The organism is Pseudomonas qingdaonensis (assembly GCF_018398475.1).
GTDB lineage: Bacteria > Pseudomonadota > Gammaproteobacteria > Pseudomonadales > Pseudomonadaceae > Aquipseudomonas > Aquipseudomonas palmensis.
The window spans coordinates 5,020,001-5,250,686 of the sequence record NZ_CP074676.1; the positions used below are offsets into that span (position 1 = coordinate 5,020,001).

The following is a 230,686-nucleotide window of genomic DNA, read 5'->3' on the forward strand; positions in this document are numbered from 1 at the left end:
TTCTTCCGCAGGTCCAGGCCGCTATATAAAGAAGCCACTTCGTCCGCATAGCCGTTGAACATCTGCGTATCGCGAACGTTGGGGCTGAACAGGCCGCTGGGCAGCCTGCGCTCACGGGCCTGGGTCCAGCGCGGGTGGTCCACCGTGGGGTTCACGTTGGCATAGAACCCGTACTCTTCAGGCGCGATGTTCTGCCAGGTGGTGCGCGGCTGCTGCTCGACCAGGCTGATACGCACGATGGACTTGATGCTCTTGAACCCATACTTCCACGGCACCACAAGGCGCAGCGGCGCACCGTTCTGGTTGGGCAGTTCGCGGCCATACATGCCCACCGCCAGGATGGCCAGCGGGTTCATCGCCTCATCCAGTCGCAGCCCTTCCACATAGGGCCAGTCGATCAGGGCGAAGCCCGAACGCTGCCCGGGCATGTGCTTTGGATCCTGCAGGGTTTCGAAGCGGATGTACCGGGCCTTGGAGGTCGGCTCCACCTGCTTGAGCAATGCCGAAATCGGAAACCCCAACCAGGGGATCACCATCGACCAGGCCTCCACACAACGCAGCCGGTAGATGCGCTCTTGCAACTGATAAGGCTTCATGAAGTCTTCGAGCGCATAGCGGCCCGGCTTACCGACCTCGCCATCCACCACCACCGTCCATGGCGAAGTCGGCAGCGCACCCGCATTGGCAGCAGGGTCGCCCTTGTCGGTTCCGAACTCGTAGAAGTTGTTGTAGTGCGTGGCATCCTTGAACGGCGTGATCGCTTCACCCTTGACCGTTACCGCCTGCCATTGGGTGCCCGGCAGTTTTTCGGCAAACCAGTTGGGGGCAGCACCGGCGTCGACGTCCGCATACTGCGAAACCTCGGCGGCAGCGGCCCAGCGCGGCAAGCTGCCGACCGCCAATGCAGCCGCAGTGCCACCCAGCAGAGCGCGTCGGGAGAGATAGAGGGACTCAGGCGTGATATCCGATTCTTTGCAGTCGGAAGGCCGGGACAGCTTGATAAGCATAAAGACTCCGTAGAACCGGTGAGCTGATGCACCAGTAGACTACGGAGCCTTGGGGAAATTACATCACTGCTCGGTGGTTTTCTTGCGACGCGAACGCAACAGGTACTGGATAGGACCCGACGCGGCATACGCGAGGAAAATCAGCAGCAGAATGCGTGGCGGATCGCTGAACACCACCGCGAACACCAGCACCACCACAAGGATCGCCACAAACGGCACCCGCCCCTTGAGGTCCAGCTCCTTGAAGCTGTTGTACTTGATGTTGCTGACCATCAGCATGCCGGCAGCCGCCACCAGCAGCGCCACCAGGAACGAGAGCTTGGAACCCTGGATGCCATAGTCGCTGAACGCCCAGACCGTACCCGCAACCACGCCGGCTGCCGCCGGGCTGGCCAGGCCGATGAAGTAGCGCTTGTCGGCCTTGCCGACCTGGGTATTGAAGCGTGCCAGGCGCAATGCCGCACCCGCCACATAGATGAAGGCAACCATCCAGCCGACCTTGCCCATGTCACCCAGCGCCCAGCCGAAGGCCAGCAACGCCGGGGCCACGCCAAAGGCGACCATGTCGGACAACGAGTCGTACTCGGCGCCGAAGGCGCTCTGGGTGTTGGTCATGCGGGCAACACGCCCGTCCAGACCATCGAGCACCATGGCGACGAAGATCGCGATGGCGGCGAAAGCGAAGTACTTGCTCGCTTCGCGCGGATCACCGGCACTCAGGGCGCTCTGCGCACTCATGGAGTTGATGATCGAATAGAAACCGGCGAACAGGTTCGCAGTGGTGAACAGGTTGGGCAGCAGATAGATGCCGCGATGCCGTACCTTGCGTCCTTCGGCGTCATGCCCTTCTTCAACATGCTCATCGATCGGTAGCAGGCTTTCGGCGTCAGAGGCCTTGTTCGGCTCTTCGGGACGTTCGCTCATGGACATTACCTTGCAACGGTTTGGAAAGTTTCGACAGACGTCTGCGACGAGGGTTCGCCGGCAAACGATGAAGCTTTATACCAGAAGCTGACTGCCTAAACGAAAAAACGCGGCCGAAGCCGCGTTTTCATCGCATCAGATCAAGATCAGTTCTTGGCCTTGTCGACGATTTTGTTCGCTGCGATCCAAGGCATCATCGAGCGCAGTTGCTCGCCGATGACTTCGATACCGTGGGCAGCGTTGTTGCGACGCTTGGCGGTCATCGAAGGATAGCCGGTAGCGCCTTCGCTGATGAACATCTTGGCGTATTCGCCGTCCTGAATGCGTTTCAGGGCATTGCGCATGGCCTGACGGGATTCGGCGTTGATGACTTCAGGGCCGGTCACGTACTCGCCGTATTCGGCGTTGTTGGAGATCGAGTAGTTCATGTTGGCGATACCGCCTTCGTACATGAGGTCAACGATCAGCTTCAGTTCGTGCAGGCACTCGAAGTAGGCCATTTCTGGCGCGTAGCCCGCTTCAACCAGGGTTTCGAAGCCGGCCTTGACCAGCTCGACGGTACCGCCGCACAGAACGGCCTGCTCGCCGAACAGGTCGGTTTCGGTCTCGTCCTTGAAGGTGGTTTCGATGATGCCGGTACGGCCGCCACCAACGCCTGCGGCGTAGGACAGGGCAACGTTCTTGGCATTGCCGGAAGCGTCCTGGTAGATGGCGATCAGGTCAGGGATACCGCCGCCTTTCACGAACTCGGAACGCACGGTGTGACCAGGCGCTTTTGGCGCGATCATGATCACGTCCAGGTCAGCACGTGGAACGACCTGGTTGTAGTGGATAGCGAAACCGTGGGAGAAGGCCAGGGTGGCGCCCTTCTTGATGTTCGGCTCGACTTCGTTCTTGTACAGCTGCGACTGGAACTCGTCCGGGGTCAGGATCATGACCAGGTCGGCACCGGCAACAGCGCTTGCCACGTCAGCCACTTTCAGGCCGTGGGCTTCGGCTTTGGCAACGGTGGCCGAACCTTTACGCAGACCGACAGTGACATCCACACCGGAGTCTTTCAGGTTGCACGCTTGAGCGTGGCCCTGGGAACCGTAACCGATGATGGCAACTTTCTTGCCCTGGATGATCGAAAGGTCGCAGTCTTTGTCGTAGAAAACTTTCATGAAAATACCCCTGGTTATCTCGGCCCTTTCAGGCCATTCGCTAATTTTTTGAGTTAGATGCTGAGCACTTTGTCGCCACGGGCAATGCCGGTGACACCACTGCGTACTGTTTCGAGAATGGACGCGGTACCAATCGACTGGATGAAGCTGTCCAGCTTGTCGCTGGTGCCCGACAGCTGCACGGTATAGACCGTGCTGCTGACGTCGACGATCTGCCCACGATAGATATCGGTGGTGCGCTTGATCTCGGCACGCTGCGCACCCGTGGCCTTGATCTTGACCAGCATCAGTTCACGCTCGATGTGCGCGCTTTCCGACAGGTCGACCAGCTTGACCACTTCAACCAGCTTGTTCAGGTTCTTGGTGATCTGCTCGATCACCTCGTCATGACCAACCGTGGTCAACGTCAGGCGCGACAGGGTCGGGTCTTCGGTCGGGGCGACGGTCAGGCTTTCGATGTTGTAGTTGCGCTGCGAGAACAGGCCGACCACACGGGACAAGGCACCTGGTTCGTTTTCCAACAGCAGGGAAATAATGTGCCGCATGATTAGGTCCGCTCCGTCTTGCTCAGCCACATATCGCGCATCGAGCCGTCTTTGATCTGCATCGGGTAGACGTGCTCGCTGTTGTCGACCTGGATATCGATGAACACCAACCGGTCTTTCATGGCGAAGGCTTCCTCGAGCTTGGGCTTGAGGTCCTTCAGGTCGGTGATGCGGATACCCACGTGACCATAGGCTTCGGCCAGCTTGACGAAGTCAGGCAGCGATTCCATGTAGGAGTGCGAGTGACGGCTGTTGTAGGCCATGTCCTGCCATTGGCGAACCATGCCCAACACGCCATTGTTCAGGTTGACGATCTTTACCGGCAGGTCGTACTGCAGGCAGGTAGAGAGCTCCTGAATGTTCATCTGGATGCTGCCCTCGCCGGTGACACAGGCAACGTCCTGGTCCGGGAAGTTCAGCTTGACGCCCATGGCCGCCGGGAAACCGAAGCCCATGGTGCCCAGGCCACCAGAGTTGATCCAGCGGTTCGGCTTGTTGAAGCGGTAGTACTGCGCCGCGAACATCTGGTGCTGACCCACGTCGGAGGTGACGAACGCATCCCCCTTGGTGACTTCGCACAGGGTTTCGATCACGGTCTGCGGCTTGATGACGCTGCCATCACCCTTGTTGTACGGGAACATGATGCCGTCGCCACGCCATTCGGCAATCTGCTTCCACCAGGCATCCATCGCCGCCTGATCAGGCTTCTCGCCGATTTCGCGCAAGGTGGCGAGCATTTCGCTCAACACGCTCTCGACCGGGCCGACGATAGGCACATCGGCCTTGATGGTCTTGGAGATCGATGCCGGGTCGATGTCGATGTGGATGACCTTGGCATTCGGGCAGAACCGCGCCGGGCCGTTGACCACACGGTCGTCGAAACGCGCACCGACGGCCAGGATCACGTCGGCATGGTGCATCGCCAGGTTGGCCGTGTAGCTGCCGTGCATGCCGAGCATGCCCAGGAACTGACGGTCGGTGCCCGGATAGCCACCCAGCCCCATGAGGGTATTGGTGACCGGCAGGTTGAGCAGTTGCGCGACCTCGGTCAACGCAGCCGAGCCACCACCGAGGATCACGCCACCGCCGGAGTAGACGATCGGACGCTTGGCGGCCAGCAGCATCTCGGCGGCCTTGCGGATCTGACCCGAGTGCCCGCGAACGGCCGGGCTGTAGGAGCGCAGCTTGACCTTTTTCGGGTAGACGTACTCGAACTTCTCGGCCGGGTTGGTCATGTCTTTCGGAATATCGACGACAACCGGGCCAGGACGACCGGATTCAGCCAGGTAGAAGGCTTTTTTCAGGATTTCAGGAATTTCCGAGGCATGTTTGATCATGAAGCTGTGCTTCACGATCGGCCGCGAGATACCGATCATGTCGGTTTCCTGGAAGGCATCGGTACCGACCATGGTGCTGGGCACCTGACCGGAGAGGATGACCATCGGGATGGAGTCCATGTACGCCGTGGCAATACCGGTGATGGCATTGGTGGCACCCGGACCGGAAGTCACCAGTACCACGCCGGCCTTGCCGGTGGCACGGGCATAGCCGTCGGCCATGTGGGTTGCCGCCTGCTCGTGGCGAACCAGGATGTGGCTTACTTCCGGTTCCTTGAACAGGGCATCGTATACATGCAGGAGAGCACCGCCAGGGTACCCGTAGATGTGCTTAACGCCTTCGTCACGCAAAAAGCGGACGACCATTTCAGCGCCAGATAAAAGCTCCACGTTGTTCACCTCTAAAACGCCAGAATACCGTCCAGGCAGGACGGGTCTTAATAGGTTTACTGCCAAGCAGAGCATGAGCGACGAAATCGCCGACTACGTCAGCACTGACTGAGCAAGTATTGGGAGCGCCCCAAAGTGTTGCGGGGTTTTCCCACCCAGCGCGAGGTAACGCGTTGCGGGGTGTAACAGGTCGGCGCGGGTGTGCGCCTCATGATCTGCTTAGCGGGTCTGCTTCTGGCAGTCCCTCTACAGCGGAAACTGGATTCTTCTGATTCTGCGCCTGCAAGTCAAGAAAAATTATTGCCAATTTTTCCAAATGACGATCCGCAGCCACCACGAATTACAAAGACAGCAGCAGAAAAACAAACTTCAGAAACAAAAAGAGCCACAATCTGCGGCTCTTAGGGTGAAAATAGGGAAATTCAGGCAGAAGCACTGATCAATTGGTCAAACTCTGCTAATAGACGACGCAACTCGCGACTTTCTTGCGGCCGATCCACGTACACCGTTTCAGCCATCACCAGGATGCCCGAGGCACTGGGCAGCGGCGCACCGTTTTCGAGTATCTGTTTCATCTTCGGCAGAAAGATCCACTGCAGCCACTGATCGAAGTTCATGGCGTCGACGGCGAACGGCGTGGTGCTGGCCAGGGCTTGCGCACTGGGCGCCTCGGCGGACCACCAGCCCTGCCTGTGCAGCTCGTGCTCTATCAGCAGCAGGTGGTCTGCAATCGCCAGGATGCGAGCCTCCATTACAGGCTGACCTTGGCTTTCTGGCGAGCCAGCGCGGCGCCGGCGGCGTCACCCTGCTTGTCGCGCGCCTGGGCGATGATGTCCCACAGGCCGGCCTGCAGATCGGGGCGACCGTTGGCGTAGGTCAGGGCACGTCGCGCCAGCTGTTCGGACTGCGCCGCATCGCCCTGGGCCAGTCGCACCTGGGCCAGACGGTAGAGTACCTGCGGTTCACGCGGGGCAATGCGCTGGGCACGCTCAAGGCTGGACGAGGCGCCGTTGAGATCGCCGCCGGTCTGCTGCGTCTGCGCCGTGGTCAACAGCGCCAGCACCGGGCCATCGAGCTGTTCGTCAGCCGAGAGGCCGCCGCTGCCGGTGTTCGAACTGGGGATGCCGGTGGGTGCGCTCGGTGCGCTGTAGCCACCGCTGCTGGTGCTCGGGAACGGCGCCGAATTCTGCGGGCCTGGGGTAATCGGCCCGGTGTCGATCGACGCTGGCCCGGTAGGCGCCGCAAAGGTCTGGATCGGCTCGGAGCCGGCGCCCTGGGGCACCATCACCGTCACCCCGGAATCCTGCGGCATCGCCTGCGCCTGGCGAGTACCGGTGTTCACGGCAGCGCCGGCACGGTTGGCCGACACTCGCTCGCTGTTGGAAACCCGCGTCCCTGAATCCACTACGGGGATCGAGCCACGCTGCACGCTGGCGCAACCTGTAAGCAAAGCCAGTGCCGTCAAGGCAGGAAACAACCACTTGTTCACGTCACACCCTCTTTGCTGTGCTTTGGCTTAATTCATCCAGCCCTTGACCCAGTCCATCACGGACTCGGCAGGTGCCTGCTCGCCGCCACAGGCGGCGCCGGCCACTGGCTCACTGCCGCGAATATACGGCATCTGTACCGCGCCCGGGCAGCTGGCATCGGAACCTTGGCCGGTATGCGGATCGACCCAGGCCTGCACCACGTTGTCAGGCTGTGGCATGTCCAGCGGCAGCGGGTCGGCCTTGCGCATGAAGCTGGTCCAGACCTGCAACGCGCCGGTGGCGCCGGTGAACGGTGTCTTGCCGTTGTCATCGCGACCCAGCCACACCACTGCCAGCAGGTCCTGGCTGAACCCTGCGAACCAGCTGTCACGCGAATCGTTGCTGGTACCGGTCTTGCCGGCCAGGTTCAACGAACTGGGCAATACACTGTAAACCGAGCGTCCGGTACCTTCACGCATCACCCGCTGCATGGCGTTCTGCACCAGATAGATGGACCCCGGGTCGAACGTCTGCTGGATTTGGAACGGGTAGCGCTTGAGCGGCTCGCCCTCGGCGGTCAGCACGCTGCGGATGCCTCGCATCGGCGTGTTGAAGCCGCCATTGGCCAGGGTCTGGTACATGGTCGCAACCTGCACCGGCGACATGCCCCCGGCACCCAGCAGCATCGACGGGAAGGCCGGCCAGTCGACGTTGACACCCAGGCGGCCAATGGTCTTGAGCACGTTGGGCACGCCCACTTCCAGGCCAAGCTTGGCGGTCGACAGGTTGTAGGAATTGGCCAGCCCCTGGTACAGGAAGATCGTGCCATGGGCGCGCCGGTCGTAGTTCTGCGGCTTCCACACCTGGCCGTCGGCGCCCTTCACCGAGAAGGGTTCATCCTGCACCCAGCTGGTGAGGGTGAACTGGCTCGGTTTTTCCAGCGCGGTCAGGTACACCGCCGGCTTGACCAGCGAGCCGATGGGACGCACGGCGTCGATTGCACGGTTGAAACCGGCAAACCCGGCCTGGCGGCTGCCGATCAGTGCCTGCACCTCCCCGGTTTCCGGGTTGGTCACCACCATCGCCGCCTCGACTTCGTCCGCCCCCTTGCGCCCGCTGAGGCGCTTGAAGGTTTCGTTCATCGCCGCTTCGGACTTCATCTGCAGGATCGGGTCGAAGCTGGTGAAGATACGCAGCCCCTCCTCGGTCAAGTCTTCGTCACGGTAGTCCTGGCGCAACTGGCGCTTGACCAGATCGAGGAAGCCGGGGAACGAGCTGTCCGCCAGGCTGCCGCGCTTGGTCACACCCAGTGGCATTTTCTTCGCGGCCTCGACCGCTTCGGGGGTCGCCACGCCCTGCTCGGCCAGCAAGTCGAGCACCAGGTTGCGACGCGTCAGCGCGCGTTCCGGGGAACGACGCGGGTTGTAGTAGGACGGCCCCTTGACCATGCCCACCAGCAGCGCCACCTGGTGCAGCTTGAGCTCGGACAGCGGCTGGCTGAAGAAGAACTGGCTGGCCAGGCCGAAACCGTGCACCGCACGCTGGCCATCCTGGCCCACGAACACCTCGTTGAGGTACGCCTCGAGGATGTCGCGCTTGCTGTAGTGAGCTTCGAGCAGCAGCGCCATCATCGCTTCGTTGAGCTTGCGGCTGAGGCTGCGCTCGTTGGTCAGGTAGAAGTTCTTGACCAACTGCTGGGTCAGGGTACTGCCGCCCTGGCGCATGGCGCCGGACGAGGTGTTGACCCATATGGCCCGCGCAATCGACTTGGGCGACACCCCGAAGTGGTGATAGAAGTCACGGTCTTCCACCGCCACCAGGGTTTCGAGCAGATAGGGCGGCGCCTGATCGAGCTTGATCAGGATGCGGTCTTCGAGGTTCTTCGGGTAGATGCCGCCGATCAGCAGCGGCTCCAGGCGCACCACGTCGAGCTTCGAGCCATTGGTACCGCTCAGGCCGGCAACGTAGTCGCCCGAGAAGCGTACGCGCACGCCCTGGGCTTTTTCCATGCCTTCATAGAACTGGAAGCCGCGGGTATTGAGGTCGATGGTGTTGCCATTGACCGAGGCTGCGCCCGGGCCGTTGGCCACGCTTTCGCGGCGATAGCCCAGGGCATCGAGCTCGATCAGGAAGTCGTTCTTGCTCAGCTTCTGCCCGACGAACAGCTCGAGCGGGCGTGCGTAGACCTTGGCCGGGATGGTCCAGCGTTTGCCGGAGAATTTCTCCTGGACCACGGCATCGAGATAAACCGCAAAGCCGGCCAGCACCACAAGGCCGACCAGGCTGAGCTTGAGGGCCCAGCCCAACCAGGCGCGCGCGCGGCCAGAAGGGCGTTTTTTAGAGGTACGGGAAGATCGGGTACGAGTCATGGCGGCGGATTATACGCACTTTATGGCTTGTCGACAGACGCCCTCCGGCGGTTTGCAGCGGCCCCGCTTGCCGCCATAATGGTCGATTCGAATCTCCCACGACCCAGAAGGATCGACCGTGAGCCAAGCCTTGATCGCCGCCCTGCAAAACCCGGCCCTGTTTGCGCACCCTGTAAAGGAATTCCAGGTCATCGAGACGCACATTTCCTGGGTGCTGCTCACGGGCGAATACGCCTACAAGATCAAGAAACCGATGAACTTCGGCTTCCTGGACTTCACCGAGCTGTCGGGTCGCGCGCATTTCTGCGCCGAAGAACTGCGCCTCAACCAGCGCCTGACCGACGACCTGTACCTGGAAGTACTGCCCATCACCGGCAGCGTCGAGGCCCCGCAGCTGGGAGGTGACGGCGCGCCGATAGAGTACGCGCTGAAAATGCGCCAGTTCCCCCAGAACCAGATGCTCAGCACGCTGCAGGCCAATGGCGAACTGACCGCTGCGCATATCGACCAGATGGCCCGCCAGATCGCCCAGTTCCACCTGGCCGCACCGAAAGTGGCTGTCGAACACCCACTGGGCACGCCCGACAGCGTGATGGCCCCGGTTGAACAGAACTTCGAACAGATTCGCCCGTTCCTCAGCGACAAGGCCGACCTGGTGCAGCTCGATGCGTTGCAGGCCTGGGCGCGCAGCAGCTTCGATCGACTGCATGGCCTGTTCGAAACGCGCAAGGCCGAAGGTTTCATACGCGAGTGCCATGGCGATATCCACCTGGGCAACGCCACACTGATCGACGGCAAGGTGGTGATTTTCGACTGCATCGAATTCAACGAACCCTTCCGCCTGACCGATGTGTACGCCGATACGGCGTTCCTGGCCATGGACCTGGAGGACCGCGGCCTCAAGTCGCTGGCGCGGCGCTTCATCAGCCAGTACCTGGAAATCACCGGCGATTACGCCGGCCTCGAACTGCTGAACTTCTACAAGGCCTACCGTGCGCTGGTGCGGGCCAAGGTCGCGCTGTTCAGCATGCCGGCCGACGCCGATGGCGTACAACGGGCCACCACCCTGCGTCAGTACCGCAACTACGCCAACCTGGCCGAGAGCTACAGCGCCATCCCGTCGCGCCTGCTGGCCATCACCCACGGTGTGTCGGCCGTTGGCAAAAGCCATGTCGCCATGCGCATGGTCGAAGCACTGGGTGCCATTCGCCTGCGCTCGGACGTTGAACGCAAGCGCCTGTTCGGCGAGCAGGCCGAGCAGGCCGCCGGTCAGCTGCAACAAGGCATCTACGCCGATGACGCCAGCCAGAAGACCTACCAGCACCTGCATCAGCTGGCCGGGACAATTCTGCGCGCGGGGTTCCCGGTGGTGATCGATGCCACGTACCTCAAGCAGGCACAGCGCCAGGCCGCCGCCGACGTTGCCAGCGAAACCGGCGTTCCCTTCCTGATCCTCGACTGCAATGCACCGGACGCCGTGATCGCCAGCTGGCTGGCACAGCGCCAGGCCGACCAGAACGACCCGTCCGACGCCACCCTGGAAGTGGTCGCCGCCCAGCAAGCCAGTCGCGACCCGCTGACAGGCGAAGAGCTGCTCAAGGCCAAGCGCGTGGAAACCAACGAAAGCGGCAGCCTGGATGAACTGGTCAAGCAGATTCGCCAGCGCCTGCCCGGCCTTTAAAACGGCGAGGGCGTGAAGCAGTCCACACTTCACGCCTCTATCTCGGGCGCCTCCGCACAGTGGCACTATAATGCCATCATCAGGCCACACAAGGAGGCGCCCTCATGAACCAGCCACGCCAGCTCGACAGCGCGCTATACGCTCTGGTGCACAAGGAACACATCGCGGAATTCAATCGTGAGAAACCCAGGAACGCCATTGTCGACTTCAAGGACGGTGACTTTCGAGGGCTGGACCTGCGCAAGCTGGACACCGAGGGCATCGATTTCAGTGGCGCCTACTTTCGCGCCTCCGACCTGCGTGGGCTGGACCTGCGCGAGAACTGCCTCGAAGGTGCCAGCCTGGCCCATGCGCAGATCTCCGGCACCTACTTCCCCGCAGAACTGAGTGCCGACGAGATTCTGATGTCGGTCAATTTCGGCACCCGCCTGCGTTACCGCACCCGCTGAAAGCATCTGCCAACAGACACCGCCTGGCAATGCCGGCGGTGGCTGCAGGCCCCGCCGTGCACCGCCCATGGCAAAACGCCGCGTATTTTCCAACTGCCGCTACACTCCTTCTTGACCTGCCCACGAATCAATCTCCAGGACCCGTTCAGCCGTCGCAAGGAGGCTTGATGAACGATGAACTTCAGCATCTGAAAAATCTTGGCAAGACGTCGGCGCAGTGGCTGCATGCGGTGGGCATCCACAGTCTCTCGGACCTTCGTCGGCTGGGCGCGGTGAACGCCTACCACGCGGTACGCAGCCGCGGCTTTCGTGCCTCGAAGGTGCTGCTCTACGCGATAGAAGGCGCGCTGCTGGATGTGCACTGGAACGACATCCCCGTTGAACGCAAGGATGCGCTGAACAAACAGCTGGATGCCAAGGCGCCCTGCAAAAATAATTGAAATAAGCAGAATGAAAGGATTGACTTCGAAATGAGAATCGTTATGATTATCACAACTGGTCGCGAGACTGGTTGGATATTCTGAAAGACCTTGGTTCGGACTCTCAGATTATCTCCTCATCAGGCTAATCACGGTTATTGACCCGGCACTTTGCCGGGTCTTTTTTTGCCTGGGATTTGAGTTGCCTGTCATGGCCTATGCACTGGCAAGCCAGCGAAAAGGGCCACCACACATTCACAGCCTGTATCACCGGCCCTTGCGCAGGCTCGCGCAGTAATCCTGCTCGGCCACGCCAGCGGTAAACCACACGTAATCGGCCATGCCTGCGTCCACCTTTTCCCCCACCTGCGCCAGCATCAGCACGCTGGTGCCCTGCTCTACCCCCAGGTCCAGCAGATGCAAGGGCACGCCCAGGTCGTTGCGCACGTGATAGGCCCCCGCCAACAGCAGGGCCGGCGTCGGCGCCTGCATCAGGCGCTGGGCGATTCGCCGGTCACGCTGCTGCTGTACCGCCAGCATGGCCGGCATCTGCGATTCAGGCAGCAGCCCGCAATGCCCTTCACGTACCTGGTCGAGCAAGGCCTGGGTAACCCTAGCTGTCGTAGCGTGCTGCCCCTCCAACTTCGGTACCTGGCGGTAGATATCCCGCACCTCGGCGCGATCAAGGTTCGCCGCCAGCAACGGATAGGGCTGCCCCAGCGCATGGCGCACGATCGGGCCATACAGGGCCCAATCCCAACCTGATTGCCAGTGCAGCGCCGACACCAGGTCGACCGGCAGCGTGGGCTGCTGCTTGAGTGCATCCACCCGCGCCTGCTGCGCCGGCTCCAGCATCTCCAACAGCAGGCTGCCCTGCGGCCGTTGCTGCTCCAGCGCGCGTAACAACCACAACTGCAAGGCATGGTGATCGGGGTTGTCGTGCTGCTCCCCCACCAGCACCCGCGGTGCCGCAGCCAGGCGCCGGACCAGTTGCTCCGGTGTCAGTAACCGGCCTGTGCTCAACTCGCGGATCTGCCCCAGCTCGGCATGCTCGCGCCCCTGCGGGCCTTGCCACTGCGGCAGTGGCGCCAACGTTGCGCCGGACAGGCAAGCGCTCAGTCCCAACGCCAGCAGCAACAGGGTGCCAAACAGCAACGTGCGAGGCATGGGCGAGCTCCTAGCGGGCGATGATGAGCGGGTGCCCCCGCTCGGGGTGAGGTTGAACCAGTACTTCAAGGCCGAACACGGCGCGCAGCGCTTCGGGCCGAAGCACCTGTTCAGGGGTATCCAGCGCATGCGGGCAGCCACGCTCGAGCAGCAGGATGCGGTCACAATAGCGCGCCGCCAGGTTCAGGTCATGCAGGATCACCAGTACCGCCGCACCATGGTCGGCAAAGGCTCTGACCGCCTGCAACGTGGTGTGCTGATGCAGGGGGTCGAGCATGGACGTCGGCTCGTCGAGCAACAGCGTGCAGCCGTCGCCCCCTGGCCAGAGCTGCGCCAGCACCCGCGCCAGGTGCACTCGCTGACGCTCGCCCCCCGACAGCGCCAGGTAGCTGCGCCCCACCAGGTGCCCGGCATCCGCCGCCTCCAGCGCCTCGGCCACGATTGCCTGGTCGCGCACCTGACCGGTTCGGTGGGGCAGTCGCCCCATGGCCACCACCTCCTCGACACGAAACGCAAAGCCCAGGCTTGAAGTCTGCGGCAGTACCGCCAGGCGTTGTGCCCGCTCATGCCCGCTCCAGTCGCCCAACGCACGCTCATCCAGCAGCACACGGCCATGATGGGCAGGCAATTCGCCGCACAACGCTGCGAGCAAGGTGCTCTTGCCAGCACCATTGGGGCCCAGCACACCCAGCACCTGCCCCGGCTCGATGCCCAGGGTGATGCCATCGAGCACCCGGGTCTGCCCGCGCACCACCTGCAGGTTCTCCACCCGTAGCATCAGGCACGCCCCCGTAGCAGCAGAAAAAGGAAGAAGGGGGCACCGATAAATGCAGTGACGATGCCAATCGGCAGTTCTGCCGGCGCCAGTGCCAGCCGCGCGATCAGGTCGGCGAACAGCAGCAGCGACGCTCCGGCCAGCAGCGACGCCGGCAGCAACACGCGATGGTCGGGGCCGGACAACAGTCGCACCATGTGCGGCACCACCAGCCCGACAAAACCGATCAACCCCGCCGCCGCTACCGCCGCCCCCACGCCCAGCGCGGTGCAGAACACCAGTTCGCGCTTGAGTGTTTCGACCTCGATACCCAGGTGGCGCGCCTCCGACTCACCCAGCAGCAGGGCATTGAGCGCCTCGGCCCGGCGTGGCAGCCACCAGGCCACTACCACCGCCACCAGCAACAGCGGCCACAGGCGCGGGTAGCTTGCGCCATTGAGACTGCCCAGGTTCCAGAACGTCAGCGTACGCAGCGTGGCGTCGTCGGCAAGATAAGTGAACAGCCCCACCACCGAGGCGGCCAGGGCGGTCAGGGCGATGCCCGCCAGCAGCATGGTGGCGACACTGGTCTGACCGTCACGCCGGCCCAACCGGTAGACCAGCGCCGTCACGCCCAGCCCGCCGAGAAAGGCGAAGATCGACAACAGATAGGGCGCGAACACCTCGGGCACGCCCCCCAGCCAGTTGCCGCCCACAATCGCCACCGCCGCCCCGAGTGCAGCACCGCTGGACACCCCGACCAGGCCGGGGTCGGCCAGCGGGTTGCGAAACAGGCCCTGCATCGCCACGCCGGAAATCGCCAGCACCGCGCCGACCACCAGCCCGAGCAAGGTGCGCGGCAGACGAATCTGGCCCAGGATCAGTTCGGCCTGCTCCAGCCCCTGGGCCTGAATCGGCACGCCTATCAGGCGCAGCCCAGCTCGCAGGGTGTCGAGCAACGGCAGGCTGACCGGCCCCAGTGCCAATGACAGCCACACCGCCAACAGGCACAGCAGGCTCAGGCCGATGAACAGAGCACGCGGTGGTACCAGTCGATTCATGGGGCCAGTTGCGCCTTGGCCGCCGGGTAGAAGGCTTGCGCCAGCGCTTGCAGGCTGGCCGGCTGACGCGGCCCGAGGCCGCCCACCAGCAAGGTCGGGTCAAGTTCGACCAGACGCTTGTCCCGTGCTGCGCGAGAGGCCGCCAGCGCCGGGTTTTCCTTGAGCAGGGCCTGCAGCGCCGCCTCGCCCGACAGGCTGCGATCGGCAAACACCAGCACCTGGGGGTTCAGCGCCGCCAGCGCCTCGACCGAGAAGTTCTTGTAGCCGTCATTGTCGGCCAGGTTGCGCCCGCCGGCCTGGCGAATCATCCAGTCGCCTGCGGTCCCCTTGCCCGCGATCATCGGCTTGGCACCGCCATGCCCCACCAGCAGAATCACGCCAGGGGCCGCCTGACTGCCCTGCACTGCCTTGATTCGTGCCGCCAGCCCGTCAAGCTGCTGCCGGTACTCGCCGAACAGGCGCTCTGCCTGCGCCTCGTCGCCCATCAGGCGGCCCAATTGCCGGAGGTTGCCATGTACGGCCTGCAGCTCGGGCGTGCTCGAAAACAACTCCACCTTCACCCCGGCCCCCCGGAGCTGCTTGAGCACCTCTGGCGGGCCCATTTCCTCGGTGCCCACCAGCAGGTCCGGGCGCAAGCTGAGCACCCCTTCGGCCGACAGCTGACGCTGATAGCCGATGCTGGGCAGCGCCTTGAGGCTCGCCGGGTGCTGGCTGGTGGTGTCGACGCCCACCAGCCGCGACTCGCCGCCCAGCGCCACCACCCACTCGCTCAGCGCACCGCCGGCACTGACCCAGCGGGCGGCCAGGGGTTCGGCCTGGGCCGCCGAGTTGAAAACAAGCCCGATACACAGGGCGATCAGGCTGGCACGTCGGCGCATAGCAAGGCTTCCTTAGATGAAGGCGGACCGTTGTCCAGGTGGATAACGGTTGGGCAGTGCCCGTACTCGCGGTATAAAGACGCCGGGCACGGCCATTGCGGGCAATTTGATAATTATTTGCATTTGGACGTCAAGCCGACTCTCGTTTCTTCAAGTGAACCTACCCATGCACCTTCTTTGCCGCCCGTCCGATCTGGGCGAGGGCCAGAGCCGTGGCTTCAAGGCCGCAGGCATCGACCTGTTCGGCGTACGTCGCCAGGGCCGCGTCTACCTGTACCGCAACCGCTGCCCGCATCGTGGTATCGGCCTGAACTGGGAGGCAGACCAATTCCTGGACCCCAGCGCCCAACTGATCGCCTGCGTTCATCACGGCGCACTGTTCGTGCCGGAGTCCGGTGAATGCGTGGCCGGCCCCTGTACCGGGGATGCATTGCAGGCCCTGGACTGCCGTGAAGACAGCCAGGGCATCTGGCTCATTACGACGTGAGCATCACCGGCAATGCGCGGTCGATGCTGATCTGCTCGCCGTCCAGGTGCACGCCGTAGGCCAGCACCTCGACACCTTCGGCTGCCGCTGCACGCAAGGCCGCGGCATAGGCGCTGTCGATTTCCTCGGCCGGGCGCACCGCATCGATGCCGCTCAGGTTCACGCAATACAGTTGCACCGCCCGTACGCCCTGGCGCACCAGTGCCGACAGTTCGCGCAGGTGCTTGGCGCCACGCTGGGTCACCGCGTCGGGAAACGCCGCCACCCGCGAGCCGTCGAAGCCCAGGGTCACGCTCTTGACCTCGACATAGGCCGGCCCTGTGGGGTACTCCAGGCGAAAATCGATGCGGCTGCGTTCCTCGCCATAGGCCACCTCCCGCCGGAGCGCCGTGAAGCCGGCCAGCTCGGTGATGCGCCCGGCGTGCAGCGCCTCTTCGACGATGGCATTGGCCCGCCCGGTGTTCACACAGGCCAGCCGGCCTTGCGGGGTCTCGGCGATTTCCCAGGTGCCCGGCAATTTGCGCTTGGGGTCGCTGGACCGACTGAACCAGACCTTGCCGCCCTCCAGCATGCAGTTGAGCATCGACCCGGTGTTGGGGCAGTGGATGGTCATCTGTTCGCCGTTGGCCAGTTCGATGTCGGCCAGAAAACGTTTGTAGCGACGCAGCAGGCGCGCCTGCTCAAGTTCGGGGAAAAAACGCATCAGCCTTGCCAACTCCGCAAACCGCGGGCGATCCGCTCGACCGCCTGCTGCAGGCGCGGCAGGCTCTGGGTGTAGGCAAACCGCACATGGTGCCCGGCCTGGTGACGACCGAAGTCCAGGCCCGGGGTGAAGGCTACGTGCTCGGTTTCGAGGAAGTGCTGGCAGAACGCGAAGGCATCACCGCCGAACGCGCTGATATCGGCGTACAGGTAGAACGCCCCTTGCGGTTCCACCGCGATACCGAAGCCCAGCTCGCGCAGGGCCGGCAACAAAAAGTCGCGACGCCGCGCGAACTCGGCGCGACGCTCCTCGAAAATCGCCAGCGTGCGCGGTTCGAAACAGGCCAGCGCAGCATGCTGGGCCATGCTAGGCGCGCTGATGTAGAGGTTTTGCGCCAGCTTCTCCAGGTCGGCGACCGCTGCAGGCGGCGCTACCAGCCAACCGAGGCGCCAGCCGGTCATGCCGAAATATTTTGAGAAACTATTCAGCACAAAGGCTTCGTCATCGACTTCCAGCACGCTGGGGGCGTCGATGCCGTAGGTCAGGCCGTGATAGATCTCGTCGACCACCAGGTGGCCATTGTGCGCACGGGTGGCCTGCGACAGGCTGGCCAGTTGCTCGCGGTCGAGCACCGTGCCGGTGGGGTTGGCGGGCGAGGCCACCAGTGCACCGACGGTCTCGTTGTCCCAGTAACGCTCGACCAGGTCGGCATTGAGCTGGTAGTTGGCCTCGGGGCCGACCGGCACCAGTTGCGCACCGCCCTCGACCAGGCGCAGAAAGTGCCGGTTGCACGGGTAGCCCGGGTCGGCCAGCAGCCAGTGCTTGCCTGGGTCGACCAACAGGCTGGCCGCCAGCAGCAATGCGCCCGAGCCGCCCGGGGTGATCAGGATGCGTTGCGGGTCGATGTTCACCCCGTAACGCTGGGCATAGAACCCGGCAATCGCCTCGCGCAGCGCAGGCAGGCCGCGTGCCGCGGTGTAGCGCGTGTGGCCTGCGGCCAGGGCAGCCTGGCCGGCTTCGACGATGGGCGCGGCAGTGGTGAAGTCCGGCTCGCCGATCTCCAGGTGGATCACGTCATGCCCGGCTGCCTGCAGTTCGTTGGCCCGCGCCAGCAGCGCCATGACGTGAAAGGGTTCGATGGCGCGACTGCGCGCACTGTAGGGCTGGGCCATGGCCTTCTCTCAAATGGGTCTAAAATGATGATTCTACCCATGCATGGGAACGAACGTGTGGGTAAAGCCGTGGTCAACCGGGGAGACAACCGGGAGTAGCGCGCCCCGATTCGATCTGGTAAGTTCGGCGGCTCGCAGTCGCAGGGCCGGCGGGCGCCGGAGATGGAGAAGCCTGCGCAATGGATTAGAAGAGTGAGAGGCGGTCTATTCATGTCCACCCAAGAAAAGAAACAAACCGTTCAAGCCGTTGGCGACTTCACCCCCTATGAAGCTGGTAAGGGTGAGGAGTACATGAGCGATGACATGCGGGCCCACTTTGTCTCCATCCTGAACAAGTGGAAGCAGGACCTGATGAAGGAAGTGGATCGGACTGTAGACCACATGAAGGAAGAGGCAGCCAACTTTGCCGACCCGGCAGACCGTGCCAGCCAGGAAGAAGAATTTGCGCTGGAACTGCGCAATCGTGACCGCGAGCGCAAGTTGATCAAGAAGATCGACAAGACGCTGCAACTGATCCAGGACAAGGACTACGGCTGGTGCGAAGACTGCGGTGTTGAAATCGGTGTCCGCCGCCTGGAGGCCCGCCCTACCGCCGACAAGTGCTTCGACTGCAAGAACCTTGCGGAAATCAAGGAAAAACAGGTCGGCAAGGCCTGACCTGAACAGAACGGGGCGCTCAAGGCGCCCCGTTTCATTTATGGCTGTCGGATCTACCCGCCTGTGATGAACACCCCGCGCTACATCGGGCGCTTCGCCCCCACCCCCAGTGGTTTTCTGCATTTCGGCTCGCTGGTCGCCGCACTCGCCTCGTGGCTGGACGCACGCGCGGTGGGCGGGCAATGGCTGCTGCGCATGGAAGACATCGACCCGCCGCGCGAAGCCCCCGGCGCCCAGGCCGCCATCCTGCACACCCTGGAAAACTACGGCCTGCACTGGGACGGCGCAGTGGTGTACCAGAGCCAGCGTCACGACGCCTATGCCGCCGTGGTGCAGCGCCTGTTCCAGCAGGGCCTGGCGTACGCCTGTACCTGTTCGCGCAAGCAGCTGGAAGGGTACAACGGTATCTATCCGGGCCTGTGTCGCAACCTGGGCCACGCCCAGGAGGACGCGGCCATTCGCCTGCGCGTGCCCGAGCTGAGCTATCACTTCACCGATCGTCTGCAGGGCCGCTTCGAGCAGCACCTGGGACGCGAGGTGGGCGACTTCGTGATCCGGCGCCGCGATGGCCTGTACGCTTACCAGCTGGCAGTGGTGCTGGACGATGCCTGGCAAGGCGTGACCGATATCGTGCGCGGCGCCGACCTGCTCGACAACACCCCGCGCCAGCTGTACCTGCAGGAGCTGCTGGGCCTGTCGCAGCCGCGCTACCTGCATGTGCCGCTGATCACCCAGCCCGACGGGCACAAGCTGGGCAAGTCGTATCGCTCGGCACCGTTGCCGGCGGACCAGGCCACACCCTTGCTGTTGCGGGCCTTGCGTGCTCTCGGCCAACCGGTCGAGGCGGGCATGGCGCTGGGTACGCCGAGCGAGGTACTCGCGCACGCCGCCCAGCACTGGAATACCGACGCCCTGCCCCGGCGCCTGAGCGTGCCCGAAGCCGACCTTCATTGATCGGTGCTCACTGCTGACACAGGCGCTGAGCCGTTCGCTGGCAGGCCAGCGCCCATCGGTGCACCGTTGCCCTCAAGGCCAGTACAGAACCTGGGCAGCGAAGAGGCCGGAACAGCTTGCACAAAGCCCAACAAATTCAATTCGTTGGGCATTCTGGCGAAGGTCGTTTGCAGGCACCGGCCCTTCCGTTACCATCGACGCCGATTTGCGCCAATAATAAGCCCAGGCACGCAGCGTCCACAGCCAACGAGGCCCGCATGTACATCTATCGCTTGGTCCTGCTTCTGGTAGTGGGGATCTACCTGTTCTCCCCGGCCATCATGGACTGGTGGATCGAACCCACCGGCGCCTGGTATCGCCCCTACCTGCTGTGGCTGATCCTGATCGTCGTGACCTTTATCCTGCAGAGCCAACGTGATGCCGATGAGCTTTAGCCTGACCCAGATGATCCTGATCAGCGCCGCCTACCTGCTGGTGCTGTTCGGCGTGGCCTGGATCAGCGAGCGCGGCATGATCCCGCGCTCGATCATTCGCCACCCACTGACCTACACCCTGTCGCTGGGCGTGTACGCCAGCGCATGGGCCTTCTACGGTACAGTCGGCCTGGCCTACCAGTACGGCTACGGTTTCCTGGCCTGCTACCTGGGAGTGTCCGGTGCATTCCTGCTCGCCCCGGTGCTGCTCTATCCGATCCTGAAGATCACCCGCACCTACCAGCTCTCGTCGCTGGCCGACCTCATCGCGTTCCGCTTTCGCAGTACCTGGGCCGGCGCCCTCACCACGATCTTCATGCTGATCGGCGTGCTGCCGCTGCTGGCCCTGCAGATCCAGGCCGTGGCCGACTCCATCAGCATCCTCACCGGCGAGCCGGTCAAGAGTCGCGTGGCCCTGGCCTTCTGCGCCATGATCACACTGTTCACCATCTTCTTTGGCTCACGCCATATCGCCACCCGCGAGAAACACGAGGGGCTGGTGTTCGCCATCGCCTTCGAGTCGGTGGTCAAGCTGCTGGCGTTGGGCGGCATCGGCCTGTATGCGCTGTACGGGGTGTTCGGCGGCCCGCACGAGCTGGAGGTGTGGCTGCTGCAGAACCAGACCGCCCTCGCCGCGCTGCACACACCCTTGCAGGAAGGCCCGTGGCGCACCCTGCTGCTGGTGTTCTTCGCCTCGGCCATCGTGATGCCGCACATGTACCACATGGCCTTTACCGAGAACCTCAACCCGCGCTCGCTGGTCAGCGCCAGCTGGGGCCTGCCGCTGTTCCTGCTGCTGATGAGCCTGGCGGTACCGCTTATCCTGTGGGCCGGGCTCAAGCTGGGCGCCAGCACCAGCCCGGAATACTTCACCCTGGGCCTGGGCATCGCCGCCAACAATCAGGCCCTGGCGCTACTGGCCTACATCGGCGGGCTATCCGCTGCCAGCGGGCTGATCATCGTCACCACGCTGGCGCTGTCGGGCATGGCGCTGAACCACCTGGTGCTGCCGCTGTACCAGCCGCCGGCCGAAGGCAACATTTATCGCTGGCTGAAATGGACGCGCCGCGCGCTGATCGTGGCGATCATCGCCGCCGGTTTCGGCTTCTATCTGCTGCTCGGCGCCCAGCAGGACCTGGCCAACCTGGGCATCGTCGCCTTCGTTGCCACCCTGCAGTTCCTGCCCGGCGTGCTGTCGGTGCTGTACTGGCCCACCGCCAACCGGCGCGGCTTCATCGCCGGCCTGCTGGCGGGGATCCTGGTGTGGATGGTGACCATGCTGCTGCCGCTGGTGGGCAACCTGCAGGGCTTCTACATTCCGCTGCTGAACATGATCTATGTGCTCGACGACACCAGCTGGCACATGGCGGCGATCGCCTCGCTGGCGGCCAACGTGCTGCTGTTCACCCTGATCTCGCTGTTCAGCAACGCCAGCGCCGAGGAAGTCGCCGCCGCCGAGGCCTGCGCCGTGGATAACGTGCGCCGTCCGCAACGGCGCGAACTGCACGCCGCCTCGCCGCAGGAATTCGCCACCCAGCTGGCCAAGCCACTGGGCGCCAAGGCCGCGCAGAAAGAAGTCGAGCAAGCCCTGCGCGACCTGTACCTGCCCTTCGACGAACGCCGCCCGTACGCCCTGCGACGTCTGCGCGACCGCATCGAGGCCAACCTGTCGGGCCTGATGGGCCCCAGCGTGGCACAGGACATGGTCGAGACCTTCCTGCCGTACAAGTCGGGCAGCGAAAACTACGTGACCGAAGACATCCATTTCATCGAGAGCCGCCTGGAAGACTATCACTCGCGCCTCACCGGCCTGGCCGCCGAGCTCGATGCCCTGCGCCGCTACCACCGCCAGACCCTGCAGGAGCTGCCCATGGGCGTCTGCTCGCTGGCCAAGGATCAGGAGATCCTGATGTGGAACAGGGCCATGGAAGAGCTGACCGGCATCCCCGCCAAGCGTGTGGTCGGCTCGCGCCTGACCACCATCGGCGAACCCTGGCGCGGCCTGTTGCTGGGGTTCATCAACGTGCCCGACGAGCACCTGCACAAGCAGCGCCTGGGCCTGGACGGGCAGACCCGCTGGCTCAACCTGCACAAGGCGGCCATCGACGAGCCCCTGGCACCGGGCAACAGCGGCCTGGTGCTGTTGGTGGAAGACCTCACCGAAACCCAGATGCTCGAAGACAAGCTGGTGCACTCCGAGCGCCTGGCCAGCATCGGCCGCCTGGCCGCCGGGGTCGCCCACGAAATCGGCAACCCGGTCACCGGCATCGCCTGCCTGGCGCAGAACCTGCGTGAAGAGCGCGAGGACGACGGCGAGATCACCGAGCTGAGCAGCCAGATCCTGGAGCAGACCAAGCGCATCTCGCGCATCGTCCAGTCGCTGATGAGCTTCGCCCACGCCGGCAGCCACCAGCACAGTGACGAACCGGTGTGCCTGGCCGAAGTGGCGCAGGATGCCATCGGTCTGCTGGCCTTGAACCGGCGCAATTTCGAAGTACAGTTCTTCAACCTGTGCGACCCCGAGCACTGGGTCGACGGCGATCCGCAGCGCCTGGCGCAGGTGCTCATCAACCTGCTGTCCAACGCCCGCGATGCATCGCCGGCCGGCACGGCGGTACGGGTCAAGAGCGAAGCCAGCGAGCACACCGTCGACCTGATCGTCGAGGACGAAGGCAGCGGCATTCCGAAGAGCATCATGGACCGGCTGTTCGAACCCTTCTTCACCACCAAGGATCCGGGCGAAGGCACCGGGCTGGGGCTCGCTCTGGTCTATTCCATCGTGGAAGAGCATTATGGACAAATCACCATCGACAGCCCGGCCGATACTCAAAGCCAGCGTGGCACCCGGATCCGTGTGACCCTGCCGCGTCATGTCGTAGCGACGTCCGCTGTGAACTGAGACCGTCGAGAGAATTGAATCAATGCCGCATATTCTGATCGTCGAAGACGAAACCATCATCCGCTCGGCCTTGCGTCGCCTGCTCGAACGCAACCAGTACCAGGTCAGCGAAGCCGGCTCGGTACAGGAGGCCCAGGAACGCTTCAGCATTCCGAGCTTCGACCTGATTGTCAGCGACCTGCGCCTGCCCGGCGCACCGGGTACCGAGCTGATCAAGCTGGGCGAAGGCAAGCCGGTGCTGATCATGACCAGCTACGCCAGCCTGCGCTCGGCCGTCGACTCGATGAAGATGGGCGCAGTGGACTACATCGCCAAGCCCTTCGATCACGACGAGATGCTCCAGGCCGTCGCCCGCATCCTGCGCGACCGCCAGAACGCCCCCGCCGCCCCTGCCGAGCGCAGCAGCGCCGGCGCCAAGGCGGCCCCGGCGGACAAGCCGGGCAATGCCAATGGCGAAATCGGCATCATCGGCTCGTGCCCGCCGATGCAGGACCTGTACGGCAAGATCCGCAAGGTCGCGCCCACCGACTCCAATGTACTGATCCAGGGTGAATCGGGTACCGGCAAGGAGCTGGTGGCGCGCGCGCTGCACAACCTGTCACGCCGGGCCAAGGCGCCGATGATTTCGGTCAACTGCGCGGCGATTCCCGAAAGCCTGATCGAGTCCGAGCTGTTCGGTCACGAAAAGGGCGCGTTCACCGGCGCCAGCGCCGGCCGTGCCGGCCTGGTCGAAGCGGCCGACGGGGGCACGCTGTTTCTCGACGAGATCGGCGAACTGCCGCTCGAAGCCCAGGCCCGCCTGCTGCGCGTACTGCAGGAAGGCGAGATCCGACGAGTGGGCTCGGTGCAATCGCAAAAGGTCGATGTGCGCCTGATTGCCGCCACCCACCGCGACCTGAAGAACCTGGCCAAGGTCGGCCAGTTCCGCGAAGACCTTTACTATCGCCTGCACGTGATCGCCCTCAAGCTGCCCGCCCTGCGCGAGCGTGGCGCCGACGTCAACGAGATCGCCAATGCGTTCCTCGCCCGCCAGAGCGCACGCATCGGGCGCAACGACCTGAAGTTCGCCCATGACGCCGAACAGGCCATTCGTCATTACTCCTGGCCGGGCAACGTGCGAGAGCTGGAAAACGCTGTGGAGCGCGCGGTGATCCTGTGCGAAAGCCCGGAAATCTCTGCCGACCTGCTGGGCATCGACATCGAGCTGGCCGACCTGGAAGACGATGACGTGTTCGCCGGCCTGCCGTCTGCCGGTGGCGCCGCCAGCAACACCAGCCACGAACCGACCGAAGACCTGTCACTGGAAGACTACTTCCAGCACTTTGTACTCGAACACCAGGACCACATGACCGAGACCGAGCTGGCCCGCAAGCTCGGTGTCAGCCGCAAATGCCTGTGGGAACGTCGTCAGCGCCTGGGTATCCCGCGGCGCAAGAGCGGGGCCACCAGCGAAAGCTGAGCCAGCACGCGCACCGGTGTTACCGGCAGGTAACACCAGGGCGTGTGAAAAAAATGTTACCTCACGCTGATCACGTAACAGAAACCGGGGCATACGGTAACGAATCCCCGGTTTTTTTATGCCCGCCAAACGCCCCCAAAACCGCCTAACCCCTTGTTTTACTGGGGTTTGCAAAAGTTGGCACGGCACCTGCTATATGTTCGGTACAAGAACAATAACAAGCACTGCAAAAGACAATAAAAATAAGACGAATCGGCTCACGCACAATAAGAACAAGACGGCGGAGGCGCAGCTAACTGATTCTTTTGGAGAGGAGTTGTATTTGGGGCTTGCCCCACAACCAGGCAGAGAACAACAAAAACTGCACTCAAGCAGGGCCTGAACTGGTTGGATCGCATGATCACTGCAACCTCAGCGACCAAAGCAATCCGTTTGCTCTTGACTCCCGGTTAGGGAGAACGCCCACAAGCCTTGCGGTTTTGTGGGTAGGGCACTCAACAAAAACAAGAAGCCCGGCAAAAGAACAATAAGAGCATGCAACTACTTCTTGGGGAGCTTCGGCTCCCCTTGTAGTTTCCGGCTTTCAGCCCGCCCGATGCACCCGCCTACACCATCCTTCGAGTAAATGCTAGAATCCCCGCCCATCATGCGGCCATTCTTCGTTTTTGGCCGAACATTCCTTCAAACAGTGCATCCCATGCTGAAGAAGTTGTTCCAGTCATTCCGTCCTACCGTGCGTGGCCAGCACCACATTCGCACCACGCCCGAAGTGATCAATAGCGGCCAGCATTCACTGCAACGTGGCCAGTTCAGCCGCCACGCGGTGAACATCGTCGAGCGCCTGCAGAACGCAGGCTACCAGGCCTACCTGGTCGGCGGTTGCGTTCGCGATCAACTCCTGGGCATTACCCCCAAGGACTTCGACGTCGCCACCAGTGCCACCCCCGAACAGGTCCGTGCAGAGTTTCGCAACGCCCGGATCATCGGCCGGCGGTTCAAGCTGGTGCATATCCATTTCGGTCGCGAAATCATCGAAGTCGCCACCTTCCGCGCCAACCATCCCGAGGTCGAGGAAGAGAACAGCCACACCTCTTCACGCAACGAGAGCGGGCGCATCCTGCGTGACAATGTATACGGCACCCTGGAAGAAGACGCGCAGCGCCGCGACTTCACCATCAATGCCCTGTACTACGATCCGGTCAGCGAGCGCATTCTCGATTACGCCAACGGCGTGCACGATATCCGCAACCGTCTGATCCGCCTGATCGGCGACCCTGTGCAGCGCTACCAGGAAGACCCGGTACGCATGCTGCGGGCCGTGCGCTTCGCGGCCAAGCTCAACTTCGGTATCGAAAAGCACACCGTGCAGCCGATCCGCGAGCTGGCCCCGATGCTGCGCGAAATCCCTGCTGCACGCCTGTTCGAAGAAACCCTGAAGCTGTTCCTGTCCGGCTATGCGGCCGACACCTTCGAGATGCTGGTCGACCTGCAACTGTTCGACCCGCTGTTCCCGGCCAGTGCCCAGGCGCTGGAAGACCAGCCGACCTACACCCACACCCTGATCAGCCAGGCGCTGATCAACACCGACCTGCGCATCAAGCAAGGCAAGCCGGTCACCCCGGCCTTCCTGTTCGCCGCCATGCTCTGGCCGGCGCTGCCAGGGCGTGCCCTGCGCCTGCAGAGCCGCGGCATGCCGCCGATCCCGGCCCTGCAGGAAGCCGCCCACGAGCTGATCGCCGAACAGTGCCAGCGCATTGCGATCCCCAAGCGCTTCACGATGCCGATCCGCGAGATCTGGGACATGCAGGAGCGCCTGCCACGGCGCAGCGGCAAACGTGCCGACCTGCTGCTGGACAACCCGCGCTTTCGCGCCGGCTACGACTTCCTGCTGCTGCGCGAGAGCGCGGGCGAGGAAACCGACGGCCTGGGCCAATGGTGGACCGACTACCAGGACCGCAACGACAGCGAGCGCCGCGACATGATCCGTGACCTGGGCAGCCGCGACGACGGCGCCGGCGCGGGCCCGCGCAAACGCAAGCGCAGCCCGAGCAAGCGCAAGCGCGCCGACGGCGCAGGCGAGTAACGCCGCATGGTGCGTGCCTACATCGGCCTGGGCAGCAACCTGGCCGACCCGCAACAGCAACTGCGCAGCGCCCTCGAGGCGCTGGGCCGGTTGCCGGGTTCGCAACTGGCCGGTGTGTCGTCGTTCTACGCCAGCGACTCGCTGTCGCCTGGCCAGCCGCGCTACACCAACGCGGTTGCGGCGCTCGATACCTCGCTGGCGCCGCTGGCGCTGCTCGATGCCCTGCAGGCCATCGAGGCCGACCAGGGCCGCGAACGCAAGGAACGCTGGGGCCCACGCACCCTGGACCTGGATATCCTGCTGTATGCCGATCAGGTGCTCGACGAGCCGCGCCTGAAGGTTCCCCACTATCACATGCACGCCCGCCCGTTCGTGCTGTACCCCCTGGCAGAGCTGGTGCCCGGCGACTTCTGCCTGCCCGACCAGCGCCCCCTCGCGCAATGGCTGGCAGAATGCCCGTTCGTTGGCCTCGAGCGCCTGTAACCGGGCGCTCCCCCACGCGGTAACGCCCGTAACAGCGCCTTCGTAACAATGCGGTAACAGGGTAATTGACTTCAGTCTTCGTGCTCACGACTATAGGCGTCCCGCAGCGCCCCGGCGCCGCATAAGGCGTATATAGGCCTGGAACAGGGTTGTACTCCAAACACCACAATCGATGATGTGCTGTTCCAGTAGATGAATACACGCGTTGTACGCAGTCGTTTTTCACAGCGCCTGAACGAGGATTCCTTTCATGCCAGAAGTAACCCTGACCACCCTGCAAGGCCTCAAGGCCAAGGGCGAGAAAATAACCATGCTGACCTGCTATGACGCGACCTTTGCCAAGGTGGCGAGTCAGGCCGGCGTGGAAATATTGCTGGTGGGTGACTCCCTGGGCATGGTCCTGCAGGGCCATGACAGCACCTTGCCGGTGACCAACGCCGAAATGGCCTACCACACCGCCTGCGTCAAGCGCGGCAACCAGGGTGCGCTGATTCTGGCCGACCTGCCCTTCATGGCCTGCGCCACCACCGAGCAGGCCTTCGCCAATGCCGGCGCACTGATGCAGGCCGGCGCGCACATGGTCAAGGTCGAGGGCGCCGCCTGGCTGGCCGAGACCATTCGCCTGCTGGCCGAACGCGGCGTGCCGGTGTGTGCGCACATGGGCCTCACGCCGCAGACCGTGAACATCCTGGGCGGCTACAAGGTCCAGGGCCGCCAGGAGAACCAGGCACGGCAGATGCGCGCCGACGCTATCGCCCTGGAGCAGGCCGGCGCAGCCATGCTGCTGCTCGAATGTGTGCCCAGCGAGCTGGCGGCGGAAATCACCCAGGCCGTGACCATTCCGGTCATCGGCATCGGTGCCGGCAGCGCCACCGATGGCCAGGTACTGGTGATGCACGACATGCTCGGCCTGTCGCTCAGCGGCCGCGTGCCCAAGTTCGTGAAGAACTTCATGCTCGGCCAGCCCGACATTGCCGGTGCTTTCGGTGCCTACGTGCAAGCCGTCAAGGGCGTGACCTTCCCCGGCACCGAACATGGGTTCAGCGCATGAACACCGTCAAGACCATCCTTGAACTGCGCGCTGCGGTCGCCCGCGCACGCAGCGAGGGCAAGCGCATCGGCTTCGTGCCCACCATGGGCAACCTGCACAGCGGGCATGCCGCGCTGGTGACCAAGGCCGCGCAGCGGGCAGATTTCGTGGTGGCGAGCATCTTCGTCAACCCGCTGCAGTTCGGCGCCAACGAAGACCTCGACAAGTACCCGCGCACCCTCGCCGCCGACCAGGAAAAACTCCTGCAGGCCGGCTGCCACCTGCTGTTCACCCCCAACGTCGAAGAAATGTACCCCGACGGCATGGCGGCCCAGACCCTGGTCAGCGTGCCGCACCTGTCCGAAGGGCTGTGTGGCGCCAGCCGTCCCGGGCACTTCGAGGGTGTTGCCACGGTGGTCAGCAAGCTGTTCAACATGGTCCAGCCCGACCTGGCCGTGTTCGGCCAGAAGGACTTCCAGCAACTGGCGGTGATCCGCGCGCTGGTGCGCGACCTCAACCTGCCCATCCAGATCATCGGCGAACCGACCGTGCGCGCCGAGGACGGCCTGGCCCTGTCGTCGCGCAACGGTTACCTGACCGACGCACAACGTGCCACTGCGCCCACGATCTACCGCACCCTGAGCCGGATCGCCCAGGCAATCGGCCAGGGCCGCCGTGACTTCGAGGTGCTGATCGCCGAAGGTCGGCAACAACTGGTGGAGGCCGGCTTCAAGCCCGACTACCTGGAAATCCGTCAGGCGCTGAACCTGCGCCCGGCAGGGGCGCACGACCGCGACCTGGTGATTCTGGTGGCAGCGGTACTGGGCGCCACGCGCCTGATCGACAACCTTCACCTGAACCTCGACGAACAGTGACAACGCACCCGGCCGGGCTGCCGGGCAATTAACCTGCCACACTGGAAACGGGCCCGTCTTTCCAGTGTCAAAGGCAGTTCACGTACCAAGGAAACCTGCAGCGATGGCGTACTACCGCACCCCCCACGATGTCACTACGCTGCCCGCCTGGCAGGCGCTCCAGCAACACCGCAGCGCCATGCAGGGCTTCAGCATGCGCGAAGCGTTCAACGCCAACCCGCAGCGCTTCGAGCAGTTCAGCCTGAGCAGCTGCGGGCTGTTTCTGGACTATTCGAAGAACCTCATCGACCGCCAGACCCGCGACCTGCTGGTGGGGCTGGCCAACGAAGTGGGCCTGCAGGACGCGATCAAGTCGCTGTTCGCCGGCGAAATCGTCAACGCCTCCGAAGGCCGCCCGGCCCTGCATACCGCGCTGCGGCGCCCGGTGGGCGACAAACTGAGCGTCAATGGCGTGAACATCATGCCCGACGTGCACAAGGTGCTGAATCAGGTCACCGAGCTGGTGGGGCGCATCCACGACGGCCTGTGGCGCGGCTACAGCGAAAAGCCGATCACCGACGTGGTCAACATCGGCATCGGCGGCTCGTTCCTCGGCCCGGAGCTGGTCTCCGAGGCCCTGCTGCCCTACGCCCAGCGCGGCGTGCGCTGCCACTACCTGGCCAATATCGACGGCAGCGAATTCCACGAGCTGTCGGCCAAGCTGCGTGCCGAGACCACGCTGTTCATCGTGTCGTCCAAATCCTTCAATACCCTGGAAACCCTGAAGAACGCCCAGGCGGCTCGGGTCTGGTACCTGGCCCAGGGTGGTTCGGAAGCCGAGCTGTACAAGCACTTCATCGCCGTATCGAGCAACAAGGCCGCTGCGGTGGCCTTCGGTATCCGTGAAGAGAACATCTTCCCGATGTGGGACTGGGTAGGCGGACGCTATTCGCTGTGGTCGGCCATCGGCCTGCCGATCGCCCTGGCCATCGGCACCGCCAACTTCAAGGAGCTGCTGTCGGGTGCCTACACCATGGACCAGCACTTCCAGACCGCACCGTTCGAGCAGAACATGCCGGTGCTGCTGGCCTTGCTGGGCGTGTGGTATGGCAACTTCTGGGGCGCCCAGAGCCACGCGATCCTGCCGTACGACCATTACCTGCGCAACATCACCAAGCACCTGCAGCAACTGGACATGGAGTCCAACGGCAAGAGCGTGCGCCAGGACGGCACCCCGGTCGACCACGACACCGGGCCGGTGATCTGGGGCGGCGTGGGCTGCAACGGCCAGCATGCCTATCACCAGTTGCTGCACCAGGGCACCCAGCTGATCCCGGCCGACTTCATCGTGCCGGTGGTGAGCTTCAACCCGGTGGCCGACCACCACCAGTGGCTGTACGCCAACTGCCTGTCCCAGAGCCAGGCGTTGATGCTCGGCAAGACCCGCGCCGAGGCCGAGGCCGAGCTGCGCGACAAGGGCATGGCCGAAGCCGAGGTGCAGCGCCTGGCGCCGCACAAGGTGATCCCGGGCAACCGTCCGAGCAACACCTTGGTGGTGGAGCGCATCAGCCCGCGGCGCCTGGGCGCGCTGGTGGCGATGTACGAGCACAAGGTGTTCGTGCAGAGCGTGGTGTGGGGCATCAATGCCTTCGACCAGTGGGGAGTGGAGCTTGGCAAGGAACTGGGCAAGGGCGTGTACCAGCGCCTGACCGGCGGTATCGAAGAGCCGGCCGAAGATGCCTCGACCCAGGGCCTGATCAACTACTTCCGCGGGCGTCACCGGGGCTAAGGGCTACACTGTCGGGATGTTGTTGTACCCATCGCGGGCCAAGCCCGCTCCCACAGGTACAATGCACACCGCGTGGGAGCGGGCTTGGCCCGCGATGGGAGCGACACCTATCCAACAGGAAAGGGCCCCCCAATGTTCGATATCAGCGACTACCCCGAAGCCGATGCCGTCAGCAAGGCGGCACAACTCTCCCAGGCCGACTACCAGCGCCTGTATCGCCAGTCCGTAGACGATCCCGACACCTTCTGGGCCGAACAAGCCAGGCGCCTGGACTGGATCATCCCCTGGTCGGCTGTTCAGCAGAGCGATCTGCGCACGGGCCAGGCAACCTGGTTCAAGGATGCCAAACTCAACGTCAGCTACAACTGCCTGGACCGCCACCTGGCTCAGCGCGGCGACCAGCCGGCGATCATCTGGGAAGGCGACGACCCGCAGCAGTCCACCACCCTCACCTACCGCCAGGTTCATCAGCAGGTGTGCCGCCTGGCCAACGTGCTCAAGCAGCGCGGGGTGAAAAAGGGCGACCGGGTGTGCATCTACATGCCGATGATTCCCGAAGCTGCCTTCGCCATGCTGGCCTGTACCCGCATCGGCGCGATTCACTCGGTGGTGTTCGGCGGCTTTTCCCCCGACGCCCTGCGCGACCGCATCCTCGACGCCGACTGCCGCACGGTGATTACCGCCGACGAAGGCGTGCGCGGCGCCAGGAGCATTGGCCTGAAGAACAACGTCGACAAGGCCCTGCAAAGCTGCCCGGACGTCAGCAGCGTGGTGGTGGTACGCCGCACCGGCGGCCCAGTGGACTGGAACGAAGGCCGCGACCTCTGGTACCACGAGGCAATCAGCCAGGTGGGCGACGACTGCCCGCCCGAGCCGATGGATGCGGAAGACCCGCTGTTCATCCTCTACACCTCCGGCAGCACCGGCAAGCCCAAGGGCGTACTGCACACCACCGCCGGCTACCTGCTACAGGCCGCCCTGACCTTCAAGGTAGTGTTCGACTACCGCGACGGCGAGGTGTTCTGGTGCACCGCCGATGTCGGCTGGGTAACCGGCCACAGCTACATCGTCTACGGCCCGCTCGCCAACGGCGCCACCACCCTGATGTTCGAAGGCGTGCCCAACTACCCCAATGCCTCGCGCTTCTGGCAGGTGGTCGACAAGCACCAGGTGAACATCTTCTATACCGCCCCCACCGCTCTGCGGGCACTGATGCGCGAAGGTTCGGCGCCGCTCGACGGTACCTCGCGCAAGAGCCTGCGCCTGCTGGGCAGCGTGGGCGAGCCGATCAACCCGGAAGCCTGGGAATGGTACTTCGAGAAGGTCGGTGAGAAGCGCTGCCCGATCGTCGACACCTGGTGGCAGACCGAGACCGGCGGCATCATGCTCAGCCCGCTGGTCAGCGCCCGCCACATCAAGCCCGGTTGTGCCACCCGTCCGCTGTTCGGCGTGCAGCCGGTGCTGCTGGACGACAAGGGCGCGCTGATCGAGGGCCCCGGCAGCGGGCTGCTGGCGATCAAGGCCAGTTGGCCGGGGCAGATCCGCAGCGTATACGGCGATCATCAGCGCATGATCGACACCTACTTCAAACCCCTGCCAGGCTACTACTTCACCGGCGACGGCGCGCGCCGCGATGCCGATGGCGACCTGTGGATAACCGGGCGCATCGACGACGTGATCAACGTGTCCGGGCACCGTATCGGCACTGCCGAGGTGGAAAGTGCCCTGGTGCTGCACGACAGCATCGCCGAAGCCGCCGTGGTCGGGTACCCTCACGACCTGAAGGGCCAGGGCATCTATGCCTTCGTCACGCCCATGAACGGCGTGACCCCGGACGACCACCTCAAGCAGGCACTGCTGGCGCTGGTCAGCAAGGAGATCGGCAGCTTTGCCAAACCCGAGCTGATCCAGTGGGCGCCAGCACTGCCCAAGACCCGCTCGGGCAAGATCATGCGCCGCATCCTGCGCAAGATCGCCTGCAACGAGCTGGACAACCTGGGCGACACCTCGACCCTGGCCGACCCGAGCGTGGTCCAAGGCCTGATCGACAAACGCCTGAACCAATGAACGGCACCGCGGCGACGGTGCCTCAAGGTATCCATGGAAGCGCTACGCCGCCGTATCGAAACACAGTTGCTGAGCCTCACGGGCCTGGCCCTGGGCCAACTCGACCTCGAACAGCCCAAGGGCGACCCCGGGCTGTTCGGTCCGCGCAGCATCAGCTGGCAGGTGCACGGGGATTTCCCCAGCATGCTCATCGGCGGTATCAGCGCCTTGCTGCTGCAGGTGCTGCACCCGCTGGCCCTGGCCGGGGTGTGGGACCACTCCAGCTTTCGCCAGGACATCATCGGCCGCCTGCGCCGCACCAGCCAGTTCATCTCCGGCACCACCTTCGGCTCCACCCGCGACGCCGAATGGCTGATCGACAAGGTACGCACCATTCACCTGCAGGTGGTGGGGACCGCGGCCGATGGCCGCCCGTATGCCGCCAGTGACCCGGACCTGCTGACCTGGGTGCACGTGGCCGAAGTCAGCAGCTTCATGGCCGCGCACCTGCGCTACCGCAATCCTCACCTCTCGCCGGCCGACCAGGACGCCTACTACGCCGAGATCGCCCTGGTGGCCGAACGCCTGGGGGCTCGCAACGTGCCGCGTTCGCGCCAGGCGGTGGCGCACTACCTGCAAGCCATGCGTCCGCAACTGGCATGCGACGAGCGCAGCCGCGAAGTGGTGCGTGTGTTGCTGGAGGCCCCGGCGCCGAGCCGCCTGGCCAAACCGGTGGCCAACCTGATGATGCAGGCGGGGATCAACCTGCTGCCCGATTGGGCCGGCGAACTGCTCGAGCGCACGCCGCACCCGCTCAAGCGGCGGCTGGTAGGCCTGGGCATCGACAGCACGGCGCCGGTACTGCGCTGGGCCATGCGCGACAGTTCGCTGCACCGGGCCAGGCGGCGAGTGGGCTGCGCCTGAACAGGTGCAAGGCACCCGCCTGCTGTTAAACTGCACGCCCGCAAACCAAGGCTACGTGCATGTCCTCCTTGAATCAGGCGCTGCGCGCCGCCCTCGACGCCCGCCAGCAGCTTCTAAGTGAGCTGCACGCCCAGGGCACCGACTGTTACCGGCTGTTCCACGGCAGCCAGGAAGGCGCGGGCGGACTGACCGTCGACCGCTATGGCCCGCAGTTGCTGGTACAGAGCTTTCACCACACCCTCGAGCGCGATGCCCTGCTGGACCTGCATGGGCACATCGAGCGCGAACTGGGCCTGCCACTGCTGCTGGTGTACAACGACCGCTCCCAGGGCAACAGCCGCATCGACCGGCGCGACCCGGTCTACCAGCCCAGCGAGGCCGCGCTGGCCGACCTGGTCGGTCACGAGTGGGGCCTGAACTACCGCGTGCGCGGTCGCCATGCCGGCCAGGACCCGCTGTTGTTTCTGGACCTGCGCAATGCCCGTGGCTGGGTCAAGCAACACAGTGCCGGCAAACGCGTGCTCAACCTGTTCGCCTATACCTGCGGGGTAGGCCTGAGCGCTGCCGCCGGAGGTGCCAGCGCGGTGTGCAACCTGGATTTCGCCGAAGGCAACCTGGCCGTTGGCCGCGAGAACGGCGCACTCAACCCGCAACTGGCGCCCATGGAGTTCATCCAGTCCGACTACTTTCCGGCCATTCGCCAGCTGGCAGGCCTGCCGGTCAGCCAGCGTCGCGGGCACAAGCTGCCGGCCTACCCGCGCCTGGAGCCGCGCGAGTTCGACCTGGTACTGCTCGACCCGCCTGCCTGGGCCAAGAGCGCGTTCGGCACCGTCGACCTGCTGCGTGATTACCAGAGCCTGCTCAAGCCCGCCCTGCTGAGCACGGCCGAAGGCGGCGTGCTGATCTGCTGCAACAACCTGGCCAAGGTCGGCCTCGACGACTGGCGCGAGCAGGTGCTGCGTTGCGCACAGAAGATCGGCCGCCCGGTGCGGGAATGGCAGGTGCTCAAGCCGGCAGACGACTTCCCGTCACTGGACGGACAGCCGCCCCTGAAGTGCTTGATCCTGCAGCTGTAAGTGGAAAAAACCGCAGGTAGTCCGGTATTTCGGACTACCTTCGGAACCGAATTAACGTGCCATACTCCAAGCACTCCCGCTCTAGACAGACGACGCCGCACATGCCCAAAGGATTGAAACGCGCCCTCGGCGCCTTGTTGGCCGGCCTGGCCCTGTACAGCCTCCTCGGTTTCCTGATCCTGCCTGGCGTAGCCTTGCGCATCGCCAATCAGCAGTTGGCCAGTTACGCCACCGTGCCGGCGCACATCCAGCGTATCGAGCTCAATCCGTTCAGCCTCGAGCTGACGCTATGGGGCTTGCAGATCGGCGAGACCGGCAAGGAGCAGGTCGGCTTCGAACGCCTCTACGCCAACCTGCAGCTCGACAGCCTGTGGTCCGGTGCCCTGCACCTGGCAGCCGTCGAGCTGGACAAGCCGCGCACCGAGCTGCTGTTCGCCAAGGACGGCAGCCTGAACCTGACCCAGCTGTTCAAGCTGCCGCCCAGCGAGCCCAAGCCCGAGACGCCGGCAAGCGAACCGTTCCCGCTGCGCATCGGCAGCATCAAGCTGAGCGAGGGCTACCTGCACTTCCAGGACCTGCGCCCGAGCGAGCCGATCGAATTCCTCTACGACTCGATGAACCTGGAGCTGAAGAACCTCAGCACCCTGCCCGACGACAACGCCGACATGACCCTGGTGGCCGCCGGGCCAGAGGGCGGGCGCATCGACTGGGCCGGCACCATCAGCCTGGTACCGATCGCCTCCGAAGGCACCCTCAAGGTCACCGACGGCAAGATGAAGGTGTGGTGGCCGTACGTGCGCGACGCCCTGCCGCTGGTGCTTGAAGACGGCGTGCTCAACCTGGACACCCATTACAAGCTCAACCTGTCGAAGGAAACCGAGCTGCTGCTGGACAACGCCTCGCTCAGCATCGCCCCCTTCGCGATCAAGGCCCCGGACGGTCGCCCGTTGGCCCGCCTGGCCCGACTGGACGTGAGTGAAACCACGGTCGACCTGGCCAAACAGCTGGTCACGGTCGGCAAGATCCGCAGTGAAAAGCTGGAAACCTGGGCTGCCCTGGAAGCCGACGGCCAGCTCGACTGGCAAAAACTCTTCGCCAGCCAGCCTGCCAAGGCCACCCCCAAGGAAAAGGCCGAGCCGGCCACTGCCGGGGCCGCGCCGCAGGAAGCCAGCGCCAAGGCCGCGCCCGGCAAGCCGTGGCAGGTGCTGCTGCGCGACGTGCAACTGCGCAACTACCAGGTTCATCTGGCCGATCGCTCGCAGAAAGAAGCGGTGGCGCTGGATGTCGGCCCGCTCAACCTCGACCTGCAGAACTTCGACAGCCTCAACAAGAGCCCCTTCACCCTCAAGCTCGACAGCGGCGTCGGCCGCCAGGGCAAGCTGCAGGCATCGGGTGAGGTCAACCTGGCACCGGTCAGCGCCCGGCTCAAGGTCAGCACACAGGACATCGACCTGCGGGTAGCCCAGGCCTACATCAGCCCGTTCATTCGCCTGGAGCTGCGCAGCGGCATGCTCGGCAGCGACCTGAACGTGGACCTGAAGAACACCGCCCCGCTGGCGTTCAGCGTCACCGGCAAGGCGCAGGTCAATCAGTTGCATACCCTGGACACCATCAAGGGCCGTGACTTCGTCAAATGGCAGCAACTGAACGTGGACGGCCTGGACTATCGCCACGGCGATGCGTTGAGCATTGCCAAGGTGACCCTGCAGCAGCCCTATGCCCGCTTCATGATCAACGAAGACCGCACCACCAGCGTGGATGACCTGCTGATTCCGCAGCCGACCAACGGCGCCGCCAAGCCCCAGGGCAAGCCCCCGGCCAGCAATGAAAAGCCCCTGGGCATCCGTATCGGTGGCATCGACATCAACGATGGCTCGGCCAACTTCGCCGACTTCAGCCTGACGCCCAACTTCGCCACCGCCATCCAGCAGCTCAACGGCCAGATCGGCACCATCGACAACCGCCAGCCACACCCGGCCAAGGTCGATATCAAGGGCAAGGTGGACCGTTATGCGCCCGTCACCATCAAGGGCGCGCTCAACCCGTTCGACCCGATGGCCAGCCTGGACATCGCCACCAGCTTCAAGCGTGTCGAGCTGACGACCCTGACGCCGTACTCGGGCAAGTTCGCCGGCTACCGGATTCGCAAGGGCCGCCTGAACCTGGACCTGCACTACCTGATCACCAAGGGCCAGCTCAAGGCCGAGAACAAGGTGGTGGTCGAGCAGTTGCAACTGGGTGAGAAGGTCGACAGCCCCGACGCCGTCAACCTGCCGATTCGCCTGGCGATCGCGCTGCTCAAAGACACCGAGGGCAAGATCTCCATCGAGTTGCCGGTGTCGGGCGACCTCAACAACCCGCAGTTCAGCGTAATGCCGATCGTGTGGCAGACCCTGCGCAACCTGGTGCTGCGCGCCGCCCAGGCGCCGTTCAAGTTCATCGGCGGGCTGGTCAGTGGTGGCGGTTCCGAAGACCTGGGCACCGTGTCCTTCGCCCCCGGCTCAAGCGAGCTGAGCAGCGATGCCCAGGGCTCGCTGGACAAGCTGGCGGCAGCACTCAAGGAACGCCCTGCCCTGCGCCTGGAAATCGAAGGCACCAGCGCCCAGAGCAGCGACGGGCCACTGATTGCCGCACAGCGTCTGGATCGTGAGTACCAGAGCACCTACTACAAGATCCTTCAGCGTCGCGGCGACAAGGTGCCGGCACAGGCCTCGCAACTGCAGGTGCCCGATGGCGACAAGCCGGCCATGCTCGAGGGCATCTACCGTACCCGTCTCAAGCAGCAGCCACCGGCCGAGTGGGAGCAGCTGGACCGTGCACAGCGTACTGCCAAGCTGCAGGAAGCGGTGATCAAGTCATGGGCCGAGAGCACCGTGCTGCTGCGTCAGCTCGGTCAGGCACGCGCCAGCAGCATCAAGGACTACCTGGTCGACAAGGGTCAGTTGCAAGACGACCGGGTGTACTTCATCGACGCCACGCTGGGCCAGGCCGAAGCGGATGGCCGGGTGATCTCGCCCCTGCACCTGGACGCCGAGTAGGGCTGGCGGGAGCACTGGCGCCAGGCCAGCGGTCCAGCGCACAAAGAAAAGCCCCGGCTGACTGCGCCGGGGCTTTAGGGTTGGCCACCTCCGTGTGGCCTTTCGCATGAACCGTCAGGATCAGCGAGCGAAACGCTTACTCAGCTTTCAGGCCATCAGCCGAAACGGCTTTCACGCCCTTGATTTTCTTGGCGATGTTCACCGCAGTGGTTTTCTGCGCTTCGGTGATCGCGGTGGTCGAGGACAGGGAAACCACACCTTTGTTGGTTTCGACCTTGATGTCGGTACCCGGGATGCCTTTCTCGGTGACCAGGTCGGCTTTGACCTTGGTGGTGATCCAGGTATCGGAAGTTTCTTCTTTGGCCTTGGTCATTTCACCAGCAGCCAGCATCATCGGTGCTTGCGATGCAGGTTGGGCTGCAAAGGCGGCGTTAGCCATGGTCAGGGTCAGCGCGGTGGCAGTAGCAGCAGCAATAGCGAACTTCTTCATACGAGACACTCCTGTTTTTCGAAAGGTCTGCGCCGTCATTCCTGGCAGCAGGTAACAGGGATATTGCAGAAGCTGTGCCAACCCGAATAAAAAATAAAACCTTTAAAAATCAACAGCTTAAAAATCACCAAAAAATAGCCCATCGTGCACATTGCATGCTTTGCGATGGATGCGCGTGCAAGTTGCATGTTCACAAAATACCGCCGCACCCATGCCCGGGAAGCCAACGAGCGTTGCAATATGTACCACTGCCTGCAACAGGGCACCCTCTACCGTGGCAGGCGTCGTGAACCGGATGAACCGGGTCCCCCGCTGCAGGAAACGCCATGATCGTGATGCCCTACTTTGAGCCCGGCACCTTGCGCGCAGGCTTCATCACCGCGCTGGAGACCGCACAGCGCGACCTGAGCCTGAGCATCATCGAAGCGCGGTGGCTGCGTCGCCTGGCCGATCAAACGACCCTGCCGGCGAGCATGCGGGTGGAGGTGACAGGCAACCTGCAGCCACTGTCTGCCAATTGCCTGGTCATTCATCAGCGCGACCCACTGCTTGAGGCGACCTACCTGTACAGCCCATTGCATGGCGTACAGGGCTTCAACACGCTGCAACAACTTGAAAGTGCCCTGCAGGCCCAGCTGACTCACCTGGGCGTGCGGAGCGAACCGCTGCAGTTCGTGAACCTGAGCGATGCCGTGTTCACCCGGTGGTCACACCACCTGATGCAACAGCAAATCGATCTGCTGCGGGGGCAATCCGGCGGGCTGGCCAAACTGCCCACCCTGACCGGTGTTCTCGACAGTTGCTTGAGCACAGCCTTCTCGACGCTGCTGGAGGGCGTCGACGACATCGCGCAACAACGGGTCCAGGTCATTGCCAGTAACGCCAGCGTGGTGCGCACGCAGGCCCTGGCCGATGTTGCACTGGACGCGTTCAGCGGCCAGCCGCTGGGCATCGACCTGAAGCGCCGTTTCGTACGCGATGGCACCGCAACGCACGACACGCCCGACCCGCTCGCCTGCGAGCAGGCCCTTGCCAGCACTGCCAAGGCCGTTCCGGGGGCCTTTGCACAGGCCCTGCGAAGCTATTGGAGCAGTGTCGACAACGACGTGGGCAGCGATAACCGCGAAGCCCTGGCACTTGGCCTTGCCGACAACTACTGTCGTACGCTGTTGCGAGCGGCCAATGAACAACGCATCGACACCCCTCAGCTGCAATGGCTGCGTGAAGCGCTGATCCCCGACCTGGGCGCCTTGCGGGTGTGTAGCCTGGCGTTGGTGCCAGCGGCTCAGGACATGGGTAGGACGGTGCTGCTGGCCGACAGCCTGGCCCTGCAGCAACCGACCGATACCAGCAAGGGGGTGTTCCTGTTCAGCACACGAACCGGGTTCCAATACTTCGCCGATCAGGCCGCCCTTGAACGGCATTGCCAGGCCCTGCTCACACAACCTGCTTGCCCCGCCTCGATCAGCCGCGATGACTGGGAGCAGTTGCAAACCAGCGCGACGCCTGTGGTCAGGCTGGTCGAGGTCGGCCAACCGATGTTCCTCGCACTTGCTGATGCGCTGATCGCACTGGTCAACCGGCGTCTTGCCCACGCACTACGCTTCCCCGGTGCCCAGAGCAGCACGGCCATGGCCGGGGTCGAAGATGCACTGGACATGCGCGCGCTGGTGGACAGGCGCCTGACCCACCTGGGGGTCAACGGTCGATGGCTGCCCGATGCACAGCCAGCAGTCGCCATGAGGCTGCCCGTGCCACCCAGCCAGAGCGTTACGCTGGTGGAGCGCCTCACCCGTGCCAGGGCACTGCATCAGCTGTTTCAATCCCTGGCCACCGCCCAGCCGAAGGTGCAGTCCTGTGTTCTGGACATGCTTGCCCCCAGCCTCGACGCCATCAGCGACGGCCAGTTGCACCCCTTGGACATCCAGCTCAAATGGGCAGAAAAGACTGGCACGGTGGTCGACAGGTTTCTCGAACAGCTGGGCGAAACAGGCAACCAGCACGCGCCGCAGGATCAGGTGCAGGTGCAGGACCGGCAAGGCTTGCCACTGTCGTGGCCGTCGGCACCCGTGATCCGGCAACAGATCGACACCCTTAAAGCGGGCTTTGCCTCGACCTACCTTGAACAACTCGAGGCGTTCGACACGGGTCGGTTGCGCCTGAAGGACAGTGTGGTGTCCCCGCTCACGAGCATGCGCAGCTTGTACGAAGCGCTGCTGCGCATCGAACTGGAGCAAGCCCGCGAGAACGGCGTGATCGATGACGCGCTGCTCGACCTGCTGCAGCAAGCATTGGACCGGCCGGGGCACAGTGCCATTCGCCTGCACAGCCTGAGCTTGTCGGTACCCGGCAAGGCCGGGCTGCTGCCACTGGCCGATGCATTCGTGCTGCAGCGGGCAACGGCCGACAATGACAGCCTGTTGCTCTGGTCACCGCTGGAGCCACTGAGTCAATTCAGCAGCGAAGCAGCCTTGCGCTCTGAAATGACCGGCGCATTCGACGACCCGGAGAAGCTTCATCAGTGGCTGAGCCTGGTGAACGCCGAAGACCTGCGCAACTGGCACACCCTGGCGCAGCTTCCAGGTGCCAGTCAGCCCAGCGTACGCCTCATCGAACAAAGCGAGCTGTTCGCATTTGTTGAACACAGTGCGGCACGCTTTCGTGCTGCAACCCGGCGTTACTACCTGGGCTATGCCCTGCGCAGCAGGCTCGGCACCTCATTGCTGCAACGCTTCATCGATAACCAGGCCGCCAGGCACCCGTTCGAAGGGGCCTTGCAGCGGGTACGCGACAGCTTCGAGGGTCAGTATTTGCGCACCCTTCTACCGGCATGGCTATGCAACGCGACACCGCAACAAATGAAAAACTACGCGCAACTGGTGCAGGCCTGCGCCCGTGTCAGCAACCCCAAGTTCAACTACCTGTTCTCGATCCCAACGCTCAACGACTTCGCCAACCAGCAGCTCAAGGCAGGGCTCGCCCAGGATTACCCGAGCGCACCGGACGATCCCGACCTGATTACCGTCACCTTCACGCACTTCACCCCCAACCCGGTAATGCCCGGCCAGACGCCCTCGCCGATTTCCTCGGACCTGGCCACCACCACCAAGACACTGAGCGAGTATGCCCTGACCCACAGCCGGTTGACCGGCACAGCGACAAGCATGAAGGTCAGCGTCACGCGACCAGGCATGGCACCTGAAGCGCTGGAAGCGGCCACCATCCGCAACATGATCGACCGCCTCGACGTGGCCAGTGCATACCGTGCCCTGCTCGAGAAGAAGTTCACCCCGCAGGATCCCGACTACCTCGAACGCCGTCATCGCTACACGCTGGTATCCACCGCCTACCTGATGGAAGAGGGGTATCAGCATTTTCTGGACAACAAACTATCGGCCAAGGCGCTTTACTACTTTTCCCATGTGCTGGCCAAGCCGGATGCCCTCGCCCGCGACCTGGTCGAGGGCAGGAAGATCACCCTGTGCCAATTGCAGCTACGGGCCGAGCAAGGGTTCGCCCCCGATACCGTGAGGGGCATGTATGTGATCGGACCGCAGGGCGAACAGGACGGGCCCCTGGTGTTGTACTGCGCCTACCGGCCACACAAGATGTTGCTCGAATTCAAGGACCAGGGCGCACTGCGCAGTGCCATCCTCTCGGACCCAGAGCTCCAACGAGATATTCTGAACCGGCTTCCCGACACGGTGCAGTCGCGATACGACCACAACGGCTTTCTTCACCCCCATCTGTTCTGGTCCTCATCGGACCTGTTCGATTTCTCGCCCACCCCCGGTGCGGTTCAACTGGTGCGCAGCGAGATCGAAGGCAATGCCCTTGACTACCTGTTCACCGAGAACGTGGCATTCCTGCGGGCACTGACCAAGGCACGCACTGTAACTACCGCCGAGGAATACTGGAATGTGCTGCGCTATGTAATGGGCCTTGCCATCGAGCAGAGTTCGTTTTTCCTGCCTGGAAAGCTGGCAGCCATGCTCAGCTCGCTACAGAGTGTCCAGTGGTTGCAGGCATCCGGTAACGCCGCTTTGCAGCACAACTGGGGCGAATCGCTTGCGGAGTTCGTCACCGCCCTGAGTGGCCTGGTCATGATGCGCCCAGGTGGCTCGAGCGTGAGCAGGAAGACACCTGACGAGCCTTCACCCGTCACGCCTGCACTGGAACTGGACCCTGCCTGGAACGAGGTACTGCTCAACCCCCTGGTACCCAACCGGCTGAGCGACCTGCAGGCGCAGAACGTGCAACTCAAGGACATGGTCCGCAACACCACCCTGGGGCTTTATTTCGCCCCGGGTACCGAGCGTTTCTATTGCGTGATCGCGGGCCACGTCTATGAAGTGGCCAAGCCAGCACAGCAGTGGCAGATCATCAAGCAGGGCCGACTCGGGCCCACGCTGCAAAGAACGGGAAATCAGTGGCAGGTTGATCTGCAGGAAGGCTTGCGTGGCGGCGGCGCGGCCTACAGCAGTTTCGAAACGGCCCTGGCCGACGAAGACATATCCCTGCGCTACACCACGCTGGCTTCGGGAATGAAGAACATTGCCGCGCTCCAGCCGACCAAGTACCAGATGCTACTGCGTGCCCATGCCTTGAGCCGCCACTATCTGGACACCTGCCTGAAGAACCTCAACCTGTCTTCGCCCCAGGCGCCCCTGCCGCCCGAGACACTGAGCATCTTGCAAAACGTGTTCGACCACCCTCCCTCAGACCAGACAGTACGCCTGCTGCGTGACTATACCCAGCGGATACTGGACGAGCTGTTGTCGGCCTCGATGGACACGGTCACCTCCAAACGCCTCGTGGTGGGCATGAACATGCCCGATCAGCGCGATACCTACGGTTTCACCTACCACAACGACCCCGGCAAGCGGATCTTTCTCACCGAGCGCGTGTTCACCCTGCCATGGGACGTTTCGATTTACGCAACGCCACCGGCCATCGAGCTGCTCGCCCACCAGCAAGCAACGACGCTGATACACGAGCTGTCACACCAGGTACTTCGAACCGTGGATATCGCCTACGTGGAAGCCGCGGCCCCCTTCCCGGACCAGATCAGCCAGCACACGCGGGGCGGGCGTATCGCCTATCAGACGATCCTTGGCTACAAACAGAACGGGCTCTCGATCAACACCCCCGCCCAGGCGCTGTTCAGAACCTTCGACACCTCGAGCCAGACCTGGAGAGATATCAGGAAAAAGGATGGACGAGCCCTGCCCGCGATCTTTCGGCTAAGCAAGACAAACACCCTGGCAGCTGCACGCACTGCGTTCTACAGCGATCCGCAGGTACGCACCGACCTGATCCTGGCCAACGCCGACTCGCTGAGCCTGATCATCACCAACCTGGGGCGCAGGCGCTTTGCCGGCGCTGCCGGCTGAAAGCAAAAAAAATGCCCCGTATCCTGCGATACGGGGCATTGGCACTACCGGGCAGTTACCTGCCCTGCTGCATCATCAGACGCCCGACGCCTTGGCGGCGGCAACGTCCTTGATCGACAGCTTGATACGGCCGCGGTTGTCCACGTCCAGTACCAGTACTTCGACTTCCTGGCCTTCTTTCAGGATGTCGGTCACTTTCTCGACGCGAGCATCGCTCAGCATGGAGATGTGAACCAGACCGTCCTTGCCCGGCAGGATGTTGACGAATGCACCGAAGTCGACGATGCGCTCGACCTTGCCGACGTAGATCTTGCCGATCTCGGCTTCGGCAGTGATGCTCAGAACGCGCTGGCGCGCAGCTTCTGCCGCATCCTTGGTTTCGCCGAAGATCTTGATCGAACCGTCGTCTTCGATATCGATCGACGCCTTGGTTTCTTCGCAGATGGCACGGATGGTTGCGCCGCCCTTGCCGATGACGTCGCGAATCTTGTCGGTGTCGATCTTCATCGCGATCATGGTCGGTGCGTTTTCCGACAGCTCGGTGCGCGACTGGCCAATGATCTGGTTCATCTGGCCGAGGATGTTCAGGCGCGCTTCCAGGGCCTGGCCCAGGGCGATTTCCATGATCTCTTCGGTGATGCCGTTGATCTTGATGTCCATCTGCAGCGCGGTCACACCCTTGGCGGTACCGGCTACCTTGAAGTCCATGTCGCCCAGGTGGTCTTCATCACCCAGGATGTCGGTCAGGATGGCGAACTTCTCGCCCTCTTTGACCAGACCCATGGCGATACCGGCTACCGGCGCCTTCATCGGTACACCAGCGTCCATCAGGGCCAGGGAAGCGCCACAGACCGAAGCCATCGAGCTCGAACCGTTGGATTCGGTGATCTCCGACACCACGCGGATGGTGTACGGGAACACGTCGGCGGCCGGCAGCATGGCCTGGACCGAACGACGGGCCAGACGGCCGTGACCGATTTCGCGACGACCAGCACCGCCCATGCGGCCACACTCGCCCACCGAGAACGGCGGGAAGTTGTAGTGCAGCATGAAGGGGTCTTTGCGCTCGCCTTCCAGGGTGTCCAGCAGCTGTGCGTCACGCGCAGTACCCAGGGTCGCAACGACCAGGGCCTGGGTTTCGCCACGGGTGAACAGGGCCGAACCGTGGGTTTTCGGCAGCACGCCGACTTCGATGTTCAGCGGGCGCACGGTCTTGGTGTCGCGACCATCGATACGTGGCTTGCCGTTGACGATGTTTTCGCGAACGGTGCGGTATTCGATTTCACCGAAGATCTCTTTGACTTCAGCGGCAGTCGGCTGGCCTTCTTCGCCGGAGAACTTGGCGATGACCTGCTCGCGCAGCTCGCCCAGGCGAGCATAACGGTCGGCCTTGACGGTGATGGTGTAGGCATCGGACACCGCGGCACCGAATTCGCCACGAATGGCGCTCAGCAGCGGGGTGTTCTCGGCCTTGGCAGTCCAGTCCCAGGTAGGCTTGGCGGCTTCGGCAGCCAGCTCCTTGACGGCCTGGATCACGGCCTGGAATTCATCGTGGGCGAACAGCACGGCGCCCAGCATCTGGTCTTCGGTCAGCTCCTTGGCTTCCGATTCGACCATCAGCACGGCGTCGGAGGTACCGGCAACGACCATGTCCAGGCTCGAGGCAGCCAGTTGCTCGTAGGTCGGGTTCAGCAGGTAGCCGGTGCTTTCGTGGAAAGCGACACGGGCGGCGCCGATAGGGCCTTCGAACGGAATGCCGGAGATGGCCAGCGCAGCCGAGGTACCGATCATGGCAGCGATGTCCGGATCGGTTTTCTTGCTGGTGGAAACGACGGTGCAGACAACCTGCACTTCGTTCATGAAGCCTTCAGGGAACAGCGGACGGATCGGACGGTCGATCAGACGCGAGGTCAGGGTCTCTTTCTCGGAAGGACGGCCTTCACGCTTGAAGAAACCACCAGGGATCTTGCCGGCGGCGTAGGTCTTTTCCTGATAGTGAACGGACAGGGGGAAGAAGCCTTTGCCTGGATCGGCCTGTTTGGCACCGACCACGGTCACCAGCACGGTGACATCGTTGTCGACGGTGACCAATACGGCGCCGGACGCTTGACGAGCAATACGGCCCGTCTCGAGGGTAACGGTCGATTGACCGAACTGGAATTTCTTGATTACCGGGTTCACGGTTTCCTACCTTCTTCAGTGGCTCTGGGGGAACTGGTTCTTGCGAATTCTTGGGCAGCACAGGGAATCGGCCCTGTTGGCAGTCCAGATAAAACTAGAGGTTGGGAGCCTGCCCTGCCCTTGCGGTAAACCGCGCGGGCGAGGCAGACAGCCAACCTCATAGATACGCGCGGCGTGCTCACCCGCGCGGGGGCCGAAGCCCTCGGCGGATGACAGCAGCACGCCGTGCACACCACTGACCAGGCCGCTATTAGCGACGCAGGCCCAGACGACCGATCAGGGCGCTGTAACGAGTGGTGTCTTTACCTTTCAGGTAGTCCAGCAGCTTGCGACGCTGGTTTACCATGCGGATCAGACCACGACGGGAGTGGTGGTCTTTACCGTTGGCCTTGAAGTGGCCTTGCAGCTTGTTGATGTTGGCGGTCAGCAGGGCAACCTGCACTTCCGGGCTACCGGTGTCACCGGCTGCTTGCTGGTATTCGCCAACGATCTTTGCTTTTTCTTCAACGCTGAGTGCCATCTGGCTTCTCCAATATCAAGGGAAACCGTACACACGGTTTCCAATAGGCCAGGGACAGATCCCTGTATTTAAAAGTGAGGCGTGACCGTGCCTATTGACAGCCATCCTCTTGCCCGCCAGTGCCGGGCCTGAACCCGACACTGAAGGTTTCGATCATTCCGACCGAATCAGTCGACGTGGCGCAATGCGCCCGTCTTCGCTCACTTCACCGATACCGATGAAACGACCGTTGTGATCCTGCACGCGGACCATGCCGAACTTCGGCGCATCCGGTGCACGCACCGGCTGACCATGCAGCCAGTAGAACGCGCTGTGCTCGGAGAAGTGCAGCAACGGCCAGTCCTGCAACCCGCTGTCCGATGGCATCAGGAAGCGGTCGACCGCTTCGTTGCCACCTTCGGCGTGCACCTGCTCGAGCTCTTCGAGGGTGACGGTCTGGGCCAGTTCGAAGGGGCCTGCATGCGTGCGGCGCAGTTCTGCAACATAGGCGCCGCAGCCCAGCTGCTCACCGATGTCCTCTACCAGCGTACGGATGTAGGTGCCCTTGCTGCAGCCTACCGAGAGGCGTACCCGGGTGCCTTCGCACTCGAGCAGCTCCAAGCGGTTAATAGTAACAGAACGCGCTTCACGCTCCACTACTTCGCCTGCACGTGCCAGCTTGTACAGCGGCTGGCCATCGCGCTTGAGCGCCGAGTACATCGGCGGTATCTGGCTGATTGGACCACGAAACTGTGGCAGTACGGCTTCAACGTCGCTGCGACCAACGGTCACTTCGCGGGTTTGCAGAATTTCGCCTTCGGCGTCGCCCGTGTTGGTGGTCTGCCCCAGTTGCATCACCGTCTCGTAGCCCTTGTCGGACTCGAGCAGGTATTGCGAGAACTTGGTCGCCTCGCCGAAGCACAGCGGCAGCACGCCACTGGCCAGCGGGTCGAGGCTGCCGGTATGTCCGGCCTTCTCGGCGTTGAGCAGCCAGCGCACCTTCTGCAGGGCAGCATTGGAGGTGAACCCCAACGGCTTGTCGAGCAGGATGATGCCGCTGACGTTACGACGGATACGCTTGACCTGAGCCACCGCTTACTCCTTGGTGTCCAGGGGGGTATCGTCGGACTTGTGCTGGCTGTCCTCGGCGACCGCGCGCTCGATCAGTGCCGACAGATGGGCACCGCGGGTCACGCTCTCGTCGTAGTGGAAGTGCAGTTGCGGCACGCTGCGCAGCTTCATTTCCTTGCCCAGTTGCATGCGCAGGAAACCGGCGGCGCTGTTGAGCACCTTGAGGCTTTGCTTGATGTCTTCTGCGCTGTCCTCGCCCATCACGGTGATGAACACCTTGGCGTGGCCGACATCGCGGCTGACGTCGACGGCGGTGATGGTCACCAGGCCGACGCGCGGATCTTTGACTTCGCGACGGATCAGTTGCGCCAGTTCGCGCTGCATCTGATCGCCGATACGTTGGGTACGGCTGTATTCTTTTGCCATGTTTTGCTACCTGTAACTAAAGCGGCAAACGCCCGGCCAGGCTTGGGCCTGACCGGGCGTTGCGTTCAGAGCCGCCGACCTGCGCCTTGCGGCGGGCGGTCTGCGGCTCCCAAGCTCGCGGCTTAGAGCGTGCGAGCCACTTGGACTTTCTCGAAGACTTCGATCTTGTCGCCGACCTTGACGTCGTTGTAGCTCTTGACGCCAATACCGCACTCCATGCCGGCACGCACTTCGGACGCATCGTCCTTGAAGCGACGCAGCGACTCCAGTTCGCCTTCGAAGATCACCACGTCGTCGCGCAGTACGCGAATCGGACGGTTGCGGTAAACCACACCCTCGGTGACCATGCAGCCGGCGATGGCGCCGAACTTCGGCGAACGGAACACGTCACGCACTTCGGCGATACCCAGGATGTTCTCGCGAACATCGCTGCCGAGCATGCCGGTCAGGGCTTTCTTGACGTCTTCAATGATGTCGTAGATCACGTTGTAGTAACGCATATCCAGACCTTCCTGCTCGACGATCTTGCGCGCGCCAGCATCGGCACGCACGTTGAAGCCGAACAGTACTGCATTGGAAGCCAGGGCCAGGTTGGCGTCGCTCTCGGTGATACCACCGACACCGCCGCCGATCACGCGAACCTGTACTTCGTCGTTGCCAAGACCGCTGAGGGAGCCCTGCAGGGCCTCCAGAGAACCACGCACATCGGACTTGAGTACGATGTTGAGGGTCTTCTTCTCTTCCTGGCCCATGTTCTCGAAGATGTTCTCGAGCTTGCCAGCGTGGGCACGTGCAAGTTTGACTTCGCGGAACTTGCCTTGACGGAACAGAGCCACTTCACGGGCTTTCTTCTCGTCGGCAACCACGCTCAGTTCGTCACCGGCATCCGGGGTGCCATCCAGGCCGAGAATCTCGACCGGGATCGACGGGCCGGCTTCCTTAACAGGCTTGCCGTTCTCGTCGAGCATGGCCCGTACACGGCCGTAGTTCGAACCGCACAGCACCATGTCGCCCTGACGCAGGGTACCGTCCTGAACCAGCACGGTAGCCACCGGGCCACGGCCCTTGTCCAGGCGCGACTCGACCACGACACCACGGCCAGGGGCCGATGGGGTGGCCTTGAGCTCGAGGATCTCGGCTTGCAGCAGAACGGCTTCGAGCAGTTCGTCGACGCCGGTACCCATTTTGGCCGAAACCTTGACGAATGGCGTGTCGCCACCCCAGTCCTCGGAGGTCACGCCTTCGACGGCCAGTTCGTTGCGGATGCGGTCCAGGTCTGCACCTGGCTTGTCGATCTTGTTCACTGCAACGACCAGTGGAACACCTGCCGCCTTGGCGTGCTGTACCGCTTCACGGGTTTGCGGCATCACGCCGTCGTCCGCCGCGACCACCAGGATCACGATGTCGGTCGCCTTGGCACCACGGGCACGCATTGCGGTAAACGCGGCGTGACCCGGGGTGTCGAGGAAGGTGACCATGCCGCGGTCGGTTTCCACGTGGTACGCACCGATGTGCTGGGTGATACCACCGGCTTCGCCGGCAGCTACCTTGGCACGACGGATGTAGTCGAGCAGGGAAGTCTTACCGTGGTCAACGTGGCCCATTACGGTCACGACCGGCGCACGGGAGAACGACTCGCCTTCGAACTTCAGGGACTCGGCCAGGGAATCTTCCAGCGCGTTGTCGCTGACCAGCGTGACCTTGTGGCCCAGCTCTTCGGCGATCAGCTGAGCAGTTTCCTGATCGAGCACCTGGTTGATGGTGACCGGAGTACCCATCTTGAACATGAACTTGACGACTTCAGCGGCCTTGACCGACATCTGCTGTGCCAGCTCGGAAACGGTGATGGTCTCGCCAATGGCCACGTCGCGGATAACCGGACCGGTCGGGCTCTGGAAGCCGTGGGCATTGCGCTTCTTCATCTTGCCCTTGCCACGGCCACCACGGCGGAAGCTGTCGCTTTCCTCTTCGGTGGTACGTGGGGCGGCACGTGGAGCTGGCGCCTTTTCCTTTTCCTTGACCTTGACCGATACGCGCGGGGCCTCGTTGCGGCGCTCGCCACCACGGCGGTCGTCGTCACGCGACTTGTCGTTGCGACGGGCGTCTTCGGCTTTCTTGCGCTCGACACCCGGGGCCGGAGCTGCAACCGGCTCGGCAGCTGCAGGCGCAGCCGTCACGGCTGGTGCTGCAGCGGCTGGCGCAGGTGCGCTGGCCGGCTGACGGCTGGCGGATTCTTCGGCACGTTTACGCGCTTCAGCTTCAGACTTGTCGCGTGCTGCGTTTTCAGCGGCACGACGTTCTTCCAGCTCGCGATTCTGCTCAGCCTGGATTTCTTCGGGGCTGCGCTGTACGAAAACTTTCTTCTTGCGTACTTCTACGCTGATGCTCTTGCTACCAGCAACACGCAGGGTGCTGGTGGTCTTGCGCTGCAAGGTAATCTTGCGCGGCTCTTCCACCTTCGCCTTGTGGCTGCTTTTCAAGTGGGTCAGCAGAGCCTGCTTCTCACTGTCGGTCACTACCTGACCGGCGTCGGTGTGCGGCAGACCTGCCTCACGCATCTGCTGCAGCAGGCGCTCTACCGGTGCAGCGACCTCTTGGGCCAATTCTTTCACCGTGACTTGCGTCATGCACTTCTCTCCTCAGGCCAGCCTACTTACTCGAACCAGTGGGCTCGGGCGGCCATGATCAACTTGCCGGCACGTTCTTCGTCGATGCCGTCGATGTCGAGCAGGTCATCAATCGACTGCTCGGCCAGGTCTTCGCGGGTAACCACGCCGCGCACCGCCAGTTCCGCCGCCAGATCCTTGTCCATACCCTCAAGCGAGAGCAGGTCTTCGGCCGGATGGGCGTCTGCCAGTTTTTCCTCAGTAGCGATGGCTTTGGTCAACAGGCGGTCCTTGGCACGCGCGCGGAGTTCGTTGACGATCTCCTCGTCGAAGCCATCGATGTTGAGCATTTCTTCCAGCGGTACGTAGGCAATTTCTTCCAGGCTGGTGAAACCTTCGTCAACGAGAACCTGCGCCAGCTCTTCGTCGACTTCCAGCTCTTCGATGAAGTTACGCAGAATGTCGCCGGTTTCAGCTTGTTGCTTGGCCTGGATGTCCGACTCGGTCATCACGTTCAGGGTCCAGCCGGTCAACTGGCTGGCCAGACGTACGTTCTGACCACCACGGCCAATGGCTTGCGCCAGATTGTCCGCGGCTACAGCGATGTCCATCGCGTGGGCATCTTCATCAACGATGATCGCCGCGACTTCTGCCGGCGACATGGCGTTGATGACAAACTGGGCCGGGTTGTCGTCCCACAGGACGATATCCACTCGCTCGCCGCCCAACTCGCCAGACACTGCCTGTACGCGCGAACCGCGCATACCGATGCAGGCGCCTTGCGGGTCGATGCGCTTGTCCTTGGAGCGGACAGCGATCTTGGCGCGAGAACCCGGGTCACGGGAAGCCGCCATGACCTCGATAAGGCCCTCGGCGATTTCCGGCACTTCGATGCGGAACAGTTCGATCAGCATCTGGGGCGCGGTACGCGACAGGATCAGCTGCGGGCCGCGGTTTTCGGTGCGGATTTCCTTGAGCAGCGCACGTACACGCACACCGACACGGAAAGTCTCGCGGGAGATGATGTCTTCACGGGCCAGCAGCGCTTCGGCGTTGTTGCCCAGGTCGACGATCACGTTGTCACGGGTAACCTTCTTGACGGTACCCGAGATGATTTCGCCCAGACGCTCGCGATAGGCATCGACCACCTGTGCGCGCTCGGCTTCGCGGACCTTCTGCACGATGACCTGCTTGGCGGTCTGTGCAGCGATGCGGCCGAACTCGATGGACTCGATCTTCTCTTCGATGACATCGCCAACCTTGGCTTCAGGATGGGTTTCCTGAATCTTGCTTGGCCAGGTTTCGATCGCAGGATCGTCAAGATCCTCTTCCTCGACCACCGTCCAGCGACGGAAGGTCTCGTAGTTACCGGTGTGGCGGTTGATCTCCACACGCAGGTCGACTTCATCTTCGAAGCGCTTCTTGGTAGCAGTGGCCAGGGCCACTTCCAATGCTTCGAAAATCACGTCTGCCGGTACACCCTTTTCATTGGATACCGACTCAACAACCAGCAGTACTTCTTTGCTCATCGTACGCCTCGCCTTTCGCAAGCCATTGGGTCCGCACGAACTATCGGACCCGGCATGTCTCAGTCAAAACTGGGAATAATGTTGGCCTTGTCGATCATGTCGATCGGCAGAAGGAATTCGTGTTCATCTACCTGCACCACGACATCCTGCTCTTCCACACCGCGCAGAAGGCCCTGAAAATTACGTCGACCTTCGAAAGGCGAGCGCAGTTTAATCTTCACCTGCTCACCGACATACTTTGCAAACTGTTCAAGTGTGAACAGCGGGCGTTCCATGCCAGGAGAGGAAACTTCAAGGGTGTATTCAACGGAAATGGGATCTTCGACATCCAGAATGCCGCTGATCTGACGGCTGACGATGGCGCAGTCATCCACCAGCACACCGCCTTCTTTGTCGATATAAACGCGCAACATTGAGTGGCGGCCTTGAGCCGAAAACTCGATACCCCAGCATTCATAGCCTAGGGCCACGACCACCGGGGCCAACAAGGCCTGCAACTCTTCTAGCTTGCTCGACACCTGAACCCCCTTGTGCATGCTATGCAAATAAAAAATGGGCGAAGCGCCCATCCCTGATACGCCGGGTGAATACCGGCGCTGAGAACTGATCAGCTAACAAAAAGCCCCTGAAAAGGGGCTCTGCTGAAACTGGTTGCGGGGGCTGGATTTGAACCAACGACCTTCGGGTTATGAGCCCGACGAGCTACCAGACTGCTCCACCCCGCGTCAAAGCTGGGGCGAAAGTATACGACCGAACCCCGCGAGGGGTCAATCTAACCTCCACCTACAAGAAAGCCCGCTGTAGCGGGCTATCTTGTTTCAATTGGTACCGAGAAGGGGACTCGAACCCCTACACCCTATGGGCACAACCACCTCAAGGTTGCGTGTCTACCAATTCCACCACCTCGGCAATACTACTTTGAAACCCGTTACTTCTGCTCTTGAGCTGGAGGTACATCGCCGGTGTTGCTGGCGGGCGCCTGTTGCTCCTGGAGCACCGGTACATCATCTGTTGCCGGTTTTTGCTGCTTCACTTCAAGTACCGCTGGATCTGGAAGCCCTACCTGAGTCAGCTGATGAGCTTTCTCTTTAGCAAAGTAACCTAACCCTAGGGCGGTTATGAAGAAACTGGCGGCAAGTATAGCAGTAAACTTACTAAGAAAGGTAGCAGAACCTTGGCTTCCGAACACAGTATTTGAAGCCCCTGCGCCGAAAGATGCACCTGCTTCCGCACCTTTACCCTGTTGCAGCAACACCAGCACTACCAAACCCAGTGCGCCCAACAGATGAAAAACTACTACGACTGTTTCCAGCATTTTTCAGTTTCCTGCGGCGCGACAAATTGCACCGAATTCGTCTGCGTTCAGGGAAGCTCCACCAATGAGCCCCCCATCGATATCCGGCATGCCGAACAGCTCAGCCGCATTGGCCGCCTTCACGCTGCCGCCGTATAGAAGCCGCACATTCATCGCGACCTCTGAATTCTTTGCCGCCAGTTGCTCACGAATGGCCTTGTGCACATCCTGAGCCTGTTGCGGGCTGGCCGTGAGGCCGGTGCCGATGGCCCATACAGGCTCATAGGCAATGATTGCACTGGCGAAGGCCTCAACACCGAATGCGTCGATGATGCTGCTCAACTGACGCCCTACAACCTCAAGCGTCTTGCCAGCTTCGCGCTCCTCCAGGGTTTCCCCTACACAGAGCACAGGCTTCAACCCGCAAGCCTGAGCCGCAGCGAACTTGCGATTCAGCACTTCGTCGCTTTCGCCCAGTATCTGGCGACGCTCCGAGTGCCCGATCAGCACCAGCTCACATCCCGCATCGACCAGCTGACTCGGAGCAACCTCACCGGTCAGCGCGCCTTGCTGGGGCTCTACCGCAGAATCCTGAGCACCCACGGCTATCGACTTGCCCTGCAACCCTTCAATCGCTTGATTGATGTACAGGCAGGGCGGGAACACCGCGACTTCAACACCGCTCGGCAGGGCTAGATTGCTCAAGCCCTTGATCAGCTCAGCGACGCTGGCGCGGGTACCGTGCATCTTCCAGTTACCAGCTACCATAGGGCGACGCATGCTGTACCTCGTCGGTCAAAGTGGGCGCAGATGTTACCCAACCCGATCACCACTGGCAAGCGCTAATCAGGCGCAAACTTCAGTTACCAGCTTTGCCAGTTCCTCGGCGTAGCCGCGCACCTGACTTTCGTCGTCACCTTCGACCATCACACGCACCAGTGGCTCTGTGCCGGACTTGCGCAGCAGCACGCGACCACGACCCGCCATGGCCTCGGTGACCCGCTCGCAGGCCTGTTTGACCGCCGGGTGCTCGACAGGGTCCACCTTGCTCTCGCCAAAGCGAACATTGATCAGCACCTGCGGGCATTTGCGCAGCGCCTGACGGGCCTGAGCCAGGGTTTCACCGCGACGCTTGAGCGCCATCAGCACCTGCAGGGCAGCGATGATCGCATCTCCTGTGGTGGTATGACTGAAGCACACCACGTGCCCGGAATTCTCGCCGCCGATGTTCCAGTCGCGCTCCAGCAGTTCGGCCATCACATAGCGGTCACCCACCTTGGCACGCACAAACGGTATCGAGAGCTCCTGCAAGGCCAGTTCGAGGCCCAGGTTGCTCATCAGCGTACCCACAACGCCACCATTGAGCTTGCCACGCTCCTGGAGGTCACGGGCAATGATGAACAGCAATTCGTCACCATCGACGATCGCGCCGGTATGGTCGACCATCAGCACCCGGTCACCGTCACCGTCGAACGCGATCCCCAGGTCGGCATGCCCTACCAGCACCGCCGCCTGAAGCGACTCGATATGGGTCGAACCGCAGTTCTCGTTGATGTTGAGGCCATCCGGCTGCGCTGCCAGCACCGTGACATCGGCGCCGAGCTCGCGAAACACGCTGGGGGCCACCTTGTACGTGGCGCCGTGGGCGCAGTCGACCACCAGCTTGAGGCCGGCGAAATCGGTACTGGTCGGCACGCTGCTCTTGCAGAACTCGATGTAGCGGCCGGCCGCGTCGTTGATGCGCGACACCTTGCCCAGCTTGCTCGACTCGACCACGGTCATGGGCTTGTCGAGCAACTCCTCGATCATCTGCTCCACATCGTCGGGCAGCTTGGTGCCCTGACCGGAGAAGAACTTGATGCCGTTGTCGTCATGCGGATTGTGCGACGCACTGATGACGATCCCGGCTTCGGCATGAAAGGTGCGGGTCAGGTAGGCGATGGCCGGCGTCGGCATCGGGCCGAGCAGCAGCACATCTGCGCCCGCCGCAGACAGACCGGCCTCAAGGGCCGACTCGAACATGTAGCCGGAGATACGCGTGTCCTTGCCTACGAGCACCCGGCAGGCGCCGAGCTTGCGAAAGGCCATGCCTGCGGCCCAACCGAGCTTGAGCATGAAATCCGGCGTGATCGGGTATTCGCCGACACGGCCACGAATTCCGTCGGTACCAAAATATTTTCTGCTCATAGTGAAATGCTCCGTCACTCTTATTCGGCGGCTTCAACCGCTGCAATCATCCGTACCACGTCGACGGTCTCGGCAACATCGTGAACTCGCAGGATGCTCGCACCCCGGGTCATCGCCAGCGCAGCAAGCGCCAGGCTGCCATAAAGCCGCTCACCGACCGGACGCTCCAGCGCCAGGCCGATCATGCTCTTGCGCGAAACGCCCACCAGGAGGGGACGGCCCAGGCGATAAAGGTCCTGCATATGCTTGAACAGGCTGAGGTTGTGCGCAAGCGTCTTGGCAAAACCAAAGCCCGGATCGAGCACAATCTTTTCGGCGCCGATACCCACCGAAGCACAGGCTGCCATGCGCTGCTCGAGAAACATCGCCACCTCGACGGTCACATCGTCGTAGTGCGGGTTGTTCTGCATGTCGCCGGGCTCGCCGCGCATGTGCATAAGGCAGACCGGCAAACCGGTGGCTGCAGCGGCATCCAGGGCGTCATCGCGGGTCAGCGAGCGCACATCGTTGATCAGCCCCGCGCCCAGGCGGGCAGTCTCGCGGATCACAGCCGGCGTCGAGGTATCTACCGAGATGATGACATCCAGCTCGCGACTGATCGCTTCGACAATGGGTGCAACCCGCTCGAGCTCTTCGAGAGCAGTGACCACGCGTGCACCTGGCCGGGTGGACTCCCCACCGACATCGACAAGCGTAGCACCGGCCGCCACCATCGCTTCGGCATGGCGCAAGGCCGCATCACGCTGGGTGAAGCGACCGCCGTCCGAGAAGGAATCAGGGGTTATGTTGAGGATACCCATCACATGGGTACGGGAAAGGTCGAGAACCCGGTTGCCGCAAGGCAACCGGGTTGGGTACTGCTGTGAAGTCATGTCAACCCTTAGAGCTGCGCCGCCGGACCACCGATCGGGGACTCGGGGCGATCACCTTGCGTGGCAGAGGTGCCCGAAGTGCCCGAACCACCTTCCCAGTCACGGGGCTCACGCGGCTCGCGACCGGCCATGATGTCGTCGATCTGGTCGGCATCGATGGTCTCGTACTTCATCAGCGCATCGGCCATGGCATCGAGCTTGTCACGGTTTTCGGTGAGGATCTGCTTGGCAGTGGCATAGCACTGGTCGATGATGCTGCGCACCTCGGAGTCGATCAACTTGGCCGTCTCGCCCGAAACGCTGGCGTGCTGGGAACCGGCACTGCGGCCCAGGAACACTTCGCCTTCTTCTTCGGCGTACATCAGCGGGCCGAGTTTTTCCGACAAGCCCCACTTGGTGACCATGTTGCGAGCGATCTGGCTGGCTCGCATGATGTCGTTGGAGGCACCCGTGGTAACGCCATCGAAGCCAAGGGTCATTTCCTCGGCGATACGACCACCGTACAACGAGCAGATCTGACTGATCAGCGCACGCTTGGACAGGCTGTAGCGGTCCTCTTCCGGCAGGAACATCGTGACGCCCAGGGCGCGACCGCGCGGAATGATCGAGACCTTGTACACCGGGTCGTGCTCGGGCACCACGCGACCGACGATGGCGTGACCCGCCTCGTGGTAAGCGGTGTTCTGCTTCTCTTTCTCGGACATGACCATCGACTTGCGCTCGGCGCCCATCATGATCTTGTCCTTGGCCAGCTCGAACTCCTTCATCTCGACCACACGCTTGCCGCCGCGCGCAGCGAACAGCGACGCCTCGTTGACCAGGTTGGCCAGGTCGGCACCGGAGAAGCCGGGCGTACCACGGGCGATCACAGCAGGGTTCACGTTGTCGCCGATCGGCGTCTTGCGCATGTGCACCTTGAGAATCTGCTCGCGACCACGGATGTCGGGCAGGCCAACGACCACTTGGCGGTCGAAACGGCCTGGACGCAGCAACGCAGGGTCAAGCACGTCCGGACGGTTGGTAGCGGCGATCACGATGATGCCGTCGTTCATTTCGAAGCCGTCCATCTCCACCAGCAACTGGTTGAGGGTCTGCTCGCGCTCGTCATGACCACCGCCCATGCCGGCGCCACGGTGGCGACCGACGGCGTCGATTTCGTCGATGAAGATGATGCACGGTGCGTGCTTCTTGGCCTGCTCGAACATGTCACGTACACGGCTGGCACCGACACCCACGAACATTTCAACGAAGTCGGAACCGGAAATGGTGAAGAACGGCACCTTGGCCTCACCCGCAATGGCCTTGGCCAGCAGGGTCTTACCGGTACCGGGCGGGCCGACCATCAGCACGCCGCGCGGAATACGACCGCCCAGGCGCTGGAACTTGCCTGGATCACGCAGGAACTCGACCAGCTCGCCAACCTCTTCCTTGGCTTCATCGCAACCTGCGACGTCGGCCAGGGTGGTCTTGACCTGGTCTTCGGAGAGCAGACGCGCCTTGCTCTTGCCGAAACTCATCGGCCCACCCTTGCCACCGGCACCGCCCTGCATCTGGCGCATGAAGAACATGAACACGGCGATGATGACCAGGATCGGGAAGCTGGCGACCAGCAACTGGGTCCAGATGCTTTGTTGTTCAGGCTGCTTGCCTTCGACCACGACGTGGTTGTCGACCAGGTCACCGATCAGGCCGTTGTCGGCGATCGCGGGACGCACGGTCTTGAAGCTGTCGCCGTCGGTACGCTTACCAATGATGACTGCACCGTCGACCGTCACACGCTCGACCTTGCCATCCTTGACCTGCTGAATGAAGTCGGAATAGTTGAGGGTCTGCGGCTCGTTCGGGCTGGAGAAGTTGTTCATCACGGTCACCAGGACCGCGGCGATGATCAACCACAGGATCAGATTCTTTGCCATGTCGTTCAATTAGCTACCCTCTGAGGCAGGCCTTAGGCGCAGCCGTGCCTCGCATGATAATCACCGGCTTAACTTACTACATTACCTACATGTCTGCAGGCGCCGTCTGTAACCCTTTGTGAAACCTAGACTACACGATGTTCATCCAGGTCAGGCAGGACATCCGATTGGAAATAGCTATCGGATACCCTGGAAGCTGCCGGCCTGAAGCCCTACTCGCCCTTGTAGCCACGCCCCAGCATGTACTGCTCGCGGGAGCGATCGCGTGAAGAATCGGGCTTGAGCATCTGCACCTTGTCGAATTTCTTGCGGGCGTCCTTGAGGTAGACGTCAAACCCCTCGCCCTGAAAGATCTTGATCAGAAAATCGCCACCCGGCTTGAGTACCCGGGTCGCCAGATCAAGGGCCAGCTCGCACAGGAACATGGCCTTGGGCATATCCACAGCGGGCGTACCACTCATATTGGGGGCCATATCGGAAATCACAAGGTCTACGTGCGAATTACCGACCGCCTCGAGAATCTGCGCCAGCACTTCATCCTGGGTAAAGTCGCCCTGGATGAAGGTAACGTCGGGAATACTGTCCATTTCGAGGATGTCGGAGGCGATCAGACGCCCCTGACCGCCAATCAGACGACTGGTCACCTGCGACCAGCCACCGGGCGCCGCGCCCAGATCGATCACGCTCATGCCCGGGCGGATCAAACGGTACTTTTCCTGGATTTCGAGCAATTTGTAGCTCGCGCGCGAGCGATATCCGTCCTTTTGCGCCTTTTTGACGTAAGGATCGTTGAAGTGTTCTTTCAGCCAGCCAAGGCTTGTCTTGGAACGCGCCACTGGGCACCTCGATGATAAGGGTCGTGATTAACTGGGCGGATCCACGGGCCCTCGGGTAAAATGGCCGCCATTTTTACAGAATCTAGACAAAGGGTCAGATTATGCCGCTCAATAACGAGCAGAAGAAACAGTACAAATCCATTGGCCACGATCTGAAACCAGTTCTGATTGTGGCAGGCAACGGCCTGACTGAAGGGGTTATCGCCGAACTCGAGCGCGCCCTGGCCGATCACGAACTGATCAAGGTAGAGATCCGCTCGGAAGACCGCGAAGAACGTGCCGCCGCCATTGCCGCACTGTGCAAGGCCGGTCGCGCCGAACTGGTGCAGACCATCGGCAAGAAGGCACTGATCTATCGCCGCAACCCGCAGCCCAACAAGCAACTGTCGAACATCCACCGCTACAAGTGATGTTCGCGCCGTTCAGTGGCGCGCCTTGCGCGCCCTGCCCGGCGGCGGCTGCAGCACCAGCAGCAAACCGCTGAGGCCCAGCACCAGGTAGCAGAACAGCTGCCAACGCAACTGCCCCGCCCCGCCAACCCGCAAGACGAAATACATCACGCACGCCGCCACTGCCATCAGCAGCAGTTGCCCACGCATGTCTCGCCACAGGCTGGCCATCCCTTCGGCCTGAATCAGCACCAGCACCTGCACGCAGCAGCCCGCCGCCGCAAAGGCGACCAGCAGCGACGCGGCCAGCACGCCAAAATCTTCGATCAACAGCGGCGCCAGGCCAATCTGGCCCAGCACCGGCAGTACCGCAAAATGCAGCATCCACACGCCGCCGACCCAGAGCACCTGGGCCAGCTGCCAGATCACTGCCGACGCGGCAAAGCCGCGCGGGCGATCAAATGTGACGGACTTCGACAATCTCGTACTCGACTGTGCCGCTCGGCGTCTTGATCACCACAGTGTCACCCTCTTCCTTGCCGATGATGGCGCGGGCGATCGGAGCACCGACCGAGAGCTTGCCGTTCTTGACGTCCGCCTCGTCCTCACCAACGATCTGGTAGGTCACCTGATCGCCGGTTTCGGTGTTTTCAAGGTTCACGGTGGTACCGAAGATCACCTTGCCCGTGTGGGCAATGGTGGTAACGTCGATCACTACCGCATTCTGCAGGCGGCCTTCGATATCGCGGATACGCGCCTCGACCATGCCCTGCTCTTCACGGGCAGCGTGGTACTCGGCGTTTTCCTTGAGGTCGCCCAGCTCACGGGCTTCGCCAATCGCCTGGCTCAGGCGCGGGCGTTCGGTCTTGCTCAGGAAGAGATGCTCTTCCTCCAGGGCGCGAGCGCCCTGAACGGTCATCGGGTATTTGGTAATACTCATGCTTTGAGTCCTGCATGCAGATCCTGCAAGCGACGTACGGTTTTTTCCGGACCGAACTTCAGCGCTTCGCAGATGGCTTCACCGGCCGCAATGGTCGTGGTGCAGTAGATCTTGTGCTGCAACGCATTGCGACGAATCGAGTAGGAGTCGGCAATCGACTGGCGACCTTCGGTGGTGTTGATGATCAGCGACACTTCGTCGTTCTTGATCATGTCGACCACGTGCGGACGACCTTCGGTCACCTTGTTCACGCGACGCACTTTCAGGCCTGCCGCCTCGATGATCTTGGCGGTACCGGCCGTGGCAACCACTTCGAAGCCCAGGTTGATCAGGTCGCGGGCAACGCCAGCCACCTGCGGCTTGTCGTCGTCACGCACGCTGATGAACGCGGTGCCGCCGGTCGGCAGCACTTCGCTGGCGCCCATCTGGGCCTTGGCGAAGGCTTCGCCGAAGGTGTCGCCGACACCCATGACTTCACCGGTGGACTTCATTTCAGGGCCGAGGATCGGATCGACGCCCGGGAACTTAGCGAACGGGAACACCGCTTCCTTCACGCTGTAGAAGTTCGGAATGATTTCCTGGGTGAAACCGATCTCTTTCAGGGTCTTGCCGGCCATGACGCGAGCCGCAATCATCGCCAGCGAGGTGCCGATGCACTTGGACACGAACGGCACGGTACGCGAAGCACGCGGGTTGACCTCGATCACGTAGATCTTGTCGCCCTGCAGCGCCAGCTGCACGTTCATCAGGCCGACAACGCCCAGCTCCAGTGCCATCTTCTTGACCTGGTCGCGCACTTCGTCCTGCACGTGGGCAGGCAGCGAGTACGGCGGCAGCGAGCATGCCGAGTCACCGGAGTGAACACCGGCCTGCTCGATGTGCTGCATGATCGCGCCGATCACAACGTCGGTGCCGTCGCAGACCGCATCCACGTCCATCTCGATGGCGCAGTTGAGGAAGTGGTCCAGCAGCACAGGGCTGTCGTTGGACACCTGCACCGCTTCACGCAGGTAGCGCTTGAGTTCGTCCAGTTCGTAGACAATCTCCATCGCACGGCCGCCCAGTACGTAGGACGGGCGCACCACCAGCGGGTAACCGATGACGCCGGCGGCACGAATCGCTTCGTCTTCGCTGCGCACGGTGGCGTTTGGCGGCTGCAGCAGGTTCAGGCGCTGAACCATCTGCTGGAAGCGCTCACGGTCTTCGGCGCGGTCGATGGAGTCCGGGCTGGTACCGATGATCGGTACGCCGGCTTCTTCCAGGGCACGGGCCAGTTTCAGCGGAGTCTGGCCGCCGTAGTGCACGATGACGCCCTTCGGCTTCTCGACACGCACCACTTCCAGCACGTCTTCCAGGGTCAGCGGCTCGAAGTACAGGCGGTCGGAGGTATCGTAGTCGGTGGAGACGGTCTCCGGGTTGCAGTTGACCATGATGGTCTCGTAGCCGTCTTCACGCAGGGCCAGTGCCGCATGGACGCAGCAGTAGTCGAACTCGATGCCCTGGCCGATACGGTTGGGGCCGCCACCCAGGATCATGATCTTGTCGCGGGTCGACGGGTTGGCCTCGCACTCTTCCTCGTAGGTGGAGTACAGATAGGCGGTGTCGGTGGCGAACTCGGCTGCGCAGGTATCGACGCGCTTGTAGACCGGGAAGATCTCGAGCTTGTGGCGGTGACGACGCAGGTTCTTGTCGGTGATGCCCAGCAGCTTGGCCAGGCGCTGGTCAGAGAAGCCCTTGCGCTTGAGGCGCAGCATCAGTGCCTTGTCGATATCGGCCAGGCCCAGGGTCTTGACCTTCTCTTCTTCCTTGATCAGGTCTTCCATCTGCACCAGGAACCAGCGGTCGATCATGGTCAGGGCGAAGATTTCATCCACGCTCATGCCCGAACGCATGGCGTCGGCCACGTACCAGATACGCTCGGCGCCCGGCACGGTCAGCTCGCGCTTGAGGATGCTGGCAGCTTCCGGGCTGGCCAGGTCCACTTTCGGGTCCAGCCCGCATACACCGACTTCCAGGCCGCGCAGGGCTTTCTGCAGCGACTCCTGGAAGGTGCGGCCGATGGCCATGACTTCACCCACGGATTTCATCTGGGTGGTCAGGCGGGCATCGGCTTTCGGGAATTTTTCGAAGGCAAAGCGCGGCAGCTTGGTGACGACGTAGTCGATCGACGGCTCGAACGAGGCCGGCGTGCGACCACCGGTGATGTCGTTCTGCAGTTCATCGAGGGTGTAGCCAACAGCCAGCTTGGCGGCGATCTTGGCGATCGGGAAGCCGGTGGCTTTCGAGGCCAGGGCCGAGGAACGCGAAACCCGCGGGTTCATCTCGATCACGACCATGCGGCCAGTGTCCGGGCAGATACCGAACTGCACGTTGGAGCCGCCGGTTTCGACACCGATTTCACGCAGCACCGCCAGCGAGGCGTTGCGCATGATCTGGTATTCCTTGTCGGTCAGGGTCTGTGCCGGTGCGACGGTGATCGAGTCACCGGTGTGCACGCCCATCGGGTCGAAGTTCTCGATGGAGCAGACGATGATGCAGTTGTCCTTTTTGTCGCGGACCACTTCCATCTCGTACTCTTTCCAGCCGATCAGCGATTCGTCGATCAGCAGTTCCTTGGTTGGCGACAGGTCCAGACCACGGGCGCAGATTTCTTCGAATTCTTCACGGTTGTAGGCGATGCCGCCACCGGTGCCGCCCATGGTGAAGGACGGACGGATGATGCACGGGAAGCCCAGCTTCTCGAGCACCGCATTGGCCTCTTCCATGCTGTGGGCGATACCCGAGCGCGGGCATTCCAGGCCGATGGCCTTCATGGCCTTGTCGAAACGCGAGCGGTCTTCGGCCTTGTCGATGGTGTCGGCGTTGGCACCGATCATTTCCACGCCGAATTTTTCCAGGACGCCTTCGCGCTCCAGGTCCAGCGCGCAGTTCAGCGCGGTCTGGCCGCCCATGGTCGGCAGCAGCGCGTCAGGGCGCTCCTTCTCGATGATCTTGGCCACCGACTGCCACTTGATCGGCTCGATGTAGGTGGCGTCGGCCATGGCCGGGTCGGTCATGATGGTGGCCGGGTTGGAGTTCACCAGGATGACGCGAAAACCCTCCTCGCGCAGGGCCTTGCAGGCCTGGGCGCCGGAGTAGTCGAATTCGCAGGCCTGGCCGATCACGATCGGGCCGGCGCCGAGAATCAGGATGCTTTTGATGTCTGTACGTTTTGGCATGGGTTGTCACTCAAATCCGCGGGTCAGTGGGCAAGCTGTGTCGAACAATCCACTCGAGGAGCGCCTGAACGCGGCCTGTGCCGGTTCAGGGCTGCCTCCGGGGGTGCTCAGCGGCGCTTGGCCATGGCATCGATGAAACGATCAAACAGTGGCGCGACGTCGGTCGGGCCCGGGCTCGCCTCAGGGTGACCCTGGAAGCTGAAGGCGCTCTTGTCGGTGCGCTCGATGCCCTGCAGGGTACCGTCGAACAGCGACTTGTGGATGGCGCGCACGTTGCCTGGCAGGGTCGCTTCATCTACCGCGAAACCGTGGTTCTGGCTGGTGATCATCACCACGCCGGTGTCCAGGTCCTGGACCGGGTGGTTGGCACCGTGGTGACCATGACCCATCTTGACGGTCTTGGCACCGGAGGCCAGGGCCAGCAGTTGGTGGCCCAGGCAGATACCGAACACAGGCACTTCGGTTTCGAGGATTTCGCGGATCGCCTGGATCGCGTAGTCGCAAGGCTCGGGGTCGCCCGGGCCGTTGGACAGGAACACGCCATCGGGGTTGAGCGCGAGCACTTCGCTGGCCGGGGTTTGCGCCGGCACCACGGTGACGCGGCAACCGCGTTCGACCAGCATGCGCAGGATGTTCAGCTTGACGCCATAGTCGTAGGCCACGACGTGGTACGGCAACTCGGCGGCGTCGATGGTCGGGTGGCTGTCGGTCTTCAGGTTCCACACGCTGGAGCGCCACTCGTAGCGGCTCTTGGTGCTGACGACCTTGGCCAGGTCCATGCCCTTCAGGCCCGGGAAGCCGCGCGCGGCTGCGATGGCCGCCTCTTCAGAAATGTTGTCGCCAGCCAGGATGCAGCCGTTCTGCGCGCCCTTCTCACGCAGGATGCGGGTCAGGCGACGGGTGTCGATACCGGCAATGGCCACCACATTGTTGGCCTTGAGGTAATCGGACAGCGACATCGTGTTGCGCCAGTTGCTGGCGATCAGCGGCAGGTCACGGATGACCAGGCCGGCCGACCAGACCCGATCGGACTCGGCGTCTTCCGGCGTGGTGCCGGTGTTGCCGATGTGCGGGTAGGTCAGGGTAACGATCTGCTGCGAGTAAGAAGGGTCAGTCAGGATTTCCTGATAGCCGGTCATTGCGGTGTTGAACACCACCTCACCAACGGTCTGACCGTCGGCTCCAATGGCCTCACCGCGAAAAATGCTGCCATCGGCAAGGGCGAGTATGGCTGGCTTAGTCAAGAAGACCTCCCAAAAATAAAGCCTGAAGGGGCGATCGCAGGTTGCAAAAAAGCGGAATGACGTATAGACACGTCACCCCGCTTTCTTCGTCGAATTATCTGCGCGCTTTTAGTGGACACACTAAAGCTGTAGCTTACAGAAAAAGGCTTTTTCGGTCTACCACTGATGTGCCTGAAAGGCATGGGAATGCGACAGAAAGTCGCTTGTTTCAAACGCTCGGCCAGGGAGGCCGGCGAAGGGGCCGCATGGCAGCCCCTGATGCAGCGATCAACGCAGGTCGAGCACGTCCTGCATGTCGTACAGGCCCGGCGCACGCCCATCCAGCCACAGCGCGGCACGTACCGCACCCTTGGCGAAGGTCATGCGACTGGAGGCCTTGTGGGTGATCTCCAGGCGCTCGCCGTCAGCGGCGAACAGCACGGTGTGGTCACCCACCACGTCACCGGCACGCACGGTGGCAAAGCCGATGGTCTTGCGGTCCCGCGCACAGGTCTGGCCTTCCCGGCCATACACGGCCACTTCCTGCAGGTCACGACCAAGTGCATTGGCCACCACCTCGCCCATGCGCAGCGCGGTACCCGACGGCGCATCCACCTTGTGACGGTGATGGGCCTCGATGATCTCGATGTCCACATCGTCGCCCAGCACACGCGCCGCCATGTCCAGCAGCTTCAGGCTGAGGTTGACGCCAACGCTGAAGTTGGCGGCAAACACGATAGGGATGTCCTTGCCCGCCTCGGCCAGCAGTTGCTTCTCTTCAACACTGAAACCGGTGGTGCCGATGACCATCGCCTTGCCCGCCTTGCGGCAGAACGCCAGGTTCTTCAAAGTCACCGAAGGATGGGTGAAGTCGATCAGCACATCGAACTCGTCGACCACCCGATCCAGATCACCCGACAGCGGCACACCAATACGCCCCAGCGCCGCCAGCTCACCGGCGTCGGCCCCGACCAGCGTACTGTCCGGACGATCCACAGCGGCGGTCAGGCCCGCCCCCGGCGTCTGCTGCACTGCCTCGATCAGGGTCTTGCCCATCCGCCCTGCCGCGCCCATTACCGCTATACGTCGCATGCCCTGTTCCTTCTTACAGATCGCCGAAGAAGCGTTTCACGCCTTCGAACCAGCCATTGGCCTTGGGAGAATGGCAGCTGTCGCCATCCAGCGAAACACGCAACTCTTCGAGCAGCTCACGCTGACGACGGCTCAGGTTGACCGGCGTTTCTACCGCCACCCGGCACATCAGGTCGCCCGCGCCACCGCCACGCACCGGCGCAACGCCCTTGCCGCGCAGACGGAACTGCTTGCCGGTCTGGGTCCCCTCGGGGATCTTCAGCTTGACCCGGCCATCGAGGGTCGGCACTTCAAGCTCGCCACCCAGCGCCGCATCGGTGTAGCTGATCGGCACTTCGCAGTACAGGTGCTTGCCGTCGCGCTGGAAGATCGGGTGCTCGCGCACATTGATCACCACGTACAGGTCGCCGGTCGGGCCACCCTGGGAACCTGCCTCGCCTTCGCCCGACAGGCGAATGCGGTCACCGGTATCGACGCCGGCCGGCACCTTGACCGAGAGGGTCTTGTACTCTTCGACACGGCCTTCGCCATGGCACGAATCGCACGGGTCGGTGATGATCTTGCCCTGACCATGACAGCGCGGGCAGGTCTGCTGCACCGAGAAGAAGCCCTGCTGCATGCGCACCTGGCCAATACCGCCGCAGGTCGGGCAGGTCGAAGGCGACGAGCCCTTCTTGGCACCCGAGCCATCGCACGGCGCACAGTTGACCAGCGTCGGCACACGGATGTTGACCGTGGTGCCGCGCACGGCCTCTTCCAGGTTCAGCTCGAGGGTGTAGCGCAGGTCGCTGCCACGCTGAGCGCCACCGCGACCACCGCCCCGGCCACCGCCGAAGAAGTCGCTGAACACATCACCGAAGATGTCGGAGAAGTTGGCGCCACCGAAACCGGCACCGCCGCCACCCATGCTCGGGTCGACACCGGCATGGCCATACTGATCATACGCAGCACGCTTGCTGGCATCGGAGAGCACTTCGTAAGCCTCGTTGGCTTCCTTGAACAGCTCTTCCGAGGCCTTGTCATCAGGATTACGGTCCGGGTGGTGCTTCATCGCCAGGCGACGATAGGCCTTCTTCAGGTCGGCCTCGCTCGAGCCGCGCTCGACTCCCAGAACCTCGTAATAGTCACGCTTTGCCATAATTCTTTGCACTCTTGAGGACGTTCGGCATACCTCGGCGCATACCGCGCTGTGCCGCCAGCATTCAAGCGCGCTCGAATGCTGTAAAAATTCGGGTATTCCAGACACGCCAACGCGGGAGCAAGCCCCCGCGCGGCGACATCCTACCAGTCACTGCCGAACAGCAGTCAACCGGGCGACAACCTGTAGCTATTACTTGTTGTCTTTTACTTCTTCGAACTCAGCGTCGACCACGTCGTCGTGCTTGGGCTCTTCAGCTTCTGGCTGAGCACCGCCCTGAGGCTGTTCGGCCTGCTCGGCGTACATCTTCTGAGCCACTGGCGCGGAGACCTTCGACAGCTCTTCGACCTTGGCTTCGATGGCAGCCTTGTCGTCGCCTTTGACAGCGGCTTCCAGGGCGACAACGGCAGCTTCGATAGCAGCCTTCTCGTCCGCGGTTACCTTGTCACCGGCGTCGGCGACCATCTTGCGGGTCGAGTGAACCAGCGCGTCACCCTGGTTGCGGGCAGCAGCCAGCTCTTCGAACTTGCGATCTTCCTCGGCGTTGACTTCAGCGTCACGCACCATCTGCTGAATTTCTTCCTCGGACAGACCCGAGTTGGCCTTGATCACGATCGACTGCTGCTTGCCGGTCGCCTTGTCTTTGGCACCTACGTGCAGGATGCCGTTGGCGTCGATATCGAAGGTCACTTCGATTTGCGGTACGCCACGTGGTGCTGGCGGAATCTCGGCCAGGTCGAATTTACCCAGCGACTTGTTCTGCGCGGCTTGCTTGCGCTCGCCCTGCAGCACGTGAATGGTCACGGCGCCCTGGTTGTCGTCGGCCGTCGAGAACACCTGCGACTTCTTGGTCGGGATGGTGGTGTTCTTCTCGATCAGCGCAGTCATCACGCCACCCATGGTTTCGATACCCAGGGTCAGCGGGCTGACGTCCAGCAGCAGCACGTCTTTCACGTCACCAGCCAGTACGGCGCCCTGAATGGCAGCACCCATGGCGACAGCTTCGTCAGGGTTCACGTCCTTACGTGCTTCCTTGCCGAAGAAGTCGGTCACCAGCTTCTGCACCAGTGGCATACGGGTCTGACCGCCGACCAGGATCACGTCGTTGATCTTGCTCACGTCGATACCGGCGTCTTTCAGCGCGATGCGGCATGGCTCGATGGTGCGCTGAACCAGGTCTTCGACCAGCGATTCCAGCTTGGCGCGGGAAATCTTCACGTTCAGGTGCTTAGGGCCGGTGGCGTCTGCAGTGATGTACGGCAGGTTCACGTCGGTCTGCTGGCTCGAGGACAGCTCGATCTTGGCTTTTTCGGCAGCTTCTTTCAGGCGCTGCATGGCCAGCGGGTCACCCTTGAGGTTCATGCCGCTTTCTTTCTTGAATTCGTCGACGAGGTAGTCGATCAGACGAATGTCGAAGTCTTCACCACCCAGGAAGGTGTCGCCGTTGGTAGCCAGTACTTCGAACTGGTGCTCGCCGTCGACTTCAGCGATCTCGATCACCGACACGTCGAAGGTACCGCCACCCAGGTCGTAGACGATCACGGTGTGATCACCCTTGGCCTTGTCCATACCGTAGGCCAGTGCGGCTGCGGTCGGTTCGTTGATGATGCGCTTGACGTCCAGACCGGCAATGCGACCGGCGTCCTTAGTAGCCTGACGCTGGCTGTCGTTGAAGTAGGCAGGTACGGTGATGACCGCTTCGGTCACTGCCTCGCCGAGATAGTCTTCGGCGGTTTTCTTCATCTTTTTCAGAATTTCAGCCGAGATCTGAGGCGGAGCCATCTTCTGGCCGTTCACTTCCACCCAGGCGTCGTTGTTGTCAGCCTTGACGATCTTGTAAGGGACCATCTGGATGTCTTTCTGAACGACTTCTTCGTCAAAACGACGGCCGATCAGACGCTTTACCGCGTACAGGGTGTTGTGCGGGTTGGTCACCGCCTGACGCTTGGCCGACTGGCCGACCAGGAACTCGCCGTCATTGGCGTAGGCAATGATCGAAGGGGTGGTACGAGCGCCTTCGGCGTTCTCGATGACCTTGACGTTGCCGTTTTCCAGAATGGAGACACAGGAGTTGGTGGTCCCCAGGTCGATACCGATAATTTTGCCCATGTTAACTCTCCCGAAACTTTGGATTTGGTTGCCGCAGCGGTGGTTGCCAACTGCGGTAGCACTTAAACGCTTGACACTTAAATGGGGGCCGCCAAGCTAATTTCAAGCCTTCTCGTCAATCGAGGGCGAAACCGGAGCCGGAGCCTTGCTGACCACGACCATGGCCGGGCGCAGCAGACGCCCATTGAGCTGGTAGCCCTTCTGGAACACCTTGAGCACGCTGTTGGGCTCGACGTCCGCACTCTCCTGCATGGCCATGGCCTGGTGCAGTTCGGCGTTGAACGGTTCGCCGTGCGGGTCGATCGCCTCGAGGTTGTAGCGCTTGAGGGTGTCGTGGAACATCTTCAGGGTCAGCTCGATGCCTTCACGCATCGGGCGGATGCTCTCGTCTTCGGCGCTGGACAGCTCCAGGCCGCGCTCAAGGCTGTCGATCACCGGCAACAGGTCACCAGCGAATTTCTCAAGGGCGAACTTGTGCGCCTTCTCGACATCCTGCTCGGCGCGACGGCGCACGTTCTGAAGGTCTGCGGCGGTGCGCAGGGATTGATCCTGGGCCGCCGCCAGTTGCTCTTCGAGCACCTGCACGCGCGTGCTCAGCTCATCGCCGGCTGCCTCGGCGTTCAGATTCTGTTCATCCAGCGTCTGTTCGTCAGCCATAAAATCTCTCCTTTGCAATTTCGTCAGCGAACTTACTCGCACGTCTGCCGGCTATATGGGGTCTGAAAATGCAGCTTCAAGGGCTGATGAACAGTCAGCAGCATTACCCTCATAACCCCTTGCGATCAAAACCCTCACCGAGCAACCGAATCAAACTAAGCACAAGCATTGTCAGGCGATTTCAAAACACTGTATAAATAACCAGACCTTACGCCTGGGAGCCGCCCCAATGCTGGTGCATCTTTCCGTACACAACTACGCCATCGTCGAACACCTGGACCTCGAACTCGCCCGCGGGATGAGCGTCATCACCGGTGAAACCGGGGCCGGCAAATCGATCATGCTCGACGCCCTCGGCCTCACCCTGGGTGATCGCGCCGACAGCGGCGTGGTGCGCCCCGGGGCAGACAAGGCCGACATCCTGGCCACCTTCGACCTGGGCGACATTCCCGAGGCCCGCACCTGGCTGGCCGAGCGCGACCTGGACACCGACGGCCCGTGCATACTGCGCCGGGTGATCACCGCCGAAGGCCGCAGCCGTGGCTATATAAACGGCACGCCTTGCCCGCTGGGCGACCTCAAGGCCCTGGGCGAGCTGCTGATCGACATCCACAGCCAGCACGAACACCAGTCGCTGCTGAAGACCGACACCCATCGCCGCCTGCTCGACGAGTACGCCGGCGCCACCGACCTTGCACGCCAGGTTCAGCTGGCGGCGCAGCGCTGGCGGCAGACCCGCCAGGAGCTCGAGCGGCTGAGCAACTCCGGGGACGAACAGCGCGCGCAGCACCAGTTGCTCAGCTATCAGCTCGAAGAGCTGGAAAACCTCAACCTGGGCGAAAACGAACTTGAGCTGCTGGAACAGGAACACAAGAACCTGACCAATGCAGAGGCCCTGCTCGGTATCTGCCGCCAGGTCATCGACCATTGCAGCGAGAGCGACTCGGGCAATGTGCTCAGTGCGCTGACCGTCAGCCTCAATCGCCTGACCGCCGTACAGAATGCCCCCAAGGCGCTGGCCGAGGCGGCCAACATGATCGCCAGTGCGCAGATTCAGGTAGAAGAAGCAGTGGGCGAGCTCAACCGCTTTCTCGACCATTTCGACGCCGACCCCGCGCGGCTGCAGCAGCTGGAAGAGCGTCTCGACGCCCTGTACACCCTGGCGCGCAAACACCGCGTGCACCCCAGCGAGCTGGCCGACCTGCAGCAACGCTTGATGGAGGAGCTCGAAGGCCTCAACGCCAACGACGAGTCCATTGCCCGACTGGGTGACGAACTTGCCGCCTTTGCCCGCCATTACCAGGAAAAGGCCTCGGAGCTGAGCCGCCTGCGCCAGCAGGCCGCGACCCAGCTGGCTGGCGCGGTGGAGCTTGAGATTCAGCGCCTGGGCATGCCTGGCGGACGCTTCAGCATCGAACTTCGCCCCAACAGTGGCGAAGACTTGTTGCCCCAGGGCCTGGAGCAGGTCGAACTGCTGGTCAGCGCCAACCCCGGCCAGCCGCTCAAGGCACTGGCCAAGGTGGCTTCCGGGGGTGAATTGTCACGGATCAGCCTGGCAATCCAGGTCATTACCGCTCAGACCTCGCGCATTCCGACCCTGGTGTTCGACGAAGTCGACGTGGGTATCGGCGGCCCGACTGCGGAAATCGTGGGGCAGCTGTTGCGTCGCCTGGGCGAGCGTGGGCAGGTATTGACGGTCACCCACCTGCCGCAGGTAGCCGCGCAGGGCCACCATCACCTGTTCGTGCACAAGGTGCGCAACAGCGATGCGACCCATACGGCGGTGGCGAGCCTGGGCAAACGTGAGCGGGTCGAAGAAGTGGCGCGCATGCTGGGCGGCATCGACCTGACCAAGGAATCGCTGGCGCATGCCAGAAAGATGGTCGTCACCAGCAAAGCCTGAGTGCCCCCGCAGGAGCCGGCCTTGCCGGCGTACAACATTACAGCCCCCACAAAGCACGAAGGCGACCCCAGGGTCGCCTTCAATGCCGTGCAATTCAAAGCAAAGTGCTTACTTTTTCTTGCGCACGTACAGTACGAGATTGTGATCTACCAACTCGTAGCCGTGCTCCAGCACGATTTCCTTCTGGCGCTTTTCAATTTCGGCATCGAAGAACTCGATGACTTCGCCAGACTCCACGTTGACCATATGGTCGTGGTGGCCGCCGTCGGCCAGTTCAAACACTGCATGACCGCCGTCGAAGTTGTGACGAACGACAAGACCTGCCGCCTCGAACTGGGTCAGAACACGGTAAACCGTGGCCAGACCGACGTCCTCGCCTGCCTCCATCAACGCCTTGTAGACGTCTTCAGCACTCATGTGGCGCTGCTCGGTGGAGTCGAGCATCTGTAAAATCTTGACTCGAGGCAGGGTCACCTTGAGACCGGCTTTGCGTAATTCGCTATTTTCAACCATGGTCAGCTTTCTCGCCGATGCTGCTTCGCAGCTTCTCTGAATACGGGTATGATCGGGGTTTACGTTGTCCAGCCAAGATAGTGGAAGTCGCCCACCGATGCAAAACACCAAGCTCTTGCTAACCAGCCTCACCTTTGTGGGACTGCTCGCACTCGCCGGTTGCTCGTTCCCCGGGGTTTACAAAATCGACATCCAGCAGGGCAATGTCGTCACGCAGGACATGATAGACCAATTGCGGCCGGGAATGACCCGCCGGCAAGTACGGTTTATCATGGGCAACCCTCTGATCCAGGACACCTTCCACACCAACCGTTGGGACTACCTGTACAGTCTGCAACCAGGTGGGGGCGAGCGCCAGCAGGAACGGATGAGCGTGTTCTTCAACGAGAACGACCAGCTCGCCAGCCTGTCAGGTGACTTCATGCCGGGTGTGAGCCGCGATCAGGAAATCCTTGGCGGCGCAGCGGGCACCACCGTCAGCCCTGCCGAAGGCGAGACACCTGCCAAGCAGGAAGCCCCCGCCAAGCCTGGCTCGCTGGAAGACACGATCCAGCGCGACGTCGATACCATCGAAGTCATCCCGGTTCCAGTGCCGGAACCGCTGGACACCTCGCCGCAGTAAGCAAGGCGCAGGCAATAAAAAGCCCGGATCATTCCGGGCTTTTTCATGCGCGGCGTTTCACCGCTTGGCCTTCTTGAACACCCTGGCTACCTTGGCCGCGCGCTGTTTGCGCACCTCCTTGGGGTCGATCAGCAGCGGCCGATACAGCTCGATCCGATCACCCGCCTCGACCGGATGCTGCGACGCAACCACCTTGCCAAAGATACCCATCGGGCAATCCCCGATCGACACGCCCGGCAACTGCCCGGCGATGCCCGACAAGCGAACTGCCTCGCTCACCGACGTACCCGCTGGCACCTCCAGCGCCAGCAACAGCTGCTGCTCGGCGGTGGCGTAGACCACTTCGATGGGCAGCATCGGCTCAGCCATTGAGTTGCTTGGCCCGCTGGCAGAACGCATCCACCAGGGTGTTGGCCGCCTGGTTGAAGATCGGCCCCAGGGTGGCGCGCACCAGCGGCCCGGCGTAATCGAACGACAGGTCCAGGCTGATCTTGCAGGCCTTGTCGCCGAGTGCCTTGAACGTCCACAGCCCGTGCAGCTGATTGAACGGCCCCTCCTCAAGGTTCATCTCGATGGACTGCCCTGGCACCAACTCATTTCGCGTTACAAAACTCTGGCTCATGCCGCCCTTGGCCGCCTCGACTCGCGCACGCATCAGGGTCTCGCTCTGCTCCAGCACCGTGCTGGAGGAACACCACGGCAGAAATTCCGAATAGCGGGCGACGTCATTCACCAGGTCATACAGCGCCTGAGCGGGGTACGGCAACAGTGCCGAACGTTGAATATGGGTAGTCATCCAGGCGTCACTTCCAAAGCTGAGCGGTAAACACGATGCGAATGCCGAGGGGCGCCACATAGCGCATCAAGAGGAAAAACAGCGCGTATTGTCCGGGATTCACTCCAACGGCTCAAGCGTACCGCTACCCCGTAGCCGACAGCGCGACGACTGCCTATAATGCCGCCCCTATGGCTAAACAAAAGAAGCATCCGACAGGGACCATCGCGCAGAATAAAAAGGCGCGTCACGATTACTTCATCGAGCACAAGTTCGAGGCCGGATTGGTCCTGTCCGGTTGGGAAGTAAAAAGTCTGCGTGCCGGCAAGGCGCATCTTGTGGACAGCTACGTGCTGCTCAAGGACGGTGAAGCATGGCTGATGGGTTGCCATATCACCCCCCTGACCGCGGCCAGCACCCACGTGATCGCCGACCCGACCCGTACCCGTAAACTGCTGCTCAATCGCCGCGAGCTGGAGCGCCTGTTCGTGGGCGTACAGCAGAAGGGCTATACCTGCGTGGCCTTATCGATGTACTGGAGCAAGCACTTGATCAAGTGCGAGATTGCCCTGGGCAAGGGCAAGAAGGAATACGACAAGCGCGATACCCAGCGCGAGCGTGATTCCGATCGCGAGTTGCAGCGTGCCGTGCGCAGCAAGGGCCGCGACGAGTAGGCACGCCTGCTTTAGCCACTTCGCCGGCAAGGCCGGCTCCTACAGGCCAAGCGAAACCCTGTAGGAGCCGGCCTTGCCGGCGAAAGCCGCAACGCTTGTCTAGCGCCCGTTGCGCCGCTCTGCCCGCGCGACCCGCTGCACTTCCTGACGCACCTCTTCGAGCACCTCCTGCACATACAGAATGTGCTGGCTCGACACCTCCCGTGCATCCTGCGCACGCCCTTCGACAATCGCCAGGTACAGGTCCCGGTGCTGCGCAATCAGCATGTCGCGGGTCTCGCTGCGCTGCTTGTACATACCGCCGATGTTGGTCACCACGTTGCGCTTGAGCAGGTCGAACAACCCGCGAATGGTATGCAGCAGCACCGCGTTATGGCTGGCCTCGGCAATCGCCAGGTGGAACGACGCATCCGCCGCCCCTTCCTCGGCGCGGCTCACCTCATCGGCACGCGCATAACAGTCCTGCAGCGCATCGAACGCCACCTTCAACCGCTCGCGATCCACCGCGGTGGCACGCAATGCGGCGTAATAGGCACACGACGCCTCCAGCGTATGACGAAACTCCAGCAGGTCGCGTTCGACCTCCGGATTGTTCTCCAGCAATTGCAACAAGGGGTCGCTGAACGTCGAACCCATCGACTGGGCAACATAATTGCCGCCACCCTGTCGGCTCACCAGCATGCCCTTGGCTACCAGCTTCTGGATCGCCTCGCGCAACGACGGGCGTGACACCCCGAACTGCTCGGCCAGTTGCCGCTCGGCCGGCAACCGCTCACCGGCGGTCAAGGTGCCTTCAAGAATCATCCCCTCAAGCCGCTCGACGATATCGTCGGACAAACGGCGTTGGCGGACCTGGTTGAAAACCATCACATGCTCTCCACAATCCCGAGTTCGTTCGGGGCCGCCTATTTTGGCCTATCGGTGCCCACGCCACACCCACCAGTTGGCGAATTTCGAAGCCGCTCAGCCGACCTTTTTTCAACCGTCCGACGAAAGTTTTAGCGGGGCAAATTGACACACCCACCACAGGGCTCTTAACCTAGCGGCTCGACATTGTAAATTGGTATGACCAATTAGCCAATGCCACTGCATGACCAACAACAATTAGGGGCCACCCCATATGCAAACCTGGCAACAACTCTATAGTCCGCTTGGTAGTCTCGGCCTGTCCGCCCTGGCGGCAGTCATCCCTATCGTGTTCTTCTTCCTGGCGCTGGCCGTGTTCCGCCTCAAGGGTCATGTGGCAGGCAGCATCACGCTGGCGCTGTCGATCCTGGTCGCCATCTTCGCCTTCCAGATGCCCGCCGACATGGCCCTGGCTGCTGCCGGGTACGGTTTTGCCTATGGCCTGTGGCCCATCGCCTGGATCATCGTCGCGGCGGTGTTCCTGTACAAACTGACGGTCAAGAGTGGCCAGTTCGAAGTGATCCGCAGCTCGGTGCTGTCGATCACCGACGACCAGCGTCTGCAGGTTCTGCTGATCGGCTTCTGCTTCGGTGCCTTCCTGGAAGGCGCGGCAGGCTTCGGCGCACCCGTGGCCATTACCGCTGCACTGCTGGTGGGCCTGGGCTTCAACCCGCTGTACGCCGCCGGCCTGTGCCTGATCGCCAACACTGCCCCGGTGGCCTTCGGCGCCCTGGGTATCCCGATCATCGTGGCCGGCCAGGTCACCGGTATCGACGCCTTCAAGATCGGCGCCATGACCGGTCGTCAATTGCCGCTGCTGTCGCTGTTCGTGCCGTTCTGGCTGGTGTTCATGATGGACGGCCTGCGCGGCGTCAAGGAGACCTGGCCTGCAGCCCTGGTGGCCGGCCTGAGCTTCGCCGTCACCCAGTACTTCACCTCCAACTTCATCGGCCCGGAACTGCCGGACATCACCTCGGCACTGGCCAGCCTGATCTCCCTGACCCTGTTCCTCAAGGTCTGGCAGCCCAAGCGCTCGATGACCACCGCTACCGGCAGCGTCGGTGCAGCCGTGGTCAACGGTGGCGGCAGCCAGCCTTCGCCTTACAGCTTTGGCGAGATCTTCAAGGCCTGGTCGCCGTTCCTGATCCTCACCGTGCTGGTCACCATCTGGACCCTAAAGCCATTCAAGGCGGCCTTTGCCGCCGGTGGTTCGATGTACAGCTGGGTGTTCAACTTCGCCATCCCGCACCTTGACCAGCTGGTGATCAAGACCGCGCCGATCGTCGCCGCCCCGACCGCCATGCCGGCGGTGTTCAAGCTCGACCCGATCTCGGCCACCGGTACCGCGATCTTCTTCTCCGCGCTGCTGTCGATGCTGGTGCTGAAGATCAACTTCAAGACCGGCCTGACCACGCTGAAGGAAACCTTCTTCGAACTGCGCTGGCCGATCCTGTCGATCGGCATGGTGCTGGCCTTTGCCTTCGTCACCAACTACTCGGGCATGTCGTCGACCATGGCCCTGGTACTGGCCGGCACCGGCGCAGCGTTCCCGTTCTTCTCGCCGTTCCTTGGCTGGCTGGGCGTGTTCCTGACCGGTTCGGACACTTCGTCCAACGCGCTGTTCAGCTCGCTGCAGGCCACCACCGCGCACCAGATCGGGGTCAACGACACCCTGCTGGTGGCCGCCAACACCAGCGGCGGCGTTACCGGCAAGATGATCTCGCCACAGTCCATCGCCGTGGCATGCGCGGCCACCGGGCTGGTTGGCAAAGAGTCGGACCTGTTCCGCTTCACCCTCAAGCACAGCTTGTTCTTCGCCACCATCGTCGGCCTGATCACCTTGATCCAGGCGTACTGGCTGACCGGCATGCTGGTTCACTAAAGTGAAAGAGGCCGGGCGCCCCAAGGGCGCCCGGCAGCTGCCCCTTTCAACCGACGCTGCGAGACACCATGATCATTTCAGCCTCTACCGACTACCGCGCCGCAGCCCAACGCAAGCTGCCGCCCTTCCTGTTCCACTACGCCGACGGCGGCGCCTACGCCGAGTACACCCTGCGCCACAACGTCGAAGACCTGGCCAGCATCGCCCTGCGCCAGCGCGTTCTGAAGAACATGTCCGAGCTCAGCCTCGAGACCCGCCTGTTCGATGAAACCCTGAGCATGCCCGTGGCCCTGGCACCGGTCGGCCTGACCGGCATGTACGCCCGGCGCGGCGAGGTGCAGGCGGCACGTGCCGCGGCGGCCAAGGGCATCCCCTTCACCCTGTCGACCGTGTCGGTGTGCCCGATCGAGGAAGTGGCCCCGGCCATCGACCGGCCCATGTGGTTCCAGCTCTATGTGCTCAAGGACCGCGGCTTCATGCGCAATGCCCTGGAGCGTGCCAAGGCCGCCGGCGTGACCACCCTGGTGTTCACCGTGGACATGCCCGTACCCGGCGCACGCTACCGTGACGCCCACTCCGGCATGAGCGGCCCTAACGCACCGCTGCGGCGCATGTGGCAGGCCATGACCCACCCCCAGTGGGCGCTGGATGTAGGCCTGCTGGGCAAGCCCCACGACCTGGGCAACATCTCCAAATACCGCGGCAGCCCCACCGGCCTGGCCGACTACATCGGCTGGCTGGGCGCCAACTTCGATCCGTCGATTTCCTGGAAGGACCTGGAATGGATCCGCGAGTTCTGGGATGGCCCGATGGTGATCAAGGGTATTCTCGACCCGGACGACGCGCGCGACGCCGTGAAGTTCGGTGCCGACGGCATCGTGGTGTCCAACCACGGCGGTCGCCAGCTCGACGGCGTGCTGTCCAGCGCCCGTGCCCTGCCGGCCATCGCCGATGCGGTCAAGGGCGACCTGAAGATCCTTGCCGATTCCGGTATCCGCAGCGGCCTGGACGTGGTGCGCATGATCGCCCTGGGCGCAGACACCGTACTGATCGGCCGTGCCTTCCTCTATGCCCTCGCCACCGCAGGCGAAGCCGGCGTGAAGAACCTGCTCGACCTGTTCGAAAAGGAAATGCGCGTGGCCATGGTGCTGACCGGCGCCAAGTCCATCAGCGAGATCACTCGCGATTCGCTGGTACGCGAATTCGGCGCCTGACCGCCTGCCCCATCACCGCCTGATTGTCCGGGGCACGCGGCGCGATAGACGCCGTGGCCCCGCGAGGAGTTTGCATGAGCCTGCCCACCGCGTTTCTCGACTCGGTTGAACGCCTGATCCCCCGTGAGCGCCGCTTCGACGACCCCACGTCTACCCTGGCCTTCGGTACCGACGCCAGCTTCTACCGGCTGATCCCCAAGCTGGTGGTGCGCGTGGAAAGCGAAGACGAAGTGGTGGGCCTGCTCCAGCTGGCCCAGCGCGACCGCGTGCCGGTGACCTTCCGCGCCGCCGGCACCAGCCTGTCGGGCCAGGCCATCAGCGACTCGGTGCTGATCGTACTGGGCGACAACTGGAACGGTCGCGAGATTCGCGAGCAAGGCCGGCAGATCCGCCTGCAACCCGGCGTGATCGGCGCCCAGGCCAACGCCTGGCTGGCGCCGTTCGGACGCAAGATCGGCCCCGACCCGGCGTCCATCAACGCCTGCAAGATCGGCGGCATCGTTGCCAACAACGCCAGTGGCATGTGCTGCGGCACCGCCCAGAACACCTACCACACCCTGGCCGGCCTGCGCCTGGTGCTGGCCGACGGCACCCGCCTGGACAGCGAAGACCCGGCCAGCGTCGCGGCCTTCCAGAGCAGCCATGCCGACCTGCTCGAATCGCTCGCGCGCCTGGGCCGCGAGACCCGCGCCAACACCGAACTGGCTGCGAAAATCCGCCACAAGTACCGGCTCAAGAACACCACCGGCCTGTCGCTCAACGCCCTGGTCGACTACGACCAGCCACTGGACATCCTCAACCACCTGCTGGTGGGCTCCGAGGGCACCCTGGGCTTCATCAGCGCGGTTACCTACGACACCGTGATCGATCACCCGCACAAGGCGTCGGCGCTGATCGTGTTCCCGGACGTGGAAACCTGTTGCACCGCCGTCACCGTACTGAAAAGCCAGCCGGTATCGGCCGTGGAACTGCTCGACCGGCGCAGCCTGCGCTCGGTGCAGGACAAGCCCGGCATGCCGGCCTTCGTGCAGCAGCTGTCCGAGGGTGCGTGCGCCCTGCTGATCGAGTCCCGCGCTGCCACCCAGACACTGCTGCACGAGCAGTTGGGCCTGATCATGGCCTCGCTGGCGCAATTTCCGGTCGAGAAACAGGTCGACTTCACCGAAGACGCCAAGGAAAACGCCAAGCTCTGGGCCATCCGCAAGGACACCTTCCCGGCCGTCGGCGCCGTACGAAAGACCGGCACCACGGTCATCATCGAAGACGTGACCTTCCCGGTCGAGCAACTGGCCATCGGCGTCAACCGCCTGATCGAGCTGTTCGAGCGGCACCACTATGACGAAGCCATCCTGTTCGGCCATGCGCTGGAGGGCAACCTGCACTTCGTGTTCACCCAGGGTTTCAACAGCGCCGAAGAGGTCGCCCGCTACCAGGCGTTCATGGACGACGTGGCGCACCTGGTGGCGGTCGAATTCGGCGGTTCGCTCAAGGCCGAGCATGGCACCGGGCGCAACATGGCGCCGTTCGTCGAACTGGAATGGGGCCACGATGCCTACCAGCTGATGTGGACGCTCAAGCGCCTGCTCGACCCCAACGGTATCCTCAACCCGGATGTCGTGCTCAGCGACGACCCGCAGATCCACCTTAAGAACCTCAAGCCGTTGCCGGCCGCCGACGAGATCGTCGACAAGTGCATCGAGTGCGGCTTCTGCGAACCGGTGTGCCCGTCCAAGGGGCTGACCCTGAGCCCGCGCCAGCGCATCGTGATGTGGCGCGACATCCAGGCCAAGAAGCGCGCCGGGGTCGATACCACCGCGCTTGAACGCGACTACCAGTACCAGGGCATCGACACCTGCGCCGCCACCGGCTTGTGCGCCCAGCGCTGCCCGGTAGGCATCAACACCGGCGAACTGGTGAAGAAACTGCGCGCCCAGGCTGCCAGCCATGTGAAAACGGCCGACTGGCTGGCGGAGCATTTCCACACCGCGCTAAGCGGCGCCCGCCTCACCCTGCGCGCAGCCAACGGTGCCCGCCGCCTGTTGGGCGCGCCACGTCTGGCCCGCATCAGCCAATCGCTGAGCAAAGCCAGCAACGGCCGCCTGCCGCTCTGGACGCCGGCCATGCCGCAGCCCCTGCAACCCATTCAGTTCAGCCCGGCGAGCAACGATGCGCGGCCCCGCGTGGTGTACCTGGCGGCCTGCGTATCGCGCGTCATGGGCCCGGCCGCTGGCGATCGCGAACAGACCTCGCTGCTGGACAAGACCCGCGGCCTGCTGGAAAAGGCCGGCTACCAGGTGGTGTTCCCCGAGAACCAGGACAGCCTGTGCTGCGGTCAGCCGTTCGCCTCCAAGGGCTATGCCGAACAGGCCGAGCACAAGCGCCAGGAACTGATCGGCGCGCTGCTGCATGCCAGCCGCGGCGGGCTCGACCCGATCTACTGCGACACCAGCCCGTGCACCTTGCGCCTGGTGCAAGACCTCAAGGACTCGCGCCTGGACCTGTATGACCCGGTGCGCTTCATCCGCACCCACCTGGTGGACAAGCTGGAGTTCACCCCGCAGGACGCACCCATTGCCGTGCACGTGACCTGCAGCACCCAGCACCTGGGCGAGAGCCAGGCCCTGATCGACCTGGCACGGCGTTGCAGCAAAGAGGTGGTGATACCCGAGGGCATCCACTGCTGCGGGTTTGCCGGCGACAAGGGCTTCACCACCCCCGAACTGAACGCACATTCACTGCGCAGCCTAAAGGACGCCGTGCAGTACTGCAGCGAAGGCATCTCCACCAGCCGCACCTGTGAAATCGGCCTGAGCGAGCATGGCGGCATCGACTATCACGGCCTGGTGTACCTGGTGGATCGGGTGACCAGAGCCAGGGCGCTGTGAGCCAAGGCGGCTCCTGCGAACCTGCAGGAGCTGGCCATGCCGGCGAACAGGCCATCTGCCACAACATCCGTCTGAACCCCTGGCATCGGCCGCAGTCCATGCAAATAGGCCCCTTATCCTGAGGCCTTCCCAGCCAAGGAGATTCACATGAAGCGTACTGCGATTACCGGACTGTTCCTCAGCGCCGCACTGCTAGCCTCGCCTGTGTTCGCGGCGGATAAAGACCTGTGTACCAGCAACCTGCAGAAGATCGACGACCAGATGGCAACCATGGGCGCGACCTCCGAAGGGCTGGACGATGCGCTGAAGCAGCACGTGGCTGACGCCAAGGCCGCGCAGGCGGCGGGCAACGACAAGGATTGCATCACCATTAGCGCCAAGGTGCTGTCGCGCCTCGAGAAGACCGACAAGGGCGGCAACGGTCAGTAACCTCGGTGGGCGACCGGACCGGTAGTCGACGTCGCCCGACCGATGGCGTATACTCCGTCACATGCACCCGAAACGGTGCTAGCGCTAGAGCAGTAAAAAATGGGGCCGATTAGGATTCGACGCCGGTGATGAAACTCTAGGTGCATGCCGAGTTGGTAACAGAACTCGTAAATCCACTGTTGCAACTTTCTATAGTTGCCAATGACGAAAACTACGAGGGTTACGCTCTCGCTGCGTAAGCAGCTGAGCCCGCTCTCCTGGTAGCTTCGGCTCCAGCAATCACTAGGGGATGCCTGTAAACCCGAAGTGATTGTCATACAGAACAGGATCGTCGTGTAGCACGTTGGGGGCAAAGCGACTAAAACTTACCCAACTCGTCCAAAGCACCCTGCCCGTCGGGCGGCTGCGGATTAACTCAATAGACACGGCTAAGCATGTAGTACCGACAGCGGAGTACTGGCGGACGGGGGTTCAAATCCCCCCGGCTCCACCAAACAAAGAAAAGACGTCCTCGGACGTCTTTTTTTTGCCTGAAATTCCGCAATACGGAATCTCAGGGCCGCTGGGGCTTTCTGAGTTTTAAGCTCCCACGCAGGCTGGGAAGATGGGAAGACCAAAGTCAATCAGCACCACCCACTCTGATGGAACTGTGTCCAATCCGCCGATGATGGCACAAAAACATCACGCCCCCTGTAGAATCCGCCGCGGCGCGGCCCGGAGGGGGCCGAGCGCGACTGGTACCAAAGGAATCCAGGATATTTGACGGCAGCCATGCTCATAGTATTAAGCACAGGCTGCGCAACCGGCCTCAATTCGGTCCAACAATCGGAACTCGCAAGTTACAAGGCAAGTAACCTCGCGGTTCAGGAAAAGAGCCCTGGCGTGGGAGCCGCACTTGGCCTCCTGCCTGGCGGGGGTTCCTTTTATGGACGCTCCTACGGGTTTGGCGTGGTCAACCTTTTGCTCTGGCCTATCTCGATCTTATGGGACCCTGTCAGCGGGTATGACGCTGCAGAATCGATCAACTATCAAGCCACTAAAGCGCACGTGTCCAACTTGAAAAGAACCGAGATGGACAATCTCGACTCCAGGCTGGCCACGGATGAAATCGACCTGAAGCAGTACACGCTTGAAAGACGCAAGGTTGATGAGAAGTACGCACACAGCCTCTGACACGATCCCAGAAAGCCCGCCAAGCGCGGGCTTTTTCATGCTTGTATGACATCGCATGGCAAAAATCGACAGCGCCTCCGGGAGTGTCCATTGAACCCCCTCATCCATTCATAGTTTAGTAAACCCCAATCCAAGAATCGAAAAAGTCAGCTTTTACCCTCCTTACCCCCATGAAACCTTAGGGCACCACAAAACCACCTTAGGAGAACACTGCGCTGCGTGGCGAGCCTTGCTGTTGGCTGTGCGGTTTGCCCTGCAGCGCTGGAACGAGAACCGGATGTCTCTCGTCTGGGAGGACCGATTGATCCCGGTGTCTCGAGTGATGTGCAATCACCCTTGAACAGTAGGAGATAACAATAATGATCAAAGCTCTGAAATTCGCAGCACTCGCAACGGGGATAGTCACTGCCAGTCACGGCCTCGCGGCCGACCTCACCATCGTCTCCTTCGGTGGCGCCAACAAGGAGGCCCAGGTAAAGGCCTTCTACAAGCCCTGGCAACAAGCCCGAGGCAGCAAGATCATTTCCGGCGAGTACAACGGCGAAATGGCCAAGGTCAAGGCCATGGTCGATACCCGCAGCGTGTCCTGGGATGCCGTGGAGGTGGAGTCCGCCGAGCTTGCCCGGGGCTGTGAAGAGGGCATGTTCGAGACGCTGGACCCAGCTCAGATCGGCCTCGATACCAAGCATTTCGTTCCCGGCGCCATCCAGCCCTGCGGCATAGGGTTCCTGGTGTACTCGACGGTGCTGGCCTACAACACCAGCAAGCTGAAGCAAGCCCCCACCGGCTGGAAGGATTTCTGGGATGTGGAGAAATTCCCGGGCAAGCGCGGCCTGCGCAAGCTGGCCAAATCGACTCTGGAGTTCGCCCTGATCGCCGACGGGGTAGCGCACGCTGACGTCTACACGTTGCTGGCCACCAAGGCAGGCCAGGACCGCGCCTTCGCCAAGCTGGATGAGATCAAGCCGCATATCCAGTGGTGGGAAGCCGGCGCCCAGCCACCTCAGTATCTCGCGGCGGGGGATGTGGTGATGAGCTCGGTGTACAACGGCCGCCTCTCGGCCAAGCAGAAGAAAAAGTACGACCTGGACATCGTCTGGTCCGGCGGCCTCTACGAGTTCGATTCCTGGGCTATCCCGCGGGGCGCTTCACGCCAGGAGAAAACCCGCGAGTTCATTGCCTTCACGCTCGACCCCGCGCAACAGAAAAGCTTCGCCGAACATATCGACTACGGCGCCGCCAACCTGCAGGCCATGCAACTGCTCGACAAGGACCGCATCGCCGAACTACCCACCGCGCCAGCGAACCTTTCCCAGCAGGTGCCGGTAGACCCGCTGTTCTGGGCCGACCATGGCGAACAACTGGAGCAACGCTTCAACGCCTGGGCGTCGCGCTAACCCCCTGAACGGCCAGCCATGGGGCACTCACCCCATGGCTTTCGGAATCTGCCGAGCACAAGGTCAGACCTCCGTCATCACCACCATCACCTCGGCGTCACTCCCCGCCTCGCCCTCAGCCAGGTAGATGTGCCCGATCGCGCTGTTGAAATACACCGTCTCCCGGCAACCAACACTGACGGATTCACCCGTTTCGAACTGAATGCGCACACGGCCCGAAAGCACCACGGCAAACTCCTGCCCGGGGTGGCGAATGTAGTCTTCGAACTGGCTCATCTCACGCGCGCAGATGCGGGCATACATCGGCGTCATGTTGCGCCCGGGAAAATCCCCCGCCATCGGGTGGTACTCGTAGTTGCCCGTGCTGTAACCCGCCGCCGTATCGATGGCCGTGCTCACCACCGTGGGCTGTACCGCACCCACGCTCACCTTGGCCGGGTTGAACAGCTGGGCGATATCCACACCCAATGCCCGCGCTGCCGCCGCCAGCTTCTCGTAACTCACCGATACCTGCGCCAGCTCCATCTTCGACAGGGTCGACAACGCCACGCCTGAACGCTCGGACAATTGCTTGAGCGTGAGCTTCTGGTTCTTGCGTATGACACGAAGACGGGCACCCACCTGGGCGCGATCTATCAAGGGGTGGGCCGGGGAACGCGAGACTGGATCGGAGCTCATGCAAACTTCTCTGCCATACGGAAACAATGCCTTGGGCCAAGCCGGGCAAGGGCCAAAAATAATACCTCAAGGTAATAGGTTGACTGGAAAATTCTCATATCTTACATTTCTCGTATCTGAGAATTACAAGAACAGCGGCGAAGACATTGCTTCTCCCACTCGGAACAGGAGGCACCTCGGTATGCACGACAGCGAATGTTTCGATTTCGCCATCATTGGCGGCGGTATAGCGGGGGCCTCTCTGGCCTATCGCCTGGCTGGGCAAGCCAGGGTCGTGGTGCTCGAGCGCGAGAGCCAGCCGGGCTATCACGCCACCAGCCGCTCCGCAGCCATGTTCATGGAAAGTTACGGAACACCGCAGATCCAGGCCTTGACCCGCGCCAGCCGCACTTTCTATGAGCAACCGCCCGCTGATTTCACCGAGCATGCGCTGCTGGAGCCTCGCGGTTGCCTGTATGTCGCAGGCCAGGGGCAACAGGCTCTGCTGGAACAGACCTTCGCTGTCGGTGCGGCACAGGCTGGCAATGTGTCGTTGATCGATACCGAGCATGCGCTCGCGTTGGTGCCGTGCCTGAACCCGGAAGCAATGGTTGGCGCGATGCTCGAAACCGACGCCCGCGATCTGGACGTGCATGCACTGCACCAGGGCTTCTTGCGCGCCATGCGCCGTGCCGGTGGTGTGCTGCAATGCGATGCGCAACTGAGCGTCGCCACGCGCGAAGGCGGTCACTGGCACCTGACCCTGGCCGACGGTCGCCAGTTGCGCGCGCGCACGCTGGTGAATGCCGCAGGCGCCTGGGCTGATGAGGTTGCGCAGCAGTGCGGCGTGAAGCCCATCGGCTTGCAGCCCTGCCGACGCACAGCCTTTACCTTCGACGGCCCCCAGGGCATGGATTTCTCGCGCTGGCCCACGGTGATCGGCATCGACGAAAGCTTCTACTTCAAGCCCGATGCCGGCCAGTTGCTGGGCTCCCCGGCCAACGCCGACCCCGTGCCGCCCCATGACGTGATGCCTGAAGAGCTGGACATCGCCACCGGCATCTACCACATCGAGGCCGCCACCTCCCTGACCATCCGCCGTCCGCGTCACAGTTGGGCCGGCCTGCGCTCGTTCGTCGCCGATGGCGACCTGGTGGTCGGCTGGGACAATCACCGCGAAGGCTTCTTCTGGCTCGCGGCACAGGGCGGCTATGGCATCCAGTCTGCGGCCGGCGTGTCGCAACTGGCCTGCGCCCAGTTGCTCGATCAGCCGCTGCCCCAAACACTGCTTCATCAAGGTGTCGAGCCACAGCGCCTGGCACCTGCCCGCTTGCGTTAATCACTCATCACCCACGAGGTTCAATGCCATGTCCGAACAACTGCAGCGTTACCCCAGCCATCTGCCCTACCCGTTCTCCAAGGCCATCCGTGTCGGCGATTTCCTGTTTCTCTCGGGGCAGGTACCAATGGACCCACAGGGCAACGTGGTGCTCGGGGATATCCGCGAGCAAACCGAGGCGGTCATGAGCCGTATCGGCGAAACCCTGACCGAGTGCGGTGTGGGGTTCGATCAGGTGGTCAAGGCCACGGTCTGGCTGACCGACATGCAACATTTCGCCGGTTTCAACGAGGTGTACAAGCGCTACTTCGACAATGGTTTTCCGGTGCGCTCCACGGTCGGCGGCAGCCAGCTGGCACTGGGGGTCGACGTAGAGATCGAAGTCCAGGCCTGGGTCGGCGCCCGCTAGCACACCCTTGCCGCCTGCCACTGCGATGCCCCGGCATGGCCACGGAAAGTGGCCCGCCCCATAAGCCCTAACAACAATAATTCGAGGGAAATCGTCATGAAAGAGAGCCTGAAAATAGCCGGCGCGTTCGTCGGTGTGATTGTCGGCGCCGGGTTCGCTTCCGGTCGGGAACTGCTGCTGATGTTCGTCGATTTCGGCGTATGGGGATTGCTCGGGGCAGTGGTCAGCGCCTCACTGTTCATCTTTCTCGGCATGGCATTGGCAGGCATGGGCAGCCGCCTGCGGGCCAGCTCCCATAAAGACGTGGTGAACGCCCTGTGCGGACGCTACCTGGGCGCCTTCGTCGACCTGATGATCACCTTTTTCATGTTTGCGGTGACCGTGGTCATGCTGGCCGGTGGCGGTGCCCTGCTGGAGCAGCAGTTCGGCATCCCGGCCCTGTTCGGCAGCCTGGCGGTGACCGTGATCGTGGTCGCCATCGTGTGCCTGGATGTGCAGAAGGTGATTGGCATGATCGGCGCCGCCACCCCGCTGTTGATTCTCACGGCAGTAGCGGTGGCCCTGTATGGCGTGGCCACCCGAGGCCTGAGTTTCGGCGAGCTCGATCAACTGGCCAGCCAGCAGGACGCCGGCGCCAGCCATTGGCTGCTGGGGGCACTGTTGTACGTGTCCTACAACATCGTGGCCGGGGTGCCCTTTCTGTCGATCATGGGCGGCACCGCAAAGACCGAGAAGCACGCCATCTGGGGTGGCATCTTCGGCGGCGCGTTGCTGGGGGTGCTGATGCTGGTGATGAGCCTGGGGCTGTTGTCGCGCCTGGACAGCGTGGCCGACCTGCCCATGCCCATGCTGTCCATCGCCACCGAGATTTCACCGGTGCTTGGCCTGGTGATGGCCGTGGTCATTTTCCTGATGATCCTCAACACCGCCGTTGGCACCCTGTACTCCTTTTCGGCGCGATTGCTGCCAGCGGGCACCCGCACGTTCCGCATCGGCTCGGCGGCCGCCGGCGCCCTGGCGTTCGTTGGCAGCCTGGTCGGGTTCGTCAGCCTGGTGGGTCAGGTCTACCCGCTGTTCGGCTACCTCGGCTTCCTGCTGATTGGCGCGGTCGTGCTTGGCTGGCTACGCGTCGGCCGCCTGGCCCAGGCTTGAGCAATGCACAGTGACGCGCTGATCGGGCGCGTCACAAATTGCATCGAACCTGCCCTCTCGAAATCGATTGCCAGGCCGATATGCTTGGCAACCGAACTAGCAGCAGAGCAGGTCACCGATGAAAGTCTGCACAACCTACCGTGAAACCTTCTATCACGTACTCAACGCGGTGTTTACCGCCTATGGCAAGCAGCCAGTGGTAGCGGAACTGGGAGTGCTGCGCGGCGAAAACGCGATGAAGCTCTACCAGGCCCTGACCCCGGAAAAGATGGTGCTGATCGACAGCTGGAGCCCTGCCTCCAATGACGACTACAGCCCATTCGACCAGTTGCCGCCATGGGTCGAGCCACCAGAGAAATACGCCTACTACTACGGCGGCCCGATGCATGAGCAGGCCACCTTCGACAACCTCTACCAGCAATGCCTGGACCGCTTCGCCGACAAGGACAACGTCACCGTCATCCGCGCCGACACCATCAGCGCCATCGACGCGATCCAACCGCGTACCGGCATCGAGACCTTCGACGTGGTGTACATCGATGCCAGCCACCAGTACGAATTCATCCTGCGTGACCTGATGTACTACCAGGAACTGGTCGGCCCGGATGGCTTCATCCTGCTCAACGACTGCTGCCACAGCCCCAACGGCACCAAGCAGAACCTGGGCGTGCTCGAAGCCTTGAGCAGCTTCATGAAGCGCTCCGACTTCATCCCGCTGGCCATGACCAACACCGACTGGTCGGACGTGATCCTGGTGCGCAAGAACTCGATCATGGTGCAACTGGTGGACATCGCCCTGACCAACTCCGACATTCCGTTCGTGGAGATTCCGCACCAGCTGATCTCTGCCGCCAAAGTCGTTTACGGCCAGCAGCGCATCAACATCAGCTTCGCCTGATTGCGGTTGCAAGACGTCCTGGCCTTCGCCAGGACGACACAGGTCGACCCCACACGATCGATTAAATTCCCGCCAATCTGCCTGTTTTCCCTACAGATGCAGGCTGATTCACATTTTTTTCGCGAAAAGCAGCCTAACCGGCTTTTGCTGCTGAATTGTCCTACAACCATCCTGTACAGTACCCAGCGCTTGATTCAGCACTCACTGACAAGCCGGCAGGGATGGCCGAAACAGACGCAGCATGCGCTGGTTGTCCCGCGTCGGTTTCCGACCCTGGAAGGGACACCCTCTTGAATACTGCATCGCTGCGCCGCTCACTGCTGGCGCTTTCCATTGCCGCTGCTACAGCCACGGCCAATGCCTCTCCCGCTATCGACTTGAATCACGACCTCAGCTCCGGTGGCTACAGCAATACCGGCGATACCTTCAGCAGCGCTACCTTCAGCGGCACATCGCAGAACGCCGGCGTCGAGCTGATCGATGTCACTGTGCTGGGCAACCTGACCAACAGCGGCGCGATCAACCTCAGCGCGGCGCGTGCCACCGATATTCCCTCGGCCATTTCCCTCACCCTCGATTCCAGCATCGGCGGCAACCTGGTCAACCAGGGCAGCATCAACGTGACCGGCGAAGGCGCCATGGGCCTGGACCTGTACCTGGCCAAGATTGCCGGTGATGTGATCAACAGCGGCAGCATTGCCGTGACGGGCCAGAACGCCAACGGCATGATGATCACCTCCACCCAGTCGAGCATCATCAACAGCGGCACCATCACCGCGCGTGGCGCCGACTCGGCCGGTATCGAAGTCGAGAATGCCGTCTTCAGCGGGTCCATCACGCCGCCCTACAAAAGCAACATCAACAACAACGGCACCATTTCGGCAGATGGCATCGGCATCCATCTGGTCAACCTGAGCGGCAGCAACCTCTTTTCCATCACCCAGACCGCCGGCCTGCTCGAAGGCGGCACTGCGGCGATTCTGGCCGAAGACAGCAACGCGCAGTCGTACTTCTACTGGTCCGGCGGCCAGGTAAAAGGTGATCTGCTGGGGCTGAGTGGCGTGCTGGTCAAAGGCGACGTGGCTTTCGACGGTTCGACCATCCGTGCCGGCTACGTGGACATCGACGGTGGCACCCTGACCCTGCTGGCACCGCACACCACGCTGGACGGCGATCTCGACCTCGACAGCGACACCGCACGCCTGCGTCTGCTGCTGGATAACACGACCCTGCCCGATTCACCGATTCTCAAGGTGACCGGCAACACCTACTTCTCCGCAGGTAGCCAGATCGAGCTGCAAGCCCGCTCCGACGACTTCCGCACCCCGGCCCAGGGCACCCGCTACACCCTGCTGAACTCCGGCACCTGGGAAGAGGCGCAGAACCTGTCGGTGGTCTCGTCCTCGGCGCTGCTCGAAGTGAAAAACTTCGGCATCGAGGGCCAGGATGTGAAGGCGCTGGTCGCAACCCGCAGCGATGAAGCGATCGAGCAGAACCTGCTCGGCGCCCGTGCTTCGCGCAATGCAGTCAATGCCATACAACCGTTCAAGAACACCGTGATGGGCCAGCTCAGCGAAAGCGATCCGGTATTCCAGGCCTTCGCCAACGCCAGCAGCGATGCGCAACTGGCCAGTCTCGCCGAAACCCTGACCCCGGATGTCAGCCGCGGCGTGATCAATGCCGCCACCAGCAGCCAGACCCTGGTCGGCAACGCCGTCACCCGCCGCTCCAGCAATGCCCGCAACGGCCTGTCGTCCGGTGAAGGCCTGTCGGGCACTGGCGTATGGGTACAGGCACTGTCCAGCGATGCCGATCAGGATCGTCGCCACGGTATCGACGGTTACGATGCCAACACCAACGGCATCGCCGTGGGCGCCGACGGCAAGCTCGACCCCGATACCACCGTGGGCCTGGCGTACAGCTACCTGACCAGCGACGTCAAATCCGACCGGGGCAACAAGACCGATGTCAGCGGCCATGCCCTGACCTTGTACGGCAACTGGACCCTCGACAACTACTTCGTCGACGCTTCGGTGATGTACGGCTGGAACGACAACGAGTCCAAACGCTACATCGCCGGCAGCCGCGCCAAGGCCGACTACGACAGCGAGATCTTCGGCGTCAACGCGCTGGCCGGCTACACCTTCCAGCTCGACCGCCAGGTAGTGCTCGAGCCGCAGATCGGCGCGCGCTACGCCAACGTCTCGATCGACTCGTACCGTGAAAAAGGCAGCTCGGCGGCGCTCAACGTCGGCAGCCAGCGTTACGAAATCGGCGAGATGGGCCTGGGCGCACGCCTGGCAGCCGCCTTCGACCTGGGCGTGGGCAGCCTGGAGCCGGAAGCCAAGCTGATGGCCTGGCATGACTTCATCGGCGACAAGGCCGGCACCACCTCCACCTTCGTGCTGGGTGGCACGCCATTCACCACCCGCGGCGCCACCCCGGCGCGCGACAGCTACGAGCTGGGCCTGGGCGCAACCTACCGCGTCGGTGCCTGGAGCGTGGGCGGGTCGTACAACTACCTGACCAGCAGCGGCTTCGATGCCGACACCTTTACCGCCAACGTGCGCTACGACTTCTGACCTCAACCGCCAGCCACGACAAAGCCCGCCAGAAGCGGGCTTTGTCGTGGCGCGTATTCAGGCGCGCTGCAAGCGTATCGTACTACTCATGGTGACTCAGGTAGGCGGTGAATGCCCGGCGCGTCAGGTCGTTGAGCGAAATACTCTGCCGGTTGGCAACCACGCTGGCGGCCAAATGCAGGTCATGGCCAACCCTCACATTGAATGAGCCTTTACATGGGGTTTCGGGAGCCTGATGCAATGTTGCACATGTGCGTAGATAGTCATCCACGGCCTCGCGAAATGCCGCGTCCAACTGTGCCACAGTCTCTCCTTCATAGCTCACCAGAGCCCGGATGAACTGCACCTTGCCGTATAGACAGTTGTCTTCTGGGCTGGCTTCAATGGAGCCGTGATACCCCCTGTAATGCAACAGTGTGCCCATCAAATCAACCCTCCGGCTTTCAAGTGTTCAATAACCTGGCATCTGATGTAAGCCTTCAGCTCGTTGCCGGGATGTGGCTTATGCAAGTTGATCATCGCCAGCGGATTCCCGTTATCGAACTTCACTCGGCTTCCGTTACCGTTGATCACTCAGGCGCGCCAGGAAACCCCAGATGAACCGCGGTGAACAGCAGCTCCACAGTGGTCAAGACACCTCTCATCCCAATTGAGGAAACTGCCTACCCGCCTTACCTGATTTCCTCGAGTCAGACACGACAAAGCCCGCCAGAAGCGGGCTTTGTCGTGTCGGGGCGTGCCTCAGATATCCAGCACGATCTTGCCGAAATGCTGGTTGGTTTCCTGATAGCGGAACGCATCGGCGATCTGCTCCAGGCCAAAGTGCTTGTCGATCACCGGGCGAAGGCCGTTGGCGTCGATGGCACGCACCATGGCCTGCTGCTGGGCACGGCTACCCACCAGTACCCCCTGCAGGCGCAACTGGCGCACCAGCGCCTGCACCAGCGGCAACTGCCCCGCCACGCCGGTGAGGATACCGATCAACGAGATGTGCCCGCCAATGCGCGCGGCAATCATCGATTGCTCCAGCGTGGCTGGGCCGCCCACCTCGATCACATGGTCCACACCACGATTGTGGGTCAGGCTGCGCACCTGCTCGCCCCAGGCCGGGGTGGTGCGGTAGTTGATCAGGTGGTCGGCGCCCAGGGCCTTGAGGCGTTCGAGCTTGGCGTCGCTGGACGAGGTGGCGATCACCGTGGCACCCGCCAGCTTGGCGAACTGCAAGGCGAAGATCGACACCCCGCCGGTGCCCTGCACCAGCACCGTGTCACCTGGCTTGAGTGCGTCGTCGGCCATCAGTGCACGCCAGGCGGTCAAGCCCGCAGTGGTCAGCGTGGCCGCTTCGGCGTGGCTCCAACCTTTGGGCGCATGGGTAAACGAAGTGGCACCGGCCGTCACCTGCTCGCGGGCATAGCCGTCGATGCCATCGCCCGGCACCGTGGCAAAGCCTTCGATCAGCGGCGCGCCATCCAGCCAGTCGGGGAAGAAGGTGCTGACCACCGCATCACCGACAGCGAACTCGCTGACCCCGGCGCCCACGGCCACCACTTCACCGGCACCATCGGCCATCGGAATGCGCGGCTCGGCAGGCCCCCACATGCCGCTGACCACGGCAAAGTCGTGGTAGTTGAGCGAGTTGGCACGCAGGCGCACGGTGATCTCGCCCGCCTGCGGCGCCGGCGCTTCGCACGTGCCCACCTGCACCTTGTCATATCCGCCGCCGGGTTGAACGTAAATGGCCTTGTGGCTCATGGGAAGCGCCTCGCTCGTGTCTGTAAAGGGTCAACCAGTCTTCGCCCGTGCCTGACGCAGGTCAAGCACCAGCACTTGCACAATCCGCCGGCAAACCACAATAATGCGACTAATTATCAATTACTCAGTATCCTCCGCGCCATGCCCGCACCCGATCACGCTGCCCTGCACGCGCTCTACAGCGAACACAACGGTTGGTTGAAAAGCTGGCTGCGCGCGCGCCTGGGCAACGCCAGCGATGCCGCAGACCTTGCCCAGGACACCTTCATCCGGGTGCTGACCGCACGCAATGCCCAGACCATTCGTGAACCGCGCAGCTACCTGGGCGCCATCGCCCATGCGCTGATGGTCGACAAGTTTCGCCGCAAGGCCCTGGAACAGGCCTACCTCGCCGAGCTGGCCACCCGCCCGGAGCGCGTCGTCGAGTCGCCAGAGACTCGCCTGCTGATTCTCGAAACCCTGGTGGCCGTCGATACCCTGCTCGACGGCATGGGCGAACGCACCCGGCAGATCTTCCTGGCGGTGCAGCTCGAGGGCCTGAGCTACGTGGCCACCGCCGAGCGCATGGGCGTGTCGGTGACCACGGTGAAAAAACACATGATTCGCGCCATGACCCACTGCCTGCTGCTGACGGACGACTGACATGGCCCAGCCCCTGGACTACTCAACCCTGGAGGCGGCGGCCAGCTGGTACGTCAAGCTCAATGCCGCGCAGCCCAGCGAGGCCCAGGTGCAGGCCTGGCGGGACTGGCTGGGCAAGAGCCAGGCCCATGCCCAGGCCTGGGCGCGGGTGGAAAAACTGCAGCGCCAGCTTGGCCGCCTGCCCGCCGACGTGGCCCTGCCGACCCTGGCCGGTGTACGCGCACGACGCCGCGCCGTGCTCAAGACCCTGGCCCTGCTGATGGGCGTGGGCATCACCGGCTGGGCCGTGCGCGAAAGCAACACGGGCCGCGAGCTGATGGCCGGGCTGCGTACCGGCAAGGGCCAGCGCCGCCACGTGACACTGGCCGATGGCAGTCAACTGGAACTCAACACCGACACCGCGCTGGATATCGAATTCGACGGCCAGCAGCGCCTGCTGCGCCTGTACAGCGGCGAAATCATGGTGCAAACCGCCGCCGACGCCGCAGGCCGACCCTTCCTGGTGCAAACCCCGGAAGGCCGCATCCGCGCCCTGGGCACCCGTTTCAGCGTGCACAGCGAGGGCGGCCTGAGCCGGGTCAGCGTACTGGAGCACGCCGTGGAGGTCCGCCCCGCCGATCAGCCCGGGCAAGTGCTGCGCCTGGACAGCGGGCAAAGCGTGAGCTTCGACGCGCATCAGCTCGGAGCGGTCGGTAGCGCGGCCCCCGGCACCGGTGCCTGGACCGACGGCATGCTGACCGTGATCGAGTGGCGCCTGGCCGACTTCATCAGGGAGCTGCGCCGCTACCGTCCCGGCCTGCTGCGCTGCGATGAGCGCATTGCCGACCTGCGCCTGTCCGGCGCCTTTCGCATCGACGATACCGACACCGTCCTGCAGAACCTGGGCACCTCGCTGCCGGTCAAGGTGCGCTACCTCACGCGGTACTGGGTGAGCGTCGAGCCGGTCTGAAAAAACATCGAAAAACGGGTTGCCGATTTTCATTCTCATTCGGCTACGCAGTTAAAGCGGAAAAAAAAGCCGCGACCCTGCCCAGCCAATCGAAGGAAAACCTGCATGTCCGCCCCTTGCCCGCGAGCGCCTCGCCCTCTGCTACGCGCCGTCCACCTGGCACTGTTCAGCCTGCCGCTGGCACCGTTGCCATTGCTGGCGGTGCTGCCGTCAAACGCCCTGGCACAAAGCGCAAGCACCCACTTCCAGATCGCCGCAGGCCCGCTGGGCACCGCGCTGAGCCTGTTCGCCACCCGCGCCAGCATCACCCTGTCGTTCGATGCGCGGCAAACCCAGGGCCTGCAATCGGCGGGCCTGCAGGGCAGCTACAGCATCGATGAAGGCCTGGCGCGACTGCTGGAGGGCAGCGGCCTGCAGGCCCAGCGCCAGTCCAATGGCGGCTACGTGCTGGTGCCAGCCGGCAACGGCGGCGCCGTCGAGCTGGGGGCCACGAGCATCGAAAGCAATACCCTTGGCGAGACCACCGAAAACACCGGCGCCTACACCACCGCCGCCACCCGCACCGCCACCAAGCTGCCGCTGTCGATCCGCGAAACCCCGCAATCGGTCACCGTGGTCACCCGCCAGCAGATGGATGACCAGGGCGCGCAGAGCATCACCGACGTGCTGCGCAACACCCCCGGCGTCTCCGCCCAGGCCTACGACAGCGACCGTACCGAATTCTCCAGCCGTGGCCTGGCCATCACCAACTTCCAGTACGACGGCGTCAACACCATCTACGACGGCGTGTACGATGAAGGCACCGCGCATGTCGACATGGCGATCTACGACCACGTCGAAGTGCTCAAGGGGGCCACCGGCCTGATGACCGGCTCCGGCGACCCTTCGGCCACCGTCAACCTGATCCGCAAGAAACCCACCGCGCAGTTCCAGGCCTCGCTGTCGGGCAGCGCCGGCAGTTGGGACGACTACCGTGGCGAAGGCGATGTTTCCGGCCCGTTGAACGACAGCGGCAGCGTGCGCGGGCGCTTCGTCGGCGCGCAGCAGGACAGGAAGGGCTACCAGGACCACTACCAGCAGAAGAAAGAGGTGTACTACGGCATCCTCGAAGTCGACGTCACCCCCGACACCCTGCTGAGCGTGGGTATCGACCAGCAGACCACCACCCCGCGCGGCACCTCCTGGACCGGCAACCCGGTGTACTTCGCCGATGGCGGACGCACCGACTTTTCGCGCCGGTTCAACCCGGGGGCCGACTGGAGCCGTCGCGACTTCCAGAACCGCACCTACTTCGCCTCGCTGGAGCAGGCGCTGGCCAACGACTGGAGCCTGAAGCTCAGCGTCAACCAGCTGCAGAGCGACCACGACACGCGCCTGGCCTCGGCCAGCGGCGGCAATCCCGACCGTGCCACGGGCGAAGGCATGTTCATGTTCTGGGGCCGCTGGGAAGGTCACCGGGTGCAGAACACCGCCGACATCAACCTGTCCGGCCCCTTCACCCTGCTGGGCCGCCAGCACGACCTGGTGATGGGTTTCAACGCGGCCAACTCGCGCCAGACCGGCGCCACCTGGGACACCAGCCTGGGCGGCACACCGGGTAACATCTACGAATGGAACGGCAAGATCGGCGTGCCGGACTTCCCGAAAAACGGCAAGTACGAGCAGACCAAGCGCCAGAACGGCGCGTACATCGCCACCCGCCTGCGCCCCACCGACGACCTGTCGCTGATCCTCGGCACCCGCGTCAGCACCTTCAAGTACAACGACAACTACGATTACGACGGCCTCAACCCGGTGTACTTCAGCGACAACCAGGCCGGCTACAAGCAGCATGGCGTGGTGACCCCGTATGCCGGCGTGGTGTATGACCTGGACGACACCTACTCGGTGTATGCCAGCTACACCTCGATCTACCAACCACAGACCTACAAGGACGCAAACCGCACCCCGCTGGATCCGGTGGAGGGCGACAGCTACGAGACAGGGCTGAAGGCGGCCTACTTCGAGGGGCGGCTCAATGCCAGCCTGGCGCTGTTCCGTATCGAGCAGGACAACGTGGCGGTGCAGACCGGCACCACCAACACCAACGAGGGGATCTACAAGGCCACCCGCGGCGCAACCACCGAGGGCGTGGAGCTGGAGATTGCCGGCGAACTGCAGGAGGGCTGGAACCTGTCGGCCGGCTATACCTATGCGCGTTCTCGCGACAAGGACCACCAGCGCATCTTCGGCTCGCCGATGAGCACTACCAAGCCTGAGCAACTGCTGCGGCTGTTCACCACCTACCGCCTGCCGGGGGCGCTGGACAAGGTCACGGTGGGTGGCGGGGTGAACTGGCAGAGCGCGTTCTACGGCCAGATCTACAGCCCTACGGTGAAGGATTACACCTTCATCAAGCAGGGTGGCTACACCCTGATCGACCTGATGGGCCGCTACCAGTACAACGACCACCTGAGCTTCACGCTCAACGCCAACAACGTGTTCGACAAGCGCTACCTGGCAGGGCTGGGCAACTTCGACACCACCTACTATGGCGAAGCGCGCAACCTGATGCTGACTACGCGCTGGGCGTTCTGATCGAAGGCCTGGGTTGATGATCCGGGCCTCTTCGCCGGCAAGGCCGGCGAAGAGGCCAGCACGGACCTACTCCAGCATCCCGTGCAACACCCCACAATCAGCCGCATGCCAATCCACCAGCTGCGGCCACGGGTTCTGCGGCACATTCACCAGCACCGTGCGCGCACCCGCCGCACGCCCGCAGTCCAGATCGAAGCGATAGTCACCGACCATCACCATCTGCGCCGGTGCCACGTCCCACGCCTGGGCCAGTTGCAGCAGCCCGCCCGGGTGCGGCTTGGGCGGAGCCTCGTCGCGGCCGATGATGTCCTGCACCGGGAAGCAGTCGGCCAGGCCGATCGCCTCCAGCGTCACATGCGCCAGCTCGCGCGCATTGCGCGTCAGGATCCCCAGCCGGCAGCCCCGCGCCGCCAGCTCGCGCACCAGCGCCACCGCCCCCGGCGCCGCCTGCGAGGCCACTGCCAGTTCGCGCTCGTGCTCCAGCAGCCAGGCATGCTTGGCCGCCGCCTCTGCCGCAGGCAGGGCCGCCAGATGGGTAAGAATGTCGTCCTGCGCCGGGATGTCCAGCGCCACGCGAATGGCCGCAAAGTCATGTACGGCAACGGTCAGGGTGCCGTCCATGTCGAACACCCAGTGACGAATCGAGCGCAGGCTCATGCCCAGTCCTTGCGATGGCGAATCAGGCCTTCCTGGCACGACGAGGCCACCAGCTGCCCGGCGCGATTGAAGATGCTGCCACGGGCAAAGCCGCGCGCATTGCCCGCCCACGGGCTGTCCATGGCGTACAGCAGCCAGTCATCGGCGCGCAGGTTGCCGTGAAACCACAGCGCATGGTCGAGGCTGGCCAGCTGCATGTCGCGGTGCCACACCGACTTGCCATGGGGCATCAGCGAAGTGGTCAGCAGGCCGAAGTCCGAGGCGTATGCCAGCATGTACTTGTGCAGCGCCTGGGAGTCGGGCAGGTTGCCGTCGGCACGAAACCACGCGTACTTCACCGGGTCGCCGGGCTTGGGGTTGAAGGGGTCCTTCTCGGTCACCGGGCGCACTTCGATGGGCTTGGCGCACAGCAGCTTGTCGCGAATATGCTCGGGCAACTGATCGGCCATGCGCTCGGCCAGTTCCACTTCCGACGGCAGGTTCTCGGGGCCGACCACCTGGGGCATCTGGCCCTGGTGCTCGAAGCCTTCCTCGTCGTACTGGAACGAGGCGCTGCAGGTGAAGATCGGCTGGCCCTTCTGGATCGCCGTCACCCGGCGGGTGCTGAAGCTGCCGCCGTCACGCACGCGGTCCACCGAATACACCACCGGCATCGACGCATCGCCCGGACGCAGAAAATAGCCGTGCAACGAATGCACGTGGCGCGCCTCTTCGACCGTCTGGCTGGCCGCCGACAGCGACTGGCCCAGTACCTGGCCCCCGTACAGCTGACGAAAGCCCAGGTCCTGGCTGCGTCCGCGGAACAGGTTTTCCTCGATCGCCTCCAGACTCAACAGGTCGACCAGATCGTCCAACACGTGGCTCATTCGAGATTCTCCAAAGCAAGGCCCAGGGCGCAAATAATACAGGGTTTGTCATTGGCGGCCTGTATGTTCTGCGATTCAGCCATGCAAGGTGGCCTGCCACTGGGCGCGGTTGATCCGATACAGCACGTGGGGGCGCAAGGGGTGGCCGGGCTCGAGGCGCGGGTGCTCGAAGTCGCCCAGCGGATCGGGCTGCATGCCGATGGCCTGCATCACCTTCTGCGACGGCAGATTGCCCTGTGTAGTGAACGACACCACTTCGTCCAGGCCCAGCTGGGCGAACGCACAACGCAGGCAGGTCCAGGCCGCCTCGCTGGCGAAGCCCTGGCCCCAGTGGCGCCGCGCCAGGCGCCAGCCGATCTCTACCGCCGGGGTGAACGGCGCATCGAAGCTCACATTGAGCAAGCCGGTCATGCCGATGAACGCCCCGCTGTCCTGGCGCTCCAGGGCCCACAGGCCGAACCCGTACTCGGCGAAATGGCCGCGAATGCGGCCAATCAGTGCGGCGCTTTCGACCCGGCTCAGCGGCGCCGGGAAGTACTGCATCACCAGTGGGTCGGCACACAGGGCGGCGAACTCGGCGAGGTCGTCGTCCTGCCACTGGCGCAGCCGCAGCCGCGCGCTCTCCAGTTCAAGTATCGGGGTCATTGCCTGCTCCGTGATCACTGCCTTGCAGTGTACAGCGTAGGCAGGCCCATGTAGTTGACGCCAGCCCCGACTGCCCTGCGTGCATCGATGTCGAAGGAGGTCCACAGGCTGAAGCTGTCGGGCGCGATGAACGTGGGCTGGTTGCCGTCGTTGACGCCGTTGCCACCGGCCTTCACCACTTCGGCATCCAGGTAGGTGTAGCCGGCCCACACTGCCCAGGCATCGGTGATGCGCCCGGTGGCGCCCAGCTCCAGGCCGGTGACACGCCGATCGCCGTCCAGTGCCACCAGGCCCGAGATTGGGCTTGTTACTTCATGGAATTGAAACTGCAACGTGCTGTTGCCCCTTGCCCCACAAGGCTTTCACATCGCCTTCACCGATTCACCACAGGCCGTTGCTTACCGTGCACACATTCTCGCGGTAGCCGGAGCGGCCCCATGTTGCACGATGCAGTACTCGACCAGACCTTGATCCCAGCCCGTCCGGGGCGACGACGACGCCTGCCTTCGGCGACGTTCCTGCTGGGCCTGTGCACCTTGCTTGCACTGGCCGTTTCAAGCCTGTGGCTGGTCAGAGGGTTGGCGATCGTGGACCTGGGTAGCGAAAGACAGATGCGCAACAGCGGTGTGTATGCCGACTGGGCCAAAGGTGAAGTCATCGTGCTGGTGCGGCATGCCGAGCGTTGCGACCGCTCGCGCAACCCGTGCCTGGATGATCCACAAGGTATCACCCAGGCGGGCAGCCAGGCTGCGGCGCAGGTGGGCGAAGGGCTGCAGCGCCTGGGCCTGGAGCATGCCGACATACTGGCCAGCCCCCTGACCCGCACCCAGCAAACCGCACACTTCATGTTCGGCAAGCTGGCGGCCAGTGAGGACTGGCTGCAGCAATGCAACAAGGGGTTCGCCGACAACGCCCTGGCGCGCAAGGCCGCCGAGCGCAACCTGGTGCTGGTGACCCACAGCGGCTGCATCGACCAGCTCGAACGCCAGTTGAACGTGCCCGGTGGCGAACGCTCCAGCGCCTACGCCGAAGCCGTATTCGTCTCGGTGGGCGCCAGCGGCAAACCGAGAATCCTCGGCCGCATGAACGCCCCCGAATGGCGCAAGCTGCTGGCCAGGGCGGAGCAATGAGCATGTCGCCACGCCAGTCGTTCTACCTCACCCACCTGGGCCTGCCCCTGCTGCTGGCACTGGTCGTGTTCGTGGCCTTCGACCTCACCGGCCTCGACCGCTGGTTCAGCCAGTTGTTCATCGACTCGGCCAGCGGCCAGTTCACCCTGCTGCACGACGCCTGGTTCGAGAAAGTGACCCACAAGTGGCCCCGCATCCTGCCCAACTGGACAGGCGAAGCCGCACTGATCGGCGCCCTGCTGTCCTTCGTGTGGCCGCTTTTCGCCCGCCATCCGCAGGCCGCCGCCACCCGGCTGCTGCAACGCAGCCGCATTGCCGGCGTACTGCGCTTCACCACCCGGCACCGGTGCGACCTGCTGTTCGTGGTGGTGGCATTCGCACTGTGCACCGCCATCATTCACTACCTCAAGAGCCACACCGGGGTGTACTGCCCGGTAGAGACCACATTCTACGGCGGTACCCATCCGCGCCTGGAGTGGTACCAACAGTTCGACCTGCTGCACAAGGCCGGTGACGGGCGCTGCTGGCCCGGCGGGCATGCCTCCAGCGGCTTCACCCTGATGGCGCTGTACTTCGTGGCCCGCCGCTGGCGCTGGGCGCACGCACGCAAGCTGCTGGGGTTCATCGTGCTGCTGGGCATGGTGTACGGCACCACCCGCGTGATGCAGGGCTGGCACTACATGTCGCACACCTTCTGGGCGGGGATCTTCGTCTGGCTGACCTGCCTGCCGACCGCGCTGTGCTTCTATGGCCGCACCGCGCTGCAGGCACCGCTGAAGGCACCGCTGGAGTTACCGGCAATACCTCTGCACGCTAACGCCATGCCAGCATCACTACGCCCAGAGTGATCAGGCTGATGCCGCCGCACTGGCGCAGGTCGAGCCGCTCGCCCAGCAGGGTAACGCCGAGCACCGCCACCAGCACCACGCTGAGTTTGTCCACAGGCGCTACCTGCGAGGCTTGCCCCAGCTGCAGCGCGCGGAAGTAGCAGATCCACGAGGCGCCGGTGGCCAGCCCCGACAGCAGCAGGAACAGGTAGCTGCGCGGCGAGATCGCCCCCAGTGACTGGTACTGGCCGGTGGCGAACAGAATCAGCGCCAGGCTCACCAGCACCACCACCGTGCGCAGCAGGGTGGCGAAGTCCGAATGGATGCCGGTCACGCCAACCTTGGCAAATATGGCGGTCAAGGCGGCGAATATCGCCGACAGAATCGCCCAGAACGTCCAGGAAGCCAGCATGGGTGCACCCCTGTCGAGAACCTGCGCGCAGTGTAGATCGCTGGCGCTGGCTGTACAGCAACTGGCAAGATCGAGGCCTGCCCCGGTTAGAAGCTGCCATGCCCCTGCCCCTGATCTACCACGACGACTACAGCCCGGAGTTTCCTGCCGGGCACCGCTTCCCGATGGACAAGTTCCGCCTGTTGCGCGACCACCTGGTCGACAGCGGCCTGACCACCGATGCGGCCTTGCTGCGCCCCGAGCTCTGCCCCAGCGACATCCTCGCCCTGGCCCACGAGCGGGGCTACATCGAGCGCTACATGAATGGCGACCTGAGCCGCGAAGACCAGCGTCGCCTGGGCCTGCCCTGGAGCGAAGCGCTGGCACGGCGCACCGTGCGCGCGGTCGGCGGCTCGCTGCTGGCCGCCGAACAGGCCCTGCAGCATGGCATCGCCTGCCACCTGGCCGGCGGCACGCACCACGCCCACTACGATCACCCGGCCGGCTTCTGCATCTTCAACGACCTGGCGGTGATCAGCCGCTACCTGCTCGAAGCCGGGCGCGTGCACCGGGTGCTGATCTTCGACTGCGACGTGCACCAGGGCGATGGCACCGCGCGCATCCTGCACGACACCCCGGACGCGATCACCGTGTCGCTGCACTGCGAACAGAACTTTCCGGCACGCAAGGCCCAGAGCGACTGGGACATCCCGTTGCCGCGCGGCATGGGCGACGCCGACTACCTGAAGGTGGTGCACGACGCGCTGAACTACCTGTTGCCGCTGTACCAGCCCGACCTGGTGCTGTACGACGCCGGCGTGGACGTGCACAAGGACGATGCGCTGGGCTACCTGCAACTGACCGACGCAGGCGTCGCTGCCCGCGACGAAGCCGTGCTGCGCCACTGCCTGGGGCGCGATATCCCGGTGGTTGGCCTGATCGGCGGCGGCTACAGCAAGGACCGCCACGCCCTGGCCCGACGCCACGGCATCCTGCACCACAGCGCACAACGGGTACTCGATTACCCACAATGACTGTGGAGCTGCCTGTGGATAACCTGAGCGCAAGCCCATCCGGCCCTTGTGGCACGGGGCCTGCACCGTACTGATCGTTTTTTGTACAGTGCCTGGGCGGGGCCGTGTCGGGTAGAATGCCCGCTCTTTTATCCCCAGCCTGCAGCCGCCCATGACCGATACTCCCCCAACCACCGCCCCCCACGTTGCCATTATCGGAGGCGGGCCGGCCGGGCTGATGGCCGCCGAGGTCCTCAGCCAGGCCGGTGTGCGGGTAGACCTGTACGACGCCATGCCCTCGGTGGGGCGCAAGTTCCTGCTGGCGGGCGTGGGCGGCATGAACATCACCCATTCCGAAGCCTACCCCGCGTTCATCTCGCGCTATGCAGAACGCGAACACGACATCGCGCGCCTGCTCGACGGCTTCGATGCAGACGCGCTGCGCGCATGGATCCACGGCCTGGGCATCGACACCTTCGTGGGGACATCCGGCCGGGTGTTTCCGCGCGACATGAAGGCCGCCCCGCTGCTGCGCGCCTGGCTCAAGCGCCTGCGCGATGCCGGGGTGGTTATCCACACCCGGCATCGCTGGCACGGCTGGGATGCCGACGGCGCCCTGCGGATCACTTGTCCACAGGGCGAGGTGAGCGTGCAGGCCGATGCCGTGGTGCTGGCGCTGGGCGGCGGCAGCTGGGCGCGGCTGGGCTCGGACGCTGCCTGGCTGCCCTGGCTGCAGGCGCGGGGTGTGGATATCTCGCCGTTGCAGGCAGCCAACAGCGGCTTCGAGGTAACGGGTTGGAGCGACGTGCTCAAGGGCAGGTTCGCCGGTGCACCGCTGAAGAACATCGCCCTGAGCCTGGCCGGCCAGGCGCCGCGCCTGGGCGAGTTCGTGCTGACCGAGGGCGGCGTCGAGGGCAGCCTGGTGTATGCCTGGTCGGCGCAGATTCGTGAAGCGATCAACCGCGAAGGTAGCGCGACGGTGCTGCTCGACCTGCTGCCGAACCGGCCTGTGGACAAGATCGAGGCGGCGTTGCGCAAACCCCGTGGTTCGCGCTCGATGGCCAGGCACCTGCACGGTCAGCTGGGCCTGGACGGGGTGAAGGCGGCGCTGCTGCGCGAGCTGACCGGGCCCGAGGTGTTTGCCGACCCGGCGCGCCTGGCGGCAGCGCTCAAGGCGTTGCCGATCACGCTGGTACGACCGCGCCCGCTGGACGAGGCGATCAGCAGCGCCGGCGGCGTGAAGTTCGAGGCGATGGATCGGCACCTGATGCTGACCCGGTTGCCGGGGGTGTTCTGTGCGGGCGAGATGCTCGACTGGGAGGCACCGACCGGCGGCTACCTGCTGACGGCGTGCTTTGCCAGTGGGCGAAGGGCGGGGTTGGGGGTGCTGGAGTGGCTGCGCCGGTGAGGCCGGCGCCTATAGGGTACGCACAGCCCTTGTAGGAGCCGGCCTTGCCGGCGAAAGGGCTGCAGCGCAGCCCGTGCCCAATCAAGGCTTGCGCTTGCGCGGCCCGGTATTGAACGTCGGCACCTTGCGCACCGGCTTGACCTGCGGCGCGGCTGCGGGGGTATCCCCGCTGTCGGTCCAGCGCCCCAGGCTGCCCTTGCCGCTGCCCTGCTTGGGCTTCTTCGGTTTCTTCGGCTTCTTCACCACCTGCCCGCTGGCGTCGGTTTCCGGCACCCGGTGCTCCGGCACGAAATCCGGCTCCTCATGGCGCGGCAAGGTCTTGCGCGTGAGCATCTCGATGGCCGACAGCATGTTCACCTCGTCGGCACACACCAGCGAAATGGCTTCGCCGGTATTGCCCGCACGCCCGGTACGCCCGATACGGTGAATGTAGTCCTCGGCCACGATCGGCAAATCGAAGTTGACCACCAGCGGCAAGTCGTCGATATCCAGCCCGCGCGCCGCCACATCGGTGGCCACCAGGATCTGGATCTCGCGCGCCTTGAAGCTGTCCAGCGCACGCTGGCGCGTGGCCTGGGGGCGATCGCCATGGATGCCGTCGGCGTTCACGCCCTGCGCCTGCAGGCGCTCCACCAGCGCATCCACACCGTTGCGGGTCTTGGCGAACACCAGCACCTGCTTCCAGCGCTGCTTGCGCAGCAGGTGCATGAACAGCTCGGGCTTGCGCTTCTTGTCCACAGGCACGACCCACTGCTTGACGCTGCTGGCCGCCACGTTACGCGGGCTGACCTCGACGCTGAGCGGGTCATCGAGCATCTGCCTGGCCATCAGGCGGATCTCGTCGGAGAAGGTTGCGGAAAACAGCAGCGTCTGGCGCGTGACCGGCAACGCCGCGTAGATCGAGCGCAGCTCTTCGGCAAAGCCCAGGTCGAGCATGCGGTCGGCCTCGTCGAGCACCAGCGCCTGCAACTGGTTGAACTTGACCGCGTTCTGGCGGAACAGGTCGAGCAGGCGCCCGGGCGTGGCCACCAGCAGGTCGATGCCCTTGCGCAGTTTCATCATCTGCGGGTTGATGCTCACCCCGCCGTACACCGCGTAGGTGCGCAGCGGCAGGTGTTCGGCGTACTCGACGATATTGGCGTGCACCTGTTCGGCCAGCTCGCGGGTCGGCACCAGCACCAGCGCTCGTACCGAGTTGCTGGCGACCTTCTCGCCTTCCATCACCAGGCGCTGCAGCAGTGGCAGGGCGAAGCCGGCAGTCTTGCCGGTGCCGGTCTGCGCCGCCGCCATCAGGTCGCGGCCGGCCAGCACGGCCGGGATGGCCGCCGCCTGCACCGGTGTCGGGGTGGTGTACTTGAGGTGCTCGAGCGCGCGCAGCAAGGGTTCAATCAGGCCAAGTTTGGCGAATGTCATGGCAATACCGTCTGGGGAATTCAGCAATGGCGCAAGTTTACCCTGTTCGCGCGGGTTCACCGAGCTTCAATCCACAGGCGGCAGGTACACGTACGTCAGGCGATCCAGGCCATTGCCGACAAACAGCGACAGCGGCCTGCCCAGCTGGCTGGCGCGCGAACGGCACAGGCCGTAGATCTCGTTCAGGCTCGAATCGCGCGCCGACATCGGCGTCCAGCTGTGCATGCCCAGCGACCCCAGTTCGAAGATCATGTGGTCGCGGTCCTTCTCGCGGCTGAAGCTGACGGCTACCTGGCCACGCGCTACCTGACTACGCAACCCGCCATCAGCGAACTCCAGGCGCACCGGCGTGCGCCTGAGCTTCTGGTCCGGGGTGCGCAGCGTCATCACGCCCTGACTGTAGTCGAGCACCTCGAAGGGCAGGTTGGCCCTGAGCCTCACCGGGACCCGGCAATCGACCTCGCCGCGCGCCGTGTTCTCGATCAGCGAGCGCATCGCTTCGCTGAGCGTAGGATGGCTCTTGATCGCGACATCGTTGGGGAAGGCCAACCGCAACGCGATCGGCTGGTCAGGTTGATCCGCGAGGGTCAGGGTGACGTTGCCGGTGACTGCCTGGCGCGCAGCCAGCACGGCGTCGACCGTCGCCTGCAGAGCCTCACGCCGCGCCGGGGTCAATACGTCGCCTGGCATGCGCAGGTTCACCACCCAAGGGGTCTCGTCATCGGCCCACATTTCCACTCGGGCCAGGTCGATCTGCTGTTCGGCCAGCAGGTTACGGACCGCTTCGGCGTAATACCGGTCTGCATGGCCGTGGGCGTAATTGTCGATAACCGATACCTGAAACTCCAGGCCGACTTCCTGTTCATCACAACCGGACAGCATCCCAACCAACAAGCCTGCCATGGCAATACGACGCTTCACTTGGACAACTCACCCCTCAAGGCGTCAGCCGGGGTGGCCACGCTGGCCGGCACCTTGCGCCATTGCGGAACGCCGATCAACACCACCGCGCCGATGATCACCGCCATCGCCACGCACTCCTCCACGCCGATCTGCTCGCCAGCGAACAGGATGCCCAGCAGCACCGCCACCGCCGGGTTGACGTAGGCATAGCTGGTGGCCGCCGCCGGGCGCACATGCTTGAGCAGGTACATGTAGGCACTGAAGGCCAGGATCGAACCGAAGAACACCAGGTAGAGCAACGCCCCCCAGCCGGCAGCGGTCGGCATCTGGGTCATGCGTTCACCGCTGAGCGCGCTGCCCAGCAGCAGCGCCGCGCCGCCCACCAGCATTTCGGCGGCACTGGCCATCGGCCCGGCCGGCAGCGGCAGGCTCTTGCTCCACACCGAACCGAAGGCCCAGGACGCTGCAGCAAACAGGATCAGCGCCGCGCCCAGCGGGCTGGCCTGCAGGTTGGAGCCCAGGTTGAGCAGGCCGATGCCGGCCAGGCCAAGGCCGATACCGGCCCATTCCAGACGCGTGTTGCGGTGCCCGAAAAATCGCCCGAACACCAGGGTGAACAGCGGCACGGTCGCCACCGCCAGGGCTGCGACCCCGGACGCCACGCCCGCATGTTCGGCCAGGGTCACGCCGCCGTTGCCGCAGCTGAGCAGCAATATGCCGATGGCCCCGGCGGCCTTCCATTGCGCCCAGCTGGGCGCCGGCACCCCGCGCCAGCGCAGAAAGCCATACAGCAGGCTGCCGGCAATCAGAAAGCGCACCCCGGCCATCAGCAGCGGTGGCCACGACTCGATACCGATGCGGATCACCAGATAGGTCGACCCCCACACCAGGTACAAGGCCAGGAAGGCACCGATCAGCACCAGCGGAAAGCGACGGGAGGCAGGCATGGGAGGCTCGAAATCAGGGTTTTGGAGCTGTAGTTTAGAAAGCCAAACGGGTAATTTTAAGTTACAAACCCTGTTTATACGGCCACCAGACTTTCGAAAAAACGGATGTTTGCCCGATTCGCCATCGTTTCAACACCTGGTACCCGCGCCCCATGGACAAGTACGATCGCATGCTCCTCGCCGCCTTGCTCGACAACGGCCGCGCCTCCTTCGCCGAACTGGCGCGCAAGGTCAACCTGTCGGCCCCGGCAGTGGCCGAGCGGGTGGCCAAGCTCGAGGCCAGCGGGGTCATCACCGGCTACCAGGCCAAGGTCGACATGAGCCGGATCGGCTTGCCGATCCAGTGCGTGATCGAGCTGCGCCTGGCCAGCCACGGCAACCAGCAGACCTATGAGGACCTGGCGCGTATCCCGCAGATCACCGAGTGCCACCGGGTCACCGGCGATCCGTGCGTGATCATGCAGGCGGCGGTCGGCTCGATGCCGGAACTCGAAGAGCTGATCAACCACGTGGCGCAGTTCGGGTTCAGCAAGACCTCGATCATCCTGTCCAGCGCGGTAGAGCGACGGGTGCCGCTCGGCCAGCTCGACAGCAACGGCAAGAAAGCCTAGCGGTAGCGCTTGAGGGTTTCGGCAACCTTGGCTGCCGGGACCTTCTGCAGGCTGCAGAACAGCGGGTGCGACACCTCGCTGATACCGTGGCGCTGGCGCAGTTCGCCGGCCAGGTGCTGGGCCAGGTTGGCGGCCATCTCGGCATCGGCCATGGCCCGGTGAGCGGTGCCGGTGTCGGGCAGCCCGGCCCAGCGCGTCAGGGTGCCGAGCTTGTGGTTCGGCGCAGCCGGCAGCAGGCGCCGCGAGAGCAGCATCGAACAGGCGAACGACTGCACCCGCGAGCGTCCGATCAGGCTCAGTTCGTAGTCCCAGAACTTCTGGTCGAACGAGGCGTTGTGCGCCAGCAAGGGCGTGCTGCCGACGAACTCGGCCACCTCGTTCATCACCTGCGCATTGGCCGGCGCACTGCGCAGCATGGCGGTAGTGATGCCGGTCAGCCCGGCGACAAAGGCCGGTACCGGCACGCCGGCATTCATCAGGCTCTGGTAGCGATCGACGATGCGCCCGCGTTCGAGCATCACCACCGCCACTTCGGTGGCGCGGCAGTAGGCACCCGGCGAGATGCCGGTGGTTTCAAAGTCGATGACCGCAATACGTTCCACAAAAACCTCGGGTAGCTCTCAGTGCTTGAGCAGGAGTGCGCCTTCGATGGGCACATAGCGGGTGGCGGCGCGAATCAGCGAGTTGGCGGTGAGCCCCGGTACGCCATAGGCCACCGCTTCGGCGCCATGACGGTTGATCACCCGTTCCAGCAGCAGGTCGAAATCGCCATCGCCGGAGGCCAGCACCACTTCGTCGACCCGCGAGGCGGCGTCGATCACGTCCAGGGTGATGCCCACGTCCCAGTCGCCCTTGGCCGAGCCGTCGCTGCGCTGGATATAGGGTTTGAGTTTGACCGTGAAACCGAGGTTGCGCAGGATCTGCTGAAACTGCTGCTGCTTGCTGTCGCCGCGGTCGATGGCATAGGCCACCGCCTCGACGATCTCGCCGTCCTGGCTGACGTGCGCCCAGAAGGCGGCGTAGTTGAAATGACAACCATAGGCCTGGCGCACGGTGTAGTAGAGGTTCTGGACATCGGCGAACACCGCAATCTTCTTCACCGCACTTCCTCGTCACGCCAGGGGCCGGTCCCGCATACCGGGGCCGTTTCGGCGCCCAGTATGCCAGCCTGACGGCAGTACGGGTATGTGCGCGGCTCAGACGAAGGAGTCGTCGTCCGAAAAGAAGCCGCCGCCATCGTCACCGTAGTCGGTGTCCATGAAGCCGCCCTGATCATTGTCGTAGCCACCGTTGTCGGCGGTCAGGCGCTGTTCGTCGTTGCCGCCCCAGCCGCTGTCGCTGGCCGGTGCCGGCGCTTCGTTGATGATCTCGGTGACTTCCTGGGGCTGCGACGAATGATGGCCGAACAGGCTGCTGATGCCCTGCGCCAGCATCACCCCGCCTGCCACGCCGGCGGCGGTCTGCAGTGCACCGCCCAGAAAGCTGCTGGCGCCGCCGCGGGCCGGTGCGGCCTGGGGCGCGGCGTTGAAACCCTGCTGCTGAGGGGCCACGCCGGGCCCGCCAAAGCCGCTGGCCGGTTCACGCCAGCCACCACCACTGGTGGCAGGTGCCGGGGCCGGCTGGGCCGCGCGCTGCGGCTGCGGCTCGGGTTGCCGTGCCCCCCCGCCGAAGATGCTCGACAGGAAGCCGCCGCTGCTCGGCGCAGTGGCCGCCACCTGTGCGCGGGCCTGGTTCAGATCGGCCTGCAATTGCCTGTTCTGTTCATCGAGGCGCTTGAGCGCGGCCTCCTGCACCAGAATCGCCTGGGCCATGTAGTAAGGGGCCGACGGCTGTTGCTGCAGGTGCTCGGCAATGCGCGCCTGGGCCTGGGCATCACGCGGTGCGCCTTCGCTCTCGGCTTGCTTGAGGCGGCCGAACAGGCCGTCGATCAAGGTTTGTTCTTCGTGGTTCATGGGGCGACCTCACTGGATAGCCGGGGGATTACAGGTGAGCACTAGATGGGGTTCCAGCATGGGCGATTCAATCGGCCCGCGGCATGAAACTTTGTTCAGGTTCGACCGCTGGGCTAAAGTAGCGGCCTGCTCTGTCACTGCGATATCGACTGATGAATCCGCTTAGCGTTCTGCAAGACTCCTTGTATTTCTTCCGCCGCCACCTGCTGAGCATCGCCAAGCTGTGCCTGCCGCTGATCGTCATCGAAACGCTGCTGGCCCAGGCGATCTATGCACAGTTCGGCAGCCAGACCCGTACCCTGGCCTACGGCATGCTGCTGGGCCTGGTGTTCTACCCGCTCTACAGCGGCGCACTGATCCTCTACCTGGACGCCCGCAGCCAGGGTGAAGAGCCGCGCAAGCGCGACCTGCTGGCCATGTCGCTGCGCCTGTGGCCCTCGTTCGCGCTGCTGATGATCGTCTGCCTGCTGCTGATCGTGGCCGGCTGCGCGCTGTTCATCCTTCCGGGCATCTGGGTGATGGTCAACCTGGTGTTCGCCGAGTACCTGCTGGTGCTGCGCGGCCTGCAACCGCTGCCGGCCATGCGTCAGAGCTTCGAGCTGTGCAAGGGCCACTTCTGGCAGATCCTGGTGTGCATGATCGTGGCCATGATCCCGTTGTGGCTGATCGATGCGCTGACCCGCAGCCTGATCGGCGAAGAGCCCGAGCTATGGCTGGAACTGCTGGTGGGCAGCTTCAACGGCTTCCTCACCCTGTTCAGCACCCTGGTGAGCTTTCGCATGTTCATGCTGGTCACCGAGCCGCCGCTGGCCCGCGACCCGAGCTGAACCAAGCAGGCGACGAACGGCTCGGGTATGCTGCGGGTTCACCTGCGACGCCAAGCCGAGCCGATGATCCGACTACTGCGCAATGCCCTGCTGACCCTGCTGCTGATACTTGCCCTGCTGTGGCTGCTGGCCAGTCACCTGAGCTGGCAACCCGAGCCGCGCGAGGCCCTGCCGGTGGCCTGCCGTGGCACGGCCACGCCGCTGGTGCCGGGCCAGATGCTCAAGGTCATGAGCTGGAACATCCAGTACCTGGCCGGCAAGGGCTACGTGTTCTGGTATGACGAAGGCCGGGGCAGTGACACCCGCCCTACCGAACAGGACCTGGCGTTCAACCTCGACGAGGTGGCGCGGGTGATCCGCGCCGACAACCCCGACATCGTGCTGTTGCAGGAACTGGACACCAACGCCAAGGCCAGCGCCTACCAGGACCAGCTGGCCCTGCTGCGCGAGCGCCTGGCCGACCTCTACCCCTGTTCGGTGCAGGCCTACGACTGGAAGGCGGACTTCGTGCCCGACCGGCATGTGTTCGGCAGCGTCGGCCGCGGCCTGGCGACCCTGAGCCGCTACCCCATCCAGCAGGCCGAACGCCTGGCCCTGCCCTCGGCCCCCGACAACGCCCTGAGCCGCCTGCTGCAGCCGCAACAGGCGGTGCTGGCCAGCTACCTGCCGCTGCGTGATGGCGGCTCGCTGGCGGTGCTCAACACGCACCTGGCGCCCTTCGTTCCCGGCAACGATATCCAGCGCCAGCAGGTGCGCCAGCTCGGCGCGCTGCTCGACAAGCTGGAAAGCCAGGGCACGCCGTGGCTGATCGGTGGCGACTTCAACCTGCTGCCGCTGGGCCAGTACCGCCGGCTCACCCCCGAGCAGCGCCAGCACTATGGCGCCGACAGCGACCTGCACTTGCTGTGGGACAAGTATCCGATGATCCCCAGCAACGCCGAAGCCGGTGGTGCCGAGCGCAGCGCCTGGCTGACCCACTACCCCAACGACCCGCGCCTGAACGGCCCGGACCGCACCCTGGACTACCTGTTCCACAGCCCCAAGCTGCAGCGCCTGAGCGCCCGGGTGCTGCAGCAGGACACCCTGCAGATTTCCGATCACCTGCCGCTGAGCGCGCGCCTGCTGTTGCCGACGCCGCCCTAGCGGCTACTTGCGCGGTTTGGCCCGCGCGGTGGCTTCGGCCACCAGCGGGTCGTCCGGCCAGTAGTGCTTGGGGTAGCGGCCCTTGAGGTCCTTCTTCACTTCGGCGTAGGTGCTGCGCCAGAAATTGGCCAGGTCCTGGGTCACCTGCACCGGGCGCCGTGCCGGTGACAGCAGGTGCAGCAACACCTGCTGGCGGCCCTGGGCGATGCGCGGGGTTTCGGCCAGGCCGAACAGTTCCTGCAAGCGCACCGCCAGAATCGGCGGCGTCTCGCTGTAGTCCAGGCGGATGTTGGAACCCGAGGGCACGCCGATGTGCACCGGCGCCCATTCGTCCAGGCGCTGCGGCAGCGGCCAGGGCAGCAGGTTGCGCAGGATGGACGACAGGTCGAGCTGGGCAAAATGACTGAGCCGGGTGACCTTGCCCAGGTAGGGTTGCAGCCAGTGCTCAAGGCTGGCCAGCAAGGCCGCGTCGCTCAGGTCAGGCCATTCGCTCTGGCCTGCAGCCGCAACATCCAGCCCGCGCAACAGTGCCACCCGCGCCTGCCACTGGCGCAGTTCCGGGGTCCAGGGCAGCAGCTCCAGGCCCTTGCGCCGCACCAGGTCAAGCAGCGCCCGCGCACGCGCATCCTCGCCCAGCCCGGTCAGCGGCTCGCGGCTGAGCACCAGTTCGCCGACCCTGCGCTGGCGCTCGGCACGCAGCACGTTCTCACGCTCGTCCCAGTCCAGTTGATCCACGTGGCGCACCTGCTCGGCGAGCACGTCGTCGAACAGCGCCGGGTCGAATTCGGCCGCCAGGTAGATGCGCTCTTCGCGCTGCCCCTGGCGGCTGCCGAGGTCGGCGATCACCAGCCAGGGTTGCTTCATCAGCGCGTCGGCCTCACCGAACAGCGCCGCACGCCCGTTGGCCAGCCGGTACTCGGCGCCGCCGGCACGGCGCTGCTGGGCGACCCGGTCGGGGTAGGCCAGCGCCAGCAAGGCACCGAGCCAGCGGGAATGTTCGGGGTCGGCCACGGCCGCGCCGGCCTTGCCGCGCAGGTAGCTGCGGTACTGACGGGACAGTTGTCGCGCCCGCTGCACCCCGCCCTGCCCTCCTCGGGCTGCACGGGTTTCGCCACTGAGCAGGGCCAGCCGGCTGTGCAGGTCGGCGCCCGCCCCGCGCAGAATGTCGCGCTCGCCCAGCAGTGCCGCCACATCGCAGGCCATCTGTGCCAGGCCAAGGTCCTGGCCCCGCAGCAGCAGGTGTGCGATGCGCGGGTGTGCCGGCAACTCGGCCATGGCCTGACCATGCTCGGTCAGCGCCAGCAACTGCCCCGGCCTGAGCGCCCCCAGGCGCACCAGCAGGTCCTGGGCCTGGGCATAGGCCGCCGCCGGTGGCAGGTCGAGCCAGCACAGCTGCGCCGGGGCCACGCCCCAGCGGGTCAATTGCAGGGCCAGCCCGGCAAGGTCGGCCTGCAGGATCTCGGCGCTGCCGTAGGCAGCCAGTTGGTCATGCTGGGCCTCGGACCACAGCCGATAGCACACGCCCGGTTCCAGGCGTCCGGCGCGCCCGGCCCGCTGGGTGGCGCTGGCGCGCGAGATGCGCTGGGTATCGAGGCGGGTCATGCCGCTGCCGGGGTCAAAACGCGGCACCCGCGCCAGCCCGGCGTCGATCACCACCCGCACGCCGTCGATGGTCAGGCTGGTTTCGGCGATGTTGGTCGCCAGCACCACCTTGCGCAGGCCCGCGGCCGGCGCCTCGATGGCGGCGCGCTGGGCCGCGAGATCGAGTTCACCGTGCAGCGGGCACAGCAGGATCTCGCGCCGCTCACCCAGTGCCTCCTGCAAGGCCTGGTGCACACGGCGGATCTCGGCCTGGCCAGGCAGGAACACCAGCAGGCTGCCCGGCTCGTCGGCCAGCGCCTGCAACACCGTGTCGACCACCCGCGGCTCGACGAACTCGCCGGGCTGGAACGGCCGCCCCCAGCGCATCTGCACCGGGTACATGCGCCCTTCGCTGCTGATTAACGGGGCGTCGTCGAGCAACGCAGACAGGCGCTGCCCTTCCAGCGTGGCGGACATCAGCAGGATCTTCAGCGGCGGCTCGTCACGCAGCAGCTCGCGGCCGTTGAGGCTCAGGGCCAGGGCCAGGTCGGCATCCAGGCTGCGCTCGTGAAATTCGTCGAAGATCAACAGGCCCACCCCGTCCAGCGCCGGGTCGTCCTGCAGGCGCCGGGTGAGGATGCCTTCGGTGACCACTTCGATGCGGGTGCGCGGGCCGACCTTGCTGTCCAGGCGAATGCGGTAACCGACGGTTTCGCCCACCGCCTCGCCCAGTTCGCTGGCCAGCCGCTCGGCTGCCGCGCGGGCAGCCAGCCGGCGCGGTTCGAGCATCAGGATGCGCTGGCCGGCCAGCCACGGCTCATCGAGCAGGGCCAGTGGCACGCGGGTGGTCTTGCCGGCGCCCGGCGGTGCCTCGAGCACGGCTTCGTGGCGCTGCTGCAAGGCGGTGCGCAAGGCCGGCAGCACGGCATCGATCGGTAATGAATTCATGGTAGCCCTCGAACAATCGGCCGAGTATAACGGCGAACCGAGCCTGCCTTATCATGGTCTTAGCTGCACCCTCCGGCATTTCGCCGGTAGCGGTGCGGCCTACTTTGCGGAGATTCACATGCGTATTCCTTCACGCCTTATCGGCGGTGCCGTGGTTGCTGCCCTGCTGACCCAGCTGACGGCTTGCGGCACCCTGTTCTTTCCCGACCGTCGCGGCCAGATCGAAGGCAAGGTCGATCCGGTGATCGTGGCACTGGATGCCATCGGTATCCTGTTCTACGTGATCCCCGGGCTGATCGCCTTCGGCGTCGACTTTGCCACCGGCGCCATCTACCTGCCCGGCGGCAAGACCGCCCAGGTCGACCCGCACACGCTGAACAAGGCCATCGCTGCCGATGGCAAGGTCGACAAGGTGCGCCTGCAGGCCATCCTGGAGAGCGAGCTGGGCCAGCGCCTGCCGCTGAACGACCCGCGCCTGATCCAGCACAAGGGCAGCGTTGAACAACTGGCGATGTACGGCCTCAAGCCCGCCGCCTGACCGCCCGCACAAGGACGACCGATGAACACCAGCGCCGAACACGCCCGCCTGCTGCGCCTGGCGACCAATGCCTCGCTCGGGGTCGCCAGCATCCTGATCGTGAGCAAGGCGGTGGCCTGGTGGCTCAGCGGCTCGGTCAGCCTGCTGGCCGGCCTGACCGACTCGATGCTCGACGGCGTGGCCTCGTTCCTCAACCTGCTCGCGGTGCGCTATGCCCTGCGCCCGGCCGATGACGATCATCGCTACGGGCACGGCAAGGCCGAGGCACTGGCCGGCATGGCCCAGGCGCTGTTCATCGGGGTGAGTGCGGTACTGATCGGCGTACAGGCGGTCGAACGCCTGAAAAACCCCACGCCGCTGGGTGATGCCACGGTGGGCATTGTCGTGATGCTGCTGTCGCTGGGGCTGACCGTCGCCTTGCTGATGGTGCAGGCCAGGGTGGTGCGCCTCACCGGCTCGACCGCCGTGCGCGCCGACTCGCTGCACTACCGCTCCGACCTGCTGCTCAATGCCAGCATCCTGGTCGCGCTGGTGCTGGCGCGGTTCGGCTGGCCACAGGTGGATGCGTACTTTGGCCTGGGCATCGCGCTGTACATTCTATGGAGTGCCTTGCAGATCGCCCGTGAAAGCTCGGCGATTCTGATGGACAAGGAGCTGCCCGGCGAGGTGAGCGAGCAGATGATGACACTGGTGTGCGCGGTGCCTGGCGTGCAGGGCGCGCATGACCTGCGCACCCGGGTGTCGGGCAACCGCTGGTTCGTGCAGGTGGACCTGGAGCTGCCGGGCACCTTGACGCTGACCGAGGCCCACGTGCTATGCGATGCGGCAGCGGCGGCGATCCGCCGGGAGTACCCCAAGGCCGAAGTGCTGGTGCATGCCGACCCGGTGGAGTGACACAGCAGCCCCTTCGCCGGCAAGGCCGGCGCCTACGGGATTCACGCTGTGCGTGTAGGAGCCGGCCTTGCCGGCGAAGCTGTTGCGCTTCAGTTGACGCTGTAACCGCGCCCGCTCAAACATGCCCCCAGCGCCCGCCGATAGGTGTCCGTCACCTGCGCCGCAGGCGCGTAGGTCGCCGATGCCGGGTCGAACCCGGTCTGCTGCACCGCCCAGCGGTAACACTGGTAGCGGTCCTGATCGACCTGCTGTGGCGACTGCCCGTTGGCCGGGTAGGCAATCACGTCATAGCCATTGCCCAGTTGCGCCGGCGCCGCAGCCACCGGCGGGCTTACCACCACATAGTCGCGGCTGTCGTCCAGGTACTGGTAATAGGTGCCTGCAGCCAGAAAGAACAGCGCACTGCCCACCCACACCTGCCGCGCATAGTCGGGCAGGTAGTTCACCCGTACCCCGTAAGGCGGCGCCACCACCACGTAATGCGGCCCCTGCGGGCGATACCAGTAGCCACCGGAATAGTAATAGTCACTGCCACGATACGGCACGCGCCGGTACGGTTCCGGGAAGCGGTCTATGGTGTGCCCCGGCCGATACTGAGGCCCGGGGCCCCAGCCATTGCCGTGCCCTTCGCCAGGGCGCTGCCCCGGCCCGCCGGCCTGCCAGTGCTGATTGGCGTCATTGCGCCGCGGCACGTCCTGATAGTACCCCTGGCGTGGCGGCTGGGTCTGGCGGACCTCGTCCGGGCGCGCGTTGAGCGGCGAGGACGCAGGCGGGCGCTCGCCGCCATTGGGGTCCTGCTGTGGTCCGCGACGCTCGTCCTGGGCCTGTACGCCCAGGCTCAGGCAAAGCAGACCAACACCTGCCAACTGCCAGATGCGCGACTTCATGCTGTTTCTCTCCCGCTGGCATTCATGGCCTACTCTATCAGGCCGCCTGCCACGCGCCAGCAGGCGCCAGATGAAATTGCGGACATTAAAAAAGGGTGACCCTGAGGCCACCCTTCGAGATTTTCGTCCGTGCTCGGCGCTTGTGACGCCGGCTCACCTCACGCTGTCTTGTGAACAGTGTGCAGCCCGGGGGCCGAGCACAACCCGGTGGGGTTGCTGGCCGCAGCGCCCCTGATTGGGGCCGCCGCTGTGGACATGTGTCCGGGCAGTGATTCTGTTGACCATCATAGGCAAGCGCTGCGACAGAGGATTGCTAAAATTGCTCAACAAAACATTACTTGCGCAATTTTTAACTAAGGATTGATAATCCGCAGCAATCGAAACAGAAAAGGCTTCATTCATGAGCAAGCTCGACCGATACGACCTGAGCATTCTTGCCGAACTGCAGCGCGATGCGCGCATCTCCAACCAGGAACTGGCCGAACGGATCGGCCTGTCGCCCTCGCCCTGCTCGCGGCGGGTAAAGCAACTGGAGGACGATGGCTACATCTCGCGCCAGGTCGCCCTGCTCGACCGCAAGAAGCTGGGCCTGAGCCTCACCGCCTACGTGCTGATCGGCATGGACCGACACACCCCCGAGCGCTTCGAAACCTTCGAGGCCGCCATCCGCAGCCTGCCCCAGGTGCTGGAGTGCAGCCTGGTCACCGGCATGGATGCCGACTACCAGCTCAAGGTGGTGGTGCCGGACATGGACCACTACCAGAAGCTGCTGCTCGGCCACCTGACCCGCATCGAAGGCGTCACCAGCGTGCGTTCGAGCTTCGTGCTCAACCAGGTGCTGGCTAGCACCGAGCTGCCCCTTACGCACCTGCGTTAGTCAGCGCTGCGGGCCGGGCGTATAATCGCGCGCTTCAACCTGGCGGAGAAGATCGATGGATCCTGCGTTGTTCGAAGAATGGATGATGACCATCCTGGTCACCATCCTGATTGGTTTCATGGGCTTCATCGTCTGGGACCTGGCGAAAAAATCCAAGGCTGGCAAGTTCGGCACCTTCATCCTGTTTTTCGTGCTGGGCCTGGGCATTCTCGCCTTCGTCATCAAGAGCGTGGTCATCGGCTTCATCGAAGGCGTCTAGCGCCGCGCCGGCACCTCGCGCCAGCAGCCCTGGTCCAGCCCATCCAGGCTCCAGTCGCCGATCCGCACGCGCACCAGGCGCAGGGTCGGCAAGCCTACCGCCGCGGTCATGCGTCGCACCTGGCGGTTGCGCCCTTCCTTGATCACCAACTCCAGCCAGGCGGTCGGCACGCTCTTGCGAAAGCGTACCGGCGGGTTGCGCGGCCACAGTTGCGGCTCTTCCAGATGACGCGCCTGGGCCGGCAAGGTCATGCCGTCATTCAGTTGCACACCCTCGCGCAAGCGCTGCAGCTGCTCCTCGGTCGGCTCGCCCTCCACCTGTACCCAGTACGTCTTGGGCAACTTGTGCCTGGGGTCGGCAATGCGCGCCTGCAACTGGCCGTCATTGGTCAGCAGCAACAACCCTTCGCTGTCGCGATCCAGACGCCCGGCCGGGTATACGCCCGGTACATCGATGAAGTCCTTGAGGGTGGCGCGGCCCTCGCCGTCGCTGAACTGGGTCAGCACGTCGAAGGGCTTGTTGAACAGGAGCAGGCGCGGCGCGGCCGGCGGCGCCTTGGCCTGGCGACGCGGGCCGGCGGGTTTGGCCGCGGCGGGCCGCGGCTTGGAACGGGGGGGTAACGGCATGGGGCCTCAGCGGAACGGCGGCTCGTCGAAACTGCGCAGTTTACGCGAGTGCAGCGAGTTCAGTTCGGTGCGCAGCAGGTCGAGCGCCGCAATACCTATCTTCAGGTGCTGGCTGACCGCCCGGTTGTAGAAGGCGTTGGCCGCCCCCGGCAGCTTGATCTCGCTGTGCAGCGGCTTGTCGGACACGCACAGCAAGGTGCCGTAGGGCACGCGCAGGCGGTAGCCCTGGGCGGCGATGGTGCCGCTTTCCATGTCCACTGCCACGGCCCGCGACAGGTTGATCAACGGGCGCTCCTGGGCCCAGCGCAGCTCCCAGTTGCGGTCGTCATAGGTCAGCACGGTGCCGGTGCGCAGGCGCTTTTTCAGCTCGTCGCCACGTTCGCCGGTCACCTGCGCCGCCGCTTCCTGCAACGCCAGCTGTACCTCGGCCAGGGCCGGGATCGGGATATTGGGCGGCAGCACGCGGTCAAGGATGCCGTCGCGGCGCATGTAGGCGTGGGCCAGCACGTAGTCGCCGATGGTCTGGGATTGGCGCAGGCCGCCACAGTGGCCGATCATCAGCCAGCAGTGCGGGCGCAGCACCGCCAGATGGTCGGTGATGTTCTTGGCGTTGGACGGGCCCACGCCGATATTGACCAGGGTGATGCCATGGCCGTCGGCAGCAATCAGGTGATACGCCGGCATCTGGTAGCGGTGCCACACCACCCCGGCCACCAGCGCCTGGGCTTCGCCATTGTCCATGGCCTTTTCGATCACCACGTTGCCCGGCAGCACCATGCGCACGAAGCGCGGGTCTTGGCGCAGTTGCTCCAGGCCGTGGGTGATGAACTGGTCGACATAGCGGTGGTAGTTGGTGAGCAGGATCCATGGCTGCACATGCCGCCAGTCGCTGCCGGTGTAATGCACCAGTCGGCGCAGCGAGAAATCGACCCGCGCCGCGTCGAACAGCGCCAGCGGCAGCGGGTCGACGTTGGCCCAGTCGTACAGCCCGTCGGCGATGCCGTCGGTGGCCGCCGACAGGTCGGTGCTGGGGAACACCCGCGCCAGCGCCGCAGCGGTGATGCCGGTGCCGGCCAGTTCATCGCCCTGCTCGACCACATAGGGGTAGGGAATGTTCTGCTCGCTCAGGCCCACTTCGACCGTCACGGTAAAGTCGCGCATCAAGGGCCCGAGCTGCTCCAGCAGGTAGCCGCGAAACGCGGCCGGCTGAGTCACGGTGATGCTGTAGGTGCCCGGCAACTGAACCTTGGCGTAGGCCCGGGTGATCACCGGTACGTCACCCTGATACTGGTAGGTCAGGCGCAGTTCGGGGTAACGAAACTGTGCGCGCTCGGCCGCATTGGGCTCGGTGCGGTCCTTGAGGTAGCGCTTGAGCGCCTGGCTCAGTGCGGCGGTGGCGGATTCGTGCAAGGCGGCCAACTGGTCGACGGCTTGCTCGGCGGTTTCCACGACAACGAAGGTTTCATCGGTACGGCTCACAATGTACTTCCTGTCTGTCTGACATGCATGGGCCCATCTTGCCTATATCCGCCGGCAAAGGCACGCACGTTAGAGCGGCCAGTTCGGTGTGGCCCGCTGCACCAGCGCCGCCACGTCCGCCCCGCGCGGCAACGTGCCGTAGACCCGGCCGCTGCCGGACAGCCGGCTGCCGATGAAGGCGTCACTGACCGCCGCGTTGCCGGCCTCCAGCAACAGCTTGGCCTGCACCGCCAGGGCGATGTCCTCGGTGAGCTGGCGGGCGCGGTACTGGATGTCGCCGGTATCGGCGAAGGCCGACTTGAGGTTGCCGATGTGTGCGGCCAGACGCGGGTCGCCATGGCCATCGCCCAGCTCCGCGAACAGCGTGTCCAGTACACCGTGCTCCTTGGACAGGGCACGCAACACGTCCAGGCACTGCACGTTGCCCGAGCCTTCCCAGGTCGAGTTGACCGGGGCCTCGCGGTACAGCCGGGGCAGGATGCTCTCTTCCACGTAACCGGCGCCGCCCATGCATTCGGCGGCCTCGTTGATCATGGCCGGCGCGCGCTTGCAGATCCAGTACTTGCCCACCGCCGTCATCAGCCGCGCAAAGCGCGCCTGGTGCGGGTCGTCGGGCTGGTCCAGCGCATGCCCCATGCGCAGGCTCAGGGCCAGCGCCGCCTCGCTTTCCAGGGCCAGGTCGGCGAGCACATTCTGCATCAATGGCTGCTCGGCCAGCACCCGGCCCCCGACCGTGCGGTGGGCGCAGTGGTGCGCGGCCTGGGTCAGGGCCTGGCGCATCAGCGCGCTGGAGCCGACCATGCAGTCGAATCGGGTCATGGCCACCATCTCGATGATGGTTGGCACGCCACGGCCTTCCTCGCCGATCATCCAGGCCAGGGCGCCGCGAAACTCCACCTCGCTGGACGCGTTCGAACAGTTGCCCAGCTTGTTCTTCAGGCGCTGGATATAGAACTGGTTGCGCGTGTCGTCCGGGCGATGGCGCGGCAGCAAAAAGCAGCTCAGGCCCTTGTCGGTCTGTGCCAGGGTCAGGAACGCGTCGCACATCGGTGCCGAACAGAACCACTTGTGGCCCACCAGCTCGTAGGCCTGGCCCGGCCCCGGCGCGCCCACCGGGTAGGCCCGGGTGGTATTGGCACGCACATCGGTACCGCCCTGCTTCTCGGTCATGGCCATGCCCAGCGTAACCCCCACCTTGTGCCGGTCGCCGACATTGCGCGGGTCGTAGGCGGTGGCCAGCACCTTGGGTACCCAGTACTCGGCCAGGTCCGGTTGCAGCCTGAGCGCCGGCACCGCGGCAAAGGTCATGGTCAGCGGGCAGCCGCTACCGGCTTCGGCCTGGCTGTGCAGGTAGGTCATCGAGGCACGGGCGACATGCGCGCCGGCACGCGGCTCGGCCCAAGGCAGCGAGGGCAGGCCATGCTCGATGGCAGTCCGCATCAGCTCATGGTAGGCCGGGTGAAACTCCACCAGATCGATCCGATGCCCATAACGGTCATGGCTGCTGAACTGCGGCTTGTTCTGGTTGGCCAGAAAGCCTGCGGCCATCAGCGGCCCACCGGCCAGCGCGCCGTAGGCATCGATGCGCGACTCGGCCCAGCCCGCGCCGTAATGGCGCGACCATTGCTGCAGCGGCAGGTCGAGGCGATACAGATTGGCGCCGTCGAGGCTGGGCGGCTGGTTGGTGACTTCGTGGGTTTCGGCGTACTGGTGCAGGTTCATCGGGGGCTCCTGGCAGATCCGGACGTGACCCCAGTGAATCACGCCCCGCCCCCGGCTCAAAGTGACAAAAACGCCTAATCAGCCGCGATTTGCCCCGATCTGGGCGCCCCGGAAAACCCGCTGGGCACCCGGGCCGTCAGGGTCAGTTCGAAGCAACTGCCCTCGCCCGGGCTCGACTGATGGCTCAGCTGTGCATCGATCAACAGCGCCAGCTTGCGACAGATCGACAGGCCAATGCCCAGGCCGCCGTACTCGCGGGTCATCGACCCATCGACCTGGAAGAAACGCTGGTAGGGCGCTGTCTCGTCCAGGCAGTGAAAGCCGATACCGCTGTCGCGCACACTGAAGGTCAGGCTCGTCTGATCGACGCCCATGGGCGTGGCCCGCACCTTGAGCAGCACGCCGCCGCGATGGGTGAACTTGAGCCCGTTGTCGAGCAGGTAGCTCAGGCACATGGCCAGCTTGCGCCGGTCGCCGTGGATCACGTCCGGCAGATCCATGCCCGGGTCCAGGTTGAAGAACAGGCCCTTTTCCTGGGCCTTGGGCAGAAAGCGCACGCGCAGTTCGTGAAGCAATCCATGCACGCTGAACAGCTCGGTCTGCACCTGCAGGCGACCGGCCTTGAGCTCGGTGAGAATCAGGATGTCGTCGACCATGCGCATCATGTTCTGCGCGGCAGCGTTGGCGGTGTGCTGGTAGGGGGTACGCTCCTGCTCGCTGGTGGCCATCTGCATCAGTTCCAGCGAGCCGATCACACCGTTCATGGGGGTGCGCAGCTCATGGGTAACGGTGGCCAGGAACTCGTCCTTGAGGCGATTGCTGCGCGCCAGCTGCAGGTTGGCCTGCTCCAGGGTCAGCCCGGCCTCGCGCAGCGTGCGCGCCTGTTCTTCGCGCATGCTGTTGATGCGGTCGGCCAGGGCCAGCGACAGCAGCCCCACCTCCAGCGCCGAACCGATCTGGCTGGCATACATGGTCAGGAACACATTGGGCAGGTAGCCCAGCACCATCAGGGTGTTGACCAGCCCGCCCAGCAAAAAGGCCGACCAGGCGATGATGAAATAGCGTGCCACGCGCATGCCGCGCCACCAGGCAAACAGCCCGGCGGCGAAGATGCTCACCGTGAACAGCAGCGCCAGCGCGGTAGCCAGGCGCAGGGCGATCCCGTAGTCCTGCGCCAGCGACATCACCATCACCAGCACCGAACAGGCCATCAGCCCCTGCAGGAAGCGGTCGAAGGCGCGGCTGTGGCTGGCCATCTGCAGGAAACTGCGCGCGAACTGGCAACCGAACAGGCCCGCGGCGCCGATGAACAACGGGGTGGCGGCGTTGGCCCACCACGGGTGGTCCGGCCAGAAGTACGCCACCCCGGCGCCATTGACCGAGACCTGGTACAGGCCGAACGAGGCGATGTAGAGGATGTAGTAGAGGTAGCTCCTGTCGCGCACACTGATGAAGATGAACAGGTTGTACACCAGCATCCCCAGCAGCACGCCGTAGATCAGCCCCAGCACATACAGCCGCGTGGGCTGCGCCTCCAGGTACGCATCGCTCGACCACAACGTCAGCGGCGCCTGTACCGAACCCTCGCTGTGCAGGCGCAGGTACAAAGTGGTCGCCTGGCCGGGGGCGAACGGCAGATTGAACAGGTAGTTGTTCTGGCGGATCTGGCGGCTGGCGTAGGGCAAGGCATCCCCGGTGCGCTGCGCCAGGTAATAGTGCCCGGCGGCATCGGGCAGGTAGAGCTCCAGGTAATCGAGTGGCGGGTAGGCCAGCTCCAGCAGCCAGTGACGTGGCGCCGCCTGGGCCGTGGCGGTGTAGCGCAGGTCGAGCCTGATCCAGAAGACCGAGGTCGAATAGCCGGCGTTGAGCACGTCGGCCTGGTGCGGCTCGAAGCGGCTGGCGAAGTCCGGCGAGCTCACCTGGGCGATGCTGGCGCTGCCATCGGGGTCTTCATACACCTGCATCAGGCGGCCCAGCGGCAACTGCCGGGTGGTGTCGTCGAAATCGGCAGCGCTGGCCAACAGTGGCAAACAGCACAGCAAGAAAGTCAGCAAATTACGCATACAGCCCCGGCGTGGCATGTGCAGTCGCGTCGCGTTGGCCTCCTGTCCGTTTGAGGCGACGAAATCCGACAGTACCTGTTATCGATTGGCGAGCACTCTAGCATAGGTTCCCGGCGCTTCCAGCGGTGTTGTTTCAATTCAATTCAGAGGCTCTATCTCGCGGCTTTCAGCCTATATCAGAGAAGCAATCTGACCTGTCGATCAAAAACACCGCCTGCCTGGAAGACCCGCCAAAAGCGTTTGGTGGTAAGCTCGCGCACCATGAATACCTACAGCTCCCGCCCCGTTGTCCTCTGTCTCTCCGGCCACGACCCCAGTGGCGGCGCCGGCTTGCAGGCAGATATCGAAGCCCTGATCGCTCAAGGTTGTCACGCCGCCCCGGCCGTCACCGCCCTGACCGTGCAGAATACCGTCAATGTCAGTGACTTCCGCGTGCTCGACCGCGAGTGGGTGCTGGCCCAGGCCAATGCCGTGCTGACCGACTCGACCGTCGCGGCGGTGAAGCTTGGCATGCTTGGCTCGCTGGCCATGGTCGACACCATCGTCGAACTGCTCAGCGCCCACCCGCACCTGCCGCTGGTGTGCGACCCGGTGCTGCGCGCCGGTGGCGGTGGTCGCCTGGGCAAGGACGAGGTCGGCTACGCCATGCGCGAACGGCTGCTGCCGCTGGCCACCATTGCCACGCCCAACCTGCCCGAGGCCCGCATCCTGGCCGAGCTGCCCGAAGGCAGTGCCGATGAATGCGCCGAAAAACTGCTGCCATTCGTCAAGCACCTGCTGATCACCGGCGGCCACGGCGACGAACACGAAATTCACAACCGCCTGTACAGCCGCGACGGCGAGCACCACACCTGGACCTGCCAGCGCCTGCCGGGCGACTACCATGGCTCGGGCTGCACCCTGGCCAGCGCCCTGGCCGGACGCCTGGCCCTGGGCGAGCAGTTGCACAGCGCGGTACGCTCGGCGCTGGACTACACCTGGCGCACCCTGCGTGACGCCGAAAAACTCGGCCAGGGCCAGTACGTGCCACGCCGCCTGCCCCTGGATTTCTGTTCCTGACCGACCGCCCCGAGGCCTGCACGATGAAGTTACGTGGTTTGTATGCCATCACCGACAGCCAACTGTTGGCTGGCCGCTTTCTTGCCTACGTCGAAGCGGCCCTCGAAGGTGGCGTGACCCTGCTGCAATACCGCGACAAGAGCCAGGACCACGCACGTCGCCTGGGCGAGGCCGAAGCGCTCAAGGCCCTGTGCGAGCGCTACAACACCCGCCTGATCATCAATGACGATGCCGAGCTGGCCGCGCGCCTGGACGTCGGCGTGCACCTGGGCCAGACCGACGGCCCGCTGACCCCGGCGCGCACCCTGCTGGGGCGCAGCGCGATCATCGGCGCCACCTGTCACGCCCAGCTCGACCTGGCCGAGCAGGCGGCCCGCGAAGGCGCCGACTATGTCGCCTTCGGCCGCTTCTTCAACTCGGTCACCAAACCCGGCGCCCCGGCCTGCAACGTGCAGCTGCTGGACGACGCCCGTGGCCGCATCAAATTGCCGATTGCCGTGATCGGCGGCATCACCCTGGACAACGCCGCACCGCTGGTCGCCCATGGCGCCGACCTGCTGGCGGTGATTCACGGCCTGTTCGGCGCCGACAGCACGGCCGAGGTCACTCGCCGCGCCCGCGCCTTCAACGCCCTGTTCGCATCTGCCTGAGAGAGCCCGACATGTCTCGTTCCGAAACCCTGTTTGCCAATGCCCAGAAGCACATCCCCGGTGGCGTGAACTCGCCCGTGCGTGCGTTCAAGAGCGTGGGCGGCACGCCGCTGTTCTTCAAGCACGCCGAAGGCGCCTATGTCACTGACGAAGACGACAAGCGCTATGTCGACTACGTCGGCTCGTGGGGCCCGATGATCCTCGGCCACAGCCACCCGGACGTGCTGGAGTCGGTGCGCAAGCAACTGGCCCACGGCCTGTCCTATGGCGCCCCGACCGCGATGGAAACCGAGATGGCCGACCTGGTCTGCTCGATCGTGCCGTCGATGGAAATGGTGCGCATGGTCAGCTCCGGCACCGAAGCGACCATGAGCGCAATCCGCCTGGCCCGTGGCTTCACCGGTCGCGACAGCATCATCAAGTTCGAAGGCTGCTACCACGGCCACTCCGACAGCCTGCTGGTCAAGGCCGGCTCCGGCCTGCTGACCCAGGGCGTACCAAGCTCGGCCGGTGTGCCGGCGGCGTTCGCCAAGCACACCCTGACCCTGCCGTTCAACGATATCGACGCGGTAGCGAAGATGCTCGGTGAAGTCGGCCAGGACGTGGCGTGCATCATCGTCGAGCCGGTGGCCGGCAACATGAACTGCGTGCCACCGGCGCCGGGCTTCCTCGAAGGCCTGCGCAGCCTGTGCGACCAGCACGGCGTGGTGCTGATCTTCGACGAAGTGATGACCGGCTTCCGCGTGGCCCTGGGCGGCGCCCAGGCGCACTACGGGGTGACCCCGGACCTGTCGACCTTCGGCAAGATCGTCGGTGGCGGCATGCCGGTGGGCTGCTTCGGCGGCAAGCGCCACATCATGGAGCAGATCGCGCCGCTGGGCCCGGTGTACCAGGCCGGCACCCTGTCGGGCAACCCGCTGGCCATGGCCGCGGGCCTGACCACCCTCAAGCTGATCAGCCGTCCGGGCTTCCATGACGAGCTGAGCGCCTTCACCAGCCGCCTGCTCGATGGCCTGCAGCAGCGCGCCGATGCAGCCAGCGTGCCGTTCGTCACCACCCAGGCCGGTGGCATGTTCGGCCTGTACTTCAGCGGCGCCGACGACATCGTCACCTTCGACGACGTGATGGCCAGCGATGCCGAGCGCTTCAAGCGCTTCTTCCACCTGATGCTCGAAGGCGGCGTGTATCTGGCACCGAGCGCATTCGAAGCCGGCTTCACCTCCATCGCCCATGGCGAGACCGAGCTGAAGATCACCCTGGATGCTGCCGAGCGGGCCTTCGCCAAGCTGTGAAACCGCTTCGCCGGCCAGGCCGGCCCCTGCAGGTTGCATGCAATCTCATGCAAACTGCAGGGGCCGGCCTGGCCGGCAAAGACGCCAGAACAGCCACCGCAAGCCTCCCCGCCTTCCTCCCTCGGCAGAAAATCGAGTAAAGACTTTGTAAGGTGGGCGCTGCTTATCCCATAATGTGCCACCAGACACATTGGCCGCAGCTTTGCAGAGGTAAGTCGATCACCATGAACCGCGCCGGCCGCGCCCTCGCACTGGGCTGCCTGTTGCTACTTCAGCCCCTGCTGGCCACCGCAGGCGGTAACTCGTTGCTGATCCCGGCAGCAGGCCGCTGCACCCTCAATACGCCTGCCGACGAACTGCAACAGGCCCTGGCCAGCTGCCAGCAGGCCGCGCAGTCCGGCGACGCACAGGCGCAGTACGAGCTGGGCGAGTTCTATTACGACGGCAAGAACGCCCCGCAAGACCTGAACAAGGCACTCAACTATTTCGAGCAGGCCTCGCTGCAAGGCCACGCCGAAGCGCAATATCGCCTGGGCAGCATGTTCTTTCGCGGCGAAGGCGTCGCCGCCAACAACGTGCAGGCCTATATCGTGCTGAAGATGGCCGCGGTGAACGGCGCCGAAGACGCGCTGGACATGGCCGACGAAGTGTCGGCAAAAATGCAGCGCGACGAACTGGAGATGGCCACACAGGTGCTCGGTCAGATCTTTCGCAAGTACCTGCTGGAGCTGCAGACCGTCGACGGTCGCACGCCCTTCGCACCCCTTCCGTAACGCAGCCGTTACTTCTCGGGCATCGGCATCGGGAACGGCATCACGTTGCTGACGCCACGGGCTTCACTGACCTTCGGCGTGCCCAGGCGCTCGACCTCGTCGATGCGCACGATCGAATGCATGGGCACGAAGCTGCGCACCACACCCTCGAACTGAGCCTTGAGCTTCTCCTCGCTCGGGTCGACCACGACCTGAGTGCGCTCGCCGAACACGAATTCCTCGATCTCCAGAAAACCCCACAGGTCACTCTGGTAGATCTGTTTGGCGTACATCTCGAACACCTGGCCCTGGTTGAGAAAGATGACTTTGTAGATGGGAGCTTCGCGTTTGGTCATTGGGGGCTGGAACAGTCACAGGGGGAAATAAGCCGCAAACTATAACATAGCCGCCCGAACGACAGCGCTAGGAACCCTCGACCACGCGCCCTATAATGCGCGGTTCTTTGAATCACCTGATGATCACGCATGGCCAAGAAGCTCTATATCGAAACCCATGGCTGCCAGATGAACGAGTATGACAGCTCGCGCATGGTCGACCTGCTGGGTGAACATCAAGCGCTGGAGGTGACCGAGCGGGCCGAAGACGCCGACGTCATCCTGCTCAACACCTGCTCGATCCGCGAACGGGCCCAGGACCGCGTCTACTCCCAGCTCGGCCGCTGGCGCGAGCTCAAGGACGCCAAGCCCGACATGGTGATCGCCGTGGGCGGTTGCGTGGCCAGCCAGGAAGGTGATTCGATCCGCAAGCGCGCGCCCTATGTCGACGTGGTGTTCGGCCCGCAGACCCTGCACCGCCTGCCCGAGATGATCGACGCGGCGCGCACCACGCGCCTGCCGCAAGTCGACGTGTCGTTCCCCGAGATCGAGAAGTTCGACCACCTGCCCGAACCGCGTATCGACGGCCCCACTGCCTACGTGTCGGTGATGGAAGGCTGCAGCAAGTACTGCACCTTCTGCGTGGTGCCCTATACCCGCGGCGAAGAGGTCAGCCGCCCGTTCGACGACGTGCTGGCCGAGATCATCCACCTGGCCGAGAACGGCGTGCGTGAAGTCACCCTGCTGGGCCAGAACGTCAACGGCTACCGGGGCCAGACCCACGACGGTCGCGTGGCCGATCTCGCCGAGCTGATCCGGGTGGTGGCGGCCGTCGACGGCATCGACCGCATCCGCTACACCACCTCGCACCCGCTGGAGTTCTCCGACAGCCTGATCCAGGCGCACGCCGAGGTGCCGGAGCTGGTCAAGCACCTGCACCTGCCGGTGCAGTCGGGCTCGGACCGCGTGCTGGCGGCGATGAAGCGCGGGCACACGGTGCTGGAGTACAAGTCCAAGCTGCGCAAGCTCAAGGCGGCGGTACCGGGCATCTGCATCAGTTCCGACTTCATCATCGGCTTCCCCGGCGAAACCGAGAAAGACTTCGAGAACACCATGAAGCTGGTGGCCGAGGTCGGCTTCGACTTCTCCTACTCGTTCATCTACAGCCCGCGTCCGGGCACCCCGGCCTCCGACCTGCCGGACGACACCCCCGAGGCGCTGAAGAAGGAACGCCTGGCTGCACTGCAGCACCGCCTGGACCACCAGGGCTTCGAGATCAGCCGACAGATGGTCGGCACCCTGCAGCGCATCCTGGTAACCGACTATTCGCGACGCGACCCGGGGCAGTTGCAGGGGCGCACGGAGAATAACCGTATCGTCAACTTCCGCTGCGACAACCCCACGCTGATCGGCCAGTTCGTCGACATCCATATCGACGATGCACGACCACATTCGCTGTTCGGTTCGCTGGTGCAATAAGGGCCTGCGCCGGGCCCGACGAGCGGCCCGGCGACCCTTGATCGTTTCAGCGCTTTCACCGTAGCGCGGGTGGGGTTATCCTTGAATTCATCCAAATTGCCGTAGGGCGGCTAAAAACGACCTTGAACGCACCCATAGAACCTCATCGCTTCATCCTCGAGCCCTTCGAGGCTCATCGCTTCGCCAACCTGTGCGGGCAGTTCGACGAGCACCTGCGCCTGATCGAACAGCGCCTGGCCATCGAGATCCGCAACCGCGGCAATCAGTTCGAACTGATCGGCGAACCCAAACTGACCTCCTCTGCCGAGCAGCTGCTGCGCCGTCTCTACCGCGAGACCAAGGCCACCGAGCTGTCCCCGGAAATGGTCCACCTGTTCCTGCAGGAATCGGCCGTTGAAGCGCTGGAGAACCCGGCGGTCAACGAAGTCAGCGTTTCGCTGCGCACGCGCAAGGGCATGATTCGCCCACGCGGGCTCAACCAGCAGCGCTACGTGAAGGAAATCCTCGGCAACGACATCAACTTCGGTATCGGCCCTGCCGGTACCGGCAAGACCTACCTGGCCGTGGCCTGCGCGGTCGACGCGCTGGAGCGTGAACAGGTGCGTCGCATCCTGCTGGTACGCCCGGCAGTCGAGGCCGGCGAGAAGCTCGGCTTCCTGCCCGGCGACCTGGCCCAGAAGATCGACCCGTACCTGCGCCCGCTGTACGACGCCCTGTACGAGATGCTCGGCTTCGAACACGTGGCCAAACTGATCGAACGCCAGGTGATCGAGATCGCCCCGCTGGCCTACATGCGCGGCCGCACCCTGAACAACAGCTTCATCATCCTCGACGAGAGCCAGAACACCACCGTCGAGCAGATGAAGATGTTCCTCACCCGTATCGGCTTCGGTTCCACTGCCGTGATCACCGGTGACATCACCCAGGTCGACCTGCCGCGCGGCACCAAGTCGGGCCTGGCCCACGTCATCAGCGTGCTCAAGGACGTGCCGGGCATCAGCTTCACCCATTTCCAGCCCAAGGACGTCGTGCGCCACCCGTTGGTCCAGCGCATCGTCGAAGCCTACGAGCGCTTCGAGAATGCACAGGCGGGCCCGACCGAAGGCAAACCGCACGATGCTTGAGCTCGATCTGCAACTGGCCACCCAGGCAAGCGCCCCGAGTGAAGAACAGTTCCGCCAATGGTGCGCCCTGGCCCTGCGCCAGCGCAGTGCCGATTCTGAACTGACCATCCGCCTGGTCGACGAAGCCGAAGGCCGCGAGCTGAACCACACCTGGCGGCACAAGGACTACGCCACCAACGTGCTGTCCTTCCCGGCCGATGTGCCCGACGACCTGCTCGACATCCCGCTGCTGGGCGACCTGGTGATCTGCGTGGCGGTGGTGGAGCGCGAGGCCGCCGAACAGGGCAAGGCCCTCGAAGCCCACTGGGCCCACCTGGTCATCCACGGTTGCCTGCACCTGCTGGGCTACGACCACATCGACGACGATGAGGCCGAGGAAATGGAAGCACTGGAACGAACGTTGCTTGCCGAACTGGGTCACCCCGACCCGTACGCCGACGACGAACACGACGCACCCCACACTGATATCTGCAAGGATCACGAGTAACCGCCATGAGCGAAGATCGATCGAGCAACGGGCAAAAGTCCTGGCTGGGCAAACTGACCCAGGCTTTTGCCCATGAGCCGAAAAACCGCCAGGAGCTCCTCGAGCTGCTGCGCGAAGCGCACCAGAACAAGCTGCTCGACAGCGAGGCCCTGACCATCGTCGAAGGTGCGATCCAGGTCGCCGACCTGCAGGTGCGCGACATCATGGTGCCGCGCTCGCAGATGATCAGCATCAAGGCGTCGCAGACCCCGCGCGAGTTCCTGCCGGCAGTGATCGACGCCGCGCATTCGCGCTACCCGGTGGTCGGCGAGAGCCACGACGACGTGCTTGGCGTATTGCTGGCCAAGGACCTGTTGCCACTGATCCTCAAGGAGAACGGAGACAGCTTCAACATCAAGGACCTGCTGCGCCCGGCCACCTTCGTGCCCGAGTCCAAGCGCCTGAACGTGCTGCTGCGCGAGTTTCGCGCCAACCACAACCACATGGCCATCGTCATCGACGAATACGGCGGCGTGGCGGGCCTGGTAACCATCGAGGACGTGCTGGAGCAGATCGTCGGCGACATCGAGGACGAGCATGACGTCGAGGAAGACAGCTACATCAAGCCGCTGCCCAGCGGCGACTTCCTGATCAAGGCCCTGACGCCGATCGAGAACTTCAATGCGTTCTTCGACAGCGAGTTCTCCGACGACGAGTTCGACACCGTCGGCGGCCTGGTCATGAGCGCCTTCGGCCACCTGCCCAAGCGCAACGAAACCACCGAGATCGGCCCGTACCGCTTTCGCATCCTCAATGCCGACAGCCGCCGGATTCACCTGCTGCGCCTGACCCCCATCACCCGTTAAGGACAACCATGCGCTGGATCACCCGCCCCGGCTGGCCCGGTAACCTGCTGGCCGTGGCGGCCGGCGCCCTCACCCCGCTGAGCCTGGCCCCGTTCGACATCTGGTCGCTGTCGCTGCTGTCGCTGGCGCTGTTCTACCTCGGCCTGCGCGAGCTGAGCCCGCGCCAGGCGCTGTGGCGCGGCTGGTGCTACGGCTTCGGCCTGTTCGGTGCCGGCACCTGGTGGATCTACGTCAGTATCCACGACTACGGCGGCGCCTCGGCGCTGCTGGCCGGCGGCCTGATGCTGCTGTTCTTCGCCGCCATCGCGTGGTTTTTCGCCCTGCCGGCCTGGCTGTGGGCGCGCTGGCTGCGCCGCCCTGAAGCACCGCTGGCCGACGCGCTGTGCTTTGCCGCCCTGTGGGTGGGCCAGGAGGCGTTCCGCGGCTGGTTTCTCACCGGTTTCCCGTGGCTCTATGCCGGCTACAGTCAGCTGGACGGTCCGCTGGCGGGCCTGGCCCCGCTGGGCGGCATGTGGCTGGTGTCCTTCACCCTGGCCCTGACCGCCGCCCTGCTGTGCAACCTGCATCGCCTGCGCGAGCGCAAGGGCTTCATGGCCATCGGCGCGCTGCTGCTGTTCGCCCCGTGGATCATCGGCCTGGCGCTCAAGGGCCATGCCTGGACCGTACCTTCGGGCGAGCCGCTGAAGGTCGCGGCAATCCAGGGCAACATCGAGCAGGAACTGAAGTGGGACCCCGAGCAGCTCAACCGGCAACTGGCGCTGTACCGCGACATGAGCTTCAGTTCCCGGCCCGTGGACCTGATCGTGTGGCCCGAAACCGCAGTGCCGGTGCTCAAGGAGCAAGCCCAGGGCTACCTGGACATGATGGGCAGCTTCGCCACTGACCGGCATTCGGCGCTGATCACGGGTGTGCCGGTACGTGAGGTGGTGCACCAGCAGCGGCGCTACTACAACGGCATCACCGTGGTCGGCGAGGGTGACGGCACCTACCTCAAGCAGAAGCTGGTGCCCTTTGGCGAGTACGTGCCCCTGCAGGACATGCTGCGTGGCCTGATCGCCTTCTTCGACCTGCCGATGTCGGACTTCGCCCGCGGCCCCGAAGACCAGGCCATGCTGCAGGCCAAGGGCTACCACCTGGCGCCGATGATCTGCTACGAAGTGGTCTACCCGGAACTGGCCGCCAGCCTTGCCGCCAAGAGCGACATCCTGCTGACCATCAGCAATGACACCTGGTTCGGCAAGTCGATCGGCCCCATCCAGCACCTGCAGATGGCGCAGATGCGCGCGCTGGAAGCCGGGCGCTGGATGATCCGCGCCACCAACAACGGCGTCACCGGCCTGATCGACCCGTTCGGCAAGATCACCGCGCAGATTCCGCAGTTCGAACGCGGCATCCTCTACGGTGAAGTGGTGCCGATGCAGAAACTCACGCCCTACCTGCACTGGCGCTCCTGGCCGCTGACCCTCCTGTGCCTGGGCCTGTTCGGCTGGGCCCTGCTGGCCAGCCGCATTGCCAAGACGGTCTAGTAGAACAGGCGATAACCCAGCAGGCCGACTGCTTCGTTGAGCAGTTGGCCGCTCTGCCACATGGCGCGGCTCTCGGGCATCCAGCCGCCGAACGGGCGTGCATAGGCATGCCCCAGATAGCCAACCGGCGCCGCCACCACGTCGAACCCCGCCTGTTCGAAACTCCACACCGCACGCGGCATGTGCCAGGCCTGGGTGACCACCACCACACGCTTCACGCCCTGCGGCAACAGCAGCGCGGCGCTCATCTGGGCGTTCTCCCAGGTGGTACGGCTCTGCTCTTCGAGCCAGCGTACCGGCACGTCGAAATCGCGCTGCAACGAATCGGCCATCAATCGCGCCTCGCTCGGCGGCGTACCGTAGTGCAGCCCACCGCTGGTCAACAGCGGCAGGCCGCTGGCCTTGGCCAGTTGCGCCGCGTAGCGCATACGCTCCAGTGCCACGCCGGTGGGCTGGTCGGCCCCACCCCAGGCCGGATCACCGCGCTCGCGCCCGGCGCCCAGCACCACGATCGCGTCGGCCTGCCCGGCCAGCGCCTGCCACTGCTGCGGCGCAAGCGGCGGCACACGCTCCAGCTGGCGCGCCGCGAACTCCACCACCACCGGCAGGCTCATAAGCCACAGCCCGCCCAGGCCGGCGATGAAACACAACAGCGAGGTACGCGGCCAGGACCGGCGCAGCCACCACGCTGCAAGCAGCAGCAACAGCAGCACGCCGGGCGGCAGGATCAGTTGTTTGATGAAATAGCGAAATGGCATCAGGCACCTCCATGGATGCCCAAGGCTACAGACAAACGGCGCCTGGCAACAATGCCGCCAGGCGCCGATCAATGGGAATCATGGTGCCAGTGGCGCACTCCGCCTGCGCCTGATTGTGCCCGGCAACTGCCTATCTATTTGCAGTGCAGCTTTCCGGGCTTTGCCGTGTGGGTGGAACGCGCCGCCTGCTTGAGCCAGACGACCTTGGCCCTGGACGGCGGCTGCGCTTGCTGCATCGCTTCGGCACGACCCGGCGCACCCTCCGGCAACGACGCCAGATAGGCCCTGATCACGTCGAATTCGGCGCGGCTCAGGCCACGCAGTTCCAGTTCGGCAGGCATTTCATCACGCAATCGAGCGGCCGTACGGGCGACATCCAGGGCAAGCCCCAGGCGATCGAGCAACCGCTCGTAAATCTCCGGCTTCAGTGGTTCCAGCTGCGACTCTCCCATCCGTTCACCTCATTGAAGATAAGATTCATCTCCCCCCACACGTCAGCTTAGCGGCACTCCCAAAACCAGCCCGTTGCCGCGACCAACGGAACGCCAGCCGATCCGGTGCAATCAGGGTTTCCCACGATGGACGGGGGTCATGTATGCTACGGCGTTCACTCTTGACACCGGATTGCCGGGCACAACGGTTTTGAACCAGCCTGGATAAGGTCTCCCATTTCTCAGCGCAAAGTAGCCATGCACGAACTCTATCAGCCCCGCGAAATCGAAGCCGCCGCCCAGTCTTACTGGAACGAGCACCACTCTTTTGACGTCAGTGAACAGCCAGGCAAGGACACCTACTACTGCCTGTCGATGTTCCCTTACCCAAGCGGCAAGCTACACATGGGGCACGTGCGCAACTACACCATCGGCGACGTGATCGCGCGCTACCAGCGCATGCTCGGCAAGAACGTCCTGCAGCCAATGGGCTGGGACGCCTTCGGCATGCCGGCGGAAAACGCCGCGATGAAGAACAACGTGGCACCGGCCAAGTGGACCTACGAAAACATCGATTACATGAAGACCCAGCTCAAGAGCCTGGGCCTGGCGATCGACTGGACCCGCGAGATCACCACCTGCAAGCCGGACTACTACCGCTGGGAGCAGTGGCTGTTCACCCGCCTGTTCGAAAAGGGCGTGATTTACCGCAAGAACGGCACCGTGAACTGGGACCCGGCCGACCAGACCGTACTGGCCAACGAGCAGGTCATCGACGGCCGTGGCTGGCGTTCCGGCGCGCTGATCGAAAAGCGCGAAATCCCGATGTACTACTTCAAGATCACCGCCTACGCCGACGAGCTGCTGGAAAGCCTCGACGAGCTGCCGGGCTGGCCTGAACAGGTCAAGACCATGCAGCGCAACTGGATCGGCAAGTCGCGCGGCATGGAAGTGCAGTTCCCCTACGACCAGGCCAGCATCGGCGAAGCGGGCACGCTGAAAGTCTTCACCACCCGCCCCGACACCCTGATGGGCGCCACCTACGTGGCAGTGGCCGCAGAGCACCCGCTGGCGACCCTCGCAGCCAAGGGCAACCCTGAGCTGCAGGCGTTCATAGACGAGTGCAAGAGCGGCAGCGTTGCCGAAGCCGACGTCGCCACCCAGGAGAAGAAGGGCCTGGCCACTTCGCTGCTGGTCGAGCACCCGCTGACCGGCGAGAAGCTCCCGGTGTGGGTCGCCAACTACGTGCTGATGCACTACGGCGACGGCGCAGTCATGGCCGTACCGGCCCACGACGAACGCGACTTCGAGTTCGCCACCAAGTACAAGCTGCCGATCAAGACCGTGGTGCGCACCAGTGCCGGCGATCAAGTGGGCAGCGAATGGCAGGCCGCCTACAACGAGCACGGCCAGCTGATCAACTCCGGCGCGTTCGACGGCCTGGACTTCCCCGGCGCCTTCGATGCCATCGAAGCCGCCCTGATCACCAAGGGCCTGGGCCAATCCCGCACCCAGTTCCGCCTGCGCGACTGGGGCATCAGCCGCCAGCGCTACTGGGGCTGCCCGATCCCGATCATCCATTGCGACGCCTGTGGCGACGTACCGGTGCCGGAAGACCAACTGCCGGTCATCCTGCCGGAGAACGTGGTTCCGGACGGCGCCGGCTCGCCGCTGGCGCGCCTGCCTGAATTCTACGAATGCAGCTGCCCGAAATGCGGCCAGCCGGCCAAGCGCGAAACCGACACCATGGACACCTTCGTCGAGTCGTCCTGGTACTTCGCCCGTTATGCCTCGCCCAACTACGACCAGGGCCTGGTCGACCCTAAGGCGGCCAACCACTGGCTGCCGGTCGATCAATACATCGGCGGTATCGAGCACGCGATCCTGCACCTGCTGTACGCGCGCTTCTTCCACAAGCTGATGCGCGACGAAGGGCTGGTCACCTCCAACGAGCCGTTCAAGAACCTGCTGACCCAGGGCATGGTCGTGGCCGACACCTACTACCGTGTCGCCAGCAATGGCGGCCAGGACTGGTTCAACCCGGCCGACGTCGAAGTCGAGCTGGATGCCAAGGGCAAGGCCATCAGTGCGCGCCTGAAGACCGACGGCCTGCCGGTGATCATCGGCGGCACCGAGAAGATGTCCAAGTCCAAGAACAACGGCGTCGACCCACAATCGATGATCGAAGCCTACGGTGCCGACACCTGCCGCCTGTTCATGATGTTCGCTTCGCCGCCCGACATGAGCCTGGAGTGGTCCGACTCCGGCGTCGAGGGTGCCAACCGCTTCCTGCGCCGCGTCTGGCGCCTGGCCCAGGCCCACGTCGGCCAGGGCCTGCCGGGCAAGCTGGAGCTGGGCAACCTGAACGACGCACAGAAGCTGGTACGCCGTGCCACCCATTCGGCGATCCGCCAGGCCAGCATCGACGTGGGCCAGCACAACAAGTTCAACACCGCCATCGCCCAGGTGATGACCCTGATGAACGTGCTGGAAAAGGCCTCGCAAGCCACCGACCTGGACCGTGCACTGATCCAGGAAGGCCTGGAGACCGTGGCCCTGATACTGGCGCCGATCACCCCGCACATCAGCCACGAGCTGTGGCAGCGCCTGGGCCACACCCAGGCCATCATCGATGCCGGCTGGCCGGCGGTCGACGAAAGCGCGCTGGTGCAGGACACCCTCGAACTGGTCATCCAGGTCAACGGCAAGCTGCGCGGGCACATCGAAATGCCGGCCGGTGCCAGCCGTGAAGAAATCGAGGCCGCCGCGCGCAGCAACGAGAACGTGCTGCGTTTCACCGAAGGCCTGAGCATCCGCAAGGTCATCGTGGTACCTGGCAAGCTGGTCAATATCGTCGCCAACTGAGAGCAACGGGCGCCTTGATGGCGCCCGCACCGCCTACAAGGTTCAAGGGAGCAACAAGATGATCAAACGCAATCTGCTGGTGATGGGCCTGGCGGTCCTGCTCAGCGCCTGCGGTTTCCAGCTGCGCGGCACTGGTGTCACCGAGCTGAGCCTCAAGGAAATCGACCTGAGCGCGCGCAACGCCTATGGCGAAACCGTGACCCAGCTGCGCCAGGTACTGCAAACCAGCGGCGTCAACGTGCACACAGGTGCGCCGTACAAGCTGATCCTGACCAACGAACAGGAAAACCAGCGCGCAGCCAGCTATGCCGGCGCTGGCCGTTCGGTGGAGTACGAGCTGACCACCGAGCTTAGCTACGAAATCAAGGGCCTGGACAACCTGAGCCTGCTGAACGACAAGATCGAAGTGCAGAAGGTCTACGTGCACGACAGCAACAACCTGACCGGTTCCGATCAGGAAGCCGGCCAGATCCGTGACGAGATTCGTCGCGAGCTGGTACAGCGCATGGTGCTGCGCCTGCAGCAACTGACCCCCGAGCAGCTCGATAGCCTGCAACAGCAGGCCGATGAGCGGGCCAAGGCCGAAGCCCAGGCGCTTGAAGCTGCACGCCGTGCCCAAGATGCAACCCCCCAGCAATCGCCGCTGGAACTGCCGGCCAACTGAGCCTGAACGGGGCGCTTCGGCGCCCCGTCTATCTGTCCTATGAAGCTCACACCTGCCCAACTGCCCAAACACCTGCAAGGCAACCTCGCACCGGTCTACGTGATCAGTGGCGACGACCCGTTGCTGTGCCAGGAAGCCGCCGATGCGGTGCGCCTGGCGGCTCGCCAGCAAGGGTTCGACGAACGCCAGGTGTTCAGCGCCGACGCCAACTTCGACTGGGGCACCCTGCTGCAGGCCGGTGCCAGCCTGTCGCTGTTCGCGCAAAAGCGTGTGCTGGAGCTGCGCCTGCCATCGGGCAAGCCCGGCGACAAGGGCGCGGCGGCACTGATCGAATACTGTGCGCGCCCGGCCGACGACACCCTGCTGCTGATCAGCCTGCCCAAGCTTGATGGCAGCGCGCAGAAGACCAAGTGGGGCAAGGCCCTGATCGAAGGCCAGCAGGTGCAGTTCGTGCAGATCTGGCCGGTCGACACCCAGCAGCTGCCGCAATGGATCAACCAGCGCCTGGCCCAGGCCGGGCTCTCGGCCCAGCGTGATGCGGTGGAGCTGATCGCCGCACGGGTCGAAGGCAACCTGCTGGCCGCAGCGCAGGAGATCGAAAAGCTCAAACTGCTGGCCGATGGCAACACGATCACCGTGGAAACCGTGCAGGCAGCAGTGGCCGACAGTGCACGTTTCGACGTGTTTGGCCTGGTCGATGCGATCCTCAACGGCGAGGCCGCGCATGCGCTGCGCATGCTCGAGGGGCTGCGCGGCGAAGGGGTCGAGCCACCGGTGATCCTCTGGGCACTGGCGCGCGAGCTGCGTGTACTGGCCGGCCTGGCCCAGCAGTTCGCCCAGGGCGTGCCGCTGGACAAGGCGTTCAGCCAGGCTCGCCCGCCAGTGTGGGACAAGCGCAAGCCCTTGATGAGCAAGGCTCTGCAGCGTTACTCGGCGCAACGCTGGGCGCAGCTGCTGCAGGATGCCCAGCGCATCGATGCGCAGATAAAGGGCCAGGCCCAGGGCTCGCCCTGGGTGAGCCTGTCGCGGCTGTCGCTGTTGATGGCGGGTCAGCGGCTGGCATTGCCTGCCGAGTAACCCCCCTGACGGTCAGCACCGGCGAAGCTTCTGGGGGCCGCTGCGCAGCCCATCGCCGGCAATGCCGGCTCTGCCCTTGCCTGCAAGGGGTTCAGCGCCTATATTGCGCCCACACCCATCTGAGCAGGACCTCTGCCATGAGCAAAAAGCCCGCAAAGCACCGGCCCAACAAGGCCAAATCGATCATCGCCCAGCCCTTGTTCCGCAGCCGTCAGGAACCCGCCGGCAAAGGCAAAGGCAGCTACCGCCGCGAAGCCTTCCAATCGAGAGATTGGGAGGCTTCTCACTTTTTGGCCGCATGAAAGCAAGAAACCCACAGGCATGATATGGTCGTCACCTGACCTGAAATACCTGGACCCATGCATGCCCTTATGCCCCTCCCGTCGCCGGCAACTTCGCCAGCTGACCGCAGCTTCCAGCCTTATCCTGCTCGTCGCCTGTGCCGAGCAACCTACCGTCGCCGACACCCTGCCCCTGGCTCCCGCGCAACCTGCCCCGGTGGTCACCCTGCCCACCCCGAACACCGACGCCAGCCCGGAAATCCAGCCCCTGCAGACCTTTGCCCAATGGCAAGCCGGCTTTCGTCAGCAGGCCCTGCAGGCCGGCATCACCCCGGCCACCTTCGACCGCGCGTTCATCGGCATCACCCCCGACATGGACGTGATCAAGGCCGACCGCAGCCAACCCGAATTCACCCGGCCGGTGTGGGAATACCTCGAGGGCGCGCTGTCGCCCCTGCGCGTTCGCAACGGCAAGAAGCTGCTCGACCAGCATGCCGTTCTGCTCAGCCAGCTGGAGCAACGCTATGGCGTGGACCGCAGCGTACTGGTGTCGGTATGGGGCATGGAGAGCAACTTCGGCCAGTTCCAGGGCAGCAAGTCGGTGATCCGCTCCCTGGCCACCCTGGCCTATGAAGGACGCCGCCCGGCATTTGCCCAGGCGCAGCTGATCGCGGCCCTGCAGATCCTGCAGAACGGCGATATCCAGCCCGAGGCCATGCTGGGTTCGTGGGCCGGCGCAATGGGCCAGACCCAGTTCATCCCGACCACCTACAACACCCACGCCGTGGACTTCGACGGCGACGGTCGCCGCGACATCTGGAAGAGCTCGGCCGATGCGCTGGCCTCCACCGCGCACTACCTGCAAAGCTCCGGCTGGAAACGTGGCGAGCCCTGGGGCTTCGAAGTCCAGGTGCCAGGCAGCTTCGACTACTGGCTGGCCGATGGCAGCCTGCGCAAGAGCGTAGCCGAGTGGCAGCAACTGGGTGTGACCCTGCCAGCCGGTGCCCGTGCCCCGGCCGGTACCGAACAGCTCTCGGCCGCCCTGCTGCTGCCGGCGGGCGCCCGTGGCCCGGCATTCCTGGTGCTGGACAACTTCCGCGCGATCCTCAAGTACAACAACTCGTCGTCCTATGCGCTGGCCGTAAGCCTGCTGGCGGAACGCTTCGACAACTCGGGCTTCATTCGCGGGTCGTGGCCCAAGGATGACCTGCCGCTGAGCCGCAGCGAGCGGATCGAGCTGCAGCAACTGCTCAGCGCCAATAATTATGACGCGGGCACCGCAGACGGGATCATCGGCGCCAACACGCGCAAGGCCATCCGCAGTGCGCAGCAGGCGCAGGGCTGGCCGGCCGATGGCTACCCGACGCACAAGCTGCTGGAAAGCCTGCGCAAGCGCTGACAGCGCGACGGCAAGGCCGGCTCCCACAGCCTGTAGGAGCCGGCCTTGCCGGCGAAGAAGCCAGTGAAGCCATCAACAAAAAGGCCCCCGTACCATCGCTGGTACGGGGGCCTTTTTTCAGCCAGTCACACGCCGGTCACAGCTTGATCTTGGCCTCGTGCGCCTGTTGGTCGGCATGGTACGACGAACGCACCAGCGGGCCCGAGGCGACGTTCTTGAAGCCCATCTTGTAGCCTTCCTCGGCGAACCAGGCGAAGGTGTCCGGGTGCACGAAACGCTGCACCGGCAAGTGGCTGCGCGATGGCTGCAGGTACTGGCCCAGGGTCAGCATGTCGATGTTGTGCTCGCGCATGCGATGCATCACCTCGATCACTTCCTCGTCGGTCTCGCCCAGGCCCAGCATCAGGCCGGACTTGGTCGGTACGTGCGGCACCAGCTCCTTGAACTTCTGCAGCAGGGTTAGCGACCACTGGTAGTCCGAACCCGGACGCGCGGCCTTGTACAGGCGCGGCACGGTTTCCAGGTTGTGGTTGAACACATCCGGCGGCTCTTGGGCCGTGATCGCCAGTGCCACGTCCATGCGTCCGCGGTAGTCCGGCACCAGGGTTTCCAGCTGCACGCCCGGCGACAGCTTGCGGATCTCGCGCAGGCAGTCGGCAAAGTGCTGGGCACCGCCGTCACGCAGGTCGTCGCGGTCCACCGAGGTGATCACCACGTACTTCAGGCGCAGGTCGGCGATGGCCACGGCCAGGTTCATCGGCTCGTCGACATCCAGCGCTTTGGGCCGGCCGTGGCCGACGTCGCAGAACGGGCAGCGACGGGTGCAGATGTCACCCATGATCATGAAGGTGGCGGTGCCACCCGAGAAGCACTCGCCCAGGTTCGGGCAGGAAGCCTCTTCGCAAACGCTGTGCAGCTTGTGCTTGCGCAGCAGCTGCTTGATGCGGTCGACTTCCGGCGACACCGGGATGCGCACGCGGATCCAGTCAGGTTTTTTCGGCAGTTCCTCGGTCGGGATGATCTTGACCGGGATACGTGCAACCTTTTCGGCGCCACGCAGCTTGACGCCAGCTTCGACCTTGGGCCGTGGGGCCGGGCGCGCGCTGACGTCCTGAGTGGGAATAAGGGTTTGCTGCGGTTCTTGCACAACAGTATTCATATTCAGTCGATTCCGCCCGCAAGGGTCGTCTGCTCAGCATAGTCGAGGTGCTTGACCAGCTGCCCGCGCAGCCTTGCCCTTACCTCGGTGAGTTCGATCGGGCCTGCCTGATCGCGCAGCTGGGTCATGGCCAGCCCCGCATACCCGCAGGGGTTAATCCGGCGGAATGGCGCAAGGTCCATGTCCACGTTCAAGGCAAGGCCATGGAAAGAACAGCCATTGCGAATGCGCAAGCCGAGGGAGGCGATCTTCGCCCCGTCGACGTAGACGCCAGGCGCGTCGGGCTTGGCCGCCGCCTCGACGCCATAACTGCCCAGCAGCTCGATCAGGCAGCGCTCCATGCGGCTGACCAGGTCACGCACGCCAAAGCCCAGGCGGCGTACATCGAGCAACAGGTAGGCCACCAGCTGACCCGGCCCATGGTAGGTCACCTGGCCACCGCGGTCGGTCTGCACCACCGGGATATCTCCCGGCAGCAGCAGGTGCTCGGCCTTGCCGGCCTGGCCCTGGGTGAACACCGGCGGGTGTTCAACCAGCCACACTTCATCGGCCGTGCCCGGGCCACGCTGGTCGGTGAACCGACGCATGGCCTCGAGCACGGCCGTGTAAGGCAGCAGGCCGAGGTCGCGAAAGCCGAGGCTGGCCGACATCAGAGCACCATTTTCACGATTCCGGTCGCGCGCAGGGCACTGTTGATGTTCTGCAACTGGTCTTCACTGGTGGCAATGATGTGCAGCTGCACCGTGGTGTACTTGCCTTCCTTGCTCTGGCGCTCGGCCAGGGTCTTGAGGTCGACCTCGGCGTATTTCTTGAGAATCTCGATCACCGTGTCCCTGAAATGGACCACGGTGTCGCCGATTATCTTGATCGGGTAATCGGCGCAGGGGAATTCGATCTTGTGCGACTTGACGTCTGGTTCGGTCATGGCAGTAACGGCCTCGTAAGCCGTGGCAACAACAATGCCCCCGCGTGAGTGTGCGGGGGCATGGCAGGTCACGATATCAGTTGAACAGCCCGTAGAAGAATAGCCGAATGCTATCCCACGCACGACGCAGGAAACCACCTTCCTCCACGTCGTCCAGCGCGATCAGGTCGGCGCTGTGTACCACATTGTCATCCAGTTTGACTTCCACTTTACCGATCACGTCACCTTTGGCGATGGGCGCGGTCAGCTGCGGGTTCATGGTCATGCTTGCAGCCAGCTTCTTCAATTGGCCTTTAGGCAAAGTCATGCTCAGGTCTTCGGCAAGACCTGCCTTGACCTGGGCTGTCTTGCCCTTCCACACCGGCGCCTGGGCCAGTTCGGTGCCCTTCTGGTAGAAGGTCTGGGTCTCGAAGAAGCGGAAACCGTAGGTCAGCAGCTTCTGGGTTTCGGCAGCGCGCGATTGCTCGCTGTTGGTACCGAACACCACGGCGATCAGGCGCATGCCGTCACGTACTGCCGAGGACACCATGCAGTAGCCCGCCTCGTCGGTGTGGCCGGTCTTCAGGCCGTCGACGGTCTTGTCGCGCCACAGCAGCAGGTTGCGGTTGGGCTGCTTGATGTTGTTCCAGAAGAATTCCTTCTGCGAGTAGATCGCGTAGTGCGCCGGATCCTCGTGGATGATCGCCCGTGCCAGCACCGCCATGTCGTGCGCCGAGGAGTAGTGCTCGGGGTTCGGCAGGCCGGTGGGGTTCATGAAGTGGCTGTTGCTCATGCCCAGGTCGGTGGCAGTCTTGTTCATCATGTCGGCGAAGGCGTCCTCACTGCCGGCAATGTGCTCGGCCAGGGCGACGCTGGCGTCGTTGCCCGACTGGATGATGATGCCGTGCAGCAGGTCGCTGACGCTGACCTGGGTGCCGACCTTGATGAACATGCGCGAACCGCCGGTACGCCAGGCGTTTTCGCTGACGGTGACCGGATCGTTCTCGCCGATCTGCCCGCGACGGATGTCCAGGGTGGCGATGTAGGCGGTCATCAGCTTGGTCAGGCTCGCCGGAGGCAGGCGCTGGTCGCCATTGTTCTCGACCAGGATGTTGCCGCTGGAGGCTTCCATGAGCACGTAGGACTTGGCTGCCAGTTGCGGCGGCGACGGCATCATCTGCTCTGCCGCGAAAGCGGCAGGAGCGATCATCAGCGGTACAAGCAGGCAAAGGCGTTTGGCAAAGCTGGTTATGTTCATCCGTCTCTCGAAATGGCTATTGGGCTCATGCCCTCGCGGGCAAAACGTATTCCAGGCGCTGGGCCTGGCGAGCAAAACGGCCATTGTACATGGCTGCTCTGCCCGACTGCATGACAAACCGATCAGTCCCCCCGATCAGTCTGCCGTGACGACTTTGGGTTGCCCCAGGTTGGCCAGGCGCACGCTGTCCTGCATCTGCTGGGCCTCGCCCTGGCTGTTGATCGGCCCCAGGCGCACGCGGTGCAGGGTCTGCTGGTTGCGCACGATGGAACTGATGAACACCGGCGCGCTGACCATGCCGCTGAGCTTGGAGCGCAGCAGTTCGGCCGCATCCGGGTTGGCGAACGCGCCGACCTGCAAGTAAAGACCATTGCTGGCCGGCCCGCTGCCGTTGTTGGCAACCTGCACCGGCACCACGGCCGCCGCGTGCTGCTGCGGCGGCGGGGTCCATTGCTCGACGGTGCCGGTACTGGCCGGCAGCGGCTGGGTCTGGGCCACCTGGGGCTGGTTGAGCACCATCGGCGCCTGCTGACCGCGCTGGGCCCACCATTGCTGCGGGTCGATGCCCTCGACGCGCACCCGGGCGGTACCGGTTTCGGCGTAGCCGAGCTTCTTCGCCGCGGCGTAGGACAGGTCGATGATGCGGTCCGAATAGAATGGGCCACGGTCGTTGACCCGCAGGATCACGCTGCGCTGGTTGTCCAGGTTGGTCACCTTGACGTAGGCCGGCAGTGGCAGGGTCTTGTGCGCCGCACTCATGCCGTACAGGTCATACACCTCGCCATTGGCGGTGTTCTGCCCGTGGAACTTGGTGCCGTACCACGACGCCGTGCCCTCGGCGCGGTAGTTGCGCGAGTCCTGGATCGGGAAGTAGGTCTTGCCCAGCACCGTGTAGGGGTTGGCCTTGTAGTTGCCGGTGTGCACCGTTGGGGTGGCGTCGGGGATCTTCGAGACATCCACGTCCCACCACGGCGCGCCGTCCTTGTGGGCCCGGTTGATGTCCAGGCCCGGCTTGGCGCGAACCACGTTGCTGCCACCTTGCGGCGTCGGGCGGCTGGAGGAGCAGCTGACCAGCAACAGGCCCAGGGCCGCGCAACCGATCAGTTTGAGAGATGTGTCAGTAAACAGTACGCGCATTACCTGGCGCCCCTTGCCTGGACCAGCTGATCCGAGAGTTGATGTACCGCCATGGCGTACATCACGCTGCGGTTGTAGCGAGTGATCGCGTAGAAATTCTTCAGGCCCAGCCAGTATTCCGGGCCGTTGTCGCCTTCGAGCCGGAAGGCGGTGACCGGCAGATCATCGCGCAGCGCATCATGACTCGACCAGCCCAGTGCCCGCAACTGCGCGACGGTCTTGACCGCCTCGATACCCGGGCTCAGGCCCTCGTCGACACGTTCGCCACGCACCTGGGCGCGGCTGACCACGCCCTCGCCGGCCACCCAGCCATGGCGCTTGAAGTAGCTGGCCACGCTGCCGATGGCATCGTCCGGGTTGGTCCAGATGTTGATGTGGCCGTCGCCGTCGAAGTCCACGGCATAGGCGCGAAAGCTGCTGGGCATGAACTGCGGCAGGCCCATGGCGCCGGCGTACGAGCCCTTGAGGGTCAGCGGGTCGACCTGTTCTTCGCGGGCCAGCAGCAGGAACTCGCGCAGCTCCTTGCGGAAGAACTCGGCCCGCGGCGGGTAATCGAAGCCCAGGGTCGACAGCGCGTCGATCACCCGGTAATTGCCGGTGTTGCGGCCAAAGAAGGTCTCCACGCCGATGATCGCCACGATCACCTGGGCAGGCACGCCGTATTCCTTTTCGGCGCGCGCCAGGGTGGCCTCGTGCTGGCGCCAGAAGTCCACACCGCGGGCGATACGCGCGTCGGTGATGAACATCGGCCGGTATTCCTTCCACGGCTTGACCCGCTCGGCCGGGCGCGAGATCGCATCCAGGATCGACTGCTTGCGCTGCGCCTCGCGAAACACCGCCATCAGTTGCTCGCCGGCAAAGCCGTAGTCGCGGGTCATCTCGCCGACGAACTCGGCCACCTGGGGCGAGCCGTCATAATCGGCGGCACTCGCCTGCTGACCTGGGGCCAGCAGCCCCAACAGCCCGACCCAGGGGGCACAGCGAGCCACCCAGCCACGCATTGCTTGCATTGAATTGTTCACCTTATTCAAACCTGCGCGATCCATTTGCGGTGCGTGTGGATCGACATCAAAACCCCAAACGCTGACAGCAGCGTCACGAGCGAAGTTCCGCCATAGCTGATGAAGGGCAGCGGCACACCCACCACGGGCAACAGGCCGCTCACCATACCGATATTGACGAACACGTATACGAAGAAGGTCATGGTCAGGCTGCCGGCCAGCAGCTTGCCGTACAGCGTCTGCGCCTGGGCCGTGATCACCAGGCCGCGACCGATCAGCAGCAGGTAGATCAGCAGCAGCGCGCAGATGCCCACCAGGCCGAATTCCTCGCCGAGCACGGCGATGATGAAGTCGGTGTGGCTCTCGGGCAGAAAGTCCAAGTGCGACTGGGTGCCGAGCAGCCAACCCTTGCCGAATACCCCACCCGAGCCGATCGCCGCCTTGGACTGGATGATGTTCCAGCCGGTGCCCAACGGGTCGCTTTCCGGGTCGAGGAAGGTCAGCACGCGCTGCTTCTGGTAGTCGTGCATGACGAAGAACCACATCGCCACCGCCACCGGCACTGCCGCCGCCAGCACGCTGAGGATCCAGCGCCAGCGCAGCCCGCCCATGAACAGCACGAACGCGCCCGAGGCCAGGATCAGCAACGCGGTGCCCAGGTCGGGCTGGCGCACGATGAGAATGAACGGCACACCGATCAGGATCAGGCTGATCATCACGTGCTTGAGGTGCGGCGGCAGGGTGCGCTTGGCCAGGTACCAGGCGATGGTCGCCGGCATGATGATCTTCATGAACTCCGACGGCTGGAAGCGGATCACCCCGGGGATGTTGATCCAGCGCGTGGCGCCCATGGCGTTGTGGCCCATCACGTCCACCACCACCAGCAGGATCACCCCGCCGACGTACGCCAGTGGCACCCAGCGCGCCATGAAGCGTGGCTCCAGCTGGGCGATGACGAACATCGACACCAGGCCCAGGCCGAACGAGGACGCCTGCTTGAGCAGCATGTCCCAGTTCTTGCCGCTGGCCGAATACAGCACGAACAGGCTGCCGGCGGCCAGGGTCAGCAGCAGCACCAGCAGCGGGCCGTCGACGTGGATGCGCTGCAGGAAGCTGGCGCGGCGGCGCATCACGTCCTCGCTGGAGAGCATGCGATCGAAATTACTCTTCACGGGCCGTTTCCTGCGCGGTTGTAGGGTTGGCTGGCGGGGCGGCCGGGGTGGTCACCGACACATTGGTCGGGGCGCCCGCGGGGTTGGCGTATTCAGGCTTGAGGCGACCGTTCTGGTCGAGCAGCCAGGCGTCCATCACCTGGCGCACCACGGGGGCGGCCACGCCGGAGCCGGACTCGCCGTTCTCGACCATCACCGACACCACGATCTTCGGGTTTTCGGCCGGGGCGAAGGACACGAACAGGGCGTGGTCGCGGTGACGCTCCTGCACCTTGTTGCGGTCATACTTCTCGCCCTGCTTGATCGCGACCACCTGCGCGGTACCACTCTTGCCGGCGATGCGGTACTGCGCGCCGATGGCGGCCTTGCGCGCGGTACCACGGGCACCGTGCATCACCATCTCCATGCCGTGGGTGACCCTGTTCCAGTCGGCCTTGTCACGCAGCACGATGTCTTCCATCGGGTTCTCGTCCACCGGGCGCACGCCCTCGACGGTCTTGGCCAGGTGCGGGCGGTTCCACTTGCCCTTGCTGGCGATCAGCGCGGTGGCCTGGGCCAGTTGCAGCGGCGTGGCCTGCATGTAGCCCTGGCCGATGCCGAGGATCAGTGTCTCGCCGGGGAACCAGGCCTGGCGCCGGGTCGCGCGCTTCCAGTCACGCGACGGCATCAGCCCGGAGGATTCCTCGAACATGTCCAGCGCGACCTTCTGGCCGATGCCGAAGCGGTTCATGTAGGCCGAAAGCCGGTCGATGCCGACCTTGTGCGCCAGGTCGTAGAAATAGGTGTCGTTGGAACGCATGATCGCCGTGTCGAGGTCGACCCAGCCATCGCCGGTGCGGTTCCAGTTGCGGTACTTGTGGTCATAGTTGGGCAGTTGGTAGTAGCCCGGGTCGAACACCCGCGAGGTGGCCGTGACCGCGCCGGTGTCCAGGCCGACGATGGCCACTGCCGGCTTGATCGTCGACCCCGGCGGATACAGGCCGCGCAGTACGCGGTTGAACAGCGGGCGGTCGATCGAGTCGCGCAGCTCGGCATAGGCCTTGAAGCTGATGCCGGTGACGAAGGGGTTGGGGTCGAAGCTCGGCTGACTGACCATCGCCAGCACTTCACCTGTGTTCGGGTCGAGCGCCACGATCGCGCCACGACGACCGCCCAGCGCCGCTTCGGCGGCTTCCTGCAGCTTGATGTCCAGGCTCAGGACGATGTCCTTGCCGGGGATCGGATCGGTACGCTTGAGCACCCGCAGCACCCGGCCACGGGCGTTGGTCTCGACCTCTTCGTAGCCGACCTGGCCATGCAGCTCGGCTTCGTAGAAGCGCTCGATACCGGTCTTGCCGATATGGTGGGTGCCACTGTAGTTGACCGGGTCGAGGGACTTGAGCTCTTTTTCGTTGATGCGCCCCACATAGCCGACCGAATGCGCAAAGTGCGCACCCTGCGGGTAATGGCGTACCAGCTGCGCCGCCACCTCCACACCCGGCAGACGGAACTGGTTCACCGCTATCCGGGCGATCTGCTCTTCGGTCAGCTCGAACAGGATCGGTACCGGCTCGAAGGGCCGACGCCCCTGGCGCATGCGTTTTTCGAACAGTGCCCGGTCGTCCTCGGTCAGCTCCAGCACCTCGACGATGGAATCGAGCACCTGCTGCCAGTCACCGGAACGCTCGCGGGTCATGGTCAGGCTGAAGCTTGGCCGGTTGTCGGCGACGATCACCCCGTTGCGGTCGAAGATCAGCCCGCGTGTCGGCGGGATCGGCTGCACATGCACCCGGTTGTTCTCCGACAGCGTGGAGTGGTAGTCGTACTGAATGACCTGCAGGTAGTACAGCCGGGCGATCAGCACGCAAATCAGCAGCACGATCGCGACTGCGCCGACCACGACGCGGCTACGCACCAGGCGGGCGTCTTTCTCGTGGTCCTTGAGGCGAATCGGCTGCGACATTGAAAAGGCTTACGACTATTTGTGGTAAGGGTGCCCGGACAACACGGTCCAGGCGCGGTACAGCTGTTCGCCGATCAGTATCCTTACCAACGGGTGCGGCAAGGTCAGCGGCGACAGCGACCAGCGCTGCTCGGCCCGCGCACAGACTTCCGGCGCCAGCCCTTCGGGGCCGCCGACCATGAAGTTGACGGTACGCGAGTCGAGGCGCCAGCGGTCCAGTTCGACCGCCAGCTGTTCGGTGCTCCACGGCTTGCCGTGCACCTCGAGGGTGACGATACGCTCGCCCGGCTGGACCTTGGCCAGCATGGCCTCGCCCTCCTGACGGATCAGGCGGGCAACGTCGGCATTCTTGCCGCGCGTGTTGAGCGGTATCTCCACCAGCTCCAGGGACAGCTCCGAAGGCAGGCGCTTGGCATATTCATGCCAACCGTCCTCGACCCATTTGGGCATGCGCGAGCCGACCGCGATCAGACGCAGACGCACGGGGCTATCTTATTCCTGGTCTTTGTTGAGCTTGGCGAAGTGCTCGTGGGTGTGCTCCGGGCTGTGGTGCTTGCCATCGGCGGCACGGCTCTGCTCGGCACCTTTCCACAGGCGCTCCAGGTCGTAGAACTGACGGGCCGAGGCGGTCATCATGTGCACGATGACGTCGTCCAGGTCCAGCAGCACCCAGTCGCTGTCGCCCTTGCCTTCTTCGCCCAGCGGACGAACGCCCTTCTCCTTGACCATCTGGCGGACCTTGTCCAGCATCGCGCTGATCTGGCGGTTGGAGGTACCGGTGGCGATGATCATGTAGTCGGTGATGCTCTGCTTGTCGCGAACGTCGATGACCAGGACGTCCTGGGCCTTGACGTCTTCAAGGGCAGCTACCGCGACCTTGACCAGCTCTTCGCCTTTAATCATTTCTTGCTTGCTCATATAAAACTCATTCAACTCGTAGGTATGAGGCGCCGTTGGCGCACTCAGTTCGGCACACGGTACAGGCCGTGCGCATCGATATAGGCCAGTACTGCGTCCGGCACCAGAAACCGCACCGACTTGCCGCTGGCCAGCAGCTGTCGGATCTGCGTGGCCGACACCGACAAGGGTGTCTGCCAGACGAATGCTATGTGCCCGGCCGGCCCCTGCAGGGCTTGCGGGTCACTCACCGAACGTGCGGCCAGCAAGTTGCGCAGGGCATCCGGCGACTCGACGTCGGCATCCGGGCGCTGAAGCACCAGGATATGACAGTGTTGCAACAACTCTTCCCAGCGATGCCAGCTCGGCAGGCCGCAGAATGCGTCCCAGCCCAGCAGCAGGAACAACTGGTCGTCAGCGGCCATTTCGGCGCGCATCAGCTCCAGCGTATCGATGGTGTAGGACGGCTTGTCCCGGGCCAGCTCACGCGCATCGACGCTCAGCAGGGGCACGCCCTCGACCGCGCGCTCGACCATGGCCAGGCGATCCTGCGCCGACACCTGCGGCATGTCGCGGTGCGGCGGGCGCGCATTGGGCATCAGGCGCAGTTCGTCCAGCGTCAGCACCTCGGCCACCTCCAGCGCACTGCGCAGGTGACCGATGTGCACCGGATCGAACGTGCCGCCGAGCACGCCGATGCGCCGGGCGGGCGACGGCGTGGCAGCAACGGCGAGCGGGCTGTGCTCGGCCAAGGTCAGAACGACTCCTGACCGCGCAGCTGGCCGTCACCGATCACCACGTACTTCTCGCAGGTCAGCCCTTCCAGGCCGACCGGGCCGCGTGCGTGCAGCTTGTCGGTGGAGATGCCGATCTCGGCCCCCAGGCCGTACTCGAAGCCGTCGGCAAAGCACGTCGGGGTGTTGATCATCACCGACGAGGAGTCGACCTCGGCGGTAAAGCGCCGGGCCTGACCCTGGTGTTCGGTGACGATCGAATCGGTATGGTGCGAACCATAGTGGTTGATGTGCTCGATGGCCGCATCCAGGCCATCGACCACGCGAATCGACAGAATCGCCGCCAGGTACTCGGTGCTCCAGTCGTCTTCGCTGGCCGGCAGTGCCTCGATGATCTGCCGGGTGCGCTCGCAGCCCCGCAGCTCCACGCCCTTGTCGCGAAACTGGCTGGCCATCGCCGGCAGGAACGCCGCGGCGACCGACTGGTCGACCAGCAGGGTTTCCATGGCGCCGCAGATGCCGTAGCGATAGGTCTTGGCGTTGAAGGCGATGCGTTGGGCCTTGTCCAGCTCGGCGTGCTCGGCCACGTACACGTGGCAGATGCCGTCCAGGTGCTTGATCACCGGCACCCGTGCGTCGCGGCTGACCCGTTCGATCAGGCCCTTGCCGCCACGGGGCACGATCACGTCGACGTACTCGGGCATGCTGATCAGCGCGCCCACCGCCTCGCGGTCGGTAACCTCGACCACCTGCACCACCGCCGCGGGCAGGTCGGCCTCGGCCAGGCCGCGCTGGATGCAGGCGGCAATGGCACGGTTGGAATGAATGGCTTCGGAGCCGCCACGCAGGATGGTGGCGTTGCCCGACTTCAGGCACAGGCTGGCAGCGTCGATGGTCACGTTGGGGCGCGACTCGTAGATGATGCCGATGACGCCCAGCGGTACGCGCATCTTGCCGACCTGGATGCCGGAGGGGCGATAGCTCATGTCGCGGATGGCACCGACCGGGTCCGGCAGGCTGGCCACCTGGCGCAGGCCGACGATCATGCCGTCGATGCGGGCCGGGGTCAGCGCCAGGCGCTCGAGCATGGCCGGCTCCAGACCATTGGCGCGACCGGCAGCCAGGTCCAGTTCGTTGGCGGCACCCAGCTCGGCGCGGGCGGCGTCCAGGGCATTGGCGGCAGCGTGCAGGGCGCGGTTCTTCTGCGCGGTGCTGGCGCGGGCAATCACGCGCGCGGCCTCACGGGCGGCGCGACCCAGGCGGGTCATGTAGTCAAGAACGGACTCAGTCATGGGCTCAGTGTCTTGGCGGAGGGGAAAATCGGCTGATTATAACTGTCATGCAGGTATACGCCCAGCGGTGTCAGGCGGATGGTCGAAAACAGTGTATGAAGATGTACCGTAGCGCGTCCCTTCGCCGGCAAGGCCGGCTCCAGCAAAGCCCCACCGCCGACCCGGACCATAAATTGCTATTATCGCGCCCATGACCGAATTCGCCCCCTGCCCGCCCCGGGCCCTCCCCGACAGCTTCTTCGACCGCGACGCCCAGACCCTGGCCAAGGCCCTGCTCGGCAAGGTAATCCGCCATCGTCAGGGCGAGCTGTGGCTGTCGGCGCGCATCATCGAGACCGAAGCCTATTACGTCACCGACAAGGGCAGCCACGCCTCGCTGGGCTACACCGAAAAACGCAAGGCCCTGTTCCTCGACGGCGGCCACATCTACATGTACTACGCCCGTGGCGGCGATTCGCTCAACTTCAGCGCCCACGGCCCCGGCAACGCGGTGCTGATCAAGTCGGCCTACCCCTGGGTGGATGCCGTCAGCGACCACAACAGCCTGGCGCAGATGCAGCTGAACAACCCCGACGCCAGCGGCCAGCCGCGCGCCGACCAGCGCCTGTGTGCCGGCCAGACCCTGCTGTGCAAGGCCCTGGGGCTGAAAGTCCCGCACTGGGACGCCCAGCGCTTCGACCCCGAGCGGCTGTTCGTCGAAGACTGCGGCATAACCGTGAAACACATTATTCAGACCACACGCCTGGGCATTCCCCAAGGGCGCGACGAACATCTGCCCTACCGTTTCGTCGACGCCGACTTCGCCGCGCACTGCACCCGGAACCCACTGCGCCGTGGGCAAGTCGAAGGCCGCGACTATTTCTTACTGACACAAGGAAACTGACACCATGGGCCCATGGCTCGACAGCCTGACCGGCTGGCTGACCGCGAACCCGCAATGGCTCGGCCTGGCAATCTTCATCGTGGCCTGCGTCGAATGCCTGGCCATCGCCGGGCTCATCGTGCCCGGCACCATCCTGCTGTTCGCCGTGGCGGTTCTCGCCGGCAGCGGCGCACTGGGCCTGAGCGAAACCCTGCTGCTGGGCTTTCTGGGCGGGCTGCTGGGCGACGCGATTTCCTACACCCTGGGCCGGCGCTTCCACCAGAACATCCGGCGCCTGCCGCTGCTGCGCCACCACCCCGAATGGATCGGCAGCGCCGAGAGCTACTTCCAGCGCTATGGCATCGCCAGCCTGCTGGTGGGGCGCTTCATCGGCCCGCTGCGGCCGATGCTGCCGATGGTGGCGGGCATGTTCGACATGCCCTTGCCACGCTTCATCGCCGTCAGCCTGTTGGCAGGTGCCGGCTGGGCGGTGGCCTACCTGCTGCCCGGCTGGGCCACCGGCGCGGCCATGCGCCTGCCGCTGCCCGAAGGGTTCTGGACCGAAGCAGGCATCATCGCCGCCGGCCTCGCACTATTGATCGGCCTGAGCATCAGCACCAGCCTGCGCAGCAAGCGCTACGGCACACGGCTGATCGCCGGCCTGAGCCTGGTAATGCTGGCTGCGGTGTTCATCGGCTGGCCGTACCTGAACGATTTCGACCAGGGCCTGATGACCCTGGTGCAGGAACACCGCCGCGCCACGCTGGACGGCACCATCGTACTGATCACCCGCCTGGGCGACTTCCGTACGCAGTTCGTGGTGGGCGGTGTGCTCACCGGCCTGCTGCTGCTGAGCCGGCAGTGGCGCCCGGCGATCTTCGCCGCCTGCACGCTGATGGGCACGGCGCTGGCCAACGGCACACTCAAGTGGCTGTTCGCCCGCGCGCGCCCCGAAGTGCTCAGCGACCCGCTGACCTCCTACAGCATGCCCAGTGGCCACAGTTCGGCGTCATTCGCGTTCTTTCTGACGCTGGCGGTGCTGGCCGGTCGTGGCCAGCCGCCACGCATGCGCCTGACCTGGATTCTGCTGGGGTGCCTGCCGGCGATGTCGATTGCCCTGTCCAGGGTCTACCTGGGTGCACACTGGCCCACCGACATCCTCGCCGGCTCGCTGCTGGCCTGCTGCGTGTGCGCCGCCAGCCTGAGCCTGGTGCAGCACCGCGAGCCGCTCGGCGCCATGCCGCTCAAGGTGTGGTGGCTGATCCTGCCGGCCTGCGCCGGCACCCTGGCGTTCTTCGCCCTGCATGCCTTGCCCCATGCCCTGCTGCGCTACCAGTACTGAGACCTAGGCGAACAACTCGCCCTGCAGCCGCTCGAGCAGCGCCTGGATCGCGTCCAGGCGCTGGCGGGGTGAATCGATGGCCAGCAGGTCGAGCTTGTCTTCATCCTCGAAGGGCAGCAGGTAGGCCAGCTGGTTGGCCAGTGCCTGCTGGCCGATGACCTCGACCGGCATGTCCAGTGCCGCCACCATCGGGTGCTCGCCCAGCGCGCCGAGCAAGGCCAGCAGGTCGTGATCGTCCTCCTCCAGGGGGGCGTCGGGCTGTTCGCTGCGCCAGTTCACGTCGGCCAGCAGCAGTTGGTCCTTCTGCACCTCGTAGGGGCCGACATCGAAGCGCCGCACACCCTCGACGCGAATGCCCAGCAGGCCGTTGTCCTGCTGCTGGAAGTCGCGTATCAACGCCTCGCAGCCGATTGTCGCGAACCCCGACGGGGCATTGCCCACCTGCTCGCCTTCGAGGATGCACACCACGCCGAACCCGCCGCCCTGCTTCATGCAGCGGCCGATCATGTCCAGGTAACGCGCCTCGAAGATCTGCAGGTCGAGCTTGCAGCCGGGGAACAGCACGGTATTGAGTGGAAACAGGGGCAATGTCATCGAATATCCTCAGGCAACCAGGCTGACCGCCAACGGCAGGAACACCGCCGTGACCACTCCCATCAGGCTCATGCCCAGGGCCGCGAAGGCCCCGGTTTCCTCGCTTTCTTCCAACGCCACCGCCGTGCCAACCGCGTGCGCACTGATGCCCAGTGCCATGCCGCGGGCTTCCGGGCTGCTCACCCCGCAGGCCGACAGCAGGGCCGGGCCGAAGATCGCCCCGATCACCCCGGTGATCAGCACGAACACTGCCGCCAGCGCCGCCACCCCGCCGATCTGCTCGGCCACCAGCATCGCAATCGGCGAAGTCACCGACTTGGGCGCCATGGTCATCAGGATCATGTGTTCGGCACCGAACCACCAGCCCAGCAACAGGCAGGCACAGGTCGCGACCAGGCCGCCGATTACCAGCGTAGTCAAGGTCGGCCACAACAGCTGGCGAATACGCCGCAGGTTCAGGTAGAGCGGGACCGCCAGGGCCACGGTGGCCGGGCCCAGCAGGATGTTCATGATTTCGGTGCTCTTGCGGTACTCGGCGTAGGACACGCCGCACGTCACCAGTACACCGATCACCACCAGCATCGATACCAGTACCGGCTGCAGGAAGATCCAGCGGGTCTTGTCATAGGCCGCCAACACCAGCTGATAGGCCCCCAGGGTGATACCGATGCCGAACAGCGGGTGGTGGATGACCGCATCGAGGGCGCCGTGCCAGTCCAGGCTCATGGCTTTTCCTCACGACGGGCCTGACGGGCAATCATCTTCTGCATGAGCACGCCACAGAACGCCAGGGCGATCAGCACCGACAGCACCAGCGAACCGACGATGGCCCAGAAGTCGGCAGCAATGTCGGCGGCGTACACCATCACACCCACTGCCGGCGGCACCAGCAGCAACGGCAGGTAGCGCAGCAGGCTGCTGGCCGCCTCGCTCAACGGCGCACTGACCTCGCCGCGCAGCATCAGGTACGCCAGCAACAGCACCAGCCCGATGATCGGCCCCGGCAGCATCGACAGAAACAGGTGATTGATCGCCGTCCCCAGCAACTGGAACAGCACGAGCCACGTCAAACCACGCAACAACATTGCACTTCTCCCTCAGGCCTGGCGGCCATTATAAGCACGCTAACGACTGGTCTATACCCCGATATTCGCTGAAACAACGGTGACTTGACCGCATCCGGTCGGCGTGCTGATCTTAAGCAGTCGAACCTGTAGCAGTCACAACAAAATCAAAGACAACCAGGAGAGTCGCAATGCCCTATGTACCCGTTGCAGAGCTGGCGCAGTACGTTGGAAAGGAACTGGGACGTTCCGAGTGGCTGACCATCGACCAGGAGCGCATCAACCTGTTCGCCGAGGCTACCGGCGACTTCCAGTTCATTCATGTGGACCCGGTGAAGGCGGCAAAAACGCCATTTGGCAGCACCATTGCCCACGGTTTTCTCACCCTTTCGCTGATTCCCAAGCTGATGGAAGACATCCTCGTGCTGCCCGAGGGGCTGAAGATGGTCGTCAACTATGGCCTGGACAGCGTGCGCTTCATCCAGCCGGTGAAGGTCGGTTCGCGGGTTCGTCTCAAGGTCGACCTGAGCGAGGCCATCGAGAAGAAACCGGGCCAGTGGCTGCTCAAGGCCACCACCACCCTGGAAATCGAAGGCCAGGACAAACCCGCCTATATCGCCGAGCCGCTGTCGCTCTGCTTCGTCTGACCCGCCCAAGGTGAAACAGCTGCCAGCGGCTGTTTCACCCGCGACAAACTGCGGCATACTCGGGGCCTGACTTGCCCGGACCCCGCCATGCGCCCATTCGTACCCCTTGCCCTGACCCTGCTGCTCGCCGCCTGTGGCGACGGTGAACCGCTGTCACCGCCCGACGCCCGCCTGCCCGATGGCGGCCGCTACCGTGGCGACGTGGTCAATGGCCTGCTGCAGGGCCCGGGGCGCATCGACTACCCCAACGGCAGCTGGTATGCCGGCAACTTCCAGCAGGGCCAGTGGCAGGGCCGCGGCGAATGGCACGGCAGCAATGGCGAGGTGTACCGCGGCGAGTTCCAGCAGGGTCTGTTTCACGGCCAGGGCGAGCTGACCACCCCGGGCAGCCACTACAGCGGCGGCTTCAAGCTTGGCCGGCGTGACGGCGAAGGCACCCTCAGGGAAGGCCAGGTACAGTATCGCGGGCAGTTCAAGGACGACCAGTACAACGGCGCCGGCGAACTGACCCTGGCCGACGGCAGCCAGTACCAGGGCCTGTTCGCCAAGGGCAAACCCCACGGCGAAGGCATCCGCAGCGATGCCAGTGGCAACCAGTTCAGCGGGCGCTTCGTCGACGGCCAGTTGCAGGGCAGCGGCACCTTCAACAGCGCCGAAGGCGACCAGTACATCGGCGAATTCAAGGACAACCACCTGCAAGGTCGCGGCCGTTACGAAAACGCCGATGGCGACGTTTGGATCGGCCAGTTCCGCGACGGCTCGCTGACCGGCAAGGGCGAGCTGTTCGGCAGCGACGGCAGCCACTACAAGGGCGAGTTTCGCGACTGGCGCTTCGCCGGCCAGGGCCGTCTGCAATTGCCCGACGGCAGCCTGTACGTCGGCGGTTTCGAAAACGACACCTACCAGGGCAAAGGCCGGCTGACGCAGGTCGACGGCAGCGTCGAAAGCGGCCACTGGGTCAACGGCCTGCGCGTGCGCGACGAACACGGGCGCCTGTTGCCCGACCCCCTGGAGCTGGCCCTGCTCAAGCAGGGCACCCTGCTCGACAAGGCGCTGGCCCAGGTACCGGCCTCCACCCCGGCCATCGAACTGTACAGCCTGGCCCTGGCCGGCGATGGCAACCAGAGCGTGTTCATGCGCGAGGCCGACTACGTCAGCGACATGCTCAAGACCCGTTTCGGTGCCACTGGCCAGGTCGCCCTGGTCAACCACCGCGACCACATGGCCGACCGCCCCCTGGCCACCCGCGAGAACCTGGCGCGGGCCGCACGCACCCTGGCCGAGCGCAGCGGCCCCGAAGACCTGGTGTTCATCTACCTGACCAGCCACGGCAGCCACGAACATGAACTGGTGCTGGATCTGCCGCGCCTGCAACTGGCCGACCTGCCCGCCGATGAACTCTCGGCCGCGCTTGCCCCACTAAAGGAACGTGACAAGATAATCGTGATCTCTGCGTGCTACTCGGGGGGTTACATCGATTCACTCAAGGACGACAAGACCTTGATCATGACCGCATCGCGTGCCGACCGGGTGTCGTTCGGCTGCTCCGAAGAGGCCGACTTCACCTATTTCGGCGAAGCACTGTTCGCCCGGGCACTGAACCAGACCGACGACCTGCAGCAGGCCTTCGAACTGGCCAAGACCACGGTGCAGCAGCGCGAGCAGGCCGATGGCTTCGAGGCTTCCGAACCTCAGCTGTGGGCGCCGCAACGGGTGCTGCAGCACTGGCAGAAACTGCGCCAGCAACAGGCACGAAAAGCACTGCAAAGTGCCGATGCGGTACAAGCAGAAAATACAAGCAGCCACTAAGCTGACTGTATCAAGGGAGAGACATCATGTACCTGACGCCTCAGCACATCCTGATTGCCGGAGCCACCGGGCTGACTGGTGAGCATTTGCTGGATCGGCTGCTCAACGAGCCGACCGTGAGCCGTGTGCTGGCCCCCACGCGCCGGCCGCTGGCCGAACACCCGCACCTGGAGAACCCGGTCGGCGACCCGGCGGTGTTCCTGCCGCAGTTGAGCGGCCGGGTGGACATCGCCTTCTGCTGCCTGGGCACCACCATCAAGCAGGCAGGTTCGGAAACGGCGTTTCGCGCCGTCGACCTGGACATGGTGGTGGCGTTCAGCAAGCGGGCGCGGGAAATGGGTGCACGGCACCTGCTGGTGGTCAGCGCGATTGGCGCCGACCCCAAGTCGTCGGTGTTCTACAACCGGGTCAAGGGCGAGATGGAACAGGCACTCATGGCGCAGGACTGGCCGCAATTGACCATCGCGCGGCCGTCGGTGCTGCTGGGCGAGCGTATCGAGCCTCGGCTCGGTGAACAGTTTGCCGGGCCGTTGTCGCGGCTGCTGCCGGGCAAGTACCGCGGCATCGAAGCCTGCCAACTGGCGCGGGCGCTGTGGCGCCTGGCGCTGGAAGAGCAGGACGGGGTCCGCATTGTCGAGTCGGATGAGCTGCGCAAACTGGGTAAATGATCCGAAGGCAGGCTCCTGCAAGGGTCGGTGTAGGAGCCGGCCTTGCCGGCGAAGAGGCCGGGGGCTACAACCCACCCGTTGCCTGAAACCCCACCCCCAGCACCGTCAGCACCGACAACGGCAGCAACACCGTATCGAGCAGTGCACTGCCCGGCAGGTCCAGCCCCGGGTACGCCGGTGCCGGCGCGCCAAAACGGTCTTCAGGGCAGCAACCGCCCCGCAGCGCATACAGATCCAGCCGCGTACCCGAATACACCACCGGTGCCCCCGGCTTGGCCGCATCCAGCGTGCGCACCGTGGCGCAGCCGCTGCTCAGTGCCAGCACCGCCAGGCCTGCCACCAGCAGCGCCTTCACTCCTCGCCGCCAACATGGTGCTCGCCCCAGCGCGGCAGCATGTCCTGCGGAACATCCAGCAGGTTGAGAATCCGCGCCACCACAAAGTCCACCAGGTCGTCGATGGTCTGCGGTTGGTGATAGAAGCCCGGCGAGGCCGGCAATATCACCGCGCCCATCTGCGACAGCTTGAGCATGTTCTCCAGGTGGATGGTCGAGAAAGGCGCCTCGCGCGGCACCAGAATCAACTGCCGGCGCTCCTTCAGGGTCACGTCTGCGGCCCGCTCGATCAGGTTGTTGCAGGCCCCGGTGGCGATTGCCGACAGCGTGCCGGTGGAACAGGGCACCACCACCATCGCTGCCGGCGCCCCGGAGCCCGAGGCCACCGGCGACATCCAGTCCTCGCGCCCGTATACCCGGATCTGCCCGGCCGCAGCGCCGGTGTACTCGGTCAGAAACGCCTGGATCGACTGCGGCTTGGCCGGCAACACCACGTCGGTCTCGGTCGACATCACCAGTTGCGCAGCCTTGGAGATCAGAAAGTGCACCTCGCGGTCTTCACGCACCAGGCAATCGAGCAGGCGCAACCCGTACTGCGCCCCGGAGGCACCGGTCATGGCCAGCGTGATGCGCTCCGGGCCGCTCATCGCAGTGCCTCGGCCAGCTTGCCGTGCAGCCCGCCAAAGCCGCCATTGCTCATGATCACCACCTGGGTGCCCGGCGCGGCCTGGCTTTTGACCCGCTCGATGATCGCCTCGAGACTGTCGGCGACAATCGACGGCACCGTGCACTCGGCGGCGGTGGCGGCCAGGTCCCAGCCCAGATTGGGCGGTGCATACCAGATCACCTGGTCGGCATCGCACACGCTCTGGGGCAGGCCATCACGGTGGGCGCCCAGCTTCATGGAGTTGGAGCGCGGCTCGATCACCGCGATCAACGGGGCGTCGCCGATGCGCTTGCGCAGCCCGTCGAGGGTGGTGGCAATGGCGGTCGGATGGTGGGCAAAGTCATCATAGATGGTCACACCCTGGACTTCAGCGACCTTTTCCATGCGCCGCTTGACGCTCTTGAACGCGCTCAAGGCGGCAATCCCGATGGCCGGCACCACGCCCACATGGCGGGCAGCGGCCAGGGTGGCCAGGGCGTTGGCCACGTTGTGCTGGCCGGTCAGCTCCCACTCCACCACGCCCTGGGCTTGGCCTTCAAAACTGACTTCGAAGCGCGAACCGTCGGCGCTGAGCAGTTTCACCTGCCACTGACCACCGGCGCCGGTGGTCTGCACCGGGGTCCAGCAGCCCATCTCGATCACCTTCTGCAGGGCCGGCTCGGTGGTGGGGTGAATGACCAGGCCTTCGCTCGGAATGGTGCGTACAAGATGGTGGAACTGGCGCTCGATGGCAGCCAGATCAGGGAAGATGTCTGCGTGATCGAACTCGAGGTTGTTCAAAATGGCGGTGCGCGGACGGTAGTGGACGAACTTGGAACGCTTGTCGAAGAACGCGCTGTCGTACTCGTCGGCCTCGACCACGAAGAACGGCGTGGCGCCCAGGCGCGCCGACACCGAGAAGTTCTGCGGCACACCGCCGATCAGAAAGCCCGGGCTCATACCGGCATGCTCCAGCACCCAGGCCAGCATGCTGCTGGTGGTGGTCTTGCCGTGGGTGCCGGCCACGGCCAGTACCCAGCGGCCCTGCAGCACGTGGTCAGCCAGCCACTGCGGGCCCGATACGTAGGGCAGGCCCTTGTTCAGCACGTACTCCACCGCCGGGTTGCCCCGCGACAGTGCGTTGCCGATCACCACCAGGTCGGGGGCCGGCTCCAGCTGGGCGGCGTCATAGCCTTGATGCAGCTCGATGCCCTGGGCCTGGAGCTGGGTGCTCATGGGGGGATAGACGTTGGCGTCGGAGCCGGTGACGCGGTGGCCAAGCTCCTTGGCCAGCACCGCCAGCGAGCCCATGAAAGTACCGCAGATACCGAGAATATGAATGTGCATGGTCGACCTCACGAAACGTGGAGGCAGGGTAGCTTAGGGTGGGAAAAATCGCATCCTGAGTTTGCCTAGGCGCCCCGTGCAATCCCGTGCTTGCGCAGCTTGCGGTACAGCGTATTGCGGCTGACCCCCAGTTGCGCCGCCACCTGGGTCATGTGCCAGCGCTTGTGCTCCAGCGCCTGCAGCAGCGCGGCCCGCTCGGCGTCGTCCAGCGGGTGTTCGGCCTGCGGCCTGGCCACCGTGGGCTCGAGCGCTGCCGGGGGCTGGCGCACTACCGGCGGCAGGTCGTCGAATGCGATGCGGCCATCCTCGCACAGGGCCACCAGGGTACGCAGCACATTGCGCAACTGGCGCACGTTGCCGGGCCAGGCAAATTCCAGCAGCGCCCGGCGTGCCGACGGCTCTAGCCGCACAGGTTGGCCCGCGGCTTCCTCGGCGAGGACAAAGTCGAGCAACTGCGCCTTGTCGCTGCGCTCACGCAATGCCGGCAGGGCGACCTCCAGGCCATTGAGGCGGTAATACAGGTCTTCGCGAAAGCTGCCGGCCTCGACCCGGCCCAGCAGGTCACGGTGGGTGGCACTGATGATGCGCACATCCACCGCCTGCGGCTCGCCGCCGATCGGTACCACCTGGCGCTCCTCGAGCACCCGCAGCAGGCGCGTCTGCAGGGCCAGCGGCATGTCGCCGATCTCGTCCAGCAGCAAGGTGCCACCGTCAGCCTGTTGCAGCTTGCCGCGCATGCCCTCCTTGCGCGCCCCGGTAAAGCTGCCGCCGCGATAGCCGAACAGCTCGCTCTCGATCAGGCTCTCCGGGATCGACGCACAGTTGAGCGCGACGAACGGTTTGCCCGCGCGCTGGCTGGCCTGGTGCACGGCCTTGGCGAAGGCCTCCTTGCCGCACCCGGTTTCGCCGTTGAGCAGCAGCGGCACGTCGCGCTCGAACACCCGTAGCGCACGCCGAAAATCCTGTTGCAGTGCCGGGTCGACCAGGCAGATGCGTTGTGCCGGCATTGGCGTGCTGGTGGCCGACGGTGCAAGCGGTGGCGCCACCGCACGGGCCTGGCCGCGCAGGCTGGCGAACAGCACACGGCCATCGCGGGTACGCAGCGGCCAGCTGGTGCTGGCGGCCGCCGTGGCACGCCCGAGCAGTTCATCCAGCGCGCAGTCGAAAAACGCCTCCACTGGCTGGCCGAGCAGCCCACCGCGTGCCGCTGCCAGCAGGTTCAGCGCACTCTGGTTGACCGCACAGATACGCCCCTCGCCATCGAACGCCAGCAGCCCCTCGCTGAACAGCCCGACCGATTCGGCCTGCAGGTGAAAGCGCAACAGCCAGTGGTTTTCGAAATGGCGCAGGAAGTAGCAGCTCTCGATCATCTTGGCCGAGAGGTTGACCAGCGCCATGGTGTGGAACTGGCTCTGGCGCGACATGTCGGGGCGCGCCGACGACACGTCGAGCACTGCCAGCAGCTCGCCCTGCGGATCGAACACCGGGCTGGCCGAGCACGTCAGCCCGGTATGGCGCCCGCGAAAGTGTTCATCCTGGTGAATGGTCAGGGCCTGGCGCTCGACCAGGCAGGTGCCGATACCGTTGGTGCCTTCGCAGGCCTCGCTCCAGTCGGCGCCCAGCCAGAGCCCGGCGCGCTCGAAGATGCGCCGCTCGGTGGGTGCGGTGACGCAGTTGAGGATCACCCCGCGCGCATCGGTCAGCAGAACCGCGTGCCCGGCGCCGCAGAGTTGCTGGTGAAGGCTGTTCATCTCGTTGCCGGCGATCTGCAGCACCTGCTGCAGGCGCTCACGGCTCTCCAGCAGCCGCCCGTGCTCGAGCACGGTGGGCGCAACGCTCTGGGCCGGGTCGAGGTGGTAGTCCTCCAGGCAGCGCAGCCAGGAACGGGCGATCGACGGGTCGCTGCCCGGCCCCTGCAACAACGCCTTGCCCTGGGTGACGGTGAGCACTTGCCGGGCGTGCCGGCTCAGGTGATTGCTCTGCACTTTTTATTGTTCTCCGCACACGAGATGAACCCAGCATCCTCCTGCCGCCAGTGCATTGCAATGGTGGCGGGACCGTCGGGTCACGTTGTGTGCCACAACGGGTACAGAGTGTCACCCAGGCTGTGCCGGGGCTGGCACACAGCGCCTGCGGGGCGCTCTCCGCGCCGCGCCAAGCCCTTGATTTCACTAGGCCACCGGGCAGTGGCCCGTGCCTTGCACTACGCTTTACATCCTCCCTACAAGCACAATAGCCAGGAGACACACCATGCGTTACGCACATCCCGGTACCGACGGCGCGATCGTTTCCTTCAAGAGCCGCTACGGCAACTACATCAACGGCGAGTTCGTGCCACCGGTCAAAGGCGAGTACTTCACCAACACCTCGCCGGTCAACGGCCAGCCGATTGCCGAGTTCCCACGCTCCAGTGCCGAAGACATCGACAAGGCGCTGGACGCCGCCCATGCGGCCGCCGATGCCTGGGGCACCACCTCGGTGCAGGCACGCTCGCTGATCCTGCTGAAAATCGCCGACCGCATCGAGCAGAACCTCGAACTGCTGGCCATCACCGAAACCTGGGACAACGGCAAGGCGGTACGCGAAACCCTCAACGCCGACATCCCGCTGGCCGCCGATCACTTTCGCTACTTCGCCGGCTGCCTGCGCGCCCAGGAAGGCAGCGCCGCTGAAATCGACGGCAACACCGTGGCCTATCACATCCACGAACCGCTGGGCGTGGTCGGGCAGATCATCCCGTGGAACTTCCCGATCCTGATGGCCGCCTGGAAGCTAGCCCCGGCCCTGGCCGCCGGCAACTGCGTGGTGCTCAAGCCGGCCGAACAGACCCCGCTGGGCATCAGCGTGCTGCTCGAAGTGATCGGCGACCTGCTGCCACCGGGCGTGCTCAACGTGGTGCAGGGCTATGGCCGTGAAGCCGGCGAAGCGCTGGCCACCAGCAAGCGCATCGCCAAGATCGCCTTCACCGGCTCCACCCCGGTGGGTTCGCACATCATGAAATGCGCTGCCGAGAACATCATCCCCAGCACCGTGGAACTGGGCGGCAAGTCGCCGAACATCTTCTTCGAAGACATCATGCAGGCCGAGCAGAGCTTCATCGAGAAGGCCGCCGAAGGCCTGGTGCTGGCGTTCTTCAACCAGGGCGAGGTGTGCACCTGCCCGTCGCGCGCACTGGTGCAGGAATCGATCTACCCGGCGTTCATGCAGGAGGTGATGAAGAAGATCAAGCAGATCAAGCGTGGCGACCCGCTGGACACCGACACCATGGTCGGCGCCCAGGCCTCCGAGCAGCAGTTCGACAAGATTCTCTCGTACCTGGAAATCGCCGAGAAGGAAGGCGCCGAACTGCTCACGGGCGGCAAGGTGGAAAAACTCGAGGGCAACCTGTCGACCGGTTACTACATCCAGCCGACCCTGCTCAAGGGCACCAACAAGATGCGCGTGTTCCAGGAAGAGATCTTCGGCCCGGTGGTCAGCATCACCACCTTCAAGGACGAAGCCGAGGCCCTGGCCATTGCCAACGACACCGAATTCGGCCTGGGCGCCGGTGTATGGACCCGCGACATCAACCGCGCCTATCGCATGGGCCGCGGCATAAAGGCTGGCCGCGTATGGACCAACTGCTACCACCTGTACCCGGCGCACGCCGCGTTCGGCGGGTACAAGAAGTCCGGCGTGGGTCGTGAAACCCACAAGATGATGCTCGACCACTATCAGCAGACCAAGAACCTGCTGGTGAGCTACGACATCAATCCACTGGGCTTCTTCTAGGAAACCCGGCTGCAAGCGGCAAGCTTCAAGCAGCAAGAAAAAGCAGACCCCATGCGATTTGCCTTCTCTTGCGGCTTGCAGCTTGAAGCTTGCAGCTGTTCTGGCCCCTTTCGTGCAAGACCATCACCACAGGCCGGCACCCGCCGGTGACTAAAAAAAGAACAGGTGAATCCCCATGCCAAGCGATCATTCCGGCAACGCGCCGGCTTCCGTCGATTTCGAAAAGGTCGGTTCCGAGTATTTCCAGCAACGTGAACTGAAAAAAGGTGCCGCAGGCTGGGTCCTGCTGGTGGGTCTGGGCGTCGCCTACGTGATCTCCGGCGACTACGCCGGGTGGAACTTCGGCCTGGCCCAGGGTGGCTGGGGCGGCATGTTCCTGGCCACGCTGCTGATGGCCACGATGTACCTGTGCATGTGCTTTTCGCTGGCCGAACTGTCCTCGATGATCCCCACCGCCGGCGGTGGCTACGGCTTCGCCCGCAGCGCCTTCGGGCCCTGGGGCGGGTTTCTGACCGGCACCGCGATCCTCATCGAATACGCCATCGCCCCCGCCGCCATCGCAGTGTTCATCGGCGCGTACTGCGAATCGCTGTTCGGCATCGGCGGCTGGGTGATCTACCTGGCGTTCTACATCATCTTCATCGGCATCCACATTTTCGGCGTGGGCGAAGCGCTCAAGCTGATGTTCATCATCACCGCCGTGGCCGCGATTGCCCTGGCGGTGTTCCTGATCGCGATGGTGCCGCACTTCGATTCGAACAACCTGTTCGACATCGCCAAGACCGACGCAGCCGGCGCCAGCAGCTTCCTGCCGTTCGGCTACGTCGGCGTGTGGGCGGCAATCCCCTACGCCATCTGGTTCTTCCTGGCGGTCGAAGGCGTGCCGCTGGCCGCCGAAGAAACCAAGAACCCCAAGCGCGACCTGCCCCGCGGCCTGATCGGTGCGATGCTGGTGCTGCTCAGCTTCGCGCTGCTGATCCTGGTGATCGGCCCGGGCGGCGCCGGCGCCGAAGCACTGAAAAGCTCGGGCAACCCGCTGGTGGAGGCGCTGGCCAAGGCCTACGGCGGCTCGACCTGGATGGGCGGCTTCGTCAACCTGGTGGGCCTGGCTGGCCTGATCGCCAGCTTCTTCTCGATCATCTACGCCTATTCACGGCAGATCTTCGCCCTGTCGCGCGCCGGCTACCTGCCGCGCAAGCTGTCGCAGACCAACCGCAGCAAGGCTCCGGTACTGGCGCTGATCATCCCCGGCATCATCGGCTTTGCGCTGTCGCTGACCGGCCAGGGCGACCTGCTGATTCTGGTGGCGGTATTCGGCGCTACGCTGTCCTATGTACTGATGATGGCCGCGCACATCACCCTGCGCATAAAACGCCCCAAAATGGAGCGTCCGTACCGGACCCCGGGCGGCATCTTCACCTCGGGCGTGGCGCTGGTGCTGGCCTGCCTGGCGGTGGTCGCAGGTTTCCTGGTCGACCCGCGGGTGGTGATTGGCGCTGCGATCATCTATGGCGTGCTGATTGCGTACTTTGCCTTCTACAGCCGACACCACCTGGTGGCCGGCACGCCGGAGGAAGAGTTTGCCGCGATCCAGAAGGCCGAAGAGGCCTTGCACTGACCGCCCCGCGCCGCAGGCCTGGCCTGCGGCGCCATGGAGATTGCGTATGAGCAGTTTTGTACACACGGTGGGCACCCAGACCTACCGCTTCGACAGCCTCAAGGACGTCATGGCCAAGGCCAGCCCGGCCCGCTCCGGCGACTTTCTCGCCGGGGTGGCGGCCGGCAACGACGCCGAACGGGTGGCCGCGCAGATGGCGCTGGCCGATATCCCTCTCAGTCACTTCCTCAGCGAGGCGCTTATCCCTTACGAAGACGACGAAGTCACCCGCCTGATCATCGACACCCACGACAAACAGGCCTTTGCCGCCGTCAGCCACCTGACCGTGGGCGGGCTGCGCGACTGGCTGCTGAGCGAGCAGGCCGACGAAGACAGCCTGCGCGCCCTGGCCCCGGGGCTGACCCCGGAAATGGCCGCTGCGGTCTCGAAGATCATGCGCGTGCAGGACCTGGTGCTGGTGGCGCAGAAGATCCGCGTGGTCACGCGCTTTCGCGGCACCCTGGGCCTGCGCGGGCGCCTGTCCACCCGCCTGCAGCCCAACCACCCCACGGATGAGCCGGCCGGCATCGCCGCGAGCATTCTCGACGGCCTGCTGTACGGCAACGGCGACGCCATGATCGGCATCAACCCGGCCACCGACAGTATCGCCTCGATCTGTGCCCTGCTGGAGATGCTCGACGCGATCATCCAGCGCTACGACATCCCCACCCAGGCCTGTGTGCTGACCCACGTCACCACCTCGATCGAGGCCGTCAACCGCGGCGTACCGCTGGACCTGGTGTTCCAGTCCATTGCCGGCACCGAGGCGGCCAACGCCAGTTTCGGCATCAACCTCAACCTGTTGCAGGAAGGCTACGACGCCGGCCTGAGCCTGAACCGCGGTACCCTCGGGCAGAACCTGATGTACTTCGAGACCGGCCAGGGCAGCGCGCTGTCGGCCAACGCGCACCATGGCGTCGACCAGCAGACCTGCGAAACCCGGGCCTATGCCGTGGCACGGCATTTCAAGCCGTTTCTGGTCAACACCGTGGTCGGCTTCATCGGCCCGGAGTACCTGTACAACGGCAAGCAGATCATCCGCGCCGGCCTGGAAGACCACTTCTGCGGCAAGCTGCTGGGCGTGCCGATGGGCTGCGATATCTGCTACACCAACCATGCCGAGGCCGACCAGGACGACATGGACACGCTGCTGACGCTGCTGGGGGTGGCCGGGATCAACTTCATCATGGGCATCCCCGGCTCCGACGACATCATGCTCAACTACCAGACCACCTCGTTCCACGACGCGCTGTACGCACGCCAGACCCTGGGCCTGAAACCGGCCCCGGAGTTCGAGGCGTGGCTGGCGCGCATGGGCATCTTCACCCAGGCCGATGGCCGGGTGCGGTTTGGCGACAACCTGCCACCGGCCTTCCGCCAGGCGCTGGCGCAACTGGGATAAGCGAGCCATGGACAAGCAACCCACGCAGCACGACAACAGCGACAACCCCTGGCTCGACCTGCGCCGCCTGACCCCGGCGCGCATCGCCCTGGGGCGCACCGGTACCAGCCTGCCGACCCGCGCACAGCTGGACTTCCAGTGCGCCCACGCCCAGGCCCGCGATGCCGTGCACCTGGCATTCGACCATGCGGGCCTGCGCGAACAGCTGAGCGAACGCGGGCGCGACAGCATTCTCTTGCACAGTGCCGCCAGCGACCGCCACAGCTACCTGCAACGCCCGGACCTGGGGCGGCGCCTGCATGAGGAATCGGCCCGGCAACTGCGCGAGCACGCCCAGGCCAACCCGGGCGGGGTCGACCTGGCGATCATCGTGGCCGACGGCCTCTCGGCCCTGGCGGTGCACCGGCACACGCTGCCGTTTCTCAACCGTCTGCAGGAGCACATCGATGCCGAGGGATGGTCCACCGCCCCGGTGGTGCTGGTGGAGCAGGGCCGGGTGGCGGTGGCCGATGAAGTCGGCGAATTGCTGGGCGCGAAAATGACCGTGATCCTGATCGGCGAACGTCCGGGCCTGAGCTCCCCCGACAGCCTGGGCCTGTATTTCACCTACAGCCCCAGGGTCGGCCTCACCGACGCCTACCGCAACTGCATTTCCAACGTACGCCTGGAGGGGCTGAGCTACGGCATGGCCGCCCACCGCCTGCTGTACCTGATGCGCGAGGCCTGCCGTCGGCAGCTCTCGGGGGTCAACCTGAAGGATGAAGCCCAGGTCCAGACCCTGGAATCAGACGCCGACACCCCTAAAAATGGAAACTTCTTACTCGGCAATGATTGAGAACTGACCACTTTTTAGCGGATTGCGCTTTTTTCGCGCTTTAGGCAGCATCTGGGGTGACGGCTGCCCGAGGTTCGCCGCCACTCCCCATGGACCCGAGGCCTGCTTATGCGAATTATCAAAGCAACTCTTGAACATCTGGATCTGCTCGCCCCTCTGTTCGTCAAATACCGCGAGTTCTATGGGCAATTGCCCTATCCGGACTCTTCACGCTCGTTTCTGGAAAAACGCCTGGAGCGCGACGAGTCGATCATCTACCTGGCGCTGCCGGACGACGATGACAACAAGCTGATGGGTTTCTGCCAGCTGTACCCGAGCTTTTCATCGCTGTCGCTCAAGCGCGTATGGATACTCAACGACATCTATGTGGCCGAAGACTCGCGGCGCATGCTGGTGGCCGACAACCTGATGCGCGAGGCGAAGAAACTGGCCAAGGACACCAACGCCGTGCGCCTGCGTGCCTCGACCAGCAGCGACAACGAGGTGGCAATGAAGACCTACGAGTCGATGGGGTTCAAGGCAGATACCGAGTTCAAGAGCTATATCCTCCCGATCCATTCCGACTGACGGGCATCCTTCGTCAGCAAAGCCGGCTTCCACAGGTCTGCGCGCTGGCCATGTAGGCGCCAGCCTTGCTGGCGATGGGCTGCATGGCAACCCCGCTGCGCTGGGGCCCAGAAATCCGCCGCTACAAACTGCTCCGCCATAATCACGCCATGCCCGTATAATGCGGCCTTTCAATTTGTGTGAAATTTTACCCTTACCCCGGGTAACGGCTACACACTTCGCACTGCCAGTCCTCGCATGCCCGTAGAGCCGGGTCTTGAACAAGGTGCCGTACATGGATTTCAACCCGCTGGACCTCATTCTGCATCTCGATACCTACCTCGATTTGCTGGTCAACAATTACGGTCCGTGGATCTACGCCATCCTGTTCCTGGTGATCTTCTGCGAGACCGGCCTGGTCGTCATGCCGTTCCTGCCGGGCGATTCGCTGCTGTTCATCGCCGGTGCCGTGGCCGCCGGCGGCGGCATGGACCCGGTACTGCTGTGCGGCCTGCTGATGGCGGCAGCCATCCTGGGCGACAGCACCAACTACGTGATCGGGCGAACGGCCGGGGAACGCCTGTTCCGCAACCCCGACTCGAAGATCTTCCGCCGCGACTACCTGCAGCAGACCCACGACTTCTACGAACGCCATGGCGGCAAGACCGTCACCCTGGCGCGCTTCCTGCCGATCCTGCGCACCTTCGCGCCTTTCGTCGCGGGCCTGGCAAAAATGGTCTATCCGCGTTTTCTGATGTTCAGCGTCGCCGGCACCATCCTGTGGGTGTGTGGCCTGGTGACGCTGGGCTACTTCTTCGGCAACGTGCCGTTCATCAAGTCCAACCTGTCGCTGATGATCGTGGCGATCATCCTGCTGTCGCTGGTGCCGATGATCATCGGCCTGGTGCGCAGCCGCATGGGCCGTGGCCAGGCCAAGGCCCAGTAACCCGCGCACATGTGGAGCCTGAGCGCCTGGCGGCGCCGTCGTACCCTGGCCCGCTACCCGATCGAGCCGCAGCAGTGGCAGCGGGTACGCGAGGGCCTGCCGATGCTCGACGGCATCAGCGACGAAGAAAATCACTGGCTGCGTGAAGCCTGCATCCTGTTCCTGCAGCAAAAGCACCTCACCACCCTGCCCGGCGTCGACGCCGATGCCGAGCAGCGCCTGCACCTGGCGGCCCAGGCGCAACTGCCGCTGCTGCACCTGGGCGATCTGAACTGGTACCAGGGCTTCCATGAAATCGTGCTCTACCCCGATGACTTCGTCAGCCCCCAGCGCCACCGTGATGCCAGCGGTGTGGAGCATGAATGGGATGGCGAACACAGTGGCGAGGCCTGGCAGCAGGGCCCCGTGATCCTGGCCTGGCCCGGGGTGCTGGCCAGCGGTGGCTGGGAAGGCTACAACCTGGTGATTCACGAACTGGCGCACAAGCTCGACATGCTCAACGGCGATGCCAATGGCCTGCCGCCGCTGCATGACAGCATGCGCGTGGCGGACTGGGCGCAGGCCATGCAGCAGGCCTACGACGATCTCAACCGCCAGCTTGACCGCAACCCCGATGCCGAAACGGCCATCGACCCCTACGCCGCGGAAAACCCGGCCGAATTCTTCGCCGTGACCAGCGAATACTTCTTCAGTGCCCCGGACCTGCTGATGCAGGCCTACCCCGCGGTTTACGCGCAACTGAGCGCGTTCTACCGCCAGGATCCACTGGCCCGCCTGCAACAGCTGCAACGTAGCCATCCGCACTACCAGCACACGACTAATTGACCAGGCCGGGCATCTGGCCGGGCGTGGCAAGCGTTACGGAATGTGCCTATAATCGCGACCAATTTTTGGCCAAACATGGGGGCAATGCCCAATGAGCTACAGCAAGATTCCGGCTGGCAAAGACCTGCCGAACGACATCTACGTCGCCATCGAGATTCCAGCCAACCACGCACCGATCAAGTACGAGATCGACAAGGACAGCGATTGCCTGTTCGTGGACCGCTTCATGGCCACCCCGATGTTCTACCCGGCCAACTACGGCTTCATCCCCAACACCCTGGCTGACGACGGTGATCCGCTGGACGTGCTGGTGGTGACCCCGTACCCGGTAGCCCCAGGTTCGGTGATCCGTGCTCGCCCGGTCGGCATCCTGCACATGACCGACGACGGCGGCGGCGACGCCAAGGTCATCGCCGTACCGCACGACAAGCTGTCGCAGCTGTACGTCGACGTCAAAGAGTACACCGACCTGCCGGCACTGCTGCTGGAGCAGATCAAGCACTTCTTCGAGAACTACAAGGATCTGGAGAAAGGCAAGTGGGTCAAGATCGACGGCTGGGGTGACGCAGAAGCGGCCCGTGCCGAGATCACCAAGTCGGTGGCAGCCTACAAGGGCTAAGCACTGCGCTTGAGGAAAAGCCCCGCGATTGCGGGGCTTTTTTGCATCTGCGGCTCGCTGCTTGAACCAACAGCGTCCGATTATTCCTACAACACCAACAGAACCCCCTGTAATACCCCCGCTTTTGCCCGCGAAACACTTCAACCCAATGTTTATATAAACCCTTCTTTTCCCTCACTAAACTCAATCACCATGAATACATCTGGTGATCGTTTGAAAGCGCTCCTGCGCGAGTGCAACCTGACCGCTTCCGACTTTGCCGCCCAGCGCGGGGTGACGCCGCAGCATGTGAACAACTGGTTCCAGCGCGGCGTGCCCATGGCGCGTCTGGACGAGATTGCCGAACTGCTGTGCGTACGCCCTCGCTGGCTACGCACCGGCGAGGGCCCCAAGCACCACAACCCGCTGCCGCGGGTCAGCCGCAACCGTGGCGAGCAGGAGCAGCAGGCCCCGGACCACAGCCTGTTCGCCGCGCATGGCGAGCAGGACGTGCTGCTGCCCTTCTACCATGCGCAGCCCCGGCAGTTTGCCGAAATCCCTGGCCGCCACCTGCGTTTGCCGCGCTGTGCGCTGGACAACCTCGGGGTCGATGCTGCGCAGGCGCTTTGCGTGAGCATGCCCGACTACAACATGAACCCCTTGCTGCAGTACGGCGCGACCTTGGCGATAGACCGCAGCCTGACCCGCGTGATCGAGGGCGAGATATACGCGCTGCTGCACAACGGGCGCTTGCGCGTGCACACCTTGAGCGAACGGGCCAATGGCGCATTGCGTCTGCACAGCCATGACGGTGACGAATTTCCGAGCGAAACCTACAGCCTGTCGCAAATCCGCAACCAGGGTCTGGAGGTACTGGGGTGGGTGTTCTGGTGGGCTCACCTGCGGGATGATCGCCCGCGCTAAAGCGGTTGCAGCGGTTTTTTTGCTGGGCATTGCGATCCATTCCCAGTATGCTGTGCGCACTCAAGCCCCGGTTGCAGCCTTGCATCCTGAGGGCGTGGCGCGGCACACACTGCCCCCGCCACCCCCGGCCCCAGCGCCGGATCACGATTTGAAGGCGGTTGCGGCTTACCAAAAGTCAGCCAAGACTGTCCCCGAGAAGCCGGCCACAAGCCGGCTTTTTAATTGTCCGAAATAATCCTATCCCATCCGAGAATCCACCTGATAGCCTAGCTATTACGGGGGTTTAACACATCTCCCTGTCCGATGGTGTTCAACGCCATTTGACCTCATTGGAAAGCTGTCTGCCGACGAGATTGGTACTCCCCAGGTGCTCAAGGTGCTGCAACCGATTTGGGCCACCAAAACCAGAACTGCCGACGAGGTACGCGGGCAAATTGAACAGGTTCTGGATGCCGCCAAGGCACGCAACCTGCGAGAGGGCGAGAACCCTGCTCGCTGGCGCGGGCACCTGGACAACCTGCTGAGTCGCGCTGAAAAGAAGAAAGCGCGAAAACGTGAGCACTTTGAAGCTTTGCGTTGGCAGGACGTGCCAGCCCTGATGACCAAGCTCAGTACAAACACCACCCCAGCGTCCTTGGCCGCTCAACTGCTGATCATGACCAGCGCACGTGCCCACATGGTGAGGTTTGCACACTGGGATGAGTTTGATTTAGAAGCTGGCACTTGGTCTCTGCCAGATGAACGCATGAAAATGCGCGTGGCCTTTGTCGTCCCGCTTGCCGAGGAGGCCATAAAGCTGGTGCGAAGCATCCCGCGAGCGGAAGGAAGCCCCTATCTGTTCCCAGGACAGGGGAAGTCAGGAGTAATGCACACAAACGCCATACGCACACTTTGTAGTGGTCAACTGATCCCGGACACTGAATTGAGTTTTTCCTCTGCGACCGCAGGCGGTAGCCCTTCGTTGAATTGATGCGGTCGCCGCCAGTTGTACCGCTCCATCAAAAACCGACTGATATCTTGCTGTGCCAGCACAGCGCTCATGTAGCCCACCGTCGGTATCCATTCAGTCTTCAGGCTGCGAAATAGCCGCTCCATCGGCGCGTTGTCGTGGCAGTTGCCGCGCCGACTCATGCTCTGCGTTAAGCGGTATCTCCATAGTCTCTGGCGGAAACTCAGGCTGCCGTATTGGCTGCCCTGGTCGCTGTGAAACAGCACATTCTGAGGCCGGCCACGCTGCTCATAGGCCATATCCAATGCCTTGATCACTAGGTCGGCATCAGGCTTGGCTGAGAACGCCCAACCTACAACACGCCGGGCACAAAGGTCGATGACAGCCGCCAGATAGTGCCATTGGCCTTCAGCCCAGACGTACGTAATGTCACCGCACCAGACTTTGTTCGGGGATGCCACGCTGAACCCGCGATCAAGCACGTTCGGGATATCAGGCCGCTCCACAGTAGCCTTTTTGTAGGCATGGGAGCCCGGCTGTTTGCTGATCAAGTTCAGCTCGCGCATCAACCTACGTACCTTGAATCGCCCGATCTGCATGCCGTCCTCTTTCATCATCAGCATGATGCTCCGGCTGCCCGCAGCGCTTCGGCTTTGCGTAAACAACTCGTTCACGCGGCTACGCAAGACTACTCGTTCGGCATCCGGATACCGACGTTTCCGGCAGTACGCGTAGTAGCAAGATCGGGTGACATCAAATACCGGGCAAAACAGATCAACAGGCTCTTGAGCCCGCAGTTGATCGATTAACGCGAACGCTCGTGTTCCTCGGCCATCAAGAGCGCGGTGGCCTTTTTTAAGATCGATTTTTCCCGTTCTAGCCGATTGATACGGGCTTCGAGTTCCTGGATTTTCTGCTGCTCAGGTGTCAGAGCCTTGCTGGTGGGAGTAACACCGCTACGTTCTTGCTGAAGCTGGCTCACCCATCGACGAAGCGCCGATTCGACCAATCCGAGCGAACGGGCGGCTTCGAATGGCTGTAGCCTTGGTCGAGCACCAGGCACGCAGCCTCGCGCTTGAACTCAGGGGTAAAGGTACGACGTTGCTTGGTCATCAGACACCTCTCTATGGCGAGCATTCTCGCCTAAATGGGTGTCCGGTTTCATTAGACCACTACAAGCGGCATAGTCGCGCGCCTATGAAAAGGAAGCATTCATGTGGCTCATCTCATCGAACAAATGGCCTACGTTGGCACTACCCCTTGGCATGGCCTGGGAAACCAACTGACGCAAAAACAACCGCTGGAAGTCTGGCAGCGCGAAGCTGGCATGAACTGGCAAATCCAGGACAGCCCAGTGCATTTCAAATCAGACAATATCGGCACTCTGGGCTCGATCCACTCCTTTCCGGAACAGAAGGTACTGTACCGCTCCGACACTAAAGCGCCGTTATCGGTGGTTTCTAATCGATATCAAGTGGTGCAGCCGCGTGAAGTTCTGGAGTTCTACCGAGACCTCACCGAGGTTTCAGGGTATGAACTGGAAACAGCAGGAGTGCTAAAAGGTGGGCGCAAGTTTTGGGCGCTTGCCAGGACGGGCCAAGAGACCGCGCTGAAGGGGAATGATCGAGTTAACGGCTATCTGCTGCTGGCCACCTCCTGTGACGGCACACTAGCCACCACTGCGATTCCCACCACTGTTCGCGTGGTCTGCAATAACACGCTGACTATCTCTCTGAACGGAACCACCCGAGCAATCAAAGTCCCGCACAACACGCGCTTTGATTCGCAGGCAGTAAAAAAACAACTAGGCATCGCCGTCTCGCAATGGGACGAATTCATGTATCGGATGCACGCACTCGCAGAACGTAAGGTTCAGTGGACTGAGGCCATGAGCTTCTTCATGGACGTGCTGTGCGACACCAGCGCGCATGACCCCATTCCCAATGTACTGCCCAACAAGCGAGCTATGGGGAAGGTACAAAGCCTGTACGAAGGTAAAGGCCGAGGATCTGATATGGCGTCCGCTCGCGGAACAGCGTGGGGCTTGCTGAACGCCGTGACTGAATACGTGGATCATGAAAGACGCGCGAGGAGCTCTGAATATCGAATGGATTCGGCATGGTTTGGTCAAGGCGCAATTATCAAACAGAAGGCACTCGATGCAGCCTTACACCTCGTTGCGTGAACCATCGAGCCAAATCACTGCCGAGCGCTCTCGCCTACAGGAACGTTCGGAATCATTTAATCCCAAAACCTACTTTCAGTAGCCCCGCCACCCACCCTCCAGTGCTTTCACGCGTTCGTGATAGGAATACCAGCATGAAATATCCCAAGCTCAAAACCGGTGAAACGCCCTGCACCTATGCCATGGAATCACCGCTCACCGAGGCCGACGTCTTGCAGATGGCTCAACAACTCGCGATGTTTCGTCTGTCTAAGGGACGCGCGCTGACTGAGCGCAGACTCGTATTCAGTCACCTTCAGACGCTGCTGCAGTTCCATGATTACGAAGTCTTTGCTTTATTACTGCTCGATACAGAGCATCGGGTCATTGGATTCAAGGAGCTTTTCAAGGGCGCATCAGAAGTTGCCTGCGTATCCCCTAGGGAGGTGGTCAAGATAGCCTTGGAGCACAACGCTGCGGCCGTGATTCTGGTGCATAACTATGCCTCCATCGACTCACAGCCCAGGCAAGTCGATAGCACACTGATCACCGGCCTCAAGAATGCACTCAATATGATTGGTACCCAAATATTGGATCATGTCGTAGTGCGCTATGAAGGCTGCGATATCCGCCAATCTTAATCGCAGTACGCATTGCTTGCCTGTTCTTTCACCGGGTGCTCAAGCGCCGCCCCCAGAAATGGATAATCAACATAAGGCAGACAGGAGGCACTTCGGCCTCCTGTCTGTTTGAATGATATTTTTTGCTTTAAAAGGTAAAAATCCTATACGTAGAATTAATTGACTAATGCCAACTCAGAGTGCCAAGCAGCTAGACGCGTTGGCTCCTGCAACGCTGCAGCCAGGGCGCTATGCACTTCGTGATGAGGCTCACAGTCGCCAAGATCCATCTGCCATTGCTGAACGTAGGCTTGAATGTCAGCCTGAGTGTGACGCTCCTGAGCTTGTTGTATGCGGTGCCTTTCGCGCCTGCACAACACATTTTGTCGATTGGCGTACTCCGCCTTAAATTCCTTTGTCCAACGGCTGGCCAAGTTGAACAACCGGTTCAGACTCTCAGACCTGGGCTGGTCTACAGCATGAGGGCTCTGGCATCGCACGGCCATCTCTTGCAGTACATATGCAGGCTGCACACTGCCATAACCTGGCCTCAGGTAGGGATGAAACCAATCGGCAAAGCCGATATCGGAGTAGGTCGGCTTGTCACCTTTATTAGGCGCTTCGTTGCAAGTACTACAAATCAGCTGCAGATTGTCAGCACACACGCTGAGCAGTGGGAAGGAGCTCTTAATGATCCAATGATCGACGTGTGGAGTATCTCCGAGTGGACCACCACACATCACACAAACCTCCCGAGCGTGGGGGTGATTGCTTAGCCGATGTGCGTCTCGAAAAACTCGAACGTATGTAGCGTAAGTTACGCCACCCGCGCTTGTCGGCGCTCCATTGGCTAGGAACGGTAAGCCTCCCGTGCTCTTAAATGCCTTTTCGTAGAAAGCTTCCATCAATGCTTTAAATGCCTTCCATGCCGCATCGCTGATCGCTGGCCGGTTGGTTGGCCAGGGGAGAGGCGCGGGCTGAAACTGCACAGACAATGTAGAGATTGAATTCACCCAAGCACTCAATGCTCCTTTTTCAGAGTCGGGCATATCTGCTAGCGTCTGCGCACGGCTCAACAATGAATGCCCGCTATCGATTTTGTGAAGAAAAGCCCAAAGCCAATTCGCCTCAATGGCCGATGCCAGAACCGGAGGTTGAAGTCCCGCTTGGGTGAGCCCCACGGAGGTAATCGCCGGATCACACAACCACAGTGCAAAGCGCTGCATCATCGCCTTGCAGGCAGCTAATGCAGGAGAACAAGCGACTCGATGGATGGGCTTAAGCATCGCCACCTCGCCAAGTGTTCACCAATGTGCGCAGTTCGCTGCGGTAGAAACCAGACCCCATCCGGGCAATTAGCAACTCAAGATCGGTAATTTCGGCCGGTGTACCGGTCGCTTGCAGCAGTTTGCCCTCAATGAACTCCTGAGCACGCTTGCCAATACTGTCATCGGCGCCGAAGACCGTCATCATCAACGCACTGGGATCGGTGGCAAAAGTAGGTTCGTTCACACTGCGCACGATTGAACCTTGCACAGATTTCTCTACCATCACGATCTCATTATTGAACACATCCGAGAGCACGATGGCGGAGTGGGTTGATATCAACACATCATTGGTAGTCTGGCCGATAGCTTCGTCGATGATATCGACGATCTCGCGCTTCCATTTGTCATTGAAGTGCGTCTCTGGCTCATCGAGCAGCAACAAGGCGTCTTGTTGGCCTTGCAGTAAGTGGAATAAGGCCATGCGCCCCAGCACCATTTGTTCGCCATCTGAAAGCTCTTCATATCGTAGGACGCCAATGTCCTCTGAGCTGGATTCGCCGCCACTAACTGGAACCGGCGCACGGCGTAAGCGCAGTAGCACATCATCAAACAAACCCGCTTGATTGAGCTCCAGCAAGCGAGTGAATAGATCAAAAGCGCTGGCATCCGCAGCACCGCCTAGCAGCGCCCACAAGGCTTCTCCGTGACTGCGGCAGCTTTGTAATTCATCGCGGGCAGAAGACACGAAAGACGGCCCAAGTGCATCGAATGTACCGTTGAGATCGAAAAACAGCGTGCGGCGTGACTCTACTGGGTGAGGCTCCGCGATCACCTCGCTGGCGCATAACCACCAATCATGGGCAGTTTCACAGACTTTCTGATCCCAATGGGTTGTCTGCAGGCAAGAGCGGAAGGCCACTGAAACCAGGTGATGGCAACCACCGCGCTCCAGCAGGTCTTGCAGCGCACTCTTGTTGTTGTCGCTTTGATGCAGTCTGGCGATTACTGAGTCAGCCTCAGCGCGCAGCGAATAGCCTGTAGCTTCAACAAAGACCTGCGGCAAGGCTACGGCCAAGAGTGCACACTTCAGCAGTGTGGGATCTAGTAATACGGGGCGACGAAAGCGGTCGTTCTCGGCATTGGAACTGAACTTGGGCCTGGATGTTTCCGCGCTGACTTGTCGGCTCGCTTGCAAGGAATTTTCCTGTGCAGCACTCCACCCCGCAGGCCGCTCATCGCTTTGGGCGTCATCGCCCGTTTCCAGTAAGCCCTCCGCGTGCTGGTTGCGGCCCCATACCGAGCGCCAAGGGCGTAAGTCTCCCGTGGTGTACGCCAGCACCGCCGAGGGTAATGCAATTTGCGGAGGAGTACTGTCGCGTAGCGGCCAGCTGCCAGGCGCAATCAATGCGGAGAAGCCCGGCACTGCAGGCATACCCTTGAGATTCAGATGCTCAATGCAGGTTTCAAACACCTCCTGCCCATTATGATCATCAAAAGCAAAGCGCTCGTGCAGCCAGAGACTGGCTAGCTGGCGGTTGCCCGGGCAATGCAATAGCAAGGTGCGGTGATTGGGTGAGCCACGCACGCCAAGCTCGTAGAACAGGCTGACCGGGAACGCTGGCACCCGCTGATCAGCCAGTGCCAGAAACACCTCGGCCACTGCACGCAGCAAGTTGGACTTACCACTCCCATTCACGCCCACCACAAATCGGATGGAGCATGCACGTTCCAGTGGAGAACCACTAGCAAAGCACACCTTGATGTCAGCAACCGGCGGGTAGTTTTTCAGATGTAGATAACGCAAGCGCATTACAAAGCCTCCAGCTCGACTTGCTCAGCATCCACCTTGAGAGATCGAGCTATATCGGCTCTGAGGTCATCGAGCGAAGCGTAATGCTGACCGTGATCGATAAGGTGAATGAAATCCTTGCCATCGTCATCCTCAAGCGATGTAACCTGGAACATCTCGCGAGCCCCCGTTCGTTCGGAGGTTTCGTAATCCAATTGAACTTCAAAAAAGTAGCGCAGCTGATCAACTCCGGCCGACAGTACCTTGCGCAGCGCCTGGACATCGTTCATACGGGTGAACTCTTCAGGCCGTAGCGGGCGGAAAGCCTTGAGGTAGTCGCGCTCACCACTCTCGGGATCTTGTTTGGGCAATGTGACTTTGGCAATCAAGCCTTGCGCTGACAACTGGCTGAGCGAGCGGCGGATACGGTTACCTATCGTTTCACCAAAGCTTTGCAAACAATCTGTCACGACATCATCGTCGCAGAAGCGGGAGAACTCATCGGGATCTTCGACCAGCAAGGGCTGGCCACTTTTCTGGCAATACTCGGTAAAGGCCGCCAACACCTGACGCTGGAACTCACTGAGCTCGCTCAAAAGCCAGTCGCGAGCGGGGCGCACCGTAGCGTCCGCCTGATCTGAAACAGCAAATACCGCTTTAGCCCTTGAATTGATGATGTTGGTGCCGAGCTCGCTCAGCAAGGCGTCGCGGGTGTAGGCTGCCTCAGCGACTTCGTCAGCGTGATCCTCTCGCCATTGGGCGGTCATATCACCGATTAAAGCTTGCTGGCTAACAACTTCTTGCAACTGGGTAAATGCTGTCAATTTACTGAACATCTGAGTACGCAACTCCTCAACCGCGCGCACAAATGCAGCAAACTTCTCTTGCAGTGGTCGCGGGGGAAGGGGAACCGTGAGGCGGCCCAGGTCCGTCGGGCTTACATTCGCCATACTGACCGCCTGTTTGGCTGAGTTAAAAAGCCGATATTTCCCGTAAGCGCTGTTCAATGTTGCCCAGAGATATTCAGGTAGCATTTCCGGTTTCAGGCGCAGGCGCACGAGATACGACGCAAAACTAAATGCGCCTGGTACCGGGCGCCAAATGGCGCACTTGCCAACCAGCTCTTTGGAGTTCGTACGATTGAACAGCAGGTCGCCATCCTGCAACTCAGTTGAGCCGATATCTTTTTTGGACAAGCTGGCATATTTCAGGTCAGACAAGTCCAGCCAGCCACTCGTGGTGATGCTGTTCATACGTAGTACTGCGTGCGTACCATGCCCTTCCATAGCCTCAGAAACGCCGTACTGCGAATCGGCAACCCAGTCACTTATCCGCACGGGATCAATCATGCCCTCTGCGGTGTACCAAGCACCAAAGTGCTCCCAATAAGCTGTCCTGACCAGATGATCAATCTGCTTACTGATCGATTGCTTAGCTTTCGCCACCACTTCGGCCTGCCGAAGCACATCGACGATGCGCTGTTGTTCGGGGAGTGTGGGAAGTGGAATTTTGAATGAGGCTAGGGTGTCACTCTCAACGCCGGACTGGCTAACCCATCGCTTCGCGCGAGTCTTGGTGTACCCCATCGACCATAACAGTTGTAGATAGCCCGCGAGATACTCAGGAATAACCAATTCACGGCGTGCACGCAATCGAGTCATGTGGTTGGAAAAGACGTACTCCCCTGCTTGGTCAAAGACGGCTGTCTTGCCTACCCACTCCTCACTGTTGGTGTTATTGAATACAACATCACCTACCGCGAGTGAATAGCGCGCCAGTTCCTTTTCACTGGCTGTGATGTGCTTGATTCCTTCCATGCTAATCTTGCCATCAGGCGTCACGTTGTGTGTGCGAATCTGAGGCGTTGTGCCGTCATCCTCTTCGCCTGGTTTCTGTGCAAAGCCGGGCTGTATGTCCTCGACCAAGGCGCGAACCGTTACCTGTACCCAAGTCTCAGGCAAATTCATTCCCGCCCCTCCACCATCGCCAGCAATTTGTCCAGGCCCTGGATGATGTCCTGCTCAGTAATCTTGAGAGTGCCTATCAGCTCGGCAATGCTCTTGTGGCTCTTGAGCTGGGTGAAGTCGAAAGGTTTGTACTGCCCGGCTGACAAGTTCCAAGCGCGGGCCTCGATACAGTCGGGGTCGAGCAGGCCATCTTTGAGCGTGCCTTTGTCGTCATATAGACCGTCGGCCAGCATAGCTTTTACATAAGCCGACCGCACCAGACCGTCCCCACCGTGTGAACCGACAAGCTGGCCATCTTCACTTTGCCATTCGTCGTTACGCGCCCAGTCGCGCACCGGCACCACCCAATGCTTGGCGGATTTTAGTTCCGTGGCGTAATCAATTTCCAAGCTACGCAGCGTCACGTCAAAGCCATCTAGCTTGGCAACTTCGCGGGCTGCTTCGGTCAGTGTCTGCTCGATGTCGTGCGTCGTCATGACTTTTGGCGGCTTATCGGCACGCAGAATGCCACGCACATAAATGTCAGACTGCACGTCCGCGAGTGTAGTTTTCAGCAGATCTTTCCATATTGGCAGTGCAGGGGAATCCTCTTTTTCGAAGAAGACTTCCTTTTCACGGGCCAACCTCTTGAACTCCGCTTCTACAGGTCTGGCAGCCTTTTTCCATGCTTCCAGTAGTTCAGCATCGGTGATTTTGTCGGCCAAGCGTGCACTAAGAGTGGCGTCCCAGGCTTTCTGTGCCGCTGGCACAAAAGCTTGAATTGTTACCTCAAACAAAACACTGGCTATGCTCGCGCGTATTTTTTCTTCGGCCGCTTTCGGGTTGGCAGGCAGTTCGGGGAACAGTTCATGCATGCCCCAAACTTGTCCATCCCACATGTTGGTGTCCGGCAGCGTGGTAAACGCAGCGCCGGCGGGCGTGAGTTTTTCGGCGGTGTCGCGCAGCAGTGCTTGCCTCCAACGCTCCGGCCAGAAACTTGGCTGCAATAGGGTCTTCTCGTTGAGAAGTGCACCCTCGCGGCCACGTGTGCACCAGGCTTTGAATTTCTCTAGAGCATCCCAAAGGTCGTTTTGTTGACCAGGGCGAGCGTTGCGCCTGGCATCTCTCGTATAACCATCTTCCTCTATCTCATAGAACCAAACGTGCTCGGTACGCGTCGCCGCAAAGCCGGTGAAGGTTTGCTTGTCATCGCGACGGGTTTCCTTTCGGAAAATAAGGATGGAAGTTTTGACGCCTGTATACGGCTGAAATACGCCGCCAGGCAGAGAAATGACGCCTTCTACCACATGTTCAGTCAGCAACTCACGACGCAGGCGTACGTGGGCATCGGTGTTGCCGAACATAACCCCTTCAGGAATGATGACTGCACAACGTCCACCAACTCGTAATAGGTCGAGCATCAGCCACAGGAACAACAACTCGCTCTTGTTGGTAATGGATTCGTCTTTCTTTTTACCCCCTCCACCCACTCGCGGAAACAGCAGGGAATCCGGCTCTAAATCGCCGCTATCTACAGTGCCGGTAAAAGGCGGATTGGCCAGCACGAAGTCGTAGGTTTCCGATTCAAGCAGTTGTTTAAGCTGATCTTTGCCCTCGCGTTTGCTAAGGGAATCGCCCTGTAGCAAGTGCGGGTCGGTCACATCGTGCAGCACTAGGTTCATCCAGCCGATGCGGGCCATGGTGCGGTCATTATCTAGGCCAACGAAGTTTGCACCGTTGTGGATAGCGGTATATTGCTCAGGCGTGGCGGCAGCGCCATCTGTACGGTGGGGGGTGCCGTCCCATTCCAATACTAAGTTGTCTTGCGCAGAGAATTTGCGCATCAAGTGCTGTTGGGTGCTGAAGAGGAATCCTCCCGTTCCGGCGGCCGGGTCGATGACACGCTGACCTGGCTCAGGATCGAGCAACTCGACCATGAAACGAATCAGATGGCGCGGAGTGCGAAACTGGCCATTTTTGCCGGCCGTGGCGACTTCGCTTAGTAGGTATTCAAAGGTATCACCCATGATGTCTTGGGCAGCAGAACCTTCACCGGCACGGGCGAAGAGTTGGTCGATGGCGTCAATGGCATCAGACAGCACCTTGCCTTTGTTGGGGTCCAGCTGAAAGTAGGCATCGGCCATGCGATTGTTGAGGCTAGCCAGCTCTGTACCATCTGCGCTGGCACTGGTGAAGTGCTTATCGAGCTCGCGCAGCCAAGGGAATACCACGTCAATCAGATGACTGGGATTAGTCTTTTCTTGCCTGATGTAGCTCCACTTGCAGGATTCGTAGCCAGCGTAAATCGACAGAAAGCCGCGCTGCTGGCGCTTGAGATCGATGTCTTCCAGGCGCTTTAGGAACAATAGGTAGGTAATCTGCTCAACAGCAACCAAAGGGTTCGTGAGGCCAGCAGCCCAGAAGCGATTCCAGAGTTCGTCGACTTTTTTCTTGATATGAGGGGCAAGCATTCAGTGGTGTGTCCTTGATGGATCAGGCGGCCTCGTCCAATAACTGGTTGGCGAGGTTTATGAGTTCGTCGATGTCCTGCGGTGGAAAAAGCGCTTCCACGCGACCTACACGTGAAAGCGGTGGTTCGCTGAGCGCAGCGCGGGTAATGCGGCCGTGGCGTATCACAGCGGCTTTCACCGCCCGCAGGAAATTGAGTTGGTTGGCTCGCAAATAACCGTGAGCGGCGATGAAGGCGTCGAATGCGGTATTGATGCGCTCCTCGCGATTGGGCAGGTGTACGCCTCCACAAAGTATGTGACGCAGGAAGTCAGCCAGCGATGCGGCAGGGGCTTCAAAGGCTTTGCGCAAAGTGCCTTCAGTTACGAATAGATCGGTCTGGTTCAGCGTCGCGCTGATTCGTTCCAATTCGTTGTCCATCAGATGCTCGCCGTCCTTGAGCTTGGCTAGCTCAGGAAGTTGGTCAGCCAACCGCCGCACCAGGGCCTCGACTTGTTCGCGATAACTTTCTGCAAAGGCACCTTCACCGGTGGGACCGTAGATGATCCAACTGCGCTGTGTGATGCTGTCCGGCAGATTGATTTCAATAGTGCGACTTGGTGTTGTAGTGCGGTAGCGCATTAATGGAGAAAACACAGACTGCAGAGAGTTTAAGCGGGTCGTATTCAAGTGTTGCCAGAAGCCAACGGACTGCACCCAGGTGCGCTGTTCAGCCACGCGCTGCACCTCGGGAATGTTGTCGGCCAGACTACCCACTGCCTCTTGGATGCGCTCGCTCACCTTGGCTTGCTCGGTGACATCACCCATAAGCCAGGCCACAGTGAGTCGCTCGCACCAGATGCGAAACTGGAGTTCATCTAGACCTGCAAGCGGCGCCAGCCGCATCAGGGGCGCAATGGTTTGAGATAAATGCTCAAGAGTGTTTTGACTAGGTCGTGGCCATTGCTGCGCAAGCGCGTCGAGCTCATCCCAATGGGGGCGCACATTTATGCTGTGCCTGGGCAATGTTTGCAGCATGGCTAGCAGATCTTCGATGGCCGATTGCGTATCTTGCTGCTGGGCGTGCAGCAGTTGCCACTTTTCCAGCCGCAGGCGGAAAAGGCGCACTGGTAGCGGCTCACTGGAGTGGTCGATCTCACCATCGGGTTTGAGCTTGAAGTAAGCGAAGTTCTTCCAGTGGTCGATGATAAGAAAGTCTTTCTTGATCTCGCCAGTAACTTTTTCGGTATGCAGCCTCGTTCCGCGCCCAATCATCTGCCAGAATTTGACCTTACTGAACACGGGCTTGGCGAACACAAGGTTCTGGATAGCTGGAACGTCCACGCCGGTATCGAGCATGTCTACCGAGATGGCCACACGCGGCATCGTGCGATATTTGAAGTCGTCAAGCGTGGCATCGGCGCGCTCCATGTGGCTATCGATAATTTCAGCCATGCCTTGGCGCTGAAGCTCTGGATACAGGCGGTTGAAACCCTCATACAGTCGTTTGGCGTGGGCATGGCTCACTGCAAAAATGATGGATTTGTGCGGCAAACCGCGAACATCTTTGCGGCTCTTATCCATGAACTCTCGCACCATCGCATCTGTGGTGCCTTGGTTGATGATGCCCTTTTCGATATCACTGCCATCGAAGTTGAGCTCATCGAGATCCACACCTTGATCATGGGCCATCTGTTTCAATGGTTCAGGCAGTGCATTGCCTTGAATACCTTGAAGCTGAAAATTGGTTTGCGCATCCAGCACGCGGTAGTTCACCAAGTTTTTGTCGGCAATGGCCTGTTCGTAGCTGTAGTAGTAGCTGGGCGCGCCGTCGCCGCAATCAAATAGCTCGAAGGTGTTGTGATCAATGTAATCGGTTGGGGTAGCGGTCAGCCCGAGCTGGATCGCATCAAAGTGATCGAAGATGGCCTTGTAGCGCTGATAGATGGAACGATGGCTTTCATCAGCGACAATCAGATCGTAGTAACCCACCGACAAGCTCGAAAAAACTTGCGTCATACTGGGGTAGGTCGAGAATTGAATGCGCGCACCAGAGGTTTCTCCGGACTCAATTCGAGCCAGACTCTCATTGGGTAGGTGAGATTTGAACTCCGACATAGCCTGACGCACCAATTCGCGGCGGTCGGCCAGGAACAGTACTCGCTGCACGCGCTTCGAACGCAGCAAAGTGTCTACAAGGGCGATGGTCGTTCGAGTCTTACCTGTGCCCGTGGCCATCACCAGCAAAAATTTGCGATTGGCCGCATCTACCCCTTCAGTGACACGTCGGATGGCCTCGTTCTGATAGTCACGACCTGCAATGTCGGCGTTGATAGTGACGCCAGCCAGCGACTGGGCAAACTGTCGCTGATGACGTAGTCGCTCCAGATCGTCCCGCGTATAAAAACCGGAGACCTTTCGAGGCGCATAGCGCTCACGATCCCAGAATTGAATTTCTTTGCCGTTGGTGAGGAAAATGAAGGGGTTGCTGCCGAATTTGGCTTTGATTGCATCTGCGTAGTCAGCGGCCTGACGTTTTCCAGCAAGTTCGTCACGGGATGACCGCTTGGCCTCGACTACCGCAATCGGATTGCCATCTGAACCAAGTAGGACGTAGTCAGCAAACTGCTCGTTGCCATATCCGCTGTCGGGTTCGGCTGTCTTCAGCAAAAACTCTTCGACAAGAGTTCGCCGATTTCGAGACCAGCCAGCATGAGCGAGCTGAGAGTCAATAGCCTGAATTCTTGTCTGCGCTTCATTACGGCTCGAAGTAGTCATTGCTCATTCCCTGAGTCTTGATGCTCGTCTGCGCCACCCGCACGCACCCATTCATCGACCTCAGACAGCTGAAACTTCCATAGACGACCGACCTTGTGCGCTGGCAAAGCTTTGCGCTCACGCCAGCGATATACCGTGTCTTTAGCCACCCCTAAATGAAGGGAGACCTGCTCAGCAGTGACCCAGGACTCAGTACTCATTATGGTTTCGCTCAAGCTAAGTCAGTGATAGTCGTTTAAAGTCGTCCAAAGTCTATCAGCACAAAAGAAACCGTGCAGTCTTAGCTGTAGAAAATTTACGAGGGGCGACACCACTACACAGCGTTATCGGGGGATATGCACCAAGCCCTTGCTATCGTGGGTAGACATTCCCAACGCACTGGCCCATGCAGCGTGAATTTAACTAATCAGCCTACCTCCACGTCGTCACAGAAGCGCTACCCATTACGGACGTCTAAGATGGTACGGCGCGGCTGAAAGTAGCCAAGGCGACGCAGAGCGTCCATGGGGGGACAAATGGGGGGACAAAAACACGCCAACCAATAGAACCCTGTAAAATAAGGCCTAAATCTTAAAATAACGCCGCCCACAAGCCGGCTTTTTAATGCCCAGAAAAACCCGTCCCAACACCTGAAGCCATTCCCAAACCTTGCATGGGGGGACGGGTAAAGGCCGCCTGGACATGGCCACGCCATCGGGACTCTCCGAAAAGCCACGCCCAGGCCTTGCATCAGTATTGGTAGCGCAGCGTCACCGCAAAATTGCGTGGATCACCGTAGTACAGGCCGCCGAAGTTGTTGGAAGTGGGCAAGGACTGGTAGTAAACCTTGTCCAGAACGTTGTTGAGGTTGTACTGCACGCTGAACTGTTGGTTGATCTGATAGTGCGCATGCAGGTTGAGCAAGGTGTAGCCACCCTGCTTGATGTCGTACCCGGTCACGTCGGCGGCAGTGCGGCTCTGTGCATAGACATCGCCGCCCACACGCCATTGGTCGAGGACACCGGGCAAGCGGTAGTCGGTTGCCACCTTGAGCAGGCGGCGCGGGATCTTGCGGTAGTAGTCCGAACCCTTGCTGGCGCCCGCCACATATTCGGGATCGCTATAGGTATAGCCAGCGCTGACATTCCAGTTCTCCAACGGCTCGCCGGACACCTCCAGTTCGAAGCCACGGTTACGCACTTTTGCGCCTGTTTCATAGCACTTGCTCGTCCCCGTCACACCACAGGTGGGCGACACCGGCAACGCCTCGGGCATGTTCTCCAAGCTCGTCTGGAAGATTGCCAGCGAGGTGTTCAGCCGACCATCGAAGTATTCACCCTTGATGCCGGTTTCGTAATTCTCGCCTTCGATCGGGTCAAGCAAGGTATTGCCGACACCGTAGTAACTCTGTGTCTTGTAGATCTCGGTGTAGCTGGCATACCAGGTGTGGTGCTTGTCCAGGTCCAGCACCAGCCCGGCATATGGCACCAGCCGGCCATTCTCCCGGTATTGGTCATTGGTGTAGGGGCTGGCCACCTTGTAGTCCGACCAGCTCACCCGCGTACCGACGATCAGGCTCAGGTCATCGGTCAGGCTGAAGCGCGAGGCACCATACAGGCCACGCTCCTTGCGGGTGTAGTTGTAGTCTGCGCCGATAGCATTGAGGATCGGGCTGGGCAGGGCACTGTAGTCGAAGTCGGTGATGTCGATCGTCGGGTTGTTGGTGGCGCTCTTGATCACCGCGTCGAACTCGTCCTTGCGCGTGTTGGCCCCGAGCATCAACTGATGCTTGCGCCCGAACAGCTCGAAGGGCCCGGTAGCATAGAGGTCCAGGGCGAACTGGGTGTCTTCGTAATCGGCCTGGGAGACGGTCATGCGATAGTTGTCGCCCGCTACCCGGTTCGGGTACGCGGAGAGAAAGTCGGCGTTCGACCAGATCGCATTCATGGCCAGGGTCAACTTCCACTCGTTGTCGAAGGTGTGCGTGAGGTCGCTGAACAGCGTGTAGTTGTTGCGATCCAGATGGGCCCACTTGCCGTTGAGGTTGGTGGAACGCGAAAGCGGATAGAAGGAGCCGTCACGACGAGTGTTCAAGCCGCCCCAGTCATAGCCGTTCTGGTTGTCTTTCTGGAGAGTGGCACCCACCGTCAGTACGGTGGAATCGTTCAGATCCGCCTCACCCACCAGGTACAGCAACTGGTTGTCACGCTCGGAGCCGTCGCGGTAGCTGTTGGCGTTGTTGTAGTAGGCCACTGCACGGCCGCGAACATTGCCCGTAGGGGTCAGTGGCCCGGAAACATCCACCTGGCCACGGTAGTTGTCCCAGGAGCCTGCCCCCAGCTCCGCGCCCAGACGAAAGTCCTGGGTCGGCCGTTTGCGTACCAGGTTGATCGCCGCCGACGGGTTGCCCGTGCCCTGCATCAAGCCGTTGGCGCCGCGTACGACCTCGACGCGGTCATAGATGGCCATGTTCGAGGTGGACATGACGTCCATGGAGTAGTTTTCCGAGATGTTGGTCGGAATGCCGTCATATTGCAGGTCGCTGATCTCGAAGCCGCGCGAGTAATAGGTGGAGCGATCAGTGCCGATCTTGGTGAGGGTGATACCGGTCGCCGTGCGCGCGATGTCGTCCAGGCTCTGGATGTTCTGGTCGTCCATCCTCTTGCGGGTGATCACCGTCACCGACTGCGGTGTTTCCCGCAGGCTCAGGGCGAGCTTGGTCGCCGTGTTGGTCGAGCCCGTGGTGTACGAACCGGTGCCCTCGGTCGTGGCGCCCAGGCCCTGCCCGTTGACGGTGGTGGCGCCGAGCACGACCGCGTCCGAGGAACCGTCCTGGACCAGCAGATACCCACCATTGGCCTGGCGCTGAGCGCGCAAGCCGCTATTGGACAGCAGCAACGCCAGCCCCTCATCGACCCCATAGGCACCATCAAGGCCCGGGGTGGTCAGCGCGTGGATCTGCCGCGGATCGAAGGAAATCGTCACACCCGCCTGCACGCCGAACTGGGTCAGCGCGCTACCCAGCGGGCCTGCGCCGATGTGGTAGGCGATACGGCTCTGGGCGTGAGCCGCAGCAGGCATCAGCACCACCCCCGGCACACTCGCCATCGTCAGGCCGAACATCGCCAGGCGCACTGCGCGGGGCAATGAGATCGAGGGGGAGAAGCAAAGCTGGGGCATGAAATGATCCTTCTGTTGTCTTGGCAGAAATCCGCTGTCATCGCGGCTCCTGTCATTGACGGATGAGAATCATAATCAGCAAGGTGCTCCGCGTATTTTCTGTCAGTGACGGTTCAGACAGCCTCGACACTGACCCAGTAGCGGGTCAGGTAACGCAGCTTCACCGGCAAGGTCCGGGTCAGGTTTTCCAGGACCGCATCTGTATCGTCGATACGGAACGCTCCGGAAATGCTCAGGTCGCGAACCGCTCCGGCGCAGCGCAGCACGCCCGGGCGATAGCGCCCCAGCTCGTCGATGAACTCCCCGAGGCGCCACTCGTCGACACTCAGCATGCCCTGCACCCACGCGGTCGAACCCTGTGCCAAGACACCGGCAGGATCGGCGCGATCAGGATCGAACGCCGCCTGCTGACCGGCCTCCAGACGCACTGCCCGCTCCGGGTGACGGCGAGGACGGAGCTCGACTGCCGACTGCAGCACACCCACGCGGGTCCGGTCGGTCATCTGGCGCACGCTGAAGCGCGTCCCGAGCGCGTGGATGCGCCCGTCCTGGGTCTCGACGATAAACGGCCGCTGCCCAGGATCCTTGGCGGTTTGCACGAGGATCTCCCCGCGGTAAAGACGGATAAGCCGAAGTTGCCTGTCGAAGCTCGCATCCAGCGCGGTGTTGGCGTTGAGTTCCAGCTGCGATCCGTCGTCCAGCCGCAGCGAGCGACGCTCGCGCGCGCCCGTGCTCTGCTGAGCGAACAGGCCATGGTTCGCCAGCGGTTTGCCGATCATCCAGCTGCTGCCCCCGACGGCCAGCAACACGCCGAGGATCTTCAATACCTCGCGGCGTTGCGCCTGGGCCGCATCCAGCCCTGACCGGGCGGCATGTGCGGGTACCGTTGCCCATTGCCGCTGGAACGCCTCGACCCGCGCCCATGCCTCGGCGTGCGAAGGATCTGCCCCCAACCATTGCTGCCAGGCCCGGGTGCAGGCCTCGTCCACCCCTGCATCGTTGAGCTGCACGTACCAGGTCGCAGCAGCTTCGAGGGTCCGACGATCGAGCGCCGCGCTCATCAGTTGTCCGCCAGCAGCAGGCACTCGGTCATGGCTCGCACCAGATGGTTCTTCACCGTGGTGACCGAGACCCCGAGGCGTTCGGCCACCGCCACATAGGTCTGCCCCTCCAGCTGCACCGACAGAAAGATCTCCCGGGTACGCTTGCCCAGCCCGTCCAGCAGGCTGTCGACCGCCACCAGCATCTCGAGAATGGACAAGCGCACCTCAGGTGATACCTCGACCGGTTCGGGCTTCTGCGCCAGGGCCACCAGATACGCCTGCTCGATCGCCCGTCGCCTCGACTTGTCGATCAACAGCGAGCGCGCAATTGCAGTCAGGTAGCCCCGCGGCTCTCGGATCGGCGCGGCGTTGCGTGCCGTCATGACCCGCACGAAGGTGTCCTGGGCCAGATCCGCCGCATCGGCCGAATTGCCCAGGCGCATGCGCAACCAGCCTTTCAGCCAACCGTTGTGTTCGGAATAAAGCTGGTGAAGTGCCAAAGGCTCGAGTGCGGACATAAGGTGGCCACTAAATATGCAAATGGTAATTGATCGCATTATTTAGGGCGAGCGCAGTTCGTGCAAGGGGCAATCCGCCCGCCAGGTGTGCATCTGGCCTGATGATGCCCAGGGCAAACTACGCACCTGCCCCTCCCCCTGCCCGCGAAAACCCAACCTCCAGCACTTTCCCTGATGACACCCCACCCATTAAGTTGCACTCTGCACCAAACTGATTCAGCCGGAACCGATTTTGATGGAAAGCACACCCCCGACCGTTGCCGCCGAGCGCCTGCTGGAAAGCGCGCGACGGCTGTTCTGCCGTGAAGGCATTCATGCAACGGGCGTTTCGCGCCTGCTCAGCGATGCCAAGGTCGCGCGGCGCACGCTGTACGAGACCTATGGCTCCAAGGAGAACCTGCTGCGTGCCGTGTTCGATCGCGAGGCAGCGATGTGGTTTGGCTGGTTTGACCAGGCACTGCCTCAGCGTACCGACGACCCGGAGCAACGCCTGATCTTTCTGTTCGACCTGCTCGAGGAATGGTTCGCCAGCGGGCGCTTCTTCGGCTGCCTGTTCACCAACGCCGTCGCCGAACACGACAAGTCTTCCAGCTGGGTACGTGACCTGGCCCAGGCACACTTCGATCGGGTGCATGACCGCATCGAGCAACTGGCCGCGGCCTGCGGGCTGCCGGAACCGGCCTGGGTCGCGCAGCAGATCTCGCTGCTGATCGACGGTGCCATCGCCACCGCGATGGTCTCGCGCAACGCCAGAAGCGCACAGGTTGCACGCTCGATCCTGCTGACCCTGCTGCGCGAAGCGAAAGCCGCCTAGCCCGCCCCCTGCACCGCTGCCGGTGCAGGCCTCGGCGCCTATATGCTAATGAGGCATAAGCTAAGCTTAAAATATTAGTTCTGCTTATATCGCAGATCTCACATACTTCACGCGCCTGCCGAGAACGATCGGTCTACCTGTTTTGGGATGCGTGTGATGAGAGATTTTTTCCAGCGATTGTTCTCCACCAGTGGCGCGCAAGCGACGCCCGCACTCCAGTCCAACCTGAGCCGCCGCTCGTTCATGTGCGCCTGTGGCTGCGGCATGCTGGCGCTGAGCGCCGCCGGCACCGCGCTGCTGGCAGCGGCCAGCAAGGTCGAAGCCGCCACCGGCGGGCCGCTGCTGCGTGTGGGGCACATGCCCGCCGGCTGCGTGTCGCACCTGCTGCTGGCAAAGCTGCGCGGTGATTTTGCGGCGGCCGGCCTGCAGGTGGAGCTGACGCAATTCAACAGCCCAAGCGATGCCCTGCAGGCCTTGTTGGCAGGTCGCCTGGAACTGATGCACGGGCCCTGGACCATGACCGCAGCCGCCTACGCCAAGGGCACCCAGGAGCTGCGCATCATCGGTGGCTCGGGGCAAGGCGGCATCGAACTGGTGGCGCGCAACGGCTCGGTGGTCAGCCTGGATGAATTCATCGCCGCCGCAGGCAGCGGGCTGCGCGTCGGCACCCTGCGCCTGGATACCCTGGAACTGGTGGGCTACGGCTCGATGGCGCGCCACGGCAAATCCTACAACGACTATCAGATGACCTTCTTCCCGAGCATGGCCGGGATGGGCGAAGCCATCGCCAACGGCCGCCTCGACGTGTGCACCCTGGCACAGCCCTATGCCCAGAACGTGGTCAGCACCACCGGCGCACGCTACCTGAGCGACTCCAACGCGGTGTGGGGCCCGGAGGCCGCCGACTGCGTGATCACCACGCAGGTGCGCACCAGCCAGGAACAGGGGCCGCTGCTCAAACGCTACCTGGAACTGCTGCAGGCATCGGCCACTGCGATGAAAGCCAACTTCGACAACGCCATCCAGCAATTGCAGCCGATCTACGGGGTATCCAACGAGGTGCTCAAGGTGGCCCTGGCACGCCAGGCGCCCAACCCGGTCATCAGCCCGGTAGGCGTGGCCGGCCTCAAGCGCGGCGCCGGCTACCTGGTCGAACTGGGCTACTTCACCGACAACCCGATCGACGCGGTTCTGGACCTGCGTCATCAACCTGCTGCCCAGGTGACGGGATGAACCAGGCCGTTCTGACCCTGAGCCGGCAGCCCGACGCACGCCGTGCCCCGCGTTATCTGGGCGCGCTGCGCGACACGCTGTGGTTCCTGCTGGCGTGGGCATTGCTGATCGGCGCATGGGAGTTGGCGGTGCAGTCTGGCTGGCTGGATGGCCGCGTGCTCCCGCCTCCCAGCGTGACCCTGCCGTATGCGTTTTCCGGTGAAGCAGTGGTGGGTTTCGGGCAGCAGCGCAGCGGCTTGCTGGAGGCCTTGCTGGTGACCCTGCTGCGGGTCAGCGGCGGGTTGCTGGCTGGCAGCCTGGTGGCGCTGCTGCTGGCGGTGATCACCACCGAGGTGAAGCTGCTGCGCCGCCTGATCCTGCCGCTGGTGCAGACCCTGGCGCCGATCTCACCGGTGGCCTGGGTCCCCTTCACCATCGCGGTGATCGGCATCGGCGGACAGGCCGCGGTGTTCGTGGTGTTCCTGGCCGTGCTGGGCACCATGACGCTGTCGCTGGTCGCCGCGCTGGATGCCATCGACCCGCAGTACCTGAACATCGCCCGCAACCTGAGGTGCACGCGCCAACAGATCTGGCTGCGCGTACGACTGCCGGCAATCGCCCCCAGCGCGATGACCAGCCTGCGCATGGCGTTCTTCGGCGCGTGGATGGCGGTGCTGGCCGGCGAGATGGCGGGAATCAATTCCGGGTTGGGCTACATGATCATCATGGCCCAGCAGATGTACAACATGCCGTTGGTGATGGTGGGTGTGATGACCATTGGTGTCGTGGGTTTCGTGGTGGATCGCCTGATGCTGTTGCTCGGACGCCGCCTTACCGGGTGGGCGTCATGAGCCGGGGCGCCACGCTGAGTTTTCGTGGCCTGAGCAAGCAGTTCGAAGGCGGCACACGGGTCGAGGTGGGTGACCTGGATATCAAGGCCGCCAGTTTCACCGTGCTGCTGGGGCGCAGCGGGTGCGGCAAGAGCACCCTGCTCAACATCGCCGCGGGCCTGCAGCAACCCAGCACCGGGCAGCTGCTGTACGACGGCCAGGCAGTGAGCGGCAACCAGCCCGACAGTGCGCTGATCTTCCAGCAGAACAACCTGTTCCCGTGGATGAGTGCGGTGGAAAACATTGCCATCGCCCTGCTCAACCGCGGGCTTGACCGTGAAGCGGCCACCCGGCGCGCCGAGCAGCTGCTTGCCGACGTGGGCCTGGCCGAATTCGCCCGGCACCGGCCGGCGGCATTGTCCGGCGGCATGTGCCAGCGCATCGCCCTGGCCAGGGCACTGGCCCTGGAGCCACGCCTGCTGCTGCTCGACGAGCCGTTTTCGGCGCTGGACGCACAGACCCGGCGCCTGATGCAGGACCAGTTGCTGCGCGCCTGGAACACCAGCGGCGCCACGGTGCTGATGGTGACCCACGACCTGCAGGAGGCGCTGCTGCTGGCCGACCGTATCGTGCTGATGGCCAGCACGCCCCACGGCCGCATCGCCCAGATCCTGGAAATCGACCTGCCGCGCCCGCGCCAGGTGCGCTCGGCGCAACTGCTTGACCTGCAAGAACGGCTGGACGCGTTTCTGACCCACGAAACCCGGCTGGCCGAGCATTTCTAGTCGACACGGGACCTCCCGATTAACTGATTGGCACACGGTCATTCGACCGCCATGCCGCCCCTTGAAGAGCACAGACCATGAGTGAAACCACCCACCGCGTCACCATCAACGGCCTCCAGGCCAACGCCGGCCGAGCAGTTCGCGAACGCATCCGGGCCGATGGCGAGGGTGACATCGCACGCCCGCTCTACCACACCAGTGTGCAGTGGACCGAGGGCTACCAGACCCTCACCAAGGTCAAGTCCGGTGCCGTGCTGCACGGCGACGAGCCCTGCGCCTACGGTGGCGCCGGCCTGGGCGCCACGCCCCAGGAACTGTTGCTGGCGGGTATCGGCAACTGCCTGGCGGCCACCTACATCGGCGGCCTGTCGGCATCCGGGGTCAAGGTCAACAGCCTGGTGCTGGACGTGAGCGGCCGCGTGGATTTCCGCGCCGCATTTGGCGTGACCAGCGGCAACCCGGGCTTTGAAAGCATCCAGGTGCAGGTGTCGATCGATACCGAGGAATCACCCGAGCGCGTGGACGCATTGCTGGCCAAGCTGCTGCCGACCGCGCCGATCCCCGACACCATCATGCGTCCCGTGCCCCTGACGGTGGAGGTGCAACACACCGGCGGCGCCACCCATGGCTGACAACGCGCACAGGGTACTGGTGGTGGGTGGCGGGCCGGCGGGGCTGTCCTGCGCCTACGAGCTGGTACGCGCCGGCCTGCGCCCGCTGGTGCTGGAGCGCACGCAGGCCGTGGGCGACGTGTGGCGCAACCACTATGACGGCCTGCGCCTGAACACCGGGCGCTGGTTTTCCGGGTTGCCGGGCGGGCGCTTTCCATGGGCGGCAGGCCGCTGGCCGAGCCGCGATGACCTGGCCCGGGTGCTGGCGTCACTGCCGGCCCGGGGCGGCTTCGAGGTGCTGACCGGGTGCGACGTGGAATCGGTCGGCTACCTTCAGGCGCAATCGATGTGGCAGGTGCGCTGTCGTGATGGCCGCGAGTGGCGCGCACCGGCGCTGGTGGTCGCCACCGGTACCTCGTGCGTACCGTCGATCCCGCAGTGGCCGGGGGCACAGCGCTTTGCCGGGCAGATCGTGCATGCTGCGCACTTCGGCAATGCACGTGCCTACGCCGGCAAGCACGTGGTGGTGGTCGGCAGCGGCAATTCGTCCTGCGAGATAGCCAGCCGCCTGGTGCCCCATGCCGCGTCGGTCACGCTGTCGGTGCGGCGCGCGCCGCACTTTCTGCCCAAGAGCCTGTTCGGCGTGCCGCTGGCGGCACTGGGTACGCTGATCCGTCGGCTGCCGCCCCGCGCGAGCGACGCGGTGCTGAGCTGGTTGTCGCGGCGCTGGGTCGGCGACCTGTCGGCCTACGGCCTGCCACCACCGGCACAGGGCGTGTCCGGGCTGGGCAGTGTCACGCCGACGCTGTTCATGCCGGTGATCGACGACCTGAAACAGCGCCGCATCAAGGTGGTCGGCCCGCTGCTGGAACTGAACGAGCAAGGCGCCTTGGCCCACACCGGCATCGACCGCACCGAGCGCTGCACGCTGCGCATGGACGTGATCGTTGCGGGCACCGGCTACACCACCGGCCTGGAGGCGCTGATCCAGTACCCCGAGGCGCTCACGGCAGACGGCAAGCCGACCGTGGATGACGACGGCCAGTCGAGCGTTGCGCGGGGCCTGTTCTTCATCGGTTACCGCAACCCCTTGAGCGGGCAACTGCGCGAAATCGGCCTGCAGGCGCCTGGCGTGGCAAGGGCGGTCAAGGACTATCTCGACGCCACGCAACTGGCGCCTTGCACCGGCTCGGCGAAGGTTTCCCTGTAGGCGTAAAGCCCCGGGGTGCCACCGGTCATGATGAACAGCACGTTATCGCCGCGGCGATAGCGGCCCTGTCGCAGGTCGGCCAGCAGCCCGGCGAAGGCCTTGCCCGAGTACACCGGGTCCACCAGCACACCTTCGCAGCGCGCCATCAGGCGCACCGCTTCGAGCATGGCCTGGGTCGGCAGCCCGTAGCCTTCGCCCAACTGGCTGCCATCGATGTTGATCGCACTCGCATCGAGGCTTGCAGCATGGCCCAGCAAGGCCAGCGCCTGGCGAGTCAACTGCAGGGTCGTGGCCGCCGCGGCCTGCTGGTCGGCCAGCACCGACCAGGACCTGACGCTCGCCGCACCCCGCCCCAGTACCTCGAACCCCGCCGCAAGCCCGGCATGGGTGCCGGCGCTGCCATTGGGAACCACGACCTCGTCGAATCGCACGCCCATCGCGGTTTCCTGCTGCACGATCTCTTCGGCGCAACGGGCGTAGCCCAGGCTGCCAAGCGGCGTGGAACCGCCGGTGGGAATGACCAGCACCTTGCGACCTGCCGCACGCAACTGCTGCGCGCGCGCCTCGGCCGCTGCCAGTGCATCGGCGCCCCTGTCCAGCACCTGCACCCTGGCCCCGAACAGCTGGTCGAGCAGCACATTGCCATTGAGCTCGTAATCGCGATCGGCCCTGGGCACCGCACGGCTGAGGATCAGTTCGCATTCAAGCCCCAGCCGGGCGCACACGGCGGCCGTCAACCGGGCGTGGTTGGACTGGATGCCGCCCACGGTGATCAGGGTGTCGACGCCGTTCTTCAGCGCCTCGCCCAGGTGGAACTCCAGTTTGCGCAGCTTGTTGCCGCCACCGCCGACAAGCATGTGGTCATCGCGCTTGAGGTACAGGCCGACACCCATGGCCGGCAGGCCCAGATGGTGCTCGATACGCTCGGCGCGTTGTATGCCGGTGGCGCCCTGCAGCAGATCGGCGCGCGCGAATGCGCCCAGCGCCTGGCTCAGTACATGTCGCATGGGATGACACCTCGTGCTCTGGTTCAATGCCACGGACTATAGGGATAAACTAAAGCGCAATAAACGCACGCCAGGTTAGCAATTGGCTCACTCAACATTAGTAATCATCACCTCTCGGATCACTCGATGAGCAAGCTCAGGCAGATGGAAGTATTTGTTGCCGTGGTCGAAGCCGGCAGCTTTGCCGGGGCGGCTGCCGCGCTGGGGATGTCGGCGGTGATGGTGGGGCGGCATGTCCAGAGCCTTGAGAAAACCCTGAACACCCGGCTGGTTCAACGCACCACACGCCGGCAGACCATAACCGGCGAAGGCCGCATCTTCTATGCCGAGGCCAGGACCGCCCTGGAGCAGGTCGCCTACGCCTACAACCGGGTAGAAGCCTCCAGCGACGCACCCAGTGGCCTGCTGCGGGTGACCGCGCCGATGACACTGGGGGTATCGCTGGTCGGCCCGCTGGTGACCGAGTTCATGCAGCGCTACCCGCAGGTTCAGGTCGAGCTGATCCTGAGCAACGAGGTGGTGGACCTCTACGAGAGTGCCTTCGACCTGGGCTTCAGGATCGCCGAGCTGGTTGACGCCAACCTGGTCTCGCAGCCCCTGCCGCCCTATCAGATGGTGATCTGCGCCGCCCCGAAATACCTCGAGAAGGCCGGCGAGCCGACAACACCGGAGGCGCTCCACGCCCACCGAATCCTCACCCACACCTCCTGGAACAACCGCTTTGCCTGGCCACTCAAGCAGGCTGGCAAGGAGGTGTTCTGGCCCGAGCAGGCGGTGCTTCGCAGCAACGATGGCCAGGTACTGCTGCAGGCCGCCATTGCCGGCAGCGGGATCCTGATGCAGCCGGACTTTCTGGTGGCCGCCGCGCTGGCGAACAAGGAGCTGGTGAGCATTCTGGGGGCGTATGTGCCGGCCCACAAACCGGTGCAGATGGTGTATCCACGCTCGAAGAAGTCACTGCCCAAGCTCACTGCCTTCGTCGCGTTCATCCAGGCGCGGCTCGGCTTGCCGAGCCAGCCCTGATCGCAGGGCCGGCGGGCCGTCAGGCCTGCGCCGCGTCGCGCACCTGCATCAGCGCGAAGCCCAGCAGGTTCAGGCCGCGCCAGCGGTCCGGCCGGTGGGCGTTCTGGTCATCCTGTGCCAGGCCGATCCCCCACACCCGGTCCACCGGGCTGGCCTCCACGATCACCCGCGTGCCGGTGCCCTGCAGGAAGGCCCCCAGTTCCGCGTTCTGGGAAAACTTGGCCTGGTTGGCCCGCACCACGATCGCGAAACGCTCCTGTGCCCACCGCGCCTCGTCGAACCCGCGCACCTGGCGTCCGAGTGCCTTGGCCGCATTGGGATCGGTCGCCTCGATAATCCGTGCCCGCGTCTGTTCATCACCAAACAGCGCCGCCTTCTCGGCCATCATGTAGTGCTCGGCCGACTGGTACGACTGCCCGTCCACCTCGAACGGCGCCACGTACCACTGGCTGAAACACGAGGCGGTGACACCCTTGCGGCTCACCTGATGGCCCCAGAAGAATACGAACTCGGGCCTTTCGCCGGCCAGGTAGCGGGACACCAGGTCCTCGAGCATCTGTGAATCGTTCACGCTGATTGCCTCTCCAATAACACCATTGCAACGGTCATCCGGCCGCAGCACCGAACGGTGCCTGCCGGCCAGGACGGTGATACTACCGCGTAATGCAGCACCCGCTCACAGCGCCTCCAGAAATGCCTTCAACGCCTTCAACTCCACCCGGTCCAGCCCCAGCGCCTCGAACTGTGCGGAGGTGACAGGAAACAGCGGATCGCCCTGCTGCCCAGCCTTCGGCACCGGCCGCGGCATGCCCACGTTGTAGAACGCCAGCACCTGATCGAGGCTGCTGGCGAAACCGTTGTGGAACCACGGGCCGGTGCGGCTCACCAGGCGCAGCGAAGGGGTGCGAAAACGCCCCACGTCCGCGGCCAGGCCGGTGACTTCATGGCGACCCAGGTCCTCGCGGCTGCGCCCGTAGAACGTCAGGCCGGCATTGTGAAAACGCTGGTCGCTCATTCCCGGCCCGAAGTGGCAGTTCATGCAGCGCGCCTTGGTGCGAAACAGGTGCAGCCCATGTAGCTGCTGGTCACTCAGCGCAGCAGTGCGGCCGCGCAGGAAGCGCTCGAACGGCGTGCGCTGCGCGACCCGCAACAGATCGCGCTGATAGGTCGCCAGGGCTGCGGCAATCTGCTCGGCACCCAGCGCCTGCCCGGGAAACGCCACGGCAAACAGCGCCGGGTAATCGGCGCTGGCGCGCAACCGGGCCACCAGTTCGTCGACGCTGAAGGCCATTTCCGCCGGATCGACGACCGGCATCAGCGCCTGGGTTTCCAGGCTGTCGGCGCGGCCATCCCAGAACAGCTGTGGGGCCAGGCCACTGGTGACCACGCTCGGCGCATTGCGCCGGCCTGGCGCACGCCCATGACCGAACGACACCCGGCGCCCATCGGCGAACGCCAGGTCCGGCTCGTGGCACGAGGCACAGGCGATCTGCCCCGACCGCGACAGGCGCGGGTCGAAGAACAGCATGCGCCCCAGCGCTGCCTTCTGTTCGGTGTAGGGGTTGTGCGCAGGCGAGGGTGCACGCTCGGGCAGTGGCCCCAGCTCCTGCCAGGCCACGCCGGCGTCCACCTGCGGCGCCGGCCAGTGTGCCGGCGGGCGGCTGTAGGCCTCGCGCAGGCAGGCCGCATCAGCCGATGCACACAGGGGTGCGTGGTGCTGCGCCCACAGGGCCGGGCTGGCCAGCATGAGTGCGATGCCAATCAGGAACAGGCGCATCTCAGAAGGTGTACCCCACTTCCAGCCAGTACTGGCGACCCACTTCATAGGTCGACACTGAATTGCTGTTGACCGTGGCGTTGGCATTGACCGACTTCTTGTCGAGCACGTTGAACACGTCGACGTTGACGAAGATGGCCTGGTCCCGTGCGGTGGGGATACGCCAGCCCAGACGCGTGTCCCAGGTCAGCGCCGCGTCGAATTTCTGCTCTTCCCACACATCCACCGAGTTGCCCCTGTAATCGACGTTGCGCCCGGTGTCGCCGATGCGCTTGTAGCCGGCCCGGTAGCGCCAGAAGTTGCTCCACTGCAGGTTGGCCTGGGGGATGTCGGTGATGGTGGTCAGGCGCGCCGTCCACGGTCGGTTGTAGTTGGTCGCCGGGCGGTCCTGGTAGTTGATGAAGCTGCCCTGGTACTGGATCACGTCGTTCTGGTAGTAGGTGTCGTCGGCCTGCACATAGCTGGGCGAGGAAGCCTTGCTGTCGGTCCAGTTCAGCGCCAGCTGGCCGCCGGTCTGCGTGCCCAGCAGCGTCCAGCGCTGCATCGGCGTCACGGTCAGGGTGTAGGTATCGGTCTCGCTCTTGCCGTCGTTGGTGTAGGTGGTGTAGTTGCTGGCCAGGTCAGGGTCGGTGGACGGCTGCCCCAGGGTGCGCCCGGACACCTGTACCACCTGGTCACGGCCCTTGCGGTTGACGTACTTGAGGCCGTACTCGATGCCGGCCCACTGCTGCACCACGCCCAGCATCAGCTCGTCGTCATAGGGGATGTCGAGCTGATTGAACAGCGTCTGGTTGCTGCCGTTGGACTTGGTCACCCAGGGTTTGTCGAGGCTCGCGCGGGTTTCGTTGAAGCGCAGGCGGTTGCGCCCGTCCTGCAACTGCCAGCTGGTGACGCTGCGGCCGTAGTAGCGGTTGGCACCGGCACTGAGCAAGGTGGTGCGGTCACCGAACACGTCGTACTCCAGGGAGAAGCGCGGTGCCCAGGTGGTCTTGTCCATGTAGTCGTCACTGTCCACGCGCACGCCGGGGCGCAGGGTCAGCTTGCCCAGGGTGATCTCGTCCTGCACCCAGCTGCCCCAGGTGGTGGTGGTGAAATCGAATTCGCCGGGGGCATAGCGGGTGCGGCTCTTCATGTACTGGCCGGCCCAGCCACTGACGGTCTCGCCCATGTTGCAGGCAACGGTATCGGTCACCCCCGCGCTGTTGGTACAGCTGTTGGTGGCGGCCGGGGCCACGTAGGTACTGCTGTCGGTGAGGCGCTCGTAGCGCACGTACTGGCGGGAGAACTCCAGGCCGGTCTGCGGGCGGTGAATGGCGCCCAGCCAGTCGAAGCTGCGCCAGTCGGCATTGAGCTTGTACTGCCAGGTGCGCTGCTGCTGTTCGATATCGCCCCAGCCCCCCTCCAGGGTGTTGGCGGTGGTCTTGCTGCCGATGCCCCAGTCCTTGGTGGTCGACTTGCGCCAGGTCCAGTAGTCGGCCGAGTCCGAGGTGCGGCTCTGTTCCTGGCGGCTCCAGGCCAGGGTCTGTTCGACGCGTGCCAGGTCGCCGTCCCACACGGTGCGCAGGTTCAACTGGGTACCGCCGACCTTGTTGTCATAGCCGGAGTTGGCGACGTTGGCCCGGAAGTAATGGCTCTCTTCGGGCGCGTGGGTCACGCTGGTCTCGACGGTGAGCCGGTCGCTGGCCTGCCACACCGACTTGAGGAAGTAGTTGTCGATGCGCCGCTCCTGCTTCTCCTTGTGATAGCCCATCTCTTCGACGTTGTTGTAGGAGTAGAGGCTCAGCGGAATGGTCGAGCGCTTCTGGCTGAAGTTGCCGATCAGGCCGAAGGTGTCGGTCAGGTGGCCTTGCAAGGTACCGCGCACGATGACCTTGTCGAACTCGGGCTGCTCGTCGGGCGAGCCGGAGTTCTCCATGCGCTGCTCTTCCGTCTCGTCGATGTGGTATTTGGTCCAGGCCGAGCGCGTGGTCTGTACCGAGAACTTGCCGTGCAGGGCCTTGGTCGGGGCGCGGGTCTGGGCGTCGATCACCCCACCGTTGAAGCCGCCATAGGCGGCCGGCACGTTGCTGTCCAGAACCGTGATGTTCTCCAGCAGGTCGGTGTCCAGCGCCAGGCCCTGGCTGCGCCCCGGCACCCTGTCCAGCAACTGCACGCGGTCTTCGGCCGGGTCGATGTCGTTGTTCATGTTGATGCCGTCGACCAGGAAGGCGTTCTGGTAGAACGCCGCGCCGTTGATGCTGATGTTGGCCGGGGCGATTTCTCCGGGTGTCTTGCTGCTGAGCTGGTTGTCGTCGAACTGAACGTTGGGGTGGCTGCGCAGCAGGCTGGTGATGTCGCCGTTGCCGGCCGGCATTGCCTCGATAAGCTCGCGATCGATATGGGTTTCACCCTGTGGCAGCAGCGCCCGTTCGCGGACCTTGGTGTTTTCCAGCTGGATCTGGTCGGCACGCGGACGCACCACCCGTTGCAGCAGCAGCGCGTCGTCGCCGATATGCACCCATTCCAGGTCGCTGCCCTTGAGCAGGATCGCCAGCGCCTGATCGGCGCTCAGCTCGCCACGCACCGGCGGGGCACTGAGGTTGCCCAGCAACTGGCTTTCGACACTGATCTGCAGGCCGGTCTGCTGCCCCAGCGCCATCAGCGCAGAGCCCAGCGGCTGGCGCGCGATATCGATGCTGTGGCGCGCCGGCTCGTCATCGGCCAGCACCGGCAACGACACTGCCAGCCCCACTGACAGCAACAGCAGGCGCGCACTGCGCCGACGACCCTGCAACGACTCTTGGGTGCGAATGGACATGCTCTGGTGAACTCCCCGTTCGGCGCGAACGATACGCGCCTGTAAATGAGAATCTGTACGATTAACTCAGCGGGGCAATAAACGAACGGCGATGGGGAATTTCCAGAACTTCGTGAATTTATTTTTTTTTCCCAGGCGGCGAAGCGCGCTCACGGATGACCGTGATGTACGGCCCCCATTGCGTCAGCTGCCCGCCCAGCGGGGCGATGGCCAGTTGCAGCGCGCTACCTGGCGACCGCAGGTTCAGCGACGCGGTGATGCGCCGCTGGCCCAGGGCACGGTCCTGCAGCAGCAACACGCCGGGGTAATAGGCACGCAGTTGCTCGATGACTTCGGCCAATGGACGGTCGTTGACCAGCAACTGCCATTGGCGCCATGCCGCAACCTGCTCCAGCTGCACCCGGCTGCGCTGCGCCGGGCCCTGGTTCAGCCCCACGCGCAGGCTGTCGCCCGCACCCAGCGCCGGCACTGCCAGTTCGCCGCGCCTATCACGCACCTGCACCGAGCCGCTCTGCACTGCTACCGACACCGCGCTGCGGCTCAAGTCCACATCGAACGCCGTGCCGGTGACGGTCACCTTCACGTCTTCGGCCTGCACCGTGAAGGGCCGCGCGGCGTCATGGCTGACCTCGAAGAATGCCTGGCCCTTGAGCAGCGTGACCGCACGCGCACCCGGCTCGAACGCCACGCGGATGGCGCTGTCGCTGCCCAGTTCGATGTGGCTGCCGTCGCTCAGGCGCACCTGCCGGTGATCGCCCGCCGTGCTGCTGTAGTCGGCCGGCGGTGCACGCCCCACCAGCAACAGCACACAGGCCGCCAGCGCGCTCGCCGCCAGCGCCCGGCGTGGCCAACTGCGCCGGCGGGCTGCCATGCGCGGTGCGGCGGGCACCTGATGCGCCGTTGGTGGCTCCAGCGGGTCGATGCCGGCGCTCAGCATCCAGACCTTTTGCACCTTGCGCCAGGCCGCCGCATGGCGTTCGTCAGCGGCCAGCCAGCGCGCATGGGCCTGGTGCAGCAGCGCGTTGTCCGGTTCGGCATTGCATTGCAGCAGCCAGTCCATGGCGGCCTGCCACACCGGGTCGTCCTTCAGCGAGCCGGGCGTTCGGCAAGACGGGGTGGTATCAGTCATCGGCCAGATGCTCCGCACAGTGGGTCAGTGCGTCACGCACCAGTTGGTGCGCCAGACTAGTCGAAATATTCAAGCGGGCGGCAATTTCCTGAAAAGTCATGTGCTGCAAGCGGTGCATGTGAAAGGCCTGCCGCGCCCGCTCCGGCAGCAGCGCCAGGGCGTCCTGCAGCACACGCAACTGATCGCGGTGCAGGGCCTGGTGCTCCGGCGACGGTGCGCTCGACGGCAGCTCATCGAGCCGTTCGCCGCCATCGGGCTGGCGGTTTTCCAGGGTCGTGCGGCGCAGCAGGTCGAACGACAGGTTGCGCACGATGCGGTACAGGTACCCCACCGGGTTGCCCAACTGCGCACCGGCGTCGGCCTGCCCGCAGAAACGCAGCCAGGCCTCCTGCACCACGTCCTCGGCCTGCGCACGGCAGCCGACGATGGGTGCCGAATAGTCGACCAGCGCAGCACGGTGGGAAAGGTACAACTGGAGTTTATCGCTGGGGCAGGACACGGCGACGACCATTGAAGGCAGGAGCGGGTTGGGAGGGCCGCTATTCTGCATTCAATTGCGAATGATTATCAACTGAAATATCAGACCTGCTACTGCGCCTTAAGCTGAGCTAGCCCGCCGCCACCGCGGGTTCATGCACTGTCACCCGGTTGCGCCCGCCGTGCTTGGACAGGTACAGCGCATGGTCGGCCCAGGCAATCAGTTCGGCGTGGCTGCTGGAGGGCTGGCTCAGATCGGCCACGCCCAGGCTGATGGTGAAACGGATGTCCTGCCCCTCATGGCTGACGCTCAGGCGTTCGACCGCCTTGCGCAGGCGCTCGGCAAAGATCAGCGCGCCGGCCTTGTCGGTGTCCGTCAGCACCACGCCGAACTCTTCGCCACCGTAACGGCCGGCCACGTCGCTGTCGCGGATCTGCTCGCGAACCACCCTGGCCACCTGGCGAATGACGGCATCGCCCGCCGGGTGGCCATAGGTGTCGTTGACCCGCTTGAAATGGTCGATGTCGAACATCACCAGGCTGGTGGCGTTGCCATAGCGCTGATTGCGCGCATGCGCCAGTTGCAGGCACTCCTCCCAATGCCCGCGGTTGTACAGGCCGGTCAGGCAATCGGTGCTGGACAGCTTCTGCAACTGAGCGTTGGCGGCCTGCAACTGGTGGCGGTTGGTGGCCACATCGGTCACGTCGTAGATCACCAGGCAGATCTGGCGGATCTCGCTGTCGGTGGAGCGCAACGGCAGCAGCGTGGTGTTCTGGTACATGAAGTCCACCTGGCCGGTGATCGGCTGGTAGTTCTTGAACCGCACCAGGTACGGGCGCTGCTCCCAGATGGTGAAAGCCGGGGTGCCCAGGGTCGCGACGCTGTCCACCTTGTGGCTGAACCATTGCCGGTCGACCTCGGGGAACAGGCTGAAGAAGCACTGGTTGTAGGCATCCCTGGGCTGCACCCCCGAGCGGTTTTCCATGAAGGTGTTCCACACCTGCACCCGATGTTCGCGGTCGAGCACCACCACGCCCACATCGATGCTCTGCACGATGCTCAGCAGCCAGTGAAATTCCTTCAGGTCGATAGGATCGCGCATGGGCTCAGTTCATCAGGTAGGCAAGTTTATGGGTCAAGCGCTCGATGGAGTCTTCGGTGAACAGCAACAGCAGGTCGAAACGGATATCGTGCCCTTCCAGGCTGTAGCTGATCTCGACCGCCAGGGTTTTCTGCCAGCGTTGGCCGTTGACCTGGATAAGCTCGTCGATGGTGCCGTGCTGCCCGAGGATCTGCGGGTGGCCCTGGGAGAACACCACGTCGATCTGCTCGGCAATGCTGCTCAGGCACGCACCGATCAATACGCTGGAGAAGTCCAGCAACAGCTCCATGTCGGAATACTCGATGCTCTGGTGGCGCATCAGCTTGGCCATGTCGGCGATTTCCGAATCGTGGAACATCAGCAGGGCCTCGCCGGCGATGCCGCTGCCGATGAAGCCCTGGCAGATTGCCGTGAGCCGCTGGCTGCTGCCCGCGTCGGCCAGCGCCATGTGCAACTCGCCCACCTCGAAGAGGTTGACGCTGGGCACCGGCAACTGCACGAACACGCCCAGCACCTTGGCGATCAGGGCCGCGGCGCGGCCGATGGCGACGTTGACCGTTTCGCTGAACACCTCGCGAAAGCCGATGACGGCAGTCGCCGCACCGGCCAGCGGTGTCGCCGAGCGCTCACCCAGCAGCCCCAACTGGGCCAGCAGGCGGCGCAGCTCGTCCTGGTCGAAGGGTTTTTTCAGAAACGCCAGCGCGCCCAGGTCCAGCACCCGGCGCACGGCCTCTTCCTGCACATCGCCCGAGATCACGATGACCTTGGGGCTCAGGCCTTCGTCACGCAGCGCAGCCAGCACCTGGTAGCCATCCATGGTGGGCATGGTCAGGTCCAGCAGCACCACCTGGCCCAGGCCGCGGCGTATGGCGTCCATGGCCTGGCGCCCGTCGCTGGCCTCGGTAACCGTTACCGGCCAGTTGGCGGGCAGCGCGCGCAGCACCTGCTTGCGGGCCACCATGGAGTCATCGCACACCAGCAAGGACATCGTTGACACAGACGGGGCGCTCATCGAGTGAATATCAATATAAAAAGTAATGGCATCATGCCATGATCCGACGCCAGGTTCTACGTACCCGCGGCGTCAGCGGTGCTGAGCGAATCCACTTGCACATTCCCTGCCAGGCCATCGCGCAGCATCTGCACGAATGCCTCCCGCGCCGGATGTCGCCCCGCCCCCTCGTGCCAGTAGAACAGGTTGTCGACCGCCTTCAGGTCGGCGAACTCGTGCCCGATCCACCCTGCGCCCTGGCGGTACTGCTCGTAGATGCCGCGCGGCACCAGTGACACCCCGGTGCCGGCGCTGACGCAGCTGACTATCGCACCGTAGCTGCCGATGCCCACGATGGGCAGCTTGTGCCCCTGGGCCTGCAGCCAGTGCTCCAGTGCCGCCCGATACGGACAGCCTTCAGGCCACATGAACACGGCCTTGCCCACCAGGTCCGCGGCGCTGCGCAGCGGCCCCAGTGACGGTGCGCCGATCAGCAGCAGGTCTTCCTGGTACATCAGGGTGCGGCGCAGGTGCGGGCGCTCGACATCCACCGCCACGATCGCACCATCGAGGCGGTGGTTGAGCACATCGTCGAGCATCTGCGACCAGGTGCCGGTGCTCAGCTCCAGCGTCACCTCGGGATAGCGCGCATGGTACTGCGCCAGAAACCGCGGCAGGCGCCCGCTGGCCGAGGACTCGATGGCGCCGATGCGCAAGCGTCCGGATGGTTTGGCGGACGGCGCCAGCGCCTGCCTGGAGGCCTCGGCCAGGGCCAGCATCTGCGTGGCATAGGGCAAGAAGGTTTCCCCCGCCGGACTGATCACCAGCCCGCGCCCGCGGCGATGGAACAACGGCACGCCCAGCTCGGCCTCCAGCGCCTTGATCCGCGCCGTGATGTTGGACGGCACGTAGTGCAGCACCTCGGCCGCACGGGCAATGCTGCCGGTGTCGTGGACGGTCTTGAACATGCGGATCTGCATCAGCTCCATACATCACCCAAAGTGAACGATTGGCTCAGTATAAGTCGATTGTAGTGAGCAGTAGGCGTTCCGATACTGAGCGCACCCGCCCATCGGAAGTCCACCCCATGACCCGCCCCAGCTCACTGAAAATCGCCTGCGCCGTACTCTTCGTGCTGCTGTGCTGGGCCTACTCGCCCACCGGCATCCGCCTGGGCTTGCAGGGCTATGCGCCCACGCACCTGGCGCTGGCGCGCTTTATCGTGGCGTCGCTGTTCATGGCGGTCATCGCGCTGCTGCGCGGCATCACCCTGCCCCGGCTCAGGGACGTGCCCACCCTGCTGTTGCTTGGCCTGTTCGCGGTCAGCCTGCACCATGTGGCCATCAACTACGGCCAGCGCGGGGTCAGCGCCGGGGCGGCCAGTGTGCTGGCGCAGTCCACGCCGCTGTTCAGCCTGCTGATCGCGCACTGGGTGTTCAAGCAGGTGGCCGGGGCCTGGCATTGGGGCTGCCTGCTGCTGGGCATGGCCGGCGCGGTGATCGTGGTGGCCGGCGATCGCGGGCTCGGCCAGTTCGACCCGCACGGGTTGCTGATTCTGGTGGCGGCATTGTCGTGGAGCATCTATTTCGCCCTGCAGAAACACCACGGCCACCGCTACGACGCGCTGACCATCACCTGCTACACCGTATGGTCGGGCACTGCATTGCTGATGGTGTACCTGCCGGGGCTGCTCGACGACCTGGGCCACGCGCCGTCCCAGGCCAACACTGCGGTGCTGGTGCTGGGGGTATTCCCCAGCGCGCTGGCCTACCTGGCCTGGGCCTGGGTACTGCGCCACTGCGAGGTCACCCGGGTGACCCTGGCGCTGTACCTGATACCCGCCTTCGCCATGCTGATCGCCGCAGCGCTGCTGGGCGAGCGGCCCTCGGCTTCGGTGATGCTGGGCGGGCCGTTGGTGCTGATCAGCGTGCTGGCGCTGAACCTGAGGCCGCCTCGGCTGCCGGTTCAGCCGGGTCGCCAAACTTCACATTGAAGTAGTCGAGCAGGGTCTGGCCACGACGCAAGGTACTGCGCACCTCTTCGCTCTGCGCCAGCAGTTCGGCGCTGGGCCTGGCATGCTGTTCAGCCGGCAGCGGCGTCGACCACGCCTTCACTTCAGGAGGTATGCCCGCCTTGGGCCGGTTGTTGACCCAGTGCGAGATATGGCACGGCAAGGTCCAGCCGCCGAAGGCCTGCACAAACAGAAAGCCAAACCAGTGCTGCCACCACGGGAAGTTGTCGCGATAGCCCTGGCGGGCCATGTGGAAGAACGCCACGGTGCCCTCCTCGAACTCTTCATCGGGCGCTGGCGGCAGGCTCGCCGGGCCCTCTTCCATGTACACCCGGATCGCTTCCCATTCGGCAATCGCCGCGCCCAGGTGGCCGCTGGGCACGTTGATCCACAGCACATTGCCGGTGTCGGCCTGACGCAGGCAGAACATCAGGTTGAAGGCGGGCAGCACGGCGTACTCGGTGACGGTGCGCCCCGCGCTGACGCAGGCGATCACCGACTCCCACGGCACGAAGATCGGCGCCGCGCCCCGAGTGGGCACGAACGCCACCTCGCGGCGCTGGCGGTTGAAGCGTATCGGCGGGTGAATCGTCACCTCGCGCATCACCCGCCAGAACATCCCCGCATACAGCAACGACAGGCAGGCGATGAAGCCCCAGATGAACCCGTTGGCCATGAAGTCGGAGAAGGTGCTCCAGAACGGCTCCACATGGCGGCGTGCCCAGGAGCCGAGCAAGGCAGTGAGCATGAAGCAGGTAACCACGCCCATCACCGAGGCGATGCCGCAGCGCGCCATGAACTCGAAGTTGCCCTGGCCGATGGCAAAGTCCAGGTACACCTCGTTGGATTCGCGGTGCAGGTTGCGGCTGCTGTAGGCCGGCATGCCGGTGGGGATCGGCAGGGGCGAGAGGTAGACGATCTCGGTGCCGGCCACCCGCTCGAAGTCACCGGCGTGGGGCAGGCGTTCGTATTTGCTGTCGGTCATCGAGCTATTCCTCTTCCAGCGTCAATGGCCGCGCCATGTCTTTGATCCAGTGCCACAGGATGTAGAAGATGGGGCTTGCGCAGCAGACGCCGATCAACAGCAGCCCGACAGCATTGTTGAGCAACTGGCGCGGGTTGCACTCCAGGGGGCCGCTGTTGCCCTTGCCCATGCGCACACAGCCATGCTCCGGATAGGCCATGACATAGGCGCCCCAGGCAAACAGCGCGGCCAGCAGGGCGAACAGCAGCATCAGGCCCACCTCGGTATCGCGATTGCCCAGGCGCTCCCAGCGTTGCGCCAGCCGCAGGTTCAGCATGCGTCGACATCCTTGTTCATACAGGCTCCTATGAAAAACGGCGCACAGTATCACGCAAATAGTCGTCGAGCAGTTTTACATCGCCGTGGGGCCTGGGCAGTGCCGGGGCGGCTCCCCCTCGTGCCAGCTCGCTCTCGATGAACTGGTGCAGCAGTACGCGGCGAGGCCCGTAATCGGCTTCGCTGGCGATGCGTTTGACGCGAAGCAGCTCGTCCAGGTCGGCCAGCAGCAGCGGGTCGTGCAGGGTCGCCTCCACCAGTTGGGCGAACGCGGTGGGCGGCATGCCCAGGCCCTGTTCGATCCAGCGCACCGCCAGCAGCGGGCGCAATACGTAGAGGTACTTCTTCAGGCGCACCTCTTCGCCCTGCAGGTAGATGCGAAAGTTCTTGGTGGCCATCGACAGGTAGTGGTGAAACGCCGCCTGCGGCGAATGGAACTGTCTGGCCAGGCCGCGCAAGGCTTGCAGCGCCCCCGGCTCGGCGCGGTACACCAGCGGCGAGTCGAGCCATTCGAGCAGGGTCGGGTTGGCATTGCGCAGCAGGCGCAGGGTCTTGCGCAGCTCCCAGCCACTGATGTCGAGTTCGTCGGTGAGCGGGCGCTCGATCACGTCGCGTGGCTCGTCGATGCGCAGGTACCAATCCTGGCGGTGCACGTAGATGAAGCGCACGTCGAAGTCGCTGTCGGTGGAGGCAAAACCCCAGGCGCGGCTGCCGGATTCGCAGGCGTAGAGCACGCGCACGTCATGCTCGCGCTCGATGCGTTGCAGTTCTTCGAGTACCCAGCTGCGCATCGCACTGGGCAGGGGGTGACGGTCTTCCATGTTCATGTTCGAATCCTCGTTGTACCCCTTCGCCGGCAAGGCCGGCGAAGAGGCCGTCAGCCTTTCACACACACCACCTGACGCAACGTGTGCACCACTTCCACCAGCTCGCGCTGCGCCGCCATCACCGCATCGATGTCCTTGTAGGCCATCGGGATCTCGTCGATCACGTCCTTGTCCTTGCGGCACTCCACATGCGCGGTGGCGCGCACCTGGTCCTCAAGGGTGAAGGCCTGTTTGGCCCGGGTACGGCTCATGATCCGCCCGGCACCGTGGCTGCAGGAGCAGAACGATTCCTTGTTGCCCAGGCCGCGCACGATGAAACTCTTGGCGCCCATCGAGCCCGGAATGATCCCCAGCTGGCCCTTCTGCGCCGACACCGCGCCCTTGCGCGTCACCAGGATCTCCTGGCCGAAGTGCTGCTCTTTCTGCACGTAGTTGTGGTGGCAGTTGACCCCCTGCAGGTTGGCCTCGAACGGCTTGCGGATGACCTGGCGCGTGGCCTCGATCACCGCGTGCATCATCAGCGCACGGTTCTGCCGGGCAAAGTCCTGGGCCCACTCCACCGCCTGGACGTAGTCGTCGAAATGGCGGCTGCCTTCCTCGAAGTACGCCAGTTCCTTGTCCGGCAGGTTGGCGATGTGCTGGCGCATGTCGGCCTTGGCCAGCTCGATGAACAGGTTGCCGATGGCATTGCCCACGCCCCGCGAGCCGCTGTGCAGCATGAACCACACGCGGTCGGCCTCATCCAGGCACACCTCGATGAAGTGGTTGCCGCCGCCCAGGGTGCCCAGGTGCTGGCGATTGTTGGTCTTCTGCAGTTGCGGGTACTTGTCGGTGATCGCCTTGAAACGCCCGGCCAGGGCCGACCACGCCTGATCGGCGACGGTCGGTACGTGGTTCCACGCGCCCTGATCGCGCCGGCCGAAGGTCTTGCCGTGGGGCACTGCCTTCTCGATGGCGCTGCGCAGCCCTTGCAGGTTGTCGGGCAGGTCGGCCGCCACCAGCGAGGTGCGCGCCGCGATCATGCCGCAGCCGATGTCCACGCCCACCGCCGCCGGGATGATCGCGCCCAGGGTCGGGATCACGCTGCCAATGGTCGAGCCCTTGCCCACGTGCACATCGGGCATCACGGCCAGGTGCTTGAAGATGAACGGCAGGCGCGCGGTGTTCATCAGTTGCTGGCGTGCGTCCTCGTCCACCGGCACGCCCTGGGTCCAGAGCTTGATCGGTTTGCCGTTGGCCACTTCGAGGATGTTCATGTGTTTCATCTCAATTGTCCTTGTAGCCCGCCAGGCCCGAAGGCCTGGCAGGTGTCATGCGGTTTTCAGGCTGACCAGCCCATTCAACACCTGATCCAGCCCGCCGAATACCGAAATCCGGTCGATGCGCTCGGCCACCCGCTCCAGGGTTTCCAGCTCCTTCAGGCGCAGGGCCGTCGGGTTGTCTTCCATGACCTTGGCGGTGTTGAGCAGCGAACGGGTCGCCGAGGTTTCCTCGCGGCGCCGGATCACGTTGGCCTGGGCCGCCTTCTCAGCCTCCACCACCTGCGCCAGCAGGGTCTTCATTTCACCCGGCAGGATGATGTCGCGCACGCCCAGGCCGCTGACCTCGATGCCGCTGCCCACCAGTTTCTCGGCCAGGTACTGGCTGACGGTGTCGTCGATCAGTTGCTTGTTCTCCAGCAGCTCGTCGAGGGTACGCGTGCCCACGGCCGCACGCAGGCCGAACTGCACCTCGCGGTACAGGTGTTCCAGCGGTTTGCTGAGGCTGGCGAAAGCCATCAGCACGTCGCTGTAGCGCCAGTTGGCCGCCAGGTTCAGGCGCAGGCTGACCTTGTCGCGGGTGAGGATCTCCTGGCCGCTGACCTCCAGCGACTGGATGCGCATGTCCACCATATCGACGCTCACCTGGCGGTTGAAGCGCCAGAAGCCGTACTGACCGGCCGGCAGCAGCTCGACCACCGCGCCATCGACCTTGAGCACGCCCACATGGAAGGCCGGCACCGGCGCCAGCAGCACCGCATCCAGCCCGGCCAGGGTGCGACCGCGCAGCTTGGGCTGGCCGAGCTGGCCGAGCAGGGTCGGCTCCAGGCGATAGCTGTGGGTCAGGTCGATGCGCTGCAGGGTCTGCGCGCTCTGGCCCTTCCAGTACAACTGGCGGCTGCCCGGTGGCAGCAGTTCCGCCAGTGCGCCATCCTCGAAACGCAGGCCCACTTCGTGTTCGGCCAGGTCCATGCGCTCGAAGTACTGATCCACCACCGCCGGCTCGCTCTGGCGCAGGTAGCCGGCCAGGCGGTGCTCGAAGCGCGGGGTGTTGAGGCTGAAGGTTTCCACCGTCAGCCGGTTATGCAGGTCAAAGCGCTGATGCACGCCCGGTTCCAGGATCGACACGAAGTCGCCCTCGCAGAACAGCAGGCCGCGTTCGTTCTTTTTCACGATGAAGCGCTTGAGCAGTTTCATTCTGTATTTCCCTTTCAATGAATTCCGTGGTGCCGGTGCGGCCGGTACGCCGAGCGCTGCAGGTGGGGCCCGGGGGGAGGTGCACGCGCCGGGACATCAGAGTCCTTTGCCGACCGAGTCCTTCGGTCCGACGTTGCGCCTTGCCCCGGGCCCGGCCAGCAGGCCGGGCGTACCAGCGGTGGCGGGGGCGTCCTTCGCGACAGTCAGCCATCCTGGCTGCAAGTGCGTTGCCCTCGCCTCACCGGCGGGTGTTACGGGTACAGCTACCGTGGAGGGTATGTAACGAGTTCTAGGCTCGTTGGCGGCCCCATCCGGGGTTGCGCCAGCGACCGGTCGTTGCGGCGGCGGCATGCACGACACCAACACCAGAGGTGGGCTCGTGCACCGGTGGGGTTGTGAACCCCGACCCGTTGGCCTGCTTGGCGATGCGGTCGAAAGAGTTATTGCGAGGGGCGTGCCAGGTTTCGTAAAAGCGCTAGAATTTATTTTCAACTAATTGATTTATAAGTGTTTTATTTTAATCTTCGCTAAATCAATCTGCGCACTTGGCAAATGCTTGAGGGCTTTTATGTATACTTTTATCTCTTCATTTATCCAAAAAGATAAACAGCATGCACAAGCGCAGCGTTGCCATCGGCTTCATCGGCACCACCCTCGACCGCAACGGAAAGGGTGCCGCGCGCTGGAACAAGTGGCGGCCCACCGTCGCGCTGTGCCAGCAGCCGGATCTTTCGATCGACCGCCTGGAGCTGATTCACGGCAAGAGCGAACGTGATCTGGGCCTGGCCGAGCGCCTGCGCGAGGATGTACTCAGCGTGTCGCCCCACACCGAGGTGCGCCTGCACCGCTTGGCACTGCACAACCCGTGGGATTTCGAAGAGATGTACGGCGCGTTGCATGACTTCGCCAGCAGCTACCACTTCGACACCGAGCACGAGGACTACCTGGTGCACATCACCACCGGCACCCACGTTGCGCAGATCTGCTGGTTTCTGCTGACCGAGGCGCGCTACCTGCCGGCGCGACTGGTACAGACCTCGCCGGCGCGCGGCAAGGAAGAAGAGCGTGACCCGGCCGGCACCAGCACGCTGATCGACCTCGACCTGTCGCGCTATGACCACATCGCTTCGCGCTTTCAGCGCGAGCAGGCGCACAGCCTGGCGTTTCTCAAGGCCGGCATCGCCACGCGCAACGTGGCGTTCAACCACTCCATCGAGCAGATCGAGCGCGTCGCCCTGCGCTCAACCGCCCCGATGCTGCTGGTGGGGCCGACCGGTGCCGGCAAGTCGTTCCTGGCCCGGCGCATCCATGAACTCAAGCGCACGCGCCACCAGCTGGAGGGCCGCTTCGTCGAAGTGAACTGCGCCACGCTGCGCGGCGACGGCGCCATGTCGAGCCTGTTCGGGCATATCAAGGGCGCCTTCACGGGTGCACAGAACGCCCGCGACGGCCTGCTGCGCGCCGCCGACGGCGGCATGCTGTTTCTCGACGAAATCGGCGAACTGGGCGCCGACGAACAGGCCATGCTGCTCAAGGCCATCGAAGAGAAGCGCTTCTTCCCGATGGGCGCAGACAACGAGGTGCAAAGCGACTTCCAACTGATCGCCGGCACCCACCGTGACCTGCGCAAGCAGGTGGCCGAAGGGCTGTTTCGCGAAGACCTGTATGCGCGCATCAACCTGTGGACCTTCGAACTGCCGGGGCTGGCCGGGCGGCGCGAAGACATCGAGCCGAACATCGATTTCGAACTGCAGCGCCACGCCCGCGAACAGGGCCGCAACGTGCGCTTCAACCTTGAAGCCAAGCGCCAGTACCTGGCGTTCGCCCATTCACCGCAAGCACGCTGGGCCGGCAACTTTCGCGAGCTGTCGGCCTCGATCACGCGCATGGCGACCCTGGCCGACAGCGGACGCATCGACGAGCCCCTGGTCAGCGAAGAGATCACCCGGCTGCAACGGGCCTGGGGGGTTGCGGCGCCCACCGAGCCGTTGCTTGAAGGGCGTGAGCTGGACCTGTTCGACCGCCTGCAACTGGAGGCCGTGCTGCGGGTGTGTCGCGATGCCCGCTCGCTGTCCGACGCAGGGCGCCAGCTGTTTGCGGTATCGCGCCAGGACAAGGAAAAACCCAACGATGCCGACCGCCTGCGCAAATACCTGGCGCGCTTCGAACTGGACTGGAACCAGCTGCGCAGCTGAGCTGCCATGCTAGAATCCGCGCCCCGGCCGTATTGGCCGGCACACTTTCCCTTCCACCGAAAAAGGACTCTCGGTCTTGTCGTTCATGACATCTCCTCGTCTGCACTTTGCCACCCTCAGCCTGTTCACCGCCCTGAGCCTTACCGCCACCGCCAGCTTCGCCGACGAAGACGAGGCCGTTGCCAAGGGCCGCTGGCAGGGCCTGGCCGGCATGGCCAACCTCTACCTGAACGATGCCGACGCACAGGAATTCATCGATGCCGGCGACAAGGAGAAAAGCGAGCACGACAACATGGCTGGCGCCCTGGCCTATTACCTGACGGCCGCACGCCTGGACCCGAAGAACGCCTATGCGTCCTACCAGGCCGGCGCCGCCCTGGCCTCGATGGAGAAGTTCGATCTGGCTGGCGACCTGCTCGACCAGGCCCGCGAGCGCGGTTTCTGGCAGGCCGTGATCCTGCGTGACGACGACGAGCTGGAGGGCATGAAGGACGCACCGGCCTACAAGAAACTGCTGCAGAGCGCCGAGGCCAACTACGCCAAACAGGCCAAGGATGCCGGTGCGGCGGCGTTCAGCATCCCCGAAGGCAAGGCCCCGGCCGGCGGCTGGCCGGTGGTGGTGTGGTTGTCCGGCTACGGCACCGAAGGCAGCAAGGGCATTCGCATGCGTGAAGAGCTGGTGGGCGAACGCGCCGTACTGGTGGGCGTGAACGGCACGCTCAAGCGCGACGAGGGCCAGTTCATGTGGCAGCAACACTCGGTCGAGCCGACCGAGAAAGCCGTGGCGGCCGCGCTCAAGGCCCTGGAAAAGCAGACCCGCATCGACCGCTCGAACGTGGCGCTGATCGGCTTTTCCCAGGGCGCCGAACATGCGGCGCACCTGATCGCCGAATACCCGCAGCATTACAGCGGCGCGGTACTGCTGTCGCCGGGCGGCTTTCGCATTCCATTCGCCGTGCAGAAGGCCAAGGACAAGCGCATCGTGATCGTGCACGGCGCCAAGGAGCATTCGAGCAACCTGGAACTGACCGCAACCACGCAAAAGGCGTTCGAAGGCAGCAACCCGGTGCAAAGCCACGAACACCCGGCCGGGCACACCTTCCAGGATGACTGGGAAACGGCGTATCGCGGGTACCTCGATTACGCGTTGGGGCTGACCCCGGCGGGCTGACTACAGCGCGGCTTTCGCCAGCAAGGCTGGCTCCTGCAGGGTTGGGATAAACGGCAGGAGTCAGCCATGCTGACGAAGAACCCTTCGAGATCTGTCCAAAAGTCCTACAGCAGGCCCCAAAAAACCATTCTATGCTTGCACCTGAGTTCGACGCCCCTGTGGCTCGAAGCTGGGGGGCTGTTATCGATGCACCGGGGCGCCGCAAGCCAATCCCGACACCGATACAGCCCCTCTTTTTTTTGCCTCAACGCAGCCCCAACTGCCCCCGCAGGTAGTCATACAGCCCCGACGCACTCTTGCGATAGCCATCAGCTGTCAGGTGCACCAGGTCGCCTCGCGCCAGCCCCTCTGCCTGCCACCGCGCAATCGAGCACTCCCCGCCCATGTAGGCCTGCCAGTCCCAGAACAGCACGTTGGCCTGGCGTGCCACCTGGCGCTGGATCTGCACCACCTGCGGCAACGACTGCGGGCGCCGCGTCGCGCAGGTGCGCGCGCCACGCTGCTTGATCGAGTCCGAAGGCCCCACCAGCAGGATCACCGCCCGTGGCTGCACCCGCTTGAGCTGGGCCACGGTACGGCGCAACTGGTCACGGTACTTGGCCATGTCCAGGGTGTTGTCGAACGCCTCGTTGGTGCCATAGGCCAGAATGATCAGGTCCGGGCGCAGGGCCTTGAGGTTTTCCTGCCAGCCAGCCTGCCATTTGTCCTGCACCTCCAGCCGCGCACCATTGATGCCCAGGGCCGAATAGGTCACCCCGGCGTTCTTCTGGCCCTGGATGTACCAGCCACCCAGCACCGTGCCCGGGTGGGCATTCAGGCTCATGTCCACCGGCAGGCTGATGCTGTTGAGCGGCGGGCTGAAGCGCCACTGCCCGTTGCTTGCGGCCAGCATCACGCGGCGCGCCGCGTTCTGCCCGCCACGGGCGGTAAGGCTGCTGTTCTCCCGCGCCTGGTACAGGGCCGAGATACGGTAGCGCTGGGCACTGGGTTCGCGCGCCTCCAGGCGCACGCTCGGGTTTGCTGCCAGCGGTACCGACAGGTAGCCCCCCAGCGGGAACTGGGTGCTTTGCTGGTTGCGCGCCGACACCAGCTCCCACTGGCGCCTGGCCGTCTTGAGGATCAGGTTGTCGTAGCGCGTGCCAGGTACCGGTGTCGCCGCCACAAAGCCTATGCCGCCATCGCCGTACTGCGACTGCAGCAGGCGACGCATCTCGCCGCTGAACAGGTCGGCGGCAGTGTGCGAATCTCCAAATTGCACGATATTGACCGGTGTGCGACTGGAGGTGCGCAGCTTGCCGGCCAGCACCGCAAGGTTGCCGTCACGGCTGCCGGTCGCCTTCTGCTGCACGGCGAGGGGGCGCGCGGCCGGCGCGTTGACCGCCGCCACCGGGCTGCAGCCCGGCAGCGCGCAGATCAGCGCCGCCAGCACCAGGATGTTGTGCGCTCGGCGCATGCTCAGTGTCCCGTTACGGTCAGGCCCGGGAAGGCGATCATCGACAGTACCTGCTCGGCGATCAGCTTCTGGCCCGTGGTGGTGAAGTGGATGCCGTCGTCGACACGGGTCTTGACCCGTTTGCCCTGGCTGTTCTGCAGGGTATAGGAGAACTCGTCGGCCTGGTAACCGAGCACGCCGTTGGCCGACACGTAATGCTGCTGGTACAGCTGCGCCTGGCTTTCATACAGCCCGCTGAGATAGGCCATGGCCGTCGACAACCTGGGCTTTTGCATGTTGGGCGGGCCGACCCAGATCACCTGCACATTGTGAGCGCGGGCCTCGTCCAGGATCCGGTCGATGCGCTTGCGGTACAGCGCCTCCCACTCAGGCGATTTGAAACGCAGGAACGGCTTGCCCTTGGACTCGGGCATGTCCCATGGGTCGTTCGGGCCCAGGAACACCACCATCAGGCGGATGTTGGGGTGATTCTGCAGCGTGTCGGACACCGTCTGCGGCCAGTTGAAAAAACCGGGGTACGCCAGGCCCGTGCTCTGGCGGCTGAGGTTGACGCTCTTGATCTGGTAGCGCTTGAGCAAGGTGTTGGCCAGGTGCGGCGCCACGCCCTGCATCAGCGAGTCGCCCACCAGGAACACTTCGTCGCCAGCCGCCAGGCTCACGGCCTTGGGCGGCTGCCCCGGCACCAGCGGTTGCGCCGCCACCTTGACCGGTTGCGCGGCGGGCGCCTGCGCCACAACCGGCGGCACTGTCGCTGGCTGCACTGCAGGGGGCCTGGCCGCAGGTGTCGGCGCCACCACCGGTACCTTGGCAGGCGCCGGCGCCTTGGCATGCGGCTGCGCCAGGTCGACCAGCACCACCGGCATACTGGGCGGCAGCTCGACCGTCGGCACGCCCTCGGCCTGGGCCAGCAGGGTCTGGCGCTCCAGGCTGTCGATGAAGCTGCTGCGCGCATCCCCCAGGGCCTGGGTCAGGTTGCCGCCCAGGCGCCACGCCTGGCTCTGCCCTACCCAGGGCAGCTCGCAGCTCTGGTGGTACTTCTGCTGGCAGTACAGGCTGATGGAGTTCTGGTTCAGCCAGAACAGCAGCAAGGTGGTGACCAAGATCGCGTACAGCACCTTGGCCGCGCCCATTTGCGTCTTGAACAGCTGACCGGTACTAGAAGCTTGCATAGATGAACCCCGGCACGCCCGATTGCGAAGCGAAGATGACCAACGACACGAACAGCCCCAGCGGGATCGGGTAGAGCTGCCAGGGCAGCCGGCTGCTGGCGGCAAAACCCTGGCGCAGCAGCGCCAGCACCTGCGGGTACACCGCGATGTACAGCACGCAGCCCAGCAACAGCAGGCCGGTGGGGCTCAACAGCCCGCCCAGGCTCAGGCCGGCGATGCCGCCGAGCATGTCCAGCGCATCATCCAGGCTCGCGCAGCGAAAGAAGATCCAGGCGAAGGCGACGTAGTGGAAGGTCAGCAGGCGCGCCAGCACATCCGCGCCCGGCCAGCGCATCGGTTGTGGCAGCACGTAGGTTGAGGCCTTGTACAGCGCCAGCCCCACGCCGTGCAGCGCACCCCAGATGATGAAGTTGAGGCTCGCGCCGTGCCACAGGCCGGAAACCAGCATCGCCAGCAGCATGTTCAGGTTGCCGCGCCACACGCCCTGGCGGTTGCCGCCCAGCGGGATGTACACGTAGTCGCGAATGAAGGTCGACAGGCTGATGTGCCAGCGCCCCCAGAACTCCTTGAGGTTGCGGGCCGCGTAGGGCGCATTGAAGTTGGCCGGCAGGCGAAAGCCCAGCAGCAGCGCCACGCCGGTCACCAGGTTGGTGTAGCCGCTGAAGTTCAGGTAGATCAGCAGGCTGTAACCGTACACGCTCAGCAGCAGTTGCTCGGCGCTGAAGCCGCTTGGGGTCTCGAACACCGGGTCGACCCACTCGCTGCCCAGCCAGGCACTGAAGAAGAACAGCTTGACCACCGCCAGCGCAATCAGCCCCAGCGCCCGTTGCGGCTCCAGCACCTGGCGGATCTGCGCCGGGCGAATCTGCGGCAGCATGTGCGCGGCGCGGTTGACCGGGCCGGCCACCAGGCTGGGAAAGAAGGCCAGGTACAGGGCCAGGTCCAGCGGCGCGGCCGGGGCCATTTCACCGCGGTTGATCGACACCAGGTAGCTGACCGAATGGAAGGTGTAGAACGACAGCCCGATCGGCAGCAGCACCTCCAGCACCGGCAGCGAGACGTCCAGGCCCAGGTCGGCCAGCGCGGCCTGCACGCCCCCCACGAAGAATTCCTGGTACTTGAAGACATAGAAGCAGCCCAGCACCAGCAGCAACACCATCAGGTAGGTGAAGCGCCGTCCGGGATATCGCGCGCTGAACAGCCCCAGCAGGTAGACCAGCAGGGTGTAGCCGAGCAGGATGTACAGCGAATCGAGGCTGAAGCTTGCGACCAGCGCATAGCTGCCCGCCAGCAGCAGGACGTTCTGCAGGCGAACGCTCCAGCAAAGGCTCCAGTAGACCGCGAAAAACAGAGTGAAGCAGAGGCCGAACTCGATCGAAAGAAAGCTCACAACGTAGTCCATTACGCGACATGGAAGGGGGGACCCTGACCCGGATACAACCCGCGGCGCAGAGCGGGCGCGATTATGGCAGACAGCAGTGAGCCCCCACAATGCAAGCAGTGCAGGAAAATCAAGCCTGTTCCCACGGCATTTATGCAACAGAATGCGACGAAAGATCACAGGCGCTGATTTGCTCCCCCTGCCCTGCTCTGCTAGTGTCGCGCCGTTCAAACCGCCACCAGAGACAGCCGCCATGGCCCGAAAAAAAGCTGCCATTGACTTCGAGCAATCCCTTGCCGACCTGCAAGCGCTGGTCGAACGCCTGGAGAACGGCGAACTGTCGCTGGAAGACTCGCTGACCGCCTTCGAGCAAGGCATCGGCCTGACCCGCGATTGCCAGAGCGCCCTGACCCAGGCCGAGCAGAAGGTCCAGGTGCTGCTGGAGCGCGACGGCGAGTTGCGCGCCGAGCCGTTCGACGCGGAACAGCCGGAATGATTGCCGCCTACCAGGCCCGTTGCCAGGCCCAGGTGGATGCCGCGCTGGAAACCCTGTTCCACGCCCCCTCGAGCGAACTCGAGCGCCTGTATGCCGCCATGCGCTACAGCGTGATGAACGGCGGCAAGCGGGTACGCCCGCTGCTGGCCTATGCCGCCTGCGAGGCGCTGGGTGGCGCCAGCAGCGATGCCGACGGCGCCGCCTGCGCAGTCGAGCTGATCCACGCCTATTCGCTGGTGCATGACGACCTGCCGGCAATGGACGACGACGACCTGCGTCGCGGCCAGCCCACCACCCACAAGAAATTCGACGAGGCCTGCGCGATCCTGGCCGGCGACGGCTTGCAGAGCCTGGCCTTCAGCGCCCTGCTCGACCCGCGCCTGAGCCCGCAGAGCGATGCCATTCGCCTGGCCATGGTGCAGGCCGTGGCCCAGGGCGCCGGCCCCGCCGGCATGGTCGGTGGCCAGGCCATCGACCTGGGCTCGGTGGGGCTCAAGCTCGATCAGACCGCGCTGGAATACATGCACCGGCACAAGACCGGCGCGCTGATCGAAACCAGCGTCAAGGTCGGCGCCCTGGCCAGCGCGCGGGCCGATGCCCAGACGCTTGCGGCCTTGCAGCAGTATGCCCAGGCCATCGGCCTGGCGTTCCAGGTGCAGGACGACATCCTGGATGTCGAGAGCGATACCGCGACCCTGGGCAAGCGCCAGGGCGCAGATATCGCCCGCGACAAGCCGACCTACCCGGCATTGCTGGGGCTCGAAGCCGCCAAGGCCTACGCGCTGGAACTGCGCGACCAGGCGCTGGCAGCGCTGGCTGGGTTCGATGACAAGGCCGAGCCGCTGCGGGCGTTGGCGCGGTACATCGTCGAACGCCGCAGTTGACGGCAGCGGCCCTTCGCCGGCAATGCCGGCTCCTGCATCGAACCCTGTAGGAGCCGGCATTGCCGGCGAAACGCACACCACATACCTCAATGGGCAGCCTTCACCGCAATAAGGTAAACTGCCGCCTCATCACACCTATAACGATTCGCCTGATGCCCACGACGTTTCAAGAGATCCCCCGCGAACGCCCGGTCACGCCGCTGCTTGACCGTGCCGATACGCCAGCCGGCCTGCGTCGTCTGGCCGAAGCCGACCTGGAGAAACTGGCCGACGAACTGCGCCAGGAGCTGCTCTATAGCGTCGGCCAGACCGGCGGGCACTTCGGTGCCGGCCTGGGCGTCATCGAACTGACGATCGCCCTGCACTACGTCTTCGACACGCCGGACGACCGGCTGGTGTGGGATGTGGGCCACCAGGCGTATCCGCACAAGATCCTCACGGGTCGGCGCGAACGCATGCACAGCCTGCGTCAAAAGGACGGCCTGGCCGCCTTCCCGCGCCGCGTCGAGAGCGAGTACGACACCTTTGGCGTCGGGCACTCCAGCACCTCGATCAGCGCCGCGCTGGGCATGGCCATCGCCGCCCGCCTGCAGAACCAGGCACGCAAGTCGATTGCAGTGATCGGTGACGGCGCGCTCACCGCCGGCATGGCCTTCGAGGCGTTGAACCACGCCCAGGAAGTCAACGCCGACATGCTGGTGATCCTCAACGACAACGACATGTCGATTTCGCGCAATGTCGGCGGCCTGTCCAACTACCTGGCCAAGATCCTCTCCAGCCGCACCTATGCAAGCATGCGCGAGGGCAGCAAGAAGGTGCTGTCGCGCCTGCCCGGCGCCTGGGAGATCGCCCGCCGCACCGAAGAGTATGCCAAGGGCATGCTGGTGCCCGGCACCCTGTTCGAAGAGCTGGGCTGGAACTACATCGGCCCCATCGACGGCCACGACCTGCCTACCCTGATCGCCACCCTGCGCAACATGCGCGACCTCAAGGGGCCGCAGTTCCTGCACGTGGTGACCAAGAAGGGCAAGGGTTTCGCCCCGGCCGAGGTCGACCCGATCGGCTACCACGCGATCACCAAGCTCGAACCGCTGGACGCCCCGGCCACCGCGCCGAAAAAGGCCGCCGGGCCGAAGTACTCGGCGGTGTTCGGCCAGTGGCTGTGCGACATGGCCGCCGCCGACCAGCGCCTGGTGGGCATCACCCCCGCCATGAAGGAAGGCTCGGACCTGGTGGCGTTCAGCGAACGCTACCCCGAGCGCTACTTCGACGTGGCGATTGCCGAGCAGCACGCGGTGACGCTGGCGGCGGGCATGGCCTGCGAGGGCGCCAAGCCGGTGGTGGCGATCTATTCGACCTTCCTGCAGCGCGCCTACGACCAGCTGATCCATGACGTGGCGGTGCAGAACCTCGACGTGCTGTTCGCCATCGACCGCGCCGGCCTGGTGGGCGAAGACGGCCCGACCCACGCCGGCAGCTTCGACCTGTCGTTCCTGCGCTGCATCCCCGGCATGCTGGTGATGACCCCCAGCGACGAGAACGAGCTGCGCAAGATGCTCAGCACCGGGCACCTGTACAACGGCCCTGCCGCCGTGCGCTACCCGCGTGGCAGCGGGCCGAACGCGACGATCGACGGCGACCTTGAGCCGCTGGAGATCGGCAAGGGCGTGATTCGCCGCCAGGGCAGCAAGGTCGCCCTGCTGGTGTTCGGTGTGCAACTGGCAGAAGCGCTGAAGGTGGCCGAAAACCTGGATGCAACCGTGGTCGACATGCGTTTCGTCAAGCCGCTGGATGAAGCGCTGGTGCGCGAGCTGGCTGGCAGCCATGACCTGCTGGTGACCATCGAAGAGAACGCCATCATGGGCGGCGCCGGCTCTGCGGTCAGCGAGTTCCTGAGCGCTGAAGGCGTGCTCAAGCCGATGCTGCACCTGGGCTTGCCGGATGTGTACGTCGAGCATGCCAAGCCGGCGCAAATGCTGGCCGAATGCGGGCTGGATGCTGCCGGGATCGAGGCTTCGGTGCGTCAGCGGAGCCAACTGCTGGGCCTTTAGACCCTTTCGCCAGCCAGGCTGGCTCCTGCCTGCAGGAGCCAGCCTGGCTGGCGAAAGGCGCATCAGCCCAGCTGACGCGGTACCCGGTACAGGTAAAGGATCACCACGCTGGCGATGGCCAGCAGAATCTGCGGCACTCCCTCCAGGCCCACGAATACCGACAGTGCGGCCACCCACGCCGGCAGGCAGGCAAACAGCATCGACACACGGCGAACCCGCGCCAGCTCTATCCAGGCCGCCGGCTCTTCAGCGCTGTTCAGCGCCTTTTCAGTGGCAATCAATGCACGCTTGTAGGCGCTGAAACGCGGCAGGCTGAAGAACATCGAGGCCAGCCCGGCCAGAAACACCGGCATCACCAGCAGCGGGACACGCGCCACACTGCCCCCGAACGCCCAGCCGAACACCAGCAGCGGCGCCAGGGCAAGCGCGAAGAACTGCCACCAGGCGAACGCCAGCCGCCGCTTGACCTGGCCGCGGGTCACGCCCGACCGGCCTCGCCCTGGTGCTCGTTGCCCATCATGTGGCCGAGCTTGCCGGCCTTGGTGGCCAGGTAGTGCTTGTTATGCGGATTGTGCCCGGTGTGCAGCGGCACGCGCTCGGCTACCGCAATGCCCATGGCGGTGAGGGCTTTTACCTTGCGCGGGTTGTTGGTCATCAGGCGCAATGACGTGACGCCCAGGTGCTCGAGCATCGGCTGGCACATGGCGTAGTCACGCTGGTCGGCGGCAAAGCCCAGGCGCTCGTTGGCCTCGACGGTGTCGGCGCCGCCGTCCTGCAGTTCGTAGGCGCGAATCTTGTTCAGCAGGCCGATGCCACGGCCCTCCTGACGCAGATACAGCAGCACGCCACGGCCTTCGCGGGCAATGGCCTGCAGAGCGGCCTCCAGCTGCGAACCACAGTCGCAGCGCTGGCTGAACAGCGCATCGCCGGTCAGGCATTCGGAATGCAGGCGCCCCAGTACCGGCTCGCCATCGGCTACATCACCCAGGCTGAGCACAACGTGCTCGCGGCCGGTGGCTTCGTCGAGAAAACCATGCATGGTGAACGTGGCAAAGGGGGTGGGCAGCTTGGAAGCGGCAACAAAGACGACGGGCACCTTGTGCTCCTGATCAATAACGTGAAATTTGATGTGCGCCGATTGTAACAGCAGCGTAAGGCAGGTGCTTAGGCTGAATTCTTGGGCAAACAGATCGAGAAGTTAGATGCTGGCACGTGCGCCCTGCCCGGAATCGGGAACGGATACGGCTGCTGCCAGCGCTCGAAGATCTCGCGCAATTCACCGCTGGCGATCAGTTCGTCCATGCGCCGATCGAACAGCGCCCGGAGCGCACAGGCCTGCTCGGTCCTGGCAAAGGCCAGGTACAACGGCAACTCGGCGATGTGGGTGCGGCGGAACCGGGCCTTGTCACGGGCCTGGTTGTACACGTAGTCCACCTCGGTCTGGGCATCGATGTAGAAGTCCACGCGCTTGAGTTCGAGCATCGGCAGGATGCCGTCGCGCCGCTGCACCTCGCGAAACTCCTTCACATCGGGCAGGTAGCGCTGGTACTCGTAGCCACGCACCCAGGAGAGCTTGTAGCGGCCGATGGTGGCGGCGCTCGGCACCGGCAGGCTGGCCAGGCCCAGGGCGTAGATATGGTCCTGGTCGAAGGCGTTGCGCGGGTAGAGGTAGTCGTTGCTTTCCTGCTCGTAAGAGCCGACCCAGGCATCGGCCTCGGCGCGCTTGACCAGGCCCACGGCGCGGCTGTAGGGCACGCTGATGGCGAGCACCTTGACCCCCGCCGGCTCGAACACCTTGCGCAGCACGTCCCAGGCCATGCCGCGCCCTTCGACGTCGGTGTAGTCCGGCCAGATCTCGCTGGCCAGGCGCACCTCCTGCGGCAACGCGGTCGGCTCGCCAGCCCAGGCGATGCCGCCACCCAGCGCCAACACCAGCAGCAACACTCGCCATGCGCGCATCAGGCCACTCCCTTCAGGTGAAACTCCACACCAGCGCCTGCATGCCCAACCAGGCGAACACGCCGGCCAGCACGTCATCGAACATGATGCCGAAACCGCCATGCACATGCCGGTCGATCCAGCGGATCGGCCACGGCTTGAGTATGTCGAAGAAGCGGAACATCAGAAAGCCTGCCAACAACCATAGCCAACCTTCCGGTACCAGCCAGAGGGTTATCCACATGCCGACCATCTCGTCCCAGACGATGCCCTCGTGGTCATGCACGCCCAGGTCGTCGGCGACCTTGCCGCACAACCATACGCCGAACAGCATGGTCAGCCCCAGCATCAGCCAGTAGCCCCAGTCGGGCAGCATCTGCCACAGCGGGATGAACGGCACGGCCACCAGCGAACCCCAGGTGCCCGGCGCCTTGGGCAGGGTGCCGGAGCCGAAGCCGAAGGCCAGAAAATGCCAGGGGTTGCGCCAGACTGAAGGCGGCACGTTTTCTGCCGGCACCTGATTGGGGTGATCGGTCACGGTGTCTCCCTAAAAATGTTGATAACCCCGCGTGCGCGGGGTGATGTCCGCCCCGGCGTGGTCACGCAGGCTGACGCCGCTGCCCGCCTCCACCCGACCGACCACGTGCACCGGCCAGCCGGCAGCCTGCAGGCCGGCCAGGTGCGCGGGGGGCAAGGTGAAGGCAATCACGTAGTCGTCGCCACCGGTGAGCGCGGCCTGTCGCGCACCTTCCAGGCCCAGCAGGCCCTGCAGCGCCGTACCCAGCGGCAGCTGTTCGAGCGACAGCACAATCGACACGCCCGAGGCCGTGGCAATGTGTCCGCAATCGGCCAGCAGGCCATCGGAGATATCCAGCGCCGCGCTGGCCTTGCCTCGCAGCGCCTGACCCAGCGCCAGTTGCGGTGGCGGCGACCAGTAGTGCGCCAGCAGCGGCTCGGCCAGCGCCACCGCCGCCTCGCGTTCGCCAAGCACCAGCGGCAAGGCCCCGGCAGCGTTGCCCAGCTCACCGCCGACACACACCAGGTCACCAGGCCGCGCACCGCTGCGCGTCAGGGCCTGGCCGGCAGGCACGCGGCCGAACACGGTCATGGTCAGGCTCAGCGGCCCATGGGTGGTGTCCCCGCCTACCAGGCTCAGGCCGCATTGTCGGGCCATCAGGTTCAGACCCTGGGCATAGGCCTTCAGCCAATCGGCGTGAACCGTCGGCAGGGTCAGGGCAAGGGTAAAGGCCACGGGGGTGGCGCCCATGGCTGCCAGGTCACTGGCAGCCACCGCCAGCGAGCGCTGGCCGAGCAGGAACGGTTCGCACACAGCCGGGAAATGCACCCCGGCCACCAGCGTGTCGGTGGACACGGCCAGTTGCTCGCCGGCCGGTAGCGCCAGCAGGGCGCAATCGTCGCCGATCCCCAGGGCGACCCCGTCGCCGGCCTGCGCACAGGGCGCGGCGGCGAAGTAGTGGCGGATCAGCTCGAATTCACCCATGGGCAGGCAGCGCCGCAATCAGCGCTTGAACGCCTTCACTTCGGCTTCGCGCAGCCGCGGTGCGAGCTTGTCGAGCACACCGTTGACGAACTTGTGCCCGTCAGTGGCGCCGTACACCTTGGCCAGCTCGATACCTTCGTTGATGACCACGCGATAAGGCACGTCGACCCGCTTGATCAGCTCCCAGGTGGACAGGCGCAGCACCGACAGCTCGACCGGATCGAGCTCTTCGAGCACGGTGTCCAGGCAAGGCGCGAGGGCCTTGTCGATTTCTTCCTTGATCGCCGGCACGCCGTGCAGGATCTCGCGGAAGTAGGCACCGTCGACATCGGTGAAATCGTTATCGACCCGGAACTGCGCTTCGATCTCGTTCAGCGAGTGCTTGGCCATGTGCCACTGGTACAGCGCCTGGGTCGCGAGCTTGCGGGCTTCGCGACGCTTGGCACTCTTGGAGGGCTTGCCAGCATCCGCAGGTTTTGGATCGCGCGGGTTGAAACGATCGCTTTCGTCGCTAATCACTTGGCCTCCAACTGCGCCAGCAGGCTGACCATTTCCAGGGCGGACAGGGCCGCTTCGGCGCCCTTGTTGCCGGCCTTGGTGCCGGAACGCTCGATGGCCTGTTCGATCGAATCGACGGTCAGGACACCGAAGGCAACCGGCACGCCGAACTCCATGGACACCTGGGCCAGGCCCTTGGTGCATTCGCCCGCCACGTATTCGAAGTGCGGGGTGCCACCACGGATCACGGCGCCCAGGGCGATGATCGCGGCGTATTCGCTCTGCTGGGCGACCTTCTGTGCCACCAGCGGAATCTCGAACGCACCCGGTGCACGGATGATGGTGATGTCGCTTTCGCTCACGCCGTGGCGAACCAGGGCATCAACGGCACCGCTTACCAGGCTTTCGACGACGAAGCTGTTGAAGCGGCCAACCACCAAAGCATAGCGACCTTTGGGGGCAATGAAGGTACCTTCGATGGTCTTCAGGGACATTGCGGGGTTCTCATCTTAAAGAGCCAGGCCGCAACGGTGCGGCCTGTGGGAGTTTTGTTCCGGATCAACAGCGGGAAACCAGCCCCTGCTTTATTCGGAGGGCACGTATTCTACAACTTCCAGATCGAATCCGGATATCGCATTGAACTTCATTGGCGAACTCATCAGGCGCATCTTGCGTACGCCCAGGTCGCGCAGAATCTGCGAACCGGCACCCACGGTGCTGTAGGTGGTGGGTGTCTTGACCTGGCTGCTGTCGGCGCTTTCGCGGATATGCGCCAGCAGCACGTCGCCGTCCAGCGGGTGTCCGAGCAGCAGCACCACGCCGCTGCCGGCCTCTGCCACGGCGCTCATCGCGGCGCGCAGGCTCCAGCGGCCGGGCTGCTTGACCAGCAGCAGGTCGCGCAGCGGGTCCATGTTGTGCACCCGCACCAGGGTCGGTTCCTCGGCGCAGATCTTGCCCAGGGTCAGGGCCATGTGCACGTCGCCTTCGACCGAATCGCGGTAGGTCACCAGGTTGAACTGACCCAGTTCGCTGTCCAGCGGCTGCTCGGAAATCCGCTGAATGGTACGTTCGTGGATCATGCGATAGTGGATCAGGTCGGCGATGGTGCCGATCTTGATGTTGTGCTCGGCGGCGAACACTTCCAGCTCGGCGCGACGCGACATGGTGCCGTCGTCGTTCATCACCTCGCAGATCACCCCGCTCGGCTCGAAACCGGCCATGCGCGCCAGGTCGCAGGCCGCCTCGGTGTGGCCGGCACGGGCCAGGGTACCGCCGGGCTGGGCCATCAGCGGGAAGATGTGGCCCGGGCTGACGATGTCTTCGGCCTTGGCGTCCCGGGCGGCGGCGGCCTGCACGGTGCGCGCGCGGTCGGCGGCGGAGATACCGGTGGTGACGCCTTCGGCAGCTTCGATCGAAACGGTGAACTTGGTGCCGAAGCCCGAGCCGTTGCGCGGGGCCATCAGCGGCAGCTTGAGCAGCTCGCAGCGCTCGCGCGACATCGGCATGCAGATCAGGCCACGGGCGTGCTTGGCCATGAAGTTGATGTGTTCGGCCTTGCAGCACTCGGCGGCCATGATCAGGTCGCCTTCGTTCTCGCGGTCTTCGTCATCCATCAGGATGACCATTTTGCCCTGGCGAATGTCTTCGACCAGTTCTTCGATGCTGTTGAGCGCCACGCGGCACCCCCTTCTAAATCAGGATTTCAGGTAGCCGTTGGCGGCCAGGAAACTTTCGGTGATGCCACCCTTGCCCGGCTCGGCGGCCTTGTCGCCCAGCAGCAGACGCTCCAGGTAACGGGCCAGCAGGTCGACCTCAAGGTTAACCCGA

Annotated in this window: 208 protein-coding genes, 2 tRNA genes, 1 other RNA gene and 3 pseudogenes (2 of these 214 cut by a window edge); 93 read left to right on the plus strand and 121 right to left on the minus strand. The window is 63.7% G+C overall.

Features of this window, described 5'->3' with window-relative positions; translation table 11 throughout:
- The 8 genes from msrP to mrcB all read right to left on the minus strand — a co-directional run.
- Positions 1-1,007, minus strand: the 5' portion of a protein-coding gene (gene msrP / locus KH389_RS22950; protein WP_054916522.1) for a protein-methionine-sulfoxide reductase catalytic subunit MsrP. 7 nt of this gene lie to the left of the window's left edge; only the first 1,007 of its 1,014 coding nucleotides appear in the window; it begins with the start codon at positions 1,005-1,007; its stop codon lies beyond the left edge, outside the window.
- A gap of 63 nt (positions 1,008-1,070) precedes the next feature.
- Positions 1,071-1,931: a CDP-diacylglycerol--serine O-phosphatidyltransferase gene (pssA, locus tag KH389_RS22955; RefSeq protein WP_043863786.1), complete on the minus strand. Its 861-nt coding sequence runs from the start codon at positions 1,929-1,931 to the stop codon at positions 1,071-1,073.
- Between the two features lie 146 nt (positions 1,932-2,077).
- Complete coding sequence (gene ilvC, locus KH389_RS22960) at positions 2,078-3,094, minus strand: ketol-acid reductoisomerase (RefSeq protein WP_043863787.1); 1,017 nt, start codon at positions 3,092-3,094, stop codon at positions 2,078-2,080.
- A gap of 53 nt (positions 3,095-3,147) precedes the next feature.
- Positions 3,148-3,639 (minus strand): acetolactate synthase small subunit, encoded by a 492-nt coding sequence (gene ilvN, locus KH389_RS22965; RefSeq protein WP_043863788.1) that lies wholly within the window; start codon positions 3,637-3,639, stop codon positions 3,148-3,150.
- A 2-nt stretch (positions 3,640-3,641) separates the two neighbouring features.
- On the minus strand, positions 3,642-5,366 hold the full coding sequence (locus KH389_RS22970; RefSeq protein WP_043863936.1) for an acetolactate synthase 3 large subunit: 1,725 nt from the start codon (positions 5,364-5,366) through the stop codon (positions 3,642-3,644).
- A 422-nt stretch (positions 5,367-5,788) separates the two neighbouring features.
- On the minus strand, positions 5,789-6,118 hold the full coding sequence (locus tag KH389_RS22975; protein WP_043863789.1) for a YqcC family protein: 330 nt from the start codon (positions 6,116-6,118) through the stop codon (positions 5,789-5,791).
- Positions 6,118-6,855 carry a hypothetical protein gene (locus tag KH389_RS22980; RefSeq protein ID WP_054916524.1) on the minus strand — a complete coding sequence of 246 codons (738 nt, stop codon included), beginning with the start codon at positions 6,853-6,855 and terminating at the stop codon, positions 6,118-6,120. The genes KH389_RS22975 and KH389_RS22980 overlap by 1 nt, the downstream gene beginning before the upstream one ends.
- Before the next feature lie 27 nt (positions 6,856-6,882).
- Positions 6,883-9,204, minus strand: a complete 2,322-nt coding sequence (gene mrcB / locus KH389_RS22985) for a penicillin-binding protein 1B (protein WP_054916525.1) — start codon at positions 9,202-9,204, stop codon at positions 6,883-6,885.
- A gap of 118 nt (positions 9,205-9,322) precedes the next feature.
- On the opposite strand from mrcB, the gene KH389_RS22990 reads away from it, so the two are divergent.
- The 3 genes from KH389_RS22990 (at position 9,323) to KH389_RS23000 (ending at position 11,774) form a co-directional block, all read left to right on the plus strand.
- Entirely contained in the window at positions 9,323-10,885 is a 1,563-nt protein-coding gene (locus tag KH389_RS22990; protein WP_043863792.1) for a bifunctional aminoglycoside phosphotransferase/ATP-binding protein, read from the plus strand.
- A gap of 104 nt (positions 10,886-10,989) precedes the next feature.
- Entirely contained in the window at positions 10,990-11,334 is a 345-nt protein-coding gene (locus tag KH389_RS22995) for a pentapeptide repeat-containing protein (RefSeq protein ID WP_043863793.1), read from the plus strand.
- Positions 11,335-11,501: 167 nt separating this feature from the next.
- Positions 11,502-11,774, plus strand: coding sequence for a TfoX/Sxy family protein (locus tag KH389_RS23000; protein ID WP_043863794.1), 273 nt, complete (start codon positions 11,502-11,504; stop codon positions 11,772-11,774).
- A gap of 246 nt (positions 11,775-12,020) precedes the next feature.
- On the opposite strand, the gene KH389_RS23005 is transcribed toward KH389_RS23000, so the two are convergent.
- From KH389_RS23005 to KH389_RS23020, 4 genes are read right to left on the minus strand one after another with little or no spacing between them, the layout of a single operon-like run.
- Positions 12,021-12,920 carry a ChaN family lipoprotein gene (locus tag KH389_RS23005; RefSeq protein ID WP_100634044.1) on the minus strand — a complete coding sequence of 300 codons (900 nt, stop codon included), beginning with the start codon at positions 12,918-12,920 and terminating at the stop codon, positions 12,021-12,023.
- 10 nt (positions 12,921-12,930) lie between these two features.
- Entirely contained in the window at positions 12,931-13,698 is a 768-nt protein-coding gene (locus KH389_RS23010; RefSeq protein WP_100634046.1) for a heme ABC transporter ATP-binding protein, read from the minus strand.
- A complete protein-coding gene (locus KH389_RS23015) occupies positions 13,698-14,681 on the minus strand; it encodes a FecCD family ABC transporter permease (RefSeq protein WP_196932677.1) in 984 nt (327 codons plus the stop codon). The genes KH389_RS23010 and KH389_RS23015 overlap by 1 nt, the downstream gene beginning before the upstream one ends.
- A gap of 50 nt (positions 14,682-14,731) precedes the next feature.
- Positions 14,732-15,613, minus strand: coding sequence for a heme/hemin ABC transporter substrate-binding protein (locus KH389_RS23020; protein ID WP_054916529.1), 882 nt, complete (start codon positions 15,611-15,613; stop codon positions 14,732-14,734).
- A gap of 166 nt (positions 15,614-15,779) precedes the next feature.
- Here KH389_RS23020 and KH389_RS23025 point away from each other — a divergent pair, with 166 nt between their 5' ends.
- Entirely contained in the window at positions 15,780-16,100 is a 321-nt protein-coding gene (locus KH389_RS23025; protein ID WP_088514005.1) for a Rieske (2Fe-2S) protein, read from the plus strand.
- Here KH389_RS23025 and sfsA read toward each other — a convergent pair.
- Positions 16,090-16,803 (minus strand): DNA/RNA nuclease SfsA, encoded by a 714-nt coding sequence (gene sfsA / locus KH389_RS23030; protein WP_054916531.1) that lies wholly within the window; start codon positions 16,801-16,803, stop codon positions 16,090-16,092. The genes KH389_RS23025 and sfsA overlap by 11 nt on opposite strands.
- Positions 16,803-17,975: a pyridoxal phosphate-dependent aminotransferase gene (locus KH389_RS23035; RefSeq protein ID WP_078481321.1), complete on the minus strand. Its 1,173-nt coding sequence runs from the start codon at positions 17,973-17,975 to the stop codon at positions 16,803-16,805. The genes sfsA and KH389_RS23035 overlap by 1 nt, the downstream gene beginning before the upstream one ends.
- A 210-nt stretch (positions 17,976-18,185) precedes the next feature.
- Here KH389_RS23035 and dksA point away from each other — a divergent pair, with 210 nt between their 5' ends.
- The 14 genes from dksA (at position 18,186) to KH389_RS23105 (ending at position 37,740) form a co-directional block, all read left to right on the plus strand.
- A complete protein-coding gene (dksA, locus tag KH389_RS23040) occupies positions 18,186-18,632 on the plus strand; it encodes an RNA polymerase-binding protein DksA (RefSeq protein WP_043863802.1) in 447 nt (148 codons plus the stop codon).
- A gap of 66 nt (positions 18,633-18,698) precedes the next feature.
- Complete coding sequence (gene gluQRS, locus KH389_RS23045; protein WP_043863803.1) at positions 18,699-19,586, plus strand: tRNA glutamyl-Q(34) synthetase GluQRS; 888 nt, start codon at positions 18,699-18,701, stop codon at positions 19,584-19,586.
- Positions 19,587-19,843: 257 nt separating this feature from the next.
- The gene (locus tag KH389_RS23050) at positions 19,844-20,020 is read left to right on the plus strand and encodes a hypothetical protein (protein ID WP_003250005.1); all 177 of its coding nucleotides are present in this window, start codon (positions 19,844-19,846) and stop codon (positions 20,018-20,020) included.
- Entirely contained in the window at positions 20,004-22,958 is a 2,955-nt protein-coding gene (locus tag KH389_RS23055; RefSeq protein ID WP_162484883.1) for a sensor histidine kinase, read from the plus strand. The genes KH389_RS23050 and KH389_RS23055 overlap by 17 nt, the downstream gene beginning before the upstream one ends.
- A 22-nt stretch (positions 22,959-22,980) precedes the next feature.
- Positions 22,981-24,417 (plus strand): sigma-54-dependent transcriptional regulator, encoded by a 1,437-nt coding sequence (locus tag KH389_RS23060; RefSeq protein ID WP_043863805.1) that lies wholly within the window; start codon positions 22,981-22,983, stop codon positions 24,415-24,417.
- Positions 24,418-25,114: 697 nt separating this feature from the next.
- Positions 25,115-26,500: a polynucleotide adenylyltransferase PcnB gene (locus KH389_RS23065; protein WP_213606322.1), complete on the plus strand. Its 1,386-nt coding sequence runs from the start codon at positions 25,115-25,117 to the stop codon at positions 26,498-26,500.
- 6 nt (positions 26,501-26,506) lie between these two features.
- Positions 26,507-26,983 (plus strand): 2-amino-4-hydroxy-6-hydroxymethyldihydropteridine diphosphokinase, encoded by a 477-nt coding sequence (gene folK, locus KH389_RS23070; RefSeq protein WP_043863807.1) that lies wholly within the window; start codon positions 26,507-26,509, stop codon positions 26,981-26,983.
- A 250-nt stretch (positions 26,984-27,233) separates the two neighbouring features.
- A complete protein-coding gene (gene panB, locus KH389_RS23075) occupies positions 27,234-28,034 on the plus strand; it encodes a 3-methyl-2-oxobutanoate hydroxymethyltransferase (RefSeq protein WP_043863808.1) in 801 nt (266 codons plus the stop codon).
- Positions 28,031-28,888, plus strand: coding sequence for a pantoate--beta-alanine ligase (gene panC / locus KH389_RS23080; RefSeq protein ID WP_078481325.1), 858 nt, complete (start codon positions 28,031-28,033; stop codon positions 28,886-28,888). The genes panB and panC overlap by 4 nt, the downstream gene beginning before the upstream one ends.
- 103 nt (positions 28,889-28,991) lie before the next feature.
- On the plus strand, positions 28,992-30,656 hold the full coding sequence (gene pgi, locus KH389_RS23085; protein ID WP_078481326.1) for a glucose-6-phosphate isomerase: 1,665 nt from the start codon (positions 28,992-28,994) through the stop codon (positions 30,654-30,656).
- Between the two features lie 132 nt (positions 30,657-30,788).
- Complete coding sequence (gene acs, locus KH389_RS23090; protein ID WP_213606324.1) at positions 30,789-32,723, plus strand: acetate--CoA ligase; 1,935 nt, start codon at positions 30,789-30,791, stop codon at positions 32,721-32,723.
- 33 nt (positions 32,724-32,756) lie between these two features.
- Entirely contained in the window at positions 32,757-33,626 is an 870-nt protein-coding gene (locus tag KH389_RS23095; protein WP_100634054.1) for an oxygenase MpaB family protein, read from the plus strand.
- 59 nt (positions 33,627-33,685) lie between these two features.
- The gene (locus KH389_RS23100; RefSeq protein ID WP_043863813.1) at positions 33,686-34,702 is read left to right on the plus strand and encodes a class I SAM-dependent rRNA methyltransferase; all 1,017 of its coding nucleotides are present in this window, start codon (positions 33,686-33,688) and stop codon (positions 34,700-34,702) included.
- A gap of 101 nt (positions 34,703-34,803) precedes the next feature.
- A complete protein-coding gene (locus KH389_RS23105; RefSeq protein ID WP_213606326.1) occupies positions 34,804-37,740 on the plus strand; it encodes a DUF748 domain-containing protein in 2,937 nt (978 codons plus the stop codon).
- Positions 37,741-37,876: 136 nt separating this feature from the next.
- Here the strand turns inward: KH389_RS23105 and KH389_RS23110 are convergent, their stop codons facing one another.
- Positions 37,877-38,230, minus strand: a complete 354-nt coding sequence (locus KH389_RS23110; RefSeq protein ID WP_043863815.1) for a BON domain-containing protein — start codon at positions 38,228-38,230, stop codon at positions 37,877-37,879.
- Between the two features lie 326 nt (positions 38,231-38,556).
- Here KH389_RS23110 and KH389_RS23115 point away from each other — a divergent pair, with 326 nt between their 5' ends.
- Complete coding sequence (locus tag KH389_RS23115) at positions 38,557-43,623, plus strand: hypothetical protein (RefSeq protein WP_213606328.1); 5,067 nt, start codon at positions 38,557-38,559, stop codon at positions 43,621-43,623.
- Positions 43,624-43,698: 75 nt separating this feature from the next.
- Here KH389_RS23115 and pnp read toward each other — a convergent pair whose 3' ends face one another.
- The 15 genes from pnp to rlmE all read right to left on the minus strand — a co-directional run bounded on the left by pnp (position 43,699) and on the right by rlmE (position 59,040).
- A complete protein-coding gene (gene pnp, locus KH389_RS23120) occupies positions 43,699-45,804 on the minus strand; it encodes a polyribonucleotide nucleotidyltransferase (protein ID WP_043863817.1) in 2,106 nt (701 codons plus the stop codon).
- Positions 45,805-46,054: 250 nt separating this feature from the next.
- A complete protein-coding gene (gene rpsO, locus KH389_RS23125; RefSeq protein WP_010222985.1) occupies positions 46,055-46,324 on the minus strand; it encodes a 30S ribosomal protein S15 in 270 nt (89 codons plus the stop codon).
- 153 nt (positions 46,325-46,477) lie between these two features.
- Complete coding sequence (gene truB, locus KH389_RS23130) at positions 46,478-47,395, minus strand: tRNA pseudouridine(55) synthase TruB (protein ID WP_043863818.1); 918 nt, start codon at positions 47,393-47,395, stop codon at positions 46,478-46,480.
- Between the two features lie 3 nt (positions 47,396-47,398).
- Positions 47,399-47,800, minus strand: a complete 402-nt coding sequence (rbfA, locus tag KH389_RS23135) for a 30S ribosome-binding factor RbfA (protein WP_043863819.1) — start codon at positions 47,798-47,800, stop codon at positions 47,399-47,401.
- A 122-nt stretch (positions 47,801-47,922) separates the two neighbouring features.
- Entirely contained in the window at positions 47,923-50,427 is a 2,505-nt protein-coding gene (infB, locus tag KH389_RS23140) for a translation initiation factor IF-2 (RefSeq protein WP_043863820.1), read from the minus strand.
- A gap of 26 nt (positions 50,428-50,453) precedes the next feature.
- Positions 50,454-51,935 carry a transcription termination factor NusA gene (gene nusA / locus KH389_RS23145; protein WP_043863821.1) on the minus strand — a complete coding sequence of 494 codons (1,482 nt, stop codon included), beginning with the start codon at positions 51,933-51,935 and terminating at the stop codon, positions 50,454-50,456.
- Positions 51,936-51,994: 59 nt separating this feature from the next.
- A complete protein-coding gene (rimP, locus tag KH389_RS23150) occupies positions 51,995-52,453 on the minus strand; it encodes a ribosome maturation factor RimP (protein WP_158255574.1) in 459 nt (152 codons plus the stop codon).
- Positions 52,454-52,583: 130 nt separating this feature from the next.
- Positions 52,584-52,660, minus strand: a tRNA-Met gene (locus KH389_RS23155).
- Between the two features lie 98 nt (positions 52,661-52,758).
- Positions 52,759-52,844 (minus strand) — tRNA-Leu (locus KH389_RS23160).
- A 19-nt stretch (positions 52,845-52,863) separates the two neighbouring features.
- Positions 52,864-53,250, minus strand: coding sequence for a preprotein translocase subunit SecG (gene secG, locus KH389_RS23165; protein ID WP_078481335.1), 387 nt, complete (start codon positions 53,248-53,250; stop codon positions 52,864-52,866).
- Between the two features lie 3 nt (positions 53,251-53,253).
- Positions 53,254-54,009 (minus strand): triose-phosphate isomerase, encoded by a 756-nt coding sequence (gene tpiA / locus KH389_RS23170; RefSeq protein WP_043863822.1) that lies wholly within the window; start codon positions 54,007-54,009, stop codon positions 53,254-53,256.
- 66 nt (positions 54,010-54,075) lie between these two features.
- Positions 54,076-55,416: a phosphoglucosamine mutase gene (gene glmM / locus KH389_RS23175; protein WP_054916542.1), complete on the minus strand. Its 1,341-nt coding sequence runs from the start codon at positions 55,414-55,416 to the stop codon at positions 54,076-54,078.
- Between the two features lie 20 nt (positions 55,417-55,436).
- Positions 55,437-56,288, minus strand: coding sequence for a dihydropteroate synthase (gene folP, locus KH389_RS23180; RefSeq protein ID WP_213606331.1), 852 nt, complete (start codon positions 56,286-56,288; stop codon positions 55,437-55,439).
- Between the two features lie 8 nt (positions 56,289-56,296).
- Positions 56,297-58,204, minus strand: a complete 1,908-nt coding sequence (gene ftsH / locus KH389_RS23185; protein WP_043863825.1) for an ATP-dependent zinc metalloprotease FtsH — start codon at positions 58,202-58,204, stop codon at positions 56,297-56,299.
- 212 nt (positions 58,205-58,416) lie between these two features.
- The gene (rlmE, locus tag KH389_RS23190) at positions 58,417-59,040 is read right to left on the minus strand and encodes a 23S rRNA (uridine(2552)-2'-O)-methyltransferase RlmE (protein WP_043863826.1); all 624 of its coding nucleotides are present in this window, start codon (positions 59,038-59,040) and stop codon (positions 58,417-58,419) included.
- Between the two features lie 101 nt (positions 59,041-59,141).
- On the opposite strand from rlmE, the gene yhbY reads away from it, so the two are divergent.
- Positions 59,142-59,450: a ribosome assembly RNA-binding protein YhbY gene (yhbY, locus tag KH389_RS23195; RefSeq protein ID WP_038606752.1), complete on the plus strand. Its 309-nt coding sequence runs from the start codon at positions 59,142-59,144 to the stop codon at positions 59,448-59,450.
- Between the two features lie 12 nt (positions 59,451-59,462).
- Here yhbY and KH389_RS23200 read toward each other — a convergent pair whose 3' ends face one another.
- From KH389_RS23200 to grpE, 8 genes are all read right to left on the minus strand, one after another.
- Positions 59,463-59,858 carry an MFS transporter gene (locus KH389_RS23200; protein WP_213607552.1) on the minus strand — a complete coding sequence of 132 codons (396 nt, stop codon included), beginning with the start codon at positions 59,856-59,858 and terminating at the stop codon, positions 59,463-59,465.
- A gap of 28 nt (positions 59,859-59,886) precedes the next feature.
- On the minus strand, positions 59,887-60,369 hold the full coding sequence (gene greA, locus KH389_RS23205; RefSeq protein ID WP_078481340.1) for a transcription elongation factor GreA: 483 nt from the start codon (positions 60,367-60,369) through the stop codon (positions 59,887-59,889).
- Positions 60,366-63,587, minus strand: a complete 3,222-nt coding sequence (gene carB / locus KH389_RS23210; protein ID WP_043863828.1) for a carbamoyl-phosphate synthase large subunit — start codon at positions 63,585-63,587, stop codon at positions 60,366-60,368. The genes greA and carB overlap by 4 nt, the downstream gene beginning before the upstream one ends.
- A 107-nt stretch (positions 63,588-63,694) precedes the next feature.
- Positions 63,695-64,831 (minus strand): glutamine-hydrolyzing carbamoyl-phosphate synthase small subunit, encoded by a 1,137-nt coding sequence (carA, locus tag KH389_RS23215; protein WP_043863829.1) that lies wholly within the window; start codon positions 64,829-64,831, stop codon positions 63,695-63,697.
- Positions 64,832-65,098: 267 nt separating this feature from the next.
- Complete coding sequence (gene dapB, locus KH389_RS23220) at positions 65,099-65,902, minus strand: 4-hydroxy-tetrahydrodipicolinate reductase (protein ID WP_213606333.1); 804 nt, start codon at positions 65,900-65,902, stop codon at positions 65,099-65,101.
- A gap of 13 nt (positions 65,903-65,915) precedes the next feature.
- On the minus strand, positions 65,916-67,040 hold the full coding sequence (dnaJ, locus tag KH389_RS23225) for a molecular chaperone DnaJ (RefSeq protein WP_043863831.1): 1,125 nt from the start codon (positions 67,038-67,040) through the stop codon (positions 65,916-65,918).
- 192 nt (positions 67,041-67,232) lie between these two features.
- Positions 67,233-69,149, minus strand: a complete 1,917-nt coding sequence (gene dnaK / locus KH389_RS23230; RefSeq protein ID WP_213606335.1) for a molecular chaperone DnaK — start codon at positions 69,147-69,149, stop codon at positions 67,233-67,235.
- 102 nt (positions 69,150-69,251) lie between these two features.
- Positions 69,252-69,806, minus strand: a complete 555-nt coding sequence (grpE, locus tag KH389_RS23235; RefSeq protein WP_043863833.1) for a nucleotide exchange factor GrpE — start codon at positions 69,804-69,806, stop codon at positions 69,252-69,254.
- Between the two features lie 229 nt (positions 69,807-70,035).
- Here grpE and recN point away from each other — a divergent pair, with 229 nt between their 5' ends.
- The gene (gene recN / locus KH389_RS23240) at positions 70,036-71,709 is read left to right on the plus strand and encodes a DNA repair protein RecN (protein WP_213606337.1); all 1,674 of its coding nucleotides are present in this window, start codon (positions 70,036-70,038) and stop codon (positions 71,707-71,709) included.
- 108 nt (positions 71,710-71,817) lie between these two features.
- Here recN and fur read toward each other — a convergent pair whose 3' ends face one another.
- Positions 71,818-72,222, minus strand: a complete 405-nt coding sequence (gene fur, locus KH389_RS23245; protein WP_043863835.1) for a ferric iron uptake transcriptional regulator — start codon at positions 72,220-72,222, stop codon at positions 71,818-71,820.
- A gap of 97 nt (positions 72,223-72,319) precedes the next feature.
- Here fur and KH389_RS23250 point away from each other — a divergent pair, with 97 nt between their 5' ends.
- On the plus strand, positions 72,320-72,844 hold the full coding sequence (locus KH389_RS23250) for an outer membrane protein assembly factor BamE (RefSeq protein ID WP_043863836.1): 525 nt from the start codon (positions 72,320-72,322) through the stop codon (positions 72,842-72,844).
- Positions 72,845-72,901: 57 nt separating this feature from the next.
- Here KH389_RS23250 and KH389_RS23255 read toward each other — a convergent pair whose 3' ends face one another.
- On the minus strand, positions 72,902-73,213 hold the full coding sequence (locus tag KH389_RS23255) for an RnfH family protein (RefSeq protein WP_078481341.1): 312 nt from the start codon (positions 73,211-73,213) through the stop codon (positions 72,902-72,904).
- Positions 73,206-73,640 carry a type II toxin-antitoxin system RatA family toxin gene (locus KH389_RS23260; RefSeq protein ID WP_043863838.1) on the minus strand — a complete coding sequence of 145 codons (435 nt, stop codon included), beginning with the start codon at positions 73,638-73,640 and terminating at the stop codon, positions 73,206-73,208. The genes KH389_RS23255 and KH389_RS23260 overlap by 8 nt, the downstream gene beginning before the upstream one ends.
- A gap of 170 nt (positions 73,641-73,810) precedes the next feature.
- Between KH389_RS23260 and smpB the strand changes: the two genes are divergently transcribed.
- Positions 73,811-74,293: an SsrA-binding protein SmpB gene (gene smpB, locus KH389_RS23265; RefSeq protein WP_043863839.1), complete on the plus strand. Its 483-nt coding sequence runs from the start codon at positions 73,811-73,813 to the stop codon at positions 74,291-74,293.
- A 99-nt stretch (positions 74,294-74,392) separates the two neighbouring features.
- On the opposite strand, the gene KH389_RS23270 is transcribed toward smpB, so the two are convergent.
- Positions 74,393-75,160, minus strand: coding sequence for a GntR family transcriptional regulator (locus KH389_RS23270; RefSeq protein ID WP_043863840.1), 768 nt, complete (start codon positions 75,158-75,160; stop codon positions 74,393-74,395).
- A gap of 253 nt (positions 75,161-75,413) precedes the next feature.
- On the opposite strand from KH389_RS23270, the gene KH389_RS23275 reads away from it, so the two are divergent.
- The 7 genes from KH389_RS23275 (at position 75,414) to KH389_RS23305 (ending at position 84,179) form a co-directional block, all read left to right on the plus strand.
- Positions 75,414-77,081 carry a lactate permease LctP family transporter gene (locus KH389_RS23275; protein ID WP_043863841.1) on the plus strand — a complete coding sequence of 556 codons (1,668 nt, stop codon included), beginning with the start codon at positions 75,414-75,416 and terminating at the stop codon, positions 77,079-77,081.
- Positions 77,082-77,149: 68 nt separating this feature from the next.
- Entirely contained in the window at positions 77,150-78,295 is a 1,146-nt protein-coding gene (lldD, locus tag KH389_RS23280) for an FMN-dependent L-lactate dehydrogenase LldD (protein WP_043863842.1), read from the plus strand.
- Between the two features lie 74 nt (positions 78,296-78,369).
- Positions 78,370-81,180 (plus strand): FAD-binding and (Fe-S)-binding domain-containing protein, encoded by a 2,811-nt coding sequence (locus tag KH389_RS23285; protein WP_054916544.1) that lies wholly within the window; start codon positions 78,370-78,372, stop codon positions 81,178-81,180.
- A 147-nt stretch (positions 81,181-81,327) separates the two neighbouring features.
- Positions 81,328-81,609 carry a hypothetical protein gene (locus tag KH389_RS23290; RefSeq protein WP_043863844.1) on the plus strand — a complete coding sequence of 94 codons (282 nt, stop codon included), beginning with the start codon at positions 81,328-81,330 and terminating at the stop codon, positions 81,607-81,609.
- A gap of 101 nt (positions 81,610-81,710) precedes the next feature.
- Positions 81,711-82,102, plus strand: a transfer-messenger RNA (tmRNA) gene (gene ssrA / locus KH389_RS23295).
- Between the two features lie 278 nt (positions 82,103-82,380).
- Positions 82,381-82,782: a hypothetical protein gene (locus tag KH389_RS23300; RefSeq protein WP_213606339.1), complete on the plus strand. Its 402-nt coding sequence runs from the start codon at positions 82,381-82,383 to the stop codon at positions 82,780-82,782.
- A gap of 359 nt (positions 82,783-83,141) precedes the next feature.
- On the plus strand, positions 83,142-84,179 hold the full coding sequence (locus KH389_RS23305) for an ABC transporter substrate-binding protein (protein ID WP_043863846.1): 1,038 nt from the start codon (positions 83,142-83,144) through the stop codon (positions 84,177-84,179).
- A 63-nt stretch (positions 84,180-84,242) separates the two neighbouring features.
- Here the strand turns inward: KH389_RS23305 and KH389_RS23310 are convergent, their stop codons facing one another.
- Positions 84,243-84,857, minus strand: coding sequence for a helix-turn-helix domain-containing protein (locus KH389_RS23310; protein ID WP_088513846.1), 615 nt, complete (start codon positions 84,855-84,857; stop codon positions 84,243-84,245).
- A gap of 181 nt (positions 84,858-85,038) precedes the next feature.
- Between KH389_RS23310 and KH389_RS23315 the strand changes: the two genes are divergently transcribed.
- The 5 genes from KH389_RS23315 (at position 85,039) to KH389_RS23335 (ending at position 91,216) form a co-directional block, all read left to right on the plus strand.
- On the plus strand, positions 85,039-86,175 hold the full coding sequence (locus KH389_RS23315) for an NAD(P)/FAD-dependent oxidoreductase (RefSeq protein WP_213606341.1): 1,137 nt from the start codon (positions 85,039-85,041) through the stop codon (positions 86,173-86,175).
- A 28-nt stretch (positions 86,176-86,203) separates the two neighbouring features.
- Positions 86,204-86,584 carry a RidA family protein gene (locus tag KH389_RS23320; protein ID WP_058540570.1) on the plus strand — a complete coding sequence of 127 codons (381 nt, stop codon included), beginning with the start codon at positions 86,204-86,206 and terminating at the stop codon, positions 86,582-86,584.
- 96 nt (positions 86,585-86,680) lie between these two features.
- Positions 86,681-87,736: a YkvI family membrane protein gene (locus tag KH389_RS23325; RefSeq protein WP_043863850.1), complete on the plus strand. Its 1,056-nt coding sequence runs from the start codon at positions 86,681-86,683 to the stop codon at positions 87,734-87,736.
- Between the two features lie 118 nt (positions 87,737-87,854).
- Positions 87,855-88,634, plus strand: a complete 780-nt coding sequence (locus tag KH389_RS23330) for a class I SAM-dependent methyltransferase (RefSeq protein WP_043863851.1) — start codon at positions 87,855-87,857, stop codon at positions 88,632-88,634.
- Positions 88,635-88,924: 290 nt separating this feature from the next.
- Positions 88,925-91,216, plus strand: coding sequence for an autotransporter family protein (locus KH389_RS23335; protein WP_213606343.1), 2,292 nt, complete (start codon positions 88,925-88,927; stop codon positions 91,214-91,216).
- An 82-nt stretch (positions 91,217-91,298) separates the two neighbouring features.
- Here KH389_RS23335 and KH389_RS23340 read toward each other — a convergent pair whose 3' ends face one another.
- The 3 genes and pseudogenes from KH389_RS23340 to KH389_RS23345 all read right to left on the minus strand — a co-directional run bounded on the left by KH389_RS23340 (position 91,299) and on the right by KH389_RS23345 (position 92,968).
- Positions 91,299-91,640: a type II toxin-antitoxin system HicB family antitoxin gene (locus tag KH389_RS23340; RefSeq protein WP_213606345.1), complete on the minus strand. Its 342-nt coding sequence runs from the start codon at positions 91,638-91,640 to the stop codon at positions 91,299-91,301.
- Positions 91,640-91,786, minus strand: a pseudogene (locus KH389_RS27430) (type II toxin-antitoxin system HicA family toxin); the annotation flags it as partial. The pseudogene KH389_RS27430 and the gene KH389_RS23340, both read right to left, overlap by 1 nt.
- A 171-nt stretch (positions 91,787-91,957) precedes the next feature.
- Complete coding sequence (locus KH389_RS23345) at positions 91,958-92,968, minus strand: zinc-dependent alcohol dehydrogenase family protein (protein ID WP_213606347.1); 1,011 nt, start codon at positions 92,966-92,968, stop codon at positions 91,958-91,960.
- A gap of 141 nt (positions 92,969-93,109) precedes the next feature.
- On the opposite strand from KH389_RS23345, the gene KH389_RS23350 reads away from it, so the two are divergent.
- The 3 genes from KH389_RS23350 to KH389_RS23360 all read left to right on the plus strand — a co-directional run bounded on the left by KH389_RS23350 (position 93,110) and on the right by KH389_RS23360 (position 97,136).
- Positions 93,110-93,610: a sigma-70 family RNA polymerase sigma factor gene (locus tag KH389_RS23350; RefSeq protein WP_043863856.1), complete on the plus strand. Its 501-nt coding sequence runs from the start codon at positions 93,110-93,112 to the stop codon at positions 93,608-93,610.
- Between the two features lies 1 nt (position 93,611).
- On the plus strand, positions 93,612-94,559 hold the full coding sequence (locus KH389_RS23355) for a FecR domain-containing protein (protein WP_213606349.1): 948 nt from the start codon (positions 93,612-93,614) through the stop codon (positions 94,557-94,559).
- Positions 94,560-94,664: 105 nt separating this feature from the next.
- A complete protein-coding gene (locus KH389_RS23360; protein ID WP_213606351.1) occupies positions 94,665-97,136 on the plus strand; it encodes a TonB-dependent siderophore receptor in 2,472 nt (823 codons plus the stop codon).
- Positions 97,137-97,202: 66 nt separating this feature from the next.
- On the opposite strand, the gene KH389_RS23365 is transcribed toward KH389_RS23360, so the two are convergent.
- The 4 genes from KH389_RS23365 to KH389_RS23380 form a co-directional block, all read right to left on the minus strand.
- A complete protein-coding gene (locus KH389_RS23365; RefSeq protein ID WP_054916361.1) occupies positions 97,203-97,793 on the minus strand; it encodes an HAD family hydrolase in 591 nt (196 codons plus the stop codon).
- Positions 97,790-98,659: an acyl-CoA thioesterase II gene (gene tesB / locus KH389_RS23370; RefSeq protein WP_043863859.1), complete on the minus strand. Its 870-nt coding sequence runs from the start codon at positions 98,657-98,659 to the stop codon at positions 97,790-97,792. The genes KH389_RS23365 and tesB overlap by 4 nt, the downstream gene beginning before the upstream one ends.
- Before the next feature lie 75 nt (positions 98,660-98,734).
- Positions 98,735-99,304: a GNAT family N-acetyltransferase gene (locus KH389_RS23375; RefSeq protein ID WP_043863860.1), complete on the minus strand. Its 570-nt coding sequence runs from the start codon at positions 99,302-99,304 to the stop codon at positions 98,735-98,737.
- 14 nt (positions 99,305-99,318) lie between these two features.
- Entirely contained in the window at positions 99,319-99,636 is a 318-nt protein-coding gene (locus KH389_RS23380; RefSeq protein ID WP_213606353.1) for a TonB-dependent receptor domain-containing protein, read from the minus strand.
- A gap of 105 nt (positions 99,637-99,741) precedes the next feature.
- Here KH389_RS23380 and pmrG point away from each other — a divergent pair, with 105 nt between their 5' ends.
- Both pmrG and KH389_RS23390 read left to right on the plus strand, forming a co-directional pair.
- Entirely contained in the window at positions 99,742-100,434 is a 693-nt protein-coding gene (gene pmrG, locus KH389_RS23385; RefSeq protein WP_081315119.1) for a lipopolysaccharide core heptose(II)-phosphate phosphatase PmrG, read from the plus strand.
- Between the two features lie 2 nt (positions 100,435-100,436).
- Positions 100,437-101,282 carry a phosphatase PAP2 family protein gene (locus KH389_RS23390; protein ID WP_213606355.1) on the plus strand — a complete coding sequence of 282 codons (846 nt, stop codon included), beginning with the start codon at positions 100,437-100,439 and terminating at the stop codon, positions 101,280-101,282.
- Here the strand turns inward: KH389_RS23390 and KH389_RS23395 are convergent.
- Positions 101,248-101,673, minus strand: coding sequence for an EamA family transporter (locus KH389_RS23395; RefSeq protein WP_213606357.1), 426 nt, complete (start codon positions 101,671-101,673; stop codon positions 101,248-101,250). The two genes, KH389_RS23390 and KH389_RS23395, sit on opposite strands and share 35 nt — an antisense overlap.
- A 98-nt stretch (positions 101,674-101,771) precedes the next feature.
- Here KH389_RS23395 and KH389_RS23400 point away from each other — a divergent pair, with 98 nt between their 5' ends.
- The gene (locus tag KH389_RS23400) at positions 101,772-102,686 is read left to right on the plus strand and encodes a histone deacetylase family protein (RefSeq protein ID WP_054916358.1); all 915 of its coding nucleotides are present in this window, start codon (positions 101,772-101,774) and stop codon (positions 102,684-102,686) included.
- A 151-nt stretch (positions 102,687-102,837) separates the two neighbouring features.
- On the plus strand, positions 102,838-104,073 hold the full coding sequence (locus KH389_RS23405; protein ID WP_054916357.1) for a TIGR03862 family flavoprotein: 1,236 nt from the start codon (positions 102,838-102,840) through the stop codon (positions 104,071-104,073).
- A gap of 81 nt (positions 104,074-104,154) precedes the next feature.
- Here the strand turns inward: KH389_RS23405 and KH389_RS23410 are convergent, their stop codons facing one another.
- The 3 genes from KH389_RS23410 to yedA form a co-directional block, all read right to left on the minus strand.
- Entirely contained in the window at positions 104,155-105,486 is a 1,332-nt protein-coding gene (locus tag KH389_RS23410; protein ID WP_213606359.1) for an RNA helicase RhlE1, read from the minus strand.
- A gap of 66 nt (positions 105,487-105,552) precedes the next feature.
- Positions 105,553-106,407, minus strand: a complete 855-nt coding sequence (locus tag KH389_RS23415; RefSeq protein WP_146094979.1) for a hypothetical protein — start codon at positions 106,405-106,407, stop codon at positions 105,553-105,555.
- On the minus strand, positions 106,404-107,336 hold the full coding sequence (yedA, locus tag KH389_RS23420) for a drug/metabolite exporter YedA (RefSeq protein ID WP_058540581.1): 933 nt from the start codon (positions 107,334-107,336) through the stop codon (positions 106,404-106,406). The genes KH389_RS23415 and yedA overlap by 4 nt, the downstream gene beginning before the upstream one ends.
- 152 nt (positions 107,337-107,488) lie before the next feature.
- On the opposite strand from yedA, the gene KH389_RS23425 reads away from it, so the two are divergent.
- A complete protein-coding gene (locus tag KH389_RS23425) occupies positions 107,489-107,947 on the plus strand; it encodes an Lrp/AsnC family transcriptional regulator (protein WP_043863869.1) in 459 nt (152 codons plus the stop codon).
- Here KH389_RS23425 and KH389_RS23430 read toward each other — a convergent pair.
- The 3 genes from KH389_RS23430 to KH389_RS23440 all read right to left on the minus strand — a co-directional run bounded on the left by KH389_RS23430 (position 107,944) and on the right by KH389_RS23440 (position 109,899).
- Positions 107,944-108,549, minus strand: a complete 606-nt coding sequence (locus KH389_RS23430) for a 3'-5' exonuclease (RefSeq protein WP_043863870.1) — start codon at positions 108,547-108,549, stop codon at positions 107,944-107,946. The two genes, KH389_RS23425 and KH389_RS23430, sit on opposite strands and share 4 nt — an antisense overlap.
- Before the next feature lie 18 nt (positions 108,550-108,567).
- Positions 108,568-109,047: a LabA-like NYN domain-containing protein gene (locus tag KH389_RS23435; RefSeq protein WP_043863871.1), complete on the minus strand. Its 480-nt coding sequence runs from the start codon at positions 109,045-109,047 to the stop codon at positions 108,568-108,570.
- Between the two features lie 96 nt (positions 109,048-109,143).
- Positions 109,144-109,899 carry a DUF2076 domain-containing protein gene (locus KH389_RS23440; RefSeq protein WP_213606361.1) on the minus strand — a complete coding sequence of 252 codons (756 nt, stop codon included), beginning with the start codon at positions 109,897-109,899 and terminating at the stop codon, positions 109,144-109,146.
- A 152-nt stretch (positions 109,900-110,051) separates the two neighbouring features.
- Here KH389_RS23440 and KH389_RS23445 point away from each other — a divergent pair, with 152 nt between their 5' ends.
- A complete protein-coding gene (locus KH389_RS23445; protein WP_043863873.1) occupies positions 110,052-110,726 on the plus strand; it encodes a hypothetical protein in 675 nt (224 codons plus the stop codon).
- Positions 110,727-110,789: 63 nt separating this feature from the next.
- Positions 110,790-111,869, plus strand: coding sequence for an endonuclease/exonuclease/phosphatase family protein (locus KH389_RS23450; protein ID WP_213606363.1), 1,080 nt, complete (start codon positions 110,790-110,792; stop codon positions 111,867-111,869).
- Positions 111,870-111,872: 3 nt separating this feature from the next.
- Here the strand turns inward: KH389_RS23450 and hrpB are convergent, their stop codons facing one another.
- Entirely contained in the window at positions 111,873-114,398 is a 2,526-nt protein-coding gene (hrpB, locus tag KH389_RS23455; RefSeq protein ID WP_213606365.1) for an ATP-dependent helicase HrpB, read from the minus strand.
- A gap of 118 nt (positions 114,399-114,516) precedes the next feature.
- On the opposite strand from hrpB, the gene KH389_RS23460 reads away from it, so the two are divergent.
- A complete protein-coding gene (locus tag KH389_RS23460) occupies positions 114,517-114,936 on the plus strand; it encodes a hypothetical protein (protein ID WP_043863875.1) in 420 nt (139 codons plus the stop codon).
- A gap of 21 nt (positions 114,937-114,957) precedes the next feature.
- Positions 114,958-115,830, plus strand: a complete 873-nt coding sequence (locus tag KH389_RS23465) for a cation diffusion facilitator family transporter (protein ID WP_054916351.1) — start codon at positions 114,958-114,960, stop codon at positions 115,828-115,830.
- 89 nt (positions 115,831-115,919) lie between these two features.
- On the opposite strand, the gene KH389_RS23470 is transcribed toward KH389_RS23465, so the two are convergent.
- Complete coding sequence (locus KH389_RS23470) at positions 115,920-116,717, minus strand: DUF6515 family protein (protein ID WP_213606367.1); 798 nt, start codon at positions 116,715-116,717, stop codon at positions 115,920-115,922.
- 400 nt (positions 116,718-117,117) lie between these two features.
- Here KH389_RS23470 and KH389_RS23475 point away from each other — a divergent pair, with 400 nt between their 5' ends.
- Both KH389_RS23475 and KH389_RS23480 read left to right on the plus strand, forming a co-directional pair.
- A complete protein-coding gene (locus KH389_RS23475; protein WP_043863878.1) occupies positions 117,118-117,594 on the plus strand; it encodes an Lrp/AsnC family transcriptional regulator in 477 nt (158 codons plus the stop codon).
- A 55-nt stretch (positions 117,595-117,649) separates the two neighbouring features.
- Positions 117,650-117,853 carry a DUF2788 domain-containing protein gene (locus KH389_RS23480; protein WP_043863879.1) on the plus strand — a complete coding sequence of 68 codons (204 nt, stop codon included), beginning with the start codon at positions 117,650-117,652 and terminating at the stop codon, positions 117,851-117,853.
- Here KH389_RS23480 and KH389_RS23485 read toward each other — a convergent pair.
- The 4 genes from KH389_RS23485 to KH389_RS23500 form a co-directional block, all read right to left on the minus strand.
- The gene (locus KH389_RS23485) at positions 117,850-118,479 is read right to left on the minus strand and encodes a pseudouridine synthase (RefSeq protein ID WP_043863880.1); all 630 of its coding nucleotides are present in this window, start codon (positions 118,477-118,479) and stop codon (positions 117,850-117,852) included. The genes KH389_RS23480 and KH389_RS23485 overlap by 4 nt on opposite strands.
- A gap of 6 nt (positions 118,480-118,485) precedes the next feature.
- Entirely contained in the window at positions 118,486-119,958 is a 1,473-nt protein-coding gene (gene amn / locus KH389_RS23490) for an AMP nucleosidase (protein ID WP_043863881.1), read from the minus strand.
- A 69-nt stretch (positions 119,959-120,027) separates the two neighbouring features.
- Positions 120,028-121,680 carry an acyl-CoA dehydrogenase family protein gene (locus tag KH389_RS23495; protein WP_213606369.1) on the minus strand — a complete coding sequence of 551 codons (1,653 nt, stop codon included), beginning with the start codon at positions 121,678-121,680 and terminating at the stop codon, positions 120,028-120,030.
- 74 nt (positions 121,681-121,754) lie between these two features.
- A complete protein-coding gene (locus KH389_RS23500) occupies positions 121,755-123,743 on the minus strand; it encodes a sensor histidine kinase (RefSeq protein WP_213606370.1) in 1,989 nt (662 codons plus the stop codon).
- A 261-nt stretch (positions 123,744-124,004) separates the two neighbouring features.
- On the opposite strand from KH389_RS23500, the gene KH389_RS23505 reads away from it, so the two are divergent.
- The 4 genes from KH389_RS23505 to KH389_RS23520 all read left to right on the plus strand — a co-directional run bounded on the left by KH389_RS23505 (position 124,005) and on the right by KH389_RS23520 (position 127,517).
- Positions 124,005-124,802 carry a hydroxymethylpyrimidine/phosphomethylpyrimidine kinase gene (locus KH389_RS23505; RefSeq protein ID WP_054916370.1) on the plus strand — a complete coding sequence of 266 codons (798 nt, stop codon included), beginning with the start codon at positions 124,005-124,007 and terminating at the stop codon, positions 124,800-124,802.
- 23 nt (positions 124,803-124,825) lie between these two features.
- Positions 124,826-125,452 (plus strand): thiamine phosphate synthase, encoded by a 627-nt coding sequence (gene thiE, locus KH389_RS23510; protein WP_058540588.1) that lies wholly within the window; start codon positions 124,826-124,828, stop codon positions 125,450-125,452.
- Between the two features lie 11 nt (positions 125,453-125,463).
- A complete protein-coding gene (gene hemL / locus KH389_RS23515; RefSeq protein WP_054916347.1) occupies positions 125,464-126,744 on the plus strand; it encodes a glutamate-1-semialdehyde 2,1-aminomutase in 1,281 nt (426 codons plus the stop codon).
- Between the two features lie 224 nt (positions 126,745-126,968).
- Positions 126,969-127,517, plus strand: coding sequence for a tetratricopeptide repeat protein (locus KH389_RS23520; RefSeq protein ID WP_043863885.1), 549 nt, complete (start codon positions 126,969-126,971; stop codon positions 127,515-127,517).
- 8 nt (positions 127,518-127,525) lie between these two features.
- On the opposite strand, the gene KH389_RS23525 is transcribed toward KH389_RS23520, so the two are convergent.
- Positions 127,526-127,852 carry a DUF1820 family protein gene (locus KH389_RS23525; protein WP_043863886.1) on the minus strand — a complete coding sequence of 109 codons (327 nt, stop codon included), beginning with the start codon at positions 127,850-127,852 and terminating at the stop codon, positions 127,526-127,528.
- Positions 127,853-127,981: 129 nt separating this feature from the next.
- Between KH389_RS23525 and miaB the strand changes: the two genes are divergently transcribed.
- From miaB to lnt, 5 genes are all read left to right on the plus strand, one after another.
- Positions 127,982-129,310 carry a tRNA (N6-isopentenyl adenosine(37)-C2)-methylthiotransferase MiaB gene (gene miaB / locus KH389_RS23530; RefSeq protein WP_043863887.1) on the plus strand — a complete coding sequence of 443 codons (1,329 nt, stop codon included), beginning with the start codon at positions 127,982-127,984 and terminating at the stop codon, positions 129,308-129,310.
- A 122-nt stretch (positions 129,311-129,432) separates the two neighbouring features.
- A complete protein-coding gene (locus KH389_RS23535) occupies positions 129,433-130,434 on the plus strand; it encodes a PhoH family protein (protein WP_043863888.1) in 1,002 nt (333 codons plus the stop codon).
- The gene (ybeY, locus tag KH389_RS23540) at positions 130,427-130,921 is read left to right on the plus strand and encodes an rRNA maturation RNase YbeY (protein ID WP_043863889.1); all 495 of its coding nucleotides are present in this window, start codon (positions 130,427-130,429) and stop codon (positions 130,919-130,921) included. Before KH389_RS23535 ends, ybeY begins: the two co-directional genes overlap by 8 nt.
- Positions 130,922-130,926: 5 nt before the next feature.
- Positions 130,927-131,766 (plus strand): HlyC/CorC family transporter, encoded by an 840-nt coding sequence (locus tag KH389_RS23545; RefSeq protein WP_043863890.1) that lies wholly within the window; start codon positions 130,927-130,929, stop codon positions 131,764-131,766.
- Between the two features lie 8 nt (positions 131,767-131,774).
- Positions 131,775-133,292: an apolipoprotein N-acyltransferase gene (gene lnt, locus KH389_RS23550; protein ID WP_043863891.1), complete on the plus strand. Its 1,518-nt coding sequence runs from the start codon at positions 131,775-131,777 to the stop codon at positions 133,290-133,292.
- Here lnt and KH389_RS23555 read toward each other — a convergent pair.
- Positions 133,289-134,050 carry a YdcF family protein gene (locus KH389_RS23555; RefSeq protein WP_058540592.1) on the minus strand — a complete coding sequence of 254 codons (762 nt, stop codon included), beginning with the start codon at positions 134,048-134,050 and terminating at the stop codon, positions 133,289-133,291. The genes lnt and KH389_RS23555 overlap by 4 nt on opposite strands.
- A 134-nt stretch (positions 134,051-134,184) precedes the next feature.
- Positions 134,185-134,502, minus strand: coding sequence for a hypothetical protein (locus tag KH389_RS23560; RefSeq protein ID WP_043863893.1), 318 nt, complete (start codon positions 134,500-134,502; stop codon positions 134,185-134,187).
- A gap of 237 nt (positions 134,503-134,739) precedes the next feature.
- Between KH389_RS23560 and leuS the strand changes: the two genes are divergently transcribed.
- From leuS to KH389_RS23585, 5 genes are all read left to right on the plus strand, one after another.
- Complete coding sequence (gene leuS / locus KH389_RS23565) at positions 134,740-137,346, plus strand: leucine--tRNA ligase (protein WP_054916346.1); 2,607 nt, start codon at positions 134,740-134,742, stop codon at positions 137,344-137,346.
- A 58-nt stretch (positions 137,347-137,404) separates the two neighbouring features.
- Positions 137,405-138,010 carry an LPS-assembly lipoprotein LptE gene (locus KH389_RS23570; protein WP_054916345.1) on the plus strand — a complete coding sequence of 202 codons (606 nt, stop codon included), beginning with the start codon at positions 137,405-137,407 and terminating at the stop codon, positions 138,008-138,010.
- A 39-nt stretch (positions 138,011-138,049) separates the two neighbouring features.
- Complete coding sequence (gene holA, locus KH389_RS23575; RefSeq protein WP_043863896.1) at positions 138,050-139,087, plus strand: DNA polymerase III subunit delta; 1,038 nt, start codon at positions 138,050-138,052, stop codon at positions 139,085-139,087.
- Positions 139,088-139,224: 137 nt separating this feature from the next.
- Positions 139,225-139,389: an alternative ribosome rescue factor ArfA gene (gene arfA, locus KH389_RS23580; RefSeq protein ID WP_054916343.1), complete on the plus strand. Its 165-nt coding sequence runs from the start codon at positions 139,225-139,227 to the stop codon at positions 139,387-139,389.
- A 61-nt stretch (positions 139,390-139,450) separates the two neighbouring features.
- Positions 139,451-140,767 carry a lytic murein transglycosylase gene (locus KH389_RS23585; RefSeq protein WP_043863897.1) on the plus strand — a complete coding sequence of 439 codons (1,317 nt, stop codon included), beginning with the start codon at positions 139,451-139,453 and terminating at the stop codon, positions 140,765-140,767.
- Positions 140,768-140,903: 136 nt separating this feature from the next.
- On the opposite strand, the gene lipA is transcribed toward KH389_RS23585, so the two are convergent.
- The 12 genes from lipA to KH389_RS23645 form a co-directional block, all read right to left on the minus strand.
- Positions 140,904-141,926: a lipoyl synthase gene (gene lipA / locus KH389_RS23590; protein ID WP_043863898.1), complete on the minus strand. Its 1,023-nt coding sequence runs from the start codon at positions 141,924-141,926 to the stop codon at positions 140,904-140,906.
- Between the two features lie 2 nt (positions 141,927-141,928).
- Positions 141,929-142,576 (minus strand): lipoyl(octanoyl) transferase LipB, encoded by a 648-nt coding sequence (lipB, locus tag KH389_RS23595; protein ID WP_043863899.1) that lies wholly within the window; start codon positions 142,574-142,576, stop codon positions 141,929-141,931.
- On the minus strand, positions 142,576-142,851 hold the full coding sequence (locus KH389_RS23600; RefSeq protein ID WP_043863900.1) for a DUF493 domain-containing protein: 276 nt from the start codon (positions 142,849-142,851) through the stop codon (positions 142,576-142,578). The genes lipB and KH389_RS23600 overlap by 1 nt, the downstream gene beginning before the upstream one ends.
- Before the next feature lie 76 nt (positions 142,852-142,927).
- The gene (locus tag KH389_RS23605; protein ID WP_043863901.1) at positions 142,928-144,088 is read right to left on the minus strand and encodes a D-alanyl-D-alanine carboxypeptidase family protein; all 1,161 of its coding nucleotides are present in this window, start codon (positions 144,086-144,088) and stop codon (positions 142,928-142,930) included.
- A gap of 135 nt (positions 144,089-144,223) precedes the next feature.
- Positions 144,224-145,225: a septal ring lytic transglycosylase RlpA family protein gene (locus KH389_RS23610; RefSeq protein ID WP_043863902.1), complete on the minus strand. Its 1,002-nt coding sequence runs from the start codon at positions 145,223-145,225 to the stop codon at positions 144,224-144,226.
- The gene (gene mltB / locus KH389_RS23615; RefSeq protein WP_043863903.1) at positions 145,225-146,235 is read right to left on the minus strand and encodes a lytic murein transglycosylase B; all 1,011 of its coding nucleotides are present in this window, start codon (positions 146,233-146,235) and stop codon (positions 145,225-145,227) included. Before mltB ends, KH389_RS23610 begins: the two co-directional genes overlap by 1 nt.
- A gap of 17 nt (positions 146,236-146,252) precedes the next feature.
- The gene (gene rodA, locus KH389_RS23620; RefSeq protein WP_043863944.1) at positions 146,253-147,356 is read right to left on the minus strand and encodes a rod shape-determining protein RodA; all 1,104 of its coding nucleotides are present in this window, start codon (positions 147,354-147,356) and stop codon (positions 146,253-146,255) included.
- Positions 147,357-147,387: 31 nt separating this feature from the next.
- Positions 147,388-149,340, minus strand: a complete 1,953-nt coding sequence (gene mrdA, locus KH389_RS23625; RefSeq protein ID WP_054916341.1) for a penicillin-binding protein 2 — start codon at positions 149,338-149,340, stop codon at positions 147,388-147,390.
- Positions 149,341-149,355: 15 nt separating this feature from the next.
- Complete coding sequence (rlmH, locus tag KH389_RS23630; RefSeq protein ID WP_010222895.1) at positions 149,356-149,823, minus strand: 23S rRNA (pseudouridine(1915)-N(3))-methyltransferase RlmH; 468 nt, start codon at positions 149,821-149,823, stop codon at positions 149,356-149,358.
- A gap of 9 nt (positions 149,824-149,832) precedes the next feature.
- Entirely contained in the window at positions 149,833-150,258 is a 426-nt protein-coding gene (rsfS, locus tag KH389_RS23635; RefSeq protein WP_088514344.1) for a ribosome silencing factor, read from the minus strand.
- Between the two features lie 44 nt (positions 150,259-150,302).
- Positions 150,303-150,989, minus strand: coding sequence for a nicotinate-nucleotide adenylyltransferase (gene nadD, locus KH389_RS23640; protein WP_043863906.1), 687 nt, complete (start codon positions 150,987-150,989; stop codon positions 150,303-150,305).
- Positions 150,990-150,991: 2 nt separating this feature from the next.
- A complete protein-coding gene (locus KH389_RS23645) occupies positions 150,992-152,263 on the minus strand; it encodes a glutamate-5-semialdehyde dehydrogenase (RefSeq protein WP_043863907.1) in 1,272 nt (423 codons plus the stop codon).
- Positions 152,264-152,453: 190 nt separating this feature from the next.
- Here KH389_RS23645 and KH389_RS23650 point away from each other — a divergent pair, with 190 nt between their 5' ends.
- The gene (locus KH389_RS23650) at positions 152,454-153,146 is read left to right on the plus strand and encodes a DNA-3-methyladenine glycosylase (RefSeq protein ID WP_043863908.1); all 693 of its coding nucleotides are present in this window, start codon (positions 152,454-152,456) and stop codon (positions 153,144-153,146) included.
- 4 nt (positions 153,147-153,150) lie between these two features.
- Positions 153,151-154,467, plus strand: a complete 1,317-nt coding sequence (locus KH389_RS23655; RefSeq protein ID WP_054916340.1) for a bifunctional DedA family/phosphatase PAP2 family protein — start codon at positions 153,151-153,153, stop codon at positions 154,465-154,467.
- A 3-nt stretch (positions 154,468-154,470) separates the two neighbouring features.
- Here KH389_RS23655 and KH389_RS23660 read toward each other — a convergent pair whose 3' ends face one another.
- Genes KH389_RS23660 through KH389_RS23670 form a run of 3 tightly spaced genes read right to left on the minus strand, consistent with a single transcriptional unit; the run spans position 154,471 to position 156,146 of the window.
- Positions 154,471-155,061: an LON peptidase substrate-binding domain-containing protein gene (locus tag KH389_RS23660; protein ID WP_043863910.1), complete on the minus strand. Its 591-nt coding sequence runs from the start codon at positions 155,059-155,061 to the stop codon at positions 154,471-154,473.
- A 9-nt stretch (positions 155,062-155,070) separates the two neighbouring features.
- Positions 155,071-155,781, minus strand: coding sequence for an LrgB family protein (locus tag KH389_RS23665; RefSeq protein WP_173925073.1), 711 nt, complete (start codon positions 155,779-155,781; stop codon positions 155,071-155,073).
- Positions 155,782-155,783: 2 nt separating this feature from the next.
- Positions 155,784-156,146, minus strand: coding sequence for a CidA/LrgA family protein (locus KH389_RS23670; RefSeq protein ID WP_043863912.1), 363 nt, complete (start codon positions 156,144-156,146; stop codon positions 155,784-155,786).
- Positions 156,147-156,316: 170 nt separating this feature from the next.
- Between KH389_RS23670 and KH389_RS23675 the strand changes: the two genes are divergently transcribed.
- The 3 genes from KH389_RS23675 (at position 156,317) to KH389_RS23685 (ending at position 159,249) form a co-directional block, all read left to right on the plus strand.
- Positions 156,317-156,772: a MaoC family dehydratase gene (locus tag KH389_RS23675; protein WP_043863913.1), complete on the plus strand. Its 456-nt coding sequence runs from the start codon at positions 156,317-156,319 to the stop codon at positions 156,770-156,772.
- Positions 156,773-156,859: 87 nt separating this feature from the next.
- A complete protein-coding gene (locus tag KH389_RS23680; RefSeq protein ID WP_078481390.1) occupies positions 156,860-158,581 on the plus strand; it encodes a C13 family peptidase in 1,722 nt (573 codons plus the stop codon).
- A gap of 26 nt (positions 158,582-158,607) precedes the next feature.
- On the plus strand, positions 158,608-159,249 hold the full coding sequence (locus KH389_RS23685) for an oxidoreductase (RefSeq protein WP_088514347.1): 642 nt from the start codon (positions 158,608-158,610) through the stop codon (positions 159,247-159,249).
- A gap of 64 nt (positions 159,250-159,313) precedes the next feature.
- Here the strand turns inward: KH389_RS23685 and KH389_RS23690 are convergent, their stop codons facing one another.
- The 4 genes from KH389_RS23690 to KH389_RS23705 all read right to left on the minus strand — a co-directional run bounded on the left by KH389_RS23690 (position 159,314) and on the right by KH389_RS23705 (position 163,561).
- A complete protein-coding gene (locus tag KH389_RS23690) occupies positions 159,314-159,604 on the minus strand; it encodes a YceK/YidQ family lipoprotein (RefSeq protein ID WP_088514348.1) in 291 nt (96 codons plus the stop codon).
- On the minus strand, positions 159,601-160,230 hold the full coding sequence (gene ubiX / locus KH389_RS23695; protein ID WP_043863917.1) for a flavin prenyltransferase UbiX: 630 nt from the start codon (positions 160,228-160,230) through the stop codon (positions 159,601-159,603). The genes KH389_RS23690 and ubiX overlap by 4 nt, the downstream gene beginning before the upstream one ends.
- Positions 160,227-161,576 (minus strand): UDP-N-acetylmuramate:L-alanyl-gamma-D-glutamyl-meso-diaminopimelate ligase, encoded by a 1,350-nt coding sequence (mpl, locus tag KH389_RS23700; RefSeq protein ID WP_043863918.1) that lies wholly within the window; start codon positions 161,574-161,576, stop codon positions 160,227-160,229. Before mpl ends, ubiX begins: the two co-directional genes overlap by 4 nt.
- 65 nt (positions 161,577-161,641) lie before the next feature.
- Positions 161,642-163,561, minus strand: a complete 1,920-nt coding sequence (locus tag KH389_RS23705; protein ID WP_213606371.1) for a sigma-54-dependent Fis family transcriptional regulator — start codon at positions 163,559-163,561, stop codon at positions 161,642-161,644.
- 265 nt (positions 163,562-163,826) lie between these two features.
- Between KH389_RS23705 and exaC the strand changes: the two genes are divergently transcribed.
- The 10 genes and pseudogenes from exaC to KH389_RS23755 form a co-directional block, all read left to right on the plus strand.
- On the plus strand, positions 163,827-165,347 hold the full coding sequence (gene exaC / locus KH389_RS23710; protein ID WP_043863920.1) for an acetaldehyde dehydrogenase ExaC: 1,521 nt from the start codon (positions 163,827-163,829) through the stop codon (positions 165,345-165,347).
- Positions 165,348-165,522: 175 nt separating this feature from the next.
- Complete coding sequence (eat, locus tag KH389_RS23715) at positions 165,523-166,965, plus strand: ethanolamine permease (RefSeq protein WP_043863921.1); 1,443 nt, start codon at positions 165,523-165,525, stop codon at positions 166,963-166,965.
- Positions 166,966-167,011: 46 nt separating this feature from the next.
- The gene (locus KH389_RS23720; protein ID WP_054916335.1) at positions 167,012-168,406 is read left to right on the plus strand and encodes an ethanolamine ammonia-lyase subunit EutB; all 1,395 of its coding nucleotides are present in this window, start codon (positions 167,012-167,014) and stop codon (positions 168,404-168,406) included.
- A 7-nt stretch (positions 168,407-168,413) separates the two neighbouring features.
- The gene (gene eutC, locus KH389_RS23725) at positions 168,414-169,241 is read left to right on the plus strand and encodes an ethanolamine ammonia-lyase subunit EutC (RefSeq protein WP_054916334.1); all 828 of its coding nucleotides are present in this window, start codon (positions 168,414-168,416) and stop codon (positions 169,239-169,241) included.
- Positions 169,242-169,349: 108 nt separating this feature from the next.
- Positions 169,350-169,808 (plus strand): GNAT family N-acetyltransferase, encoded by a 459-nt coding sequence (locus tag KH389_RS23730; protein ID WP_043863924.1) that lies wholly within the window; start codon positions 169,350-169,352, stop codon positions 169,806-169,808.
- 274 nt (positions 169,809-170,082) lie between these two features.
- Complete coding sequence (locus KH389_RS23735) at positions 170,083-170,733, plus strand: DedA family protein (RefSeq protein ID WP_043863945.1); 651 nt, start codon at positions 170,083-170,085, stop codon at positions 170,731-170,733.
- Positions 170,734-170,742: 9 nt separating this feature from the next.
- A complete protein-coding gene (locus KH389_RS23740) occupies positions 170,743-171,558 on the plus strand; it encodes a M90 family metallopeptidase (protein WP_213606372.1) in 816 nt (271 codons plus the stop codon).
- A gap of 91 nt (positions 171,559-171,649) precedes the next feature.
- Positions 171,650-172,177, plus strand: coding sequence for an inorganic diphosphatase (ppa, locus tag KH389_RS23745; protein ID WP_043863926.1), 528 nt, complete (start codon positions 171,650-171,652; stop codon positions 172,175-172,177).
- A 192-nt stretch (positions 172,178-172,369) separates the two neighbouring features.
- Positions 172,370-173,080, plus strand: coding sequence for a LexA family transcriptional regulator (locus tag KH389_RS23750; RefSeq protein ID WP_043863927.1), 711 nt, complete (start codon positions 172,370-172,372; stop codon positions 173,078-173,080).
- A 319-nt stretch (positions 173,081-173,399) separates the two neighbouring features.
- A pseudogene (locus tag KH389_RS23755) lies at positions 173,400-173,972 on the plus strand (tyrosine-type recombinase/integrase); the annotation flags it as partial.
- An 8-nt stretch (positions 173,973-173,980) separates the two neighbouring features.
- On the opposite strand, the pseudogene KH389_RS23760 reads toward KH389_RS23755, so the two are convergent.
- Positions 173,981-175,142 (minus strand): annotated as a pseudogene (locus tag KH389_RS23760) (IS3 family transposase).
- Positions 175,143-175,245: 103 nt separating this feature from the next.
- Here KH389_RS23760 and KH389_RS23765 point away from each other — a divergent pair.
- Both KH389_RS23765 and KH389_RS23770 read left to right on the plus strand, forming a co-directional pair.
- Positions 175,246-176,214, plus strand: a complete 969-nt coding sequence (locus KH389_RS23765; RefSeq protein ID WP_213606373.1) for a DUF932 domain-containing protein — start codon at positions 175,246-175,248, stop codon at positions 176,212-176,214.
- A gap of 134 nt (positions 176,215-176,348) precedes the next feature.
- On the plus strand, positions 176,349-176,834 hold the full coding sequence (locus KH389_RS23770; protein ID WP_213606374.1) for a JAB domain-containing protein: 486 nt from the start codon (positions 176,349-176,351) through the stop codon (positions 176,832-176,834).
- Positions 176,835-176,989: 155 nt separating this feature from the next.
- Here KH389_RS23770 and KH389_RS23775 read toward each other — a convergent pair whose 3' ends face one another.
- From KH389_RS23775 to KH389_RS23815, 9 genes are all read right to left on the minus strand, one after another.
- Positions 176,990-178,099, minus strand: a complete 1,110-nt coding sequence (locus KH389_RS23775; protein ID WP_213606375.1) for an HNH endonuclease signature motif containing protein — start codon at positions 178,097-178,099, stop codon at positions 176,990-176,992.
- Entirely contained in the window at positions 178,092-179,891 is a 1,800-nt protein-coding gene (locus KH389_RS23780) for an AAA family ATPase (protein ID WP_213606376.1), read from the minus strand. The genes KH389_RS23775 and KH389_RS23780 overlap by 8 nt, the downstream gene beginning before the upstream one ends.
- Complete coding sequence (locus KH389_RS23785) at positions 179,891-181,837, minus strand: restriction endonuclease subunit S (RefSeq protein WP_213606377.1); 1,947 nt, start codon at positions 181,835-181,837, stop codon at positions 179,891-179,893. Before KH389_RS23785 ends, KH389_RS23780 begins: the two co-directional genes overlap by 1 nt.
- On the minus strand, positions 181,834-184,287 hold the full coding sequence (locus tag KH389_RS23790; protein ID WP_213606378.1) for a type I restriction-modification system subunit M: 2,454 nt from the start codon (positions 184,285-184,287) through the stop codon (positions 181,834-181,836). Before KH389_RS23790 ends, KH389_RS23785 begins: the two co-directional genes overlap by 4 nt.
- Before the next feature lie 22 nt (positions 184,288-184,309).
- On the minus strand, positions 184,310-187,042 hold the full coding sequence (locus tag KH389_RS23795) for a type I restriction endonuclease subunit R (RefSeq protein ID WP_213606379.1): 2,733 nt from the start codon (positions 187,040-187,042) through the stop codon (positions 184,310-184,312).
- A complete protein-coding gene (locus KH389_RS23800) occupies positions 187,039-187,242 on the minus strand; it encodes a helix-turn-helix domain-containing protein (RefSeq protein ID WP_213606380.1) in 204 nt (67 codons plus the stop codon). Before KH389_RS23800 ends, KH389_RS23795 begins: the two co-directional genes overlap by 4 nt.
- Positions 187,243-187,771: 529 nt before the next feature.
- Positions 187,772-190,201 (minus strand): TonB-dependent siderophore receptor, encoded by a 2,430-nt coding sequence (locus KH389_RS23805; protein ID WP_043863928.1) that lies wholly within the window; start codon positions 190,199-190,201, stop codon positions 187,772-187,774.
- A gap of 113 nt (positions 190,202-190,314) precedes the next feature.
- Positions 190,315-191,262, minus strand: coding sequence for a FecR domain-containing protein (locus tag KH389_RS23810; RefSeq protein WP_213606381.1), 948 nt, complete (start codon positions 191,260-191,262; stop codon positions 190,315-190,317).
- Positions 191,262-191,762, minus strand: coding sequence for a sigma-70 family RNA polymerase sigma factor (locus tag KH389_RS23815; protein ID WP_043863930.1), 501 nt, complete (start codon positions 191,760-191,762; stop codon positions 191,262-191,264). Before KH389_RS23815 ends, KH389_RS23810 begins: the two co-directional genes overlap by 1 nt.
- A 235-nt stretch (positions 191,763-191,997) precedes the next feature.
- Here KH389_RS23815 and KH389_RS23820 point away from each other — a divergent pair, with 235 nt between their 5' ends.
- The 6 genes from KH389_RS23820 to KH389_RS23845 all read left to right on the plus strand — a co-directional run bounded on the left by KH389_RS23820 (position 191,998) and on the right by KH389_RS23845 (position 197,224).
- Positions 191,998-192,576 carry a TetR/AcrR family transcriptional regulator gene (locus KH389_RS23820; RefSeq protein WP_043863931.1) on the plus strand — a complete coding sequence of 193 codons (579 nt, stop codon included), beginning with the start codon at positions 191,998-192,000 and terminating at the stop codon, positions 192,574-192,576.
- 156 nt (positions 192,577-192,732) lie between these two features.
- Positions 192,733-193,809: an ABC transporter substrate-binding protein gene (locus KH389_RS23825; RefSeq protein WP_213606383.1), complete on the plus strand. Its 1,077-nt coding sequence runs from the start codon at positions 192,733-192,735 to the stop codon at positions 193,807-193,809.
- Positions 193,806-194,639, plus strand: a complete 834-nt coding sequence (locus KH389_RS23830) for an ABC transporter permease (RefSeq protein ID WP_043863933.1) — start codon at positions 193,806-193,808, stop codon at positions 194,637-194,639. The genes KH389_RS23825 and KH389_RS23830 overlap by 4 nt, the downstream gene beginning before the upstream one ends.
- Positions 194,636-195,403 carry an ABC transporter ATP-binding protein gene (locus KH389_RS23835; protein WP_078481403.1) on the plus strand — a complete coding sequence of 256 codons (768 nt, stop codon included), beginning with the start codon at positions 194,636-194,638 and terminating at the stop codon, positions 195,401-195,403. Before KH389_RS23830 ends, KH389_RS23835 begins: the two co-directional genes overlap by 4 nt.
- Before the next feature lie 77 nt (positions 195,404-195,480).
- Positions 195,481-196,035 carry an OsmC family protein gene (locus KH389_RS23840; RefSeq protein WP_043863935.1) on the plus strand — a complete coding sequence of 185 codons (555 nt, stop codon included), beginning with the start codon at positions 195,481-195,483 and terminating at the stop codon, positions 196,033-196,035.
- On the plus strand, positions 196,028-197,224 hold the full coding sequence (locus KH389_RS23845; RefSeq protein ID WP_213606385.1) for a flavin-containing monooxygenase: 1,197 nt from the start codon (positions 196,028-196,030) through the stop codon (positions 197,222-197,224). Before KH389_RS23840 ends, KH389_RS23845 begins: the two co-directional genes overlap by 8 nt.
- Here KH389_RS23845 and KH389_RS23850 read toward each other — a convergent pair.
- On the minus strand, positions 197,167-198,231 hold the full coding sequence (locus tag KH389_RS23850) for a D-cysteine desulfhydrase family protein (RefSeq protein WP_116052311.1): 1,065 nt from the start codon (positions 198,229-198,231) through the stop codon (positions 197,167-197,169). The genes KH389_RS23845 and KH389_RS23850 overlap by 58 nt on opposite strands.
- A 126-nt stretch (positions 198,232-198,357) precedes the next feature.
- Here KH389_RS23850 and KH389_RS23855 point away from each other — a divergent pair, with 126 nt between their 5' ends.
- Positions 198,358-199,254, plus strand: coding sequence for a LysR substrate-binding domain-containing protein (locus KH389_RS23855; protein ID WP_054916410.1), 897 nt, complete (start codon positions 198,358-198,360; stop codon positions 199,252-199,254).
- 19 nt (positions 199,255-199,273) lie between these two features.
- On the opposite strand, the gene KH389_RS23860 is transcribed toward KH389_RS23855, so the two are convergent.
- From KH389_RS23860 to KH389_RS23895, 8 genes are all read right to left on the minus strand, one after another.
- On the minus strand, positions 199,274-199,825 hold the full coding sequence (locus KH389_RS23860) for an NADAR family protein (RefSeq protein WP_054916411.1): 552 nt from the start codon (positions 199,823-199,825) through the stop codon (positions 199,274-199,276).
- Between the two features lie 105 nt (positions 199,826-199,930).
- Positions 199,931-201,031, minus strand: coding sequence for a cytochrome-c peroxidase (locus tag KH389_RS23865; RefSeq protein ID WP_213606386.1), 1,101 nt, complete (start codon positions 201,029-201,031; stop codon positions 199,931-199,933).
- A 1-nt stretch (position 201,032) separates the two neighbouring features.
- Entirely contained in the window at positions 201,033-203,828 is a 2,796-nt protein-coding gene (locus KH389_RS23870) for a TonB-dependent receptor (protein WP_213606387.1), read from the minus strand.
- Positions 203,829-203,946: 118 nt separating this feature from the next.
- Entirely contained in the window at positions 203,947-204,957 is a 1,011-nt protein-coding gene (locus tag KH389_RS23875; RefSeq protein ID WP_244988658.1) for a FecR family protein, read from the minus strand.
- On the minus strand, positions 204,950-205,468 hold the full coding sequence (locus KH389_RS23880; protein ID WP_043861871.1) for a sigma-70 family RNA polymerase sigma factor: 519 nt from the start codon (positions 205,466-205,468) through the stop codon (positions 204,950-204,952). Before KH389_RS23880 ends, KH389_RS23875 begins: the two co-directional genes overlap by 8 nt.
- Positions 205,469-205,565: 97 nt before the next feature.
- Complete coding sequence (locus KH389_RS23885) at positions 205,566-206,537, minus strand: sensor domain-containing diguanylate cyclase (RefSeq protein WP_213606388.1); 972 nt, start codon at positions 206,535-206,537, stop codon at positions 205,566-205,568.
- A 4-nt stretch (positions 206,538-206,541) separates the two neighbouring features.
- A complete protein-coding gene (locus KH389_RS23890; protein ID WP_043861873.1) occupies positions 206,542-207,549 on the minus strand; it encodes a response regulator in 1,008 nt (335 codons plus the stop codon).
- Between the two features lie 56 nt (positions 207,550-207,605).
- Positions 207,606-208,517, minus strand: coding sequence for a LysR family transcriptional regulator (locus KH389_RS23895; protein ID WP_054916414.1), 912 nt, complete (start codon positions 208,515-208,517; stop codon positions 207,606-207,608).
- Between the two features lie 98 nt (positions 208,518-208,615).
- Between KH389_RS23895 and KH389_RS23900 the strand changes: the two genes are divergently transcribed.
- Positions 208,616-209,521, plus strand: coding sequence for a DMT family transporter (locus KH389_RS23900; protein ID WP_054916415.1), 906 nt, complete (start codon positions 208,616-208,618; stop codon positions 209,519-209,521).
- Here KH389_RS23900 and KH389_RS27435 read toward each other — a convergent pair.
- The 5 genes from KH389_RS27435 to KH389_RS23925 are packed head-to-tail and all read right to left on the minus strand — an operon-like array spanning position 209,451 to position 214,122.
- Complete coding sequence (locus tag KH389_RS27435; protein WP_058541910.1) at positions 209,451-210,524, minus strand: DUF6708 domain-containing protein; 1,074 nt, start codon at positions 210,522-210,524, stop codon at positions 209,451-209,453. The genes KH389_RS23900 and KH389_RS27435 overlap by 71 nt on opposite strands.
- A gap of 4 nt (positions 210,525-210,528) precedes the next feature.
- Positions 210,529-210,840: a hypothetical protein gene (locus KH389_RS23910; protein ID WP_043861876.1), complete on the minus strand. Its 312-nt coding sequence runs from the start codon at positions 210,838-210,840 to the stop codon at positions 210,529-210,531.
- Positions 210,841-210,868: 28 nt separating this feature from the next.
- Positions 210,869-211,666, minus strand: coding sequence for a nucleotidyltransferase domain-containing protein (locus tag KH389_RS23915; RefSeq protein WP_043861877.1), 798 nt, complete (start codon positions 211,664-211,666; stop codon positions 210,869-210,871).
- Between the two features lie 50 nt (positions 211,667-211,716).
- A complete protein-coding gene (locus KH389_RS23920) occupies positions 211,717-212,931 on the minus strand; it encodes an RtcB family protein (RefSeq protein WP_213606389.1) in 1,215 nt (404 codons plus the stop codon).
- Positions 212,932-212,976: 45 nt separating this feature from the next.
- Complete coding sequence (locus KH389_RS23925) at positions 212,977-214,122, minus strand: slipin family protein (protein ID WP_054916416.1); 1,146 nt, start codon at positions 214,120-214,122, stop codon at positions 212,977-212,979.
- Between the two features lie 611 nt (positions 214,123-214,733).
- On the opposite strand from KH389_RS23925, the gene rtcR reads away from it, so the two are divergent.
- Both rtcR and KH389_RS23935 read left to right on the plus strand, forming a co-directional pair.
- On the plus strand, positions 214,734-216,317 hold the full coding sequence (rtcR, locus tag KH389_RS23930) for an RNA repair transcriptional activator RtcR (protein ID WP_043861879.1): 1,584 nt from the start codon (positions 214,734-214,736) through the stop codon (positions 216,315-216,317).
- Between the two features lie 85 nt (positions 216,318-216,402).
- Entirely contained in the window at positions 216,403-217,488 is a 1,086-nt protein-coding gene (locus KH389_RS23935; RefSeq protein ID WP_173925035.1) for a dienelactone hydrolase family protein, read from the plus strand.
- Between the two features lie 244 nt (positions 217,489-217,732).
- Here the strand turns inward: KH389_RS23935 and KH389_RS23940 are convergent, their stop codons facing one another.
- The 3 genes from KH389_RS23940 to KH389_RS23950 are packed head-to-tail and all read right to left on the minus strand — an operon-like array spanning position 217,733 to position 221,500.
- Positions 217,733-218,941 (minus strand): SGNH/GDSL hydrolase family protein, encoded by a 1,209-nt coding sequence (locus tag KH389_RS23940; RefSeq protein ID WP_043861881.1) that lies wholly within the window; start codon positions 218,939-218,941, stop codon positions 217,733-217,735.
- Between the two features lie 2 nt (positions 218,942-218,943).
- Positions 218,944-220,110, minus strand: coding sequence for an SGNH/GDSL hydrolase family protein (locus KH389_RS23945; protein WP_054916419.1), 1,167 nt, complete (start codon positions 220,108-220,110; stop codon positions 218,944-218,946).
- Complete coding sequence (locus KH389_RS23950; protein WP_244988659.1) at positions 220,097-221,500, minus strand: MBOAT family O-acyltransferase; 1,404 nt, start codon at positions 221,498-221,500, stop codon at positions 220,097-220,099. The genes KH389_RS23945 and KH389_RS23950 overlap by 14 nt, the downstream gene beginning before the upstream one ends.
- Before the next feature lie 244 nt (positions 221,501-221,744).
- On the opposite strand from KH389_RS23950, the gene KH389_RS23955 reads away from it, so the two are divergent.
- The 3 genes from KH389_RS23955 to dxs all read left to right on the plus strand — a co-directional run bounded on the left by KH389_RS23955 (position 221,745) and on the right by dxs (position 224,922).
- A complete protein-coding gene (locus KH389_RS23955; RefSeq protein WP_043861884.1) occupies positions 221,745-221,987 on the plus strand; it encodes an exodeoxyribonuclease VII small subunit in 243 nt (80 codons plus the stop codon).
- Positions 221,984-222,871, plus strand: coding sequence for a (2E,6E)-farnesyl diphosphate synthase (gene ispA / locus KH389_RS23960; RefSeq protein ID WP_043861885.1), 888 nt, complete (start codon positions 221,984-221,986; stop codon positions 222,869-222,871). The genes KH389_RS23955 and ispA overlap by 4 nt, the downstream gene beginning before the upstream one ends.
- A gap of 152 nt (positions 222,872-223,023) precedes the next feature.
- Positions 223,024-224,922 (plus strand): 1-deoxy-D-xylulose-5-phosphate synthase, encoded by a 1,899-nt coding sequence (gene dxs, locus KH389_RS23965; RefSeq protein WP_104571877.1) that lies wholly within the window; start codon positions 223,024-223,026, stop codon positions 224,920-224,922.
- A 62-nt stretch (positions 224,923-224,984) separates the two neighbouring features.
- Here the strand turns inward: dxs and KH389_RS23970 are convergent, their stop codons facing one another.
- From KH389_RS23970 to KH389_RS24010, 9 genes are all read right to left on the minus strand, one after another.
- Complete coding sequence (locus KH389_RS23970; RefSeq protein ID WP_213606392.1) at positions 224,985-225,404, minus strand: MFS transporter; 420 nt, start codon at positions 225,402-225,404, stop codon at positions 224,985-224,987.
- A complete protein-coding gene (gene ribA, locus KH389_RS23975; RefSeq protein ID WP_043861888.1) occupies positions 225,401-226,018 on the minus strand; it encodes a GTP cyclohydrolase II in 618 nt (205 codons plus the stop codon). The genes KH389_RS23970 and ribA overlap by 4 nt, the downstream gene beginning before the upstream one ends.
- A 68-nt stretch (positions 226,019-226,086) precedes the next feature.
- Entirely contained in the window at positions 226,087-226,881 is a 795-nt protein-coding gene (locus KH389_RS23980) for a substrate-binding periplasmic protein (protein ID WP_078481663.1), read from the minus strand.
- Positions 226,882-226,894: 13 nt separating this feature from the next.
- On the minus strand, positions 226,895-227,398 hold the full coding sequence (locus KH389_RS23985; RefSeq protein WP_043861890.1) for a phosphatidylglycerophosphatase A family protein: 504 nt from the start codon (positions 227,396-227,398) through the stop codon (positions 226,895-226,897).
- Between the two features lie 9 nt (positions 227,399-227,407).
- Complete coding sequence (gene thiL / locus KH389_RS23990; protein WP_213606394.1) at positions 227,408-228,361, minus strand: thiamine-phosphate kinase; 954 nt, start codon at positions 228,359-228,361, stop codon at positions 227,408-227,410.
- Positions 228,362-228,379: 18 nt separating this feature from the next.
- Entirely contained in the window at positions 228,380-228,880 is a 501-nt protein-coding gene (gene nusB / locus KH389_RS23995; RefSeq protein ID WP_043861892.1) for a transcription antitermination factor NusB, read from the minus strand.
- Positions 228,877-229,353 (minus strand): 6,7-dimethyl-8-ribityllumazine synthase, encoded by a 477-nt coding sequence (gene ribH / locus KH389_RS24000; protein ID WP_043861893.1) that lies wholly within the window; start codon positions 229,351-229,353, stop codon positions 228,877-228,879. The genes nusB and ribH overlap by 4 nt, the downstream gene beginning before the upstream one ends.
- A gap of 90 nt (positions 229,354-229,443) precedes the next feature.
- Positions 229,444-230,535, minus strand: a complete 1,092-nt coding sequence (gene ribBA, locus KH389_RS24005; RefSeq protein WP_043861894.1) for a bifunctional 3,4-dihydroxy-2-butanone-4-phosphate synthase/GTP cyclohydrolase II — start codon at positions 230,533-230,535, stop codon at positions 229,444-229,446.
- Positions 230,536-230,553: 18 nt separating this feature from the next.
- Positions 230,554-230,686, minus strand: the 3' portion of a protein-coding gene (locus tag KH389_RS24010) for a riboflavin synthase (protein ID WP_043861895.1). It continues 530 nt past the right edge of the window; the window shows 133 of its 663 coding nt (coding positions 531-663); its start codon lies off the right edge, out of view; the stop codon is at positions 230,554-230,556.

Coding starts and splice junctions, on each gene's coding strand:
- grpE (WP_043863833.1), bottom strand. CDS start 69,806: ATGGCTGACGAACAGACGCTGGATGAACAGAATCTGAACGCCGAGGCA.
- KH389_RS23735 (WP_043863945.1), top strand. CDS start 170,083: ATGGATTTCAACCCGCTGGACCTCATTCTGCATCTCGATACCTACCTC.
- KH389_RS23785 (WP_213606377.1), bottom strand. CDS start 181,837: ATGAATTTGCCTGAGACTTGGGTACAGGTAACGGTTCGCGCCTTGGTC.
- KH389_RS23680 (WP_078481390.1), top strand. CDS start 156,860: ATGCGCCCATTCGTACCCCTTGCCCTGACCCTGCTGCTCGCCGCCTGT.
- KH389_RS22995 (WP_043863793.1), top strand. CDS start 10,990: ATGAACCAGCCACGCCAGCTCGACAGCGCGCTATACGCTCTGGTGCAC.
- KH389_RS23305 (WP_043863846.1), top strand. CDS start 83,142: ATGATCAAAGCTCTGAAATTCGCAGCACTCGCAACGGGGATAGTCACT.
- KH389_RS23610 (WP_043863902.1), bottom strand. CDS start 145,225: ATGCGCGTACTGTTTACTGACACATCTCTCAAACTGATCGGTTGCGCG.
- KH389_RS23605 (WP_043863901.1), bottom strand. CDS start 144,088: ATGAACATAACCAGCTTTGCCAAACGCCTTTGCCTGCTTGTACCGCTG.
- lipB (WP_043863899.1), bottom strand. CDS start 142,576: ATGTCGGCCAGCCTCGGCTTTCGCGACCTCGGCCTGCTGCCTTACACG.
- KH389_RS23740 (WP_213606372.1), top strand. CDS start 170,743: ATGTGGAGCCTGAGCGCCTGGCGGCGCCGTCGTACCCTGGCCCGCTAC.
- KH389_RS23395 (WP_213606357.1), bottom strand. CDS start 101,673: ATGCTGGCTTCCTGGACGTTCTGGGCGATTCTGTCGGCGATATTCGCC.
- folP (WP_213606331.1), bottom strand. CDS start 56,288: ATGACTTCACAGCAGTACCCAACCCGGTTGCCTTGCGGCAACCGGGTT.
- KH389_RS23020 (WP_054916529.1), bottom strand. CDS start 15,613: ATGCGCCGACGTGCCAGCCTGATCGCCCTGTGTATCGGGCTTGTTTTC.
- ilvN (WP_043863788.1), bottom strand. CDS start 3,639: ATGCGGCACATTATTTCCCTGCTGTTGGAAAACGAACCAGGTGCCTTG.
- KH389_RS23350 (WP_043863856.1), top strand. CDS start 93,110: ATGCCCGCACCCGATCACGCTGCCCTGCACGCGCTCTACAGCGAACAC.
- thiL (WP_213606394.1), bottom strand. CDS start 228,361: ATGGGTGAATTCGAGCTGATCCGCCACTACTTCGCCGCCGCGCCCTGT.
- KH389_RS23470 (WP_213606367.1), bottom strand. CDS start 116,717: ATGAAGTCGCGCATCTGGCAGTTGGCAGGTGTTGGTCTGCTTTGCCTG.
- mrdA (WP_054916341.1), bottom strand. CDS start 149,340: ATGTCGCAGCCGATTCGCCTCAAGGACCACGAGAAAGACGCCCGCCTG.
- rpsO (WP_010222985.1), bottom strand. CDS start 46,324: ATGGCACTCAGCGTTGAAGAAAAAGCAAAGATCGTTGGCGAATACCAG.
- KH389_RS23005 (WP_100634044.1), bottom strand. CDS start 12,920: ATGCCTCGCACGTTGCTGTTTGGCACCCTGTTGCTGCTGGCGTTGGGA.
- KH389_RS23720 (WP_054916335.1), top strand. CDS start 167,012: ATGAGCAGTTTTGTACACACGGTGGGCACCCAGACCTACCGCTTCGAC.
- KH389_RS23600 (WP_043863900.1), bottom strand. CDS start 142,851: ATGACCGAACCAGACGTCAAGTCGCACAAGATCGAATTCCCCTGCGCC.
- ilvC (WP_043863787.1), bottom strand. CDS start 3,094: ATGAAAGTTTTCTACGACAAAGACTGCGACCTTTCGATCATCCAGGGC.
- ubiX (WP_043863917.1), bottom strand. CDS start 160,230: ATGAGCGGCCCGGAGCGCATCACGCTGGCCATGACCGGTGCCTCCGGG.
- infB (WP_043863820.1), bottom strand. CDS start 50,427: ATGACGCAAGTCACGGTGAAAGAATTGGCCCAAGAGGTCGCTGCACCG.
- fur (WP_043863835.1), bottom strand. CDS start 72,222: ATGGTTGAAAATAGCGAATTACGCAAAGCCGGTCTCAAGGTGACCCTG.
- KH389_RS23980 (WP_078481663.1), bottom strand. CDS start 226,881: ATGCGCGCATGGCGAGTGTTGCTGCTGGTGTTGGCGCTGGGTGGCGGC.
- KH389_RS23440 (WP_213606361.1), bottom strand. CDS start 109,899: ATGAACCACGAAGAACAAACCTTGATCGACGGCCTGTTCGGCCGCCTC.
- KH389_RS23310 (WP_088513846.1), bottom strand. CDS start 84,857: ATGAGCTCCGATCCAGTCTCGCGTTCCCCGGCCCACCCCTTGATAGAT.
- KH389_RS23870 (WP_213606387.1), bottom strand. CDS start 203,828: ATGTCCATTCGCACCCAAGAGTCGTTGCAGGGTCGTCGGCGCAGTGCG.
- KH389_RS23405 (WP_054916357.1), top strand. CDS start 102,838: ATGACCGATACTCCCCCAACCACCGCCCCCCACGTTGCCATTATCGGA.
- KH389_RS23525 (WP_043863886.1), bottom strand. CDS start 127,852: ATGACCAAACGCGAAGCTCCCATCTACAAAGTCATCTTTCTCAACCAG.
- KH389_RS23865 (WP_213606386.1), bottom strand. CDS start 201,031: ATGCGCCTGTTCCTGATTGGCATCGCACTCATGCTGGCCAGCCCGGCC.
- KH389_RS23105 (WP_213606326.1), top strand. CDS start 34,804: ATGCCCAAAGGATTGAAACGCGCCCTCGGCGCCTTGTTGGCCGGCCTG.
- KH389_RS23340 (WP_213606345.1), bottom strand. CDS start 91,640: ATGGGCACACTGTTGCATTACAGGGGGTATCACGGCTCCATTGAAGCC.
- KH389_RS23840 (WP_043863935.1), top strand. CDS start 195,481: ATGAGTGAAACCACCCACCGCGTCACCATCAACGGCCTCCAGGCCAAC.
- tpiA (WP_043863822.1), bottom strand. CDS start 54,009: ATGCGTCGCCCTATGGTAGCTGGTAACTGGAAGATGCACGGTACCCGC.
- KH389_RS23795 (WP_213606379.1), bottom strand. CDS start 187,042: ATGACTACTTCGAGCCGTAATGAAGCGCAGACAAGAATTCAGGCTATT.
- pmrG (WP_081315119.1), top strand. CDS start 99,742: ATGTTGCACGATGCAGTACTCGACCAGACCTTGATCCCAGCCCGTCCG.
- lnt (WP_043863891.1), top strand. CDS start 131,775: ATGCGCTGGATCACCCGCCCCGGCTGGCCCGGTAACCTGCTGGCCGTG.
- dnaJ (WP_043863831.1), bottom strand. CDS start 67,040: ATGGCAAAGCGTGACTATTACGAGGTTCTGGGAGTCGAGCGCGGCTCG.
- KH389_RS23810 (WP_213606381.1), bottom strand. CDS start 191,262: ATGAGCGCGGCGCTCGATCGTCGGACCCTCGAAGCTGCTGCGACCTGG.
- KH389_RS23775 (WP_213606375.1), bottom strand. CDS start 178,099: ATGCTTAAGCCCATCCATCGAGTCGCTTGTTCTCCTGCATTAGCTGCC.
- KH389_RS23780 (WP_213606376.1), bottom strand. CDS start 179,891: ATGCGCTTGCGTTATCTACATCTGAAAAACTACCCGCCGGTTGCTGAC.
- KH389_RS23365 (WP_054916361.1), bottom strand. CDS start 97,793: ATGAGCCTGCGCTCGATTCGTCACTGGGTGTTCGACATGGACGGCACC.
- KH389_RS23570 (WP_054916345.1), top strand. CDS start 137,405: ATGATCAAACGCAATCTGCTGGTGATGGGCCTGGCGGTCCTGCTCAGC.
- KH389_RS23285 (WP_054916544.1), top strand. CDS start 78,370: ATGAGCCTGCCCACCGCGTTTCTCGACTCGGTTGAACGCCTGATCCCC.
- KH389_RS23835 (WP_078481403.1), top strand. CDS start 194,636: ATGAGCCGGGGCGCCACGCTGAGTTTTCGTGGCCTGAGCAAGCAGTTC.
- KH389_RS23800 (WP_213606380.1), bottom strand. CDS start 187,242: ATGAGTACTGAGTCCTGGGTCACTGCTGAGCAGGTCTCCCTTCATTTA.
- dnaK (WP_213606335.1), bottom strand. CDS start 69,149: ATGGGCAAAATTATCGGTATCGACCTGGGGACCACCAACTCCTGTGTC.
- KH389_RS23425 (WP_043863869.1), top strand. CDS start 107,489: ATGGACAAGTACGATCGCATGCTCCTCGCCGCCTTGCTCGACAACGGC.
- lldD (WP_043863842.1), top strand. CDS start 77,150: ATGATCATTTCAGCCTCTACCGACTACCGCGCCGCAGCCCAACGCAAG.
- carB (WP_043863828.1), bottom strand. CDS start 63,587: ATGCCAAAACGTACAGACATCAAAAGCATCCTGATTCTCGGCGCCGGC.
- KH389_RS23925 (WP_054916416.1), bottom strand. CDS start 214,122: ATGAAACTGCTCAAGCGCTTCATCGTGAAAAAGAACGAACGCGGCCTG.
- KH389_RS23850 (WP_116052311.1), bottom strand. CDS start 198,231: ATGCGACATGTACTGAGCCAGGCGCTGGGCGCATTCGCGCGCGCCGAT.
- KH389_RS23035 (WP_078481321.1), bottom strand. CDS start 17,975: ATGGCCCAGCCCTACAGTGCGCGCAGTCGCGCCATCGAACCCTTTCAC.
- KH389_RS23325 (WP_043863850.1), top strand. CDS start 86,681: ATGAAAGAGAGCCTGAAAATAGCCGGCGCGTTCGTCGGTGTGATTGTC.
- ftsH (WP_043863825.1), bottom strand. CDS start 58,204: ATGGCAAAGAATCTGATCCTGTGGTTGATCATCGCCGCGGTCCTGGTG.
- KH389_RS27435 (WP_058541910.1), bottom strand. CDS start 210,524: ATGACCGACAGCAAATACGAACGCCTGCCCCACGCCGGTGACTTCGAG.
- KH389_RS23290 (WP_043863844.1), top strand. CDS start 81,328: ATGAAGCGTACTGCGATTACCGGACTGTTCCTCAGCGCCGCACTGCTA.
- KH389_RS23750 (WP_043863927.1), top strand. CDS start 172,370: ATGAATACATCTGGTGATCGTTTGAAAGCGCTCCTGCGCGAGTGCAAC.
- KH389_RS23050 (WP_003250005.1), top strand. CDS start 19,844: ATGTACATCTATCGCTTGGTCCTGCTTCTGGTAGTGGGGATCTACCTG.
- KH389_RS23100 (WP_043863813.1), top strand. CDS start 33,686: ATGTCCTCCTTGAATCAGGCGCTGCGCGCCGCCCTCGACGCCCGCCAG.
- KH389_RS23400 (WP_054916358.1), top strand. CDS start 101,772: ATGCCCCTGCCCCTGATCTACCACGACGACTACAGCCCGGAGTTTCCT.
- pgi (WP_078481326.1), top strand. CDS start 28,992: ATGGCGTACTACCGCACCCCCCACGATGTCACTACGCTGCCCGCCTGG.
- tesB (WP_043863859.1), bottom strand. CDS start 98,659: ATGAGCCACGTGTTGGACGATCTGGTCGACCTGTTGAGTCTGGAGGCG.
- KH389_RS23955 (WP_043861884.1), top strand. CDS start 221,745: ATGGCCCGAAAAAAAGCTGCCATTGACTTCGAGCAATCCCTTGCCGAC.
- KH389_RS23460 (WP_043863875.1), top strand. CDS start 114,517: ATGCGTATTCCTTCACGCCTTATCGGCGGTGCCGTGGTTGCTGCCCTG.
- KH389_RS23095 (WP_100634054.1), top strand. CDS start 32,757: ATGGAAGCGCTACGCCGCCGTATCGAAACACAGTTGCTGAGCCTCACG.
- KH389_RS23940 (WP_043861881.1), bottom strand. CDS start 218,941: ATGCGCCGAGCGCACAACATCCTGGTGCTGGCGGCGCTGATCTGCGCG.
- KH389_RS22975 (WP_043863789.1), bottom strand. CDS start 6,118: ATGGAGGCTCGCATCCTGGCGATTGCAGACCACCTGCTGCTGATAGAG.
- KH389_RS23830 (WP_043863933.1), top strand. CDS start 193,806: ATGAACCAGGCCGTTCTGACCCTGAGCCGGCAGCCCGACGCACGCCGT.
- KH389_RS23650 (WP_043863908.1), top strand. CDS start 152,454: ATGACCGAATTCGCCCCCTGCCCGCCCCGGGCCCTCCCCGACAGCTTC.
- KH389_RS23065 (WP_213606322.1), top strand. CDS start 25,115: ATGCTGAAGAAGTTGTTCCAGTCATTCCGTCCTACCGTGCGTGGCCAG.
- KH389_RS23935 (WP_173925035.1), top strand. CDS start 216,403: ATGACATCTCCTCGTCTGCACTTTGCCACCCTCAGCCTGTTCACCGCC.
- KH389_RS23060 (WP_043863805.1), top strand. CDS start 22,981: ATGCCGCATATTCTGATCGTCGAAGACGAAACCATCATCCGCTCGGCC.
- KH389_RS23495 (WP_213606369.1), bottom strand. CDS start 121,680: ATGAACCTGCACCAGTACGCCGAAACCCACGAAGTCACCAACCAGCCG.
- KH389_RS23500 (WP_213606370.1), bottom strand. CDS start 123,743: ATGCGTAATTTGCTGACTTTCTTGCTGTGCTGTTTGCCACTGTTGGCC.
- leuS (WP_054916346.1), top strand. CDS start 134,740: ATGCACGAACTCTATCAGCCCCGCGAAATCGAAGCCGCCGCCCAGTCT.
- KH389_RS23910 (WP_043861876.1), bottom strand. CDS start 210,840: ATGCTGAACCTGCGGCTGGCGCAACGCTGGGAGCGCCTGGGCAATCGC.
- KH389_RS23945 (WP_054916419.1), bottom strand. CDS start 220,110: ATGCAAGCTTCTAGTACCGGTCAGCTGTTCAAGACGCAAATGGGCGCG.
- miaB (WP_043863887.1), top strand. CDS start 127,982: ATGGCCAAGAAGCTCTATATCGAAACCCATGGCTGCCAGATGAACGAG.
- KH389_RS23845 (WP_213606385.1), top strand. CDS start 196,028: ATGGCTGACAACGCGCACAGGGTACTGGTGGTGGGTGGCGGGCCGGCG.
- thiE (WP_058540588.1), top strand. CDS start 124,826: ATGAAGTTACGTGGTTTGTATGCCATCACCGACAGCCAACTGTTGGCT.
- KH389_RS23895 (WP_054916414.1), bottom strand. CDS start 208,517: ATGGAGCTGATGCAGATCCGCATGTTCAAGACCGTCCACGACACCGGC.
- KH389_RS23915 (WP_043861877.1), bottom strand. CDS start 211,666: ATGAACATGGAAGACCGTCACCCCCTGCCCAGTGCGATGCGCAGCTGG.
- KH389_RS23805 (WP_043863928.1), bottom strand. CDS start 190,201: ATGCCCCAGCTTTGCTTCTCCCCCTCGATCTCATTGCCCCGCGCAGTG.
- smpB (WP_043863839.1), top strand. CDS start 73,811: ATGGCTAAACAAAAGAAGCATCCGACAGGGACCATCGCGCAGAATAAA.
- KH389_RS23545 (WP_043863890.1), top strand. CDS start 130,927: ATGAGCGAAGATCGATCGAGCAACGGGCAAAAGTCCTGGCTGGGCAAA.
- KH389_RS23820 (WP_043863931.1), top strand. CDS start 191,998: ATGGAAAGCACACCCCCGACCGTTGCCGCCGAGCGCCTGCTGGAAAGC.
- mrcB (WP_054916525.1), bottom strand. CDS start 9,204: ATGACTCGTACCCGATCTTCCCGTACCTCTAAAAAACGCCCTTCTGGC.
- yhbY (WP_038606752.1), top strand. CDS start 59,142: ATGCCGCTCAATAACGAGCAGAAGAAACAGTACAAATCCATTGGCCAC.
- dapB (WP_213606333.1), bottom strand. CDS start 65,902: ATGCGACGTATAGCGGTAATGGGCGCGGCAGGGCGGATGGGCAAGACC.
- rtcR (WP_043861879.1), top strand. CDS start 214,734: ATGCACAAGCGCAGCGTTGCCATCGGCTTCATCGGCACCACCCTCGAC.
- acs (WP_213606324.1), top strand. CDS start 30,789: ATGTTCGATATCAGCGACTACCCCGAAGCCGATGCCGTCAGCAAGGCG.
- eat (WP_043863921.1), top strand. CDS start 165,523: ATGCCAAGCGATCATTCCGGCAACGCGCCGGCTTCCGTCGATTTCGAA.
- KH389_RS23585 (WP_043863897.1), top strand. CDS start 139,451: ATGCCCTTATGCCCCTCCCGTCGCCGGCAACTTCGCCAGCTGACCGCA.
- KH389_RS23320 (WP_058540570.1), top strand. CDS start 86,204: ATGTCCGAACAACTGCAGCGTTACCCCAGCCATCTGCCCTACCCGTTC.
- holA (WP_043863896.1), top strand. CDS start 138,050: ATGAAGCTCACACCTGCCCAACTGCCCAAACACCTGCAAGGCAACCTC.
- KH389_RS23890 (WP_043861873.1), bottom strand. CDS start 207,549: ATGAGCGCCCCGTCTGTGTCAACGATGTCCTTGCTGGTGTGCGATGAC.
- KH389_RS23885 (WP_213606388.1), bottom strand. CDS start 206,537: ATGCGCGATCCTATCGACCTGAAGGAATTTCACTGGCTGCTGAGCATC.
- arfA (WP_054916343.1), top strand. CDS start 139,225: ATGAGCAAAAAGCCCGCAAAGCACCGGCCCAACAAGGCCAAATCGATC.
- KH389_RS23025 (WP_088514005.1), top strand. CDS start 15,780: ATGCACCTTCTTTGCCGCCCGTCCGATCTGGGCGAGGGCCAGAGCCGT.
- KH389_RS23670 (WP_043863912.1), bottom strand. CDS start 156,146: ATGTTGTTGCGTGGTTTGACGTGGCTCGTGCTGTTCCAGTTGCTGGGG.
- KH389_RS23645 (WP_043863907.1), bottom strand. CDS start 152,263: ATGACTGAGTCCGTTCTTGACTACATGACCCGCCTGGGTCGCGCCGCC.
- KH389_RS23465 (WP_054916351.1), top strand. CDS start 114,958: ATGAACACCAGCGCCGAACACGCCCGCCTGCTGCGCCTGGCGACCAAT.
- KH389_RS23255 (WP_078481341.1), bottom strand. CDS start 73,213: ATGGCTGAGCCGATGCTGCCCATCGAAGTGGTCTACGCCACCGCCGAG.
- dxs (WP_104571877.1), top strand. CDS start 223,024: ATGCCCACGACGTTTCAAGAGATCCCCCGCGAACGCCCGGTCACGCCG.
- ispA (WP_043861885.1), top strand. CDS start 221,984: ATGATTGCCGCCTACCAGGCCCGTTGCCAGGCCCAGGTGGATGCCGCG.
- rbfA (WP_043863819.1), bottom strand. CDS start 47,800: ATGGCAAAAGAATACAGCCGTACCCAACGTATCGGCGATCAGATGCAG.
- KH389_RS23355 (WP_213606349.1), top strand. CDS start 93,612: ATGGCCCAGCCCCTGGACTACTCAACCCTGGAGGCGGCGGCCAGCTGG.
- hrpB (WP_213606365.1), bottom strand. CDS start 114,398: ATGAATTCATTACCGATCGATGCCGTGCTGCCGGCCTTGCGCACCGCC.
- KH389_RS23875 (WP_244988658.1), bottom strand. CDS start 204,957: ATGACTGATACCACCCCGTCTTGCCGAACGCCCGGCTCGCTGAAGGAC.
- KH389_RS23315 (WP_213606341.1), top strand. CDS start 85,039: ATGCACGACAGCGAATGTTTCGATTTCGCCATCATTGGCGGCGGTATA.
- KH389_RS23655 (WP_054916340.1), top strand. CDS start 153,151: ATGGGCCCATGGCTCGACAGCCTGACCGGCTGGCTGACCGCGAACCCG.
- KH389_RS23300 (WP_213606339.1), top strand. CDS start 82,381: ATGCTCATAGTATTAAGCACAGGCTGCGCAACCGGCCTCAATTCGGTC.
- lipA (WP_043863898.1), bottom strand. CDS start 141,926: ATGAATACTGTTGTGCAAGAACCGCAGCAAACCCTTATTCCCACTCAG.
- glmM (WP_054916542.1), bottom strand. CDS start 55,416: ATGAGCAGAAAATATTTTGGTACCGACGGAATTCGTGGCCGTGTCGGC.
- KH389_RS23450 (WP_213606363.1), top strand. CDS start 110,790: ATGATCCGACTACTGCGCAATGCCCTGCTGACCCTGCTGCTGATACTT.
- KH389_RS23410 (WP_213606359.1), bottom strand. CDS start 105,486: ATGACATTCGCCAAACTTGGCCTGATTGAACCCTTGCTGCGCGCGCTC.
- exaC (WP_043863920.1), top strand. CDS start 163,827: ATGCGTTACGCACATCCCGGTACCGACGGCGCGATCGTTTCCTTCAAG.
- KH389_RS23675 (WP_043863913.1), top strand. CDS start 156,317: ATGCCCTATGTACCCGTTGCAGAGCTGGCGCAGTACGTTGGAAAGGAA.
- pssA (WP_043863786.1), bottom strand. CDS start 1,931: ATGAGCGAACGTCCCGAAGAGCCGAACAAGGCCTCTGACGCCGAAAGC.
- KH389_RS23475 (WP_043863878.1), top strand. CDS start 117,118: ATGAGCAAGCTCGACCGATACGACCTGAGCATTCTTGCCGAACTGCAG.
- ribH (WP_043861893.1), bottom strand. CDS start 229,353: ATGTCCCTGAAGACCATCGAAGGTACCTTCATTGCCCCCAAAGGTCGC.
- KH389_RS23055 (WP_162484883.1), top strand. CDS start 20,004: ATGCCGATGAGCTTTAGCCTGACCCAGATGATCCTGATCAGCGCCGCC.
- KH389_RS23390 (WP_213606355.1), top strand. CDS start 100,437: ATGTCGCCACGCCAGTCGTTCTACCTCACCCACCTGGGCCTGCCCCTG.
- KH389_RS23555 (WP_058540592.1), bottom strand. CDS start 134,050: ATGCCATTTCGCTATTTCATCAAACAACTGATCCTGCCGCCCGGCGTG.
- KH389_RS23730 (WP_043863924.1), top strand. CDS start 169,350: ATGCGAATTATCAAAGCAACTCTTGAACATCTGGATCTGCTCGCCCCT.
- KH389_RS23685 (WP_088514347.1), top strand. CDS start 158,608: ATGTACCTGACGCCTCAGCACATCCTGATTGCCGGAGCCACCGGGCTG.
- secG (WP_078481335.1), bottom strand. CDS start 53,250: ATGCTGGAAACAGTCGTAGTAGTTTTTCATCTGTTGGGCGCACTGGGT.
- mltB (WP_043863903.1), bottom strand. CDS start 146,235: ATGCAAGCAATGCGTGGCTGGGTGGCTCGCTGTGCCCCCTGGGTCGGG.
- sfsA (WP_054916531.1), bottom strand. CDS start 16,803: ATGCGTTTTTTCCCCGAACTTGAGCAGGCGCGCCTGCTGCGTCGCTAC.
- ppa (WP_043863926.1), top strand. CDS start 171,650: ATGAGCTACAGCAAGATTCCGGCTGGCAAAGACCTGCCGAACGACATC.
- KH389_RS23880 (WP_043861871.1), bottom strand. CDS start 205,468: ATGGTCGTCGCCGTGTCCTGCCCCAGCGATAAACTCCAGTTGTACCTT.
- nusA (WP_043863821.1), bottom strand. CDS start 51,935: ATGAGCAAAGAAGTACTGCTGGTTGTTGAGTCGGTATCCAATGAAAAG.
- rsfS (WP_088514344.1), bottom strand. CDS start 150,258: ATGAGCAAGCAAGAAATGATTAAAGGCGAAGAGCTGGTCAAGGTCGCG.
- KH389_RS23825 (WP_213606383.1), top strand. CDS start 192,733: ATGAGAGATTTTTTCCAGCGATTGTTCTCCACCAGTGGCGCGCAAGCG.
- KH389_RS23900 (WP_054916415.1), top strand. CDS start 208,616: ATGACCCGCCCCAGCTCACTGAAAATCGCCTGCGCCGTACTCTTCGTG.
- KH389_RS23270 (WP_043863840.1), bottom strand. CDS start 75,160: ATGGTTTTCAACCAGGTCCGCCAACGCCGTTTGTCCGACGATATCGTC.
- recN (WP_213606337.1), top strand. CDS start 70,036: ATGCTGGTGCATCTTTCCGTACACAACTACGCCATCGTCGAACACCTG.
- KH389_RS23110 (WP_043863815.1), bottom strand. CDS start 38,230: ATGAAGAAGTTCGCTATTGCTGCTGCTACTGCCACCGCGCTGACCCTG.
- rodA (WP_043863944.1), bottom strand. CDS start 147,356: ATGCGCCGCCGCGCCAGCTTCCTGCAGCGCATCCACGTCGACGGCCCG.
- greA (WP_078481340.1), bottom strand. CDS start 60,369: ATGAGTATTACCAAATACCCGATGACCGTTCAGGGCGCTCGCGCCCTG.
- yedA (WP_058540581.1), bottom strand. CDS start 107,336: ATGCCTGCCTCCCGTCGCTTTCCGCTGGTGCTGATCGGTGCCTTCCTG.
- eutC (WP_054916334.1), top strand. CDS start 168,414: ATGGACAAGCAACCCACGCAGCACGACAACAGCGACAACCCCTGGCTC.
- KH389_RS23485 (WP_043863880.1), bottom strand. CDS start 118,479: ATGCCGTTACCCCCCCGTTCCAAGCCGCGGCCCGCCGCGGCCAAACCC.
- mpl (WP_043863918.1), bottom strand. CDS start 161,576: ATGCACATTCATATTCTCGGTATCTGCGGTACTTTCATGGGCTCGCTG.
- KH389_RS23275 (WP_043863841.1), top strand. CDS start 75,414: ATGCAAACCTGGCAACAACTCTATAGTCCGCTTGGTAGTCTCGGCCTG.
- KH389_RS23790 (WP_213606378.1), bottom strand. CDS start 184,287: ATGCTTGCCCCTCATATCAAGAAAAAAGTCGACGAACTCTGGAATCGC.
- KH389_RS23375 (WP_043863860.1), bottom strand. CDS start 99,304: ATGACCCCGATACTTGAACTGGAGAGCGCGCGGCTGCGGCTGCGCCAG.
- folK (WP_043863807.1), top strand. CDS start 26,507: ATGGTGCGTGCCTACATCGGCCTGGGCAGCAACCTGGCCGACCCGCAA.
- KH389_RS23010 (WP_100634046.1), bottom strand. CDS start 13,698: ATGCTACGGGTGGAGAACCTGCAGGTGGTGCGCGGGCAGACCCGGGTG.
- KH389_RS23660 (WP_043863910.1), bottom strand. CDS start 155,061: ATGACATTGCCCCTGTTTCCACTCAATACCGTGCTGTTCCCCGGCTGC.
- KH389_RS23000 (WP_043863794.1), top strand. CDS start 11,502: ATGAACGATGAACTTCAGCATCTGAAAAATCTTGGCAAGACGTCGGCG.
- KH389_RS23250 (WP_043863836.1), top strand. CDS start 72,320: ATGCAAAACACCAAGCTCTTGCTAACCAGCCTCACCTTTGTGGGACTG.
- KH389_RS23345 (WP_213606347.1), bottom strand. CDS start 92,968: ATGAGCCACAAGGCCATTTACGTTCAACCCGGCGGCGGATATGACAAG.
- KH389_RS23520 (WP_043863885.1), top strand. CDS start 126,969: ATGAACCGCGCCGGCCGCGCCCTCGCACTGGGCTGCCTGTTGCTACTT.
- panB (WP_043863808.1), top strand. CDS start 27,234: ATGCCAGAAGTAACCCTGACCACCCTGCAAGGCCTCAAGGCCAAGGGC.
- KH389_RS23445 (WP_043863873.1), top strand. CDS start 110,052: ATGAATCCGCTTAGCGTTCTGCAAGACTCCTTGTATTTCTTCCGCCGC.
- ybeY (WP_043863889.1), top strand. CDS start 130,427: ATGCTTGAGCTCGATCTGCAACTGGCCACCCAGGCAAGCGCCCCGAGT.
- KH389_RS23330 (WP_043863851.1), top strand. CDS start 87,855: ATGAAAGTCTGCACAACCTACCGTGAAACCTTCTATCACGTACTCAAC.
- dksA (WP_043863802.1), top strand. CDS start 18,186: ATGTCCACCCAAGAAAAGAAACAAACCGTTCAAGCCGTTGGCGACTTC.
- KH389_RS23815 (WP_043863930.1), bottom strand. CDS start 191,762: ATGTCCGCACTCGAGCCTTTGGCACTTCACCAGCTTTATTCCGAACAC.
- KH389_RS23770 (WP_213606374.1), top strand. CDS start 176,349: ATGAAATATCCCAAGCTCAAAACCGGTGAAACGCCCTGCACCTATGCC.
- panC (WP_078481325.1), top strand. CDS start 28,031: ATGAACACCGTCAAGACCATCCTTGAACTGCGCGCTGCGGTCGCCCGC.
- hemL (WP_054916347.1), top strand. CDS start 125,464: ATGTCTCGTTCCGAAACCCTGTTTGCCAATGCCCAGAAGCACATCCCC.
- KH389_RS23920 (WP_213606389.1), bottom strand. CDS start 212,931: ATGAAACACATGAACATCCTCGAAGTGGCCAACGGCAAACCGATCAAG.
- KH389_RS23260 (WP_043863838.1), bottom strand. CDS start 73,640: ATGACTACCCATATTCAACGTTCGGCACTGTTGCCGTACCCCGCTCAG.
- KH389_RS23505 (WP_054916370.1), top strand. CDS start 124,005: ATGAATACCTACAGCTCCCGCCCCGTTGTCCTCTGTCTCTCCGGCCAC.
- gluQRS (WP_043863803.1), top strand. CDS start 18,699: ATGAACACCCCGCGCTACATCGGGCGCTTCGCCCCCACCCCCAGTGGT.
- KH389_RS23560 (WP_043863893.1), bottom strand. CDS start 134,502: ATGGGAGAGTCGCAGCTGGAACCACTGAAGCCGGAGATTTACGAGCGG.
- KH389_RS23115 (WP_213606328.1), top strand. CDS start 38,557: ATGATCGTGATGCCCTACTTTGAGCCCGGCACCTTGCGCGCAGGCTTC.
- KH389_RS23360 (WP_213606351.1), top strand. CDS start 94,665: ATGTCCGCCCCTTGCCCGCGAGCGCCTCGCCCTCTGCTACGCGCCGTC.
- KH389_RS23855 (WP_054916410.1), top strand. CDS start 198,358: ATGAGCAAGCTCAGGCAGATGGAAGTATTTGTTGCCGTGGTCGAAGCC.
- KH389_RS23480 (WP_043863879.1), top strand. CDS start 117,650: ATGGATCCTGCGTTGTTCGAAGAATGGATGATGACCATCCTGGTCACC.